At 45.1% G+C, this 230686-nt stretch carries 211 protein-coding genes, 1 tRNA gene and 6 pseudogenes (1 of these 218 cut by a window edge); 101 read left to right on the top strand and 117 right to left on the bottom strand.

From position 1 onward, the window contains the following. The 3 genes from R7Q39_RS10190 to R7Q39_RS10180 all read left to right on the top strand — a co-directional run. Positions 1-473: the end of an NAD-dependent succinate-semialdehyde dehydrogenase gene (locus tag R7Q39_RS10190; RefSeq protein ID WP_062731063.1), read on the top strand. It extends 1048 nt beyond the left edge of the window; only the last 473 of its 1521 coding nucleotides appear in the window; the start codon falls outside the window, past its left edge; the stop codon is at positions 471-473. A 41-nt stretch (positions 474-514) separates the two neighbouring features. Next, positions 515-1918, top strand: a complete 1404-nt coding sequence (locus tag R7Q39_RS10185) for an aspartate aminotransferase family protein (protein WP_171345907.1) — start codon at positions 515-517, stop codon at positions 1916-1918. Positions 1919-2090: 172 nt separating this feature from the next. Further along, entirely contained in the window at positions 2091-2612 is a 522-nt protein-coding gene (locus R7Q39_RS10180) for a DUF2058 domain-containing protein (protein ID WP_053307193.1), read from the top strand. A 93-nt stretch (positions 2613-2705) separates the two neighbouring features. On the opposite strand, the gene R7Q39_RS10175 is transcribed toward R7Q39_RS10180, so the two are convergent. The 3 genes from R7Q39_RS10175 to R7Q39_RS10165 form a co-directional block, all read right to left on the bottom strand. Then, a complete protein-coding gene (locus R7Q39_RS10175) occupies positions 2706-3320 on the bottom strand; it encodes a LysE family translocator (RefSeq protein ID WP_318076044.1) in 615 nt (204 codons plus the stop codon). A 77-nt stretch (positions 3321-3397) separates the two neighbouring features. Continuing rightward, positions 3398-3790 (bottom strand): ribosome recycling factor family protein, encoded by a 393-nt coding sequence (locus R7Q39_RS10170; RefSeq protein WP_017633574.1) that lies wholly within the window; start codon positions 3788-3790, stop codon positions 3398-3400. 19 nt (positions 3791-3809) lie between these two features. Further along, positions 3810-4679 carry a LysR family transcriptional regulator gene (locus tag R7Q39_RS10165; RefSeq protein WP_069496966.1) on the bottom strand — a complete coding sequence of 290 codons (870 nt, stop codon included), beginning with the start codon at positions 4677-4679 and terminating at the stop codon, positions 3810-3812. 105 nt (positions 4680-4784) lie between these two features. Between R7Q39_RS10165 and R7Q39_RS10160 the strand changes: the two genes are divergently transcribed. Together R7Q39_RS10160 and ansB are read left to right on the top strand one after the other, a co-directional pair. Then, positions 4785-6041, top strand: coding sequence for an adenylosuccinate synthase (locus tag R7Q39_RS10160; protein ID WP_005373814.1), 1257 nt, complete (start codon positions 4785-4787; stop codon positions 6039-6041). 370 nt (positions 6042-6411) lie between these two features. Continuing rightward, positions 6412-7476 carry an L-asparaginase 2 gene (gene ansB, locus R7Q39_RS10155; protein ID WP_213879749.1) on the top strand — a complete coding sequence of 355 codons (1065 nt, stop codon included), beginning with the start codon at positions 6412-6414 and terminating at the stop codon, positions 7474-7476. Positions 7477-7552: 76 nt separating this feature from the next. Here ansB and R7Q39_RS10150 read toward each other — a convergent pair whose 3' ends face one another. After that, a complete protein-coding gene (locus R7Q39_RS10150; RefSeq protein WP_005373820.1) occupies positions 7553-8389 on the bottom strand; it encodes a pyruvate, water dikinase regulatory protein in 837 nt (278 codons plus the stop codon). Positions 8390-8640: 251 nt separating this feature from the next. On the opposite strand from R7Q39_RS10150, the gene ppsA reads away from it, so the two are divergent. The 4 genes from ppsA (at position 8641) to tyrS (ending at position 14304) form a co-directional block, all read left to right on the top strand. Beyond that, positions 8641-11013 carry a phosphoenolpyruvate synthase gene (gene ppsA / locus R7Q39_RS10145; RefSeq protein WP_238854820.1) on the top strand — a complete coding sequence of 791 codons (2373 nt, stop codon included), beginning with the start codon at positions 8641-8643 and terminating at the stop codon, positions 11011-11013. Positions 11014-11183: 170 nt separating this feature from the next. After that, the gene (locus R7Q39_RS10140) at positions 11184-11963 is read left to right on the top strand and encodes a hypothetical protein (RefSeq protein WP_005373824.1); all 780 of its coding nucleotides are present in this window, start codon (positions 11184-11186) and stop codon (positions 11961-11963) included. A 193-nt stretch (positions 11964-12156) separates the two neighbouring features. Further along, complete coding sequence (locus R7Q39_RS10135) at positions 12157-12963, top strand: response regulator transcription factor (RefSeq protein WP_021707696.1); 807 nt, start codon at positions 12157-12159, stop codon at positions 12961-12963. 81 nt (positions 12964-13044) lie between these two features. After that, positions 13045-14304 (top strand): tyrosine--tRNA ligase, encoded by a 1260-nt coding sequence (gene tyrS, locus R7Q39_RS10130; RefSeq protein ID WP_318076043.1) that lies wholly within the window; start codon positions 13045-13047, stop codon positions 14302-14304. 106 nt (positions 14305-14410) lie between these two features. Here tyrS and R7Q39_RS10125 read toward each other — a convergent pair whose 3' ends face one another. Next, positions 14411-15445, bottom strand: a complete 1035-nt coding sequence (locus R7Q39_RS10125; RefSeq protein ID WP_318076042.1) for a spermidine/putrescine ABC transporter substrate-binding protein — start codon at positions 15443-15445, stop codon at positions 14411-14413. A gap of 137 nt (positions 15446-15582) precedes the next feature. After that, complete coding sequence (locus tag R7Q39_RS10120; protein ID WP_054865478.1) at positions 15583-15942, bottom strand: DUF6559 family protein; 360 nt, start codon at positions 15940-15942, stop codon at positions 15583-15585. A 166-nt stretch (positions 15943-16108) separates the two neighbouring features. On the opposite strand from R7Q39_RS10120, the gene R7Q39_RS10115 reads away from it, so the two are divergent. Beyond that, the gene (locus R7Q39_RS10115) at positions 16109-16363 is read left to right on the top strand and encodes a hypothetical protein (protein ID WP_005387084.1); all 255 of its coding nucleotides are present in this window, start codon (positions 16109-16111) and stop codon (positions 16361-16363) included. A 101-nt stretch (positions 16364-16464) separates the two neighbouring features. Here the strand turns inward: R7Q39_RS10115 and R7Q39_RS10110 are convergent. Then, positions 16465-18873 (bottom strand): annotated as a pseudogene (locus R7Q39_RS10110) (beta-mannosidase). A 303-nt stretch (positions 18874-19176) separates the two neighbouring features. On the opposite strand from R7Q39_RS10110, the gene R7Q39_RS10105 reads away from it, so the two are divergent. Then, the gene (locus R7Q39_RS10105) at positions 19177-20763 is read left to right on the top strand and encodes a BCCT family transporter (RefSeq protein WP_005373846.1); all 1587 of its coding nucleotides are present in this window, start codon (positions 19177-19179) and stop codon (positions 20761-20763) included. 62 nt (positions 20764-20825) lie between these two features. On the opposite strand, the gene R7Q39_RS10100 is transcribed toward R7Q39_RS10105, so the two are convergent. After that, positions 20826-21554 carry a UTRA domain-containing protein gene (locus tag R7Q39_RS10100; RefSeq protein WP_005387087.1) on the bottom strand — a complete coding sequence of 243 codons (729 nt, stop codon included), beginning with the start codon at positions 21552-21554 and terminating at the stop codon, positions 20826-20828. A 210-nt stretch (positions 21555-21764) separates the two neighbouring features. On the opposite strand from R7Q39_RS10100, the gene R7Q39_RS10095 reads away from it, so the two are divergent. The 9 genes from R7Q39_RS10095 to R7Q39_RS10055 all read left to right on the top strand — a co-directional run bounded on the left by R7Q39_RS10095 (position 21765) and on the right by R7Q39_RS10055 (position 32287). Further along, the gene (locus R7Q39_RS10095) at positions 21765-22832 is read left to right on the top strand and encodes an ABC transporter substrate-binding protein (protein ID WP_005373851.1); all 1068 of its coding nucleotides are present in this window, start codon (positions 21765-21767) and stop codon (positions 22830-22832) included. Positions 22833-22844: 12 nt separating this feature from the next. Beyond that, on the top strand, positions 22845-23669 hold the full coding sequence (locus R7Q39_RS10090) for an alkaline phosphatase family protein (RefSeq protein WP_005373854.1): 825 nt from the start codon (positions 22845-22847) through the stop codon (positions 23667-23669). Further along, on the top strand, positions 23666-24556 hold the full coding sequence (locus R7Q39_RS10085) for an ABC transporter permease (RefSeq protein ID WP_318076041.1): 891 nt from the start codon (positions 23666-23668) through the stop codon (positions 24554-24556). Before R7Q39_RS10090 ends, R7Q39_RS10085 begins: the two co-directional genes overlap by 4 nt. A 2-nt stretch (positions 24557-24558) precedes the next feature. After that, positions 24559-25347 (top strand): ABC transporter permease, encoded by a 789-nt coding sequence (locus R7Q39_RS10080; RefSeq protein ID WP_025767984.1) that lies wholly within the window; start codon positions 24559-24561, stop codon positions 25345-25347. Then, positions 25344-26363, top strand: a complete 1020-nt coding sequence (locus R7Q39_RS10075) for an ABC transporter ATP-binding protein (protein WP_025767985.1) — start codon at positions 25344-25346, stop codon at positions 26361-26363. Before R7Q39_RS10080 ends, R7Q39_RS10075 begins: the two co-directional genes overlap by 4 nt. A 2-nt stretch (positions 26364-26365) precedes the next feature. Continuing rightward, positions 26366-27025 (top strand): HAD family hydrolase, encoded by a 660-nt coding sequence (locus R7Q39_RS10070; RefSeq protein WP_017633566.1) that lies wholly within the window; start codon positions 26366-26368, stop codon positions 27023-27025. A gap of 192 nt (positions 27026-27217) precedes the next feature. Beyond that, positions 27218-27874, top strand: coding sequence for a TetR/AcrR family transcriptional regulator (locus R7Q39_RS10065; protein ID WP_318076040.1), 657 nt, complete (start codon positions 27218-27220; stop codon positions 27872-27874). Further along, positions 27861-29189 (top strand): HlyD family secretion protein, encoded by a 1329-nt coding sequence (locus R7Q39_RS10060; protein ID WP_318076039.1) that lies wholly within the window; start codon positions 27861-27863, stop codon positions 29187-29189. The genes R7Q39_RS10065 and R7Q39_RS10060 overlap by 14 nt, the downstream gene beginning before the upstream one ends. After that, positions 29186-32287 carry an efflux RND transporter permease subunit gene (locus tag R7Q39_RS10055; RefSeq protein ID WP_318076038.1) on the top strand — a complete coding sequence of 1034 codons (3102 nt, stop codon included), beginning with the start codon at positions 29186-29188 and terminating at the stop codon, positions 32285-32287. Before R7Q39_RS10060 ends, R7Q39_RS10055 begins: the two co-directional genes overlap by 4 nt. A gap of 499 nt (positions 32288-32786) precedes the next feature. Here R7Q39_RS10055 and R7Q39_RS10050 read toward each other — a convergent pair whose 3' ends face one another. From R7Q39_RS10050 to R7Q39_RS10035, 4 genes are all read right to left on the bottom strand, one after another. Beyond that, the gene (locus tag R7Q39_RS10050; RefSeq protein WP_318076037.1) at positions 32787-33635 is read right to left on the bottom strand and encodes a DNAase; all 849 of its coding nucleotides are present in this window, start codon (positions 33633-33635) and stop codon (positions 32787-32789) included. Positions 33636-34030: 395 nt separating this feature from the next. Further along, on the bottom strand, positions 34031-34297 hold the full coding sequence (locus R7Q39_RS10045; protein ID WP_005373876.1) for a hypothetical protein: 267 nt from the start codon (positions 34295-34297) through the stop codon (positions 34031-34033). Positions 34298-34621: 324 nt separating this feature from the next. Beyond that, entirely contained in the window at positions 34622-37780 is a 3159-nt protein-coding gene (locus R7Q39_RS10040) for an efflux RND transporter permease subunit (protein WP_318076036.1), read from the bottom strand. A gap of 13 nt (positions 37781-37793) precedes the next feature. Beyond that, a complete protein-coding gene (locus tag R7Q39_RS10035) occupies positions 37794-38951 on the bottom strand; it encodes an efflux RND transporter periplasmic adaptor subunit (protein ID WP_149192155.1) in 1158 nt (385 codons plus the stop codon). Positions 38952-39470: 519 nt separating this feature from the next. On the opposite strand from R7Q39_RS10035, the gene R7Q39_RS10030 reads away from it, so the two are divergent. Together R7Q39_RS10030 and R7Q39_RS10025 are read left to right on the top strand one after the other, a co-directional pair. Then, entirely contained in the window at positions 39471-40988 is a 1518-nt protein-coding gene (locus R7Q39_RS10030) for a phospholipase D family protein (protein ID WP_042523291.1), read from the top strand. A gap of 90 nt (positions 40989-41078) precedes the next feature. Continuing rightward, positions 41079-41666, top strand: a complete 588-nt coding sequence (locus R7Q39_RS10025; RefSeq protein ID WP_318076035.1) for a class I SAM-dependent methyltransferase — start codon at positions 41079-41081, stop codon at positions 41664-41666. Between the two features lie 54 nt (positions 41667-41720). On the opposite strand, the gene R7Q39_RS10020 is transcribed toward R7Q39_RS10025, so the two are convergent. Next, positions 41721-42191, bottom strand: coding sequence for an ASCH domain-containing protein (locus R7Q39_RS10020; protein ID WP_138939740.1), 471 nt, complete (start codon positions 42189-42191; stop codon positions 41721-41723). Positions 42192-42391: 200 nt separating this feature from the next. On the opposite strand from R7Q39_RS10020, the gene R7Q39_RS10015 reads away from it, so the two are divergent. Next, positions 42392-43237: a tetratricopeptide repeat protein gene (locus tag R7Q39_RS10015; RefSeq protein ID WP_005373890.1), complete on the top strand. Its 846-nt coding sequence runs from the start codon at positions 42392-42394 to the stop codon at positions 43235-43237. 13 nt (positions 43238-43250) lie between these two features. Then, positions 43251-43646: a DUF2391 family protein gene (locus tag R7Q39_RS10010; protein WP_005373896.1), complete on the top strand. Its 396-nt coding sequence runs from the start codon at positions 43251-43253 to the stop codon at positions 43644-43646. Positions 43647-43655: 9 nt separating this feature from the next. On the opposite strand, the gene soxR is transcribed toward R7Q39_RS10010, so the two are convergent. Then, positions 43656-44090 (bottom strand): redox-sensitive transcriptional activator SoxR, encoded by a 435-nt coding sequence (gene soxR / locus R7Q39_RS10005; protein ID WP_005373898.1) that lies wholly within the window; start codon positions 44088-44090, stop codon positions 43656-43658. Between the two features lie 201 nt (positions 44091-44291). Here soxR and R7Q39_RS10000 point away from each other — a divergent pair. The 5 genes and pseudogenes from R7Q39_RS10000 (at position 44292) to fusA (ending at position 51003) form a co-directional block, all read left to right on the top strand. After that, positions 44292-45500: pseudogene (locus R7Q39_RS10000) on the top strand (MFS transporter). Positions 45501-45654: 154 nt separating this feature from the next. Continuing rightward, a complete protein-coding gene (locus tag R7Q39_RS09995) occupies positions 45655-46536 on the top strand; it encodes a LysR family transcriptional regulator (protein ID WP_005387199.1) in 882 nt (293 codons plus the stop codon). 101 nt (positions 46537-46637) lie between these two features. Beyond that, positions 46638-47642: an N-acetyltransferase DgcN gene (dgcN, locus tag R7Q39_RS09990; protein ID WP_025998657.1), complete on the top strand. Its 1005-nt coding sequence runs from the start codon at positions 46638-46640 to the stop codon at positions 47640-47642. Positions 47643-47692: 50 nt separating this feature from the next. Next, entirely contained in the window at positions 47693-48685 is a 993-nt protein-coding gene (gene dgcA, locus R7Q39_RS09985) for an N-acetyl-D-Glu racemase DgcA (RefSeq protein ID WP_054576162.1), read from the top strand. A gap of 293 nt (positions 48686-48978) precedes the next feature. Continuing rightward, complete coding sequence (gene fusA / locus R7Q39_RS09980; RefSeq protein ID WP_318076034.1) at positions 48979-51003, top strand: elongation factor G; 2025 nt, start codon at positions 48979-48981, stop codon at positions 51001-51003. Positions 51004-51078: 75 nt separating this feature from the next. Here fusA and R7Q39_RS09975 read toward each other — a convergent pair whose 3' ends face one another. Continuing rightward, the gene (locus tag R7Q39_RS09975) at positions 51079-51273 is read right to left on the bottom strand and encodes a hypothetical protein (RefSeq protein WP_005373920.1); all 195 of its coding nucleotides are present in this window, start codon (positions 51271-51273) and stop codon (positions 51079-51081) included. Between the two features lie 187 nt (positions 51274-51460). Between R7Q39_RS09975 and R7Q39_RS09970 the strand changes: the two genes are divergently transcribed. Continuing rightward, complete coding sequence (locus tag R7Q39_RS09970) at positions 51461-52273, top strand: aminoglycoside phosphotransferase family protein (protein ID WP_274647967.1); 813 nt, start codon at positions 51461-51463, stop codon at positions 52271-52273. Here the strand turns inward: R7Q39_RS09970 and nqrM are convergent. Genes nqrM through R7Q39_RS09955 form a run of 3 tightly spaced genes read right to left on the bottom strand, consistent with a single transcriptional unit; the run spans position 52251 to position 53255 of the window. Then, positions 52251-52460, bottom strand: coding sequence for a (Na+)-NQR maturation NqrM (gene nqrM, locus R7Q39_RS09965; protein ID WP_005373922.1), 210 nt, complete (start codon positions 52458-52460; stop codon positions 52251-52253). The genes R7Q39_RS09970 and nqrM overlap by 23 nt on opposite strands. A gap of 1 nt (position 52461) precedes the next feature. Then, the gene (locus tag R7Q39_RS09960; protein ID WP_005373923.1) at positions 52462-52968 is read right to left on the bottom strand and encodes a NifB/NifX family molybdenum-iron cluster-binding protein; all 507 of its coding nucleotides are present in this window, start codon (positions 52966-52968) and stop codon (positions 52462-52464) included. Beyond that, positions 52965-53255, bottom strand: a complete 291-nt coding sequence (locus R7Q39_RS09955) for a DUF134 domain-containing protein (protein ID WP_005373924.1) — start codon at positions 53253-53255, stop codon at positions 52965-52967. Before R7Q39_RS09955 ends, R7Q39_RS09960 begins: the two co-directional genes overlap by 4 nt. A 500-nt stretch (positions 53256-53755) precedes the next feature. On the opposite strand from R7Q39_RS09955, the gene R7Q39_RS09950 reads away from it, so the two are divergent. From R7Q39_RS09950 to ompV, 4 genes are all read left to right on the top strand, one after another. Further along, positions 53756-54655 (top strand): ABC transporter permease, encoded by a 900-nt coding sequence (locus tag R7Q39_RS09950; RefSeq protein ID WP_053304614.1) that lies wholly within the window; start codon positions 53756-53758, stop codon positions 54653-54655. Beyond that, complete coding sequence (locus tag R7Q39_RS09945; protein WP_191115942.1) at positions 54648-55877, top strand: glycine betaine/L-proline ABC transporter ATP-binding protein; 1230 nt, start codon at positions 54648-54650, stop codon at positions 55875-55877. The genes R7Q39_RS09950 and R7Q39_RS09945 overlap by 8 nt, the downstream gene beginning before the upstream one ends. Before the next feature lie 261 nt (positions 55878-56138). Next, complete coding sequence (locus R7Q39_RS09940) at positions 56139-56672, top strand: copper resistance protein NlpE (RefSeq protein WP_005373930.1); 534 nt, start codon at positions 56139-56141, stop codon at positions 56670-56672. Between the two features lie 221 nt (positions 56673-56893). Continuing rightward, complete coding sequence (gene ompV, locus R7Q39_RS09935; protein WP_318076054.1) at positions 56894-57670, top strand: outer membrane protein OmpV; 777 nt, start codon at positions 56894-56896, stop codon at positions 57668-57670. Between the two features lie 75 nt (positions 57671-57745). Here ompV and R7Q39_RS09930 read toward each other — a convergent pair whose 3' ends face one another. From R7Q39_RS09930 to R7Q39_RS09920, 3 genes are all read right to left on the bottom strand, one after another. Further along, the gene (locus tag R7Q39_RS09930; RefSeq protein WP_017635133.1) at positions 57746-59413 is read right to left on the bottom strand and encodes an ABC transporter substrate-binding protein; all 1668 of its coding nucleotides are present in this window, start codon (positions 59411-59413) and stop codon (positions 57746-57748) included. Positions 59414-59573: 160 nt separating this feature from the next. Next, positions 59574-60188 (bottom strand): outer membrane beta-barrel protein, encoded by a 615-nt coding sequence (locus tag R7Q39_RS09925; RefSeq protein WP_005373936.1) that lies wholly within the window; start codon positions 60186-60188, stop codon positions 59574-59576. Positions 60189-60368: 180 nt separating this feature from the next. Further along, positions 60369-61253, bottom strand: coding sequence for a LysR family transcriptional regulator (locus R7Q39_RS09920; protein WP_005387224.1), 885 nt, complete (start codon positions 61251-61253; stop codon positions 60369-60371). Between the two features lie 93 nt (positions 61254-61346). On the opposite strand from R7Q39_RS09920, the gene R7Q39_RS09915 reads away from it, so the two are divergent. Continuing rightward, positions 61347-62228, top strand: coding sequence for a DMT family transporter (locus tag R7Q39_RS09915; protein ID WP_005373940.1), 882 nt, complete (start codon positions 61347-61349; stop codon positions 62226-62228). 63 nt (positions 62229-62291) lie between these two features. Here the strand turns inward: R7Q39_RS09915 and R7Q39_RS09910 are convergent, their stop codons facing one another. The 4 genes from R7Q39_RS09910 to pncB all read right to left on the bottom strand — a co-directional run bounded on the left by R7Q39_RS09910 (position 62292) and on the right by pncB (position 65965). Continuing rightward, the gene (locus R7Q39_RS09910; RefSeq protein ID WP_033906303.1) at positions 62292-63071 is read right to left on the bottom strand and encodes a methyltransferase domain-containing protein; all 780 of its coding nucleotides are present in this window, start codon (positions 63069-63071) and stop codon (positions 62292-62294) included. 170 nt (positions 63072-63241) lie between these two features. Then, positions 63242-63760, bottom strand: coding sequence for a glycine zipper 2TM domain-containing protein (locus R7Q39_RS09905; protein WP_005373945.1), 519 nt, complete (start codon positions 63758-63760; stop codon positions 63242-63244). Positions 63761-63974: 214 nt separating this feature from the next. Beyond that, positions 63975-64334, bottom strand: coding sequence for a hypothetical protein (locus R7Q39_RS09900; protein WP_033906302.1), 360 nt, complete (start codon positions 64332-64334; stop codon positions 63975-63977). A gap of 320 nt (positions 64335-64654) precedes the next feature. Continuing rightward, the gene (pncB, locus tag R7Q39_RS09895; RefSeq protein ID WP_205461099.1) at positions 64655-65965 is read right to left on the bottom strand and encodes a nicotinate phosphoribosyltransferase; all 1311 of its coding nucleotides are present in this window, start codon (positions 65963-65965) and stop codon (positions 64655-64657) included. Between the two features lie 298 nt (positions 65966-66263). On the opposite strand from pncB, the gene R7Q39_RS09890 reads away from it, so the two are divergent. The 4 genes from R7Q39_RS09890 (at position 66264) to R7Q39_RS09875 (ending at position 69109) form a co-directional block, all read left to right on the top strand. Next, a complete protein-coding gene (locus tag R7Q39_RS09890) occupies positions 66264-66989 on the top strand; it encodes an NUDIX domain-containing protein (protein ID WP_005373953.1) in 726 nt (241 codons plus the stop codon). Positions 66990-67021: 32 nt separating this feature from the next. After that, entirely contained in the window at positions 67022-67675 is a 654-nt protein-coding gene (locus tag R7Q39_RS09885; protein WP_033906301.1) for an isochorismatase family protein, read from the top strand. 29 nt (positions 67676-67704) lie between these two features. Next, entirely contained in the window at positions 67705-68061 is a 357-nt protein-coding gene (locus R7Q39_RS09880; RefSeq protein ID WP_033906300.1) for a VOC family protein, read from the top strand. Positions 68062-68215: 154 nt separating this feature from the next. Then, positions 68216-69109, top strand: coding sequence for a DMT family transporter (locus R7Q39_RS09875; RefSeq protein WP_005373960.1), 894 nt, complete (start codon positions 68216-68218; stop codon positions 69107-69109). Here R7Q39_RS09875 and R7Q39_RS09870 read toward each other — a convergent pair whose 3' ends face one another. Beyond that, the gene (locus tag R7Q39_RS09870; protein WP_104980415.1) at positions 69110-69850 is read right to left on the bottom strand and encodes a DNA-binding transcriptional regulator YciT; all 741 of its coding nucleotides are present in this window, start codon (positions 69848-69850) and stop codon (positions 69110-69112) included. 217 nt (positions 69851-70067) lie between these two features. Between R7Q39_RS09870 and R7Q39_RS09865 the strand changes: the two genes are divergently transcribed. Further along, positions 70068-70547: a peptide-methionine (S)-S-oxide reductase gene (locus R7Q39_RS09865; RefSeq protein ID WP_005388723.1), complete on the top strand. Its 480-nt coding sequence runs from the start codon at positions 70068-70070 to the stop codon at positions 70545-70547. 38 nt (positions 70548-70585) lie between these two features. Here R7Q39_RS09865 and R7Q39_RS09860 read toward each other — a convergent pair whose 3' ends face one another. The 4 genes from R7Q39_RS09860 to R7Q39_RS09845 form a co-directional block, all read right to left on the bottom strand. Beyond that, positions 70586-71641 (bottom strand): nitronate monooxygenase, encoded by a 1056-nt coding sequence (locus R7Q39_RS09860; protein ID WP_318076033.1) that lies wholly within the window; start codon positions 71639-71641, stop codon positions 70586-70588. A gap of 187 nt (positions 71642-71828) precedes the next feature. Continuing rightward, entirely contained in the window at positions 71829-73232 is a 1404-nt protein-coding gene (gene eat, locus R7Q39_RS09855; RefSeq protein WP_318076032.1) for an ethanolamine permease, read from the bottom strand. An 11-nt stretch (positions 73233-73243) separates the two neighbouring features. Then, positions 73244-74128, bottom strand: coding sequence for an ethanolamine ammonia-lyase subunit EutC (gene eutC, locus R7Q39_RS09850; RefSeq protein WP_017635123.1), 885 nt, complete (start codon positions 74126-74128; stop codon positions 73244-73246). Continuing rightward, entirely contained in the window at positions 74121-75533 is a 1413-nt protein-coding gene (locus tag R7Q39_RS09845) for an ethanolamine ammonia-lyase subunit EutB (protein ID WP_318076031.1), read from the bottom strand. The genes eutC and R7Q39_RS09845 overlap by 8 nt, the downstream gene beginning before the upstream one ends. Before the next feature lie 184 nt (positions 75534-75717). On the opposite strand from R7Q39_RS09845, the gene R7Q39_RS09840 reads away from it, so the two are divergent. After that, positions 75718-76668: a helix-turn-helix domain-containing protein gene (locus R7Q39_RS09840; protein WP_104976286.1), complete on the top strand. Its 951-nt coding sequence runs from the start codon at positions 75718-75720 to the stop codon at positions 76666-76668. A gap of 44 nt (positions 76669-76712) precedes the next feature. Here the strand turns inward: R7Q39_RS09840 and R7Q39_RS09835 are convergent, their stop codons facing one another. Then, complete coding sequence (locus R7Q39_RS09835) at positions 76713-77240, bottom strand: TetR/AcrR family transcriptional regulator (protein ID WP_005373975.1); 528 nt, start codon at positions 77238-77240, stop codon at positions 76713-76715. A 122-nt stretch (positions 77241-77362) separates the two neighbouring features. Here R7Q39_RS09835 and R7Q39_RS09830 point away from each other — a divergent pair, with 122 nt between their 5' ends. Beyond that, positions 77363-77584, top strand: a complete 222-nt coding sequence (locus tag R7Q39_RS09830) for a hypothetical protein (RefSeq protein ID WP_318076030.1) — start codon at positions 77363-77365, stop codon at positions 77582-77584. Positions 77585-77682: 98 nt separating this feature from the next. Here the strand turns inward: R7Q39_RS09830 and R7Q39_RS09825 are convergent, their stop codons facing one another. Further along, positions 77683-78054: a VOC family protein gene (locus tag R7Q39_RS09825; protein ID WP_053304622.1), complete on the bottom strand. Its 372-nt coding sequence runs from the start codon at positions 78052-78054 to the stop codon at positions 77683-77685. Positions 78055-78113: 59 nt separating this feature from the next. Further along, positions 78114-79004 (bottom strand): LysR family transcriptional regulator, encoded by an 891-nt coding sequence (locus R7Q39_RS09820; RefSeq protein ID WP_151515874.1) that lies wholly within the window; start codon positions 79002-79004, stop codon positions 78114-78116. A 109-nt stretch (positions 79005-79113) separates the two neighbouring features. On the opposite strand from R7Q39_RS09820, the gene R7Q39_RS09815 reads away from it, so the two are divergent. Beyond that, positions 79114-79725 carry a LysE family translocator gene (locus R7Q39_RS09815; protein ID WP_047102790.1) on the top strand — a complete coding sequence of 204 codons (612 nt, stop codon included), beginning with the start codon at positions 79114-79116 and terminating at the stop codon, positions 79723-79725. Positions 79726-79855: 130 nt separating this feature from the next. Here R7Q39_RS09815 and R7Q39_RS09810 read toward each other — a convergent pair whose 3' ends face one another. From R7Q39_RS09810 to R7Q39_RS09800, 3 genes are all read right to left on the bottom strand, one after another. Beyond that, complete coding sequence (locus R7Q39_RS09810) at positions 79856-80065, bottom strand: hypothetical protein (RefSeq protein ID WP_005373984.1); 210 nt, start codon at positions 80063-80065, stop codon at positions 79856-79858. Positions 80066-80170: 105 nt separating this feature from the next. Then, positions 80171-81769: a chaperonin GroEL gene (gene groL, locus R7Q39_RS09805; protein WP_171342653.1), complete on the bottom strand. Its 1599-nt coding sequence runs from the start codon at positions 81767-81769 to the stop codon at positions 80171-80173. 33 nt (positions 81770-81802) lie between these two features. After that, a complete protein-coding gene (locus R7Q39_RS09800; RefSeq protein WP_005373989.1) occupies positions 81803-82093 on the bottom strand; it encodes a co-chaperone GroES in 291 nt (96 codons plus the stop codon). Positions 82094-82360: 267 nt separating this feature from the next. On the opposite strand from R7Q39_RS09800, the gene R7Q39_RS09795 reads away from it, so the two are divergent. Next, positions 82361-82711: a rhodanese-like domain-containing protein gene (locus tag R7Q39_RS09795; protein ID WP_025768015.1), complete on the top strand. Its 351-nt coding sequence runs from the start codon at positions 82361-82363 to the stop codon at positions 82709-82711. A 96-nt stretch (positions 82712-82807) separates the two neighbouring features. Here R7Q39_RS09795 and R7Q39_RS09790 read toward each other — a convergent pair whose 3' ends face one another. The 4 genes from R7Q39_RS09790 to R7Q39_RS09775 all read right to left on the bottom strand — a co-directional run bounded on the left by R7Q39_RS09790 (position 82808) and on the right by R7Q39_RS09775 (position 86973). Then, positions 82808-83206, bottom strand: a complete 399-nt coding sequence (locus R7Q39_RS09790; RefSeq protein ID WP_005373991.1) for a GFA family protein — start codon at positions 83204-83206, stop codon at positions 82808-82810. A gap of 251 nt (positions 83207-83457) precedes the next feature. Further along, positions 83458-83721, bottom strand: a complete 264-nt coding sequence (locus R7Q39_RS09785; protein WP_005373992.1) for a DUF3012 domain-containing protein — start codon at positions 83719-83721, stop codon at positions 83458-83460. A gap of 194 nt (positions 83722-83915) precedes the next feature. Next, the gene (fni, locus tag R7Q39_RS09780; protein ID WP_005373993.1) at positions 83916-84935 is read right to left on the bottom strand and encodes a type 2 isopentenyl-diphosphate Delta-isomerase; all 1020 of its coding nucleotides are present in this window, start codon (positions 84933-84935) and stop codon (positions 83916-83918) included. A 238-nt stretch (positions 84936-85173) separates the two neighbouring features. Further along, complete coding sequence (locus R7Q39_RS09775) at positions 85174-86973, bottom strand: cation:proton antiporter (RefSeq protein WP_005373994.1); 1800 nt, start codon at positions 86971-86973, stop codon at positions 85174-85176. Positions 86974-87413: 440 nt separating this feature from the next. Between R7Q39_RS09775 and R7Q39_RS09770 the strand changes: the two genes are divergently transcribed. Next, positions 87414-90077 (top strand): DUF2339 domain-containing protein, encoded by a 2664-nt coding sequence (locus R7Q39_RS09770; RefSeq protein WP_390508340.1) that lies wholly within the window; start codon positions 87414-87416, stop codon positions 90075-90077. An 88-nt stretch (positions 90078-90165) separates the two neighbouring features. Here the strand turns inward: R7Q39_RS09770 and R7Q39_RS09765 are convergent, their stop codons facing one another. Genes R7Q39_RS09765 through flgB form a run of 12 tightly spaced genes read right to left on the bottom strand, consistent with a single transcriptional unit; the run spans position 90166 to position 100156 of the window. After that, on the bottom strand, positions 90166-91206 hold the full coding sequence (locus R7Q39_RS09765; protein ID WP_005373996.1) for a flagellin: 1041 nt from the start codon (positions 91204-91206) through the stop codon (positions 90166-90168). An 18-nt stretch (positions 91207-91224) separates the two neighbouring features. Then, the gene (gene flgL, locus R7Q39_RS09760; protein ID WP_318076028.1) at positions 91225-92124 is read right to left on the bottom strand and encodes a flagellar hook-associated protein FlgL; all 900 of its coding nucleotides are present in this window, start codon (positions 92122-92124) and stop codon (positions 91225-91227) included. 13 nt (positions 92125-92137) lie between these two features. Then, positions 92138-93511 carry a flagellar hook-associated protein FlgK gene (gene flgK, locus R7Q39_RS09755; RefSeq protein WP_005374000.1) on the bottom strand — a complete coding sequence of 458 codons (1374 nt, stop codon included), beginning with the start codon at positions 93509-93511 and terminating at the stop codon, positions 92138-92140. Continuing rightward, positions 93512-94060, bottom strand: a complete 549-nt coding sequence (locus R7Q39_RS09750) for a rod-binding protein (RefSeq protein WP_005374002.1) — start codon at positions 94058-94060, stop codon at positions 93512-93514. A gap of 10 nt (positions 94061-94070) precedes the next feature. After that, complete coding sequence (locus R7Q39_RS09745) at positions 94071-95207, bottom strand: flagellar basal body P-ring protein FlgI (protein WP_086026720.1); 1137 nt, start codon at positions 95205-95207, stop codon at positions 94071-94073. Beyond that, positions 95192-95863: a flagellar basal body L-ring protein FlgH gene (gene flgH / locus R7Q39_RS09740; protein ID WP_017635111.1), complete on the bottom strand. Its 672-nt coding sequence runs from the start codon at positions 95861-95863 to the stop codon at positions 95192-95194. Before flgH ends, R7Q39_RS09745 begins: the two co-directional genes overlap by 16 nt. Positions 95864-95895: 32 nt before the next feature. Then, positions 95896-96681: a flagellar basal-body rod protein FlgG gene (gene flgG, locus R7Q39_RS09735; RefSeq protein WP_005374008.1), complete on the bottom strand. Its 786-nt coding sequence runs from the start codon at positions 96679-96681 to the stop codon at positions 95896-95898. 24 nt (positions 96682-96705) lie between these two features. Beyond that, a complete protein-coding gene (gene flgF, locus R7Q39_RS09730) occupies positions 96706-97437 on the bottom strand; it encodes a flagellar basal-body rod protein FlgF (RefSeq protein WP_005374009.1) in 732 nt (243 codons plus the stop codon). Between the two features lie 12 nt (positions 97438-97449). Beyond that, positions 97450-98646, bottom strand: a complete 1197-nt coding sequence (gene flgE, locus R7Q39_RS09725) for a flagellar hook protein FlgE (RefSeq protein WP_017635110.1) — start codon at positions 98644-98646, stop codon at positions 97450-97452. Positions 98647-98673: 27 nt separating this feature from the next. Further along, the gene (flgD, locus tag R7Q39_RS09720; RefSeq protein WP_005384410.1) at positions 98674-99357 is read right to left on the bottom strand and encodes a flagellar hook assembly protein FlgD; all 684 of its coding nucleotides are present in this window, start codon (positions 99355-99357) and stop codon (positions 98674-98676) included. Next, positions 99357-99791, bottom strand: coding sequence for a flagellar basal body rod protein FlgC (gene flgC, locus R7Q39_RS09715; protein WP_005374012.1), 435 nt, complete (start codon positions 99789-99791; stop codon positions 99357-99359). The genes flgD and flgC overlap by 1 nt, the downstream gene beginning before the upstream one ends. Positions 99792-99793: 2 nt before the next feature. Further along, positions 99794-100156, bottom strand: a complete 363-nt coding sequence (flgB, locus tag R7Q39_RS09710) for a flagellar basal body rod protein FlgB (RefSeq protein WP_005374013.1) — start codon at positions 100154-100156, stop codon at positions 99794-99796. 77 nt (positions 100157-100233) lie between these two features. Between flgB and flgA the strand changes: the two genes are divergently transcribed. From flgA to R7Q39_RS09690, 4 genes are all read left to right on the top strand, one after another. After that, positions 100234-101031 carry a flagellar basal body P-ring formation chaperone FlgA gene (gene flgA / locus R7Q39_RS09705; RefSeq protein WP_213903195.1) on the top strand — a complete coding sequence of 266 codons (798 nt, stop codon included), beginning with the start codon at positions 100234-100236 and terminating at the stop codon, positions 101029-101031. 136 nt (positions 101032-101167) lie between these two features. Beyond that, positions 101168-101449 carry a flagellar biosynthesis anti-sigma factor FlgM gene (gene flgM / locus R7Q39_RS09700; protein ID WP_005374016.1) on the top strand — a complete coding sequence of 94 codons (282 nt, stop codon included), beginning with the start codon at positions 101168-101170 and terminating at the stop codon, positions 101447-101449. A gap of 20 nt (positions 101450-101469) precedes the next feature. Next, positions 101470-101907 carry a flagellar export chaperone FlgN gene (gene flgN, locus R7Q39_RS09695; RefSeq protein WP_005374018.1) on the top strand — a complete coding sequence of 146 codons (438 nt, stop codon included), beginning with the start codon at positions 101470-101472 and terminating at the stop codon, positions 101905-101907. Continuing rightward, positions 101888-102634 carry a lytic transglycosylase domain-containing protein gene (locus tag R7Q39_RS09690; protein ID WP_031780892.1) on the top strand — a complete coding sequence of 249 codons (747 nt, stop codon included), beginning with the start codon at positions 101888-101890 and terminating at the stop codon, positions 102632-102634. The genes flgN and R7Q39_RS09690 overlap by 20 nt, the downstream gene beginning before the upstream one ends. 435 nt (positions 102635-103069) lie before the next feature. On the opposite strand, the gene R7Q39_RS09685 is transcribed toward R7Q39_RS09690, so the two are convergent. Next, positions 103070-103588: an NUDIX hydrolase gene (locus R7Q39_RS09685; RefSeq protein ID WP_005374021.1), complete on the bottom strand. Its 519-nt coding sequence runs from the start codon at positions 103586-103588 to the stop codon at positions 103070-103072. Between the two features lie 277 nt (positions 103589-103865). Between R7Q39_RS09685 and R7Q39_RS09680 the strand changes: the two genes are divergently transcribed. Then, positions 103866-104132, top strand: coding sequence for a DUF333 domain-containing protein (locus R7Q39_RS09680; protein ID WP_005374023.1), 267 nt, complete (start codon positions 103866-103868; stop codon positions 104130-104132). Between the two features lie 249 nt (positions 104133-104381). Further along, complete coding sequence (locus tag R7Q39_RS09675; protein WP_005374025.1) at positions 104382-105038, top strand: hypothetical protein; 657 nt, start codon at positions 104382-104384, stop codon at positions 105036-105038. Here the strand turns inward: R7Q39_RS09675 and R7Q39_RS09670 are convergent. Beyond that, positions 105028-105870 carry a YdcF family protein gene (locus R7Q39_RS09670; RefSeq protein ID WP_318076027.1) on the bottom strand — a complete coding sequence of 281 codons (843 nt, stop codon included), beginning with the start codon at positions 105868-105870 and terminating at the stop codon, positions 105028-105030. The two genes, R7Q39_RS09675 and R7Q39_RS09670, sit on opposite strands and share 11 nt — an antisense overlap. A 131-nt stretch (positions 105871-106001) precedes the next feature. Here R7Q39_RS09670 and R7Q39_RS09665 point away from each other — a divergent pair, with 131 nt between their 5' ends. Continuing rightward, entirely contained in the window at positions 106002-107372 is a 1371-nt protein-coding gene (locus R7Q39_RS09665) for an L-serine ammonia-lyase (RefSeq protein WP_017819764.1), read from the top strand. 121 nt (positions 107373-107493) lie between these two features. Here the strand turns inward: R7Q39_RS09665 and R7Q39_RS09660 are convergent, their stop codons facing one another. Then, entirely contained in the window at positions 107494-107730 is a 237-nt protein-coding gene (locus R7Q39_RS09660; RefSeq protein ID WP_005374030.1) for a hypothetical protein, read from the bottom strand. A 248-nt stretch (positions 107731-107978) separates the two neighbouring features. Between R7Q39_RS09660 and R7Q39_RS09655 the strand changes: the two genes are divergently transcribed. Beyond that, positions 107979-108854, top strand: coding sequence for a LysR family transcriptional regulator (locus tag R7Q39_RS09655; RefSeq protein WP_047102796.1), 876 nt, complete (start codon positions 107979-107981; stop codon positions 108852-108854). 68 nt (positions 108855-108922) lie between these two features. Here the strand turns inward: R7Q39_RS09655 and R7Q39_RS09650 are convergent, their stop codons facing one another. The 5 genes from R7Q39_RS09650 to R7Q39_RS09630 all read right to left on the bottom strand — a co-directional run bounded on the left by R7Q39_RS09650 (position 108923) and on the right by R7Q39_RS09630 (position 114645). Continuing rightward, complete coding sequence (locus R7Q39_RS09650; protein WP_213893576.1) at positions 108923-109792, bottom strand: LysR substrate-binding domain-containing protein; 870 nt, start codon at positions 109790-109792, stop codon at positions 108923-108925. Between the two features lie 200 nt (positions 109793-109992). Then, a complete protein-coding gene (locus R7Q39_RS09645) occupies positions 109993-110973 on the bottom strand; it encodes an OmpA family protein (protein WP_104980396.1) in 981 nt (326 codons plus the stop codon). A 454-nt stretch (positions 110974-111427) separates the two neighbouring features. After that, on the bottom strand, positions 111428-112552 hold the full coding sequence (locus R7Q39_RS09640) for a M14-type cytosolic carboxypeptidase (protein WP_017819760.1): 1125 nt from the start codon (positions 112550-112552) through the stop codon (positions 111428-111430). A 113-nt stretch (positions 112553-112665) separates the two neighbouring features. Continuing rightward, positions 112666-114066: an FAD-dependent oxidoreductase gene (locus tag R7Q39_RS09635; protein WP_213893577.1), complete on the bottom strand. Its 1401-nt coding sequence runs from the start codon at positions 114064-114066 to the stop codon at positions 112666-112668. Between the two features lie 219 nt (positions 114067-114285). Next, the gene (locus tag R7Q39_RS09630) at positions 114286-114645 is read right to left on the bottom strand and encodes a DUF3316 domain-containing protein (RefSeq protein WP_203345288.1); all 360 of its coding nucleotides are present in this window, start codon (positions 114643-114645) and stop codon (positions 114286-114288) included. A 413-nt stretch (positions 114646-115058) separates the two neighbouring features. On the opposite strand from R7Q39_RS09630, the gene R7Q39_RS09625 reads away from it, so the two are divergent. After that, complete coding sequence (locus R7Q39_RS09625) at positions 115059-115985, top strand: VirK/YbjX family protein (protein ID WP_213893578.1); 927 nt, start codon at positions 115059-115061, stop codon at positions 115983-115985. Between the two features lie 12 nt (positions 115986-115997). Then, entirely contained in the window at positions 115998-116549 is a 552-nt protein-coding gene (locus R7Q39_RS09620; protein ID WP_182015801.1) for an outer membrane beta-barrel protein, read from the top strand. Positions 116550-116617: 68 nt separating this feature from the next. On the opposite strand, the gene R7Q39_RS09615 is transcribed toward R7Q39_RS09620, so the two are convergent. The 5 genes from R7Q39_RS09615 to R7Q39_RS09595 form a co-directional block, all read right to left on the bottom strand. After that, the gene (locus R7Q39_RS09615; protein ID WP_318076026.1) at positions 116618-117523 is read right to left on the bottom strand and encodes an EamA family transporter; all 906 of its coding nucleotides are present in this window, start codon (positions 117521-117523) and stop codon (positions 116618-116620) included. Between the two features lie 66 nt (positions 117524-117589). After that, on the bottom strand, positions 117590-118294 hold the full coding sequence (gene phnR, locus R7Q39_RS09610; protein WP_318076025.1) for a phosphonate utilization transcriptional regulator PhnR: 705 nt from the start codon (positions 118292-118294) through the stop codon (positions 117590-117592). Between the two features lie 9 nt (positions 118295-118303). Continuing rightward, positions 118304-120028, bottom strand: a complete 1725-nt coding sequence (locus R7Q39_RS09605) for a putative 2-aminoethylphosphonate ABC transporter permease subunit (protein ID WP_017817335.1) — start codon at positions 120026-120028, stop codon at positions 118304-118306. Between the two features lie 8 nt (positions 120029-120036). Further along, entirely contained in the window at positions 120037-121143 is a 1107-nt protein-coding gene (locus tag R7Q39_RS09600; protein WP_017817336.1) for a putative 2-aminoethylphosphonate ABC transporter ATP-binding protein, read from the bottom strand. Between the two features lie 260 nt (positions 121144-121403). Then, positions 121404-122414, bottom strand: coding sequence for a putative 2-aminoethylphosphonate ABC transporter substrate-binding protein (locus R7Q39_RS09595; RefSeq protein ID WP_005384363.1), 1011 nt, complete (start codon positions 122412-122414; stop codon positions 121404-121406). A gap of 266 nt (positions 122415-122680) precedes the next feature. Between R7Q39_RS09595 and phnW the strand changes: the two genes are divergently transcribed. The 3 genes from phnW to phnX all read left to right on the top strand — a co-directional run bounded on the left by phnW (position 122681) and on the right by phnX (position 126097). Next, positions 122681-123784, top strand: a complete 1104-nt coding sequence (gene phnW / locus R7Q39_RS09590; protein WP_005432490.1) for a 2-aminoethylphosphonate--pyruvate transaminase — start codon at positions 122681-122683, stop codon at positions 123782-123784. Between the two features lie 26 nt (positions 123785-123810). Then, positions 123811-125190, top strand: a complete 1380-nt coding sequence (locus R7Q39_RS09585) for an aspartate aminotransferase family protein (protein WP_318076024.1) — start codon at positions 123811-123813, stop codon at positions 125188-125190. Between the two features lie 91 nt (positions 125191-125281). Beyond that, entirely contained in the window at positions 125282-126097 is an 816-nt protein-coding gene (phnX, locus tag R7Q39_RS09580) for a phosphonoacetaldehyde hydrolase (RefSeq protein WP_318076023.1), read from the top strand. An 86-nt stretch (positions 126098-126183) separates the two neighbouring features. Here the strand turns inward: phnX and R7Q39_RS09575 are convergent, their stop codons facing one another. Then, on the bottom strand, positions 126184-127212 hold the full coding sequence (locus R7Q39_RS09575; RefSeq protein WP_318076022.1) for a LacI family DNA-binding transcriptional regulator: 1029 nt from the start codon (positions 127210-127212) through the stop codon (positions 126184-126186). Between the two features lie 248 nt (positions 127213-127460). On the opposite strand from R7Q39_RS09575, the gene R7Q39_RS09570 reads away from it, so the two are divergent. From R7Q39_RS09570 to R7Q39_RS09560, 3 genes are read left to right on the top strand one after another with little or no spacing between them, the layout of a single operon-like run. Next, the gene (locus tag R7Q39_RS09570; protein ID WP_005384357.1) at positions 127461-127904 is read left to right on the top strand and encodes a PTS sugar transporter subunit IIA; all 444 of its coding nucleotides are present in this window, start codon (positions 127461-127463) and stop codon (positions 127902-127904) included. A gap of 59 nt (positions 127905-127963) precedes the next feature. Further along, on the top strand, positions 127964-128251 hold the full coding sequence (locus R7Q39_RS09565; RefSeq protein ID WP_005374080.1) for a PTS sugar transporter subunit IIB: 288 nt from the start codon (positions 127964-127966) through the stop codon (positions 128249-128251). Positions 128252-128260: 9 nt separating this feature from the next. Further along, on the top strand, positions 128261-129517 hold the full coding sequence (locus R7Q39_RS09560) for a PTS ascorbate transporter subunit IIC (protein ID WP_042523363.1): 1257 nt from the start codon (positions 128261-128263) through the stop codon (positions 129515-129517). Between the two features lie 191 nt (positions 129518-129708). Here R7Q39_RS09560 and R7Q39_RS09555 read toward each other — a convergent pair whose 3' ends face one another. Further along, positions 129709-130071 carry a hypothetical protein gene (locus R7Q39_RS09555; protein WP_041054168.1) on the bottom strand — a complete coding sequence of 121 codons (363 nt, stop codon included), beginning with the start codon at positions 130069-130071 and terminating at the stop codon, positions 129709-129711. 9 nt (positions 130072-130080) lie between these two features. Next, positions 130081-132111, bottom strand: a complete 2031-nt coding sequence (locus R7Q39_RS09550; protein ID WP_318076021.1) for a S8 family serine peptidase — start codon at positions 132109-132111, stop codon at positions 130081-130083. Between the two features lie 466 nt (positions 132112-132577). On the opposite strand from R7Q39_RS09550, the gene R7Q39_RS09545 reads away from it, so the two are divergent. Further along, on the top strand, positions 132578-133834 hold the full coding sequence (locus R7Q39_RS09545) for a type 2 secretion system lipase (protein ID WP_017819748.1): 1257 nt from the start codon (positions 132578-132580) through the stop codon (positions 133832-133834). Between the two features lie 151 nt (positions 133835-133985). On the opposite strand, the gene R7Q39_RS09540 is transcribed toward R7Q39_RS09545, so the two are convergent. After that, a complete protein-coding gene (locus R7Q39_RS09540; protein ID WP_318076020.1) occupies positions 133986-134588 on the bottom strand; it encodes a TetR/AcrR family transcriptional regulator in 603 nt (200 codons plus the stop codon). Positions 134589-134699: 111 nt separating this feature from the next. On the opposite strand from R7Q39_RS09540, the gene R7Q39_RS09535 reads away from it, so the two are divergent. After that, complete coding sequence (locus R7Q39_RS09535; RefSeq protein ID WP_005374097.1) at positions 134700-135242, top strand: carboxymuconolactone decarboxylase family protein; 543 nt, start codon at positions 134700-134702, stop codon at positions 135240-135242. A 96-nt stretch (positions 135243-135338) separates the two neighbouring features. On the opposite strand, the gene R7Q39_RS09530 is transcribed toward R7Q39_RS09535, so the two are convergent. Genes R7Q39_RS09530 through R7Q39_RS09520 form a run of 3 tightly spaced genes read right to left on the bottom strand, consistent with a single transcriptional unit; the run spans position 135339 to position 139871 of the window. After that, the gene (locus R7Q39_RS09530; RefSeq protein WP_318076053.1) at positions 135339-136715 is read right to left on the bottom strand and encodes an efflux transporter outer membrane subunit; all 1377 of its coding nucleotides are present in this window, start codon (positions 136713-136715) and stop codon (positions 135339-135341) included. A 14-nt stretch (positions 136716-136729) separates the two neighbouring features. Further along, positions 136730-138694 carry a MacB family efflux pump subunit gene (locus R7Q39_RS09525; protein WP_238854785.1) on the bottom strand — a complete coding sequence of 655 codons (1965 nt, stop codon included), beginning with the start codon at positions 138692-138694 and terminating at the stop codon, positions 136730-136732. 1 nt (position 138695) lies between these two features. Continuing rightward, complete coding sequence (locus R7Q39_RS09520; protein ID WP_005374101.1) at positions 138696-139871, bottom strand: efflux RND transporter periplasmic adaptor subunit; 1176 nt, start codon at positions 139869-139871, stop codon at positions 138696-138698. A 771-nt stretch (positions 139872-140642) separates the two neighbouring features. Here R7Q39_RS09520 and R7Q39_RS09515 point away from each other — a divergent pair. From R7Q39_RS09515 to R7Q39_RS09500, 4 genes and pseudogenes are all read left to right on the top strand, one after another. Beyond that, a complete protein-coding gene (locus R7Q39_RS09515; RefSeq protein WP_005497916.1) occupies positions 140643-141986 on the top strand; it encodes an OmpP1/FadL family transporter in 1344 nt (447 codons plus the stop codon). A gap of 78 nt (positions 141987-142064) precedes the next feature. Continuing rightward, a complete protein-coding gene (locus R7Q39_RS09510) occupies positions 142065-142784 on the top strand; it encodes a carbonic anhydrase family protein (protein WP_318076019.1) in 720 nt (239 codons plus the stop codon). 79 nt (positions 142785-142863) lie between these two features. Beyond that, positions 142864-143415, top strand: a pseudogene (locus R7Q39_RS09505) (YtfJ family protein). Between the two features lie 20 nt (positions 143416-143435). Further along, complete coding sequence (locus R7Q39_RS09500; protein ID WP_136976320.1) at positions 143436-143870, top strand: hypothetical protein; 435 nt, start codon at positions 143436-143438, stop codon at positions 143868-143870. A gap of 79 nt (positions 143871-143949) precedes the next feature. Here R7Q39_RS09500 and R7Q39_RS09495 read toward each other — a convergent pair whose 3' ends face one another. Both R7Q39_RS09495 and yjjG read right to left on the bottom strand, forming a co-directional pair. After that, positions 143950-144489 (bottom strand): NUDIX domain-containing protein, encoded by a 540-nt coding sequence (locus R7Q39_RS09495; protein ID WP_020834877.1) that lies wholly within the window; start codon positions 144487-144489, stop codon positions 143950-143952. A 51-nt stretch (positions 144490-144540) separates the two neighbouring features. Beyond that, the gene (gene yjjG / locus R7Q39_RS09490; protein WP_171342673.1) at positions 144541-145215 is read right to left on the bottom strand and encodes a pyrimidine 5'-nucleotidase; all 675 of its coding nucleotides are present in this window, start codon (positions 145213-145215) and stop codon (positions 144541-144543) included. Positions 145216-145353: 138 nt separating this feature from the next. On the opposite strand from yjjG, the gene R7Q39_RS09485 reads away from it, so the two are divergent. The 4 genes from R7Q39_RS09485 (at position 145354) to R7Q39_RS09470 (ending at position 147788) form a co-directional block, all read left to right on the top strand. Beyond that, the gene (locus tag R7Q39_RS09485; RefSeq protein WP_318076018.1) at positions 145354-146277 is read left to right on the top strand and encodes a LysR family transcriptional regulator; all 924 of its coding nucleotides are present in this window, start codon (positions 145354-145356) and stop codon (positions 146275-146277) included. Between the two features lie 115 nt (positions 146278-146392). Next, positions 146393-146707 carry a hypothetical protein gene (locus tag R7Q39_RS09480; RefSeq protein WP_225491660.1) on the top strand — a complete coding sequence of 105 codons (315 nt, stop codon included), beginning with the start codon at positions 146393-146395 and terminating at the stop codon, positions 146705-146707. Positions 146708-146754: 47 nt separating this feature from the next. Beyond that, positions 146755-147441: a helix-turn-helix transcriptional regulator gene (locus R7Q39_RS09475; RefSeq protein WP_138939780.1), complete on the top strand. Its 687-nt coding sequence runs from the start codon at positions 146755-146757 to the stop codon at positions 147439-147441. A 164-nt stretch (positions 147442-147605) separates the two neighbouring features. Then, complete coding sequence (locus tag R7Q39_RS09470) at positions 147606-147788, top strand: hypothetical protein (RefSeq protein WP_042523437.1); 183 nt, start codon at positions 147606-147608, stop codon at positions 147786-147788. Between the two features lie 70 nt (positions 147789-147858). Here R7Q39_RS09470 and R7Q39_RS09465 read toward each other — a convergent pair whose 3' ends face one another. The 5 genes and pseudogenes from R7Q39_RS09465 to R7Q39_RS09445 form a co-directional block, all read right to left on the bottom strand. Further along, entirely contained in the window at positions 147859-151977 is a 4119-nt protein-coding gene (locus tag R7Q39_RS09465) for a M66 family metalloprotease (protein ID WP_262644476.1), read from the bottom strand. 31 nt (positions 151978-152008) lie between these two features. After that, a pseudogene (locus R7Q39_RS09460) lies at positions 152009-152877 on the bottom strand (hypothetical protein). Between the two features lie 1030 nt (positions 152878-153907). Then, positions 153908-154141, bottom strand: coding sequence for a hypothetical protein (locus R7Q39_RS09455; protein ID WP_005497910.1), 234 nt, complete (start codon positions 154139-154141; stop codon positions 153908-153910). An 87-nt stretch (positions 154142-154228) separates the two neighbouring features. Then, positions 154229-154783: a sugar O-acetyltransferase gene (locus R7Q39_RS09450; RefSeq protein ID WP_042523386.1), complete on the bottom strand. Its 555-nt coding sequence runs from the start codon at positions 154781-154783 to the stop codon at positions 154229-154231. A 129-nt stretch (positions 154784-154912) separates the two neighbouring features. After that, positions 154913-155311 carry an OsmC family protein gene (locus tag R7Q39_RS09445; RefSeq protein WP_005374132.1) on the bottom strand — a complete coding sequence of 133 codons (399 nt, stop codon included), beginning with the start codon at positions 155309-155311 and terminating at the stop codon, positions 154913-154915. A gap of 201 nt (positions 155312-155512) precedes the next feature. Between R7Q39_RS09445 and msrB the strand changes: the two genes are divergently transcribed. Continuing rightward, on the top strand, positions 155513-156655 hold the full coding sequence (gene msrB / locus R7Q39_RS09440) for a peptide-methionine (R)-S-oxide reductase MsrB (protein ID WP_005374134.1): 1143 nt from the start codon (positions 155513-155515) through the stop codon (positions 156653-156655). Between the two features lie 33 nt (positions 156656-156688). Then, positions 156689-156835, top strand: a complete 147-nt coding sequence (locus tag R7Q39_RS09435) for a DUF2256 domain-containing protein (RefSeq protein ID WP_005374142.1) — start codon at positions 156689-156691, stop codon at positions 156833-156835. 61 nt (positions 156836-156896) lie between these two features. Here the strand turns inward: R7Q39_RS09435 and R7Q39_RS09430 are convergent, their stop codons facing one another. Genes R7Q39_RS09430 through R7Q39_RS09420 form a run of 3 tightly spaced genes read right to left on the bottom strand, consistent with a single transcriptional unit; the run spans position 156897 to position 160500 of the window. Next, positions 156897-157604: an SDR family oxidoreductase gene (locus tag R7Q39_RS09430; protein WP_017819732.1), complete on the bottom strand. Its 708-nt coding sequence runs from the start codon at positions 157602-157604 to the stop codon at positions 156897-156899. Next, positions 157604-159148, bottom strand: a complete 1545-nt coding sequence (locus R7Q39_RS09425) for a cryptochrome/photolyase family protein (protein WP_238855209.1) — start codon at positions 159146-159148, stop codon at positions 157604-157606. The genes R7Q39_RS09430 and R7Q39_RS09425 overlap by 1 nt, the downstream gene beginning before the upstream one ends. Continuing rightward, positions 159148-160500, bottom strand: coding sequence for a DASH family cryptochrome (locus R7Q39_RS09420; protein WP_318076017.1), 1353 nt, complete (start codon positions 160498-160500; stop codon positions 159148-159150). The genes R7Q39_RS09425 and R7Q39_RS09420 overlap by 1 nt, the downstream gene beginning before the upstream one ends. A 349-nt stretch (positions 160501-160849) precedes the next feature. Here R7Q39_RS09420 and R7Q39_RS09415 point away from each other — a divergent pair, with 349 nt between their 5' ends. Beyond that, the gene (locus tag R7Q39_RS09415) at positions 160850-161863 is read left to right on the top strand and encodes a GGDEF domain-containing protein (RefSeq protein ID WP_047102820.1); all 1014 of its coding nucleotides are present in this window, start codon (positions 160850-160852) and stop codon (positions 161861-161863) included. Positions 161864-161953: 90 nt separating this feature from the next. Here R7Q39_RS09415 and R7Q39_RS09410 read toward each other — a convergent pair whose 3' ends face one another. Continuing rightward, on the bottom strand, positions 161954-162532 hold the full coding sequence (locus R7Q39_RS09410) for a malate synthase (RefSeq protein WP_054574506.1): 579 nt from the start codon (positions 162530-162532) through the stop codon (positions 161954-161956). A 174-nt stretch (positions 162533-162706) separates the two neighbouring features. On the opposite strand from R7Q39_RS09410, the gene R7Q39_RS09405 reads away from it, so the two are divergent. Next, positions 162707-164263, top strand: a complete 1557-nt coding sequence (locus R7Q39_RS09405; protein ID WP_213889628.1) for a DUF3612 domain-containing protein — start codon at positions 162707-162709, stop codon at positions 164261-164263. A 387-nt stretch (positions 164264-164650) separates the two neighbouring features. Here the strand turns inward: R7Q39_RS09405 and R7Q39_RS09400 are convergent, their stop codons facing one another. Next, on the bottom strand, positions 164651-166006 hold the full coding sequence (locus tag R7Q39_RS09400; protein WP_021035911.1) for a diguanylate cyclase: 1356 nt from the start codon (positions 166004-166006) through the stop codon (positions 164651-164653). Positions 166007-166138: 132 nt separating this feature from the next. On the opposite strand from R7Q39_RS09400, the gene R7Q39_RS09395 reads away from it, so the two are divergent. Together R7Q39_RS09395 and R7Q39_RS09390 are read left to right on the top strand one after the other, a co-directional pair. Then, positions 166139-166744, top strand: coding sequence for an alpha-ketoglutarate-dependent dioxygenase AlkB family protein (locus tag R7Q39_RS09395; RefSeq protein ID WP_005374161.1), 606 nt, complete (start codon positions 166139-166141; stop codon positions 166742-166744). 69 nt (positions 166745-166813) lie between these two features. Continuing rightward, positions 166814-167902: a DUF3541 domain-containing protein gene (locus R7Q39_RS09390; RefSeq protein ID WP_137282864.1), complete on the top strand. Its 1089-nt coding sequence runs from the start codon at positions 166814-166816 to the stop codon at positions 167900-167902. A 54-nt stretch (positions 167903-167956) separates the two neighbouring features. On the opposite strand, the gene R7Q39_RS09385 is transcribed toward R7Q39_RS09390, so the two are convergent. Then, positions 167957-169165, bottom strand: a complete 1209-nt coding sequence (locus R7Q39_RS09385; RefSeq protein WP_017635515.1) for a NupC/NupG family nucleoside CNT transporter — start codon at positions 169163-169165, stop codon at positions 167957-167959. Positions 169166-169577: 412 nt separating this feature from the next. Here R7Q39_RS09385 and R7Q39_RS09380 point away from each other — a divergent pair, with 412 nt between their 5' ends. The 3 genes from R7Q39_RS09380 to R7Q39_RS09370 all read left to right on the top strand — a co-directional run bounded on the left by R7Q39_RS09380 (position 169578) and on the right by R7Q39_RS09370 (position 170452). Then, positions 169578-169760: a hypothetical protein gene (locus tag R7Q39_RS09380; RefSeq protein WP_021035910.1), complete on the top strand. Its 183-nt coding sequence runs from the start codon at positions 169578-169580 to the stop codon at positions 169758-169760. Continuing rightward, positions 169725-169808 (top strand) — tRNA-Leu (locus tag R7Q39_RS09375). The genes R7Q39_RS09380 and R7Q39_RS09375 overlap by 36 nt, the downstream gene beginning before the upstream one ends. Before the next feature lie 32 nt (positions 169809-169840). Further along, complete coding sequence (locus R7Q39_RS09370; RefSeq protein ID WP_318076016.1) at positions 169841-170452, top strand: DUF2913 family protein; 612 nt, start codon at positions 169841-169843, stop codon at positions 170450-170452. A gap of 78 nt (positions 170453-170530) precedes the next feature. Here the strand turns inward: R7Q39_RS09370 and R7Q39_RS09365 are convergent, their stop codons facing one another. Then, the gene (locus tag R7Q39_RS09365) at positions 170531-171931 is read right to left on the bottom strand and encodes a tryptophanase (RefSeq protein WP_005374168.1); all 1401 of its coding nucleotides are present in this window, start codon (positions 171929-171931) and stop codon (positions 170531-170533) included. Between the two features lie 298 nt (positions 171932-172229). Continuing rightward, positions 172230-173474 carry an NADH:ubiquinone reductase (Na(+)-transporting) subunit B gene (locus R7Q39_RS09360; protein ID WP_005374169.1) on the bottom strand — a complete coding sequence of 415 codons (1245 nt, stop codon included), beginning with the start codon at positions 173472-173474 and terminating at the stop codon, positions 172230-172232. A 159-nt stretch (positions 173475-173633) separates the two neighbouring features. Here R7Q39_RS09360 and R7Q39_RS09355 point away from each other — a divergent pair, with 159 nt between their 5' ends. The 3 genes from R7Q39_RS09355 to R7Q39_RS09345 all read left to right on the top strand — a co-directional run bounded on the left by R7Q39_RS09355 (position 173634) and on the right by R7Q39_RS09345 (position 176610). Continuing rightward, positions 173634-175022, top strand: coding sequence for a cytochrome ubiquinol oxidase subunit I (locus R7Q39_RS09355; protein WP_005374170.1), 1389 nt, complete (start codon positions 173634-173636; stop codon positions 175020-175022). 10 nt (positions 175023-175032) lie between these two features. Beyond that, positions 175033-176031, top strand: a complete 999-nt coding sequence (gene cydB, locus R7Q39_RS09350) for a cytochrome d ubiquinol oxidase subunit II (protein ID WP_005374173.1) — start codon at positions 175033-175035, stop codon at positions 176029-176031. A 174-nt stretch (positions 176032-176205) separates the two neighbouring features. Then, positions 176206-176610, top strand: a complete 405-nt coding sequence (locus R7Q39_RS09345) for a hypothetical protein (RefSeq protein ID WP_017635518.1) — start codon at positions 176206-176208, stop codon at positions 176608-176610. Positions 176611-176657: 47 nt separating this feature from the next. On the opposite strand, the pseudogene lhgO reads toward R7Q39_RS09345, so the two are convergent. The 3 genes and pseudogenes from lhgO to R7Q39_RS09330 all read right to left on the bottom strand — a co-directional run bounded on the left by lhgO (position 176658) and on the right by R7Q39_RS09330 (position 181115). Beyond that, positions 176658-177884 (bottom strand): annotated as a pseudogene (lhgO, locus tag R7Q39_RS09340) (L-2-hydroxyglutarate oxidase). Positions 177885-177892: 8 nt separating this feature from the next. Next, entirely contained in the window at positions 177893-180016 is a 2124-nt protein-coding gene (locus R7Q39_RS09335; RefSeq protein WP_225491657.1) for a TRAP transporter permease, read from the bottom strand. Between the two features lie 88 nt (positions 180017-180104). Beyond that, positions 180105-181115 carry a TAXI family TRAP transporter solute-binding subunit gene (locus R7Q39_RS09330; RefSeq protein WP_017635521.1) on the bottom strand — a complete coding sequence of 337 codons (1011 nt, stop codon included), beginning with the start codon at positions 181113-181115 and terminating at the stop codon, positions 180105-180107. 836 nt (positions 181116-181951) lie between these two features. On the opposite strand from R7Q39_RS09330, the gene brnQ reads away from it, so the two are divergent. Then, positions 181952-183262, top strand: a complete 1311-nt coding sequence (gene brnQ, locus R7Q39_RS09325; protein ID WP_005374201.1) for a branched-chain amino acid transport system II carrier protein — start codon at positions 181952-181954, stop codon at positions 183260-183262. Positions 183263-183365: 103 nt separating this feature from the next. Beyond that, positions 183366-184574 carry a GGDEF domain-containing protein gene (locus R7Q39_RS09320; protein ID WP_318076015.1) on the top strand — a complete coding sequence of 403 codons (1209 nt, stop codon included), beginning with the start codon at positions 183366-183368 and terminating at the stop codon, positions 184572-184574. A gap of 43 nt (positions 184575-184617) precedes the next feature. On the opposite strand, the gene R7Q39_RS09315 is transcribed toward R7Q39_RS09320, so the two are convergent. Then, positions 184618-185967: a sigma-54 dependent transcriptional regulator gene (locus R7Q39_RS09315; protein ID WP_318076014.1), complete on the bottom strand. Its 1350-nt coding sequence runs from the start codon at positions 185965-185967 to the stop codon at positions 184618-184620. A 178-nt stretch (positions 185968-186145) separates the two neighbouring features. Here R7Q39_RS09315 and R7Q39_RS09310 point away from each other — a divergent pair, with 178 nt between their 5' ends. Next, positions 186146-188206 (top strand): sensor histidine kinase, encoded by a 2061-nt coding sequence (locus R7Q39_RS09310; RefSeq protein WP_064369501.1) that lies wholly within the window; start codon positions 186146-186148, stop codon positions 188204-188206. A 148-nt stretch (positions 188207-188354) separates the two neighbouring features. After that, positions 188355-189746, top strand: coding sequence for a glycoside hydrolase family 1 protein (locus tag R7Q39_RS09305; RefSeq protein WP_170890231.1), 1392 nt, complete (start codon positions 188355-188357; stop codon positions 189744-189746). A gap of 99 nt (positions 189747-189845) precedes the next feature. On the opposite strand, the gene R7Q39_RS09300 is transcribed toward R7Q39_RS09305, so the two are convergent. Beyond that, positions 189846-191882, bottom strand: coding sequence for a PhoX family protein (locus R7Q39_RS09300; protein WP_017635525.1), 2037 nt, complete (start codon positions 191880-191882; stop codon positions 189846-189848). Between the two features lie 266 nt (positions 191883-192148). Here R7Q39_RS09300 and R7Q39_RS09295 point away from each other — a divergent pair, with 266 nt between their 5' ends. Then, positions 192149-192487: a YggL family protein gene (locus R7Q39_RS09295; protein ID WP_005374208.1), complete on the top strand. Its 339-nt coding sequence runs from the start codon at positions 192149-192151 to the stop codon at positions 192485-192487. Between the two features lie 1337 nt (positions 192488-193824). Then, complete coding sequence (locus R7Q39_RS09290; RefSeq protein ID WP_170890232.1) at positions 193825-194724, top strand: LysR family transcriptional regulator; 900 nt, start codon at positions 193825-193827, stop codon at positions 194722-194724. Here the strand turns inward: R7Q39_RS09290 and R7Q39_RS09285 are convergent. Both R7Q39_RS09285 and R7Q39_RS09280 read right to left on the bottom strand, forming a co-directional pair. Then, a complete protein-coding gene (locus R7Q39_RS09285; protein WP_005374212.1) occupies positions 194692-195036 on the bottom strand; it encodes a DUF5329 family protein in 345 nt (114 codons plus the stop codon). The two genes, R7Q39_RS09290 and R7Q39_RS09285, sit on opposite strands and share 33 nt — an antisense overlap. A gap of 95 nt (positions 195037-195131) precedes the next feature. After that, positions 195132-196145, bottom strand: coding sequence for an MBL fold metallo-hydrolase (locus R7Q39_RS09280; RefSeq protein ID WP_318076052.1), 1014 nt, complete (start codon positions 196143-196145; stop codon positions 195132-195134). Between the two features lie 155 nt (positions 196146-196300). Here R7Q39_RS09280 and R7Q39_RS09275 point away from each other — a divergent pair, with 155 nt between their 5' ends. The 3 genes from R7Q39_RS09275 to R7Q39_RS09265 all read left to right on the top strand — a co-directional run bounded on the left by R7Q39_RS09275 (position 196301) and on the right by R7Q39_RS09265 (position 198644). Continuing rightward, the gene (locus tag R7Q39_RS09275) at positions 196301-196915 is read left to right on the top strand and encodes a TetR/AcrR family transcriptional regulator (RefSeq protein ID WP_005374222.1); all 615 of its coding nucleotides are present in this window, start codon (positions 196301-196303) and stop codon (positions 196913-196915) included. 329 nt (positions 196916-197244) lie between these two features. Further along, positions 197245-198150: a 30S ribosomal protein S6--L-glutamate ligase gene (gene rimK / locus R7Q39_RS09270; protein ID WP_005374224.1), complete on the top strand. Its 906-nt coding sequence runs from the start codon at positions 197245-197247 to the stop codon at positions 198148-198150. A 65-nt stretch (positions 198151-198215) separates the two neighbouring features. Further along, positions 198216-198644 carry an ATP-dependent zinc protease gene (locus R7Q39_RS09265; RefSeq protein WP_005384193.1) on the top strand — a complete coding sequence of 143 codons (429 nt, stop codon included), beginning with the start codon at positions 198216-198218 and terminating at the stop codon, positions 198642-198644. Between the two features lie 66 nt (positions 198645-198710). On the opposite strand, the gene R7Q39_RS09260 is transcribed toward R7Q39_RS09265, so the two are convergent. Continuing rightward, entirely contained in the window at positions 198711-199436 is a 726-nt protein-coding gene (locus R7Q39_RS09260) for an MBL fold metallo-hydrolase (protein ID WP_064354549.1), read from the bottom strand. Positions 199437-199759: 323 nt separating this feature from the next. On the opposite strand from R7Q39_RS09260, the gene speA reads away from it, so the two are divergent. The 4 genes from speA (at position 199760) to R7Q39_RS09240 (ending at position 206683) form a co-directional block, all read left to right on the top strand. Further along, positions 199760-201670, top strand: coding sequence for an arginine decarboxylase (gene speA / locus R7Q39_RS09255; RefSeq protein ID WP_064369690.1), 1911 nt, complete (start codon positions 199760-199762; stop codon positions 201668-201670). A gap of 1 nt (position 201671) precedes the next feature. Beyond that, positions 201672-202592, top strand: coding sequence for an agmatinase (gene speB, locus R7Q39_RS09250; RefSeq protein WP_064369506.1), 921 nt, complete (start codon positions 201672-201674; stop codon positions 202590-202592). Between the two features lie 409 nt (positions 202593-203001). Further along, entirely contained in the window at positions 203002-204207 is a 1206-nt protein-coding gene (gene emrD, locus R7Q39_RS09245) for a multidrug efflux MFS transporter EmrD (RefSeq protein WP_005374234.1), read from the top strand. 310 nt (positions 204208-204517) lie between these two features. Then, positions 204518-206683 (top strand): S9 family peptidase, encoded by a 2166-nt coding sequence (locus R7Q39_RS09240; protein WP_206954820.1) that lies wholly within the window; start codon positions 204518-204520, stop codon positions 206681-206683. Positions 206684-206898: 215 nt separating this feature from the next. On the opposite strand, the pseudogene R7Q39_RS09235 reads toward R7Q39_RS09240, so the two are convergent. The 10 genes and pseudogenes from R7Q39_RS09235 to R7Q39_RS09190 all read right to left on the bottom strand — a co-directional run bounded on the left by R7Q39_RS09235 (position 206899) and on the right by R7Q39_RS09190 (position 214565). Next, positions 206899-207947 (bottom strand): annotated as a pseudogene (locus tag R7Q39_RS09235) (porin). A 226-nt stretch (positions 207948-208173) separates the two neighbouring features. Further along, positions 208174-209043 (bottom strand): metal ABC transporter solute-binding protein, Zn/Mn family, encoded by an 870-nt coding sequence (locus R7Q39_RS09230; RefSeq protein ID WP_064354477.1) that lies wholly within the window; start codon positions 209041-209043, stop codon positions 208174-208176. A gap of 22 nt (positions 209044-209065) precedes the next feature. Next, complete coding sequence (locus tag R7Q39_RS09225; RefSeq protein ID WP_213910082.1) at positions 209066-209941, bottom strand: metal ABC transporter permease; 876 nt, start codon at positions 209939-209941, stop codon at positions 209066-209068. After that, positions 209941-210669, bottom strand: a complete 729-nt coding sequence (locus R7Q39_RS09220) for a metal ABC transporter ATP-binding protein (protein WP_017635536.1) — start codon at positions 210667-210669, stop codon at positions 209941-209943. Before R7Q39_RS09220 ends, R7Q39_RS09225 begins: the two co-directional genes overlap by 1 nt. Further along, positions 210669-211595 (bottom strand): metal ABC transporter solute-binding protein, Zn/Mn family, encoded by a 927-nt coding sequence (locus R7Q39_RS09215; RefSeq protein WP_005374249.1) that lies wholly within the window; start codon positions 211593-211595, stop codon positions 210669-210671. The genes R7Q39_RS09220 and R7Q39_RS09215 overlap by 1 nt, the downstream gene beginning before the upstream one ends. 22 nt (positions 211596-211617) lie before the next feature. Continuing rightward, positions 211618-212169: a DUF6162 family protein gene (locus R7Q39_RS09210; RefSeq protein WP_005374250.1), complete on the bottom strand. Its 552-nt coding sequence runs from the start codon at positions 212167-212169 to the stop codon at positions 211618-211620. Beyond that, positions 212166-212486 carry a hypothetical protein gene (locus tag R7Q39_RS09205; RefSeq protein WP_213910080.1) on the bottom strand — a complete coding sequence of 107 codons (321 nt, stop codon included), beginning with the start codon at positions 212484-212486 and terminating at the stop codon, positions 212166-212168. The genes R7Q39_RS09210 and R7Q39_RS09205 overlap by 4 nt, the downstream gene beginning before the upstream one ends. Positions 212487-212528: 42 nt before the next feature. Further along, positions 212529-213359 carry a DUF4198 domain-containing protein gene (locus tag R7Q39_RS09200; protein WP_025768070.1) on the bottom strand — a complete coding sequence of 277 codons (831 nt, stop codon included), beginning with the start codon at positions 213357-213359 and terminating at the stop codon, positions 212529-212531. Positions 213360-213374: 15 nt separating this feature from the next. After that, entirely contained in the window at positions 213375-213914 is a 540-nt protein-coding gene (locus R7Q39_RS09195) for a DUF2271 domain-containing protein (protein WP_033906231.1), read from the bottom strand. Positions 213915-213935: 21 nt separating this feature from the next. Beyond that, complete coding sequence (locus tag R7Q39_RS09190; protein WP_021035904.1) at positions 213936-214565, bottom strand: PepSY-associated TM helix domain-containing protein; 630 nt, start codon at positions 214563-214565, stop codon at positions 213936-213938. 281 nt (positions 214566-214846) lie between these two features. Here R7Q39_RS09190 and R7Q39_RS09185 point away from each other — a divergent pair, with 281 nt between their 5' ends. Both R7Q39_RS09185 and R7Q39_RS09180 read left to right on the top strand, forming a co-directional pair. Continuing rightward, positions 214847-215299, top strand: a complete 453-nt coding sequence (locus tag R7Q39_RS09185) for a hypothetical protein (RefSeq protein ID WP_033906230.1) — start codon at positions 214847-214849, stop codon at positions 215297-215299. After that, complete coding sequence (locus tag R7Q39_RS09180; protein WP_064354474.1) at positions 215296-215784, top strand: hypothetical protein; 489 nt, start codon at positions 215296-215298, stop codon at positions 215782-215784. Before R7Q39_RS09185 ends, R7Q39_RS09180 begins: the two co-directional genes overlap by 4 nt. A 68-nt stretch (positions 215785-215852) precedes the next feature. On the opposite strand, the gene R7Q39_RS09175 is transcribed toward R7Q39_RS09180, so the two are convergent. The 9 genes from R7Q39_RS09175 to R7Q39_RS09135 all read right to left on the bottom strand — a co-directional run bounded on the left by R7Q39_RS09175 (position 215853) and on the right by R7Q39_RS09135 (position 225146). After that, positions 215853-217025 (bottom strand): tetratricopeptide repeat protein, encoded by a 1173-nt coding sequence (locus tag R7Q39_RS09175; protein ID WP_033906228.1) that lies wholly within the window; start codon positions 217023-217025, stop codon positions 215853-215855. Continuing rightward, positions 217022-217642, bottom strand: a complete 621-nt coding sequence (locus tag R7Q39_RS09170; RefSeq protein ID WP_005374256.1) for an energy transducer TonB — start codon at positions 217640-217642, stop codon at positions 217022-217024. Before R7Q39_RS09170 ends, R7Q39_RS09175 begins: the two co-directional genes overlap by 4 nt. Continuing rightward, positions 217642-218046 carry an ExbD/TolR family protein gene (locus R7Q39_RS09165; protein WP_005374257.1) on the bottom strand — a complete coding sequence of 135 codons (405 nt, stop codon included), beginning with the start codon at positions 218044-218046 and terminating at the stop codon, positions 217642-217644. Before R7Q39_RS09165 ends, R7Q39_RS09170 begins: the two co-directional genes overlap by 1 nt. Further along, positions 218043-218597: a MotA/TolQ/ExbB proton channel family protein gene (locus R7Q39_RS09160; protein WP_017635540.1), complete on the bottom strand. Its 555-nt coding sequence runs from the start codon at positions 218595-218597 to the stop codon at positions 218043-218045. The genes R7Q39_RS09165 and R7Q39_RS09160 overlap by 4 nt, the downstream gene beginning before the upstream one ends. Further along, the gene (locus R7Q39_RS09155) at positions 218597-219964 is read right to left on the bottom strand and encodes a MotA/TolQ/ExbB proton channel family protein (RefSeq protein ID WP_318076013.1); all 1368 of its coding nucleotides are present in this window, start codon (positions 219962-219964) and stop codon (positions 218597-218599) included. The genes R7Q39_RS09160 and R7Q39_RS09155 overlap by 1 nt, the downstream gene beginning before the upstream one ends. After that, positions 219965-220732 (bottom strand): DUF3450 domain-containing protein, encoded by a 768-nt coding sequence (locus R7Q39_RS09150; RefSeq protein ID WP_318076012.1) that lies wholly within the window; start codon positions 220730-220732, stop codon positions 219965-219967. A gap of 74 nt (positions 220733-220806) precedes the next feature. Then, positions 220807-222900, bottom strand: a complete 2094-nt coding sequence (locus R7Q39_RS09145) for a TonB-dependent siderophore receptor (RefSeq protein ID WP_042523425.1) — start codon at positions 222898-222900, stop codon at positions 220807-220809. Positions 222901-223107: 207 nt separating this feature from the next. Further along, complete coding sequence (locus R7Q39_RS09140) at positions 223108-224481, bottom strand: sensor histidine kinase (protein ID WP_025768074.1); 1374 nt, start codon at positions 224479-224481, stop codon at positions 223108-223110. Beyond that, positions 224481-225146, bottom strand: a complete 666-nt coding sequence (locus tag R7Q39_RS09135; protein WP_017635544.1) for a response regulator transcription factor — start codon at positions 225144-225146, stop codon at positions 224481-224483. Before R7Q39_RS09135 ends, R7Q39_RS09140 begins: the two co-directional genes overlap by 1 nt. A 229-nt stretch (positions 225147-225375) precedes the next feature. Here R7Q39_RS09135 and R7Q39_RS09130 point away from each other — a divergent pair, with 229 nt between their 5' ends. Further along, on the top strand, positions 225376-226086 hold the full coding sequence (locus R7Q39_RS09130) for a glycerophosphodiester phosphodiesterase family protein (protein WP_017819703.1): 711 nt from the start codon (positions 225376-225378) through the stop codon (positions 226084-226086). Positions 226087-226121: 35 nt separating this feature from the next. Here the strand turns inward: R7Q39_RS09130 and R7Q39_RS09125 are convergent, their stop codons facing one another. Further along, the gene (locus tag R7Q39_RS09125; RefSeq protein ID WP_005374271.1) at positions 226122-226604 is read right to left on the bottom strand and encodes a L,D-transpeptidase family protein; all 483 of its coding nucleotides are present in this window, start codon (positions 226602-226604) and stop codon (positions 226122-226124) included. 242 nt (positions 226605-226846) lie between these two features. On the opposite strand from R7Q39_RS09125, the gene R7Q39_RS09120 reads away from it, so the two are divergent. Together R7Q39_RS09120 and R7Q39_RS09115 are read left to right on the top strand one after the other, a co-directional pair. Then, positions 226847-227842 carry a 2-hydroxyacid dehydrogenase gene (locus R7Q39_RS09120; protein WP_025768075.1) on the top strand — a complete coding sequence of 332 codons (996 nt, stop codon included), beginning with the start codon at positions 226847-226849 and terminating at the stop codon, positions 227840-227842. An 85-nt stretch (positions 227843-227927) separates the two neighbouring features. After that, on the top strand, positions 227928-228284 hold the full coding sequence (locus R7Q39_RS09115; protein WP_005374274.1) for a YibL family ribosome-associated protein: 357 nt from the start codon (positions 227928-227930) through the stop codon (positions 228282-228284). Positions 228285-228441: 157 nt separating this feature from the next. On the opposite strand, the gene R7Q39_RS09110 is transcribed toward R7Q39_RS09115, so the two are convergent. Both R7Q39_RS09110 and R7Q39_RS09105 read right to left on the bottom strand, forming a co-directional pair. Next, on the bottom strand, positions 228442-229473 hold the full coding sequence (locus tag R7Q39_RS09110; protein ID WP_005393521.1) for a hypothetical protein: 1032 nt from the start codon (positions 229471-229473) through the stop codon (positions 228442-228444). 103 nt (positions 229474-229576) lie between these two features. Further along, on the bottom strand, positions 229577-230338 hold the full coding sequence (locus tag R7Q39_RS09105) for a hypothetical protein (protein ID WP_047102845.1): 762 nt from the start codon (positions 230336-230338) through the stop codon (positions 229577-229579). Positions 230339-230686: the final 348 nt, after the last annotated feature.

The following is a 230686-nucleotide window of genomic DNA, read 5'->3' as shown; positions in this document are numbered from 1 at the left end:
ATCGCACTGCGGTGGATAAAGCGCATGATTTGGTGCGTGATGCGCTCGACAAAGGCGCGCGATTGGTAGCGGGATACCACCAGCCCGTACCAGGCGAAAACTTCTTCGCGCCGACATTGCTAGCCGATGTAACCCCAGAAATGGCGGTGTATCGCGAAGAGAATTTTTGTCCTGTGGCAGGCGTATTGCCTTACCAAGACTTAGATACCGTGATTGAAATGAGCAACGACACTGAGTACGGCTTAGCTGCCTATGTTTATGGTCACGATATTCACCAAATTTGGCACTGCATGCGCGGTTTGGAGTTTGGCATGGTGAGCGTGAACTCCGTCAAAATGACAGGGCACCCTATCCCATTCGGCGGCGTGAAACAGTCTGGTCTTGGACGAGAAGGAAGCCGTCACGGATTTGAAGAATACAGTGAAATCAAATACTGCTGCTTAGGCGCTTTACCAACCGTCAGTGGCAGTTGAGGCACGAAATATGGATATCCAATTATTCGAGGAGAAGGATCATGAGTAACAAAACCCAACAACTTTTAGAGATCGATCGTCAGAGAGTATTTCATGCCTCAACCCACCTGAAGCAGTATGCGGCCGGGGAGCTTTCGGGAAGAATTATCTCGAGCGGAAGCGGAATACGCATCACCGATTCAGAAGGCATCGAGCTGATAGACGGCTTTGCCGGGTTGTATTGTGTGAACATTGGCTATGGCAGGACTGAAATGGCCGATGCTATTTATGAACAAGCCAAAGAACTGGCGTACTACCACACTTACGTCGGCCATACGAACGAAGCGCTCGTGACACTGTCAGATCGCATCATCAAAATGGCGCCTGAAGGCATGAGCAAAGTTTACTACGGCATGTCAGGCAGCGACGCGAACGAAACTCAACTTAAGTTGGTGTGGTATTACAACAATGCTCGTGGTCTACCAGAGAAGAAAAAAATCATTTCGCGTGACCGCGGCTACCATGGTTCAAGTATCGCGTCCGGTTCACTGACAGGTTTACCGTTGTTCCACGCCCATTTTGATTTACCACTTGAGCGTATCAAACACACCATCGCGCCATATTATTATCGCCGTGAAGACGAGAGTATGTCTGAGCTTGAATTCTCTCAATATTGCGCAGATCAACTCGAAGCGATGATCTTGGAAGAAGGCCCAGAAACGGTAGCAGCAATGATTGCGGAACCAGTGCTCGGTACTGGCGGTATTGTGCCACCACCAGCAGGGTACTGGCAGGCGATTCGCAAAGTACTCGACAAATACGATGTACTCTTGATTGCGGATGAAGTGGTGTGTGGCTTTGGTCGCCTCGGCTCCGATTTTGGCTCACTCCACTACGACATGAAACCAGATCTCATCACGGTAGCGAAAGGGTTAACCTCAGCGTATCAACCGCTGTCTGGCGTGATCGTCGGTGAACGAGTTTGGAGTGTGCTAGAAAACGGCACCGACCAATGGGGCGCTATCGGACACGGTTATACCTACTCTGGTCACCCAATGGGGGCGGCAGCCGCGAACTGCAACCTCGATATCATTGAACGTGAAGGCTTAGTGCAAAACGCGGCCGAAGTCGGCGCTTACTTGCAGCAACGTATGGCAGAGACGTTTAACGATCATCCATTAGTCGGTGATACTCGTGGCGTTGGCTTGTTGCATGCGTTGGAGTTTTCTTCAGACAAGCTTCGCCGAGCACACTTTGATCCAAACTTGAAAGTAGGCCCGCAAATCGCGGCGGCCTGTTTAGAGCAAGGCTTAATCGCTCGCGCTATGCCACATGGTGACATCCTCGGTTTTGCTCCACCGCTTATCGCGAATCGTAACGATATAGACACCATTGTCGACAAAGCGCATCAAGCGGTAAACAAAGTGATGGATAACCTCGTCACATCTAAACAGTGGCAGCCATAACCCACCTAGATTTCAGTAATGCTCGCGGGCTTTGGAGAAGGCCCGCTTTGCACTTTCCATTAAAGAGACAACAAGCCAACCAAACATTTTAGACCCATAGAAAGCACTATTATTTACTACAAGTGGCAATAGTGGGTAAAATGCCCAAAATTGCGCACTAACTGGATGAAACATGGCAAAACTTACCCTTCAAGAACAAATGCTGAAAGCTGGCTTAGTTAATGAAAAGAAACTAAAGAAAGCGAAGAAAGGCTCAAAAAAATCACGCGTTCAAGCACGCGAAGTAAAAGCGGCGGTTGAAGAGAATAAACGCCAACAGTTAGAGCGTGATAAACAATTGAGCGAGCAGCAAAATGCTGAGCGATTAAACAAAGAGATCAAAGCGCAGATCAATCAATTGATTGAGATGAACAAGATCGACTTAAAAGATGGCGACATCAAATACAACTTCACTCACGGTACGCTAGTGAAATCACTTTATGTAGATTCACTTATCCGCGAGCAGTTGATCAAAGGTATTTTGGCAATCGCAATTGTTGGTGAAAGCTATGTTGTCATTCCACGTGGAGTAGCGAATAAAATTGCTCAACGTGATGAGTCCGTCATCATCGAACAGAAAGAAGCAGAATCTGACATTCCAGCAGAAGACGATCCATACGCAGATTTCGTCGTGCCTGACGATTTGATGTGGTAACAATAAATTAATCGATACATCAACGAAAAGAGCCGCTAATGTAACATCAGCGGCTTTTTTTATAGAAAAATAATCTACAGAGATGATGTTTTGTTATTGCTTACTTAGAAGCAAATTCGCACCTGATGCAGCTAAAAACAACGAACATCCGCGATTGAAACGTTTCGCCATTTTTGGATTTGAAAACCAGTGTCTCAAGTACAAACCAAAGATGGCATAGATTGAAATGGCGACCATTTCTAATATCAAAAACGTCGAGCCAAGGGCAAAAAACTGTTCTTGAACGTTGGCATTGGCATCAACAAATTGCGGCAAGAATGCAGTAAAGATAAGAATCGCTTTCGGGTTGCCAGCAGCAAGCGTAAATTCTTGCTTCGCAAGTCCTGCGTAATTGCGCGAATTGTCCAAGTCAGAGGTCGGGCTGGACTCTGAACGCCAAAGGTTGAACGCAATCCACAGTAGATACAGCGCCCCTACCAGCTTTATTGCCAAAAATAGCATTTCTGACGTATACAAAATCACAGCCAGACCTGATGCAGACAACGCAATCATCGCTGAAAAAGCAGCAATTCTGCCTAAACTGGCCGTAAACGCGGCCCTAAAGCCGTAACAACGCGCATTATTCATTGCCAATAAATTGTTTGGGCCTGGAGCCATATTTAGAGCGAAGCAAGCAGGAATAAAAAGGAGAAGCTGCCAAATATCCATAATAAAATGGTCTTAGTGAGTGATTTTGATCGGTACCCTAACATCTGTTAATAAAGTGAGTAAACCACAAACCGATCTTAAAGCAACTCAGCACCAAATCGTACCGTGCGAGCTTGAACTAACGTGCAGTTCGTTTCAGCCATCAGCTCCGCTAGGGTGATGTTTGGGTTTTGTCTCACCAAACGTATCAACTTCACGTCCAAAGGTTCCAATTTGTCTTGGTGAGCAAGTAGAGCTTGTTCGATCTTGTTGATCGCAAATCGCATCGTCTCTGCTTCTTCGTTTTTGAGATGCTCTAAAAACGCTTTTACATCCAAAGCCTCGCCCGAGATTTGCCAGTGACGAGATCGTCTAATTCGCTTAAGATCGCACTGTTTTTCTGCTGCGAGTGTTTTCGCTCGCTTGGCATGGTCGCCCCCAATACGGTGAATCAAGGATGGGAGCGAAATCGTAATCTTCGTTTCTTTCATGGCCTTTTCTTTCATCGTCTTAGCCCTCAACCACCGACACATTCTCGCCAACCCAAGCCAACAACTGTTTTGCCGCTTTGGATAACACCTGATTTTGACGCACGATGTAGCCGAAATCAGTGTTTGGAAAACTTGGCAAAGGCGTAACTTCTCGAGAAAGCTTTAATCTCGGATCGAGCGAAAAATCCGGCACAATAGCAGTCCCAAACCCCGCTTCCGCCCAGTCTATTTGTGCTTCCACACTGCCCACTTCCATCACGCGATGCTTAGGCAGATTTAGCTCAGGTAAAGACACATCAATCAGCTCTCGGGTTCGAGTATCGTGCCCTAGCAGGATCAGCGTCTGGCTCTCTTTTCGATTGTCTTGCCACTCAAAAATGTTATCGCCAAACGCACACCAGTGAATTTGCGTGAGAGGCGTAAAATGCAGCGGTTGACTCTCTTTTTGTGCGATAACAAAGCCGATATCGGCACGCGCACTTTTCACCAAATCCACCGCTTGAGAAGATGTGGTATTGAACAATGCCAAGTCGATCCCCGGATATTCACTTTTGAATTGCTGAAATGGTTTGATAAGCAGTAAACGTGAAACAATATCGCTCGCCGCAATAGAAAGCGTCCCCTGCGTAAGATCGTTGATGGCATTGAGATCCGACTGACAAATTTGCAGCTCATTGAGCATCCGCTGCGCCGTAGCTAACAAACGCTTCCCCGCTTGCGTCAACTGCACAGGATTTCGCTCAATCAATTTCGTGCGCGTGGCTTGCTCCAGCTGCTTGATATGCAAACTTACGTTCGGCTGTGTCATGTGGAGTTCCGTCGCTGTTTTACCAAAGTGTTTTACCTCTGCAAGAGTTACGAAGGTTCGCAGCCAGTTCAAATCTAACATTGCCAATTCCGATATGAGATTCTTATCAAGTTAATGAGTATAATTAATTTCTCTTATTATGGCGAACACCTTAAGATTTTTGCATCTGTTTTTGGAGATTAAATTATGTCGTCTATCGTTGTTGTGGGTGCAAACTGGGGTGATGAAGGCAAAGGCCGCATCGTTGACTTTTTGGCAGAGCAAGCTTCTGCGAGCATTCGTTTCCAAGGTGGTAACAACGCGGGTCACACCGTGGTTAACGATCTAGGTACGTTTAAGCTGCACCAGCTACCAAGTGGCGTATTCAACCCAGACTGTTTGGCAGTGTTAGGTCCGGGTATGGTTATCAGCCCTGCGTTGCTGTCTCAGGAGATTGCGGAAGTTGAAGAAGCAGGCGTAAAAGTGAATATGTGCATCTCAGATCGCGCAACACTGTGTCTACCGCTACACGCACTAGAAGATACGCTAGAAGAACAACGTTTAGGCGACAAAGCATACGGTTCAACTCGTCAAGGTATTGCACCTGCTTACGGTGACCGCGTAATGAAGAAAGGCATCCTAGTTGGTTGGTTGAAGCAACCAGAAGTATTGGTTGAACGCCTTCAATTCATGATGGATTGGAAACTGCCGCAACTGCGTGCACTTTACCCGACGTTCGAGTTTGAACAAACCGCTGAAGAACTGGCGAACTGGCTGCTAGAAGTCTCTGCACCTTGGCGCGATTCAATTTGCAACGTAACGCTTCCTCTAAAAGAACTACAAGCGAAAGACAAAACTCTATTGTTCGAAGCGCAGCTTGGCGCGGGTCGTGACCTTGTTTACGGTGAGTACCCTTGGACAACATCTTCTAACGTTGTATCAATGTACGCGGGTATCGGTAGTGGCCTTCCGGCACTTCGTCCTGAACGCGTTATTGCGGTTGCAAAAGCCTTCAGCTCATCAGTGGGTACTGGTACGTTGATCACTGCAATGGAAGAGCAAGACGCTTTCCGCGAACTTGCTGGCGAGTTCGGTGCAACTACGGGTCGTCCACGCGACATGGGCTACTTCGACGCAGTCGCTACGAAAAATGGCGTTGAACTGCAAGCAGCAACTGAAATTGCACTAACGAAAGTAGACTGTTTGACTGGCCTTAACGATCTGAAAATCTGTGTTGGCTACGAAGGCGACCACAGCGAAAACCCAATCTGGCCTCAAACTGCCTCTCTTGCGCCAATCTACGAGAAGATGGAAAGCTGGAGCGAGGACATCACAGGTTGTCGTAAGTTTGAAGAGCTTCCAGTAGCAGCACAGAAATACGTTCTACGCATTGAGGAACTCATGGGCGTACCAGTAAAAATGGTGTCTGTGGGTCCTGGTCGTGAACAAATGATTATGCGATAAGATGTGAATTAACACATCATTGGCAAGCGGCTTTTATCTGTTCCGGGGTAAAGCCGCTTTTTTTTACACTGTAAACTTTGGAAAATTGCACGGCTAAATTCATGTTTAATAACCTCATCACGAGACTCCTACCTCCTTTATTTATAAATCAATAAATTATAGGACTTAACACGTTGTGCACGTTACTAGCACATCTCACTTGTTAAAGAAGCACGTCAATTAGGTTAACTGGTTGATTTGATATTCTTTAAGTGATTAGTTGATCACGATCTTCATCTGCAATTTGTTGAACTAGTACTCAAAAAATCTAACCCGCTGTTTTTAGGATAGATGAGTTCCCCAACATCCAACCTAACAGCAGGTGATTCCCATGACGAAAAATCTTTTCCGCCTCAGTACGATAACCCTTGGTTTGTGCCTTAGTTCTTTGTCTTTCGCGCAATCCGATCTTCCGAACATTAAAATTCTTGCCACTGGCGGCACCATAGCAGGCGCAGGTCAATCTGCAACAGAGTCAAACTACACAGCAGGTAAAGTCGGCGTTGAATCATTGATTTCTGCGGTGCCGAGTATGACCAACATTGCCGATATTTCTGGAGAGCAAGTGGTCAGTATCGGTTCACAAGATATGAATGATGAAGTGTGGCTAAAATTATCGAAAAGAGTTAATGAGCTACTCGCTCAAGATGATGTTGACGGCATCGTCATTACTCATGGTACGGATACGTTAGAGGAAACCGCTTACTTCCTTGATCTGACCGTCAAGAGCACAAAGCCTGTCGTGATCGTTGGTGCAATGCGTCCTTCCACCGCAATGAGTGCTGATGGACCAGTCAACTTATACAATGCAGTCGTAACAGCCACCGATGAAGATTCAGAAGGACGTGGCGTGCTAGTCGCAATGAATGACACGATTTTCGATGCGCGAGATGTGACAAAAACCAATACAACCTCCGTCAGCACTTTCCAGTCACCCAACTTTGGTGCTATCGGCTACATTCATAATAGCGATGCCAAATATCAACGAAGCCCAGAGCGTAAACATACGACAGAAACCCCATTCGATGTATCAAAGCTTACTAAGTTGCCTAAGGTCGGTATTGTTTATAACTATGCAAATGCCTCCAATTTGCCAGTGAAAGCCTTTGTGGATGCGAAGTTTGACGGCATCGTAAGTGCTGGTGTCGGTAATGGTAACTTGTACCACACTGTGTTTGATGAGCTAGAGAAAGCGAGTAAAGATGGCGTTGTTGTTGTAAGAAGCTCCCGAACGCCTAGCGGCTCAACCACTTTGGATGCTGAAATTGATGACAACAAATACGGCTTTGTTGCCGCTGGTACATTGAACCCACAAAAAGCACGTATCTTACTGATGCTGTCACTAACTCAGACCAAAAACTATCAAGACATCCAAAAGATGTTCCAATACTATTAATTCTGTCTAAGGTTCATTCGATAGAAGAGGTATACATCTTACCTCCTCTTACACATAGCGACATGAGCGTCTCTTGTTAGCCAAACAAGCGACGCTTCATTCCTGCTTTTTCCAGAATACGCGTAGTAATTTCCTCAACAGACAGAGAGGACGTATTGATATATGGGATCGCCTCTCTTCTAAACAACGCCTCAACAGTGTCTAGCTCCAGCTTGCACTGCTCTGTGCTAGCGTAATCACTTCCAGACAAACGATTTTCACGGATTTCAGTCAAGCGCTCGGGATCAATAGTCAGCCCGAACAACTTATGACGATGGATCTCAAATTCAGGCAACAAACGCATCATCTTCACATCTTCCGCAATGAACGGATAGTTCACAACACGTAAACCAAATTGCATCGCCATGTACAAGCTAGTCGGCGTTTTTCCGCTGCGCGATACTCCCAGCAGGATAATATCGGCTTGTTCCAACCCTTTTAGCGTGATGCCATCATCATGCGCCAATGTGTATTCAATAGCCGCAATACGGTCAAAATAGGTGTCGGAATCTTTCCCCACACTGCGAGAACGCTGCAACTTAGGCTTTGGTGCCATCTGAATGTCGTCTTGCACTTTCTGCACAATACTCTCCAACACATCGTAACTGTATGCCGGCGCTTCAAGCAGCATTTCACGTACTTCTGGAACGACAATTGAGAAAAAGACCAGAGGTTTGACGCCATTGCGCTGGTAGGAAGTTTCAATTTCTTTGACTACGTCAGTAGCTTTGTCCTGGCTTTCTACAAACGGAAAGGTTTTTTCGTTAGGAATGAACGGAAATTGACCGAGAACAACATGCCCTAATGTCTCACATGTTATCGCCGTACCGTCAGAAACATAGAACACATCACGACTTTGGTTATTTATTTGCATTTCTGTTTAATTTTTCAAAATCTTTTGAGTAGGATGGTACACATAATATTAATAAATCAGTTTGGCTTTCAGTTAGGTTCACCACAGCTTTAAAAATTCTTTTGAATTTTTTTCAGCCAGAACGTAATCGTTTGCCTTTGATATCAATCTAAATGAAGCAATGTATGGTCAACGTGTAATAACAGCCAACATGCGATTGTTTAGATCGATTTAAGTCCCCCTACTAAGCTGCAATGTTTCTGGAGAAAGACATGCAAAAGAACACCCTCTGGTTCAATGGCCTATCCATGGATGATGTCGACAAAGTCGGCGGTAAGAATGCTTCACTTGGCGAAATGGTTTCTAACCTAGCAAACGCAGGCGTTTCTGTACCAAATGGTTTTGCGACAACCTCATACGCGTTTAACCAATTCCTTGACCACGAAGGTTTGGATGAGCGTATTCACCAATTACTCGATGAACTAGACGTTGAAGATGTAGAAGCTCTGCGTAAGACAGGTGCAAACATTCGTCAATGGGTATTAGAGGCCCCTTTCCCTGCGGACCTTGAACAAGAAATTCGTGAAAATTACCAAGAACTGATCGAAGGCAATCCTGAGCTTTCAGTCGCAGTTCGTTCATCTGCTACGGCAGAAGACCTACCTGATGCTTCTTTTGCTGGTCAGCAAGAAACGTTTTTGAACGTGAAAGGCATCGACGCAGTACTAGAAGCAACTAAGCACGTTTACGCTTCTCTATTTAACGACCGTGCGATTTCTTACCGCGTTCACCAAGGGTTCGACCACCGTGGCATCTCGCTATCTGCGGGTATCCAACGTATGGTGCGTTCAGATAAAGCCTCGTCGGGTGTTATGTTTACACTAGACACTGAATCGGGTTTCGACCAAGTTGTCTTCATCACCTCTTCATGGGGTCTAGGCGAGATGGTCGTTCAAGGTGCAGTAAACCCTGACGAGTTCTACGTTCACAAGCCGATGCTTGAAGCAGGCGAACACCCAATCGTTAAGAAAACATTTGGTTCTAAGTTGATCAAAATGATCTACTCAGATAACCAAGAAATCGGCAAACAAGTTGATATCGTTGATACTTCTGATGAAGAGCGCAACACGTTCTCATTGAACGACGACGAGATCAAAGAGCTCGCAAAGCAATCAATGATCATCGAAAAGCACTATCAGCGTCCAATGGACATTGAATGGGCAAAAGATGGCATTGATGGCAAGCTGTACATTGTTCAAGCGCGTCCTGAAACCGTATGTTCGCAAACGGAACAAAATGTGATTGAGCGCTACGAACTACAAAACAAAGCAGATGTTTTGGTTGAAGGTCGTGCAATCGGTCAGCGCATCGGTAAAGGCGTGGTTCGCTTGGTTGACTCTCTGGACCAAATGTCTCTAGTCCAAGAAGGTGACGTGCTAGTTACAGACATGACTGACCCAGATTGGGAACCAGTGATGAAAAAAGCATCTGCAATCGTAACCAACCGTGGTGGCCGTACTTGCCACGCTGCCATCATCGCTCGTGAGCTTGGTATTCCTGCGATCGTTGGCTGTGGCGATGCGACAAGCAAGTTAACCGATGGTGCAACCGTGACCGTATCTTGTTCTGAAGGTGAAACGGGCTACGTTTACCAAGGTGAACTTGAGTTTGATGTAAAACGCTCTTCTGTTGATGAACTGCCACTGCTACCAACAAAAGTGATGATGAACGTGGGTAACCCTGATCGCGCGTTTGACTTCGCACAAATTCCAAATGAAGGTGTTGGTCTTGCTCGTCTTGAATTCATCATCAATAAGATGATTGGTATCCACCCGAAAGCATTACTTAACTTTGATGCACAAAGCGATGAGCTAAAAGCAGAAATCACTCAGCGTATTCGTGGTTACAAAGATCCTATCGATTTCTACGTAAGCAAACTGACAGAAGGTATCGCAACCATTGCTGCGGCATTTTGGCCGAAACGCGTTATTGTTCGTATGTCTGACTTTAAGTCTAACGAATACAGCAACTTGGTTGGCGGTAAAGCCTACGAACCGCATGAAGAAAACCCAATGCTTGGCTTCCGTGGCGCGTCTCGTTACATTTCTCCAGTGTTTGAAGACTGCTTCGAGCTAGAAACTCAAGCAATCAAACGCGTTCGTAACGAAATGGGTCTGAAAAACGTTGAAATCATGATCCCATTTGTGCGTACACCAAGCGAAGCAGCATCAGTGATTGATTTGCTAGCGAAGTTTGATCTGCGCCGTGGCGATCAGGGCCTTAAAGTCATCATGATGTGCGAACTGCCATCCAACGCGGTCCTTGCCGATGAGTTCTTGAAGTACTTTGATGGCTTCTCGATTGGCTCAAACGACATGACTCAGCTAACGCTTGGACTTGATCGTGACTCTGGCGATGTTGCACATCTATTTGATGAGCGCAACCCAGCGGTTAAGGTTATGCTTCAGATGGCGATTGATGCGGCAACAAAAGCAGGCAAATACGTTGGTATTTGTGGTCAAGGCCCATCAGACCACGACGACCTAGCGGAATGGCTAATGGATCAAGGTATTAGCTCTGTATCACTAAACCCAGATACGGTTATCGATACTTGGTTAAAACTAGGTAAAGTTAGCAGCAAGTAACACACGATAAACTCTAGCCCTCACACTCCCCTTGTGAGGGCTTTGTTATTCACACGTCATTTCACTATCAGTTCGTGATTCCTCTCTCAAGTTCGTCATTTAGTCAATTTCATTATCAAAGTCTGATGACCTAAAATGAATCGTATATTGATAACTCCAGAGAGAATTTGATGAAAAAGCCTATCGCACTCCTTACTACATTGATGCTCCTGGCATCCCCTGCTTATGCCGATTGGGATGAAATTTCCAATAAAATGTCTGAGCTTGGCGACGCAGTTTCTGATACTGCCCAAGATGCTTGGGACGACACCAAAGCGTTTTCAAAACAAGCGTGGCAAGATTTCACGAATTGGTCCGAGGAAGCGATCAATACCGCAGGCGAATGGACAGAAGCCAGCATCGAGAAAAGCAAAGAATGGATAGATGCTGCCGACAAAAAAATTGATGAGCTGATGGAAGGCGATACGCCAGAAGAAGCTCGCCAAGCCGTGGACTTAATGGCAGATAGCGCTTTGCTCAAGTTATTTAATGAAAAGCCGGAGGCAAAAGCTATTTACGACAACGCGTACGGCTACGCGGTCTTTGATTCTCGTAAATTATCTTTGCTGTTTCACACCAACTCAGGGTCAGGAGTCGCAGTGAATAAGGAAACAGAAGAACGCACTTATATGAATATGTTTGGTTTGGGCGTTGCACTTGGGGCTGGCGGAAAATTTTACCAACAAGTGGTTCTGTTTGAGAGCAAAGAAGACTTTGATACGTTCGTCAACGAAGGATGGGAGGCCACAAGTGAAGCCTCTGCTGTTGCGGGCGAAGATTCAGAGCAACTTTCAAAACAATTTAACAGCGGCGTCGCCGTCTATCAGTTGAACGCTAAAGGTTTGCTCATCGATGCTAACGTGTCTGGTTCTAAATATTGGGTTAACGAAGAGCTCACTAACTCGCAGTAATGCATAGCAACTAATCGCTTAAATAAAACCGTTGTTATGCACCCTTATCAATAAGTTAACGGGGATATGATTCCTCAAAACTGAGCACTTACGCAACTTTCTCTATGGAAGTCACCAGAAGATGGCGACTTCCCTTTCTCGTTGGATTGCTTTTGGTTATGCTTGCGCAAAACCACCTGCAATTCGGTATCCCATGCCTGACAATAACTTTAATAATCTGCTAGCAGAAGCAATTTCTGCTCTTAACACGCCTAACTTTACTCCTAAACTTATGCGTGTCATTCGCACTCTTTTTCATTTTGATTGCGCAGTTATTTTAGGTTACCGAGAAGGTAAACATCCTATTTATCTCTACGACTCAATTGAGAACGAGCGAGAGTTACTTTTTCAACGCTACCTTACTGACTCATTTCAAAATGACCCTTTTTTTCTCAAACTAAACGAGACAAAGCAACAAGGCGTATTTACGCTCAAAGACGTGGCGCGTAAAGGCGTTGACTTCACCTCATACTGCGAGCAGTTCTATCATCAAACAGGGTGGAAAGACGAGCTTAGCATGCTAGTCGAAGTTGAATCTGGCCGTTGGGTCATGCTGTACTTCGGATATATGACTGATGGAAAATACTTTTCTCAGCAACAAATCAATAAGCTAAAGCCCTATTTCCCGATAATTCAGTCGCTTTGTCAGCAGCATTGGAAACAAACGGAATTTACCTTTTCTGAGCCTGTTTTTGCACAGAGTGCTTATTCTGGCAGTATGCGATTAGCCATTGAGCAAGCTTTAGCAACGTTTGGCGTAGAATCACTCACCCGTCGCGAACAAGAGGTGGCTTCGCTTCTCGCTCAAGGGTTTGACACCAAAGAAATTGCCGCGCGGTTACACTTAGTTCAAGGCACGGTCAAAAATCATCGAAAGCGAATTTACTCGCAATTAAATGTGTCTTCATTGAGTGAGTTATTCCAGCTTTTCCTCAATCACCTCATTCTCCATTCAAGATAAAAACTGTCCCTTAAGGGATATATCGAGAAAAGGTGTCGCGTTTTAGTCTAAATGTAACAACCACTAAGACAGACAAAAAGAATGACGACACCATTACTGCAAGATTTACAAGATCGTGGCTTGATTGCACAAGCCAGCGATTTGGAAGAAATTCAGACACTTCTCTCACAGCCACAAACCGTTTACTGCGGCTTCGATCCTACAGCTGGCAGCTTGCATATCGGCCACCTCGTGCCTTTGATTATGCTTAAGCGCTTTCAAGATGCCGGACACCAAGCTGTTGCCTTGATTGGCGGTGCAACGGGCATGATTGGCGACCCAAGCTTTAAAGCGACTGAGCGCAGTCTGAACTCAGAGGAAATCGTCTCAGGCTGGGTTAACGATCTTTCTAATCAAATTCAGCAGTTGATGAATCACCAACTGACCAAGCCGATGATCATGGTGAACAACGCTGACTGGATGAAAGCGATCAATGTGATCGACTTCTTCCGCGATGTGGGTAAGCACTTCTCGATCAATACTATGGTCAACCGAGAATCGGTAAAACAACGCCTGCAACGACCTGACCAAGGTATCTCCTTCACCGAATTTAGCTACGCCCTACTGCAATCGTACGATTTTGCCGAGCTAAACCGTCGATACGGTTGCCGTTTGCAAATCGGTGGCAATGACCAATGGGGAAACATCGTCAGCGGGATCGATTTAACTCGCCGTCAAAATGGTGAGCAAGTATTTGGCTTAACTCTGCCGCTGATCACCAAATCCGATGGTACCAAATTTGGCAAAACCGAAGGCGGTGCAGTATGGCTAGATCCTAGCAAGACCTCTCCTTACGCGTTCTACCAGTTCTGGCTTGGCGCAGAAGACGCAGACGTTTACCACTTCTTGCGTTACTACACATTCTTGAGCTGCGAAGAAATTGCCAGCATTGAAGCGCAAGACCAAGCAAGCCAAGGTAAGCCACAAGCACAACGTATTCTCGCTGAAGAAATGACGCGATTTGTTCATGGCGAAGACGGCCTCGCCAGTGCCGAGCGCATCACTCAAGCTTTATTCAGCGGTAATGTGCAACAACTGAGTTTGGGTGAATTAAAACAATTGGAGTTGGATGGTTTACCAAGCATTGAGAGCACACAACAAGATTTGGTTGAGCTGTTGATTGAGTCGGGCTTAGCAAGTTCGAAGCGTGTTGCACGCGAACACATCAGCAACAACGCCATCAGTGTAAACGGTGAAAAAGTGGCGGCTGATAACCCGAGTTTAAGCTTCCCACTGTTTGATCAATATTGGTTACTGCAACGCGGTAAAAAGCACTTCTGCCTCGTAAAGCGTGCCGCGTAGCAACACTCGCAGTACAAAGCCTATAAAAAATTCCCCTCACCACTTTCGTGATGAGGGGAATCCAAATTTGAACGATTTTAAGCCTAACAATAGGCAAAGACGTTGCTTATTGCATTCTTAAACGTTGCCAGTACTTTTCGTAAATCGCTAACGTTTCTGCGCCAACATCATTAATAAACTCGCCTTTTTTCATGTCTTCTGATGAAGGGAAAATAGTACGGTTATTTTTCAACTCTTCTGGCAATTTGTCACGCCCAGCGTTCGTTGCCGACGCATAACCCAAACTGGTCACGATTTCCGCTTGGTTCTCTGATTGGTACATGAAGTTAATAAATTTATGCGCCAATGCTTTGTTTTTACTGCCAGACGGAATAGTGAAGTTGTCCATCCACAATACCGCGCCCTCTTCCGGCATCACGAACTTCAGCTCAGGCATTTCAACCTGTCCTTGGAATGCGTTGCCGTTCCATTGCATGCCGACCGATGTTTCACCGGACACGTAAGGGACTTGCGGCGCATCTGAGTTGTACAGTAATACGTTGTTTTTCAGCGCGACTAGAGAATCAAAAGCCTGCTCGATTTCTGCTTCGTCTTTTGTGTTCACGCTATGGCCATTTTTCTTCAGCGCCATACCGAACACATCACGAACGTCATCAATCAGCATGACTTGTTGTTCGTATTGAGACTCCCATAAGTCTGCCCATTTGGTCACTGGTTGCTCAACCATGGATTCGTTGTAGCTGATCCCGGTAATGCCCCAAATATAAGGCAGCGAGTAATCATTTTTAGGATCGTGCGCTTGGCCAAGTAAACCGTCCATTGTGTCTTGCATGTTTGGCACTTGAGCGTGATCTATTTTCGAAAGCAGCCCTTCTCGCCCCATTTTTTCAATGAAGTACGCAGAAGCAAAAACCACATCGTAGCCAGAACCTTTTAGCAATTTTAGCTTGGTGTACATTGATTCATTATTCTCAAAAGTCGAATAATTAATCGTAATGCCTTCTTGTTTTTCAAACGCTTTTAACGATGCTTCCGGCAAATAGCCACCCCATGCATAAACGTTCAACGTTTTGCTATCTGCATGAGCAAACATGCTGAGCACAAGAGCACTCAGCCCCAATCCTTTGATGATTAATTTCATGGTATGCAATCCAACCAGTCCAGCGACGCGCTGGGATTCGGGTGCATAATTAGGTAATTGTTACCCAATTGAAAGAAAATTTAATTAATCTTTAACAGCAAAAATATTTATCGAATTTATAAAATTAACGCATGTTTTTAATAGCGACTGTGCATACCAAAATGATGAGACATTCCATCTTCCATTCGGCCACCTTTCCAGCCACCAGAACCGAGTAAATTAAGCACATCTTGAGCGGTATAATCGACACCAGCGAAGAAGTCATGCGCCACGTCTGAGCGTATTGCTTGCAACTCTGGTTGGTTTTCCAAATCAAGATCTTGCGGATCCGCATATAATGCCAACGCAATTTTTTGTTGGCACGCGCTTAACTCGCTGGTGCTCGTCTTTACCTGACCAACCGAAAAGTAGTCACGACTGCCGTATCCCACCACCAATCTGGTACTCATTAGTTTAATCACTTTCTTAATGCGGCGACGTTGTATAAATCTCAACATGTTTTGTTATTCCTGTATTAAGTTGGCTATGTCGTATTCTTTTGTTCGAATTAAAACACTCTGTTTTATCCGCGAAATTTCTCTAGCGCTTTTCGCGATGATCGGTTGTATAATACGATTCTGAAATATTTTGTTACGTTACCTCGGTAACCCCTGAGACTGCAACATGAACAACAGCAGATGGGTCGGCTTTATAGGCGGCACGATTGTCTTACTTAGTACCTTTATCCTCTTCGGATCTTCCGTCCACGCTGCTTGGTACCGAATCCCTGCGGAAGCCATTCATGGTATCGCCTTCACTTTGGCTTTTGGTTTAGGGTTAAACAGCCTGCTGGCGTACGCGACGGCAGTGATTACTCTTGCTGCACTATTCTACATTGGCTTTGTCGTTAGCTATCGGGTCCATCAGAAACTTAAATAGTCTTCTGTCTCAACCTGAGCTTAATAACGGATACTTGGTAACTAAAAAGGGAGCAAACGCTCCCTTTTTAGTTATCAGCATATAGATGTTCTATGCCCGCTTTAATCATTAAGGTGGCATACCCTCAACGACTGCTGCATACCTGAAACATCATCACCTAAATACTCAACCGTCATTGGAACCTTGGCCAACAGAGTAAAACTAGAGTCACTGAACCTTCCATCAGCATCACTCTCCAAATGAACAAAAAACGCAGGCTTATCCGCAATCAAAGTAATTTACCTCCCTTCAATAGAGACACCAATATTGGCTTTCGCTATCGACAAGGTTTTTAGCTCGTGAGTACTAAACCATGTGTTACTTATTCTGTCTTCACCGATTTGCGCTTCAACATAGAAGAAGCCTGACGTAAGTTCATCCTTCTCGATCAATTCATCCAACTGCCACAAAATCGTATTGCTGTCTGCTATGACTGTTTGTTCTAAGCTCCAACATTGCTTTTCTTCCCCTTGCCAATCTACCCACTTGAGCAATGCGTTGACGCTTGCGGACTCTTTGGCATCATTGAGCAAATGTAGGCTCAACTCGCCTGTATGCTCGGAAAATACCAAATACTGCGGCGCAAAAAAGCGTTTTGCATGGTAGTGCAACTGCTTCCATCTACCACTGTATTCCAAACTAGACCAAGAACTGACAGGCCAATTGTCGTTGAGTTGCCAGTACAGCATGCCGCGACAAACTGGAGAAATGGCACGCCAATGATCGCATGCAGTTTTGATCGCGATTGCCTGCTGAACTTGACTTAAATACAGCATGTTCTCAAATCCAGAGGGAAAACGAAAATAGCGCGTGAACATCTCTGTAATAATACTATTACCACGAGGGTTCTTCTGATGTTGTTCGAAAGTTGGGGATGTAATATTCCAGTCTTGCTCAGGGACAAACCGCTTAACTTCAGCAAAAGATGGCCAAGATTGAAAACCAAACTCAGAGCAAAAACGAGGATTCACGTCAAGGTAGGCACTGAATGATTTTCCTGAATGCCAAACGTCCCAAAAGTGCATATCGCCTTTACTATCATCATGCCACGCATCACCGAAATCCAGTTCACCATTACATGGGGAACTTGGCCAGAAACGGCGAGTGCTATCTTGCTCGGTAATCTCCTTCTCAATCATGCGGTTGAGGCGATCGTAGTTAACCGTGTATTTGACTTTACTGCGCTTAGATTCGTCATACCAACCAATAGCTCCAATCACTTCATTGTCACCACACCAAAGTGCGATTGATGGGTGCTCCTTGAGCCTCGGGATTTGGAATCTAAGTTCTTCTTCTACCTCTTTTAAAAACTCGTCGTTTGATGGGTACAACGAGCAGGCGAACATCATGTCTTGCCACACCAACAAGCCAAGTTCATCACAAAGGTTATAAAAGGTTTCACTCTCGTACTGACCACCGCCCCATACGCGAATCATGTTCATGTTGGCGTCAACCGCACTTTGCAAAAGGTTGCGATAACGTGTTTCGCACTCTCGCCCCGGCATTGCGTCAATTGGGATCCAGTTGGCACCTTTAGCATTAATCGGTACGCCATTGACGATAAATTCCATTGCAGAGCCGTGCTCATCAGCTTGGTTATTTAGGGTTAACTGACGCAAACCAATGTTGTGCGTTAACTTTTGCTCTCTGCAAGAAATGGTAATGGGATAGAGATACGCTTCGCCATAACCCGATGGCCACCAGCGTTGAGGCTCCAAAATGTGGAACTGGCAATGATAGTGACCACTTCCTTTTGTTTGAATACATTGACGCTCACCATTAAATTCAACCATCATTTCATGGCGTTGACTGTCCGTTTCCACTTCAACTACTACATCAAGAAACACACTCCCATCGGCTTGCCATTGCTGCTCTGTCGAGAAGCCTTTGAGCCAAAGCTCATTCACAATGTCGATTTGAATGGGGTCGTAAATACCCAATACCATCAAGCAAATGCCCCAGTCCCATCCGGAATGGCACTGTGTTTTGCGGATCAAGTTCATGTGTGGAATTTGGTTGTTGCCCAATGCCGATGGAATAGGAAATGGCAGTTTTTTTGCTCTTGCGATACCTTCTAAATCCGCCCGAGCAAACTCAACCCGAATCGTGTTAGTACCTTGCTTTAAATGCGGTTTAATATCCACACGTTGCTGGGTAAACATGTTGCTGCAAGTTAGTGCTAACTCACCATTAACATAGAAGGTTGCCAATGTATCGACACGAGTTAGCGTCATCCAAATTTGCTTGGCAGACAACGTAAACGCGTCGACGTCAAACTCACGTGAGATATGCCACTCACACTCTTCAATCCATCGAACTTTGTTTTCATTATCGGCAAAATAAGGATCTGGAATCTGCTCTGCTTGTAAAAGCGCCGACACATTATCGCCCGGAATAAACATTGGAATTTCAAGATTGGGGCGCTGTGGCGAGGTAAGCATCCACTGCCCGTTAAGTTCGAAGTGAGCCATCGAGTTAAACCTTAGCTTGGGAAAAACATATTTTCTCAATGTAATCCTGATAATCCCATGTAAAAACAAGGGAAATGTTAATTACATACGAAATGCGGTGCATTTCACGTAAAAACTCTTTCTTTTGATCTCTACCCAAAAATCAGCAACTTGGCTAACCTGTTAAAAATTAATCGAAATCTAAGGTTATATTTGCAACTTCGACATGTTAACATCATCGGCTTTTTGAACATCCTCACACTTTTCGTTGAAACGATGTGAGGGGAAATGCACGGCTTCATAGCCCTAAAAAGCGAAGTAATTATGTCAAATATGACGAATGCCGCCTCCCACACAGCGCCTATTCAGGATGCTGACTATTCTGCTATTCATCCCCCATCTTTACTCAAGCGCCTCGAACTCACCAATCCTGTCTTTTGGTTAAGTGGTAGCTTCCTCACTCTATTCGTTTTACTTGCTCTAACGAATACCGACTCTCTAACCGCAATGGTTAACACCGGCTTCGGCTTTGCTACTAAATATTTCGGAGCTTACTGGCAAGTACTGCTTCTTCTGAATTTCCTAATTGGTTTGGCTCTTGCGTTTGGTCGCACTGGTTATGTGCGCCTAGGTGGTCTAGCGAAACCTGATATTGATAACTTTAAGTGGTTGTCAATCGTACTCTGTACTCTACTTGCAGGTGGTGGTGTGTTCTGGGCCGCAGCTGAGCCTATCGCGCACTTTGTGACTGCTCCGCCTCTATACGGGGAAGCCTCACCGAAAACTGCCGCAATCAATGCCCTATCTCAGTCTTTTATGCACTGGGGCTTCTTAGCTTGGGCAATCCTTGGTGGTCTATCTTCCATTGTCTTAATGCACTTGCATTACGATAAAGGCCTGCCTCTTAAGCCGCGTACTCTGCTTTACCCTGTTTTTGGTGATAAAGCCATTAAAGGCTGGATTGGTGATGTTGCTGACGCATGTAGCATCATTGCAGTAGCAGCAGGAACCATCGGTCCTATCGGCTTCTTAGGTTTACAAATTAGCTACGCGCTAAACTCATTGTTTGGCCTGCCAGATACGTTCGTAACGCAAAGCATGGTTATTATGGCGGCGATCCTGATGTATACCCTTTCCGCACTGAGCGGTTTGAGCAAGGGTATTCAAATCGTCAGTCGTTACAACATCATTTTGTCTGTACTATTAATTGGTTACATCCTGTTCTTCGGGCCGACAAGCTTTATCGTTGATGGCTACGTGCAAGGCGTTGGTCGTATGGTGGATAACTTCTTCCCTATGGCACTTTACCGTGGTGATACAGGCTGGCTAAGTTGGTGGACAGTATTCTTCTGGGGTTGGTTTATCGGTTATGGCCCAATGATGGCGATCTTTATTGCTCGTATCTCTCGTGGTCGTACAATTCGCCAATTAATCATGTCTATTAGCATCGCGGCACCGCTGATTACTTGCTTCTGGTTTAGTATCGTTGGTGGCAGTGGCCTTGCGTTTGAACTTGATAACCCTGGTTTGATTTCATCTGCGTTTGAAGGCTTTAACTTGCCTGCAGCACTGCTAGCGATTACTGGTGAATTACCTTACCCAATGATCATTTCGGTTCTGTTCCTGATCTTAACGACAACATTTATCGTGACGACGGGTGACTCGATGACTTACACAATCAGTGTAGTGATGACGGGCTCAACAGAACCAAACGCAGTGATTCGCTCGTTCTGGGGTCTGATTATGGGTATTGTCGCTATTGCGCTTATCTCAATGGGCTCTGGTGGTATTTCTGCATTGCAGTCTTTCATTGTAATTACTGCCGTGCCTGTGTCTTTCATTTTGCTGCCAAGCATTTGGAAAGCACCCGGCATTGCAAGCAGAATGGCAAAAGAGCAAGGCCTCGTTTAAACCGCCTCTCTAACCGATATGCGAAAAAGAGCCCTTCATTGGGCTCTTTTTAATTCTGCGCTTTATCCTACGCTATCAATGCGAATCATCACTGCATCTGGACGCCAATACTCGAATTCGCAGTCCATTAAATGCCCATCTTGTTTGTAGTTTACCCGCCGAATTTTCAGAACGGGTTGTCCTTCAGCTAGGTTCAACGCCTTAGCGACATGAGCAGGAGCTGACGTGGGAATCACATCAAAACGAGAGCGCTTTGTCTCGTAACCATACTTCTCACGATAAATGCCCGTCAGGGACATGGTGAGGTTCTCAGACAATATCCCCTCAAACAGTGCCGCTTTGAGCACGTTCTCAACAAACAATACCGCTCGCCCATCAATAAAACGTAACCGTTCAATTACATAAATTGGGGTAATTCGCTCCACCTCTAACGATTTGGCATACTCACCTGCGGCCATTTCACTTCGCACGTTGAGTAACTTAGTTTCTGCAATACGATGCTGCTCTCGAATCATTTGATGGAAGTGAGAACGAGACAACGGGTTGTAACAGATACGCTCAGGAGATACATACCAACCCCGGCGCTCTTCTCGATAAATAAGACCTTCCGTTTCTAAAGACACCAACGCATCTTTGATAGTGATTCGAGTCGTAGAAAACAGCTCACTGAGCTCTCTCTCTGACGGCAGTTTTTGTCCTTCCGACATGATGCCGGAAAGAATCTGCTGTTTTAAGCTGCTTCTAATTTTTCCTAATTGGGTACCAAATTGTCCGGTGCCTGTCGCTCTCATTCTGATCTAGTCCAACGATAATTTGACGAATAACATAAGGCGTTTACGTAACAAAAATATGACATTAATCAACAGAACACATACTGAACGTATGAAATATAAGTGCCATATAAAATCAGCAAAACTGTCAAATTACTTGCGCTAAATCGTCACATTCCATCCATAGCATACAAAGCGAACTTACTGACCTAGTCCAGAAGGATGGAGACAATGAAAACTTTGCTAAGTCGTTCAATTACCGCACCAGCGGCAATCATTGCGGTAACGCTCGCTACGCCAACAGTAGCGAAAGAAGCCGATATTGAATCTTTGGTAGCAGCAGCACAAAAAGAAGGGGCGGTTTACAGTGTGGGTATGCCTGACAGTTGGGCAAACTGGAAAGACACTTGGGCTGATTTAAAGTCAAATTACAACCTTAAGCACCAAGACACGGATATGAGCTCGGCTCAAGAAATCGCAAAATTCGAAGCTGAGAAGAAAAACGCGACCGCAGACATTGGTGACGTAGGCTTTGCCTTTGCACGTGTAGCGGTAAAAAAAGGCGTCACTCAGCCATATAAACCAACAACTTGGAATGACATCCCAGATTGGGCAAAAGACGAAGATGGTCATTGGGCACTTGCCTACACTGGCACTATTTCTTTTATCTCCAACAATAACCTCGTAAAAGACGCGCCAAAAACGTGGGATGACCTATTAAAAGGCGACTACAAAGTGACCGTAGGTGACGTAGGCGTAGCAGCACAGGCAAACAACGCGGTTCTCGCCGCAGCGTTCGCCAACGGTGGGGACGAATCCAACCTCAAGCCTGCGCTCAAATTCTTTTCTGAACTCGCGAAGCAAGGTCGTCTTTCATTTACCGATCCGAACATCGCCAACCTAGAAAAAGGCGAAGTTGAAGTGGCGATCATGTGGGACTTCAATGCATTGAACTACCGCGACAAAATTGACCGCGACCGCTTTACAGTGAGCATTCCTCAAGATGGCTCTGTGATTTCTGGTTATACAACCATAATCAATAAATACGCGAAGAACCCTAATGCAGCAAAGCTTGCTCGTGAATACATCTTCAGCGATCAAGGGCAAATCAACTTAGCAGAAGGTTATGCGCGTCCAATCCGCACCAACATCACACTGCCTCAAGCAGTGCAAGACAAGCTAATTGCTAATGACCAATACAGCAATGTTCACCCAGTGACTGACTTCTCAGCTTGGGAAAAGTCCGCACGTAAGCTGCCACGTCAATGGCAAGAAAGTGTCTTAATCCACCAGCAATAAGAGTAAGTCGTTATGAGCAATAAGGTCATCCTTGTTGTTCTAGATGGACTGAACTATCAGGTAGCCCGTGATTGCATGGGCTACCTCAATGGTCTTCTAGAACAAAGTCGTTCCCAACAAGAAACTCGCGCAACGCTTTATCCTGTGCAGTGTGAGCTGCCCTCTATGTCTCGCCCACTTTATGAGTGCATTTTAACGGGCGTTCGCCCTGTAGAAAGCGGCATCGTAAACAACAATATCGTTCGTCTATCCAAACACGATTCCATTTTCAGTTTGGCAAAAGCCCAAGGAAAAGTGACCGCTGCGGCTGCCTACCACTGGGTAAGTGAGCTTTATAATCGCGCGCCATTTGAACCTGTTCGCGATCGTTTCACGCATGATGAAACCCTGAATATCCAGCACGGCTGCTTTTACCATTGGGATCATTATCCTGATGAAGCCTTGTTCCTGGACGCAGAGTATTTACGCCGCAACTATCAACCTGATTTCTTACTGATCCATCCGATGAATATCGACGATACAGGACATAAGTTTGGCCTAGACTCTCGCCAATACCGCAATTGTGCGCGAGGTGCAGACATTATTCTTTCCAACTACATCGATCAATGGCTTGCTGATGGGTATCAAATCATTGTGACAAGCGATCATGGCATGAACAACGATCTTTCTCACGGTGGGATTTTACCTGAAGAGCGAGAAGTTCCCCTGTTTGTCATTGGTGATAAGTTTACCCATCAAGATTGTCATATTAAGCAAACTGATATTTGTGGCACCGTTTGTCAATTGCTAAACCTTGACCACACGAAGCCATACACTCAGGAATTGTTAGCACTATGAGCAGTTCAGTCCTCTCCCCAAGCTCTAGCGAATCACGTTCAAATTTGGCAAGTACTTGGTTAAAGCGCTTTAAGCCAGCCGTTTGGTTGGCGCCTTTCGCACTGTTTTTCTACCTATTTCAACTCGCACCGATGATTTGGGTGCTGTTAAACAGCTTTATCTACGATGGCGAGTTTGCCTTCGATAACTACATTGAAGTGCTCGACTCCACCTTTATGATGCAGGCGTTTGGCAACAGTTTGTGGTTAGCTATATGGTCGAGCATTTTTGGCTTAGCCATTGCGACTCTGTTGGTCTCTTCTCTGCGCAGAATCGATTCTAAAGTCCGCGATGGTGTGATTGCGTTTACGAACATGAGCAGCAACTTTGCAGGCGTACCTCTGTCATTCGCTTTTATCATTATTTTGGGCACCAATGGGGCGATTACCCTTTTGCTCAAGCAGTATGGCTTACTCGGTGATTTCGACCTTTATGGTAAATGGGGTCTGCTGGTCATTTACATCTACTTTCAAATCCCGCTGGCGGTGTTGTTGCTCTACCCTGCGTTCGACGCGTTGAGTGATGATTGGCAAGCTGCTGCTGCGCTACTGGGAGCCAAAACATCACAGTATTGGGCGAAAATCGCGCTGCCAGTGCTCTTACCAGCCTTATTCGGTACCTTTATTATCTTAATAGCCAACGCAATTGGCGCTTATGCGAGTGTTTATGCGCTGACCTCCGGTAACTATAACGTCATCACAATTCGAATTGCGAGTCTGGTATCGGGAGACCTGTTCCTTGAACCTAATCTCGCCGCTGCAATTTCGGTGATTCTAATGGCGTTACTTGCCTTTATCACAGTGATTAACCAATGGCTCATTTCGAAAAGCTATGCAGGTAGGAAGTAGTCATGAACAACGTTAATACTCGATTCCATAAAACGGTGGTTTATTCCATTGTTGGGATCATGCTCATCCCGATTTTAGCGACCTTTGTCTATTCGCTTTCATCACGCTGGGGCGCCACGGTGCTTCCAGATGGTTTCACTTTTGATTGGTACGTTAAATTGCTGACCGACCCACGCTTTTTGCAAGCGTTTGGGCGTTCGCTGTTTATTTGTATTGCTTCGCTAACCCTCAGTGTGATTCTAGTTCTGCCAGCGATATTCGTGGTGTTTTACTACTTTCCGAAGCTCGATAAGCTCATGAACGTATTGATTTTGCTACCATTCGCTGTACCACCAGTGGTGTCCTCCGTCGGCTTGCTTCAACTTTATGCTGACAGTGAAATCTCCCTTATCGGTACTCCTTGGATTCTAGTAGGTACTTACTTCACCATAGCGTTACCGTTCATGTATCGTGCGATTTCTAATAGCTTCGAAGCAATTAACCTTAACGATTTAATGGACGCTGCACACTTGCTAGGGGCAAGCACAACCAAAGCGTTTTTGATGGTCATTTTACCTAACCTCAAAAAAGGACTGATGGCATCGCTTTTCCTTTCATTTTCATTTCTATTGGGAGAGTTTGTGTTCGCCAATATTTTAGTCGGCACACGTTATGAAACCCTGCAAATCTACTTGTATAACATGCGTCAGACGAGCGGCCACTTTACGTCTGCCTTAGTGATGACCTACTTCCTATTTATTTTTTTACTGACTTGGTTGGCAAGTCGTTTCAGCCGAGGAGTCAAACAATGAGCTACGTAACAGCGAAAAATCTGACTAAACGTTTTGGTGATAACACCGTATTTGAGGACATTCACTTTAACATCGAGCAAGGTGAATTCATTACGCTTTTGGGCCCTAGCGGTTGTGGTAAATCGACACTACTTCGCAGCCTTGCTGGGCTTAACCCTGTCGATGGAGGCGAGGTTTGGGTAAACGGAGAAGATATCACGCATCAAGTCCCGCAAGAGCGTGGTATTGGGATGGTCTTTCAATCGTATGCGCTGTTTCCCAATATGACCGTCGAAGGCAACATTGCATTTGGCTTAAAAATGAAAAAGCTTGCGAATGATGATATTCGACGTGAAGTGGCTAAAGTCATCAAACTGGTGGATCTGGCAGGTAAAGAAAAACACTATCCGCATCAACTTTCTGGCGGTCAGCGCCAGCGTGTCGCACTCGCTCGAGCATTGGTGGTGAAACCTCGCATATTATTGCTTGATGAGCCACTTTCTGCGCTTGATGCCAAAATCCGCAAACACCTTCGTCAGCAAATCCGAGACATTCAGAAAGAGATGAATCTCACCACTATCTTCGTAACTCATGACCAAGAAGAGGCGATGATTATGTCTGATCGTATCTTCCTAATGAGTAAAGGGGAAATTGTTCAAGCAGGAACACCTGAAGAAATTTATACTCATCCTGCTAACGAGTTTGTGGCCGGTTTCATGGGGCACTACAACCTTGTAGAGGCCAATAAAGCCAAGCAACTCTTCAACATTGATACCGAATGGAAAGTAGCGATTCGCCCAGAGTCTATATATGTAAAAGAGCAAGGTCGTCAATATGATAGCCACATCTCAGCGCCACAAGTAGGTACGATCACCAACCACCAGCTTCTAGGTAATGTTATTCGCTATCAAGTGAACGTTGAAGAGTGTGAGCTCACTGTTGACTTACTTAACCGCTCTTCAGAACGCTTACTAGCGAATGGCAGCCAACTAGAACTACTCTTTAACCTAAACGAAATTCAACCAGTGAGAGCCTAAACATGTCCAAACCTTTGTATGTTTTTGATATGGATGAAACCCTAATAAACGCTGACTGCGCAATGATTTGGAACGAGTTTATGGTTGAGAAAGGCATCGCGACTGATCCTTTATTTATTATGGAAGATCAGCGTCTAATGGCCTTGTACTCTGAAGGCAAAATGGACATGGAAGATTACCTAGCGTTCTCCATGAAGCCACTAGAAAACATGCCGATTGAAGAAGTAAACGCCTTGGTTGAAGAATGTGTTGAAAGCCATATTTTGCCTAAACAGTTCCCTCAAGCCAAAACCCTGATTGAGCAACTGTCTCGTGATGGTATAGATATGGTTATCATCTCTGCCAGCGTCACTTTTTTGGTGGAAGCCGTTGGTCGCCGTCTTAATATTCCAACCGCACTCGGAATTGATTTAATCGAGAAAAACAACCGTTATACTGCTGAAATCGACGGTATCCCGAGTTATCGTGAAGGCAAAGTCACGCGATTAAAACAGTGGCTAGAAAATCAGCCTGAGCCTTATTCCGAAATCCATTTCTATACCGATTCAATCAACGATTTACCGCTTTGTGAATACGCGAACTACGCTTATCTGGTAAATCCATGCCCACAACTAAAAGAACACGCCAACAGACCGAATTGGAGTGTGTTAAGTTGGGGGTGATACAGCCTCACAAGACCGTTCTTCCTAAGTATATACTTTTCTATTTGTTCAAAGAGCAGTTCTTTCTGCTCTTTTTTACTTCTCTTCATCACAAATTAATCACTTGATTAAATACTGATTAATTTTTCACATGTCGCATGAGAAATCAGCGTCTTATAATTAATCAAATGTTTAATATTTTGAGAGAAGATTGTGACGGAAGCGCATCGAAGGGCGGGAAGACCCACAGATAATATCGACGCAAGGAAAAAACTGATTTTCCACGCGCGCGAACTCTTCACCATTATGGCTTACGACAAGGTCTCTACTCGCCTAGTCGCGCAGAAAGCAGGCGTGAACGTGGCGATGATTCGTTACTACTTTGGCAACAAAGAAGGCTTGTTCGAGACCATGTTGCGCGAAACACTGTCACCGATGCAAAAGCAGATGCAGACGTTGGTATCCAACAGTAACGAGCAAAACTTTCTCGATCTAATGCGCACCTACTACCGCGAAATGATCAAGGTACCACAGTTCCCACGCTTAGTTGCCCAAGTTATGAATATGCCCCCATCGGAAACCCAACGCAAACTGCTCGAAAAAGTCTTCGCAGATATCAGCAAGCCAATGCAAGGCGTGATCTTTGATAAGTTGATCGACAGTGGCGTTTTACGAAAAGACGCCGACCCTCAACTTTGTCGCGTCTCTTACATCAGCTTGATGGTGTTTCCTTTTATGGCACCACCAGCACTGCTCGCCATTCATGGCATTGAACTTTCTGAAGCCTTCTTGAACCGATTATTCGAACACAACATACAACTGATGAAACATGGATTTTTAGACTCGGGCGACCAATATGAAAGTAAATAAAAAGCTGCTGTTCTTTCCTGCTCTTGCGGTGGGGGTCGTCATTCTGTTTTTGGCGATTAGCCTCAAACCAGATTTGCCCGTAAAACCCTCTGGAGATCGTGCACGGTTGGTCGAGACGATTCCACTTGAGCTAAAAGCCATTGCTCCAGTAGCCATAGGGTTTGGCAAGATCACCCCAAAAGTGGAATGGAAAGCGATAGCCGAAGTGACGGGTAAAGTGGTCTACCGCCATCCGCAACTGGAAAAAGGACAAGTGTTGCAAGCAGGGACAGAAATCTTGCGCATCGACCCGCTCGATTACGAGTTGAAACTGGTTCAAGCTCAAGCCGATCTCAAATCTGCCCAAACCTCTCTGGCTAAGCTGAACCAAGAAGAAGCGAATCTCAAAAGCACCCTCAAGATAGAAGCCAACCGTCTGGTTATCGCCAACAAAGAGTTAGACCGTAAACAAAACCTACGTAAGAAAGGCTTAACCTCGCAATCGGATGTAGATCAGCAAGAGCAAAGCGCGCTCTCTCAACGTAAGTTAGTACTGGATATTGAAAATCAAATTGGTTTGATGCCGGATGAGAAACGAGTCGCGGAAGCCCTAGTTAAAGTTAATGCATCAAAAGTGGATGAGGCCGAACGCTCGCTTGATAAAACCATCATCACGCTTCCTTACGATTTGCGTATTGCTGACGTAGAAATTGAGAAAAAGCAAGTGGTTAACCTCCAACAAACCATGGTGACAGGACATGGTATTGATGTCATGGAAGTGGAAGCTCAACTATCCATTCATGACATGCAAACTTTGGCGGCGAGCATCGGTGAGTTTGTCCGCGATGAATCTGGTATTCCACAACCTGACATGAATGCGATTCATGCCAACATTGAACTCAGCAGCGGTAACCTCTCTGCAAGCTGGCCTGCGAAAGTTGCACGCATCAGTGAAACGGTTGATCCAAGCCAAGCGACTGCCGGTGTGATTCTGGAAATTGAACAAGACTACCGTGCATTAAACCCAGCGTCTGCGCCTCCATTGGTGAACGGCATGTTTGTGCGAGCCCTAATTGAGGGGCAAGAGAACCCGAGTTGGGTTATCCCAGAGCGTGCGCTTCATGGCGATAAGATTTACCTGATGGGAGATGACAACCGTCTGCAAGTCGTCACGGTTGAAGTGTTATATCGTCGCAATAACCAAGTGGTGATCGATGGTGAACTAGAGCAAGGTCAGAAGCTGATCATCAACGATTTGCTGCCTGCGATTAACGGCATGCTATTGAAAGAGTCACCTGAACAGTCAGAAACAGCTATTGAGGAGTCTGATTCATGATCCGATTCTTCGCCAAGCACCCAACAGCAGCCAATTTGCTGATGCTAACGCTGCTGATATTGGGGATTTCTTCACTTTCCACGATTAAGCGTGAAACTTTTCCTGAGTTTGATCCGCCCTACATCCTAGCTGGTGTGGTTTACCCCGGCGCTTCCCCTCAAGAGGTAGAAGAGAGCATCTGTATCCGAATGGAAGATGCTGTCGATGGCCTTGCCAACATTAAAGAAACTCAGTGTGAAGCGATTGAAGGCTCTGCGCGTCTTATCTTAAAACTGAATGAAGAAGCCGACATTGGGCGCATGTTGGTTGATGTTCAAACCCAGATCAACTCGATAAACGACTTCCCACAAGAGATTGAATCTCCTGTGGTCCAAGAGCTCGATTGGAACGAGCCAGTTGTGGATGTCGCCATCACCGCAGATACCACATGGCCAGAGCTAAAAGCGTATGCCGAACAGCTTAAACGCACGTTAAAAATCGATTACGATGTCTCTTTGGTTGAAGTTGCTGGCTTCTCTGACCACCAATACCGAGTAGAGCTAGACACTCACGCTATCCGACAACTTGGTTTGAGTGTTGGTGATATTGCGGAGCAGATTGGTCGTCAGAACGTCAAGTTGCCAAGTGGTAATGTCGAGACACCAGATAAGAACTTTCTGATCCGCTTTGATGAACGACGTGTGACGCCGGAAGAGCTTGAGACTATCGTCGTGGGCTCTGGTACAAATGGCTCAATCATCCGTCTAAGAGATATTGCGACGATTACCGACCGGTTTGAATTGGACGAACAGAAAGTCCTCTTCGATGGTCACCCTTCTGCCCTACTAAAAGTCAGCAAAAACAAAGAAGATGACGCACTGCGTATCAAGGAACGGGTTGCTCAATTTGTAGAAGAACAACAAGCTATCGCGCCAGACGGTGTGATGCTACAAATGACCAATGACCTTTCATCCGTACTTTGGGATCGCCTGACCATGATGGTCAAAAACGGTTGGCAAGGTATCATTCTGGTTTTCGCCACCATGTGGTTGTTCTTTAGTTTTCGCTACTCTTTTTGGGTCGCAGCTGGTTTGCCCGTAGCCTTCTTAGGTGGCTTATTTTTGATGGCGCAACTTGACCTGTCCATCAACATCATGTCTTTGGTCGGGTTACTCATGGCCATCGGTATCATGATGGATGATGCCATCGTTATTGCCGAATCGATTGCCGCTCACCTCGACCGAGGAGAAGAGATCGATGATGCCGTTATCAAAGGAGTGAAAAAGGTACTGCCAGGGGTAATTTCTTCCTTCCTAACTACGGTGTGTATCTTTGGTAGCTTGTTATTCCTGCAAGGTGAAATGGGTGCGGTACTTAAAGCAGTTCCTCAAGTTCTAATCCTCGTTTTGAGTTTGAGTTTGGTGGAAGCCTTCTTGATCCTACCTAACCACCTTTCTCACTCACTATACAAACAGAAACAAGAGCGAAAGACACCGAAGTTCAAACAAAAGCTGCTCGCTTCTTTTGAAAACTTCCGCAACACCACCTTGGTCAACGCAGTGGATAAAGTGGTCGAGTATCGCTATGCCTTTATGGGTGGCGTAGTTGCATTACTTCTTATCTCCGCTGCCACGTTAGTAGGTGGTTTACTCAAGTTCCAACCCTTCCCTGAATTGGATGGCGACATTGCAGAAGCGCGCATTATTCTTCCTCCGGGTTCTTCTCTGTCTCAAACTGAAGCCGTCGTCGATAAGATCGTCGCTTCCGCTCAAAAGCTAGATAAAGAATGGACAGAGAACGTGGAAGGCGGCAATCCATTGGTTCTACACATCACCAGTCAATTCAACGCTAACGCCGACGCGAATGAATCTGGCCCTCACATTGCCACGGTACGTCTGGATTTGCTGGGTGCAGAGAGTCGTAACACACTCATCGATGAATTTATCGATGCATGGCGTGAAGACATTGGTGAACTTGCCGATCCTATCTCGTTGGTATTTAAACAACCGACCATGGGGCCAGGTGGACGAGCGATTGAAATTCGAGCGAAACATGATGATCTGGATGCGCTCAAAGCGGCCTCTATCGACATTCAGCAATACTTGAATGAATTTGACGGTGTCCATGGCGTGTTGGATGACATGCGTATGGGTAAAGAAGAAGTCTTGGTTAAACTTCGTCCTGGGGCGGAAGCTTATGGTATTAACGGTCAGCTCATTGCCAATCAATTGCGTGCGGCTTTCTTTGGCCAAACCGCAGACGAGATCCAAGTTGGGGTAGAAAACATTTCCATCGAAGTTCGCCTCGATAAAGCGCAAGCTGGTGACTTACAGCAATTGGCAAACTTCCCAATAATCTTGTCCGATGGTAGTCAAATCCCACTCGCGACCATTGCAACTTTGGATTTCCAGCGTAATTACGTAAGAATCCAGCGCATTGATGGCTTGCGCACTGTGAGCGTATTCGGCGATATCGATAATACGAAGGCCAACTCAACCGCCATTATTCGTCAGTTCCAACAAGATGAAGCGCCAAAGCTTACGCAAAAGTATCCTGGTCTTCGCTTTGATTTTGAAGGCGAAGCCAAAGATACCGCTGAAACTGGGGCATCAATGGGTAAAGGCTTCTTGCTCGGTTTGTTTGGCGTGTTTGCGATTCTGAGTTACCAATTCCGCAGTTATTTGGAACCATTCGTGGTCATGCTTGCGATTCCCCTCGCCTTTATTGGCGTGGTATGGGGACACATCCTACTCGGTCACTCATTAAGTATGCCAAGTATGATGGGCTTCGTCTCATTAGCAGGGATTGTGGTGAATGACTCGATTCTGTTAGTTCAGTACATACGCCATCATGTGGATGAAGGGGATAATGTGCATGACTCGGTAGTCAAAGCCAGTCGGGAACGCTTTAGAGCAGTATTCCTAACATCAATGACCACTGCAGCAGGTTTGCTTCCGTTACTGACTGAAACCAGTTTGCAAGCACAGGTTATCCAACCACTGGTTATCTCCATCGTGTTTGGTATTTTCGCATCCACTCTGCTGGTGTTGTTTATGATCCCTGCTGCGTATGCCATTTTAGCTGACTTCGGCCTAGTCCATAAGCACGAAGAAATCTAAAACGACTGATAAGTAAACTTATCAAAATGAACAAGAGCGGATTAGGTCGCTTTTCGTTCAATACCAACACGTTAAAAAATACACAATCACTTAACAAACAGAGGGTTATTGTGTCTCATTAAGTGTGAATATGAACAGTTAAGGATTAAGTATGTTGAGCTTTATATAACCAAATCAAATAACCAACACAAGATTTATAATATGTCTTATTGTCAAAAACGGAATTTCACAGAGTAAAAAATACACGTAGGCAACACATTCACAATTTAAACTCACGATAATGAAAACATTGATTGAAGAATTAACATTTTAACAATCATTACAACAATGTTAACTTTAGCCTCGTTGGTCGCGCTGGTGGTAAGCCTCTCACCAAGCCTATTGTCAGTTTTATATGGACGTTCGACCACCTCCAAAATGAATAGACACCCAATTTGGTGCCCTTTTTTCGCCCGTGAAAGCATTCTTCGCGGGCTTTTTTCTTCCCACTGAAATGGGCTTAATCTGCGTTAGTTTCTTTGCTCAATCTCTCTGTTTTTCCAGTCGTATACGATTCGATTACCGGAGACAAGTCCAGTAATTCCAATACTTTTTTTTCAAAGGTTTCATCAGCACTTCTCACCCAATCTAAAAACTTTTGCTTAGCAAACATCGATTCGTACTTATACCAAAACTCGATGCTCAGGTAGAATTCATTTTTTATGGGTAAATTGTATACTCTTCGTAATTCACTCTTATACTTAATATTACCTTCTGAGTATTTTGAGTATTTGTTTTTTCCAACTTCAACTAGCTCACAATTTATTGGTGGATAACCACTTAAGAAACCTCTAATTAAATATTCTTCTTTTTCTCTTTTTCGGTCTTCACTTTCTGGAATTTCTCCCCATTGTTTATTCGCACGCTTAGTCAATTCTTTCATCAAGTCTGTATGATACCCCCTCATAGAGCCTTCACTTTGCTCCGGGGCATGATAAAAATCATAATACTCTCTCTCTAAAAATGAGGACAATTGACTAATATTATCCATATCTTCTTCAGCAGACTTAACCCGCAGCCTAATATATAATCCACCTTGTTTGTTAATAGGAAGCAAAGGGTTTAATATTTTCTTCTGAAACAAAAAATATACCGTAGCTAATTTTATAAACCTTTCATGCCTCTCTATTTTTGATTCAACATCGAACTGTTCTAAATTAACAAGATCCTGGTATACATGTCCTTCATATATGTTGTTCGGACACTCAAATGACAGCACTAAGTCATCTATCTGGAACGCATTATGTAATAAGTCAGAGAAATCCGGCTTTCCTCTAAAACCATCTTTACACATTTTAATAAAACTCATATGTCTATCTCTTACTCTTCAAATATGCATCAATACCTTTAAACGAACGCCTGCAATATGAGTTCTAATTCAAGTAAAGGTAAGCCACATACTAAGGTATTATGAAGGTCAAAAAGGAGATCGGATCTTTTCAAAATTTTAAATATCTAACATCACCTCCACTTTACTGAAATCTACACTTTTAAAAGTTACATCCGCTCCATCCAGCAATAGCTCATCAAACACGCCAACTATTGATAATAGGCTTGAGGATCTGATCTCCACCCATGAAATGAGAAACAAAAAAGCCAGCCTTAAAAGGCTGGCAAGTAGAGCAACAAGGTCAGTGCTTACTGCTAACTAACACCGAACTCGTATTGGATTCATTTTCGTCTGTTAGTCTCTTTTATCGTCGTTTATGACTTGCTTGCTTTCTCTTTGTGGCACGTTACCTTTACTAACTGTTCTTGCTCATCTTTAATGTTTTTCACGATACGCTCATCACGTGCGTGAATGGCATCCATGTTCATTTGCTGAATATCTGCTATAGCTTCATGTTTCATCTCAGAAAAGTCCTGACGTAAATCTGAGCTCCACTCCTCTTTGTCTAAAGTGTTAGCAGCAGCGATTGGTGATGACATTACAGCAATAAGACTTAGAGTAGATAGAAATACGCTTTTCATAATAAGCTCCTTGAGGATTAGCAGTTAATTTTAATTACAATTTATATATTGCACATACGATGCCAACTTTTATTTTGTTATTTTTCAAAAACTTAAACAAACCCTCATATTCAACGTTATCTTCGTCTGGTAAATTTCGCTAACCAAGTGTCAAATTAACCATACGAATTTAAAATATTAGAAACATACACATTAGAAATGCTTTGTCAGACAGTTTTCTCATCAGATAATTACGTAACTGCCCACTAAAAAATCACTTTGAATCAAAATGCGGAAACAAAAAAGCAGCCCGAAGGCTGCTCCTAATCGTTAATATCAAGCTTGTTAACTCGATACGCTTGCTTCAACGCTCGACGTCACTGGCGACTTTCTGAAACGATTAATCAAACGATGGATAAACCTCTTAATGGATCTGAAAATATTTTTAATATCTTCAAGCATTAAATACAAACAAGGCACCAACACTAAAGTCAGAACCGTTGCGTACAACACCGCAAAGCCCAAAGCGACAGCCATCGGTATGACAAAACGCGCCTGCAAACTCGTTTCAAACATTATCGGCAATACACCCGCAAACGTCGTTATTGAGGTGAGCGTGATAGCTCGAAAACGAGCACAACCCGCTTCAACAACCGCTTGTTTGATGTTCATACCCTTTTCTCTCACTTGGTTTACGTAATCTGTCATAACCAGAGAGTCGTTTATAACCACGCCAGCAGCGGCGATCAAACCAAATGTCGACATCATACTGATGTCTAAACCTAGCCAGAAGTGGCCCCAAATCGCCCCCGTCAGACTAAACGGAATGACGGACATTACAATCAAAGGTTGGGTATAACTTTTTAACGGTACAGCTAACAAGATGTAGACGATGATCATGCCTGCAATAAAGAACAAAATCTGTTCATTACGCTGCGCAGCCTGCTCTTCAATATCACCACCCAATTCTGTTTTCACACTCGAGAACGCTTGCTTCATATCCGGTAAGATATTGTCGTCAATGACCTTCACGATTTCTTGAGGTTCAACCAATTCTTCGTCTATCGAACCATAGACATAAACGGTTTGATACCCGCCTTCACGTCGAATGCTACTCACGCCCGGCTGCTCGTTGATCTTCACCACATCACCTAGCATGACCTTCTTACCTGCTGGTGTGGTAATCACAGCGTAACGCAATGATGAGAATGCTTCACGCGTCAGTTGCGGGTAACGCACCATAACTTTAATTTCTTCACCATCACGAATAATGCGCTGTGCTTCGCCACCATAAAAGCTGCCACCAACTTGCTCTGCGATCATGGTGAGATCCAGACCGAGATCGTACGCTACAGGCGCAAGAGACAGGAGTACTTCTTTGCTTCCAGAATCAATAGAAGATGAAATATCATATAACCCTTCTTCCTGCTGTAAACGCTCTATCAAGTAACGCCCAGCCTCGTTGAGCTCATTGATGTTAGAACCAAACAACAAGTAGCCAAACTCATCTCTGTCACCACCACCCGCACTCTGCTCGCGGATTTTGATGCTCTTCATACCTGGAATAACAGGCATAGCTTCACGCCAACGTCGAGCCAGCTCAAATGTATTGAACGGGCGTAACTCTTCATCAACCAAAGGTACTAATACACGACCTTCGGTGCGGCTTCTGTTGTACGACAGCACATCACGAATCATTCCTTGACCATGTTCTGCAATGGTCTCAGATTCGATCTTTTGCATGACACGTTCAATAGTCTTGAGTGCACTGATTGTCTGCTCACTTGAAACGGTATCATTCATTTCAATAGTGATCGCAGGATAGTCGGTCGGCACTTTAGGGTTAGGGATCACCCGAACATAATTCGCGTTGATCAAAGCCGCGCTGATCAGCAGTAAACCACAGAACACCGCAAACACTGTCCAGCGCCAATGGGTGCATGTTGTTACAAAGTTACGATACAGACCGTTTACAAAGCCGAAGAAACGTTGGTTGAAACGATCTCGCCATCCACCAGGTTTGACTGGTTTAAAATGGGTATGCGCCAAGTGCGCTGGTAGGATCAACTTTGATTCAATCAAACTGAAGATCAAACACAGAATCACGACACCAGCAATGCCGTAAAAGAAAGCGCTATCAATACCACTCGAAAGCAAGAATGGTGCGAATACAGCAATCGTTGTCAGAACACCAAATGTCGCTGGCGTAGCAACACGTTTGACACCGCGTACCACGTTCTCGACACCGCCGCCTTTTTCTTCAATTTCGCTGTAAGCGCTCTCTCCCATCACGATGGCGTCATCAACTACAATACCGAGCACCATAATGAAGGCAAAAAGAGACACGATGTTTACCGTGATTCCTAATGCAGGCATCATCATTACGGCACCGAGAAAACAGACAGGTAGCCCAATCATTACCCACATAGCCAAGCGGAAACGTAGGAAAATGGTCAGCATAATCGCGACTAATGCAGCGCCTTGCAGCAAGTTTTTCAACATCATGTCGAGACGCCCATTTAAATAATAAGTCGTATCAACTAAGACTTTGAGCTTAACATCCTGCGGTAATGTCTTGTTTTTTGCTTCAATATAATTACGAACGGACTGTGCAACAGGGATAATGTTCTGGTCACGAGTTGCTTCAACAGACATGTAGATCGCATTTTGACCTGAGTATTCAAAGTAGCGCTCTTCTTCCGTAAAGCCATCTTTTATTGTGGCAATATCTTGCAACAGAACCTTTGCACCATTTGCGCCAAGCTTTACAGGAATATTTCTAAACTCATCACCACGGTAGTATTGGTTTTCAATCCTTACTGCAATCATCCCTGAGTTTGTTTTTACTTCGCCCGCAGAAAAGTTGGCTGAGTAACGGCTGATCGCGCTGCTGATATCGCTCAACGTCAGGTCGTATTTACGAAGAACAAGTGGGTCAACTTCAATCGCTATTTCTTCTTCTGGCGCACTCAGATACACCAGCATGACGTTTTCTAACTGAAGTAATTCATCTTCGATTTGCTTAGCAAGCAGTTTAAGCTCCTCGAGCGGTCGGTCCCCAACTAACCCCATTTCGATTACATCTTGGCGCCATTCAACTTGGTAGACATTGATTGGTTCCATACCCGCTGGTAAGTTAGACAAGGTATCAATACGTTGGTTTACATCATCCAAGACACGCTTGATATCGGCATTAACGTCTACCTCGATGGAAACATACGCGCTACCTCTAGAGGCCGTTGAGACTGCTTTTTTAATCCCGGTGACGTCTTTAATCGATTCCTCGACCTTAACGAGAATACTCTCTTCTATCTCTTGAGGAGAAGCGCCAGGATAAGTCGCACGAACATCAATGTAGTTCACCTCAATATTCGGAAACATCTGCCTTTGAATAAAGAGAAAACTCACCACACCCATGATAATGATGAACACCATCAAAAGGTTGGCAGCGACGGGATTATTCGCAAAATAGGCAATTAAGCCCTTTTGTTTAGTATCTTCCATGACATACTCCTACTTACTGTACGACGGTTTCGGAGTCGTCACTCTTTTTTGCGATTTGTACCGCCATGCCTTTTTGAGGGTACTCTGGTAAGGTCAGTACCAACTTATCACTTTGCTCTAAACCTTCGCCAACCAGCAAAAACTCACCTTCTGCTCTCAAAACCGTGACGGTTCTGGGTTGAAGTTGATTATCGCCATTCACCACCCACACGGTACGGTTTTTAACTAATTCCTGTGGCAAGCGGTAGATGTGCTTAAGTTCCTTACCAGTGAAGCTCACTTCAACGTAGGAGCCGAATTTAATTGGAGGCAGCTGGTTATCGACACCGTATGGGTCCGCGATTTGAATGACCATGTTAATCATTCGGGTAGCGCTATCAATCATGCCTAGATCACGAACTACTCGACCTTCTCTAGTGGTAGAAAACACACCTTGCTGCGTCACTGTCGCAGTGAGTTCACCAATGGATTCAGGTAAAAATGCACTATCAAAACCGGCAATGGGTACGTGCACCTCTGCCACTTCGATGTTGTTTAACGTGGCAACTCGAGAACCAGATGTAACAAATTGACCAACACCAATATCACGCTCAACAACCAGCGCATCGTAAGGTGCAACGACTTTGCAATTTTCTAACTCTCTTTTTGCTCGTTTGAGTGCCGCTTGAGCCGACTTCACTTGGGCTTGTGCGCTCAAAACGTGAGGTTTGCGTAAATACAGATCCGTCACTTGCTTATCGCTCAGTCTCTTTGCCTGACGTTTTGCCACTTCGGCTTTCGCTTGTTCCTCAATCAAGTTTGCGCGTGCACTAGCTAAATCGGCTTCAGCTTGTAAAACCGACGCTTCATAGTTGTCGCTTTCAATTGTGAAAAGAACCTCTCCTCGTTTCACGATGCCACCCGTTACAAAATTCGGGTGCCAACTTATCACTTCACCACTGACTTGCGCGGAAAGGTGTGTTTTTTCAAAAGGGACTAATTCACCGTGACTGGTAATCACCACTTTGTGATCGGTAGGAAAAAGAGAAGAAGCCTGAACAGTAGGTTCTGTAATTGCATCTTTGGTTGACTCTTTTTCCGGCGCAGTTGCGGCAATTGCAGCATATCCTGCATAAGAGCCTCCAACGACGACGAAGGGTAAAAGCCAACGTAATATGGGTTTTGCTAACATCGAAAATCCTTTTTTATTGTTGTTTTCAACACCACACTTTTATTCAGTCCATTGCTCCCGGTAAGCATGGTGGTGAGAGAATTGAATTTGAATAAACATCAAAGCGGCACTTGCCTAGTCTTTTAAGCAGCTAACTAGATAGTTATTGCCAATTCAAAGTTAATAAAATTAACAAAAAATTAACCAACTGCGCAAGTTGCTCTGACTTAACTTTTATTCTAAACAGCAAATGACATGCCAAGCATTTATTTATTAAAAAATCATATGGTTATATAAAAACCATTATTTTATCCAGTGTGCTATTGGTCATAATCACCAGATATTAGTGATTATGACCAATACGGCCATAATGATAATTAAAATAAATGATTATCTGCGCTCTAAAAGTTGAACTTAGTGCAGGCTCTATGGCAATTCATTGATTAATCGCTCGTTATCAAACGGTTCTGGGTGCATGTGGCGTCAGCTTAAGTCTATAATTTGGAGTAGGTAACACTCTGTAAGACAAGGAAATGTGCTTTGTTACAAACACTCGCCAAGTTGCTCTTCCCCTCGCTGCTCACTCTTTTATCGGCATGCTCATCCGTATCGTTGAATGACGCCAGTGAAAAGTCCACCAGCTTTCAGCTCGGTTATCAAAAGGATTCTGTTCTTGCGCAGTACTTTGAAGCTTACGGGAGAGACCCCAAGTCCATAACTGGCTTTGCACCGTTAAATCAGGGACACGATGCCCTTCTTGCTCGAACCTCTTTGATCGAGTCCGCCCAGAAAAGCCTTGATCTTCAATACTATATTTACCGCGGTGACGAAACGAGTCAGCTAATAACGTGGCGCTTGTATGAAGCGGCAAAGCGTGGTGTTCGAGTAAGGCTGTTGCTTGACGATATGCAAAAGCGAAACGACGATGTGATGGCTGCCCTCAATGCACATCCTAATATAGAAATCCGCTTATTTAACCCGCATCAGTATCGCGACTCCCGTTGGTTCGCTCTTGCTAGCGATTTTGAACGTCTTAATCGTCGTATGCACAATAAGTCTCTGATTGCAGACAGTGTTTCCGCCATTGTCGGAGGTAGAAATATCGGCAATGAATACTTCTCTTTTGAATCGCAAGTTGAGTTTGGTGATTTTGATCTTCTGCTCTATGGTGAGGCGGTACAACAAACTGCCGATCAGTTCGACCTCTACTGGAATAGCGCCTATTCGATACCAATGGAATGGATTACACCGAATTCACAGCAAATTACCGACCAAGCGATTCAAAAGCAGGTCAATAAACTCCGGTTAGAGGAAAAGTTTTCAACCGGCCGCTATGACTTCACTCAACTGGATATGTACCAAGATCTAAAACAAGGCAAACTCAAGCTCTACTGGGGAGAAGCGAAAGTATGGTTTGATCTGCCCGATAAAGTCGCGACCCGAGAGAGCCAACTTATTGATAATTTGTCGGAACTGGTTAAAAGTGTTGAGGATTCATTTGTGCTCATTTCTCCCTATTTCGTTCCAACTGAAGCAGGTACTCAAGCATTAAGTAACGCGGCCAAGCGAGGCGTTGATATCACGATTGTGACCAATAGCCTCGCGTCTAACGATGTGTTTGCCGTGCATGGTTGGTACGCAAAATATCGAAAAGATCTACTCGAAGCTGGAATCAAGCTTTGGGAAGTAAAAGCGAGCGCGAAACTCAAAAGTAAGTGGAGCCTCACGGGGAGTAGCAGAGCAAGTTTACACGCTAAAGCAATGACGATTGATAACAAAACACTTTTCGTTGGTTCAATGAACTGGGACCCACGTTCGGCAGCTTTGAATACCGAAATGGCCGTTGTTATAGAACAGCCAGAATATGTGCAAATGTTTCTAGAACAACTGCCGAATCAACTGTCGAGTAACGCCTACGCCTTAACTCTGCGCGACGGGGACATTGTCTGGATCGACGTAAAAACAGGCGAAGAATACGACTCCGAACCAGAAGCAGGAGTATGGCGAAAAATGGGCGCTTGGTTCTCCGGAATATTACCGATTGAAGATCAGCTATAACAGCTGCCAATACTGCAAACCTCCCCAGTCAAGCAAAACAAAATGGACGCTAGTTTTGGGCAGGGGACACAACCAACATAAGGAAGTTCAATGCCAGCGCAATGGAATGAATACTATCAGAAAATTTTAAGCCAACCTCACCGCCCAAACGTGGAGAATGCCGTAAACCGACTTAAGATAGAAGGCAAAGTCGCTCTCGATATTGGCTGCGGAATAGGTCGAGACAGCCACTTTCTCCTCGAACAGGGATTTAAGGTTCACGCATGTGATAGCAATGAAGATGCAGTAAAAACTTGTTTAACACGCTTTGAAGGTAATAAGCGATTTTCAGTTTCGCAGTGCTGTTTTACTGAATTTAATTACCCTCAGTACAGCTTGGTTATCGCAAATGCCAGTTTGTTCTTTTGCCCTGACACAGGCTTCAAACAAGTCTGGACAAAAATAGACAGCGCATTACAACCGGGCGGTATCTTCTGCGGCGATTTCTTGGGAGTGAAAGACTCGTGGGTTACCTCCGAAATGCATCCAAACATTACCGCATTAACAAAAAAGGAAGTGGAAAGCTTATTCGAGGGTTACGACCTCATTTCATTGCATGAAAGAGATGAAGACGAGACCACTGTAGTAGGAAGCCAAAAACATTGGCATATGTTTAGTGTGACCGCTCGAAAGCGCTAAAAATGGTCTCTCAATAAAGAAAGCAGCACTTCAAATCAGTGCTGCTATCAGAGATTAATTGACGGGATACACCACTTCAAAACGCTCTAAAACCAGCGTACGTTTCTCATGCCAATCGATGTTCAACTCATCGCATTCAGCTTTAAAAAATGCAGTATGAGAATCACGCCACCAGTTTAAGGTTCTATCACCTTCGCCTTCTGCGAAGGCAAACTCTGCGGTTACATCCTCATATTTGCATGTACTTACGTCAGTAATTCGTATCACGCAAACCGGGTCCCCATCCCAATTCGTCACTACTTGTAAATGACCGACTTGGGGCATGGTTTCACCATGTTCTCGATACCAAAGCTCCAAACTGCACGATGCAGTTTTCTGTCCAATACGAACCAAATCTGCGCATACATTCGCGTTGTATTCATCGGCACAATAATAGTCAGCACTGACTGATGGTACAGCTTCCCTTTGTTCTGGTGATAATAGTTCTAGGAATTGTTCTAAGTAATCCTTAGCTCGCGCGTCCATGCTCACTCCATTAATCATAAATTCGCAAGGAGGATAAAAGATATCACAACAAATAACCATCAGGAACAAACTGAAAAACAACAAGAATATGACTTCTACGAAGACGACTGTTATTTCTTTTGTAATAACTTTGCTAAACGTTTGTGCTATTTGCTATTGTTGCATGGTCTATCTGTACTCTTCTCGTGAAAGGACGTTATATGCGCTTATTTATTGGTATTTTTTTCTCGCTGATACTTGCCTTGCCAACAATGGCATCGGAGGAAAAGTATTCAGAATCGGATCTGTTAGATAGACCATTAATGGAACGCTATATTTTAGATGAACTAAAAGCGCTGCGTCAGGACTATCAAAGCCTAGAAAAGCGAATGATCACAGAGATCACCGATCGCGAGCTAACGGTCGCAGATAAATCGTTGAACTATGCCAACGTGACCGTTACATACTTCTTCTACATCATTGCTGGTGTCGCATCGCTGATTGCCTTTGTCGGATGGCAATCTCTGCGCGAGTTTAAACACAACACCAAAGAGATGGCTGATAAACGATTGGAGAAGATCGCCCAAGAATACGAGAAAAAGTTTGTCGCCCTTGAGCGAGATTTAAAACGCAAAACTCGCATTATCAGCGAAAACAACAAAGAGATTGAGAAAATCAACGAGATCCATAACTTATGGCTACGTGCACAAAGCTCTCAAACTCCAGAACAACGTATTGAGATCTATGATGAAATCTTATTAATTCGTCCAGGTGATTTAGAAGCGTTGACTTACAAAGCCGACGCAGCGATGGAAATCAACGAATACCATTGGGCACTTAGCATTTGTAACCGCGTACTTGAAGTCGATTACACCAACGGCCCTGCACTGTATCAACGCGCGTGTGCATACTCTCGCCTTGGTATCGAAGAGCAAGCTATTGAAGACTTGGAACGCGCAATTGAATACAGCCCATCCATTCGTGATTTACTTGCCGAAGAACGAGACCTCGAATTGCTGCACGGTAATGAGCGTTTTGAAAAGCTCTTACATCTAGCAAGCGAATAATGGAATAAACAGCATGAGCAGCCACTTTAATCTAGAAGACGCTAGCCAAGTATTGGTTGGCGCTTTTGCCCTAGCAGTCCCGATCTCATTTTCGGAGGAAGCGTGGCGATTGGGTGAGAGCCTACCAATGGCAAACTTGCTCATGCTGTTAAGTCTTTCTGTCATTTTCCTCAGTTTTTTCGCGTATCAAAGCGTGTTTCAAAGCCACATCAAGAATCGCGTATCCATCTTTATTTTTCGTGTGGTTATCGCGTACCTCATTGCGGCCGTTGTGGTAGCGTTAGTTCTTTTCTGTCTTGATAAACTGCCACTCATGAATGAGCCTTTGGTTGCGATAAAACGCGTTATCGTCATCACAATGCCTGCTTCGATGGGCGCGATCGTAGTCGACAGTTTCGACAAAGAATAGAGATAATCGCTACTCTTCTTCTAACGTTAAGTTCGACCCCGAGTGGTCTTTCCCTAATACATCTTCTGGGTTTCGAAGTGCGCAGGTTTCTAACGACAAGCACCCGCAGCCAATGCATCCGCCTAAATCGTTTTGCAACGCTTTAAGTTTTTGAATCTTTTGTTCTAACTGTTCATGCCAATGGCTTGCCATTTCTTCCCATTGCGCTTTGTTAGGGGCTTGGTGTTTCGGCAGTTCATCTAACGCATGTTTAATTTCTTCTAACGACAACCCAACTTGCTGCGCTGCTTTGATCACCGCAACACGGCGCAACACACTGCGATGGTAGCGACGCTGATTACCTTGATTTCTCCAGCTCGAAATCAGTCCTTTTTGCTCGTAAAAATGTAGGGCAGATACTTTCACTCCAGAACGTTTTGCCACTTCTCCTACGCTGATTTCCATCCTTGACTCCCTGCGTATCAATTTTGTTAAAAAAATGCTTTACCTCAAGTTTACTTGAGGTTTTAAAGTTGCACCATCTTAATTAACGCTAAACCCCGGCGATCTCAAGATAATGTATTCAGCGCGAACGACTTGGTTGTTAACCACAAGACAGTTGGACATCAACCTTTTGAAATCCATCGGGAGTTAGAGGCAAACATAATGAAAAATAAAACTCAGCCGTACTTAGCTGGCCGCTTCTTCGACAGTATCTCCTCTGGCTTATTCATGATGGCGCTGCCATGGGTCATGCTTTCCGAACCTAACATGGGCACTTTCGTAGCTTTAGTTTCTCTGAGCTGCACCGCGATTTCTTTTCTAGCAACGCCTTTCTTTTCCACTTTAATTGACCGACATTCACGCAAAGTACTACTCGTGCTCAATCAATGGATTCAATCGGGTATGGCTTTGGTGGTGTTCATTGCTTATTGGTTAGGGTTTGAGTCACACTGGTTGCTGGCTTTTGCGCAATTGGTGTATTGGGTTTCGAGTAATTTTGCATGGACGACCAACAACGCCTTCACCCAAGAAAATTATCAGCACCATGAGTATGCGAAAATTTCGGGTCAGCAAGAAATTGTAATGCAATCCACAACCCTCGGAGCTGGCGCGTTGGGTATTGTTTTGCTTGAAATGTGGGGTATGTAAGAGTTTGCTTTGTTTGCGGCCAGCGCCTCTGCGTTAGCAGCGATGTTCTATATTCTGACGCCTTATACCCAACAATTAAGGGCGTCAAAATCCGTTGCTTTCATCGCGCAACTCAAAGAGAGCAAACAAATATTCCGTCTCGAACCCCGATTTTATGGCTTTATTCTGCTCTCTTGCCTCTCTTATCCTGCATTGACGTATTTGAGCAAACTGGTGCCGATTTGGTTTTCTGAACAAGGCATCTCTGGCGATTGGTTTGCAGGGTTCAACATCAGTTTTGGCCTCGGTTCGTTGCTAACCGGCTTTATTGTCACCAAAGTGCTAAGCCGTGCCTCCCATAGCCACATTATGTTCGCTTCGATGGTTATGGTATCTTTTGCGCTTATCGGGATGAGTTTTGCGATGAGCCCGCTGACCATCTTATTGTTTACGGCGCTGTTTGGCGTATTTAACGCGCTAAATCGCATTGCGAGAGTCAACTGGATGCATCACACCGTAGCGGTTCATCAACGAGGTCGCGTCGATGGCGGCATCAGCATGTTTGCCACCACCATTCAATCTCTCAGTTACGTCCTGATTGCAATGTTGAGTCATTACGAACTAACACAATACGGTTTTGCAATCGCAGCTGCTGTCATGGTGTTAGCAGTGATTTTGATGGGATTACTCAGTCGAGACGTCGAGCCGTTTAACGACCTGCCCCTTCATGCAGCAGCAAAGTGAAGCATAGAAATTGAGAAGTTGAGAAATTGAAAAAGCGAGATAGGAAGGCAACCAACATCGTCTTCCTATTTTTTACGCCAGCACTTTTGCCTCTATCGCTTATCAGCAAGGTTGGGTATTCTGAAGTGACCAACATGAGCAGGGGGAAATCGCAGTGAACTTAAGGCAATTAGAAGTCTTTTACGCCATTATGCAAGCAGGAACGGTGTCAGGCGCGGCTCGCTTACTGCACGTTTCCCAACCTAATGTCACTCGAGTTCTCGCCCATACAGAACAACAACTGAGCTTCGCTTTATTTGAGCGTGTAAAGGGCCGTCTCGTTCCCACTCAAGAAGCCAAAGCCTTATTGCCAGAGGCTGAAAAAGTCTATCAACAACTCGGACAATTTCGCTCTCTGACCAACAAAGTCAAACAGGGAACTCAACATTTACGAGTTGGTGCTCCGCCTGTTTTGGCCGCACACTTGTTAGCGCCGACTGTCGCGTTGTTATCGAAAGAGCACAGCATCTCCTTTGAGCTCTTAACGGCCAATCGCGATGAGCTGTGCTCAGGTTTACTGAAACATGAACTGGATGTCGCCATTGCGTTCGGTGAAGAAACACCACCAGCGATCATGGGGCACGTGTTATTGAAAGAAAACTTAGCACTGATCGCTCCTAAAAGCGCAGCGATACCCGCAGAAAAAACCGTCATTTTAGAAGAACTCATCAGTCACGATTTACCCATTATCGGTTTAGATAGCCGAGACCCTCTGGGCTTGCTGTTACATCAAACCTTGTCAGCGCGTGACGAGCATTATCAACATGCCATTACCGTCCGCAGCTACTCCGCGGCGGCTGAACTGGTGAAAAACGAAGCAGGATTCGCGATTGTAGACCCTTGGACTGCAAAACAATATCGCCAAGATAATGCCGTTTCCGTGCATGCTTTGGAGCCAAATATGTCCTTCTCTGTCTCTATTTTATTCGCAGAGCACACACCTCAATCCATTGCGACAAAGCAATTTATCACCGCCCTAAAACAACAGATGGTTTAAAGGTATAACCTGAAGTTATACCTGCCTAACAAATAAGCATTCGGTTTCCTAAATCAGTCTGGCTACATTAATGAGCAATAACGATGACGAAGGGAACCATCATGCAAATTGCTCAACCTTACCTACTTTTTCTTGGCGATGTAACCGATCCACTCGCAGCAAAAACCGCGCGTGGCATATATCAATGGCGACCTGAGATTTGTCTTGGCCAAATCCGCCTGACGCCAGAAACCGTATCGCTTAGTTTAACCGACATGACACTACAACAAGCGCAGCAGCAAGGAGCAAAAACGCTGGTGCTTGGCACTGCAAATCCAGGAGGCGTCATTCCCGAAGCTTGGCAAGCAACCTTACTTGAAGCGGCAGAGATGGGATTTGAAATTGCATCGGGCATGCACCAACGTTTGGCGGAACTTTCTCCTCTTGCCGATCTAGAACAACGCGGATTAACCAAACTGTATGATGTTCGCCATTATGATGCCCCGCTCAAGGTCGGCAATGGCAAAGCTCGCGCAGGCAAGCGAGTACTTACTGTAGGGACAGATTGCTCCGTTGGAAAAATGTACTCTGCCCTTGCCATTGAGCATGCATTGAAGCGTAAAAACTGTCGTGCAGAGTTCAAAGCAACGGGTCAAACCGGAATTCTCATCGCAGGCAGTGGCATTTCGATTGATGCTGTAGTTGCCGATTTTATCTCCGGCGCAGTAGAAGCGATCAGCCCTGAGTTCACCGATCACGATTGGGACATCATCGAAGGGCAAGGTTCATTGTTTAACCCTTCATTTGCTGGCGTAAGTTTGGGCTTACTTCACGGCGCACAAGCTGACGCTCTGATACTGTGCCATGAGATTGGTCGCCCGCACATCCGCAACTTACCACATGCGAACTTACCAACCATTGAACAAACGATAGAAGCGAATCTGGCCGCTGCTCGCCTAACAAATCCAAACGCTCAATTAGTGGGTATTTGCTTGAACACTTCGGCGATCAGCGAAGAAGATGCAGCCCAGTTATGCCAGGATTGGAGCGACAAATACCAGGTGCCCGTCACCGACCCTGTGCGTTTTGGCGTTGATGCGGTTGCAGATAGGCTCCTTACGATTTAAGAAACATTTACGGTTTAGAAAATAACTGCGGTTTAGGGAAAACTAGTGAGATGAAAATTCATGTAGAACCTGTCACGCTTGCCATGGCGACACCATTTCGCATCTCTCGCGGCAGTCGGACAGAGTGCCACGTAGTCCGCGTGACAATTGAACATCGAGGCATGACAGCCCAAGGAGAATGCACACCATACCCACGTTATGGTGAATCGGTTGAATCGGTAATTAAGGCGATTTCTCACGCCTCGCATGAACTGCAAAGTTTGTATGCCAAAGGCGAAGCTGATGTCATGGTTCTCAAAAGCCTGCTTCAATCGTTATTGCCCGCGGGGGCGGCAAGAAATGCATTGGATTGCGCCCTTTGGCATCTTCACGCGCTTTTGAGCCAAAAGCAGCAGGTTCACGACCTCTTTACGTTACCCGAGGCGATTGTGACGGCGATGACGGTTTCTATCGACAAGCCGCAAGCGATGGCAAGACAGGCACAAACTTACCTTAGCCAAGGCGCAAAACTGCTTAAGGTAAAACTGGATGGTGAAAACGTGATTGAGCGCGTTGCAGCAGTACGCGATGCCGCGCCGCACGCACAAATTGTCTTAGATGCGAATGAAGCGTGGCAAAACCTCGACCTCGCGACGGTATTTGCTCAACTCGAACCGCTAGACATCACCATGATCGAACAACCGTTGCCACAAGACTGCGATGACGTACTCGCCAGCATTCCGCACCCCATTCCACTTTGCGCCGATGAAAGTTGTCACACCAGAGAGCAATTGCATCAGTTGGTTGGCAAATATGAAATGGTGAATATTAAGCTAGATAAAACTGGCGGGCTCACTGAAGCACTATTATTAGCCGACGACGCCCAAAAACTCGGTTTTAGCCTCATGTCCGGTTGTATGTTGGGGACGTCGCTTGCGATGCGTGCTGCCTTACCCATTGCTGCTCAGGCAAGCGTTGTCGATCTTGATGGCCCGGTGCTGCTCGGACAAGATGTAACGCCAAGCTTGGTTTATCGCGACGGCGAAATCGTTCTTTCCAAATAGCCTAAACAATCCAGAGGTTTTGCTCCAAAAGTCAGAACCTCTGAGTTTATGATCTCGATTAAAAAACAATCAGCCCCATCATGAAATAAGTCACATAAATTATACGGTTATTACGGCATGCTAAGATTACAGTGGTCCAAGAAGGTGGTCTTATGCATCGAGTCATCCGAAAAATGACATGGAAGACGAATAGGCGGTAATCCCGCCCTACTCCAATGCAGTGCGTGGGTTTCTATAGCAACCCACTTCCTAGCAATTCGTAGGTTTTTCACGCCATCTTGCAAGGAGGCTCTATGCCTATCAACAAAATACGCAATATCGCTTTTGTCGGCCAAACCGGGACCGGTAAAACCACGCTAATAGAAAAACTGCTCTTCACCTGCGATGCCACGCACCATTTAGGCAGCGTAGAAAAAGGCGATACCGTTACCGACTTCGACCCTCAATCCATCCAATATCAACACAGTATTGAAGCAACGCCAGTCGCACTGCGCTGGAATAAACACCGGCTCAATATCATCGACACTCCGGGACAAAACGAGTTACTTGGCCGTACTATCAGCGTTTTTCCTGCCGTTGAAACATCTGCCCTTGTCATCGACCCTCAAACCCCACTTAACCAAACTTCCGATCGCTTATTCACCTTTGCTAAAGAGCAGCAAAAATGTCAGATGATCATCATCAATAAGCTCGATAACCACGGTAATCAGTTAGAAAGATTGATGGAGAACATCGTTGAGCATTTTGGGGACCACTGCTTGCCGATCAACTTACCTTCGGCTGACGGGGAATCTGTAGTTGACTGCTATTTCGAACCAGAATTGGGACGAGAAACCTTACTTGCAACGGTAGATGAAGCTCATGAGACCTTAATTGACCAAGTCATCGAAGTCGATGAAGAACTGATGGAACTGTATCTGGAACAAGGCTCCGAACTCACCGCAGAGCAACTGCATGATCCGTTTGAAGAAGCACTGAGAACTGGACATGTGATTCCTGTCTGTTTTGTCTCAGCACAAACCGGTGCGGGCGTCGAGCTGCTGCTACGCACCTTGGCGGAGATCATGCCCATGCCAAACGAGGGTAACCCTCCTCAACTGGAAAAGAACGGCAAAAAAATCAAAGTAAATTGCGAAACCTTAGAGCACACCGTCGCACACGTGTACAAAGTCAGCGTCGACCCATATATGGGAAAACTTGCCTACTTACGTGTATATCAGGGTGAAATCAATGCGGGCAGCCAGCTTTATATTGGCGAAAGCAACAAGGCATTCAAGGTTGGGCACTTATATCAACTGCAGGGCAAAGATAGAACCGAGATCACTCGCGCGCTTACAGGCGACTTCTGCGTTTTAGCCAAAGTGGATGATCTCGAATTCGATTCAATCGTTCATGACTCTCACGAAGAAGATGGTGTTCAACTCAAAACGTTGGATCTTCCTGACCCCATGTATTCTTTGTGCTTGAAGCCTCTTAAGCGTGGAGATGAGCAAAAATTAGGAGATGTGCTGAATAAAATTGCCAGTGAAGATCCTTCTCTGCGCATCGAACATCGCGCTCGCACCAACGAAACCATCATCAGCGGCCAAGGGGAGTTTCACCTCAAAGTCGCATTAGAAAAGATGGCGAACGTGTACAAACTGGACGTCGAAACCTGCCAACCAAGCGTCGAATACTTTGAAACCATCACCAAACCTGCCGAAGGGCATTATCGACACAAAAAACAAAGTGGCGGTGCAGGCCAATTTGGTGAAGTGCAATTGAAGGTTCGTCCACTCGAACGTGGTGCCGGATTTAAGTTCATCAACAAAGTGGTGGGTGGCGCCATTCCAACCGCGCTCATTCCTGCTGTTGAAAAAGGTATTTTGCAAGCGTTAGAGGAAGGCGCGATTTCTGGCAACCCAATTAAGGATGTGGAAGTCACCGTTTATGACGGTAAATATCACTCCGTCGATTCGAAAGAAATAGCGTTTGTCATCGCAGGTAAGAAAGCCTTTTTAGATGCGATTAACAACGCAGATCCTATTGTGCTAGAGCCCATTGTCCAGATGGAACTGCACATCCCAACCGCGAACGTTGGCGATGTTTCTGGAGATTTATCTGGAAACCGAGGCTTAATCGAAGGCACCGAGCCAATCGACAGTAGCTTCACCTTACTCAGAGCCAAGTCACCAGTAAACGAGCTGCAAGATTACGCTCGTCGATTACGAGCTATCACGGGTGGTGAAGGCAGTTTTAGTATGACTTTAAGCCATTACGAGCCCGCGCCACCAGCAGTGCAAAAACAGGTCTGCCAAGGCAGTGCACAACAAGGTTAATTCCCTACGATTCAAATCAATCACATAAACAAAAAAGCGCCCTCATTTTGAGGGCGCTTTTAGGTAAAAGAAAAATTATTTATCGAGAGACAAACCTATCTGACTGATTTTGCTTTCAAACTCTTCGATGCTGTTCGCTTTGTAAGTCGGAGCACCGTTAAAGTAGCGCGGTTTCTCTGGCAGCATCGCATTTTTCAGCTCTTGTTCTTGATCGATATTGTCATGGTAAACCGTTACACGATTTGGAATATCCTGCTTCATTACAGCCATTTTGGTTCTCCTTTATTAAGACGAATAGTAAGCGTAGAACGAATTTATCGGAGTACAGGCGAGACTGTGTAAAATTTAGACACTCACAGCAAAATCATATTTAAACAGTTGCATTTAATATTTTTGAGGCACTTTGTCGTGGCTATTGGAAAACGTGAGTGCAGCGATTAAGGTGAGCTCTCTCTACATGAAGACAGGAAGTCCGGTGTCGCAACAAGAACTCAACCAAATGGGCAGTGCCAAAGTTTTTCTCATCGAAAAAGATGGCGTCCAAGTAATAGAAAAACGTAACCCTACTCAAATAGAAGTGGCGTTTTATCAACGCTATGCCGAGCAGTTTAACGCGCTTGGAATACACGTACCGCGCTTGATTCAATTCGACGACCAGAAAAACGTTCTGCACATTGAATACGTTCCCCACGCAGTCGAGCAAGCATTCTTACTTGAAGATGATCGAGTCATTGAACAACTCGTCAAACTGCACCGACTTCCACCAACATCAGATGGTGTTTATCACCGCCACCAGTGGACACCACAAGCGACTCAACAAGCACTCACTACACTTAAACTGGGCTCAGAGACAGAACAGTTCTTCCACCAACTACAACAACGAGCGGCGCACCTTTTTGATAGGCAGAACTTGATCTCCGGAGACTCGAATGCTGGAAACTGGGGACAGCGCGAAAATGGCGAGCTAGTGCTGTTCGACTGGGAACGCTTTTCTACAGGGCATGTCGCGATAGATTTAGCGCCGCTCATCGAGGGCATGGGCACATTTGATGATTACTTGAAGGTGGCAGGCAAGTATGTAAAGTGCGCCGAGAAAGGTGAAACAACAGAATTGGCGCGCGATATCGGACTAGCAAAAGCGTGGATCGTTGTCGAGGTAGTCAACATACTGGTCTCCAGAGAGAATCCGCAGACCAGCAAATATTTGGACTGGTTTCGGCAAACCTTGCCGCAATGGGCCAAAAGCCTTAGTGCTCAGGTGATGAGTTAGGCTCTGAGATTTGATATAAACGCCTTTCAGGTTCTGCGCATGAGGTTTCGCAGTTGCATACTTTATCAACACCGACGTTGTTTAAACCGCCGCAACTTCCTTGAATACGCTTGTTATGAAAAATGACGCCAAGTGACATCAACAAAATGATTGCGAGAAAACCAAGAAAGGTAAATAACCAAACCATATTAACCTGCCTTATTAGCCATCGACTCTAGCTTAAGTATAGCAGGGCTAGATGTTGCTTTGAGTAGCGCTTTAGGTCTTGCCAACAAGGAGGTTTTTGATTTTTGGCCACCACAACCACAGGAGCCGCAGCCGCCTTTTTGTTTGTGAACACTTTTCTTATGATTGTTTGATGGGCGTCCTTGAGAGGGCTCAATCAAAGGCTCTCTTGGAACCGCAAGCACATCTTCCAATGAACTACGAGTAGACAGCCTAAATACTGGCGTGCCACTGCTAAGTAGCTTTGCCAATACACGTTCACCAATATTTCGCACAAGAACAGCATCCACATTGTACCCTTGTAGAGACTGAATCAACTGAGACTTCGCATTACAACCCGCTTGTGGCATAGAAGCAATGTTCGCTAAGTTTTTTAGCATACCGTCAGTATCAGAATAAATAGCGATGTATGGTGCTTTTACAAAGTGGTTTGCCACCCGCTCACCATCATTAGGAATAGCATAAATCATAAGTTTGACTCCTCATTCGGAAAAACTAATGCATGACCTTCAACTAAACTTTTTGCGACTTTCAATCTTGCACTTTTTACTGTGTTACCAAAAGTTTGTCTAGAAACGCCCATCTGCTCCGCAGCTTGCTGCTGGCTAAGCCCCTCTAAGTCGGCTAAACGTAGCGCTTCTAACTCTTCTGGTAATATGGCGACTTGCTCCAACTGATTAAATGGAATGCCATTGGGCTTAAAGCAGTGGTGAGCCGCACGTCCGCATATTCGTCTTTCTATCTTTGGTCTTGCCATCATTGTCCCTCAAAAACACAGAGTCAAATTACGCCTTAAACTGGCATATGCCAATAACATTTTTAGCATATGCCAATAAACTAAGTTTGCAAAAATCAACACGACAAATACGTAATACATCAGCATTAATTAGACATCTAATAATTTAGAAATTTCGATGACAAACGAGCAAAAAGATCAATTCTAATTAACCGGATAATAAAAACGTTAGTTTGCGCAGATTTTTCATACAAATACACGCTAATGTGTTCATTTTATTGAAGAAGAAAAACTATAATCCAAGCAAATCATTAGTTTGAACACTAATGATTGTTTTATTTTAAAGGATGTATACCTAAGGAACGAAAAAGAGAAGTTTGACGATATTCGCCTGAGCTTAAAGAGTAATACGTTCGATAAAGAACCTGTCGAACGACCATTACTTGGCCTAGGTGCCCTACTCTTCTTGCCAAATTAAGTTTCTTGAAAGCGCTTAGGTATATCAGAAAAAGGAAGTACATATGTCTGACTCAAATTGGCTCAGCGAATTCCCGGAAATGGATGCCTCTGATCTCAGGGCGATTCGCAAAACACTCGACGGCGCCTACAGAGATTTCTCTCGCGAGTATGGTGAACTCATTGAGTCTCTGTTTGATCCGCTCCTGGCGTTTCTTGTCTGGTTTGAAAAACTTCTGATTTCTACACCTTGGTTCATTATTTTAGGTGTCTGCACCACTCTCGTTTATGCCGCTAGCCGCTCTTGGAAACTGGCCGCTGCATGTTTTGGTTCGCTGATTCTGATTGGCTATTTTGGAATGTGGGAAGATACTATGCGCACGCTCAGTATCATCACTGTATGTACTATGCTTGCCATCGCACTTGGTATCCCTATCGGCATCGCTATGGCGCGCTCTAATCGCATTCAGTCGGTGGTAACACCATTACTCGACGTCATGCAAACCATGCCGGCATTTGTGTATCTCATTCCAGTTGTGATGTTATTGGGCATCGGGAAAATTCCTGGCCTTATCGCAGTAGTGATCTACGCGATTCCACCGGTTATTCGTTTAACCAATTTGGGCATTCGTCTAGTTGATAAAGAAGTATTGGAAGCCGCAACCGCATTTGGTGCCAGCACTCGGCAACGGCTTTTTGGGGTTCAGCTTCCGCTTGCAATGCCAACCATCATGGCGGGAATTAACCAAACGATCATGATGGCACTGTCAATGGTGGTCATCGCATCAATGATTGGGGTAAAAGGTTTAGGTCAGCCTGTTCTAAAGTCTATTACCAATCAATATTTCACTCTTGGTCTTCTCAATGGTTTAGCAATTGTCGCCCTAGCAATCCTTTTTGACCGTGCTTCACAAGCGTATGCGAAACGCACTCAAGCTCATTTAGGAGATTCAAAAAATGACTAGTCCACTTATCGAAATCAGCGGTCTTTATAAAATCTTCGGTACCAGACCCAATAGCGTGATTGAGCGCGTTAAGTTGGGACATAGTAAAGAGCAGGTTTTAGCGGAAACGGGCCACACGGTCGGACTAAAAGACATCAACCTGCAAATTCAAAAGGGTGAAATTTTTGTCATTATGGGATTATCCGGTTCTGGAAAATCCACCATGATTCGCCACTTCAACCGATTAATCGATCCAACCATGGGGCAGATTTTGGTAGAAGGGGTGGATGTCATGCAACTTTCGAACAAAGAGCTTGAACAGTTTCGCCGTCACAAGATGTCTATGGTGTTCCAGCGCTTTGGCTTGCTGCCTCATCGCACTGTTATCGACAACATCGCATATGGTTTGGAAGTTCAGGGAATGAATAAAGAGGCGCGCTTAGAAAAAGCAAATGAATGGTTAGAAACCGTTGGACTGACGGGTTATGAGCACCAGTATCCTGCTCAACTATCGGGTGGACAGCAACAGCGTGTGGGCCTTGCACGGGCACTGGCTACCGACGCCGAAATACTGTTGATGGACGAGGCTTTTTCAGCATTGGACCCTCTGATTCGGAGCGAAATGCAAGATCAGCTGGTAGAGCTGCAACAGAAGCTGCACAAAACCATTATTTTCATTACTCATGATTTAGATGAAGCGCTTCGACTTGGCGATCGCATCGCGATTCTTAAAGACGGTGAACTTGTCCAACAAGGTTCACCAGACGAAATTTTACTGCATCCTGCCGATGAGTACGTTGAAGCCTTTGTAAAAGACGTCAATAGAGCGCGAGCACTGACGGTCGAAACGCTGATGCAGCCACCTTCGTACTGTGTTCGCGCTGAAACCATTGAAGATGCGCTGAGTGAAATGAAACGTGTTAAACGTGATTATGCCTACCATGAGACCAATGCAGGCTATCAAGGCGTGATAACACAGCAAGGATTGCTAAACGCAGCGAAGTTAACTCACCTATCAGATTGGCGTGATGATATCTATGAAGAGGTGCCTATCATCTCTCCACATTTAGCCATTGAGCAAGTGCTGACTGAAGTCATGTCGTGTGAACATTCACTGCCCGTCATCGATGAGCACGGCCATTTGAAAGGCGAATTAAATCGTCAGGTTATTGCGGAGCTGTTTTCTGATCAACGAAGCACAAAACGAGGCACTTCACGCTCAAGCTTCAATAACGTTTCTTAGATGATGTTGATAATACACCTCACAATAATGTGGGCTGTTATCAATTAACTCGCTCCCACTCCCCTTTTTAGATATTTATCTGTGGGCTCAAGCTTGATACCCAAATCAACATTTACATTGTTCTGATTTTCCTGACAATTTCATGCTCATATCCGGTTTTATTGACATAGTTAGATCATTCTATTGCTTTTTGATGACGCAAATCCTCGATAAATGTCTACTATTACTCTCATACAAAATCTTGATTTAAAGAGGGATAAAATGAAAAAGACAATGTTGGCACTAACAGGCGCGGTAATCATTCTTGCAGGCTGTCAAGATGAGAAACCTGCCGAAACAAGCGCAGTTGAAGTACCTCAGGCAACGGAAACTGAAGTCACCACCAGTGCAGACGTTACGACTGAGACAATTGACACGTTACCAGTAGAAGAAGAACAGGTAATTACTGAAGAGACATTTGTAGACTCTGAACACAACGCACAAAGTGCTCTGGACTGGAACGGCACCTACAAAGGAACACTACCTTGCGCGGATTGTGCTGGTATCGATATGACCATCACACTAAATCAAGATGGCACTTACGTACTTGAAGAAAGCTACCAAGACAAAGAAGACGGTCAATCAAAATCTGAAGGTCAATTCACTTGGGACGCAAATGGCAGCATCGTAACGTTGACAAATGAAGATGCACCAAACCAATACTTTGTTGGTGAAAACGTACTTATGAAGCTAGACATGAATGGCGAAAAAGTAACGGGTGACCTAGCACCACTATACAACTTAACGAAACAGTAAGAAGTTAGTATCAATACCTGATAAATACCCCAAATCCGAGCCACCCCAGCTCGGATTTTTCGTTATTTTAACGAAAGCTATTCCAGCAACCTTTCTATTCTGAAGCAACATTCTGCTTCTTACCCTGATTGTTCATTACATTTCCATACGCTTTGCCGATAGATGCTTACAACGTCATTTTGTACAGTGTTCAAAACAAAACAGAACAACTCGGAAAAATGATGAAAAAAACATTAATTGCACTACTTACTCTGACAGCTGCTGGCTCAGCTTTCGCTGGCGATACTTACATTCGTAACGGTAACATCTACAACAACGAAGGCGATTGGAACGTAGAAGCTGGTGTGGCTCAAGGCAGCGATCTTTTCAAAGATCAAAAGCATAATACAGCACCAATTCTCAACGGTGGTTACCATGGTGACGACTTTAATGCCGACCTAAGTGGCATTAACTACCGCTTCTTCGGTAACACCAATGAGTTAATCAACATGAGTGCCTACCTTGTAGGTAGTGGTGTAATGCGCGACGGTGATACAGCGAAAAGCCTGAAAGGCACAGATAAACGCCGTTTCGCCGTCGATCTAGGTTTAAACGCAGACTTTACACTGGATCAAAACAACGTCATTTCTACATACCTTCAGCACGATATCAGTGGTGCTTACAAAGGTTACTTAGCGGGCGCGACTTACTTCCACATCATGAAATTCGGTAGTGTTGATTTTGTTCCTTTTGCTAACCTAACTTATCAAAGTGAAGACTACGTAGATTACTACTTTGGTGTAAAACAACGCGAAGCAAACGCAAACCGCAAAGCATACAAAGGTGATTCAACGGTAAGCTATGGTGTTGGCTACAAACTTGTTATGCCAATCAACGACAACTGGCAAGTAAGCCAAATGACACAATACACGCGCCTAGGCAGCGGTATCAGCGACTCTTCTATCGTTGATAGTGCAAACCAATGGGTTGTTGGCGCAAGTGTGTCGTACAACTTCTAATCCGATACGCCCTTATAAAGCCATCATTTCGATGGCTTTATGCGTTGGACATTTGCATCATCTTGAACACAGACTCTAGTGTGAATGAGCAATCCATAACCTATGTAAATCGCTATAGCCTGTATTTTTCACCTGCACACCTCGCACTTGCTGTGTTTTTGTCACTTCTTCGTAGCCAACAAACAAAGGCAAATATAGGTACTGATCGCGCAGCGCTTTCTCTAGGTTTAATAAAGACTGTAGCGAGTGATCATCTGCCATCGCCCTGCGAACCTTTTCTCTATGGCTTAGCATCTGGCTTTGATCAAAACTAAAACGCAGTCCAGTTGCTATCGACAGCCATTCGAAGATGCCATATTCAAATGGTGCTTCCATGACTTCCTCAATGAAGAGCAAGTCTGCTTGGTGAGACACTACCTCAGGAAAACTAATGTCATCAATAACAATGAGCTCCAACTCCAATCCCGTTGCACGAATCACACTGTGCAACCATTCGGAATGACGAATTAAACTCGGAATCGTCCAGACAGGTTCAGCTAATACCACTTTACCTTTCAGTTTAGGTATCACACCACCATCTGTTATTGATAAATCTTGCTCATGAGTCTCTAACTGAATGCTGTCAACGGCACTTGGCGCATCATAAATTCGCTTTTGCACATGGATGTAATCAGCAAGTTGATACCAAGTCTCTTTTGTGAGTTGGGATTCCACGCGTTCGCGGTAGGTCAGATATGAAAATGCGCTAATTTTTTCCACTTCAACGTGATCGGAGCTTTGGTTAAAGCTCAACATATTTAAGGTTTTAACATCACCATGAGACAGCGTTATTTGATCTAACAATGCGCGTGCTGAAAAATACTCTTTGTGTGCTTCAAGAGTCATACTCTCCTGGTTCCAGCCGCTAATTTTAAATGGCCCAGTCCCGATGTGGTAGGAATAACTAGAACCGAAAGAGACGACATCTCGACATAGAATAGACGCATGAGGAGTTGCTAGCATGTATGGAAACAACTTGTTCGGATACTTCAATATAATTTTTAAGCAGTTAGATGTTTCTGCAACCACGCTATCAATACACTGCCAGAGCTCGTGAACTGGTCCTTTTATCTCCCTAAGTCTTTCTATACTCCAAACCACATCCTGTATGTTAAGGGGCTCGCCATCATGGCGATATATGCCTGGCCGCAACCATAACGTCATTACCTTGCCTTCCATTTTCCATTCGTGTGCTAACGATGGCTCGATACCACCATTGGAATTTTGGGTCAGCAATACGTCATAAACGCTTTTCGCGACGTGTAATTCAGTGTGACGGTAAGTATTCGCAGGGTCGATTTTGGATACCCAAGGGTAAGAAGAAATCAAAATAGCGTTATTTGATTCATTCAATCGATTCACTTTTTCAGAAGCGATAGTTAGTGCTCTAACCGCGGTTTGACCGAACCAATCAATAAGTTTCGTTATTGAGTTCATTCTTCCTCTGCCAAGCTCCTCAACCAAAAACTCGGTCATCGCTTGTTGGAGGGAAATATTAATACTGAGACGGCTAGCGTTACTTCGGCCAATCGCAGGTTGCCAATCGACCCAATCGTAAGTGGCAAGCTTTTTCATCACAATAGAAACATTGCGCCTCGACGTGCAAATCACCGCTTCTAGCTCAGAAAGCGTAACAAGGTGATACTGGTGAGGTTCAAAGTGCTTTAACAGTAGATCCAGATACCTAAGATTGACATCGTTCACAAAGATTCCTAAGAGTTATTCCAAAGCAAAAAAATAGCACAGGACGCTTAGCAACTAAACTTCCTGTGCTATATCTAAACAAATTCAAAGCTTGGACTCAGCTCGACCAACAGAAGTCAAAAACGTTTACTAAGCCAAGAGGTAACTTGAATAAGTATTCTTAGAAACGGTAGCTCATACCTACAGAGAATACATTGATGTCTGCATCAACCGTTACTTTTTCATTGCCAAATTTCGCAATGTCTAGCTCAGGCATCATGTATTCCCATTCAACTTGTAGAGCAAAGTTTTCAGTAATAGCGAACTCTGCGCCTAAACCGTACATGCCTGTTACAGTGCTGTCAGAAATGGTGGTATGGCCTGCGCTACCGTCAATCACAGAGTTGCTAATTTTGAATTCAGCATTGAAGTAAGAAAGACCAGCTTTAGCAAAAAGGTTGAAACGATCGCCAATCGGTAGAGTCGCTTTTGGCTGAATCGATAGATACTTCATATCACCAACAGTAACAACTTTGCCGTCTAAAGCATCGTAGCCACCAATGGCTGCTTCTAGAGAAATGTATTCGTTGAATTTGTAACCACCGAATACTTTGCCTGAAAGGCTTGAGTCATCTTCAAGTTTAAGTTTAGTGCTAGCGTTAGTACCACCACCATTGATAGAGCCATTAACATCACCAAACGATGCTTGACCTACAGATGCACCAACGTAAGGAGCTGCGTTTGCAACAGAACATGTTGCTAGAAGGGCTGTCATTAGCCATGTTTTTTTAAACATTGTATTTCACTGCCTGTTAATTATTGAGGTTGTGTTTTGCCCATCCTTAAGCATGCCATGCTATCCATTTCACTTGGTTTCAAAACCAAGTGGATGTTAATGAATAAAAACTCAATAAAACATGAAATATTTAGACACAACTTTGCCACTTTCTTTCTTAATTTTGACAATTTAGTCATTTCACAAGCATTGCTGCTTCAACCAGTTAGTGAGCTTGATGATTTCTGCTTGCTTGGCTCGACTCTTTTTATGAATAAAATAAAAGCTGTCGCCGGTTTCCAATCCATGCGAAGGGATATACACCAAATCGTGCGCTTTATCTCTTTCATTAAGCATAAAATCATTCGCAAATGCGATGCCTTGGTCATAACGCGCCGCCTCTATTGCCAACAACATATGACTAAAATGTTGAACATCGACATCTTTCGGCAAGGTGTAACCGCCCGCTCTGCACCACTCAGCCCAGTCTTTTCCTCTCTCACGATAAATTGAGTCTGTCGACAAAATAGGGTATCGCCAAAGCGCTTCTGGAATCGGTTGATCTTGCAACTCTTTCCAAATTTTATGGCTGCAGACCGGATACAGCGTCTCCGCGTATAACTTTACCGACATGTAGTTTCGCTTTGGCTTTTCTACCGTGATAAAACAATCGCCAACGCTGTCTGTCTGTTCAGGATCACCAACGACCATATTGAGTGTCAGATCGATTTCTGGATGTAAGCGCTTAAAATCAGACAAACGAGGAATAAGCCACTTTACGGCAAGCGAGCTATAAATCGCCAACCGTATGCTGCCTTTGTCCCCTTCTCGCACCTTTTGGCTGGCCATCGCAATTGAGCTAATTGCTGGGCTAATATCCTCTAAATAGCGGGTGCCCGTATCGGACAAAGAGAGCTTTCTGCCTTGACGGATAAATAATGATTCACCCAAATAATCTTCTAATAGTCGTATCTGGTGACTAACGGCACTTTGCGTCACATTGAGTTCTTCAGCAGCAAGCGAAAAGCTAGAGTTTCTGGCAACAGATTCAAAACAGTGAACCGCTCTGAGTGGTGGCAATTTCATTATCTAAAAATCTCATACTTAAACTAATAAATATCACTTCACTTCATCCTATGACATCACCTACTCTTTGGCAAAGAAAGAGGAGAGGAAAAAGTGAAAGTTACATCGGTCGGAGCAGCGATGCTGCTATTAATTGTTGGAAATCTCATTGCGGTGCTTTCGGACTCTTTAATTAAAAGTGTCGGAAATGAAGTGCCTATTTTTCAATTTGTCTTTTTCCGACAAATTTCAGCGGTGCTTTTCCTGCTGCCAGTCTACTTGCTAACAAAAAATGCGCCTTTTCTTGAAGGGTTTAAGTGGCATGCTGTTCGCGCTCACGTATGGTTACTTGGTGCAATATTCATGGTTTTGGCGATCTCATCTTTACCGCTCGCAACTGCGAACGCGATCTTTTACGCCGCGCCATTGATCATGTTGCCGCTTGCAGCAATCTTTTTTGGCGAACAGCTATCTAAACAATCGGTCGCCGCAGCGATAATGGGCTTTGCCGGTGTATTGGTCATCATTCGTCCAGACCAAATCGATTGGGCAGCGATTTCAGCTTTAGTTGTTGCAATTACTTTAGCAATCAATAACTTGCTCATTCGAAAACTGCCAAAAAATCAGTCTGTGATGCAAACATTATTGATGACAAACTTGGCAGGTATTCCAGTAGCCTTCTTGCTTGTTCTGATCGAAGCAGAACCTTGGGACTGGAGTGCTTTCCCTGTTGCTGCTGGCTCAAGTCTGTTCATCATGATTTATGCAGCAACATGTGTCATCGCTTACCGCTCGATCGATAGCAACAAAATTGCCAGCGCTGAATACAGTGGCTTAATTGGTGCCGTGTTTGTGGGATTGATTTGGTTTGGAGAAGTGCCAGATATATTTATGGCAATAGGAACCATTATGATTGTTGTGCCTCTGGTTTGGCTTTCTAAACGAGAACGTCGTAAGAAAAAGTTGCAAGAGCAACAAGAAGCGCACGTTACTTAAAGTTGTGCTCTAACCCAAAGACTAAAAAACCGAGCCGTAAGTGCTCGGTTTTTTTATGTGGCTCTAATCGGTTTTTACGTAAGCGACTACGTGAGATAAAAACTGCCTTGCAAAGCGATCATTAAACCGGATGCGATATTCATGCTCGGCTTCCGACACTAGACGCCAGCCTTCAGCAAAGTATTCTTTGATATCATCAACCGCCTCTTCTTTATTTTTGATGTGTTTCGCGTTCCACTGATAAGTGCAAGAGACAACGATCAGCCCACCCACCTTGGTGGTTTTTTTTAGAGCATTGATCACGCTAAGTGGCGACTCACATTGATCAATCACATTTAAACATACGACTAAATCAAAGCGAGATTGGAGAGTATCGAGCTCAAAAGGCTGGTTAATTAGCGTCAAATCAACATGAGCACATTTCTGTACGATATCTCTATTCTCTACCTCTAAAGTGTTTAAGGTGTTCACATCGTGAAGGTAAGTAAGCTCGACGCGTTGTTCTTCTATTAATAGTTGCTTCAAGCCATCCATTAACCTATTTGAAGGCTCCACAAGCGTCGCTTCTTTAAGGTTAGGTAAGCGTTGCACTAACTCATAATAATTTCTTCCCAGCGCCGCCCCAACCTCAAGTAGGGAATACGGCTGAACGCTGCTTTCGATTACCGCCTGCGCAATAAAATCAGCAACTTGGGAGCAGTGAGGTGATGACAAAAAAGAAAGTGGGACTTGTTTTGAGCGACTGGTTATCATCTCAATCTGTTGCTCCTCAATGAACTTGTCGAACCATTGCGCCTCGAAATAACCAGCCAAACCGTGCTCGGTCAGGTAAAAATCTTCCATGTTTTTTCCGTTCGTACTTTAAGAAAAGTGATTGTATCGAACGCGGAAATTAACGGGTATTTCTGGCCGCACATTCCAATGGGAAAACAGATGAAAACGCCGCTTATGTGAAAAAGCCCTTTCATCTCAAAGATAAAAGGGCTTGTTAATCGCTTCGGTTAAGTCGCTAACTATTGTGGTAGAACAACGTTACCATCTTGAATTGGGAACGTTTTTGTCGCTGGCTTGCTCGCCAAACGAACCGTCGTTGGTGCACCTGAAACTTCGTAAGTGACGTCGTAACCCACTACTTTATCAGATGTCGTATATTCTGTATGACACTGTTTTTTCGTCGTTGTTACTACATCACCTTTTTGCACATTTTCCTGGATCTTACGACCTGTCAGTGCACCAGCAATCGTACCAGCTGCAGTTGCAATCACTTTACCTGAGCCACCACCGATTTGGTTGCCCAGCGCAGCTCCAGCTGCTGCGCCACCAACCGTACCAATAATTTTATTGTCATCCGCAGGGGCAACTTGCTCGGTTACTACCACATCTTTACATACTTGGTGCGGCTTTTTCACCGTTTCAGTCACCGCTTCAACCAAAGTAATGTTTGCTTGAGTTGGAGCTGGTGGCGTTTTGTCTTTACAGCCTGCTAGTACAGCAACAACTGCCGTTGCAATTGCGATAGATTTCATATTCATGATTTACATCCCAGTATGGTTTGCTTTGATGAGCGTTATGGTAAATCGCAAAAGGGAAATCACATCAGACGAAAACAAACCCTCTGTTATTAACAAGTAAAGAAACACTGTTTTATAAGAGATACGTCAAGAAACACTCAGCAGAATGTCAACAGAGCTAAAACTGTATCACTACTGATTATGATTGGACTGGACTAGTCTATGAGATTTATTTTTAAGCCAAGCTCAAAAATAGTTCGTCATCCGTTAAATACTTATGACGGTGGCTTAGATTACGCACGTGCATAAACATAAAATCAGGGAAACCAGGCGCTATAATGTTATTTGGTTCCCAGCATACACCGCCAACAAACACATATCGCCCCTGCTTGCCATCTTCGTGAAGGGGGTTATTAAGAGGAGAAGAAAACTCTGCTCGGCAACCTTCAACCACACAAACAATTTGTCCTTTAAAAAGGCCAATCACGCGCTTTACAAGATTTGCCTTGATACCACACTTCCATGCTTGGCGAGTGGCCATCTCATAGCCATATTTTCGGATCGCTTTCTTTTGCAAATGTACTACTAGGTTCATTTTGACTCCTGATTCAAGCAACTACGTGAAGCCCAAAGTCATAAAAGCAGATAGACGTCTATACCCGAGTGAGCTCATGGTACGTGGGAATAAACTACGTGATTAGACTGAGTTTAGTGTCGGATGAGATACACCGTCCACGATGCTGTAACGTATCGATTTACACCAATCAAAGGCAGATAACACATCAACTTTTGAGTGCTTTCCTGCGCTGTATCTGGTTACTTCTGTATATTACTATAACGAAATCACCCTCCACGTTTACCTATATAAACTTGTCGTAACGATAGAGGGTGCTTATCATGGAGAGAGGATAACGCCTACGCGTCGATGAGATAATTTTGACCTTCAGTTTCTAAACGATCAATCATTTTACGACACTCATTTAAATCAAGAGGTTGTTCAAAGCGGCGCTTGAGATTCATCAAAAAGAAGATATCTTCACACATGGCTTTCTCAGGTTCGTCACTGATTTTGGCGACCGGTGAACCATTGCACGTGACCATTTTTATCACGATAGAAAGTGGCTGGTAGGCTTCACCATCTTTATTGACATAATCACCCATATCATTGGCAAGAAAAGTACCGATACCAAAACTCACCTGAATACGTCCTTGGAAATACTCGCAAATATCTAACGCTTGTTCGAAGTTAAGTCCGTCGGTAAACACCAGTGTTTTTGTTAATGGGTCTATATTCAGCGACTGGTAGTGTGCAATCATTTTTTCACCCCAGCGATAAGGGCAACCACTATCGTGACGTACGCCGAAGTACGCGTTACTTAGTTCTTCATCAAAGTCTTTAAGGAAAGCATCGATACCAATCGTGTCGGTCAGTGCAATACCTAGTGCACCATTAAACATTTTTTGCCAACGTTGCAACGCCACTTTTTGCGAATCTCGCACATTCACCAGAGCTTGGTGTCCCATAAACCATTCATGAGCAACGGTGCCGATAGGCGTCAAGTTTAGCTCTTTTGCTAAGTGATAGTTGCTTGTTCCTGTCAAACATTCCGTCACTTCCTGGCACAAATATTCCAGCATAGTGCGCTGAGCTTGGAAGGAAAAACGTCGACGCGTCGACATGTCAGAAAATTTAAAGTTAGTAATGTTACGACGTTTTAGTTCCGACTTTAGGTGTCGAACTTTCTCTTCTAAAACAGTGGTAAATTGCGCAACAGGGATATCTGACCAACGCTGACGGCTACGAACTTCAGACACGATGCTCATGATGATCGTTTCGTACAAGATGGTATCTCGCCACAAACCGTTAATGGTAATTCTTAACTGGCTTGAGCCATCAGCCATGGCTTTATTATGGAAAGAGACATCACTTTGTGGGTTGAAACGGAAATGGCGCAGTGCATCAACAAAGTCAGGATTCAGGTAAGGCGCGACACGCTTAATATATTCAATTTCTTCTTGCGTAAATTGAATATCTTGCAGTTTAAGGACTTCGGCTTTTACCTCGGGCAAAAGCTCAGAGAGGTCTTCCTCACTGCGCACGATAAACTTATATGACACCATCGCATCAGGGTAAAGCGCTGTTACAGCGCTCATCATATTGACTTTGTAGACATCGAAATCCAAAGCGCTTTGAATGATGCGGGAAGAAAATAGTTTGGTGGTCATTAGGTGCCCTTCTACATGCCCTTCCTGGGTATATAACTTTTTGTTACTAACTAATTTGCGTAAACAATAAACACCCATCTATAGTTTGTCAACTTTTGTTACTAACCACTCATTTTTATAAGGTTTTTTTGTCTAGAATTCGAGCAAGCATTGTGAATAAGTCAGAGTCATCCGTAAATTTATGCTCAAACCGTATTAAGAACACTACCGAAAACGTTTCTAACAACTCGTTACTTACCCATTGATTGACCACTTGTTATGCGCTAGATTACTTACAAATCAATATTAGGACCCAACCATGATCGTATCTGTCGACATTATTCCATTCAGGCTATCTGGCTGTGCCGATAAGGGATTGGAAGTGTTGTTGATTAAACGTTCAAATCCAAATCGGCCATACCATGGAGTCTGGGCACTACCGGGCGGATTTGTCTTTGATAAAGACTTAACCAGTGAAGGCGGACGCCCGGCCGATGAAAACTTTGAAGCGGCGCGTCGCCGAATTTGCCGTGAGAAAATCCATACCTACCCTCGCCATTTTAGCGAAGCATTTATCGACGGTGATCCAAAGCGCGATCCAGAAGACTGGAGCTTAAACATTACGCACTACGCCTTAGTTGATCGTAACAATGTAGAGCAAATAAATAATGCAGGTGTACCGGAATGCCAACTTAAATGGTTTTCGCTACAGGCTATTCTCAATGGAGAAGAAACCCTCGCATTTGATCATCAAAAAACCATTGAAAAAGCGTGGCAAAAGCTTCGTGCATCCATTGAATACACATCGGTTCTTTTGTTTGCATTAGACAAAGAGTTTTTGGTTGCGGACATCATTTCTGCATATCAAGAGTTTGGTATTGATATCAGCCGAATGACGATTAAGCGCCGCTTGATAGATTCAGGCGTACTAAAACCCACTAATAAAGTCGCTTCAACCAACAAAGGCAAAGGTGGAAAACCCGCAATGGTATATACGCTGACTAGCGACGAAGTAACCTTTTTTCAAAACTGTTTGCGTGGATAAACGCAGACAATCAGACAGACAAGGAGTCTGCCATGACTGTTCGAGTAAACTATCAAACTACAGCAGTGATCGACGTTGATCCAGAGAAAGGCTTTAGTGAGTTATGTCCAAATGAACTGCCCGTTGCAGGTGCGTTGGAAATCGTACCGGAGCTTTTGAACAATCATGCCAAAGGCCGATTAAAACTGGTCAGTCGTGACTTGCACCCACCGAAAGCAAAATGGGATGCAGAATCGCCAGCCAATATGCTTGAGCCCGTTGGTTTACCGAATGTGGATATAAAGTGGAACCGTCACTGTGTGCTTGGCACAACAGGTTCTGAGCTGCTAGATGGCTTACCACCCGTGTTGGACTACGATTTTCAAGTTAATAAAGGTATGGATCCTGACGCGCACCCTTACGGTATTTTTTTCCATGATATTGCCGACACAAAAACGACAGGCGCGCATGAATTTCTAAAGTTCAACGGGATTGATACCTTAGTTATCGGTGGCCTTGCCTTAGACTTTTGTGTGAAAAAATCCGTCATGCAAGCGCTGGAACTTGGCTACAATGTGGTAGTTAATCTTGCTTCAACTCGTGCGGTGCTGCCTGATAATGTAGAGAATGTGCTGACAGAGCTCAGAGATAATGGCGCATTATTTGTCGAAAAAGCGGACGACATCATCGTAGAAAAGTTCGCCTAGAAACGATAGTAACCGAGAAGGATTTCACCATGCATCAACATGAAAAATTGAATTACGTTGAATTTGGTTCCACTAATGTCAGTGCGACTAAACAATTTTTTGAGCGTGCTTTTGACTGGAGCTTTACCGATTATGGTCCAGAATATTCTGCATTTTCAGGACAAGGATTGGATGGCGGATTCTTCAAATCTGAGTTTATAAACCAAATCGCAAATGGTGGCGCACTTTTAGTATTTTATAGCTCAGACATTCAGGCCACTCAGACAAAAGTAGAGCAGCATGGTGGAAAAATTATCCGCCCTATTTTCGAATTCCCCGGCGGCTGTCGATTCCACTTCACTGAACCGAGTGGAAATGAATTCGCAGTATGGTCAGAGAGCCATTAAGTGATCACAAATCAACAACACACCATCAACGTGAGCCCAAGCTAGCCAGATCCGGAACTGGCATTACATTTCTGGTTGACCTCATCCTTGGTTTAATTCACTGTTAGCGCAACAATTAATCGATGAGGCGCTAGCCCTCGACCAAGGATGTCAAATGACTGCCGTCAGTTTTTTTCGCTTACTCTGCCTCGCTGCTATTTGGGGTGGCTCGTTTCTGTTTATGCGAGTCGCCGCCAACACATTCGGGCCGGCTTACTTAATCGAATTTCGAGTTACATTTGCCGCCGTCGCTTTGTTATTGATCGCCGTATATTTGAAGAAGAAACTCACGTTAACTGCGCATACTAAACACTTCTTTATTATTGGCTTATTCAATAGCGCAGTTCCATTTTTACTCTTTGCGTACGCAGCCCAGACACTGAATGCATCAACTTTAGCAATATTGAACTCAACCGCCCCAATATGGGGAGCACTAGTTGGCTTTGTTTGGTACCGCAGCCCACTCACAGCGAAATCTGTTCTCGGTATGCTAATAGGCATTGGAGGCGTTGCAGTCTTGGTCGGCTTAGATACTTCAACCATAGGTGAAGAAGCCATGCTCCCTATTGCCGCCAGTTTGATGGCTTCTTTCAGCTATGGCATTGCTACCAACTACACTAAAAATGCGCCACAAGTACCTGCTTTTGATAATGCTCACGGCAGCATGTGGGCGGCGGTTATTTGGGTACTGCCGCTGCTACCATTCTTACCAATGCGTGCAGAACCAAGTCATTTCGAATGGAGCTCTGTTGTCACGCTCGGCGTTGTATGCACAGGGTTCGCTTATTTGCTCTATTTCCGCTTAGTTTCTGATATCGGCCCAGCGTCAGCACTGACTGTCACTTTTCTTGTTCCTGTTTTTGGTATCTTATGGGGCTACTTGGTGCTAGATGAGCCCGTCGGCTCTAACACCATCATAGGAACAATTCTAGTGCTTAGCGGCACTATGCTAGTCACCGGTTTCTCCCCAACAGCAATGCTCGCGAAGAGAAAACGAAGCGTGGCTTAATCAGCCTAATATAACTTCCACACCTCGCTTTTTGATTTGTTCAAGGTCGCTTTTCGGAGCGGCTTTGTCAGTCAGCAGCACTGATATTTCGTCAGTCTTACCAATTGATGAGGGATAAATTTGCCCAAATTTACTAGAATCCGTTAGAACAATATTGCGCCTTTTTTTCGCAATGATGGTTTCTGCAATCTCAGCGCGCATCATGTCGCGGCTAGTAAAGCCAGTGTCTTGATGGAAGCCGTCAATACCCAAGAAGGCCGTGCTGAAATGAATGTTCTCAATACACAACTTAGTCAGCGGTCCGACCAAGCTCTCGCCTTGGTGCTGATACACGCCACCAAGCAAGATAATGTTGGCAGAAGTGTTACGGATGAGATGGGCGATATACGCCGATGGCGTAATAATGGTCACATCGCCGCGCTCAGCCAATGTCCGAGCCAACAACGCATTGGCACTGCCTCCTTCAATCAGCACTGTCTCATTCGGTGCGACCAAATCCGCAGCTTGGTTTGCGAGCGATTGTTTAATATCGAAACGTACTTCTAGGCGGGCATCAATGTCATCACTTTGCAACGCGGTAGCTGCGCCGTGAATGCGCTTTAGGTAGCCCTGTTGCTCCAGAAAGTTCAAATCCTGTCTGATGGTCACACCCGACACGCCAATGATGTCAGAAAGCTCCGTGACTTGAACGCGTTTACGGTCGTTCACTAATTGCAGGATTTCATTTTGTCTTGGGTTCACAGGTTCGCTCCTTATTGATGGGCTTACAGTATACTCACCTGATGTTTCATATGAAAAGAAATTGAAAGTAAAAAGGAAAAAACGCGTGGTCTGATTAGCCAAGCTGTACCTTGCGAATCTCGCTCCCATCAACAGATAATAGGGCAACGGAAATGGGATAGAAGAAGAGGGGTTAGCTCCCTACATCCCAACAACGGTAAAGACTAGGATAAAAGTGATGGAAGAAATTTACTTCGCTGGCGGCTGCCTTTGGGGCGTGCAAGAATTTATGCGCCACCTTCCGGGCGTAATCAACACAGAAGCCGGGCGAGCAAATGGCACAACGGATAACACTCAATCCGAATACGATGGCTACGCAGAGTGCGTGAAAACCCAGTTCGATGCTGAGCAAGTTTCGGTTGAAACTTTAATGGGGTATTTGTTTGAGATAATCGACCCTTACAGCGTTAACAAGCAAGGTGAAGACGTAGGTGAGAAGTACCGTACTGGTGTTTATAGCCAAAACGAACAGCATCTCACCATCGCGAAAGCGTTTATCGCAGCACGACCGGACGCCGACAAGATCGCCGTAGAAGTACTGCCACTCACAAATTATGTACCAAGTGATGATGAGCACCAAGACAGACTCACAAACTTTCCGAATGATTACTGCCACATCCCATTAGATTTACTACATAAATACAGGGATAACTCGTAACCATTCAGTCAGCATCGCTTTAAAAGGCAAGATGCATATCAGTTAAAATCGATGCCTTCCACTAATGACAATGTCATTTCTGCCGCCGATATTTCCGTACAACCCGACGAGTTTTGTCCACACCACAACGGTGTGAATTCATCTCGGTTTTGCTTTTCCATAAGCGCTCTTAGTTGAGCCATTTCAATGGAGGCGTATGGGAATTTCGGCGCAAACTCACTGATGTAGCCTAGCTCCGACATCGCGCGATTCACAATGCCTCTCGCTGGTCGGCCCGAGAAAACATTGGTCACAGCGGTATGTTGCGCGCGTTCACTGGCAATGGCATATCGATGTAAAGACGATGTTTTCGCCTCATCACACAACAAATAGGCGCTGCCAACTTGAACGGCACTCGCTCCTAATCTCAACGCGGCTTCCACCCCTCTTCTATCAGCGATTCCGCCTGCAGCAATAACAGGCAAATTCACCCGTTTGGCGATTTGTGGTAATAACGCCATCAAACTTAACTGAGTAGTTAAATCATCCGATAAAAACATACCTCGGTGTCCACCAGCCTCCAAGCCTTGGGCGATAATACCGTCAACGCCTTTTGCTTCTAGCCAAAGTGCTTCGTCCACCGTGGTCGCTGACGAAAGGATCTTCCCTCCCCACCCTCTAATTCGAGCTAACAGATCATCGTCTGGCAAACCAAAGTGGAAACTGATCACTGGCGGTGCAAATGGTTCAATCGCGTCAGCAATATCATGATTGAAAGGCATCCTTGTCGGAGCGTTTGGCTGAGCCTGAACGGTTGCATCAACCTCGGAAAAATACGGTTGCAGCGTTTTTTGCCACTTTTCGTGCTTGTTGGCGTCATACTCCGGCATTTCATGGCAAAAGAAATTGAGGTTAAACGGTCGGTTAGTTGCCTGCTTGATAAGTTGAAGTTCTTTTACGATGGCGTCTTTGTTCAGCATTCCACAAGGTAACGAGCCAAGCCCGCCAACATTACTGACGGCGATGGTCATTTGGCTGTCTTGCACACCGGCCATTGGCGCTTGAATAATCGGTAACTCTGTTCCCAAAAGTGTATTAAATACCTTGTTTATCATGATCTTTCCTTGAAAACTTAACCTTTACCTGTGATAGATCTGCGCCATCGTTATCCAGACTAGACTTTCACATGATTAAACACTTATAAAGTTAAAGTGATGCATTTGTGCGCTATGCACTTTTGATAGAAATGACAAAGGGAGCCTATGGCTCCCTTAATATGCTGAATAACAAGAATCAAAGTGACTATCGTACGACATCTGATTCAAGCTCTAGCTCTGCCACAGACAGCATGGCAAACTCTTCCTCGGCGGTTGCTGCCACCAATTTGTTGCGGCTGTATAACCCATAATAAACACCACCGATAAGAAACAATCCCATTGTCATGAAAAAGGCTGAGGGATCAAAAGCATAAACACCTGTCATTGCGATCAAAGAAAGCACCAGAGAAATACTCGAAGTAATTATCCCACCAGGCGTTTTATATGGACGAGTTAATTCCGGCTGTTTAATTCGCAATAAAATATGGCTCAAGGACATTAATGCGTACGATACAGTCGCACCGACAACAGCCATCGCCAAGATTAAGTCCCCCTCACCCATAAGTGAAACCAAGAACCCAAAAACGCCCGGAACCAAAAGCGCACGAGAAGGCACTTTTTTGTCACTGGTTAATGACAAAGTTTGCGGTAAATAACCCGCGCGGGAAAGCGCAAACACCAAGCGACTGTAACCATAAATGATTGAAAAGAAAGAAGCGATAAGGCCAGCCAATCCAAGTAAGTTCACGGCCATTGCTACCGTTGAATTGCCCGTAAGCTTTAGGGCGTCAACTAATGGCACCGCGCTATCGCCTATGACCTTTGAGCCAACCGCACCAGCCAAAAGGACGACTACGAGAGTTGCGGTTAGCAATAAAAACAGCATCGCACCAATGATGCCTTTGGGAACATCTTTTGCCGGATTTTTTGCCTCCTCTGCCGCTAAAGGCACACCTTCAACCGCAAGAAACAACCACATTGCAAATGGCAACGCAGCCCATACGCCATACCACCCAAACGGCAAGATTTCTGTTGCCTGAGCCGTCGCCGGAGCAATATCGAATAAGTTATTAACGTCAAAGTGACCAATAAGCACAGCAGCAGTAATTAGAATAGCTAGCACAGCCAAACCGCTGATGACCATCATTACTTTGAGAGCTTCGCCAACCCCTGCCATATGAATAGCGATAAAGACGGCGTAGAAAAGTGCGTAAACAACAGGACCATCGATACCAACCAATTCATTAACTGCTGAGCCAATAAAAATCACTATCGCAGCAGGCGCGAGCGCATATTCAATCAAAACTGATAAGCCAGTGAAAAAGCCACCTGTCGGCCCCATCGCCTGTCTTGCGAAGCTGTAACCACCACCCGCAGCAGGAATAGCCGCAGACATTTCAGCTAAAGACAATACTAGCGTGAAATACATTACTGCCATCGCGATAGCAGCAATAAGAAAGCCTCCCCATCCTGCTTGAGCGATGCCAAAGTTCCAACCGGCGAAGTCACCAGATATAACATACGAGACACCTAAGCCCGCAAGTAAAATCCAACCTGCGGTGCCTCTTTTTAGCTGCCTTTTGGCCAAGTACTCCTGATGTTTAGACATAGTAAATCCTTCTACTTTGATGAAATTAAAAAGTTGTCGCTGTGTTTATCTTCAACGCTTGCGCCACTTGGCTCATTGATATCTGAGCGATCTTTCAGATTCACTCCTGACAGTTGTAATTTTCGAGCCTCCTTGAGCAAGTAAAATGCGCGTTCACAGGCATCGTCATAGTTGAGCCCCTGGGGACGCACATTGGAAATGCAGTTTCTTTGGGAATCTTTAGAGCCTCGTTTAGCCCCCCAAGTGAGATACATACCCATGCTATCCGGAGAAGTTAGACCGGGTCTCTCTCCAATTAAAACCAGCACGGCCTTGGCGTTAAAACATTCACCAACATCATCCCCTACCGCTACTCTTCCTTGCTTTACGATTGTGATAGGTGCGAATTTCCATTGATGTTCATCATCAGCGCTTAAAAGAGAAATCAATCGAGTAACAACAGGCACGGCATGGTTTTGAATTGCGACGGAAGAAAGTCCATCAGCAATAACAATCGCAAGATCAATGTCAGTGTTATGCTCATTTGCTATCAAGTTGAGCGTTTGCCAAGAAGATTCATCGAGTTGCCTTCCTAAATCGGGCCTTTGCAGGTACATAAGCCGATCACTTACTCGGCTGCTCACTACCACTGGAGGCTCTAAGGTATTTTCAAGAATCGAGTAAGAGTCCGACAAACCAGCAACGAGAGACTCAATATTCAAACTGCAATGCACTGCATCCATAGCTTGGGCATGATCCAGCTGAAATGAGAGTAACTCGTTGGTTGGTACACTGTTCCCGCTACGACCCAGAGCGATCCGAGCAGAGGTGAAGTCACGTAACTTGCCCCACGGGTTGTATGTGACAACTTCAGACTCATCTTGTGGGGACTGAGCAATGGTGATTACTTTACCCATGAGAATACCCCTTATTCAGTTGGTTAATTGCTCCCGAAAACGAGCGAGAGATTTGCTCACTTAACCGAACGTCTTGCACGCTCTCGAAAATCTGCATCTCCATTAACCATTGTTCGAACTCTGGTGCTGGCTTCAAACCGAGTACTTTTCTTGCGTAAAGGGCATCGTGAAATGAGGTAGTTTGATAATTGAGCATGATGTCATCAGACCCTGGAATACCCATGATGAACGAGCACTCGGCCACACCTAATAGTGTCAGCAAGTTATCCATGTCATTCTGATCGGCATAGGCATGATTGGTGTAACAGATATCGCAACCCATAGGTAAACCAAGCAACTTCCCACAGAAATGATCTTCAAGCCCAGCACGAATAATTTGCTTGCCATCAAACAGATACTCAGGGCCAATAAACCCAACGACAGTATTAACCAACAAAGGATCGAACTGTTTCGCGACAGCATAAGCGCGGGCTTCACAAGTCTGTTGATCGACCCCATGAAATGCATTCGCAGACAGCGCTGTACCTTGTCCGGTCTCAAAATACATCACATTGTTTCCTACACTGCCTCGATTCAAAGACAACGCGGCTTCATGGGCCTCTTTCAAAATCGACAAGTCGATTCCGAAGGTATCATTCGTCCCTTGCGTGCCGCCTATCGACTGAAAAACGAGATCGACTGGTGCACCCATTTCAATGGCTTCGATCGTGTTCGTGACATGAGTTAACACACAAGACTGAGTCGGTATTTGATAGTGTTGAATCACCTCATCCATTAAGTTCATTAACTTAATAGCTTGAGGTACATTATCTGTTGCCGGATTGATACCGATAACCGCATCGCCATTTCCGTACATCAGACCATCAAAAATGGTCGCTGCGATACCGTTGAGAGAATCAGTGGGATGATTCGGCTGTAAGCGAGTAGACAGGCGACTCGGCAAACCAATCGTATTCCGAAAAGCCGTGACAACTTGGCATTTTTTAGCAACGAGAATCAAATCCTGGTTGCGCATAATCTTACTGACTGCGGCCACCATTTCTGGTGTTAAACCTTGACGAATTTTAGCCAACGTTTCACCATCGGCTTCTTCACTCAGCAGCCAATTTCGAAGATCTCCGACCGTCAAGTGCTCAATCGGCTTAAAGGCTTCAAGGTCATGCGTATCGATAATTAGGCGAGTGATATCGTCGCTTTCGTATGGAATAACCGCCTCGTTAAGAAACGTTTTAAGTGGTAACTCAGACAGCGCCATTTGTGCGACTACACGTTCTGCCGCTGACTGAGCACAAACCCCGGCTAACGCATCGCCTGAGCGCTCCGGTGTCGCTTTCGCCATCAAGTCAGCTAATGACTTAAAGGTATAGACTTTACTTCCTTGTTGCCGACGATAAGTTGCCGTCATTGCTCTTCCTCTTCACTATTTGGTTCGCTTTTTGCTGAACTATCAATAAGCTTTAAGAAAGTATTGCCAAATGTGTTCCGTAGCGTTATCAAAAACTGGCAACATTTATAAACCAATAATAAACAATGAGTTATGTAAATACTGCTCCAACATGACTCACAAAAAAGGAATGAGCATCACAAGGATGAGTAACCAAATGCCCCAAACTGCACCAATGCTGTGCATCCATCACACTAAGGATGCAAACCAACAAGCTGCGAGTCTGATAAACTGGCAACAGGAATATGACCAACTCAGCGATGGTCGATTTTTAGGTCAAATTCGAGAACGACGATTTCCCAATTTCCATGTATTTCGTGAAGACAGTAACCGCTCGCTAAGACAGCAATGCAGGGTTGAAGAGGGAGGTATTTGGTTGGGTTTGAGTGCGGAAAATAAGCCGCTACACCTAAATCACAGTCAGTTTAATTCAAGCCAACTTTTGCTTAGGCAAGGTGGCGCTGATTTTGAGTTAATGACACCGGAGCAGTTTTCTATCTATGGAATAGTGCTCGACAAAAACTTCGTTCACATCATAGAAAATCAACTTGAGCTTGGGAGTATCCAAAACAACACATTACACTTAACGGGTTTGACGGAAAAACACATTCAACAACTTAAATACTACTTAGGCATGTTACTTGGTTCCGCCGAACCAAGATGGTCTGAAACCACACATCAAGCAATCTTAAAAGATATTGTGCTGGAGCTGTTCTCACTCAGTTCACTGCACACGAGCCATCCGATATCAATCTCTCATCGTCAACACGTGATGCACCGTATAAAACAACAGCTACAGGATCTAGACTACCGTACACCGATAACCGTCAGTGAACTGTGTGATGCAGTACACGTCAGTCGTCGCACACTACAGTACACCTTTGAACATTGCTGTAATACTTCCCCAAAGCAGTTCATACATCGAATGCGCCTGAATCAAGTACGTAGAGTGCTACAAAGCCCTGAAGATAATCGAACAATTGCAGAAATCGCTTTTGACTTTGGTTTTTTCCATCTCGGGCAGTTCAGTCAAAGCTACAAGCGGCTATTTGGTGAGACACCAACTGAAACGAGAAAATGGGAGTCCAGCAAATAAGATGACAGGCAGTATATTCTTTCAGATCCTGCGTTGGGGCCATGTTATGCAGTCGCAATGATTTGCTGAAACTTAGCATGAAGCTCTTCAAGTGCCGCTTCAACATCCGGTTCTGCACGGCTCAAGTGCGAGATTAACGTCATAAAATAGCAGTCAAAAATCAGCGGTATTTTTCCCTCAAGGACGGAGCTTCCGTTTACAGATTGAAACAAAGCTTGGTTAAACGACTGATAATAATCCAAATCCCAAATCACTTCTTTCAACAAAGCTCGGCTCAGCTCAACGTTCGCAAAATAGTAGCGATAGTATTTCTCCGTCAGCGCCAAACCAATGTCGATATCGGTTTTACCTTCCACACTGACTAGCGTTTCTTGGCTGATCTGTTGCAGTTGCGCCAGCATCCCTTCGCGCAAAATCGACAGTTTAGTCGGGAAATGGCTAAACACTGTGCCATCGGCTACTCCTGCTTCTCTCGCTATCTGCCTTGTGGTCGTCATGTCATAGCCATTTTGAGCAAAAGATGCCCATGCGGCTTTTAGAATTTTATCTCTGGTTTGTTGTCGCTTCGTCATTGATGTGTCTGCTTAATGAGCCTGAAAGGATCATACCTTGCGTGGTTGAGATTGACAAATTGAGCGCGCTCATTTATAAAATTGAGCATGCTCATTTTATATAAAAACAAAAGGAATCGCTCATGTACGTATTAAACAAACTAGGCCAAGGATTGATTTTCTTCCCGACCATCTTCTGCTTTTCGTATATTTTAAGACCGATATTAATGGTCATCCTTATTCCAGGAGGACTCGCACTTTTGGCGTTAATCGGTGGCGCAGAAGTCAGAGCGGAACTCAAAGCCATGCTGCTTGAGGATTTTTTTGGCGTTAGCCCATCGCACACCACCTCGAAAAAGGCGTGAGTGCGCTACAAACGTTGGCAAGGCTAAGTAAAAAAGAAAACGCGCAGATATCGAGATCTCAATACCTGCGCGTAGATGCGGTGAAAATAAGACTGGCTTTAGTCAGTATTCATGTTCTGGCCAATTCGCCATAAAACGCCACTAGGGTCAAACAAACAACATTCGCGTATGCCCCAAGGTTGCTCGACTAGCTCTGTCAAACGCGAACCAAATTCCTCATGACCCACTTTGGATAAGTGCTGATGCCAACTTTCTGCGTCTTCTACGAGCAAGTGCATCATGAAGTTATTGCCGTGTTCTGGCTCATAAAAATTCTGTAAAAGAAACGCGCAGCTACCTTGAGAGAAGTATGCTACATCACCGAAGTCCGACGCCATTTCAAAGCCAATCGCCTCATAAAAGCGTTTTGATAGCGCGTAATCTTTCGCCGGAACAAATGATTTGATTTCAACAATATTGAGGTTTTCCATTTCCAATTTCCTAAGCCTTTTTCCATAAAACTGACTGACGTAATCTCGCTCTATGCCTTCTATTCGCCTTGCGTAATCTGCTGTGATGACAGTGGCACACACTCTGCCATTTGCGTTTGTAACCACGTGATAAATTTATGTTCGAGTTCTGTACGCTTTTTATCTTGACTCAATAAAACGTAATTGCAACTTGATGGAGAAAACCCAAATGGTGCGACCAAATTACCACGCTTAATATCGTCCATGACAAAAGGATACGATCCCATTGCGACGCCTAAGCCATCCACTGCGGCTTGTATGCAAAAATAAAAATGCGCGAATGATTGCTGAGTGTTGCCGTTGAAAGTTTCACAACGTGTTGATTGCTGCCAATCCGCCCAAGCATTCGGTCTGGTTTGGCTATTCAACAATCGAGCTGCTTTCAAATTGTCTTTAATGGATTGCCAACACTCAGGAGAAAATACCGGCCCCACCCACTCTTCCACAAGAATGGTTTTGTCGTAATCGTGATGCTGCGCAAAATCGTCTCGACGAATCGCCATCGAAAGCCCAGTTGATCCTAATGTTACCGGACCACCAGCCGTCGACAAACGAACATCAGCACGGTGTTCATCATTAAACGCGGCCAACCTTGGCATCAACCAGCGCATGGTTAATGTCGGTTCACAAGACACTTCAAGATGCTGATGCTTCTCTTGAATAAGCGTATTCACGCCTGTTTCTAGCGTTTGGAATGCCGTTTCTGTGTATGTCTTGAGTAATTCGCCTTCCGCCGTCAACACGACTTTCCTGCCCTCTTTGAAGAACAAAGGTTGAGACAGATATTGCTCAAGTTGCTTGATCTGCTTACTCACGGCTCCGTGAGTAATGTTCAGTTTGTCAGCCGCTTCAGTGTAGCTTGAAGAACTCGCCGCAACGTGGAAGACATAAAAAGATTTCAGGTGACGCATCTGTGAGTTTTTCTCACCAATATGGGAATATTTTTCGATTATAGTCAGTAATAAAGACACCTACAATTCCGCTACATCCCAGACTTCATCATTCAAACAGGAAATCGATATGGAATTTGTAACTCTTGCGTTATTAGGTGTGCTTATTGTCATTAGCCCTGGCGCAGACTTTGTTTTGGTATTAAGAAATAGCTTAAATCAAGGACGAAAAGCAGGCGTATACAGTGCGATTGGTATCAGCATGGCGATAAGCATCCACACCGCTTACTCCATGCTGGGGATCAGTTACTTAATTTCACAAAATGAATGGTTGTTTAATCTCGTGCGCTATCTTGGAGCCGCTTATCTTGTCTACCTTGGGATTAAAGGAATATTCTCCTCGCAACCTGCATCAAACTCAGAAACCGTTCAACAGAGCGAGTATTCAATGTGGCGATTTTTCATGCAGGGGTTTCTGTGTAATTTACTCAATCCCAAGACGATGCTGTTTTTTCTGAGTATTTTTAGCCAAGTGATTTCTCCCGACTCTAGTCAGCAACACATCGCCTTGTTCTACGGGATTTATATGATTGCGCTGCATGGTATTTGGTTTTCTATCGTTGCTGTTTTATTCACGTCACCCCAGCTACAAGCTTTCTTGTTGAAGATTAAGCATCGACTCAATCAAGCATGTGGGGCGGGATTAATCATTTTCGGCGCGATGCTGGGCTTAAAAGTGTAGTACGCTTGCGGTCCGATTACCCCAATTCAAATTGATCATTGAACAAGTGGCTGTAATCAAATAAAAATCTGCATTATCAATACCTTAAATTAAAAAAAACAGCCAACGTGCGCTGGCTGTTTCGATACAGTTAATGGATGACCCGAGCGTCCCCTTTAAATAACTGAGACAGATCGATAGTGAATATCGTCACTGTCGGACGTTTAGGCAAAGCATTTTCGATCGAAAACTCTGGCCCAGCTGGAACGAGGGGGAAGTGAATAGCAGTCGGCCACGTTGACGAAGCTTCATTACCGCCCGGCTCAGATATTGAGAAAGAAAACGCAGGTAAACGGGTCATAACACTTACCTCAAATGACTGATTAGCGGGCTCAAGCGAGCCCGCTTAGGTTTTGCAATGTTATTGTTATTTTAACGCTTACTTAATCACTAACGATTGATGACGTTAGATATCAAGTTCTTTGTCTTCAACGTGGTTGGTGATCATCGCTTCAGTGGTGATCATCAAGCCAGCAACAGACGCTGCGAATTGAAGCGCTGAACGTGTTACTTTCGCAGGGTCCAAGATGCCCATTTCGATCATGTTGCCGTATTCACCTGTTGCAGCGTTGTAACCGTAATCGGAATCACCAGCTTTGACAGCGTTCGCCACAACAGAAGCTTCGTCACCTGCGTTAGTTGCGATTTGACGAAGAGGCTCTTCCATTGCACGTAGCGCAACTCGGATACCCACGTTTTGGTCATCATTGTCGCCTTTTAGATCCGCCAATTCTTTCGCGATCTTAGTTAGGGCAACACCACCACCAGCAATAATACCTTCTTCAACCGCTGCGCGAGTAGCGTGTAGCGCATCGTCCACGCGGTCTTTCTTCTCTTTCATCTCAACTTCGGTTGCAGCGCCGATCTTGATCACCGCTACGCCGCCAGATAGCTTCGCAACACGTTGTTGAAGCTTATCTTTGTCGTATTGAGAAGTGGTTGTTTCGATTTGTTTTTCAATCGAAGCCACACGATCAGCAATCGCGCTTGCTTCTGCTGCGCCACCCACAATGGTTGTTGTGTCTTTGGTAATGGTCACTTTCTTCGCACTACCTAGTTGCTCTAACGTTGCTTTTTCGAGCTCTAGGCCGATTTCTTCAGAGATGACCGTACCAGCAGTTAGTACCGCAATGTCTTCCATCATCGCTTTACGGTTGTCACCAAAGCCAGGCGCTTTCACCGCGGTCGCACGCACGATGCCGCGCATGTTGTTCACAACCAATGTCGCTAACGCTTCACCTTCGATGTCTTCAGCAATGATCAATAGCGAGCGAGAAGATTTCGCTACTTCTTCTAGTACAGGCAATAGCTCGCGGATGCTGCTGACTTTTTTGTCCACCAATAAGATGTATGGGTTGTCTAGCTCGACGCTGCCATTTTCTTGGTTAGTGATGAAGTATGGCGACAAGTAACCGCGGTCAAATTGCATACCTTCAACCACAGACAATTCGTTGTCTAGACCTTGGCCTTCTTCCACCGTAATCACGCCATTGCGACCCACTTTTTCCATCGCTTCTGCAATGATTTCACCGATCGCGCGATCGCTGTTTGCAGAAATGCTACCCACTTGGATGATGGATTCTTTGTCGCTGCATGGCTTAGACATTTCACGTAGTTTCTCAACCGCCGCTTCAGTGGCTTTGTCGATACCACGTTTTAGGTCCATTGGGTTCATGCCAGAGGCTACCGCTTTAAGACCTTCATTGATGAAAGATTGCGCCAGTACGGTAGCCGTCGTTGTACCGTCCCCCGCTTCATCATTCGCTTTGGACGCCACTTGTTTCACCATTTGTGCGCCCATGTTTTCGAACTTATCTTTCAGTTCGATTTCTTTCGCTACAGACACGCCATCTTTGGTGATGGTTGGCGCGCCGTAAGATTTATCAAGCACAACGTTGCGGCCTTTCGGGCCTAGTGTCACTTTTACTGCGTCCGCCAGTAAGTTCACACCTTTCAGCATTTTTTGACGTGCGTCATTAGCAAATAATACGTCTTTTGCAGCCATGGTTATCTCCTCAAAAAACTACTACAAAAATAATTACTCAACGATTGCTAACACATCAGATTCGGACAGAATTAAGTATTCTGCGCCGTCAATTTTCTCGGTTTTCACGCCGTAACCGTCATTGAAAATGATTTGGTCGCCCACTTTGACTTCCATCGCAGCGCGTTCGCCATTTTCAAGACGTTTACCTAAACCAACAGCAATGACTTTCCCGCGGTTTGATTTTTTCACCGACTGAGAAGTTAAAACGATTCCCCCTTCAGATTTATTTTCCACCTCTTGTCTTTCAACAATTAGCTTGTCATTTAAAGGACGAATTTTCATTTTTAAGTGCCTCCTACTTGGAACCAAAAATAAAAGACAAAATAAACATCAAGATGGATTTGCGAGTCGACAGCTCGCTTTCGATGAAAATAATAAGGTCGAAAAATGAGAGTTCAAGAGGTGAATTTGATAAAAATTTTTTATTAAATTAAATAAAATTTTCTATCGAATTATCGCATTCACAACCACTTAGCATCTCTTTATGATGGAAAATGTGCTCAATCAAATCTAGAGTGGTTACGTACTCTTAAAAAGGATAATCAAACAATGAAAAAGGCCGTATCTCTATTTCTTGCAACGTTATGCGTTGGCTTCCTCTCACCCAACGTGTCAGCTTCTGAACGCGCTGAACAAGGTTGGCAATTGATTGACGAGGGCGCGATGATTGTCGATGTGCGCACGCCGCAAGAGTTTTCTGAAGGGCATTTGGATAATGCCGTCAACTTCCCTTTATCTGAACTTGATAAACATTTTCAAGACGTCGATAAAGATCAAGCTATCGTGTTGTACTGTCGCAGTGGTAACCGCTCTGGCAAAGCGTATCAATACTTACAATCGCAAGGCTTTACGAATCTGCACAATGCAGGTGGCTTTGAAGAACTACAAGACGCCAAATAGTCGTCTCCGTTCTAATATACAAAGTAAAAGCACAGAGCGCGTCGCAAGCGTATTGTAACGCGCTCTGTTTCTAAATACTTATCTACAACAACTCTACTATCTGGGCCCTGCATCAAATTGAGTCAGGTTATCCGATATCTCGATCCATGGCGCTTTCGATGCGACAAAAATATGGAAATCAGGCTTGTGAGAAGGTGTGTCATCCAAGATACCAAGGCGAATATTGACGATCCCATTGTTCTTTTTCGAATACAGGCTCGATCCGCAGTGGCGACAAAAGCATAGCATGGTATTTTCGCTTTTCTGATAAGTTTGAATATCTTCTTTCCCTTGGATAATAAGCAGTTTATCCAACGCAATACCACCGGCAGATGAATAGTCAGAACCTGTGAACTTGCGGCATTCAGAGCAATGGCAATTTCCCATGTACTTAAATTCATCTGCCACTTCCAACTTTACCTTGCCGCACAGACATGAGCCTTTTAGTACTTCCATTTGAATTCCTTTTTGTTATGAATCTAATTGAATTAGATGGCTATCTCGACACCATGCCATTGCAATACGAAAAATTAAAGACAGGCAATACAGGTTTTCAAAAATGAAACGAAAATGTAAAACTTTCCATTCAGAGGGAAGTGCGCTGACACGTGAAAAATAGAGCTATTTTAGATACAAAAACACCAAGCAATAACGCTTGGTGTTTACCTCACAGAATGTCGCCTCAGAAAAGGCGCTTTCCGCTGTGCTTAAAAAATGCAGTGTTTAGTAAAGCTGGTCGCTTCGTTTGCAGTCCAGTCACCTTTCGGCTTATCTTTCAGGTTTTCACACCATTGCTCGCTGCCGACACCATCTTGCAGAACACAATGCTTTGCAAAGTCTACCGCGTTGTCTGCTGTCCATTCTGTTTTTGGCTTATCGCGCATGTCGTTACACCAGCCTTCAGTGCCCACTTCATCACTACAAGCGGTCAAAGCAGAAGCCGCCAACATCAGCATGACTAGTTTTTTCATAAATTTAAGGTTCCAGTTGCAAACAATAGTAAAATTAAACTCAATCTCTTCAACACGTGCCCATTCAAGTGTCTGAATAAAGGCGTCACTAGCTGAAGTGACTTTTGTATCAACTATAACGAAATTATCAGTCTACGTGTTAAGACATCGAAAAATTATTGAGCGACTCTGTGTAAAGCGCGCCATTCTAAAAGCTATAGGCAGCGCGCTTTTGTTAGCTCACCAACCTTAAAAGAGCCAGTACCAAAGCACGTTAAACGCAGCTCTAATGCCATTTGTTCAAAGTGATCGACGACAGACTGCGTGCTGATCGTCGCAGCTTTTAATACCGCACCAGCTTGCCCAATGAGATTAGCCCCCAAATGAATGGCTTTCGCCGCTTCAAGTCCGTTATGAACACCTCCCGAGGCGATCAAGGGTAATGTAGGATGCAGTGCGCGGATTTGAGCCAAACATGTTGCTGTAGGGACACCCCAATCGCGGAAAAGCTCGGCTGCACGCTGCATTTTCGGATTATCTTGGCAATACCCTTCAACCGCACTCCAGCTTGTGCCACCCGCGCCCGCAACGTCAATTGCATCCACACCAGCATCAATTAATCGCTGCGCAACGTGTCCGCTAATACCAAAACCGACTTCTTTGATAATGATAGGAACCTTCACGCGAGATTTAAGCATCTCAATTGCCTGGAAAACACCAACCCAATTGTGGTCGCCATTTTTCTGAAACGCTTCCTGCATTGGATTAACGTGCACAAACAAGGCATCGGCTTGAATCGCCTCAACCGCACGTTGCGCATTATCGAGTTTACCTTTATCGAGCAATTGAGCGGCTCCAAGATTGGAATACAACGGTACTTCTTTCGCCAACTCACGAATGGTTTTACCCAAGCCCGAATGCTGACTTTCTTCTAAGCTAATCCGTTGCGAGCCCACACCCATGGCAATACCTAATTCACTTGCTGCTTCAGCTAAACGACAATTGATCGTTTCTGCGTCTTTTGCTCCGCCAGTCATCGAGCTAATCAAAAACGGTAGCGCTAATTGATGACCAAGAAACTCTGTCGATAAATCGATCGCGTGAAAGTCACATTCTGGCAGCGCACAGTGTTCAAACTCGACAGACTCAAAACCCGCCGTTTTATGCTTCATGCTCATATCATGATGTAAAACAGCATCTAGGTGTAAATCTTTTCGGTTAGTTTGCGGAGCCATAATGTCACCCTAAAGTAAAACAGTCGCGCAGTATTGCGATCCTTATCAGTAACGTCAATGCGAATTTTGTGAATTTGCCGGATTACTTTTCCGAAACGAGTAATGAATCTCGACTGCCCCTGACATTATAAGAAAAGAAACTCGCTTTCCGTTTTAAACAAGCCGGCAAGTTTCTCTTCAAATTGAGATAATCAGCGTACGATACCCATGATGAAAATGGATCACATTGCTCTGTAGTTTACTTTACGCTGTCCGACAGAATTAGCGACACAACAGTGCTTGTCGTCGTTGGTTCAAACTGTTCGGGATCATCACAGAATTGAATTTTTCCTTTTTCTTCTACATGGAACAGCGGTACAACTGAACTACCTTTGTGATGCGCTAAATAATCTTGATACGTGAAGTTATCGCTCAATTTCGTGTGTTTAACCTCTGCACCACGACTTAACATACTGGCTAGCTGGGTATAGCTTACATTGCCGCCCATCAGCAATTTACCATGGTACTCCTGAGCCACGGAGTGCTTCTCGCTGCCATTGCCGTTGGTTTTCACTTTTTGTAAGCAGTGAACTTTATCTTCCCCAAACTCGTCGACGAATTGCATGCAAGCCATAATGTTGAAATGCTGATCGGGCGTTAATGCAACCACTTGTCCAACTCCTATCAAGTTCAAGTTGTCGTCCGCGTGACTAGAAATAGGGTTGCCGTAATAGTAATCCAACCCCAACATACGAACCTGACTGATGTACTCCCAGTTTGAGTCAGTCATTAATACGCGGCGGTCATAACGCGCCAGCGCCTGCCCTATTTCTCTTGCTACTCGGTTAGCACCAATCAACAAGAAGCCGCGTGGTGCTGGCTCTGCAACGCCCAACGTCAGCGCTACAGGACGTGCCGTCGCACTTTGTAACACGACCGTTCCTATAATCACCATGAAGGTCATAGGGACCAGTAAAATCGCTTCATCAATGCCGTATTCGGTCAATTTGATCGCGAAAAGAGACGAAATCGAAGCAGCAACAATACCGCGCGGTGCAACCCAAGACAAAAACAGCTTATCTTTAAGACGCAAGTTGCTGCGGAAGGTTGAAAGAAAAATCGATAACGGACGCGACACTAACTGCATAAATACAAACAACAATAACGCACCGCTACCTAGCGCAGCAAAATCATCCAGACTGATTCGAGCCGCAAGGAAGATGAACAATCCGGTGATCAGTAAAATGGTTAAATGCTCTTTAAAGTGCAGAATTTGCTGAATATTGATGTCTTTAGCGTTTGCGAGCCACATACCCATTACGGTGACGGTTAGTAACCCAGCTTCAGACTCAATGTGGTTAGAGACCGAAAATACACCTAGAACCACCATCAAAACCGCAAATGGCTGCAAATATTCCGGTAGCCAAGAGCGACGCATGATCGTCGCAACTGCATAGCCTGAGGCCGCACCTAGCATGACACCGACAGCAATGATCGTCCCAAACACTTCGACGCTATTTATCGCGCTGTGAGATACGATAAACTCGTAAACCATCACAACAAAAAGCGCACCGAGCGGGTCAATCAAAATCCCTTCCCATCGCAAAATGTTAGCAAGCGTACTGTTAGGTCTTACGGTTCGTAGAAGTGGCACGATGACCGTCGGCCCTGTTACTACGGTTAAGCTGCCGAACAACATGGCAAGCTCCCAAGTAAAGCCGAGGAAATAGTGTGTTGCGATACTGGTCGCCGCCCACGAAATGATCGCCCCGATGGAAACAATGCTCCATACCGAACCACTCACACCACGAATTTCTTTAAAATTTAAGGTCAAACTGCCTTCAAATAAAATCACTGCCACCGCCAAAGAGACCAACGGAAAGAGCAAATTACCTAATATCTCATCAGGATTTAACCACTGCATAAATGGCCCGACGATCAGCCCTGCCAACAACAAAAATAAAATCGCTGGCAAACGCAATCGCCAAGCTAACCATTGGCAACCTAAACCAATAACCCCAACCGCTGACAGCACTAGCGCTTCATTACCCACTTGCATCAATAATTACCTGTTTTTGTCTTTTTTCGCGTGAATGCGCTATACCCGAATACATTCAGCCTTACGGTCAAATAGAAACAACCGAACGTGCAAATCAAACGACTGACCTTCGATGACATCGCTACGAAACGCACATGTTTGAAGTCATTTGGCGATCGCATCAGAACTATGAATATAGTTGACCCCCAATGACTTAACGACTCATTTTTGTTCATCAGGTCTTAAAGTGGCACACAAGTGTGCGACTTTGTCGAATTCATCATTACGCATTGAGTTTCATTATGTAGAATGATTTCTAAAGAAAGCGCGGAACCTAGCACTATATGAGGCTAAGGCATAGAGCATGAACTAAGCTTTAGCGTAAGTGCTCAAAGTTAAGAATCGTGGGTCACGCGACGTACGCAAGGAGAAATGGATTGTACGTAATACTAGCACTGTTCATGGCGTGTCTCGCCATCCTCATCGGAGTGAAAGCCGCCAACCGAGCTGCACTTTTAGAAAAAGAACTAACCAAACTTCGTGAGGAAGTCACATCACTACGAGCCAGTGTCCATGGGGGCTCAAGCCCACAAGTGCACCAACAATCCAGCATCGAAAAAGACACACCATCTGTAGCGACGTCACCTCACATAGAATCACAACAGAAAAATGTCTCATCCTCTGGGGAACATGATCCAGCTGCCAACCTAGACTTGGACCAGAGCGCTGCGAATCAAGGGTACGCCCAGATAAGAGAAGTGCAACTGGATGTTTTTAGTCAAGAAAATGAGTCATTCCTTCAGAGTAAAGTTCAGAGCCTGCTTAGCAACATCCAAGAAAATTGGTTGGTTTGGGTAGGCGCATTGGCCATGCTGATCGGTGGAGGTTATCTCGTACAGGTGATTGGTAGTCACATCCAGTTTTCGCCATTTATGCGAGTGTCCTTTGCCTTTGTGATCTCATTACTTATGGTGCTTGTTGGCGAGTGGTTTCACCGTAAAGAACAACAGAATCCGCAGCGGGCAGCACGAGCCCAAGGCTTTACGTATGTTCCTGCTGCCGTTACCGGTACGGGATTAACGGGCATTTACTGCACCGTCATTTTTGCCTTTGTGGTTTATCAAATGCTAACGCCAAGTATCTCGTTGATCATTTTGGCTTCAGCGGCATTTTTCAGTTTAGCATTATCATTGCGACAAGGGCCGTTAATGGCCGTGCTTGGCTTAATTGGTGGCTACACAGCACCACTGTGGATTGGAGGTAGTGAACCCAACTACTTTTTGTTAGCCGGATACATCTGCGCGATTTCGTTCGCGGCGACCTTATTGATGCAAAAAGTGCGTAGGGCATGGATTACGCCAAGTATCGCGATTCCACATGTCATTTGGATGTTGCTGTTGATTGAGAGTGTACCAACAGAACGGTTGTTCTCGTGGCTCGCGATTTATCTCTCCATCACTTTGTATCTCATTTTCGCGGTTCCGAGAATGGGTTGGATGCTCAATCCTCGCTTTCGTCACTATCAAAGCAAGTGGACAAACTCGCCGACCGCTACCGCTCTCGCAACTGCTTTATTGACCTTTTCTGCCGTCACCAGAATGCCGGAGCTGAATACTCTACAAATGGCGTACTGTTATACGCTGCTTGTTGCGATCATCTGGCTCCCAGCACTTCGTACAGGCTGGTCATTACGTGTATTTTTGCCATCCATACTCGTCTCGTCAACCGCGCTGATTGTTCTTACCATCGCTTTTGATGCGCTGTATATGTTAGAACGAGAAGCTAGCATCCTATTCGCATTGGCCGCGAGTATTGCGCTGATCTGCTATCGAACATATTGCCAATCACTTAGTGACCGTTCGCAACTCAGTGGGCTGCTTCTGCTGGTACTGGCTCCCGCGATGAGCTTAATTACGTTGTTTTATATTGACGAATTTATGCAGGGCTACCTGTGGTATTGGACTGCATTCTGCGCATTGATAGCCACTTACTATGTTGTGCTTGGTCAGCGTGCACGTTCGTTGGCATTAGAATGCTCTGCCGTTATGCATGCTTTAATCGTAGGTATCGCTTTTGTTTGGTTGAGCGATACTTGGTTAACAACAGCAATCTCAATACAAGTTGCGATAATGGCCTTACAGGCTCAAGTCGGGTTATTTCGACCTGCGAGTTGGGCGATTAAAGTGGCAATGGGAATACTGGTTATCCGACTCACTCTGCTACCTTTCATACCCGAATGGCAACCGGTAGAAGCTGGGCATTGGGCTTGGGTTCTGGTGAGTTATCTGCCTTCTCTCTTCATCTTGTCTTATGCTCGTTCAACACTAAAACAAGTGGACCGAGAACTGACCAACTGGTTTGAAGGGGCGTTTTTACATGTATTCTTAATGGCATTGTTCACCCAAACTAACTACTGGTTAACGGGGCAATATGGTTACTTGGGGAACATCGACTTCACAAGTGCGGCAGTCTTTGCCAATCAAGCATTAGTTATGGGTTTGGTATACAGCTACCGCAGCCAATTTGCGCAACGCTTAAGCCGTATCTACGAAATCTATAGTTACTTGCTTTGGTGCGCGTTCGCTATATTGATTATTTTGCTTAATACGGCAGAATCGCCGTTGGTGACTGATAACGTCTCTGCACAAGCACTTCCCATCTTTAACATGCTGAGTATCGGCTGGCTGTTACCAGCTTGCATCCTGCTTATCGCAACCTTTAAACGCTGGAATACGTTGCAAGTTCATCGATTTGCGATTGCTAGTCTAGGCTTTTTACTTGCAGCCATTTGGTTGGGGATGTCTATCCGTCAATTCTGGCAAACCACATCGATGATGCTGTATCAGCCAACCAGCATGGCAGAGTTGTTCAGTTATTCAGTGGCTGGCTTGCTCGTAGGTGGATTGCTGACTTGGCGCGGCGTGACCCAACAGGGGCTGATGATGCAGCGTGTCGGTCTAGTGGTCCTTGCCTGTGTCGCACTGAAAGTATTCTTATGGGATGTGAGCTCTCTGGATGGGTTCTGGCGAGCAATAAGCTTCTTAGGCTTAGGTGCGTCTTTGATAGCACTTGGATGGCTATTCCAGAAATTGAATCGTTCGGTGGCAAAAGCACTCGAGCCCTAGACGAGTCAAAGAGAGATTCCCGACAGTGCGCTGTTTTCGTTATTGGGGGACGATAACAGTGTAAAGCCGGGAATCATTGGAGTGTTCGTTACTTCAGTAAAGCGACCACGGTATGACGACGCACGTTTGCTTGCGCATTCAATGCCTGAAAAGTCGAAGTAAACTCGCCAGACTTTTGCATGAATCCATCCAGTTTTGCATTCACCTCATTGACTGAAAGCTGTGCGGTTTTGGTTTGGATAGAACGCATTTGAGTATTCAGTTCACCATGAAAAGCTTTCGCTTCTTGCAAACTCGTTTGAACTTGTTTCAGATGCTGATTTACTTTGGCAATCGTCTGCTTGATGCCGTCGCGTGAGCCTAGATCAAACCCGAGCTCCGCAATACCATCTGGCTCAGACTTTAAGTTCAAAACGTTAGGCTGTCCCGCAGGGAATCGGTGCCCTTCCCCCGTTACCATCACCTTTTGCTGCATTTGTTGATAAGCGTTGTCTCTGGCTTCAAATAAAATGCTGCCATCATCGGCTAATGAGGCTCGCATTCCTAACGCAATCAAGCTGCGATCCAGCATTTTGACCGTTCGCTCACCGTCTGATTGTCCATCAAACTGAATCATCACCGCTTGACCTTGAGGAAAATCCAAACGGATTTGCTCGGCCTTGTCGCTTAAGCGATGAACATTCAAACCTGGAATAGAAAAGCGACGAATATCCGCTTTATCCAGTTTTAAGTGCAGTTCGTTATTTAGGACTTTCTGGCCATCGAAACGTGCTTGCTCAACGACTTTTTGGATGGTGGCTTTAGAACGAACCAATGTATCCTGCAAACCAGGAACATTTTGTACGCCTTGATTAATAGCTTGCGTCAAACCACGTTTAATTTGCGTGAGCTCTTTGCCAATCACCTGCAGCGATTTGGACGCGATCTGAACCGCCGTGGCTTGCTGCTGACCCTGCGTAAGCTGAATACCAGATACAGAGTAGGCTGACGCAGTGTCAGCCTGAATTTGCGCCGGGCGCGGTTTAATTGCCGTACTTGAGTCTGCAGAACGGGTCGGCATGATAGAGGCTTGTTCTTGTCCACCTAAGCGTATGCTATGGGGTCTAACCTCTACTGTACTCATTACCATAAAAAGAACTTCCTAACCTTATAAACGGTCAAACAGCGACAAACCATCGATCTTCACATAGCTTGCTTGCGTTGCTTGCAAAGCGGCCATGTAATTACTCAATCGTACCGACGCTTCACCATAGTCCAGAGCAGAGAGGTCTCCAGATACTTTGTCAACGAACAGCTTGTTTTCACTGTGCGCGCCACCAACAAGATCTAAGTTGTTGTGTCGACCACCAATCTCAGTCATGGTCCCTAGTACGTTTGAAAAAGTATCGTCGATAGCGCTGATACTCGCCTCAACTTCAGCTCTGAAGTTGGCGGTAGGGCTCTCATACTCTTTGATCAGCGCATCAATTTGGTTAAGCACGTTATGACCTCCCCCAAGGTCCAATATTTCTTTTGCAGTCATATTGGAATCCATCGTGACACCTTTAGCAATTGTTACTACGCGCTTGTCACTATTACCTTCAATTACGTAGCTGCCGCTCGCTTTACTTACAGCCGCAGTATCCGTTTTAGTACCAGAGAAAAGGTAGTGCCCTTCTTCATCCTGCGCGTTAAAAGACGACTCAATAGAGTCACGGTAACTCTTAAGCTCTGTAATCATACCGCCACGACTTTCGTCAGTAAGAGAGCCGTTCGCACCCCAAAGCGCGATGTCTCGCATGCTTTTTAAGCTTTCTTTGATCGAATCTAAATGGGTTTCTTGACTCGATAGCGTCGTTTTTACGTTTTCAATGTTGTTTTTGTACTGAGCAATCGCACTGGTTTCTCGGTCTAAGTTAAGCAACTTGATCGAAGCCATTGGATCATCAGACAGCTTGGTCAAGCGCTTGCCAGTAGACATCTGTTGCAGAGCTTCGCCTAGTCCCGCGCTATTGCTCTGCAAGCTGTGCAACATCATTTGACTAAATTGATTGTCACTAATTCGCATCTAAACTTTCCTCTTAGAATAACTGCAGAATAGAATCGAGCAGTTGATTTGCTGTGCTGATCACTTTCATGTTGGCATTGTGCGCATTAGCAAACATCATTAGGTTAGCCGCTTCTTCATCGCTGTTTACGGAACTAACATTATCGCGAGCTGCGTGCGCTTGCTTGTTCATGGCTAACTTCGCTTGATAATCAGCGTTAGCTTGGCGTGCTTTAATTGCGGTTTGACCCACCATTGAACTAAAGGCATCGTTCAAGCTTACTGAGCCGTAACCTGATACCGCCACTGGCTTGTTGCTTAACTCGATCAATGATTGCAACGCATCTGCGTTACCAGGTGTTCCATCACTTGAGAACGCAAGCTCATCTGGAGTTAGCTTGGTAATATCCAAACTGGCTGCAGGGTTTGCTGGGTCATAGCTGAACAAAGGTTTACCTGGGTTGCCATTTAAGTCTTTGCCAGTCGCAAGCACGGCGTTGTATTCATCCGCGAGAGCTTTCGCCATGTCATTCAGAGCCAATTGGTTTGGTTTCAACACTTCGGTTTGATAGTCATTAATCGCACCTAATTTGCCACCAAGCGAGTCACCAATCGCAAAACTTTGATTCGAGAACGTGACGTGTAAGTCCGCCAAGTAAGGATCACTCGGGTCAGGAATGGCTTCCAGTTTGCCATGGTCCGTACCCATCACAAGCGGTTGACCAGAGGTTAGTGTGACCTGAACACTGCCGTCATGCTGCTGTGTTGTTTTGATTTCAATGGTTTGAGATAACTCACCGATTAACCTATCTCGTTCATCCATTAACTGTGATGGGTTACCACCTGTACCTTGCATCTCTACCAGTTGCTTGTTCACCTTCGCGATATTTTCCATAAGGCTATTCGCGTGGTTAAGCGCTGCATTACGTTGGTCGCTCATGTCTTTATGTTGATTGTATAAAGACTCGGTAAGCGTATTAAAACGGCGGGCCAAAGCTTCAGATTCGTTAATGATCTGCTGGCGGTAAGGTATGGATTCCGGCTTAACGGTCGCATCGTTAAGCGCAGCGTTTAGCGAGTCCAAGCCAGCCGATATACTGAAACCATCGGCACCAAGCGTATTCTCTAGCTGACTCATGTTACTGGTGTATCCAGATGCGTATGCCGCCATACTGTTAGTCGACCACGTTTGCTTAATCAGAAATTGATCAGTAACGCGGCGAATGCTAGTGACTTCTACCCCTAAACCTGGACTTAAGCGATTGGCTTTACCATCATCGACAGATGCCATCAACGCTTGTTGACGACTGTAACCCACGGTATTCACGTTTGCCACGTTTTGCGCGGTTACGTCTAGGGCCACACGGTTCGCGCCTAAACCTGAAAGGGCAATATTAACTAGGTTCATTTACAGCTCCATTTTTCTGATCAACGGCTGAGAAAACGCGGTAGTCATACCGGCCTCACCGAATACCTGTTTAACAGAGGCGACGGCTTGAGAAGCGGTATTAAATAGGCTTGAATTCTTCTCCACCTCTTTAGAATCTACTTGTGAGATAGATTCAGAATTCGAAGCTTTACCATCGTTAGCGGATGAGATGTTGCGCGCAGCATCGAAAGCAACCTCACGCATAGACGGGCTCAGCTGCTGGATGAGCATATTGGCAATGCCTGAGCTCTGTTTCTTTGCTAGTTCCATCGCCAGCTGACCGTCATACATATCACGGAATACCCCTTGTTGCTGACTGGCAAACGGGCTGTCTTTATCAGCAAGAGCATCACTACTGCTGCGCATTTGGCGTAACACCATTTGTAGGAACATTGCCTCAAATTGACCTGCGACGACTTCAAGTGCGCCTTCTTGATCACGACTATGCTTGATGTTAGCCAATGCACTATTGTCGTGATAAAGCATCGAATTTAACTGAGTTTGTTCATTGGTACTGTCTAGCTTCATCCTTAACTCCTTATATCACGACCAATTCAGCGTTCAATGCACCCGCTTCACTCAAAGCTTGCAGGATAGACATCAAGTCTGTAGGCGTGGCACCTAAACTATTTACCGCATTAACTATGGTGTTAAGTTCCGTGCCTGGAGGCCAAATCACCATCTGAGCGAGATCTTCATTCACATCAAGATCCGTTTGGTTAACGACTTTCGTATCGCCATTTGCAAACGCATTAGGCTGACTAACTTGTTGTGATTCAGAAATTCGCACGGTTAAGTTACCGTGACTTACTGCTGCTTCACTCACTTTGACACTCTTACCGATCACCACGGTGCCAGTGCGAGAGTTAAAGACAATACGAGCAGGTTTACGGCCTTCAACGACGCTCATTTCTTCAAGCATCGACATCATGACGACACGCTGCTGTGTATCTTTTGGTGCACGCATATCAATGCGCGCTTTATTGATCGCAACTGCAACGTTAGGTCCAAAAGTGTTGTTAATTTCACGCGCAATATTTTTTGCTGTAGTGAAGCTAGGCTTGCGCAGGTTTAGGGTGATTTCATCACGTTGGTTGAAATCGGTTTTGATTTCTCTCTCTAAAGTCGCACCATTCGGAACGCGACCCGCCGTTGGTGTGTTCACTTCTACTTTGGAGCCACTTCGCCCCTCTGCAGATAAGCCCCCCACAACCACGTTGCCTTGCGCAATCGCGTACACTTCGCCATCAATACCACGTAAAGGCGTTAGCAATAACGTACCACCACGAAGGCTCTTTGCATCACCGATTGAAGACACAACCACATCCAACGTTTGTCCTGGGCCTGCCATTGGATCAACGGACGCTGTCACACTCACAGAAGCCACATTTCGTAGCTTAGGGTTCATACTGTCATCAATTTGAACCCCAAACTGACGTAGCATGTTGGTAATAGATTGAGAGGTAAATTTCACTTGGTTTCGGTCACCTTGGCCGGCTAAGCCAACCACCAAACCATAACCAACCAGCTGGTTTTCTCGAATGCCGCGAACATCGACCAAGTCCATGATCGGAATTTCCGCTTCAGCACGTGAAGTGCCTGGTAGTCCCAAGGTCAACACCAATAGGAGAGACATAAAGAAAGATTGCATTGTCTTCATTAGAAAGGTACCCATGGGCTGTTGAAGAACTGAGTTAGCCACCCGGCTGCGTTGCTGTCAGCTAGCGCTCCGCGACCTGCGTAGGTAATTCTTGCATCAGCAATTCGTTGAGAAGAAACTTGGTTACTGCGGTTAATATCATCCACACGGACGATACCGGTTAGACGAATAAACTCGTCGCCTTGATTCAGACGAAGCCATTTTTCACCGCTGATACGCAATACGCCATTAGGTAATACTTCGTGTACCGTTACCGTAATGGCACCTTGAAGCTTGTTGCCTTGTGAACTTGATGCACTGCCATCGAAGTTACGTTTGCCATCCACGCTAACCCCTAACTCATCGATAGTTTTCGTGCCTATGGTCGGCGCCACAAAGTTAATTGCTGAACTTTTACCGAACTTAGTACCCGCATTTTTACTCGATGAGGTTTCTTCTGATAATTGAACCGTTAATACATCGCCAACTCGGTAAGCACGACGATCCTGGAACAGAGTCATCGTGTATTGGTGACGATAAAGGCTACCAGATTGGGTTTCCGGCAGCGTGTAATCGAGCGTTGGTGGTGCATATTCCTCAGCATTCGGCTCAGGCGGAATAAATTCCTGACGGCCAGCACATCCCACCAGCAACACGGCGGCTACTGCCCAACTCTTAGAAAGCCATTTCATTGCTTTTTCCTTCATCATCACCAATTTCATACTTACATTGATTGCGAAACAAACTTCAGCATGTCATCTGCAGCAGAGACCACTTTCGCATTCATCTCATACGCACGTTGAGTGGTGATCATGTCGACCATCTCTTCTACTACTTGTACGTTTGACCCTTCCAGTGCACCTTGCTTGATAATGCCGGCACCATCAGCTCCTGCAATCAGCTCATCAGCTGGACCGCTGGCTTCCGTTTCACGGAATAAGTTGCCACCCATGGCCTCTAAGCCGGCTGGATTGATGAATTTTGCAAGTGTAATTTGACCAAGCTGCTGAGGTGTTGGATCGTCTGCTGTTGTTGTAGTCACGGTGCCATCAACACCCACAGAGAAAGAGACCGCATTGTCAGGGATCTGGATTTGAGGCTCTAAAGGCAGGCCCTGACTGTTCACCATTAAGCCTTCTGAGTTTCGATGGAACTGACCATTACGTGTATACATGATCTGTCCGTCCGAGTTTTCTATTTGGAAGAAACCCTGACCCATTACAGCAAGATCCAACTCTTGCGTTGTGTTTTGGGTATTACCTTGCGTGAACACTTTTTGTGTGCCAACAACGCGAACACCGCTACCTAGCTGAATACCACTTGGTAGTTCGTTAACTTGGTCTACTTGAGCGCCTGGTTGACGCTGAATGCTGTAGAAAAGGTCTTCAAATACGACTCGGTCACGCTTAAAGCCAACCGTGTTTACGTTTGCTAGGTTGTTAGAAATGGCAGTCATCTTCGTGTCTTGCGCTGCCATGCCTGTTTTACTTACCCATAATGCTGAATGCATTTTTTACTCCTTGCGGGGCGAGACTTAGCTCGCCGCCATTAATTTGTTACCAGCTTTTGCTAGAGTTTCCGCCGTTTTCATCATGCGAACTTGCATTTCAAAGTTGCGCGTCAGCGACATCACACTAACCAATTCATCAATAGCAGATACGTTACTGCCCTCAATGTGCTCAGGAGAGAGTTGCACGGTTTCATCTGCCGCGAATGGCACGCCATCTACGCTGTGCAGCAAGCTATCGCTCTCTTTTTGCAGTTGATTAATTTCCGGTTTAACCAACTTCAAAGTGCCTGCCACAATTTCTGCGCCGCCACCTGGTGGGATCACTGAGACTTGACCACGCTCGCTGATTTCAATCTTTTGATAATCCGGCACAACCAAAGGACCATTGTCACCGAGGACAGGGAACCCATTGATTGTTAGAGCGCCAAAAGTATCGACCTGAATATTGCCTGCACGGGTGTAAGCTTCGTTACCCGCTGGGGTTTCTACAGAGAGATACCCCTCACCCATAACCGCAACGTCCAACGGACGTCCTGTTTTCACAATATCGCCAGCGTCGAAACGTGTTGAAGCAGAGTTGGTCACAACCATAGTGCGACCATCAAAACCAGGGCCTTGCATCTCTACACTACGCACACGCTCCATATCCGCTCGAAAACCCGCAGTATCAGCATTTGATAAGTTGTTTGAACGAACGTGCTGCGCTTTAAGAACTCGGCTGGCACCCGACGTTGCCGTAAATAACAAACTATCCATGCAAAACTCCCATTACACCGCGTTAAACAAAGCTTGAGTAAGCTTGTCGCTGGTAGAAATTGTCTTTGCGTTTGCTTGGTAGTTGCGTTGTGCAGTCATTAGAGCAACAAGCTCGCTGGTTAAGTCAACGTTAGAACCTTCTAATGCACCCGGAGTTAGGTCACCCATCGTACCTGACCCCGGAACACCCATAATTGGAGCACCTGAGCTAAAGCTTTGAGTCCATGATGTTCCACTCACTTTCGCTAAGCCTTGTGTGTTTGCAAAATCAGCAAGAACAACCTGACCTTGTAGCTGTGATTGGCCGTTAGTGTAAGTCGCGTAAACCATGCCGTTACCTTCAACGCGTACACCTGCAAGTTCACCTGACGTGTAACCGTTAGGGCTATTAGTACTTACGCCAAAAGCTGCACCAAATTGTGTGCTGCCTTTCAGGTTAATATCTACACTCATCGCGTTCGCGCCTGCTGCAGGGAATGAAACATTAAACGGCGCAGTCGGTGTTGAAAGCGAGCCGTCTTTACCAAACGTTACAGGCACAGTTGCTACTGGCGTTGTACCGCCATCTACTTGAACGTTCACTTCCCACGAGTTAGAAGCAGTCTTAGTAAAGTACTGAGTTACCGTGTGCGAGTTACCCAATGAGTCGTAAACTTTTGTTGTGTAAGACGAGTTAAATGAGCTTGGATCTTTTGGATTGAATGGCGTTACGGCTTTATCAATAACAGACGCGCTTGCGTCGAAGTTCGCAACAAAATCTAAGCTATCTGTTGCTTTAGCATTCAGTGAGGAAGTCGATACCTGAATATTACCCACAGAACCTGTCATTAGGTTGTTGTTGCTATCGACACTGTAACCTTGAAGCTTTGCACCGCTGTTAGCCGTAACAAAGTTGTTCTTATCCGTTGAGAACACACCTGAACGTGTGTACAACATTTGGCCCATATTATCTTTAGTAACAAAAAAGCCACCGCCATTAATAGCTAGGTCCATCGCACGGCCAGTTCCTGTGATACTGCCGTCTTTGTCGAAGTTCTGTGAAATTGACGCGACTTCCACACCACCAGGTTGCATGCCGTTATATACAGCGGAGAATTCTGTGCGGCCACCTTTAAAACCATACGTTGATGCGTTGGCAATGTTGTGACTGATTGTGTTTAGCTCTGTGTTGGTCGCGTCCAGACCACTTAGTGCGATGTTAAAACTCATAAATAGACCTCTGATTTCCGTATTTGGTTAAGCACCAAACTGAGTGATTTGATAGAAAGGAACGTTGCCAACGCCATGGACATTGACTAATGCTGCGCCACCGGTATTAGGAATGCGCACTTGCTCAACAGTGCCTGCCATCAGCACATTTGGACTTGCTTGCCCTTCTTGCACTTCTACGGCCACTGAGTATTTGCCTGGTTTAAGACCAAGTTCTTCAGGATTAATTGAAAAGTCGACGTCACCTTTGCCGTGAGCACCTAGTGGCACTTTAGTTGATTGACCAAATTCATCTTTAACAACTAACGTGACTTGGTTTGAGCTATGAGCGAGTTCGATTTTTCCGTTTTGTACGTCTTCACCAAGCTGAAATTCATCCGCGTTGACGTAAACCGTTTGCCCAACAAGGCCCGCTGTTGACAGCACTTGCATGTTGTCCAGTAACACCATGCTCTGTTGCATTGTCTTAGACATATTCTCGGTACTTTGTACCTGCGAGAACTGAGCCAATTGACCAACGTATTCCGTACCATCAAGGGGATTAAGTGGGTCTTGGTTTTGAATTTGAGCCACCATCAAAGAAATAAACTCATTCTCCAATGAAGAAGCACTGTTCATGTCTTTAGGGTTTGGTGAGATACCGTTGCTGTCTTTTGCTTTTGTATTTACTGGAGCGTCAGACGATAAAGGGGTGTATTGTGCAATACTCATTAGCTACCCTGCCCTAATCTAAGCAGACCTTGCTGCATACTTTTTACATTGGCTAATACTTCAACATTCGTTTCGAAGCTGCGTGTTGCGGACATCATGTCTGCCATTTCAGCAACTACATCAATATCGGGGTAAAACACATAGCCTTCATCATTAGCCAGTGGGTTGTTCGGCTCAAAACGCTTCTCTGCATCTCCAGCATTTTTAACAACGTCAACAATGCGAACTTCTGCATTGGGATAAGCTCCATTTTCTGTTGTCATTTGCGTTTTTTGGTACACAGTCGCAAATACTGGCTTAAGCGCTTTATAAGCATCTTCTGGATTTGCAGATACTGCATCTGCGTTTGCTAAGTTACTGGCTACCGTATTCAGACGCACAGTTTGTGCTGTCATCGCGGAACCAGTGATCGAGTAAATATCAGTGAATGACATAATTAACGTCCCTCAATCGCTTTCGCTAAGCCATTAAATTTCATGTTGAGAAACGTCAGGCTAGTTTGAAAGTCCATGTTGTTTTGCGTGAATTTTGCTTGTTCAACACCAAGCTCTACGGTGTTGCCATTTTTGCTATTCTGGTAAGGCACCGAGTATTGGGCCTGAACCTGGAACTTTGGCACCGGTTTGTTCACACCACCTGCCGTTACTTGGTTCATTACGGTGGTGAAACTTAGGTCTTTCGCCAAATACCCAGGGGTGTCAACATTTGCTAGGTTACTGGCGAGGACTTTGGTACGCTGAACGCGAAAATTAAGTGCCTCTGGATGTACTCCTAAAGCATTTTCAAATGTGATCGCCATGCATCTTCCTTACAGTTGGCTCGAATACGCCAACATACAAACAAGATACGTGCCATAAAAAATAGCTATATATATCAATGACTTACAAACAAGGATGGAAGCCAAACTTCCGGCTCTCGGAAAGCATTAAAAACAAGAGGAAAGTGTCTACTTCCTCAACAATAATGCTGACGTTACTCGCTTTGACATCAGAACAAGCATTCGCCAACACCAATGACAAAACCCTAAGCGTTGAAGAGATAAGGTCCGTTGTAGCAACGGATTTCGAACAAGAGGTGGATCGCGTAGCGCTCTCCAATCAGTGGGGGGAGTACAAACTAGACTTCGACATGTGGGTGCCCGGTTCCGCCAATCACTTGCCAGAATGTGAATCTCCTTTAGTTATCACAGGTCGTGACAACAACACGTTGCCAGTCGGTAACCTCAAGCGCTCAGTCAGCTGCGACAATATCGCATCACCATGGCGAATTAACGTTACGATAAAGTCTTCGCTGACTCTGCCTGTTTTGGTCGCGACAACCACGGTTGGCCGAAATGAAGTCGTAACGGCTAAACACATAAAGCTTGAAACCCGAACCATCTCTCGCCAAGACGATTTTTATACTCGCCCCGAGCAAGCAGTAGGCTTAGAAACCTCTCGTCGTTTGCGGGCTGGACAAGTGGTTAATCCATCCAATTTGTCGGCCCCACCTCTAATCGAGAAAGGCAATGAAGTCATAGTCATTGCGAGCAAAAATGGATTTAGTGCCAGCACAAAAGGAGTCGCCTTAGAAGATGGAGCGAAAGGGCAACAAATTGACGTGGAAAACCCAAGTTCGGGCAAGGTCATAAGAGCAGTCGTAACTGGATTAAACCAGGTTCATACTCAATTTTGATTTTTTGACTCGGGGTAACATTTTTTAATTTTGGCTCTCGTCAGTAACACTGAACTTCGAGTACAAAAAAAATATTTAATGTTTATCACATTCTAACCGCCTACTTAATTTAGAACATGATGATGAGGACCACAGCATGAAAATCGACAAAGTCGCGGGCGGTCATGTCCCACAAACAAAATTACAGCAAGCAAGCAAACAGCCTGTCGACGTCGTCGAACAGAGCAAAGTACACGAGCCTGCATTTCAAGCGAATACCGTAGCGATAGATCGCGCTCAAGCTGAAATGGCATCACTACCTGATGTTGATATGGAAAAAGTAGAACAAGTACGCAACGCATTAGCGCGTGGTGAACTTAGCCTAGATACAAAAGTGCTATCCAAGGCAATCATGCAGTTCCATACAGGTCACGAGTAATAAAACGCTAGGAAGACATCATGGCAAGCGCAGTATCGCAGCGAATTCAACAATTTGTTCGCTCTATATCTGAGGATATTAAGCTTTATCAACAACTGCTTCCTTTGCTGCAGCAGCAAAAGGTATTGTACTTAAAGTTTGATGGAGAGGCACTGAACGACAATGTTCAGAAACAAATGCCGATACTCAATAAACTCAGCCGCTCCGCCAATGACAGAAGCCAGTGTATGCGAGCGCTGGGGTTAGCGTGTAATGACGCCAGCGTAAAACGAATTTTCAATGCTTTGCCTGCCCAAATAGGTATGCAAGCTAGAAAACAATGGGCGCTATTGGAAACGTTGGTAAGTCAGTGCCAACAATACAATCAGAGCAATGGCCACAGCTCTGCGGCGTTCCATGAGTTGGTCAGTCAACTCAAACAACCTGTGCAACACACTTATGAAGATAAATCGTTCTAAACGATGTTCGTCTTGCCTACAGATTCAGTCGCCATCTCGGCTGAGTACTGTAGGCCTTTTTATTTTTATTGCCTTTCTGTCCTACCTTCCAATCACATGCCAGGCAAAACCAAATGCTGCCGATATTCAAACGCAGTATCAAGTATTAGCCCCATACAAGCCACAAATTGCCAAGCGTCTCGATTCATCCAAACCGGTAATTAACCACATTTTCAAACAGCTTCAAAACCACTCATTACCAAATAGCCTAGCCTTAGTGCCAATGTTAGAGTCTTCTTACAATCCCAAAGCCGTTTCTCATGCTAACGCCGCCGGACTTTGGCAACTGATACCAGCCACAGCGAAACGATTCGGATTAACGATAAATACAAAACAAGACGATCGCTTTGACACAGAAGCTAGCACAACGGCCGCGCTCAAGTACCTGGCGTTTTTATACAACAAATTCGATCAAAATATGGCTCTCACTTTAGCTGCATACAATGCCGGAGAAGGACGTGTTGCACGTGCTATTCAGCGAGCAGGAAGTCGAGATTTCCAACAACTCACGCTGCCTAACGAGACTCGCCAATATGTCAGCCGCTTCTATGCATTGGAAAAGTTGATAGATATCGGTCAGTTACAATCCTCATCATTTCAACCTTTACTCTTATTTGCTCCAGACGCTCCTATGATTTCACAACCGCTGGTCGACTTTAGCCGACTGCCTCCGCTAGTTAATTTGTGATAAAAGCTACGACAGAGCTCAATGTCAGAGAAACGTAAAATCACAAGATCCTGTTCGGCGAATTTGAAAACTCGTGATCTCTATGCAAACGTGTGCAAAAAAGTTGAGGTAAGGTATCTCAAAGATAAGAAAGAGTAGTGGTTTACTAAAAAGCACCCCAATTGCGCTTGGCAATTGGGTAGATATGCGTCACATTGCGTTTGCAAAAAAACATGAAAACCAATGGTCAGACCTAATAATTATTTACACACTAAATGTAAAACAGCTATTGTTTTCATAGTTCGAAACAAATCTAACATATCAAGATGACGCTTCGCTTGCGCGTCTGGAATAAGTCCGGGTTCCGGGGGGGAGTCCGGACTTTTTTATTGCTCTAAAATCTTTGCCCACAATAGAGCCAACAGAAGCTAAGTCGTAATGATGCAAACTAGCTGTTTATAGTAATTCTTTAGAAATCAACTGAAGTAAAAACGTTTCGCGCTCAATGCTCATGCCTTTTTTCGGGCTTTCTGCCATCGTTTTTTCATTGTGTGCAATTGCTTCGTGTATGTTCATCCATACCGGGCGCATTCCATTTTTAACTTCGTAATCTTCATACGCCGTTTCGCCTAGCTCACGTTCGATTTTACATGTATAACAATACGACACCATGTGCATCACGTCAGCGTCATCCTTGTACCACGGACGAAACTCCTCAAAGATTCCGAAAGGCTTAATACCATGTATATTTTGGGCGCCCGTTTCTTCCTCTAATTCACGGACTAATCCAGCAATGACATCTTCACCATCATCAATACCACCGCCTGGTAGCGTGTAGTCATGGTAACGTTCTGTATAGAGCAACAGCACATCTTCACCATCAAGTACAATGGCTCGCGCTGCATTGCGCTGAAAAACAATTTTGTCATCCAAATGCTCTATGTCTGGATGAACGGTCGATTTTAAATGTCTCATCGAAAATACCACGGTCAATGTTTTGTGCGCATATTACCGAATTTCACACTTTAAATCATTGTTGTAGGCCAGGTACGTTCGAGCGCTTGTCAGGAAGTGATTGATATGACCTTCACAACAATACGCCAAGAACAGAAGTGTGACGTGCTAATCAGCAATAAATGAGAATATCTAAATTCTTATACGTCCCTCTTACTTTTAACATCGATAAGACAATAATCTCTTAAAGTTGCCTATAATCAATACAATACTCGCCCACCCCATGCGGAGATAAAGAATGAAAAAGACAAATTTAATGATGGCTATGGCTGCAACATTGGTACTGGCTGGTTGTTCAACTTACGAGGGAGCGACCCGATCAACTGAGTATACCTCCGTTGCAAATCCCGCAGCCGTATACTGTGTTCAGCAAGGTGGTGAGCTGGATACCGTGTCGGAAAACGGCGAACGTGTCACTTACTGTGTGCTGTCGGACAATGAACGCGTCGAGCAATGGGAATACTATCGCGAGAATCACAAAGAAAATGAGGGTGACAACTACTAATTATTTTTATCGATACGTCACCTTCCCTCTATCACTTAGGAGCTTTTGGGCTCCTTTTTTATTTGATTTATCAAAGTGTTCTTACGTTGTTTTTACATATCTCTGACTTTACCGCACATCGACCCTATATCGAACAGTGTTCTATTCTTGACATTCCCCTGACATAACTTTCCACTTGGACAATAAAATTCCAAACACAGATCACACTAATTCACATTTCTTCCACATTTTCTGGGACAGGTGAGCAAGATGAAAACACAAATAGTAAAAGAAGCCGAGTCAGCCCCAAGCAACGTTGTTACTGAAAAATCAAAGCGCATTATTTATAAATCGAGTTTAAACGCCTTGATGATTGTCGCTATAAGTATTCTCGTTAACCTTAGTCTTCGTCTTGATTATGTCGTGTTGGGATCAAGCCTTGGCGAGCTTTCCGTTACAGAAACGCTCCAGCTTGTGATGCTTGCTATTGCATCATGGTCGTTTTTCAGCTTATCGAAACAACAGCCTCAGCTAAAGCATGCGGCTATTTTGATTGCAGGATTTTTTGCAGTACTGATTATTCGCGAAACGGACTATTGGACAGACATGATTCATCATGGCTCTTGGGTTTTCCCAGCACTTGCTGTCACCGCACTGGCTTGCGCCAAAGCTTACCAAGGTGGTAAAGGTACCATGAACGAAATGGCGACCATTTTAACGGTGCCACATATGAAGCTATTAGTTGGTGCTGTAATGCTATTATTAGTCTTCTCTCGTTTGTATGGTATGGGTAGTTTTTGGCAACAAGTGATGGACGAAAATTACATCCGTGATGTTAAAAATATCTCAGAAGAAGGTATAGAACTGCTTTGCTACTGTTTGATAGCATTAAGCGCCGTCCGCACAAAACGCGAGCTTAATGAATAGACTCAGGATCAAAGCGACGGTTCAATGCAGTCAGTATCGGATGGAAGATACTTAATGCCTTTTCCGCAGCACCTACAGATTCATCCAAGGCCGTCATTTCGACGGCCTTTTTCATTTCTTCAATATGTTGCAAAGCCTCTTTATCGAGCGGTAAAGAGAGCAATTTGTGAATAGCATCTCTTGCGATCAAAAGTGGCTTTTTTCGGACAATTGATAAATCTCGGAAAAATGCGCCATGCTTGACCCCTTCTAAATAAACTCGGTAGGTTGTGAGTTCATCGAGTAGCAAGAATGTCTCCGCCATAAGCCCTTTATGTGGGTATGGCACGCTAATATGTTTGCTGATATCCAGTGGAATATTGAGAGTCACCCCCATGGATTCGCAATCGGATTTAAGTACTCGTAATAAGCCTTGCTCATCCATCAAATTCTGGATATCAATGATTCGTTCGAGGTGGTAGTCATTAGATAGCAAGATAACCTCAACCAGATGCCCCGACCATAACTCGAACAACCCACTTTTGCACAAAACTTGGGAAACATAACGCATGTTTTGAAACGTGTTCAACGACTCCGTTTCTAAGAGTATATGACGTTCAGGGAACGGATTCACAGAGTCTGCGTTTAGGGTTCTAAAATACGCGTACATCGCCTCTGCTTCAGAAACACTTTGTCCTTGCGTTACTCCGCCACAAAAAATAATCGCCGTTCGCTCTGTCGGTAGTGATGCAGTCCTACAAGACAAAACTTCGACTCTGGTTATGCCCTCAGAGGTCAACCTGTTATTGACGAGGCGTTTACCTAAAACGATGACGATGTTGTCTAACTTCATTTTAAAATCTCGCGCTTAGTTGGCAGTGTTACAAAAATCTTCTTTCACTCCCGACCCACAAGCTTTAACATCTAGTTAACAACACTGTTCTAGAGACCTTTATAAAGGTTCACTGCTAAAGGAAGTCAATTATGCTGTCGATTTTCGATATATTTAAAATTGGTGTCGGGCCATCCAGCTCCCACACTAATGGTCCTATGCTTGCCGGATTCCATTTCACTCAGCTAGTTAGCGACTCTATGGCGAAAGTGCATCGGGTGCAAGTGGACCTTTATGGCTCATTGTCACTGACAGGTCGAGGGCACCATACAGACCGAGCCACGGTCCTTGGTTTGATGGGAAATAAACCTGATACCATCAAAATGAGCAGTGCCAAAAGTGCGCTACAAAATACCATAGACAATAATACGCTCATGCTCGCCGGTACACACCAGATTGAGTTTAGCTACGACCATGACATCGTCTTTCATAGCGACAACCTTCCCCTGCATGAAAATGGCATGACGATTACGGCATTAGACGCTGCTGGAGATCAAGTAGCGTTTGAAATTTATTACTCCATTGGGGGCGGATTCATCGCCACCGCCGACGAACTAGAGAACGGCACGCAACAAGATGAGGTCGCAGTACCATTTCCGTTTACATCCGCAGATGAGATGCTGGAAAAAGCCGAGACGAACGGTTTCAGCTTGGGAGGCATGATCCTCCAAAACGAACTCGCATTTCGCTCAGACGAAGAAATTAACCAAAGAGCAGAGCAAATTTGGAAAGTGATGTCGCTCTGCATGCAACGTGGCTTCGATACGGAAGGGATTTTGGAAGGTGGTCTAAATGTCACTCGTCGAGCACCAAACCTTTTGAAAAAGCTCGAAGCCAACGCTGCAGTTGAAAACGATCCGATGGAGATCATGGATTGGATCAATCTCTTTGCCTTTGCGGTTAGTGAAGAAAATGCAGCAGGAGGGCAAGTCGTCACTTCTCCAACGAATGGTGCAGCAGGGGTGATTCCGGCGGTATTGATGTACTACCATCGCTTCATCAAAGAGCTCGATGTTAAACAGCTAAAAGACTTTCTCGCAGTCGCCGGCGCTATCGGCATCTTATATAAAACTAACGCGTCAATTTCTGGTGCAGAAGTGGGGTGTCAGGGAGAAGTTGGGGTTTCTTCATCCATGGCTGCCGCTGGCTTAACAGCGCTAAGAGGGGGCAGTAACGAGCAGATTTGTATTGCTGCGGAAATTGCGATGGAGCATTCATTGGGTATGACTTGTGACCCGATTGGCGGCTTGGTTCAAGTACCTTGTATTGAAAGAAATGCCATGGGAGCAATGAAAGCGATTAATGCATCGCGTATGGCATTAAAGCGCACAAGTAAATGCTTAATTTCGTTAGATAAAGTTATCGAAACCATGTATCAGACTGGTAAAGATATGAATAAAAAATACCGTGAAACCTCTTTGGGGGGCTTAGCTGTCATTCATATGGCACCGCCATGCGAATAATGGCAAGTGGTCATTGCGCTTAGCTTCTCACCATACGCTTATCTGGTAATTATGATCTGATGATATTACATATAGAAATGCCGCGTTCTTCGCGGCATTTTCTTAACAAGAAACTATTCGATTAATCACGTCGACCACGGAGTTCAATTTTTTGAGTTGCAGCATCCGAATGGATTGTTACACCGCCATAGGCCATTTCATTGCGACCCTTCAGCGTCAATTGAGAATCTGCACGCTCTACGTCAACCTGATTTTTCGTTGCCATCGTCATATCAATCGTGCCCGTGTATGACCCATCGCCAGCAAATGCTACGTTTGTTGAGCAAACCATCAAAACAAGTGCGATTAGTTTTTTCATACATCACCTCTATTATCGTTCTTACTTTCTTTCGGTGGAAAAACTGTAACAACAGAAACGCGCTCATACGAGGAAAGCCATTATTTACCAAATGGAAATCCATGCTAATAAACTGATGTAACCAAGAATAACTTATCGTTACCTTCAATAAATCAGGGATAAGGCAGCAACTTAAATTGACCGAGCGTTGTCTTTTCTTAAGAAATTCAGCGATATGATTTGTCGACAAAAGCCAAGCGAGACAATGTATGAGCGTTAATCTGGATATTCAAAATATTTTGGTATTAAAACGGATGTATGAGTTACGTAACGTCCGGTTAGTCGCAGAATCACTCGGTAAAACGTCAGGAGCAATCAGCAAAAATCTGACAAAGATGAAAACTCAGCTCAATGATCCGCTATTCGTTCAGACCAAAAATGGCTTTGAACCAACAGCTTTTGTGGAAGCGAATATTGCGCATTTTGAGCAAATAATCAACAGTATTGATTCCATCAAACCACAGCATTTTTCACCAGCTCATTTTGACGGCTCAATCACTATTTATGCCAACACATTGTTTTGGGAGTACTTCGGTGACAAGTTTTACTTGGAGTTACTAAAGCACGCTCCAGAAGCAAAATTCTCATGTTTGCGCTGGGGTAGCGAAGCAAAAAAACGATTAATTGACGGTGAAAACGCCATTGCGATTCATTACTTTGATGAAGATCTGCCACAGTCAATTGTTCAGACCGAACTGGGGCGAGGAAAAGCGGTATTTTTTGTTCGACAAGATCATCCCGCTCAAAACTCCCAAGAGCTAGAAGAATACCCTTTTATACTTTTTAAAACGCCGGGATGGAACGACTACCGATACCCTGTGTTGGAAAGGCTCAAACATATGGGTTTTAGAACCACACCTAAAGTGGAAATTGAGCACCCAGCGATGATTCAAAAAGTGCTTCTGCAAACGAATCATTTTGGCATAACGATGAGTGGACATGTTCCTAAGGGTTGCCGGAGTATCGCGCTTCCTGCTGGGCTAGAGCTTGATGTTCGCTACGTGATGAGCTGTCGTCGCTCTCAACAGCAAGCTCCGGTAAATCAGTGGTTATTAGATGTCATTAAGCATGTCGCTCAGTCCTAGACTGATGACTTGCTACTGCTAATAATAGCCAAACCACACATGCGCTCTACTTACTCGCTGAACGAACATTAAAGACTCTGTATTAACCATTGAGCAAAGGTGTTTACGTGTGATTTTTCGGATACTCGAACCACCATATAATGTGCACCAGAACTTGGCATATGCCAATTTCCAGCCTGGACTAATACGCCCTGTTGCAGCTCATCCTCAACAAGAAAGTCTCTTACCAGCAACACGCCAAGTTGATTAATCGCAGCATGAATAGCAAGCAATGAGTGTTCAAACTCGGCGACGACTTTGCTCACCTTCCCTTGGTAACCTTGGTGTGAAAGCCACTCTTGCCAAGATTCATGATAACCGCTAGTACAGATTTTAGGCGCTTTAGCTAACTGCGAGAGGTCATTTATCGGGTTTAAATGCATAAAGCCGGGGCTTGCGACAACAATCCAGTTTTCTTGGGTTAATCGTATGGCTTCTTGCTCTTGCCAATCTCCATCTCCGTTAATAATTTCGATATCCGCAATCGCACTGGCGTTTGGAACCGTATTAGCAGTGGTCGAGATTTTAAAGGAAATGTCTGGGAATTGTCGCTGAAAATCAGCCAACCTTGGCATTAACCACTGAGAGCAAAAGCTGTGAGCGACATGTAAGTTAACTTGCGTATTCTTGGGACGAGTAAATAAATGCTGCGTCGTGGTCGATAATGTTTGAAGCACATGATTAACCACAGGCCAGTATTCTTGTGCTGAGCAGGTCAGCGTAAGGTGCGTGCCCTTGCGCTCGAATAACGTCGCATTGAGCTGTGACTCTAGCGATTTCACCTGTTGGCTTACGGCCGCACGAGTCACATTTAGCTCCTCTGCGGCTTTTGTAAAACTCTGTAGTCGCGCCGTGGCTTCAAAAGCTCGGAGCAAATTGAGCGGCGGTAAACTTTGCATATCATTCTCCCAGACATTTAGCTGTCATGCTATGAACTGGTGATGACAAATTGATGAAGGTGCTGAGTTTACGTATGTTGAGCATATGTCAAAGCGTCCCGATATAACTATGTTTCTACACAACTACTGAGTTAGTTAAGCGGGATCAAAAAAGCCAGCGTGATACACGCTGGCTTTTGGAACTTTATCTTAAGCAGGAATTATTCTGCTTTTTCAGTTGTTTGGTATTCAAACGCAGGAACAACCACTTCAACACGACGGTTCATTTGACGACCTTGACGTGTCTCGTTGCTTGCCACTGGGTTAGCTTCACCCATGCCTTTCACTGTCATACGCTCAGCCGCAATACCTTTTGCTTGGAACTCGTCAGCAACGGCTTTCGCACGTTTTTCTGTGAGTTGCTTGTTGTAAGCAGCAGAACCTGTCGTATCGCTGTAACCCGTGATCTCAACTTGAGCTTGTGGGTAAGTATTCATCAAATCAACGGTACCAGAAAGGTTCGACGCGTCTTTCACTTCTGCACTTTCTAAGTCGAATTGTACTGTCGCTGTTGTTTGAGCAGGGTAAACGTGATCTACAATGCGTGTTGCAGGACGTGCTTCTACCGCCTCTTCAACGGCTTTTTCTTGAACGACTGGCTCAGAACCAAACTTGTAGTTGAAACCGATACCGAAGAAATCTGAATCCATGTCTTCAATTACATCATCAGACATATCTTGGTAGCGTTGGTATTCAGCACGTAGGCTCCAGTTGTAGTTGATTTGGTATTCAGCACCCAGAGAGCCAGTTGGTACGAAATCTTTCTCGTCACCAGCCATCATGTATGCAGCACCAACTTTCGCGAATAGATTCCAAGAATCCGTTAGTGGTAGGTTAAATTTAGGAGCAAGCGTCAATGCCCAAAGATCACCATCAACGGTGTTTAGGCCAGGCTTTTTGAAGTTTGCAGTGAAGTCACCAAGGTAATCAACACCATACTCTGCCGCAACGTACTTGTTGAAGCTGTAGCCTAAGTGCATAGATGCTGCAAAACTGTCGTCGTCACAAGGTTCGTTTAGGTAACACGCATCGTTTAGAGAGTTGTAACCTACTTTACCGCCCATGTAAGTGTCAGCAAGTGCAACGTTTGAGATCACACCACCAGCAAGTACAGTAGCCACTGCTATAGCGATTTTTTTCATTATTCTTTTCCTTTTTCTTGTACACAAAGCAACACATCGCGGCAGCATACTGCCGTAAAATATGAAGCCGTAACTTTCTCTTTTCTTCGAATAGAAATAGCTAAATAGCGTAGGAAAGAATCAAAAATGATATTCAAACGCCAATGACGTAAAACGGAAAAAGGTAACCTCAAGACCATCTATTCATGAGCTTCATCCGCATACCCAACCGAAAAATAAAGTTCGTTGCGTTGGTTTAGCCATAGTCAATTCGTTGCGGAGAATATCACAAAGAAGCCAACTTTCTGTGACGCAAATCACCATAAAAAGCCACTTTCTCAAATTTAAGAATCATCATTTAAGCTTGTGAATGGCAACAAATTTTTACAGGGGAGCATGGATGTGGAGAGCACAAAAAAACAGCTCATTTAAATGAGCTGTTTTCGAAATAATGAAAAAGCGTTAACTCGTCGCGCTAAATTTTATCCGCTACGGTTAACGTTGCAGCTAATACATCTTGCCCAAACAAGACACTACGCTCAGGAGACCAACCGTAAAGTGGATCTGGGTGATTGTTGTTATCTTTAAATGGCATTTCGATTGTGTAAGACAAGCATTTGAACTGCTCTGCAACCCAATTTGAACCCACAGTCAAATTCGCTTTACCAGGCTCATCTTTATCGTAACCAATCTCATCTTGGAACTCTGGCGTAATAGTCAGTAACGCTTGCTTAAATGATGTCTCTAAAGCGGCAAGATTTTCATCGTAAGAAGGAATACCTTCTGAGCCAGCGACGAAGTTATACGGAATCGCTTCATCGCCATGAATATCTAAAAACATGTCAACACCCGTTTCCAGCATGCGCTGACGCACAAGGTAGACTTCTGGGCTCTTTTCCATTGATGGCGTTTGCCATTCACGATTTAGGTTTACACCTACTGCGTTGGTACGCAAGTGACCGCGAATACCACCGTCTGGGTTCATGTTTGGTACGACGTAAAGCACCGCTTTTTCAAGCAATGCACGCGCAACCGTGTCGTTTTCATCTAACAGACGTTGGATCATACCTTCCATGAACCATTCTGCCATCGTCTCACCTGGGTGCTGACGTGCAATCATCCAGATTTTCTTTTTACCTTCTTCTGGCTCACCGAAAGTAAGCAAGCTCATGTCGTTGCCGTCTAATGTGTGGCCTAGTGTTTCAAGTTGGCAGTGGTGCGCGCTTTGTGCCATGTGTAACAAGTCTAAATGACGATCGTACGTGTATGGCGCAAAGTACGCGAAGTAAATTGAGCTGCGCTCAGGGATTACAGTGAAAGTCAGCGTGTCGCCATCGAACTCTGCCGGTACTCGGAACCATTCTTCACGATCGTAAGACGCAACCACATCGTAACCTTGCCATCCTTCTGGATAAGCCGATTTAGCCAAATCAAGCAATTTGATGGTGTGTGATTGCTCGGCTTCTGTCTCAAGACGGAAGTGGAACCACTGGTAGAATTCCGACATATTGTCGTTAGGAATTTTGAGTTGGATGTCGTTTTTGTCGTCCGCTTTCACTACGTGAATGCTGCCGCTATCGAAGTTGCTGAATACTTTCATTTTATGACTCACCTTTTAAATCTGAGCTTGAAAGACAGAGGCTAACACAAGGCTTCATCGCGCCCCAATGACTTTCACTGCAAACTGTCTCGTTTGTGGCTAAAGTCTTCAGTTTAGTCAAGCTTATCCGCTTTGCCTGCTGGTCCCGCGAGTTTTGCTAGCCACTTATCCCAGATGAATGGCGTCTGCTCGTTATCTTCTGCTTCCTCTTTGCGACGTACCGCGTTGCGTACCATCATTGCTCCCGTCCAACGGAATGGCTCTGGCGGGAAATGCCCCAACGGCCCTTTGGCTAAACCGCTTTTCGTCCATTCATTATCGATTCCCAATGCCAACGAAGATAAGATTTTTCCGCCCATTCGAGTCTGCGCTACACCATTGCCTGAATAACCAAATCCGTAAAAGATATTGCTCTGTTTATCTAGCTCGCCGAAAAAAGGGAAACCAGTAGCAGAACGATCAGAGCCCCCCGTCCATGAATAAGCAAACTCCTCCCCTCTCAAATGAGGAAACAACTTATCGAACGACTTGCGCAGTAGACCTTGGTAGCGTGTTGGCTTGTTAAACATTGCGTCAACTTGGTTATTGAAAGAAAACTGATTGCCGCCTTTCCCCAACATCAAACGGCCATCTGGCGTATCTCGGTAATAGTGGACGAAGATACGTGAATCCAACACGCTAGAACCTGCCTGCCAACCAGATAGAGGTAGTGCGTCACCAAGCGGCTTGGTGATCACCATGTCGGAAGAGACCACCACGATACTGTTTTTGAACTGTTTAAACTGCTCCACCATCCATGCATTTAATGCCAATACCACCTGCTGCGCTTGAACATTTCCTTTAGGTGTACAGACAGTGGCAGGTTTTCCATAATCTAGACGCGTCATCGGCGTATTCTCATAGATTTCAACACCCAACTCCATTGCGACGCGTCTTAATCCTCTCGCCAATAAAGCAGGTTGAACGCTGGCTGCAACTGGAGAGTGAAAGCCTTCTATATTGCGCGGCGATCCCGCATTGGCACGCAGTTCCTCCACCGAGCAACGACGCCAACTGTTCACTTCTAATCGCTTTAACTCGTCCACAACTGGCTGCATTCCCCCAGTTTGAGCCGGATTGGTTGCAGTGTAATAAACCCCATTTAACGATAATTGCGCATCGATGTTGTGCTGCTGACAAAAGTCGTCAATCTCTAGCACTGCTTGTTCCGACTCTTTTACTAACCAAGCAGCATGTTCTTCACCGAATAACCGTTTCAATGTCGGGAACTTGGTAGACCAAGTCAGCATACAACCGCCGTTTGCGCCCGATGCACCACTGCCACATAAGCCCTTTTCGATAACAACCACCTGTTTTGCCGGAGATTGCTGCTTAATCATAATCGCGGTCCAAAGTCCGGTGTATCCGCCACCAACAATCGCAACGTCAGTATTAATGTTCTGCTGTAACGGTTGTGGCGTTTCTGGTTGCTCAGCTTCAATTGCCTGCTTGAACCAATATGAATGATGTGTCATCGGGTATCCTCGTTAGTGCGTTACATCCATTTCCGCAAACACTTTACAAACGATGATGACAATCAACGAGCAAGAAAATCTAACGCTGAGCGATAGAAAATGTTGCACTGAGAGTGTGAAAATTTTCGCTTTCGACAAAAACAAAATGGGGAGCTCGTGGCTCCCCAAAACAAACAGCAAAAAATATTAGTGGTAAATAATTCAAGTCCGTCTTACTGGTTAGTATTTACCGGTATCACGCATGCGGTACTCGTATTGAACATTGAGAATAGGCTGGTAAACAACTTGCCCGTCACTTTGCAAGAACTCATTTACCATGACTTTTGAGTCAGTGATAGAAAACGATTGGCGATCAACATACGTTGTAAGGCTCGTAAACTCATCACGGAGTTGTCCAGATGATTTATTTTGGTAGCTTTGGATCATGTCTCGGCCCGTTTCATAAGCCGCTTGTTTGCTATCCATTACGTCGCCATGGATAGTTTCGGTATCGTTTGTCCACTGATAACCACCAGCAAGAGCCATAGAAGGTGCAGCAATCAGAGCAATCGTACTTGCTAAAGTTGTTAAGCGTTTCATAAACCTCTCCTTACTTACCTTTACATCGGGCCAAAATTGGCTCGATACTTATAAGGTACGTATAAAGACCTAAAACACGTCAAAACAATTTCAAATAATGTTCAATTTTCGTTCAACTTATTTCACAATAACTTAGCAACTCAACGTCATATTCAGCCGACATTCGCATTTTCTTCCTTTTGAACAATGGGTTTCAACCTGACACTTCCTTACCAAACCATACAATACCTAAGGTCAATTTTCTCTTAGAATTCCAGCAAAAGAACAGTGTTCAAAACCTCACACAAATGTCGGACACAGCAAAAACCACCTCTTTTCAGTCGTGCTTTGCATTCCTCCTTTTTCGGGTTCTTCGCTGCTCGTCCGTCGGTTCTTAATTGTCGCTATTGAGCACAAGTTAATCTGGAGTGAAAATGACCGCGAACAAATCCATTTTTTACCATAGCAAAACCATTTACTCAGATGATTATGCTGATGTCTACAAGCCAATTTGGACCTACAGAGCTAAGTTCATCTTTCGTGCGCTTTATTACAAACGTGCGTTTAAGCACCTTTCAGACAATATTGAATCGTCATTGTTAGAGTTGCTTTGTACACGTACGCATCGATTTTTAGAGAAGCCGTTTCGTCCGTATATCATCAAAAACAACTCAGCGTTCGATCGTTCTAACTTGGTGGTTGATCACTACAAAACGATTTCAGAACTGTTTTCTAAACAAACAATCGAAGAAATCTACACAGACTCGAAAGGCCTAACATTAGCCTCTTTTGAAATTGACGAAATACTATACTCGGTGAGATTAGTATACGAAGCACGTTATCAAAAAGAAGGCGATATGAGCCTAGTGCTGCACAGCGCTGAAGATGGCAACTTCTACACGCTCTCTTTTACGCTCGGTCACATCGAATCTGGACGCAGCATTATGATTGGCGGCTTACAAGGACCGCGAAGCAGTGAAGAAAACAACGCGAAAATTAAAAAGCTAACTCGTAAGCTTTACGGACAGAGACCAAAAAGCTTGATGGTGAGCTTGCTCACTTTGCTCGCACAAATTTGGGAAGTAAATACGATTCTAGCGGTGAAAACGCAGTCCCATACTTACGCAGCTAAACGTTACAGCAAAGGGCGAATAAAAACGGATTACGATGCACTCTGGCAAGAATTGGGCGGCACCGAATACAATCGTCATTTTTACTCAATTGATGTAAATGCACCCCGTCGAGATATCGAAGGCATGTCGCGCTCTAAGCGTTCGATGTATCGTCGCCGTTATGAATGGCTAGACAACACCAAGGTCACTTTCGAACAAATATTAAAAGGCGAGCAAGCTAAAAGCTAAGGAGAAGCGTTCATGCGTTATTCATTCATTACTGCTTTAGTGCTGTCGGCTTTTTCTTTGTCAACCAATGCAGAAACCAGTGTGCACATCATAGGTACAAACATTGGCTATGGCGATGTGAACTACGATGCTCCGACAAGCAAAGAATCAGGCGACATGTTCTTAGGTGAAATATATTACCGCTACATGCCAACACATAACTTTGGTATCGAAGCAGGTTATAAAGGCGCGTTTGACGGTATCGGCTCGATACTCGTGAGTCCGATTTCAGAAGTCACCGATACGAGCTTCTCCGGACCTCGCTTGAGTGGCTATGCTAGCTATCCTCTGGGTTCAGGTTTCGAACTGTACGGCAAGGCAGGTGTCACTCTCTACACTCTCGAGTACACTTATAAAGTGAACGGTCAGAGCAAGAACATCGAACACTCAAGTGTCGGAGGTGAAGCGGCTGGCGGTATCGGCTGGAGCTATAAACACTTTGGTTTGAATGCAGAATATGTGTACTCAAAAAACAGCGATTTTGACTCTAGCGGCGTGATGTTTGGTGCGCAACTGCGTTTTTAAACAAGGCTTACAAGTTAATACAAAAGGCAGCGAGAGGCTCATTCGCTGCCTTTTTTCGTGAATATAGGTCAATACGTAAGCGCGAGAATGATCCCCGCCACGATAGAAGTAACGCCAAGCCCTCGGGTGAGATACCATTTCTCAGACAGAAACCAAATCCCCATAAACAATCCAAACACGATGCTGATTTGCCTTAGTGCCACCACCAAACTTACGTTGTCGGTCATGGTCATCGCAAACAACACCAAGCCGTAGGTGGATGCCATCATTACCCCTGCCATGCTGGCTGTTTTGCGGATCTGCCACGCTGTCTTAATCTCATCTGGCTTGTCCGTAACTAAGCACCACACAAGGGCAGGAATACCAATTGCCCAAAACTGCACGCCCAAGTAGAAGATTGCACTGTACTGATCATTCAAGATCTCTGATGCTTGTCCTGTGAGTAAACTCAGCGCTTCTTTATCGACTACCGAGTAACCCGTTGTGCCTATTGCGGCAATCAATGCCCAGAACACACCAACGTTCAAATAAGAGCCCAATGTCATCTGACGAAAATTCGTCAGTGGTACAAGCATACAACCAAGAGCAATTAGTAAGAATCCAAGCCACTGCTGACTAGATAATTCATGTCCCAATGCAACACTGATTGCGCCGACCATCATCACAGGCAGTGCCCGAGCAATCGGATAAACCACCCCCACATCAGCGTGCTTATAAGCGACAATCAAACCAACCAGATAAACCATTTGTGAAATGCCGCTAATGAACAGCAATCCCCAAAACTCACTCGGTAATGATGTCCAGCCAATGGTTGCCAAATACCAAATCAAATAAGGGGTAAGAATGAAACATGCAGAAAAGCTGGCGGCCATGGTAAACGCGAGCCCTGACCCAGAGTTGCTTTTGCCAAGGATATTCCACCCCGCATGGAGAACAGCAGAGAAAACGACGAGACCAATCGCCAACAAATCCATTTCAATGTTCCTGTCTGAATAAAATAAAGGCCCCGAGATGGAGCCTTAGATAATGAGAAAATCCACTTAACGATTGAGTTCCGCCAGAGATTCAATGCTGATGGCATCGTGTCGCCAATACTCGATATCGCAATCAATCAACTCACCGTGCTGGTTGTAGTTGATGCGCTCCACTACCATCGCGGGCGTGCCGGCTGTCGCGCGCAGTGCCTGAGCCATTTCACCCAACAAAGTGCTGGTTGAAATGCGGTAGCGAATCTTTTGATACGTCACGCCATAATGCTCGCGGTAAATGTCCGTCAGTGAGTTTGACAAATCATAGTCCAGCAGATTCGGAAACAGCTCTGGGCGAATATAGTTTGTTACGAATCCTACAGGTCTATCTTCAAGGTATCGCACACGGTCGACTCGATACACGTCCGAGAAAGGTTGCAAGTCCAGCAAGCGTGCCGCTTGTTTGTTTGCCAACGTTCCTTTTGCTGCGACCAACTCCGTTTTTGGCACGCGATTTTGCGCTTTCGCCATGTTCGGGAAGTTCAGAGTTTGGGTTGGGTCGTAACGCAATGGCTCGGGTGAGATAAACCAACCTCGGCGATCTTCGCGATAGATTCGACCTTCTGCTTCCAGCAGTGATAAAGCTTCACGCAGAGTGACGCGTGTAGTATCGAACGACTCCGCCAACTTACGCTCTGCTGGCAGTTTTTGACGCGGCGATAACATGCCCGCTTCAATCTGTTCAACAATCGAATCTTTAATTTTTACGTATTGCACGAAGTGTCCTTATCTTTTGCGCCAAGCTTGTGTGCGATTCTCTAACAATTTACCCAAAGTCATCTGAACAATCTTCGCAATTGCGGCAGCCATCATGATCATCACAGCCATCGCTGCTGCAGCGCCAGTTTGACCTGCATCGTCCATATTCAGAATCGAGACCGAAGCCGGAATCGTATCGGTTGAGTAAAGGAATACTACCGCAGAAGTGGTGGTCAATGCATTAACAAACAAGTAAGTCGCAATATCCAAAATCGCAGGTAAGCACACAGGTAATGTCACTTTAAAGAACAACTTGTATTGAGGAAGCTTCACCGATGCCGCCGTGGCTTCAATCTCCGATGGTAACTGCTTTAGCGCTGTAAGGGCTGTCATGTGACCCACGGTGTAGTAATGCACTACCGTGTTAATCACCAAGAATGCCATGGTGCCATAAAGCACATTCAGAGGATTGTTCGCGTCATTGAAGTAAAAGATGTAACCCAAGCCAAGTACCATACCCGGAACCGCCATTGGCACCACGCTGAGCATTTGCATCACTTGACGAATTGGACCGAACGCACGCCCTTTGTCAATGCAGTAAGCGCCGACAAAGATGATGACTGTACCAATAACTGCCGTCCAACCTGCCAACGTTAGCGAGTTGAAAAATGGACTCCAACCGTAAGTGCTCATTTCAGCAAAGTTGTAGTTGTTTAGCGTCAACGCTTTGTTCCAAGGCCAGAATGTAACTAACGAGCCATACACCGCCATACCAAGTACTGCCAACACTGCGATCGAAATGATGCTGCAGTAAACCAAACAAATACTGTCGCGCGCTTTGTTAGGTTCTGGCTGATAAGGCACCGAGCGTGTGTCAAATAAGCTCTTTTGCTTTTTCTGTACCCAGCGGTCTGCACCAAATGCCATTACCGCAGGGAATAACAGCATAATGCTGGTCACCGCACCCATAGCAAAGTTTTGTTGTCCCACAACTTGCTTGAAGATGTCAGTCGCCAGAACGTTGTAGCTTCCACCAATCACTTTCGGCACACCAAAGTCCGTGATAACCAATGTAAAAACCACAATAAGCGTACTGATCAAACCGTATTTCGCCGCAGGTAACGTCACCATAAAGAAGGTTTTGATGGGTGAAGTTTTAAGTGCGCGGGCTGCTTCATACAAACGGGCATCTGAAGTACGCAGCGAAGTGGTTAAGATCATTAATGCATGAGGGAAGGTCCAGAAAATCAAACCCATCGAGATACCAATCACGCCGTAAACCGAGTTTCCTAACAGCATCTCTTTGGCAATGCCTTGATTACCGAAAAGGAAGATCAAACTGATCGCCGGCAACAACGAAGGCGCAAGGATTGGTGCAGTACCTAGGATTTGGAACAAACCTTTAAACGGCATGCATGAACGAGTCAGCGCATAGGCATAGCCAAACGCAAGCACACCCACTACCGAGGTCACAATCGCGCCCAAAGTGAAGGTGTTTCCCACCGACACCCACAAGCTTGAAGAGGAAAAGTACGTCGCAAAGTTTGCCAAACCAACGAATTCGCCATTGGCATTTTGCACACTCTTGGTCAACATTGCCCAAAGCGGCATTAAGATGAACAGCACCATCATGGTCGACAAGCCTGCGAGCAAACCGAACAACACAAGGTTGTCGCGGCTGACTCGTCCGAGTAGGGATTTTGCTTTGTCTTGTGTGGTCAGGCTATTCATCGTCATTGTCTTCGCATCCATGTTTACACCTACGCCGCTAGCGCTTTATCAACCGAGGGCACGGCGTAACCATGCAGCCCTTCTTCAGCAAACTGGATGTAACGTACATCGCCCGCCTTGATATTGAGTTTTTGAACCGTTTCCACAGGCACATCCACGACGATGGTTTTCGTTGAGCTGTCGTTTTGCAATACGCAATCAATGCGGAAAAACGCCCCCAAAAACTCAGTTGCCGTAACTCGCACTGGTAAAGAGTTGGTGTAGTTTTCAACGAACTTGATGCTTTCAGGACGCACCGCAAGGTCGAAGCGGTCACCACGTTGGATCTTACGATTGGTCAAGCTTGGCGCTGGCATCAATGTTTCTGCAATGCGTACTTGGGAGTCTGTTGCGGCTGAGGTTTCAATAAAGTTCATGCTGCCGACAAACTCAGCGACAAAGCGCGTTGCTGGTTGTTGGTAGATCTCTTGAGGTGTGCCGACTTGCTCAATCACACCATGGTTCATTACCACGATACGATCCGCCATCGACAGCGCTTCGTCCTGATCGTGCGTAACCATGATGGTGGTGATGCCCAGCTTGCGTTGCAGCTTACAAATCTCATCACGTAAGTGAACACGTACTTTTGCATCCAGCGCTGACAGCGGCTCATCAAGTAGCAGTAGACCCGGAGACAACGCCAATGCGCGAGCAAGTGCCACACGCTGCTGCTGACCACCAGAAAGTTGGTTAGGAAATTTCTCGCCAGAGGTTGGAAGACCAATGGTTTCTAACCAGTAATCCACCTTCTCTAGCGCTTCTTTGGTCGACATACCTTGGTTCTTCAAACCCACCGCAATGTTCTCTTGCACAGTTAGGTTCGGAAACAGCGCGTAAGATTGGAATACGATGCCGAAATCGCGCTTCTCTGGTGGTAGGAATGTGGTATCTTGACCGTTTTGAAAAATCGCACCAGACGTTGGCAAGTCTAAACCTGCAATGGCACGTAGCAGAGTGGTTTTACCGCAGCCAGAAGGACCAAGAAAACAAACGAACTCGCCCTTTTCAATCGCTAGCGAGATTTTCTTTAATGCAGTGAACTGTCCGAATTGCTTCACTACATTTTCGATATTTAGGTAATGTTGGTTAGTTGACATAACACACGCTCCAAATGGTATATACCAACTTTAGTTTTGGAGTGTTACGTTCCAATGACAAATTTATAGCCAGAAGATGACAAATAGATGAAGGGAGATGAGAGTGGTAACTAGAGATTCCCGACTTTCTTAAGTCCGTCATTCCAGCGAACCTAGGTGAGACTAGGAATCTACTTGCAGCAAACTCTGAAATAACAGAGAAAACAAAAAATCCACCTCAACCGAGGTGGATTTCAGCATTCAACTCAAAGCAAATTCAATTAAGATTTTGGCTCTGATTTCGCATCGAACTTCTCAGACCATGCTGCTAAAATCTCTGCACGCTTGCTACCCATTTGCGCGAAGTCCATCTTCGCCATGTTCTCTTGAACGTTAGGGAAGTTAGACACAGTCGCTTTCACTTCTTTATGTGCAACCACTGGGTACATCTCTACGTAAAGCTCGTTTGCCGCTTTAGAGATTGACCAGTCGACAACGCGCTTCGCTGCATCCGATTCTTTTACTAGACCAACCGCTTCTGATTCCCAGCCGATGCCTTTAGGTGTGATAACCGCGAGTGGTGCACCTTGTGTTTTCAGCTTCGCGCCGCGGCTCGCCATCGAGATACCGATAGCCACTTCACCCATACCCGCTTGAACACATGGCTTAGAGCCAGAGTGCGTGTAGTGTGCAATGTTCTTGTCTAAGTCACGCATGTAATTCCATGCCTGATCTTCACCCATGTTTTGTAGCCAAGCAGAAACCTGCATGTAGCCAGTACCTGAAGACGCTGGGTTCGGCATCGCAATGTGACCTTTGTAAACCGGCTTTGTTAGGTCTTCCCAAGACGTTGGTTTCGGTAGGTTAAGTTGTTTCGCTACCGCTTCGTTGAAACAAACTGCGTTAAAGAACGCATCGTTACCGAACCAAGCTTGGTTTGATTGAGGGTCGTTTAGGTTCGCGTGCAGCTCTTCCAAACCTTTTGGTGTGTAAGGCTTAAGAAGACCTTCATCTTTAAGCAGTGCCATTGACGAGCCAGCAAGACCCCAAACCACTTCCGCTTGAGGGTTGTTCTTTTCTGCCAGCAACTTCGCCGTCATGATACCGGTGGAATCGCGAACCCACTTAATCTTGATATCTGGGTTATCTTTCTCAAACGCAGACTTGTATTTAGCAAGAATGTCAGTTTCGAAAGCGGTGTAAACCGTGACTTCCTGTGCTGCCATTGCATTCGTAGCTAGCAGAGAGACAAGTGCAGCCAGCGATCCTTTCATCAAACGGTTTTTCATCATTTTCTCCAGTTAATTTGGCTAAGTTTTAATTTGGTCTGTACCAGTTGACGATATACACCCTACTGAGCCTTTGTGACGAATTCATGACCATTAAATGGCAGTTTTACGAAAGTTATCGATGAATAATCGTTCAATTGATCCACCATTTTCTGGATATTAAAGTTTTGTGAAATTGAAGATTCGCCTATTTACTGCGCTTTTCTTCCTCGTTAGAGTGAACTTGAAATTTGGTGTAGACCAATTAGCTTATTCTGATGGAAATCGAGATGAAAAACGAATACCTACTACTGACTCCTGGTCCTCTATCTACTTCTGAAACGGTACGTGAAGCCATGCTAAAAGACTGGTGTACTTGGGATGATGAATACAACAAAGACATTGTAGAAGTGATCCGCACTAAGCTTGTAAAACTGGCGACGGAGCAAGACGGCTACACCAGCGTACTAATGCAAGGTAGCGGCACCGCATCAGTAGAAGCGACGATTGGCAGCGCCATTGGCAAAGATGGGAAGTTGTTGGTTGTCGATAACGGTGCTTACGGTGCGCGTATCGCTCAGATCGCTGATTACCTAAATATTCCATGCCATGTAGTTTCCCCAGGCGAAACATCACAGCCACACTTGAACGAGGTGGAAACTGCATTGGCATCGGATCCTGCGATCACACACGTGGCAATTGTTCACTGTGAGACAACCACTGGCATGCTTAACCCAATTGAGGCATTTGCTTCTGCGGCAAAAGCACACGGTAAAGTCGTGATTCTCGATGCCATGTCGAGCTTTGGTGGCATCCCTATCGATATCGCAGAGCTTGGCATCGATTTTATGATCAGCTCTGCAAACAAATGTATTCAAGGCGTACCGGGTTTTGGCTTTGTGATTGCGAAGCAAACTGAGCTCGAAAAGTGCCAAGGTCAGGCACGTTCTTTGAGCCTTGATCTTTACGACCAGTGGCACTGCATGGAAGTGAACCACGGCAAATGGCGTTTCACGTCTCCAACGCACACGGTTCGCGCTTTCTACCAAGCCTTGTTAGAGCTGGAACAAGAAGGCGGCATTGAAGCTCGTCATAACCGTTACCAAACTAACCAGAAAACACTGGTTGCAGGTATGCGCTCTTTGGGTTTCGAACCGCTACTGAGTGATGACCTTCACTCGCCAATCATCACTTCTTTTTACTCTCCGACACACAGTGATTACCAGTTCAAAGCGTTCTACACACGTTTGAAAGAGCAAGGTTTTGTGATTTATCCGGGTAAAGTATCGAACGCAGATTGCTTCCGCATCGGTAACATCGGTGAAGTTTATCCAGCAGATATCGAGCGCTTAATCGGTGCGATTGAAAAAGCAATGTATTGGCAAGTTGCGTAAAGCAGCCTTCTGATTGAGAGAGCGTTATGACTCAGAATATCAAACCGACCCATTTCCGCAGCGAAGGCGATGTCAACACAACACCAGCGCGCCAAGCTTGGAATGCATCGATGGACGACGAACGCACGCAAGCTTTGTTAAAGCGTGATTCAGAGGTCTTTCTTCATCAAGCCATGTCGACACCTTGCTTAGATACCTTGGAAGCAGCAGAAGGCATCTACATCCAAGATGCCACGGGCAAAAAGTACATGGACTTCCATGGCAATAACGTCCATCAGCCGGGCTACGGTCATCCGCATGTGATTAAACGCGTGCAAGAGCAAATTGCCAAACTGCCGTTTTCACCACGTCGTTTTACCAACGAGACCGCAATTGAATGTGCCGAAAAGCTCACCCAAATCTGTGGCGGCGAATTGAACCGCGTGCTGTTTGCTCCGGGTGGCACATCTGCGGTTGGCATGGCTCTTAAATTAGCTCGCCACATCACGGGCAACTACAAGGTGGTGTCGTTGTGGGACTCCTTCCACGGCGCATCATTGGATGCCATTTCAGTAGGTGGCGAAGCGTGTTTCCGCCAAGGTATGGGACCATTAATGGCAGGTGTTGAGCGCATTCCACCAGCGGTGTCTTACCGTGGCGCTTTCCCAGTAGAGGACGGTAGCGACGTGCATTACGCCGACTACCTTGAATACGTGATTGAGAAAGAAGGCGGCGTGGGCGCGTTTATCGCAGAAGCAGTTCGCAACACAGATGTTCAAGTGCCAAGTAAAGCCTACTGGAAACGCATCCGTGAAATCTGTGACAAACACAATGTCATGTTGATCATCGACGACATCCCTAACGGCATGGGTCGCAGCGGTGAATGGTTTACCTACCAAGCCTACGATATCGAGCCAGATATGCTGTGCATCGGTAAAGGCTTGGGTGGTGGCTTAGTGCCTATCGCAGCCATGGTCACCAAAGACAAATACAACACCGCCGAGCAAATCTCCATGGGTCATTACACTCATGAGAAAAGCCCTATTGGTTGCGCAGCAGCGCTAGCCACAATGGAAGCCATTGAGCAAGAAGGCTTGCTAGAGAAAGCTAAAGCCGACAGCCAGTTCATGCGTGAAAAGCTGCTAGAGATGAAAGCCAAATACCCAGTGATTGGTGATGTTCGTGGCATCGGCATGTTGTGGGGCATTGAACTGGTCACTGACCACGAAAGCAAAGCACGCGCGTATGACGAAGCGGAAGCTGTACTGTACCAATGCCTCAACAACGGCGTGAGCTTCAAGGTATCGCAAGGTAACGTGATTCAGCTCAGCCCACCGCTGATCATTACTCGTGAACAACTGACAGAAGCGTTGGCGATCTTCGAAGAAGCCATCGCCAAAGTGTGTAAAGACTTTTACTACTTTTAGGGTCAATAGACCTCAACAAAAACCAATTTACCCAGAGCGCGGTTCCAACGTGTAGGCAAGCGCTCTGGCAAGCAAGAAAAAAGGATTGAACATGAGCATTTCACCAATTCAAGCAGTGATCTTTGACTGGGCTGGCACTATCGTCGATTTTGGCTCTTTTGCGCCAACCAGTATCTTTGTGGAAGCGTTCAAACAAGGTTTTGATTTTGAAATCGACCTTGAAGAAGCGCGCGAACCAATGGGGCTTGGTAAGTGGGATCACATCCAAGCTGTGGGTTGCATCCCTGCGGTTGATAAGCGTTGGAATGAGAAGTTTGGTCGATCAATGACCAGCGAAGACATCGATGCTATCTACGCAGCATTTATGCCTTTGCAAAAAGCAAAAGTGGCTGACCACGCAGAGCCAATTCTCAATGCGATTGAAGTTGTGAACGATCTGAAAGACAAAGGCATCAAGATCGGTTCTTGCTCTGGTTACCCTCGCGAAGTGATGGACGTACTGATTCCAGTTGCAGCGGATTACGGCTACAAACCAGATTACGTGGTAGCAACGGATGACCTGCCTCAAGGTGGTCGCCCTGCACCATTTATGGCACTGAAAAACGTGATTGAGCTGAATGTAACGGACGTTAACGCGTGTATCAAAGTGGATGACGCAGCCCCAGGCATCGATGAAGGTCACAACGCAGGTATGTGGACCGTTGGTTTGCTGCTTTCTGGTAACGAAGCAGGTCTAACGTTTGAAGAATACCAAGCCGCGGACGAAGCAACGCTTGATGCCGCTCGTGAAAAAGCGCGTGCAAAACTGCTCAAGAGCTCGCCGCACTACCTTATCGATACGATCGCTGACTTCCCAGAAGTGGTTGCGGATATCGAACGTCGCCTAGCGGCAGGTGAACGTCCTTAGTCGACAATCACTATTCTCACGCATAAAAAAACCTCTCAGCATTGAGAGGTTTTTTGTATCGCGTTTTAGTATCTAACCAAATCAAATTAGTTGATCGCAGTGCTCGCTCGGCGTTTTAGCTTAAAGCCCATGTCCGTTGCATGATCTACAGGCTCACCTTTAATGGCTTGCAGTAACTTGTCTGCGGCTTTCGTCCCCATACGTTCGTAATCGAATTCCGCACAGGTCAAACTTGGGTAGGCGTGCTCACCCATAGAAGAGCCTTCTAAACAGATAATCGCAATGTCGGTTGGGACTTTCAGCACTCGGCGATGACACTCAAACAACGCGCCAATCGCAATCTCTTCATGGCTACATACCAGAGCATTCAAACTTGAATCACGCAATAAAAGCTTCGCCAACCCTTCCGCACCCAATTGTGAAGATGGTGCTTCGTGCGTGGTTAAAAAATGGTCCGGCGCAAGGTAGTTCTCAATCATCGCGCTTTGCCAGCCGTGTAGCTTACGTTGCAAAGTGGAGTGATCGCCACGTGCCCCAATGAAGCCCACGTTCTTGAAGCCTTGTTCAATCACATGCTTGGTACAGGCTTTACCCACCTCAAAATGGTCGACACCGATATTGAGGTAACTGGCTTTCGAGCTTAACTCAGCAATTTCCAATACTGGCGTGTTCGAGGCTTCCAAAAGCTGATTAGTACGTTGGCTGTGTTCATTACCAAACAGCACCACTCCGGCTGGGCGGCTCTCAAGAAATGTCGAAAGCAGTTTCTCTTCTTGCTCTACCGAGTAGTCGCTGTAACCAAGCAGCAACTGATAACCTGCTTTGTTCAACGCTTGTTGAAAGCTCGGTAAGAAAAGCGCGCACGCTTTTTCAAACAGGGAAGGAATGATAAGAGCGATGGAGTAACTTTCAGCAGACGCCAAAGCCCCTGCCGCTTTATTCGGGATATAGCCGAGCTCATCAACCACTTGTTGAATCTTTTCTCTCAGCTTGTCAGATACTAGCTCGGGCGTTCGTAATGCTCTCGACACCGTCATGGTGCCTACGCCGGCTTTTTTAGCGACGTCCGCCAAGGTGACATTGCCAGTACTTCTTCGTTTGCGAGGTTCGCTCATTGTTCTTATTTAGTGTTCTCTATTTTCTGCCGCGACATCTTACCACAGCGTTTTAGTGGTTTTGATATTAGCGCATTAGAAGTCGATCACAAGCATATGAAACTCGGATGACTGATAAAAATGGTAGCGCTATCACAATTTATGATAGCGCTATCAGATAGCGCTACCATTTGTGATCATTCTCAGGTTTTTCTGACAAATTGATCGATAAAGTACCCATCAACAAAACAACAAACCGGAAAGATCCAATGCTACGTGAACTGATTACCTCTGATGTGATTCGCATCCATTCTGATGCTACTGACTGGAAAGATGCGGTGAGCAAATCCTGTGAAGCACTGATTGAAAATGGCGCGATTGAGCCAAGCTACGTGGACGCTATTTACCGCTCACACGAAGAGCTCGGTCCTTACTACGTGGTAGGTCCTGGTATGGCAATGCCACACGCTCGCCCTGAAGATGGCGTTAACCGTTTGTCTCTTGCAATCACGGTGATTCAAAACGGCGTGAACTTCGATTCTGAAGGTAACGATCCAGTGAAAATGCTGGTTACGCTAGCCGCGACAGACAGTAACTCGCACGTGGATGCGATTTCTAAACTGGCTGAGTTGTTTATGAATGAAGAGCATGTAGAAGCCATCTGCACCGCTCAAAACACACAAGATGTTCTCGCGATCATCGAAAAATACTAACTCCTGATGCGCCCTTAAAAAATGGGCATACACCCCTATAAAAAGAAAAGGTCTGAATTATGAAAATTATGGTTGTTTGCGGTCATGGTCTTGGTACTAGCCTAATGATGGAAATGAGCATCAAAGGCATCGTGAAAGAATTGAATGTAAACGCAGAAGTGGATCATATCGATTTAGGTTCTGCAAAAGGTACGGATTGTGACATCTTCATCGGTACTAACGACATCGTTGAACAGTTGAACGCACTTGGCGTTGAACCACGCATCGTTGCGCTTGATAACATGGTCGACAAAGTGGCAATGAAAGAGCGTCTATCTGTAGCACTTCAAGAGCTTGGCGCTCTATAAGGTGGCGTTATGGAATTTTTCAGTTTCTTAATGAACGATGTCCTATCAGAGCCGGCGGTTCTGGTAGGTCTTATCGCCCTAATCGGCTTAATTGCCCAGAAAAAACCGGTCACCGAGTGCATTAAAGGCACGGTAAAAACCATTCTTGGTTTCATCGTGCTTGGTGCGGGTGCAGGTCTAGTTGTGACTTCTCTGGGTGACTTTGCGACGATTTTCCAGCACGCATTTGGCATCACAGGCGTGGTTCCAAACAACGAAGCTATCGTCTCTATCGCGCAAGAAGCGTTTGGTAAAGAGATGGCGATGATCATGTTCTTCGGTATGTTAGTGAACATCTTGATTGCTCGCTTCACGCCATGGAAATTCATCTTCCTAACAGGTCACCACACACTATTTATGTCGATGATGGTAGCGGCGATCCTTGCTTCTAGCGGCATGAAAGGTGTTCCACTGATCGCACTTGGCTCTCTGGTTGTGGGCTCTGTGATGGTGTTCTTCCCTGCGATTGCTCACAAGTACATGAAGCAAGTAACAGGTTCTGACGACGTTGCGATTGGTCACTTCTCTACCCTTTCTTACGTACTATCGGGCTTTATTGGCAGCAAGTTCGGTAATAAAGAACACTCTACTGAAGAGATGAACGTACCTAAGAGCTTGTTGTTCCTACGTGATACGCCTGTAGCAATCTCGTTCACTATGGGCATCATCTTTATGGTGACGTGTATCTTCGCTGGCGGTGACTTTGTACGCGAAGTTAGCGGTGGTAAGCACTGGTTCATGTTCGCGCTGATGCAATCCATCACATTCGCCGGTGGTGTGTACGTTATCCTTCAAGGTGTACGTATGGTTATCGCAGAAATCGTTCCAGCGTTTAAAGGTATCTCAGACAAACTAGTACCAAACGCAAAACCTGCGCTTGATTGTCCGGTTGTATTCCCATACGCACCAAACGCAGTATTGGTGGGCTTCCTATCGAGCTTTGCGGCGGGTCTTTTGGGCATGTTCCTACTTTACGTGATGGGTCTCACTGTGATTATCCCTGGTGTCGTTCCACACTTCTTTGTAGGCGCAGCGGCAGGTGTATTTGGTAACGCTACAGGTGGTCGTCGCGGTGCAATCTTGGGTGCTTTTGCACAAGGTCTATTGATTACCTTCCTACCAGTATTCCTAATGCCAGTACTTGGTGACCTAGGCTTTGCTAACACGACCTTTAGTGACGCAGACTTCGGCGCTGTTGGTATCCTACTGGGTCTGATTGTTCGTTAAGTAGTTAGTCTGAATATGACTAGCTGATAACTGACTTGATTGATGCGGGAATAGGCTCATAGGCATCAATCCTAAAGAGTCTCTAGTCATAGCAAGCGACTGACTTTAGAACAACCGGAGCATGAAAGAAAACAAACGCCCCTCACGTGAGGGGCGTTTTTCTTTTTGGCACTATCTTAAGGAGGTTTGGTTTATTGAAACGTACTTCCGTTAGATAGCAGCTTTCTTGTCGGCTCTTGCTCGGTGTATTCGACCGCATCGTGATCCGCGAGCTTATCGACTTCCGCCTGTTCACCCACCACAATCAACACATGTTGTTTCACCAGAGCATCGACCACTTCAATGTTGTGCTGACGAAGAAGCGCTCTCACTTCGCTCTCTTTTCCTTCATGATACTTAACAAAGTAACGTGCAGGTTGCTGCTCGGCTTGATCTTGGCGTTCATCCACGAGAGGAAATCCTTGATTGTTTGCCAAGCTGCTTGAGCTCAGTCCGATTGCCAATAGTGCGGTAGCGCCTACCGCAGACAAAGAAAGTAAGGTCAACTTCTTCATAGCCACTCCTTATTGAAAGGTCAGAGTCCAACTGTTGATGGTGCCTGTGTCTCTTCTGGCACTGTCCACCGCTTTTAGTTCCCATGTACCTTGCGATTCAAAACCAGAAAAATCCGCTTGGAACGTATTTTTTATATCGTTAGCGCTGCCACCGGTATTATTGTGAAGTACAACTTCTCCACCAGTCGGTGACGTTAAAGTCACTCGTAGATCACCGATGTAAGTGTGGCTAATATCAACGTCAATACTTACTGTGCCTGAATCACCAGAGCGATCGACTTCTACTGCACTGATTGCGCCAGAAGATTTATTATCTGGAATCGCGACAGGGCTGGTATTTGAGAAGCTAGAATCCGAAGAGCTACCACCATCAGGTCCATTACAGCCAGCGTCCAAGAACAGCTTCGCCGCTTCAGCATTAACTAGGCCGTGGCCAGTACGGTTGTCTCGACCAGCAACATCAATATCTGTTGCAGTTTTCACTAGGGCATTACGCACTTGCGCTGCTGTACAGGTTGGGTGGTAACTCCACACCAAGCCAGCTACGCCCGTTACGTGCGGTGTCGCCATTGATGTACCATTGTAGTATTCGTAATCTTCACCAGAGGTTGTTGCAACAGTAATTTCCTGACCAACATACCCCAACAGCTCTTGACCAAATGCACGATCAACCGTTACCGAAACCATACGATAAGCGTTGTTTGTGTCTACCAAGAATGGGTTTTGTAAACCAGGTAGTTCAGAGTTGCTGTATACGATTGCAGCTCGCGCACCCGCATTGTAACAAGCCTGAACCGCATCCACTTCAGGGTAGTTTCCTGAAGACTGGTTGCCAATACGCTCAGTCAAACAAATTTTGCCCGACATATCACCACAGTTAAAGTTACCGCCAGATACATCACAGCTATCTAGCGTTGCCGTTACTGAACCCGCGATTGGATCCGGAACATACGAAGAACCGTTATTGATCAAACGATTGTGAGGAACAATCCCACGATCAAACTGACTGACACCATTCAAGGTAATATCAGAAAGTTTACCTTCACCTACCGTAACCGTTGATAAGATCGCCACACCCGGGCCTGAGATCTCAACTTGACTAGTAGATTGTGAGAACGCTGCATGATCATTTTGATTATCAACAGCCGCAACAGACATCACTGAGTCATAAGAAGCTGGATAGCTGTGCGCTGTATTGCCATCATTACCCGCAGCGGCGATCAATAGAACGCCTTGATCGTAAATATTTTGCAGTGCATTTTGCTCAGTTCGGCTTGATTGACTACCACCAAGGCTCATGTTCACAACGTTAGCACCATTATCGGCACAGGTCTGGATTGCTTTAACAAGCCCAGATGAGTAACCCCAACCCGATTCGTTAAATACTTTCACGATGTGCAAATTCACATTCTGGTTTGGCATCACACCCTTTACACCTTCGGTGTTGGCAATCGCAGCAATCGTACCCGCGACGTGAGTACCGTGGGCATTGTTGTTACCCGGATCACTCCATGATCCCGTACCACCATCGTTAGTACCAGCAACGCGGTTACCGCTTAGGTCGTTGTGCGAAATGTCGTACCCTGAATCGATAATACATACAGTGCGATTACCCGCATTGAAGTCAGCTAACAGTTGAGCATTAACCGCTTCATATCCCCATGGGGTCGTTTCGCTGAGCAAATAGCGAGGTGGATCGACTTCCACGTATTCCACATCACTACGATTGCGAAGCGGCTCTAAGTCATCGCCATCCAGTTCAACGCTGTAAATGGCGCGATTGCCCAGTTTTTCCACCTTACGTGCCTTCACCTGTTCTAGAACAGACTCCTGCGCGATTCGTGGCCCCCAGAATGAGTTACCACCCATTGAAGAACGGCTGACTGCATCTTCTTTGAATTTGACGATGTACTTCGTCGGTAACTTAGATTCATCAAATCCCATTGGTGGAGCCGCAAACGCTGACATCGAAGTGGTCAGTGCTATTGCTACGGCAGACAACGAAAATAAGCCTTGTTTTTTACTTGTTGTGTAGTGCATTTGCCCTATTCCTTATTTGAGCTAATTTTTATTCACTATATTCTCATGAAAAGTCATCATCATGATGTTTGCATGAGAGCTTCAGCTATAGTTTACAGAGCAAAAATGCCAAACAATTTGTTTCATGAATATACAAATTTGTACAAAAGATCATTCAATAAACACTTTAAGTTAACATTAAAAATCACCAACAAAACCTTATAAAGCAATTACTTAATTAACAAAAAGTGAATGTTAAATTAATGTTAGTGAGTAATTATTCTAAATATAACCCATTTAATCGATTGCTATGCTGAATGGATTTTTTGACCGTGGTGCCAAAACTGAAATATTGAATATTTAGTTGTTGACTGTCTTGAGCATTTACTCAGAATTAGAAGGTTTAGTGAGAAAAATTCTCATCTAAATACTGTTATAGCCGAGCGTATTCACGCATTCGGAACAATAACCATTACAAGAAGAGTGAATGATGAAAAAAACAATCACACTATTAACTGCATTACTTCCGCTTGCCTCCGCCATTGCAGAGGAGCCAACTTTATCACCAGCAATGGTTTCTGCGGCTGAAGTGGTTAGCGCGCAAGAAAATCAAACTTATACGTACGTTCGATGCTGGTATCGTACGAGCCACTCTAAGGACGATGCGGCTACCGATTGGAAATGGGCAAAAAACCAAGATGGTAGTGACTTCACTATCGATGGTTATTGGTGGAGCTCTGTTTCATTTAAAAACATGTTCTACACCAATACCTCACAAAACGTAATTCGTCAGCGTTGTGAAGAAACACTAGATCTAGCGAACGAGAACGCAGACATTACATTTTTTGCTGCCGACAATCGTTATTCTTATAACCACACGATCTGGAGCAATGATGCTGCAATGCAACCAGATCAAATCAACAAGGTAGTGGCTTTGGGCGATAGCTTGTCTGATACAGGCAACATCTTTAACGCGTCCCAATGGCGCTTCCCTAACCCTAATAGCTGGTTCTTGGGTCACTTCTCAAACGGTTTTGTTTGGACGGAATACGTTGCTAAAGCCAAAAACTTACCGCTATACAACTGGGCAGTTGGTGGCGCAGCAGGTGAAAACCAATACATCGCGCTAACTGGTGTCGGCGAACAAGTTTCTTCTTACTTAACCTACACAAAGCTGGCGAAGAACTACAACCCTGCTAACACATTGTTTACGTTAGAGTTTGGTTTAAATGATTTCATGAACTACAACCGTAGCGTGCCGGAAGTAAAAGCGGATTACGCTGAAGCTCTGATTCGTTTAACAGACGCTGGCGCGAAGAACTTCATGTTGATGACACTGCCAGATGCAACCAAAGCACCACAGTTCAAATACTCAACACAGGAAGAAATTGAAACGATTCGTGCGAAAGTATTGAAAATGAACGAGTTCATCAAAGCACAAGCGATGTACTACAAAGCCCAAGGCTACAACATCGCATTGTTTGATACACACGCACTGTTTGAGAAGTTAACCTCGGCACCAGAAGAACACGGTTTCGTAAATGCAAGCGACCCTTGCTTAGACATCAACCGTTCATCCTCTGTTGACTACATGTACACTCACTCATTACGTTCTGAATGTGCAGCATCTGGCGCAGATAAGTTCGTGTTCTGGGATGTGACTCACCCAACCACAGCAACGCATCGTTATGTGGCTGAAAAAATGTTAGAAAGCAGCAATAACTTAGAAGAGTTTCGCTTTTAATAAGCCGTTGTTGTTCATTGCAAGTTAATCTGCATAAAAATGACCACGATGCTTCGTGGTCATTTTTTATCGATATCGAACCCCGATAACGGGTTTATTTGAGCTCGCTTACTTCAAGCCGTTGATTTAGAGACGTTGACTTTGAGCAGTCTCATTCAGCGTTCTGTTTTGGTACGTTACCGCGGAAGCTGTTCACCATAATAGAGATCAACGTCTTTAAGGTTTCATCATCACTGCGGTATGAGTAGGCTCGTATACCCGTAAACTGAACCTGGAACAACTGAGCAAGAAGCAATGTATCCTGGGCTTCAATTTCGCCATTCTCGATTGCTCGCTCAAACAGCTTTGCAAGAAAAGATTCAAATTGGTTTGCTAAGCTGTTTGTTTGATTGCGCAGCGCATTAAAATCCTCAGCAAATTCACTTGCTGATTTGACTAACATGCACACTTCACTGGGATTGGAGTCTCGCTGATTGATAACCACATCAATCGCGAAAGCTTCTATTGCATCTAGAACCGTTGTGTTCTGAGTTAAATGCAACTCAAACAGGACTTGTAAGTTCGCAACGTACATTTTTAGCGCTTCACAATATAGCCCCTCTTTTGACCCAAACGTCGCATAAATACTTCCAGGACGCAGATTAACGCTATCTTGTAAATCACGTGTAGATGTTGCATGAAAACCTTTCTTCCAGAATAGATCCGAGGCGGCTTTCACCACTTCATCACGTTGGAATTTCTTTGTATTCGCCATGAGCAATTATCAATTTTGAACATATGCTCAATTTTATATTGAGCGACCGCTCAAAATCAACTATCCTGTTCTTGCCTAATCCGCTCATATCCAATTACAGGAGATTTAAACATGGCAGAATTTAAACTGTATACCGCAGAAAACGCACCCGAAGGATCAAAGCACCTGATTGAAAATTCAGTCAAAGCGTTTGGCATGCTACCAAATCTTCATGCTGTTATGGCTGAAGCGCCAACCTTGCTTGAGGGTTATCAAGTTGTGCATGAGCTATTTCAACAAACATCATTTAACGCAGAAGAATTGACCGTCGTATGGCAAACCATCAACGTTGAACATGGTTGTCACTACTGCGTTCCTGCTCATAGTGCGATCGCGGCGTCAATGAAAGTGGATCAGGAGATTGTTGATGCTCTCGTCAACCAAACACCATTGGCAGACGAAAAACTTGAAACACTACGAGAGACAACGCTTCAAATGGTGCGCCAACGTGGTGTAGTGGAAGAGTCTCAGATAGAGAAGTTCTTTGCGGCGGGTTACGGACAGCAGCAACTGCTTGAAATTGTACTTGGTCTAGCGCAAAAAGTGATGAGTAACTACACCAATCACCTAGCTGACACCCCGGTTGATGCACCTTTCAAGAAGTTCGCCAAGTAACTTAAGCTTTTATTACTGGTCCCATTGATGGGACCAGTAATACCTTCAAAAAAGGCTTTGTTGCATGGCGCTTCGCTAGTGTGAGCTGACCCCTAATTACAACGGCGCGACGTCGGTTCCCCCTAAAGACTGGTAAAGCGTAACCTGAGTGAGAAACTGGTTGTAGCGGTTTTCCAACAAAGAAGCTTGCGCGTTTCTGGTATCTTCTTGTGCATTCAAATAGTCCATGATCGATGTCGAGCCATACTGATACCGCGCAGCATAAATGAACTCAGCGGCACTCGCGGCATCATACTGTTCTTGTAAACGCGCCGCCTGATACTTCAATTTCTCGCGTGCCGACAAGGCATTTTCGACATCTTGGAATGCGGCGTACAACACTTGGCGATAACTCACAATAGCCGATTGATAGTCTAAATCGGCAATGGCTTGGCTATTTTTCATCTCATTCCACTGCAAAAACGGTAGCGTCATATCCGCACCTAAGCTGCCAATCGGGTTGGAAAGCAGGTCTTTGAGCGCTTGTGACGATCCACCCAGAGCCCCAGTAAGCGTCAGCTTGGGCAAATAGTCCAAATCTGCTGCGTCTTTATTTGCTAGCGCGGCTTTGACTTCATAAATCGCTGCTTTAATGTCGGGTCTGCGGATCAATAAATCAGACGGAGCACCAACACTCAACGATGGCATATCGCCTTCAGGCAGCATTTGGATGTTTGCACTGATGCTCTTCGGCGGTTGATTGAACAAAATCGCAAAGGCGTTGTTTGCCTCAAGTAAACTCTGTTCAAACTCACTTTGCTGCGCTTGTAAGCTTGCCAACGTACGTTTGGCTTCAAGCACATCTAACTGATCCACAGCGCCAAGTTGGTACTGTTTTTCAATCAATTGTAGCGTTTGAGCTGCGTCTTCCACATTACGCTGACTGAGGTTTAAACGCTGTTTCAGATAGCCGATTTGCCAATATAACGATGCCGTCGTTGCCACCAAACTTTGTGCGGTCGCCTCGCGATCTTGTTGACTTGCCATAGCCGTCCACTTGGCTTGGTCAACGTCCGCCGAGATTTTTCCCCACAAATCCAACTCGTAATTGACGGACAAGTTAGTGCTGTAGTTATCTGCCGATTCCCCGCTATCAAGAGATTTTTGAACTTGTCCTGATGTGGAAGAACTCAACGTAGGGAAAAGGTCATCTTGCGCTAAACCCAGCTGTAAACGCGCTTTCTTTAGCGTTAGCGTTGCCAGCGTCAAATCGTTGTTTTGAGCCAACACCTGAGTAATGTATTGATTAAGCGTTGGGTCGTTAAACGCCAACCACCAAGGATCCATACTGACATCACCCGCAACATGCATCTGTTGCCAATTTGCAGGCACTTGCACCTCAGGAGCTTGATAGTCGCTACGCATAAGCGAACCACAACCTGACAACCACACTGCGCTTAAGGCAGCCGCGACCAATCGAGTTTTGAATTTCATTGTGTTACTCATTTTTAGTCTCTCGCTAGCGCTTCTATCGGATCGAGTTTGGCGGCATTGCGAGCGGGTAAAAAGCCGAAAGCGATGCCAATCAACGTTGAGCAAATAAACGCCCAGATGATCGAGTTCATTGAGTAAATCATTTGGAAGCCGCTACCAGATGTACTGAATGCAAAACCAATCAAAAACGCCAAGCCAATACCAGCAATGCCACCACACAAACACACTAATACCGCTTCAATCAAAAACTGACGCAAAATATCCGCTTGCCGCGCACCCACAGCCATTCGCACACCGATCTCTTTCGTGCGCTCTGTCACCGACACCAACATGATGTTCATTACGCCAATTCCGCCGACAATTAGGGAGATCACCGCAATCGCTGAGATCAGTAACGCCATGGTGGCGGTGGTTTTCTCGATGCTCTGACGAATGGTGTCAGTGTTAATCGTGAAGAAATCTTCTGTACCGTGACGCATTTTTAACAAGTTGATGATGCTCTGTTCTACCGCTGCGCTTGGGGCGTTCTCATCAATCCGTACAGTAATGCCGTTGAGGTAGCGTTGTCCCATCATTCGTCCCGACATGGTGGTGTATGGCACCCAAATTTTCAGCGCGTCGCTGTTGCCAAACGCGTCTTCTTTTTTCTGCGTGACACCCACAATACGCACTGGCAATGAACCAAGAAAAATCACTTCACCAATCGGATTTCTATCCGCAAACATTTCCTTTCTGGTGTTGTCATCAATCACTGCTTCTTGGGCGAGTGAGTTCACGCTCTCTTCATCCCAAAACTGACCTTTGGCAATCTCATAACCGCGCACACGGAAATAATCTTCCCCAACCCCTTCCACAGACGCGGTTGCATCCTGATTGGCGTAACGCACGGTTAAGCTGTTGGATAAAGACGGCGTGACACTGTCGACAAAAGGTAGACTCTCCAACGATTTAGCATCGTCGGCGGTTAGCGTTTTCACTCGTCCGGAGCGGCGGTCACCAAACCCTTTGCCCGGCCTGACATCAATGGTGTTTGTTCCCATGGATGAAATATTCGACAAAATTTGCTGTTGTGAACCATTACCTAGTGCCACCACGGAAACCACCGAGGCTATACCAATAATGATGCCGAGCATGGTCAAAAACGTGCGCATTCTGTGGCTAGACATCGCCAGCAGCGCCATTTTTAGCGCGTCAATAAAACTGTCCCACTTCCACCACTTACTGGCGGCTTGCGCTGGGCGATGAAAAGATGCGCTCGGTGTCTTTGCTGCTTGCTCATTGATTACAACTTGTGCATTTGGCGTATCTGCAATGATTTCACCATCTTTGATTTCAATGATGCGATCCGCAAAGTTCGCCACGTTCATATCATGAGTCACTAAGATGATAGTATGCCCAAGTTGATGCAACTCTTTAAGCAGTGCCATCATCTCTTGCCCACTGTGACTGTCTAATGCGCCAGTGGGCTCATCAGCGAGAATCACCTCACCACCGTTCATCAGTGCACGAGCAACACTCACGCGCTGTTGCTGGCCACCACTCAGTTGGCTGGGCTTGTGAGTCAAACGATCTTCCAGCCCCAAGCGAGCCAATAGTGACTGCGCTCGCTCCGTTCTTTGACGATGAGGAACTCCCGCGTAAACCGCTGGTACTTCCACATTTGCCACCGCGGTTAAATCCCCCAGCAGATGGTAACGCTGAAATATAAAGCCAAAATACTCGCGGCGCAGTTCCGCCAGTTGGTCGGATTCCAACGTCGAGACATCTTGCCCATTAATGAAGTATCGACCGCTGGACGGTTTATCCAAGCAGCCAAGCACATTCATCAGCGTCGATTTACCTGAACCTGATGCACCCACGATCGCGACCATTTCACCGCGTTTTATCTCTAAATTAATGTGGTTCAACACGGTAAGCGACTCGTCGCCAGAGACAAATCGTCGAGTTAAATCCTCAACTTTTAAAAGCACGTCACTCATCTTAGAACCTCATTGGAGGGCGACGACGATCACCTCGGCTTGATGATTCCCCATCCATAGCATTGCCAAGAACAACTTGGTCGCCCTCCTTCAAACCTGAGAGAATTTGTGCGTTCACTTTGTTGTTGATACCCACTGTCACAGGCTTTTTCACCACTTGGCCCTGTTCAAGCACTGGCACGGTATAGTTGCCTTTGCCGCCAGATTTTTGCAGCACTTGTGAAGGGACAATCAAGGTATTTTCCGATTGCTCAAGGACAATCGAAACTTGCGCAGTCATGCCGATACGCAAAATACCTTGCGGGTTCTTCACATCAAATACAGCGTTGTAGTAAATGGCGTCGCTATCTGAAATGCTCAAATCGCTGTCATCGCCATCCATGATGGTTGGCCCCGGCTCAATGGCGCGCAATGTACCTTTAAACTGCTGATTCGGTTTGCCTAAAATGGTGAACAGCGCCGTTTGGCCTGGGTGAACAAAAATCACATCGGCTTCCGAAATTTCGGCTTTCACCGTCATCGTATCTAACTTGGCTAACTCGATAATCGTTGGCGTGGTTTGATTGGCGTTTACGGTTTGGCCTTCTTCCACCGCGGTGTAGACCACCGTGCCATCCATCGGTGCGTTGATGGTGGTGTAACCGAGATCTAACTGCGCATTGTCGACGTTGATTTTGGCTTTCTCGATTTCGGCATCCAGTTGCGCTAACTCGGCTTTGTAGATGGCGAGCGTCGCTTCGGCATTCTCGTAATCAGCTCGTGAGCTCGCTTTCGCTGCCAACATGCCTTTTTGGCGCACGTATTCATAGTTTGCTTGTTTAATCTGCGCTTGCTTAGCCTGGTACTGAGCGTTGAGACTATTAAGAGACGCTTGAGCTTCTTTGAGGCTGTTTTGCTGAGTCAGGCTGTCAATCTGTGCAATCAAATCTCCCTGTTTGATCTCATCCCCTAAGTTCACAGCGAGGCGTTGAATTTGCCCAGATACTTGCGCACCTACATTCACCAATTTGGACGCTTGCAGCATGCCGTTGGCTAATACCGCCTTTTCGATATTGCCTTTGCGAACGACTTCTGTCGCGTAAGGAGAAATGGGTTCTGGACGTTGCAGATAATGATAACCACCAGCACCAATAGCAAGTAGGCCACACAAAACGAGCCATTTTTTATTGAGTTTCATAGCAGGAGTGAAGTAAATAATCGTTTTGATTTTATACTGTTATTTGTCTTAGCCGTACAGGGTACGAGACGTAAAGATAGGTAAATTAACGTCAAGATACTGAAGGAATAACTTCACTAACGTGAAAAATCCGAGATATTATAGTCACTTCAAAACTATATTATTCAATACGTATAGCAAAGATCATTTTTAATATAGAAATTCAAGTTATAAGTATTATAAACAAAATTTTTAAATACCAACAAACCAGTAAAATCTAAACTTATTCAATATGTCATCCATTTAGATTTCATTATGGCCATTTTTTAATTGTTGAATTTCAAGAGGAGTTAAGTGACAAGTTAAATAAAAAATACCCACATAACACAGGTAAGACCGAGAGGAGTGTGTCATGTGGGTTTAAACGATAGTTCTCTTGCTGATTCGAACTACCAACGTTGGGATGCAATGGAAATACAAATGACTCAGAGTTTCCATCACGGACACTTTATCGCTGGATTTCCCTCTATTTGTTAGGGAACAGTCAGTACAATAAAAATAGAGAAGTAATACCGCAAAAATAAAAATAGAAGTTCAGGATTTAATTTACACGTAAAATAACCACTATATTCACGCCATGAAGCATTAATAAATTCAACAATAAATATTTATTAAGTTAAATTTACTTATTGTCAGCACACTGTTAGTTTTACTCTTAAATGCACTGGTCAGATTTGTTTATTTTACTGATTTTCGTTGCAATACAACTTCTAATTAATTCATGAGAAAAACATGCAGCGACAATTAACTCTTTCACCGATTTATTTATTAATCGGGTTAGCCTCCTCGACGGCGTATGCCGGTGGTTTTCAAATTAACGAACATTCTGCGACGGGTCTTGGTCGTGCTTTTGCTGGTGATGCCGTCATTGGTGATAATGCATCTGTAGTCAGCCGCAACGCCGCAGCGATGACGCTGTTTAAACAAAATGCCTTATCGTTCGGTGTCACTTACGTCAAACCTGACGTTACCGTTAAAAATGCGCAATATCATCGAGCTAACATTAATGCAGATGTCAATGTTGGTATGGGCGGTTTTCCTCCGTCCCCTCAAGTTGACATTACCCCGTCCTTCTCTCAAACCGTGACCGACATTGATGACGTCGATGGCGTTGGTCAACCAGCCGTTGTACCCAATTTTTACTTTATTCATCCTATCAACGACGACTGGTATCTAGGCTTATCGGCATATTCCAACTTCGGAACCGACATGGAGTTTAAACCAAACTATGGCGCACCTGTTTTTGGCGGTGTCACCAGCGTAGCGAGTGTCAACCTTGGCGCAAGCTTGGCATACAAGGTGAACGATCGTTTTAGTATCGGTGGTGGTATTGATGTGATTTACGGCTCTGGTGAGCTGTACCGCGATATGGACGTGGGTGTTTGCGTTGGTGGGAACATACTTGGAAACGAACTAGAACAACGCTGTGGATCCGTAAAAGGCAACGCACTTGATGTGGAAGCTGGCGGCATTGGGCTTGGCGCGAACATTGGCATGATGTACGAGTTTAACGAACGTCATCGCTTAGGTTTAAGCTACAAGCACAGCCCTAACATAGATGCCAAGGGCGACATCCACTTTGCTGGCGAATCGTACGACTCGCTTGCTATGCCGCTACCGGATATTGCGGAGTTTTCCGGTTATCACCGCGTCTTACCTAAATTTGCCCTGCACTATTCTGTGCAGTGGATTGGTTGGTCAGCATTTGACAGCTTGAAAGCTGATGATCAGTTGCTAAAAGATTTTCAGTGGCAAGACTCCGCGCACTACTCCATCGGTGCGACTTGGTACGCCAATGAACGTTGGACACTTCGCACGGGTTACATGTTCGACAAAACACCTGTCGATGAGCTGACTTCGCTTTCTATTCCAGATTCGAACCGTCACTGGTTATCTGCGGGGGCCTCTTACCAATGGTCATCAGATACCACGGTTGACATCGGCATGACGTACTTGATTGGTGAAGATGTCAACGTAGAAGAGTACGCGTATGAAGGTGTTCCTGCACCGATGGTGACGGGCGTGACCCATTCAAATGCGTTCCTAATTGGTGCCCAGCTCAGCCACCGTTTCTAATTTGTCAGGCAGTGATCAAACCTCTAGGTCATTGCCTTGTAACAACGCTTATCAAGGCGACCGAACAGAGACATTATTATGAACAAAACACTACTTGCTTTTTCACTCTCACTTCTCACTCTAGGCGCGGCTCAGGCTTCGGAATGGGGCTATGGCAATGACAAACACGCGCCAGAACACTGGGGAGAAATCGCCAAAGACTGCGCAACCACGAAAAACCAAAGCCCAATCAACATCGACAACCCAGCCGACGCAAAACTGGAAGCACTGAACCTTTCGTACACTGGTCAGGTCATTGGTTTAACCAACAATGGTCATACGCTGCAAGCGCAAGTGAACGGACGTAACAGCTTCACCATCGATGGCGAGACGTTCGAGCTGCAACAGTTCCATTTCCACACACCTTCAGAAAACCAAATCAAAGGCCGCCAATATCCACTTGAAGCGCACTTTGTGCACGCCAACGCAGACGGCGAGTTGGCGGTAATTTCGGTGATGTTTGATGCTGGCGATCAAAACGCAGCACTGTCTAAACTGATCAACGCAATCCCACAAGAGAATCAAACCACGTTCTTCAAAGATACGTTTGAGATTAACGACTTACTGCCAAAAACTGCAAACCACTATCGATTTAACGGCTCTTTAACCACACCGCCATGTTCAGAAGGTGTGCGCTGGTTTGTGCTTAAAGACACTCAAACCTTATCCAAAGATCAAGCCGCGAAACTGATGGAAGTCATGGGACAAAACAATCGTCCGCTGCAACCGCTAAATGCGCGCGTTGTACTTTCTAACTAATCGCCACATCCGATAAGGGGCATCGTATTTGCCCCTTATTTTGATTCGCTCTAACCTCACTTCGTTACAGGCCCCCCCAATGAAAACTCCATCTGTTCTGTCACTCTTACTCGCACTCGCCCCGACATTCGCCTTCTCTCATAACCTTTCTGTCGGTCAAACCACCCCTTCCGTCAGCATTGATACCTATGGCGAAATGACGCTGCAAGGAGACGATGTGGCTTATCAACCTTGGGAAACTCAGCAGATGTTAGGCAAAGTCCATGTGATACAAGCCATTGCAGGTCGTAGTAAAGCCAAAGAGATGAACGCGCCGCTGATGTCAGCAATCACTGCCGCTCACTTTCCTGAAGATCAGTATCAGACCACAACCGTGATCAACCAAGAAGACGCCATTTGGGGAACCGGTACATTTGTTAAATCGTCGGCAGAGGACAGCAAAAAGACATTCTCTTGGTCTTCCATGGTGTTAGACAAAAATGGCGTATTAGCAACAACTTAGGATCTGCAGCAAGAAAGTTCTGCGATTATCGTACAAAATAAACAAGGTGAAATTTTATTCGTGAAAGAAGGGGCTTTAACTCAAGACGAAGTCACACACGTCATCGAACTGATTAAACAGAATATCTAAACCTAAGGTAAGGAAAAGTTATGAAACTGTTCAACACCATCGCGCTCTGTCTTTTAGCGGCTGTAGCCTCTTTCCAATCGATTGCTGGAGACAACGATTGGGACAAGATTGCAGATAAAACCGTCAGTTTTAAATCGGAAACCGACACAGTCAATCCACTGTCACCATTTGCTAACGCTCGTTTTAGCCACATCAAAATCAAATGTACGCAAGGTACGGTCGATCTGAAAAGCGTTAAAGTAATCATGAAAGATGCTCAGGAAAAGACGTTCGACAGTTTAGGTGTTCTGACTAAAGGCATGTCATCAAGAAGCTTAAGCCTACCAACAAAAGATAACGCGAAGTTAGACAAAATCGAGTTGAACTATGAATCGGTTGGCAGCACTGCGCTGCAAGTCGCGGGGGTGACCAAAAAAGCGCAAGTGGAAATCTTAGGTAAGAAAATCGACGAGTAAGCGATGGCTCAACGAACTCACCCAAACTAAAAACAGCGGCACTAGGCCGCTGTTTTCATTAAAAAATCGTCATGGATAACTAAATGAATTTCTTCAGCTTCGCCAAACCATAAGCGGCGATGGTGACACAATCTTTGATCGTGCCGTCGATCATCATCTGTTCGAACTCCTCAACAGAAAAAGCGCGAGTGATCAAATCCTCTTCTTCACTGTCGAGTTGATTGCCCACGTCCGTTAAATCACTGGCGAAGTAGACGTGACATGTCTGATTCAAAAAGCCGTATGCGATAAACTGCGCGCCGACATACGCCATAGCGCTCGCCTGCATACCCGTTTCTTCACGCAGTTCGCCTTTGGCAAGCTCAAGATGATCCGCATCTGGGTTTGATTCCCACGCCCCTTGTGGGATCTCCCAACAACGTTGACCTACGGTGTAACGGTACTGCTGAACCAAGTGAATCATCCCGTTATCGATAGCCAGAATCGCAGCACAATCAGGTTTGTCGACCACACCATAAATGCCCTCTGCGCCGCTCGGACGTAAAATTTTGTCCTCACGCACCGTCATCCACTTATTCTGGTAAACGACTTTGCTGTCTAGCTGTTTGATATCTGACATGATTATTCCTTGATTTTTCTGAGGGTTACTACGGAATAATACCCGATTCGGTTACGCCACCAAAATGTTCTTTAGTTCACTCAAAGACTCAACGGTGTAATTTGGTGCGATACGCTCATCGACGCTTGCGCCTGTGGTATTTAACCAGCAAGTTTCAATACCAAAATTATTACCACCCAGAATATCGGAATGCAGGTTGTCACCCACCATCAGTACGCGCGTTTTGCATGGGTTGCCCATTTGCTGCATCGCGTATTCAAAAATACCTAAGTCCGGTTTTGCTACGCCCACTTGTTCAGAGATCACCACTTTATCGAAGTACTCAGTCATCCCTGTGCGCTCAAGGCGAATTGCTTGCAACTCTGTAAAACCGTTGGTGATGATGCCCATTTTGGCTTTGCCTTGCAGCGCTTCCATCAGCTCTTTTGCACCTGGCAACAAGCTGCAAATATCGGCCATTGCTTCTAAAAATGCGCTATTGAGATCTGCTGTTGTGGTATTCAGCTTCTCAGCCCACTCGGTAAAACGCTTTTGTTTTAGCTCATCTGCCGTTACTTTGCCGTCTTGGTAATCCACCCAAAGCGGTTTGTTTACGGTTTGGTAATGAGCAAAATCTTGTTCAGTAAAATCTACGCCTTTGCGAGAAAACATAAGCTGCAAACCTTTGAAAGCATCAAAGTGGAATAAGGTTTCGTCAGCGTCAAACAGGATCCAATCGTACTTCATTTTCTTCTTCCCAAAATCAAGGTCGTAATACTGGTGCATAGTCTAGATTGTTTTCTTCTTGAAGATAATCTCTATAATTGGAAATTAATTGTATCCTTGCGCTCAACAATAAATGCTTCACGATAATAGGAGATTGATGTGAACGCGATTGCCTCCCTGCCCGTTTTTGTTACTGTTGTCGAATGCGGCAGCTTTTCCCTTGCGGCCAAACAGCTGAATCTGACGAAATCGGCGATCAGCAAACGCATCAACCAACTAGAAGACGATTTGGGTATTCGTCTCCTTAACCGAACCACGCGTAAGCTGAGCCTGACCGAAGCGGGAGAACGCTATTTTGAGTACGCTTCTCAAGCGCTCAATCTGGCCCAGCAAGGCGTGGACGCGGTATCGGAACTGCAAGGCTCGCCACAAGGTCGGCTCAAAATTACCGTGCCGATGTCTTTCGGTGTGCTGCATATCGCGCCTTTGATCAGCGAGTTTCTCGCTCGTTATCCGAAAATTGAAGTGGATTTAAACCTCGAAGACAAAATGGTCGATTTGGTTAAAGACGGTTTTGATTTGGGGATCCGTATTGGTGAACTCACCTCTTCCAATCTAATCGCAAAACGTCTCGCCCCTTGTAAAAGTGTGCTTTGTGCCTCGCCAGATTACTTAGCGGAGTTTGGAACACCACAAAAACCAAGTGACTTAGTCGGTCACAACTGCCTGCGCTACTCCTATTTCCGTGGCGGCGTCGAATGGATGTTCATCAACAACGGCAGCGAATACAAGGTACTTCCAAAAGGAAACTTTATCGTCAATAACAGCGAAGCCATTCGCCAGTTGCTGTTAAGAGGCTCAGGCATTGCGCAACTGCCAACATTTATTGCAGGAAGAGACTTTGCAGCAGGAAATCTAAAACCAGTGATGGAAGAGTATTCTCTACCAGAACACGCCATTTATGCGGTTTTTCCTGAGCGCAAGCACATGCCATTGAAAGTAAGAGCCTTTATCGATTTTATCAGCGAAAAACTCGGCACAGATTTACCTTACTGGGATCGTTACAACAGCCCAGAAAAATAACCATATTGATGATAAGTGAGTGAGATTTCACTACTGACATGTTCTGACATTCCATCCGCGTAACCTTATTTGGAACTCAACAGGCAATCCGCCAAAACCAATAAGGAATCACAATATGGAAACCGTTATCGAAACTGTGCAATTTCGTCTAACCGCAAGCACAACAGAGCAAGACGTGATCGCCGCTGCCAAACAGTCACAAACGTTTGTGAAGAATCTGCCGGGCTTTTTGTATCGCTCACTCAGTCACGAAGCGACGGACGATCTGTGGACAGACATCATTTACTGGCGTTCAATGGACGATGCAAAACAGGCGGGAAAGCAGATTAAGCAAGCCGTTGAATTTCAGCCTCTGTTATCGATGATTGACTGCGAAAGCTTCGAGCTTAAACATCACAACTTAAAAATGTGCAGTGAGCTAGAGAAGTAATCAGCCACACTACCACTAACAACCAGTAGGTCTAGATAAGGAACATCATGAGCAAATCAGAACGACTGTTTGAGCTACTGACGCTTCTGCGCGCAAAGCGTTACGCCGTGACAGCGAAAGAGCTCGCAGAAAGAATGGAAGTTAGCGAACGTACGATTTATCGCGATATTCAGTCGTTGCTCAGTTCTGGTGTTCCTATTCAAGGTGAAGCAGGTGTCGGCTACCTGTTGCAAGCTGGCTCTCATCTGCCGCCTTTGATGTTCTCAGAAAAAGAGATGATGGCGCTTGAACTGGGTATGCGGATGGTTCGAGCCTGGTCGGATGTTGAACTCGCCGAAGCGTCTCACTCTGCGTCCACCAAAATACTTTCGGTATTGCCCGATAAGCTCAAACAACAAGTGGAAGATTGTCCGCTGATTGTGCCCGATTATCACACCCAATCCGAGACTGCCAAACGAGGGCAGCTTCTGCGCCACGCGATTGATCATCAGTTTAAGGTCAGTTTGGATTACCAAGATGAAAGCGGACAGGTGACCGAGAGAAAAATCCAACCGTTAGGCCAGTTCTTTTGGGGCAAAGTCTGGACGCTGGTCGCCTGGTGCGAATTGCGCGATGACTACCGCCAGTTCCGCCTCGACCGTATCCAAGCACTGCGTATGCACGATGAAGAGTTTGAGAGTGCGGAAACCAAATCTCTCAAACATTATATTGCGCAGTATGAATCGAAAGATTGAGTGTTCTTCATCCTTCCATCAAAAGGATTCTAAATTGCTCTGCTCAATGCTCGATATTTGGAAAGGCACATTTGGTTAAACTAATGTTTCATTTTTAACAGATGCGCAACCAACCTAAGATCGTTAACTTAAGTAGCACGTCAACCACACCGGAGCGTGAAGCTATGAAAGTACTGATTCAATACACCCAAGCAGGGAAATATCGAGATCAAGCGTGGGAGTCTTTAACTCTTCGATCTAAAGGTGATATGCAGGCCGTTACCCCTTCTTATGCTGCCCAACTTATCGAACAAAGCAAAGCGACACTTGTGATGACAGAAGACAGACAGATCATCTTTCACTCCTAAATTCCATCAATCCTATGACGAAAAAGGCCTGCATTGCTGCAGGCCTTTGTATGAGTGAATTAAGAGTTATTTACTGGAAACTCACTGCAGTTGGTAGGCGATCAAGCATCTTGTAGTAATCACCAGCCACAGCGCCGATATCACCACGCAAATACGCTTGAATCATATTGAGATCTTTCAGCCAAAGTTCTTTGTCAGCATCTGAAGACGCCATGTACCCTGCGTACACATTGTCGACCGCGAACATCATGTCTTCGGCGTGATCGTTGTAAATCAAAAGCATCGCATCTGTGTAAGCTTCGAACGCTTTCAGCTCATCGTGCGCTTTACCACCTTTATAGCTCAATGTGCCTGAAGTTGCATCGATGACCAAATCACCCGAAGTCACATTCGCTGTCGTAAAGTTGATGAAAGACTGGCTAAACGACAGCACACCTGCCGCAATATCCGCATCAATGGTTCGCTTCATTGCGTTGACCATTGGCGCATCCAGCAGCAATACAGGATCGTGGAACGCTGGGACAATCGCTGTTCGGAATGGCCCCCAAGCACTATCGATGCTCTCTGCGACCTTGTTTAGTGTTGCAGGCTCATAGCTATCTAGGTAAGTTTTTAGATCGTAACCTTTGGACGTCACCAGTTGATTTGCGTAGTCGTAAGCCAGCTTGTTTGCTTTTGTTGCCACAAACTTCTCGCCGTCGATAACAAACTCAACCTTGTCACCCGCGATAATACCGTAGCGGTCTTGTTGCTTCGTAAACGTATCAAACTGAGATTGACCACGAGTCTTCACTGTGTAGTCGTAAGACTTCATTTGGCGCACACCCATTCTCAAGATGACATCGCCAACACGTCCGCGGCCTTCTGCACCAATATCAAGGAATCTTGCAATACCACGAGGCATTGGTGGTAGGGACTCCATTTGCTCAGTGATGTGTAGGTTCACGGTAACACCTTTTAGATTGGTGTATTCCTTACCGTCTTTACCCACCAATTTAACTGGCGTATTTAACGCATCATTTGCCACGACGTTGCCCATGATGTCTTCGTATTCAGCTTGCACCCCAGGGATATCAAGCAGCGATGCAAAGCTCACCTCATCGGTAAAACGGTTCGAGAATCGACGTGCTAAGAAGTGGCTCGCAAGCGCTTTGTCTGGCCAGTTACCCAACACAGACACCGCATTTGACCAAGGGTAATCCGGGTCAAAGCTACCAATTGAGTTTAGGAAGCGTCCATTCGCAGTTTCCGCAACAGCTATATAGCCCTCATCTGAATCTTCGATAAAGCGTGCTGCCAAATCATCAAAACAGCTGGCTGTTGAAAGATCGTAATCAGCCGGAATTTGGTGTGAGTTGTTGTCTAACAGTTGACCAAAAGAAATCACTTTTTGGTTGCCTGCCGCATTTTCTATCACACATTGATGCTCTGGTGTGCGCAAGATATCAAGGAAGAACGCCGCGGATTTTTTCGCCCCATTCGCGTAATCACAGAACCATGAGTTATCGGCTTTGCCTTCGCTACAGTATTGAGGGTTTGAAGCAATGCGCAATAAGAAATCACCCGGCTTATCCGTTGACGAAGTGTAACCCAGATTGGTGTACAGGTTATCGATGCGCTCAAGATCTTCCATCTTGTCACGGATAGCGCTCATTTCCATATAACGACGCACTAAGTAACCAGGATAATCGGACGAGAATAATCCCGTCGTCCCATATAACTCCAAGTTGCGTCGATCATAGCTATCGAGATAGTTCTGCCACTCGTAAGAAACAATTTCTTCTAGGTTTGTACCTTCGTCAAAACGGTTACAGTCGCTGTTTAGAGAAACGTTCCCATCGGTACAGAAATCGTAAGACTTACGCTCAATTTCATTCACTTTATCTAGGTAGTAAAGTGCGCCATAACGAGTTTTCGCATTCAGTTCTGGATCATCAGACAACGCGGCGGTATCGAATCGGCTGAAGTCACAGTTGTAGAGTGATTTGCCTTTCTCGTTCCCCGTTAGTGCCTTCACTTCAGAACACACCATCAGCGATGTGTTGTCTGGATTGTTGCCAAACTTGTATGCAAAGCTTTGTTGGTAGGCTTGCTGATCAGCGAGGTAACGAGCGTATGCCGCTTTGTCTTCATCGCTCGCACTGTCTGCCGGTTTCGCAATAGGCGCAGGAGCTGAACCTGAAGAACCTTGAATCGTCTCGACTTTACGACCGTAACCAAACTTAAACGCCGCAATATCGTACAGACCCCAAGTTGGCGTTTCATCCAACATGCTTGGTGCGTAGTCCATTGTCGAACTGTAAGCAGGAATGTTGTTCAAACCAAGTTGATGCGCTTGCTCGAGCGTGTAGTAGTTCGCTTTGTCATTTGAGCCTTTAAAGTTATGGCGCAGACCCATGTTATGACCAAGCTCGTGAACAAGCGTATTGCTGTAAGTCGCAACCGTAATCGCATCTGCTGCTTTCACTTGCAACTCTTTTGGCAGGTATTTCCAACGCTTAAGCTGACGCGATACTTCGTGACCGGCGTCATCGAGTTTGATCTCAAAGTAACGCTCGTCATCCAACTTCAAGTTGTCCAACATGGCCTTGTTGGTTGAAGAAACCCACGACGCTTCGATTGGATAGACGTTGTTCTCTGCCCAGAAAGACAAACGGTTCTCTTCAGCTTCAACCACCTTTTCAAACTCCATGTCATCATTGAAGTTTTTCATTAGCTGAGTTGGGCTCTTCGTCGCTGCTTTTCCAGAAACGATGTCTTCTTTTGAAACGAGCGGCGCATGAATGTTTTCATCCGATTTCAGGCTCGCCATCGCCGCCATTGTAGAAAGCGCTTCAATTCTATCCGCGACTTCTGTTTTCACAGATTCGCTGCTGGTTGGCAATGGTTCTAAGCCATCTAAGTCCAGTTGATTACGATTATAGAAACGTGCCAAGTTATCCCAATAGAAAGGCACACCCGTTCTTGCAACACCTGCGTATTGGTTCACGTGGCCTTTGATGATTTCCCCCGTCATCGGGTTAGAAACCGACGGGCCATAGCCAAGCAGACCATTCGCTAAAGGCTCGTCAATCAGGTTAATCACGTTGTAACGCAGATCACCTGGGTGAATACCAGCCGCTTTGGTTTTGTTCACAATCTCGATTTCAGGCTTGCCTGCATCCGCCCCAAATACATTCAGAGCTTGGTTCATCTTTTCGATCGATTGCAGCGTTGCATCCAAGAACAACTTGTTCTTCTCTTCAAAAAAGTTATCGCTCAAGTAGTATTTGATAGAGCCTTGATCTGGGTTGAAACGATTGAGGTAAACCACATCACGGTCGTATTTATTCGTGACTGGGTTAAGCTTTTTCGTCGACGTGGTGAAGAAACCAATGTCGTTCTCATCACCCACTGGGTACAAGATCGGTTGGTAACCTTCGGTTGCCACTTCACTTTCGTGCACTAACGAATAGTAGAACCGAGATTTAAACGCGCCATCCACAAGCGCTTCATCCAAGCTCGCTTTCGTTGCAAAGTTGATGTAGTCGGAAATATTATCTAAATCGATACGGAACGTGCGCTCTAGTTCGAAATTGAGAAGACCGTTTTTAGGGTCAAAGTCCCACGAGATCAATCGTGGTGCGCCAATTTCATCAATGCCCTCAGTAATGCCATACAGATCTTCCATATTGAATTCTGCAATTTCGAGATCTTCAGGACGAGGAGTGAAGTGGGTTTTCTTCTTGTAGTTTAGGCTTGCGTCTTCGTTGGTTTCTTCTTTGTTGGTGCAATCACCATGCGCGTCTTCTTGACAGCGATACGCCGCAAAGTCACCCGGAATCGTCAGCACTTGCGCGAAGTTAACGCCGTCGTCGTCTGCGACAAATTTCTCTTCACCGCAGTAGTTATTAGCATCTTTGCTTAGATGCGCGTCTGGGTAGTTTTTATCGTAACTGCGAACTTCCAGACCTTCTTTGGTAAAACAAAGCTCAACGTAACGAGGTGAACCTTGCAAGAATGGGAATTGGTTCAGAGCAAAGCGTGGCGCGGCACCAGTCGTCGGAACGTAAAACCAACGACCGTCTTTAAGCTCTTTTACTGCGACTTCTTTTGCATCTCTTTCGACATAGTCATACGCCTGATCATCTGCGCCACAGCCTGCAAGTGCGGCCGTTATTGCTGACACCAGAGTCAATTTTTTAAACATTATTTGGATATCCTTAATTGTTGTTATTTTCCTAGAAGGAGTAAGTCACTGTCGCGATGTAAGACGCTTTCTCTTGGTCCAACAAATCGATGTTGCCCAAGGTGCCTCGCTCTGCATCTTGATAGAAACCCGTTGATGACGCCGCGAGTACCAATGACCAGCTTTCATCAAACTCGTATGTGCCGTACAACGCCCCTTCATACTGCCAACTGCTTCTGCGCGTACCTTGATAACTGATGCTGTTACCACCTAACGCCGTGATCCCCACTGCGAACGATTCCCACGACTTTTCCGCAACAGCAAACAATGAGTAAGTCCACTCAGTCAGCGAGCGTCCCCCATGGTTTTATATTCGTGGAAATTTTTTCTCAGTCTTGGCGAAACCGAAAAATCGACGCTCCAAGCTGAAAAAGAGATCGGCACATCTAAACGAACCGCGGTGTGCAGTTCATCTTTACGAGATGTTTCTGAAGTTGGAATGGTGAGCTGACCCGCAACGCCGATTTTCCCTGTATCTCCAAAGCGATATAGGTTCGTGTATTGCAAGCCCAACACCGAATCTGTCGCGTAGGTGCCGACTTCATCTTCTAGGGCACGATAGCCCCCCGTAGAAAAATAGGCTTTTGTGCCGCTCGAAAAGGAATAAACGAGATCGCCTCCCCACGAGAAATTGCGGACAGAACGGTAGTCGTCTTTATCGTAAATGTTTGTATCGTAAGATAGGTAAACGGCCCCACTAAACTTACAAACAATACAGGACGTGTCTCCTTCATTTTGTGTAGATTCAGGCGTGCTGGTGCTATCAATTACACTCGTTTCCAACGCGAATGATGGCGCTGAAAACAGCGTACCCAACAACATTGCAAGCGGCGTCATCATCCACTTTGTTGTGTGCTGCATGTTTTGAAACTTCCATGAGAATTAAGTTTATTAGAATAAACTTAAAGACAAACAGATTATTGGGATGAAATTCCATAAAAATTCAGATAATCAACCCCAATAAACCTATCAACCATAAAATTACTCTTATGGTTAAATCCTTATTTAATTTTTTAATACTATTTATCTGAGTATTGTCGCGTTCTACTTTGCTTAAAAACGCACTTTAAAATGACTTTTTATAAACAAAGCCACTCACCACAACATTAAAGAAGCAGCAAAGCAACGCCATTAAAAAAAGTTAAAAGACAATTATTATCAACAATTTAAAATCAACAAAAACAGTTAAAATGAATGAGTCAAAATGTATAAGTTAAAATACAATAAAAATATAAGAACATCATTCCGTTTAATTTTAGTCGTTATTGTATTGAGAAAGTTTAATTTTCAATTTCTAAAATTGGTGGGATACACATAAGAGAAATCATCAAAACCATCCGTTGTTAATAATGAATTTCGCATTTAAAACAAAAGATAGAAACAAGATCAAATTCATGTTTTCTAATATATCGATTCAACCTTTCACAAGTTTGAATAGAAAACCAAACTTTCAGTCAATCTAAAAACAACAAAACATTCACCAAGTGAATATTCAAAAGATAAGTCAAAACTAAATAGCACATACGGTCAGCATATTTGTGAATTACTATTCATTAATTATTTTTTCATAAATTAAACATTAATGTGACCAGTTTCACACAATTGAACTGCGTACAACATAAAGTAAACGAAATTTAAGTGTTTACTGACTCAAAACGTGTCGATAGAACAGAGGTTAAACATCGAGCTGAAACACGTATTTCCCACCAAAATTTATTATACATAGCAGTGAGTTACCTGCATCCAAGCGGTTAAAATGCGTACTGATGTGACTCACTTTTGAGAGAGGAACATAAGAAGAGCAAAAGCACTAAAAGAGGATAATGCGATTTGAATAACCAGTGCTTCAAACCGCACTTATGAACTTATGCAGAGAAAGAAAGACTATCAGTTACTGTTGAATGGTTTTATGACCACAGTTTTCGCAGATCAAGTGACGTTCAAATTCATCCATAGAAGCAAGGAAGGCGCCGAACACTACACTTTTGAGAAAGCCAGCGATGAACTCTTTCTTGTTGCGATTTTTATCGCCTTCATAGCCACTTTTCTTTCTAACTAACACCACGACATGATGCGTTTCTACCCCACATGTAGGGCACATGAGGACTTCTGTCTTGTTCGACATCTTGGACTCCTTGACGAATTATCCCTTTCTGATGGCATGATTCTCTTACGCCCGTAAAGCGAGTCATCATGCCATCACTATCGATTCTTACTCTTCTTCGTTGAGACGACGAATCAACTTAGCTGGCGTGCCTCCGTATAGACAATCTGGCGGCACATCATGGTTGACTACCGAGTTCGCTGCAATCACCGAGCGAGCGCCAACTGTTACACCTTGGTTAATAACGGAGTTACCGCCAATCCACACATCATCTTCAATCGTGATGGGTTTACAAAACGTTTCCCAACGTCGGCGACTGCGGTAATCAACAGAATGAGAAGCGGTATAAAATTGCACGCTCGGTCCAATGAGCACGTGGTTCCCGATGGTAATTTTGGCACCATCGAGCATGACCACGTTCATGTTGATAAAGGTTTCTTCACCTATTTCGATGGTCTTACCAAATTCACAATGAAAAGGGGCCTGGACAATACAACGGCCTACCTTGCCAAATAGCTGCTTTTGCAATTCGTCGCGCTGACTTTCGTCGGTGTTATTATTGAGCGCTCTAAGTGCTTGAAGAGCATGGCTTCTAATGGCGTCAATTTCTTTGTCCATGCCATCAAAGACCTGGCCAGACATCATTTTTTCTAGTTCTGTCACTGGAAGACTCCTACAACCTGCAATTACTGCTTTCAGATTCTTCACAAGGTACGTGAACTGCGAAATAAAAAAAGAGAAAAGCCCGGACTTTTCTCTTTCCTGTTTTTATATTTTGTGGAGTCTGTCGGCTTACACAATTTCCCAGCTGTGGGTCATCTCAACACCTTCACCTAGCATTAAGCAAACCGAGCAGTATTTTTCTAGCGAGTCAGCCGCCACTTTTGCTACGACTTCTGGGTCAAGCTCGTCACCTGACACTTCAAAGTGGATATTCACTTGCGTAAAGATACGCGGCGCGGTTTCACGACGCTCTGTGGTTAGCTTGGCATTAACTGACGAAACCTTTTGGCCTGCTGTTTTCAAACCATCAACAACATCGACAGAGCTACAGCCACCAGCAGCCATTAGTACCATTTCCATTGGGCTTGGTGCGGTTGCACCACCATTGCCATCCATCACTACGGAGTGGCCCGACTGAGATTGCCCAAGGAATTTAAAATCTTCTATCCATTTAACTTCAGCTTGCATGATTTACCTCATTTAGCATCGCTTATTCAAGGCATCGTTGCCCTTACTAGCGGTGTGTTTCTTGTCGATACTTTAGCTCTATCGCATAAAAGGGCAACGGAATTTTCAACATTACTGTAATTTTTTCGCTCGGTTACCTTTCTCTATACGTAACACTTTTTATTTAAGTAACACTTTCTACAAAATAACGATGAGGTAGCTATGAAGAATATGTCTAAGTTATTGGCCGGTTTCTCCTTCGCACTTCCAGTCTTGTTTCTACTATTGAGTAAAACAGGTACCGCCGATACGATGGATAAGCTGAAGGCTTCAGAGAATACAAGAATCGCAACGCTAGCTGGCGGTTGTTTCTGGTGTACAGAATCGGATTTAGAGCAACTGCCCGGCGTAATCGATGTTGTATCAGGTTATTCAGGTGGTCATATTGAAAACCCGACTTACCGCCAAGTCTCTTCTGGTAAATCTGGTCATATTGAAGTGATTGAGGTGAAGTACGATCCTGCTGTCGTGAACTACGAGCAAGTGCTGGACTACTTCTTCCGTCATATCGACCCTACCGACGATAAAGGTTCATTTGTTGACCGTGGTCCTCAATACCGTCCAGCGATCTTCTACCATAATGCGGAGCAAAAGCAGATTGCTAAGCAGTTTATGATGGAAATCGACAAGGCGATGATCTATCCAAAACCGTTGAAAACAGAGCTGATCGAGTTTGAAAAGTTTTACCCTGCGGAGTCGTACCATCAGGATTACTACAAGAAGAGTAGCTTGAAGTACAAATACTACCGCTACGCATCAGGTCGCGATAAATATCTCGACGAAGTATTTGGTGAAGATCGAAAAGAAAGTCCTAAAACACTTCGACAGTTGATTGAAGAAAAAAAGCTGCTTTCGAAAGTGAAAGCGTACAGTAAACCTGCTCAGTCTGAAATCAAATCAAACTTAACAGAGCTACAGTATTACGTGACGCAAGAAGAAGGCACGGAGCGTCCGTTTGATAATGAATACTGGGACAACAAAGAAGCGGGAATTTATGTGGATATTGTGACCGGTGAACCGCTATTTTCTTCTACTGATAAATACAAATCTGGCACAGGTTGGCCAAGCTTTACTCGACCAATTAACCCGGGTTACATCGTGGAGAAAACCGATTATAAACTGCTCTACCCTAGAACGGAGATCCGCAGTAAGTTTGGTGATTCACACCTAGGTCATGTGTTTAAAGATGGTCCGAAGCCGACGGGATTACGCTATTGTATGAACTCTGCTGCGATGAAATTTGTACCTGTGAACAAGATGGCGAGTTTAGGCTACGGCGATTACCTGTACCTATTTGATAAGTAGTTTTAACCAAATTAGGAGTGAACATTCAGCGCGATGAAAGGTTTTAAATCCAACCTTCCCATGAAAGTCTGTCCGGTCTGTCAGCGCCCATTTTCTTGGAGAAAGAAGTGGGCGCGAAATTGGGAGGAAATCGTTTATTGTTCTGAGCGTTGCCGAAGAAATAAATCAACGAAAACGTAGGTCACTCCGACCCTCTCTGGAGTATGTTATTTCATTTGTATTAACGTTTGTACGCGTTCTCTTACCAAGGTAATAACGTCCCATCATAAGCCCAAAACGCCCCGCTATCTTGCGGGGTTGCTTTTTCTATCAAGCCTAATAAATCCTTAGCAACTCGCTCTGGCGTGAACAACTTTCCCTCTGGGACATTGGTTTGAAAAGGTGCCGACAAAGCGGTATCTGTGGTGCCAGGGTGAAGTGAAAGCACCGTGCCATGTTTGACCACTCTTTGCCATTCGATCGACATGGTTTTTAGGAACATGTTTAATGCGGCTTTCGATGCTCGATAGCTGTACCAACCACCTAACTGATTATCGCTAATGCTGCCAACTTTGGCCGAAATGGTCGCAAACTTGGGTGCAGTACTGCGCTTTAGCTTGGGCGTGAAGTATTTCGCCAACAGCAAACTTGGCAAAGTATTAACCGTGATGGTTTGCTGAAAGAAGTCTGCGTCGAGCGAGCTAAGATTCTTCTCAGGACCTTTCTCTTGGGTGTGCAACATACCAACACAGTTCACCAACCAATCGACGTGTTCAATCTGCTCACTGAACGCTTTTACCTGCTCGTCTTGCGATACATCCACTTGATGCCAAACGACATTTGGGTGTTGCCAATCTGGTTGCTGCTTACGATAAGTGGCATGCACGCGAGCTTGAGGAAACCGAGCTGCGGCTTCTCTCACCATCGCCAAACCAATTCCACCATTGCCACCGACGATGAGTATTTCCATCACAAGTTCTCCACGTTTTCTATGTAGTGCTCTGCGGTATCAAGAATCGCTTGGCGTTGTTGTTCTTCCATGTTGTCCCAAGAGCGGAAAATCATCCCGATTCGTGGATTGGCTGCGAGGCGCTTGTCGTGTTTGTTCATAAAGCGCCAATAAAGGCTGTTAAACGGACACGATCCTTCCCCACTCCTCGCCTTATTGTCGTAATAGCAACCCTTACAGTAGTCGCTCATTTTGTTGATGTAAGAACCACTCGCCGCGTAAGGTTTGGTGCCAACAATGCCGCCATCCGCAAACAATGCCATGCCACGTGTGTTCGGCATTTCGACCCATTCAATCGCATCAACATAGATACCGAGATACCACTCATCCACTTGATCTGGGTCGATCTCGGTTAGCAAGCAAAAGTTACCAGTGACCATCAATCGTTGGATGTGGTGTGCGTAGGCGTAATCGAGGGACTGCCCAATCGCATTGCGCATACAAGCCATTTTAGTTTCACCATTCCAGAAGAAATCTGGCAGCTTTCTTTCTGCGACCAATTCGTTGTTTTTCGGGTAATGAGGCATGTTCGCCCAATAGACCCCTCGAATGTACTCTCGCCATCCTAAGATTTGGCGAATAAACCCTTCAACTTGAGAAATGTCGATGTCCGCGTTGGAATGAAATGCCTTGAGTGAAGCATCAATGACTTCTCTCGGGTGCAGTAATTTGCTGTTAAGCGAGAATGAAATTCGGCTGTGATACAAGCTCCACTTAGCGTCGTGCTGGCCTGTCATGGCATCTTGAAAACGTCCGAATAACGGCAGACAGACTTGGCAGAAATGCGCGAGTAAAGAGAGGCTTTGCGCGCGATTAATCGGCCACAACAAGTCCCCTTCGAGATTTCCGATGGTTTTGATGTCATGTCGTGCCAGCCGCTCAATAATGCCGTGGATGTCAGTACTGAACATCAAAGGTTGTGGCAGTTGTTCAATGTCTTTGGCTTTGAGCTTGTTACGATTATTGGCATCGTAATTCCATTTTCCGCCGACGGGCTTTCCGTCTTGCATCAAGATGTCGAAGCGCTTGCGCATACGGCGGTAAAAGTGCTCCATCATGATGTGTTTACCTTGAGGAAACTGCGATTCTATTTCCTCAAACGGCAACAAAAAATGTTCCGAGTCGACACAACGCGTCACGACCCCATCAAGCTTTAGTTTGGCTAACTGCTCCAGAAGACGGTATTCATCCGGGCGTTGATATTCAAACTTACTTGCACCAACTTCACTCGCGTAGTGTTGCAAGACTTGCTCAAGATCGTCGAAGGATTGTGTGTCATCCAACGTGAGGTGCAGAACTTGGTGACCTTCACTCTGACGCTCTTTCGCAAACTGTTCCATTGCGGAAAAGAACGCACACACTTTCTGAATATGATGCGTGACGTAAGTATTCTCTTGCTTGAGCTCCGCAATCAGGTAAAGCACTTGCTCATCCGGTTGCTGAAACCAAGAGTGCTCACTGTTAAGTTGATCGCCCAAGATCAATCGTACGGTTTCAAATTGCATTACGGTTTCTCCGATGACGAAGCTTTGTCACTGCTGCCCATCACAATCGGCCAATCGACCATGTCTACACTATCCAAATGCGCGCCAGGACAACGACCTTGCCACCTATCGATGAACTCCATGTGCGGGTCGTACATTTCGGTTTGCTTTCCGAGGTTGAATTGTCGTGAACCACGCGGATCAGCACCAACGCCTGCTAAGTATTGCCAATTTCCCCAGTTTGATGCCACATCGTAATCGACCAGTTGTGACTCAAAGTACGCCGCGCCATAACGCCAATCGAGGCCAAGCTCATGCACCAAACAACTGGCAACTAACTGTCTGCCACGATTCGACATATAACCCGTTTCATTAAGTTGGTGCATACACGCATTGACGATAGGAAATGGCGTTTCACCTTTCTTCCATTGTTGAAAACGGTGCGCGTAAAAGCTGGTGAGTGGTGCTCGATTTTGGATGCCACCGAATCGGAAGAGCTGTCGCTTGTGTCGACGGGCATACCAATAAAAGTATTCACGCCAAAGCAGTTCGAAGTAAATCCAGTAGGTTGAATCATTTGCACCATTCTCCGCTTCATAACGTTTCAACATGGCATAAATAGTTTTCGGAGAAACGCACCCATGAGCTAACCAAGGAGAGAACTTGGTTGAGTAATCCATGCCATCTAAACCGTTGCGTGTTTGTTTGTATTCACTGGCTAGTGTGGAAGCAAAATACTGGCGACAATGTTCAAGCCCGCGGCTTTCTCCACCATGAAACGCAGCTTTTGCGTCAAAGTAATATGCAGTAACGGAAGGAAGATTCACACCTAAAGGAATTGGAGGTAACGAACGGATACTCTCGTGGGGCCGAGAGATGTCTAAACCTTCAACTTGCTTTCTAAACTGCGTGAAAGTGGTAGGCAGATTGCTCAAGTCAAATGGCAGTTGTTCTTCCCTTAACAGGGTCCGGATTGCTTGCTGTTTTATTTTTACATGAGAAGCGCCTTCAGCTACGCGATCTAACGCTTGTTGCTCATCCGAACCGGGAAAGGCGTCAGCATATATATGTGTGACGCCGAAGCGATTAACAGCATACTTGATTGCTTGATCGGGCGTTAGTTCAACCGCCCATAATCGCTGACCAAGGTGATTCAAAGATTGATTGAGTTCACTAAGCGATGAGTCGAGAAACTGCAATTTCGCGCGCCCGAAAGAGGCTTCCTGCGCAAAGTGATGCAAGTAAGGCGTCATTGAAGGGTAGCAATACAAGCAAATTAACTCGTCCATTTCTACACTGGCGCTTTTCAACAGTGGGTTGTCGTGCAATCGCAAGTCGTTCGTGAACCAATAAAGTCCTATTTTCTTTTTCAATTCGCACCCTCAGATGTTAATTCTTCGTCTACGAGTTCTTTTCACGGAGACCCTGACGTTAAGCCTTTTGATTTACTTGCTTTTATACGAAAACGAGAGTTTGACGATCATTAGGTTACTAACGTTTACACAGAATCCATTTGCTGGATATCTCAAAACACGCAATACCACCAAATGCCTGTACATGTTTCATACTGATATTTTATAAAATTCGAATCCAACGGTATTGATCACGATCTTAATCACTCATTTTCTATATAAACCATGCAAAAGTGATAAAAATTAAAGCGACATTAGTTAATATCCGTTAATCTAAGCCCAATCCCATTTTGCTAGTACCATCGCAGAAATGACCGACGAGTTTAAGAAATCAACCGCTAATTTAAAAAAAGCGGTCCCACTGATGATCAAAAACCATGTTGCTGCCACGCCAGCCAACTACGCGCTTTGGTATACCTACGTTGACAAGACCATTCCAGAACTCAACTTTGAGTTAGACATGGTGTTAGAAAACTACGGTATTTGCCCGCCAGCAACCAATAAACAGCTTTACAACAACTATGTGGCCAGCAAAGCAGAAACCAGCCTTGAAGATCTTAGAACCAATGTAGAAGTTCTGCTACACGAAGTATCCAGTTCAATGAGCGATACGATTTCAGATACTTCCTCCTTTTCTGAGATGGTAGACAAAAGCTTTAATAAACTGGAAAAAGTTGAGGACAATAGCCTAAGCATTGAAGAAGTGATGGTAGTGATTCGTCAACTTGTCGCAGAGTCACACGAAATTCGTCACTCAACAAAGTTTTTGAATAGCCAATTGACTAACGCGAGTGAAGAAATTTCTCGCCTCAAAAACCAACTGGCTGAAGTACAGCAAGATGCGTTGTTCGATGGTTTGTCAAACCTATACAACCGCCGAGCATTTGACAAAGATCTCTCTTCACTTATTGCATCAAATCAGGCAATGACCTTGATCATGCTTGATATCGATCATTTCAAATCATTTAACGACAATTACGGGCACCTTTTTGGCGATACAGTATTAAAAGCCATTGCCCGCCGGCTACAACAAAGTTGTCGAGATGGGATATGTGCGTACCGTTTTGGTGGTGAAGAATTCGCGTTAATTGTACCTAACAAATCTCTGCGAATTGCTCGCCAATATGCAGACACACTACGCCGGATGATAGAAAAACTGCGTATAAGAGATAAGCGCTCAGGCACACAAGTTCACAGCATTACCGCTTCTTTTGGGGTAGCAGAATTTGAGCCGGGTGATACGCCTGAAGCCTTAATCAATAAAGCCGATAAACAGCTTTATGAAGCAAAACAACTCGGTCGTAACCGCGTGATGCCAATTTAAATAAACTGACTAAGCGAAAACGACTTTTACGATGAAAAAGAAAACCCCGCGACGTAAAGTGCGGGGTTTTTATATCCAATCATGAGTATCTTAATCGACGCTGTAGCAGTAACTTAGAATGTAGTCGTCACCATTTTTTGCGGTATATTCTTTATCTTCACTGCATGCCATCGGCTTACCTTTTTTGTCGCCTTTGATTAGACTTATCCAATGGCGCATCGCGGTTGGTGAATTGCCAGTTAGTTCAGGATGAAACGTCGTGCGAGTTTCCAATTGAATATCGTCAATGTCCACTAATTCCACGCAACCAGTGCCTTTATGACAGCCAAACAGCACTTCTACATGATTGCCCGAATCATCTTTGAACAAAATAGACTTTGGATCTTCCTTTTCACCAGTGTACGCCACGAAGTGTTTTGGGCTTTTCAGGCCGCTGTGTGTACCGTCTTTGAAATAAGCCAAAACATGGCGGTAATCAATCACGTAACTTGATACATCTTGGTGCGACCCGTTCTCCAATGGGAACATGCGGTCAAGGAGTTGCTTCGCTTTTACTTGTTTCTCACTCTGCTGCTCAGCACTTACCGCTTCGACGGCAAATACGGCTTCAGCGATAAATGGGCGTTGTTGTTGTTGCATCTCTTTTTTATCGAAGTTCAGCATATTCATCGTCATATCCTCGCACTTAAAAACTCGTCCTAGAGTAAAAACTTAAATCCTTTATTTAAGTTTCAGGCAATTCTGTGAAGTGGATGGTTAATTTCCTTGCCTGCTCATTATGTAGACTAGCGAAATATTGACTACAATTTCACAACAAAAATTTTACAATGTGAATTTTACAAAATGTCTGTGTCAAAAAGCCTTATTCGTCAGTCTCATTTTCTTGGTACGAAAATTCGTAACCTAAGAAAAAACAACCATTTAACGATGGAAGATTTGTCTGCCCGTTGTGTAAGAATTAATCCAGAGTACGCTCCTTCGGTTTCTTACCTTTCGATGATTGAGCGCGGAAAACGCGTACCGAGTATCGATATGCTCGAAGTGATCGCGGAAGTTTTTCAAAAAGATCCGGCGTGGTTTTTAGATGATGAACCCGAATTAGAAGCCATCACACCCAACAAAGGAAATCGTGGCGGGATTAGTGGCATGGCGTTGGAGCCGAGCTTCCTGTTTTCCAATGATATTCTTCAAATCGCGATACCAGAAATGCTCTCCCAAACAGGTATCACGGGGCGTCAATTCGCCCACTTACTGATCCGCGCACACCAAGAAAACCATCAAAACCATTTTCCTGATTTAGAGCGCGCCGCCGAAGAGGTCGGCTTGAAGCGGCTGAATCTATCTGTAGAAGATCTCGTAGACATTGCAAAGAGTATGGGATTGGATATCCGCTGGGTAGATCGAGCGCCACAAGATGTGATTGATGAACTGGGCGTCAGCGCCAAACAGTTGATTACGTCTTTCATGGAGCCTCCTGGGACTATTTATCTCAATAAACGAATGCGTGACTATCCAACCCGATTGAAGTATGACTTGGCGGTATATATCGGCCATCGAGTGCTCCATAGCAGCGATGCAATGAATAACGTTTTATCTATCGGGCATCAAAACAATTGGGAGCAAATGGACAGCCCTGTGTCGAACTCTGAACTCAATTCGCAAGATATCCTGCAAGCTTGGCGTGATTTTGAGTCCAGCTTCTTTGCCGGTGCCCTACTCTGCCCCAAAGTACCCTTTCGTCAGTTGCTTGACCGTTCTGGTTACGAGATTGATGTTCACAAAAAGGCGGGGGTTTCTCCTTCTGTTGCAATGCGTCGCATGACGGTGGTCTCGCCTTACCCTCATTGGCACTATTTTGATGCCTATGGCCCTGGCAAGTTAAAAGCCGTGTATCGCGGAAATGGTATTCCATTGCCTTGGGGTAACATGCGCAAAGTGAACGACCCTTGCCAGCACTGGGCCGTATTCCGACGCCTTTCCCAGCCTTTGGATACAAGTTCAGCGCAAATTTCGATTTTAAATGTTGGTGACGAGCCACGTATCTACTGCTGCGAATCGGTCAACGTATTTGATCCTGCGGGGAATAATCGGGTGCTATGTGCCGGTATTGATCTTAACCCTGCCATTTCTGCACAAGGTGGCGATGCCGTTTCCATAGCGGAAGAACTTAAGTCCCTTTGTGTCGCTTCCGGCGGAAGTAGTGTTATTCCTCCCCACATCAAAAAAGACTTAACGACTATCGCTAAGATATTAAACATCAACTGGATAGAGCGCGGGATTCAAACCCAAGCAAGGTTGATCTGCTCCAGAGGGGCGGTTTGTCCAAGACAACCTAGTTGTTACAGCAAGTGCGGAGAAGCTGATGAGACGGGCAACGATGTGAATATCATCAGGCTTTAGAAAGAAAAAACGCCAATCACAATAAACGTGATTGGCGGTATATACTTGTGAACAATTTGTATTCACTAACAACGTCAGTTGGCTAGGTGACCCTCGGCTTAATAAGGGTCACTCTAAGTAAAGCACGATGCGTGCCAACTTTAAAAAAGCCGTTTTTTAGTAGATCCAGATGCATATCGTTGCTTTATTAACCATTAATTTCGCAAACTGCATTTGCAAAATGCAACATTATGCAAATATGCCACTGAATGCACTGCTAATAACGACTCTCTCAGCAAAGTGTCTGTGAACATATGAAGTCACATATTCTTGCACCTCAATGATGATGAGATTTCGGGCTCCCAACTTTACCATTCCTCTAACCCCTTATTGAAACTGGGTTCAGGCTCATCCGCCATGCTTTTGTTGATACATTCTCTCATCGGCTATTTTCATCATTTGCTCAGGAGATGACATTTTCGGGTCAAATATCGCGTACCCAATACTGGCTTTCAAATAGATAAGCGTTTCATCGTAAATGACGGGCGTCGAGCATAGCGCTAATCGAAGTTTTTGTAGAAGGGACTGAACATTTTCTTCCGTTCCAGGGTGATGGACTACAACTAAAAACTCATCACCGCCCATTCTGGCCACGATGTCTGATTTACGCAGAGAGCTTTTTACCCTTTCAGCCGTAGCGATTAAAACTTTGTCACCTGCGTCGTGACCATAGGTATCGTTAATGTGTTTAAACCTATCTAGGTCAATATTAATTAAGGCGAAGCTATAACGCTTTTTATAACGTTTCGCTATTTCGAACTGCTGCTTGTAAAACTTCATAAAATAGCGACGGTTTGGTAAATTCGTGAGTTCATCGTGTAAAGCTCTGTCATCTGCAATGGTATACAGTCGATAAATGGCGAACAGCGCGAGGCTAAGTGCGAATATAATGGGATAGCCGATTACTCTAGCTAAATGCAACTGATGCCAAGAGATTTGGCGATCAGCTTTGCCTCCAGAGAAAACCACCATACTCCACCCACCATAAGGAAAATGAACCATCTCTTTTGCATATACCATGCTATTTACACTTTGCGCGCCAAAGAAAGCATCACCAAATGAGCCACCGCTATCGTAACCACGGATCATTAAAGGGTAACGATACGAGAAATCAATTACGCCGGTTTCTCTCATCAGAGCATCGAAATCAATCACCGCACTGATCACTCCCCAGTAGTCCTGATTCATTGGAGGATCAAGAAAAACAGGCACACGCACGATCAAACCTCGGCCACCTTGGATCAATGTAACGGGCCCTGCGATGAAAATTTCTTGTACATCCTTGGCTTTTTGCACCTGTACCCACTGCTGTGGCACTGCGCGGTAATCAAGGCCGATTAGGCGCTCATTACCTTGACGTGGAAATACATGACTAATTACATCATTTTTCGCGATACCGATGATTGTAATATGTTTACTTTTATTTAGGATTCGGTGAGCGGCGATACTCAATTCTTCTTCTTGATTTTTAGGAAGTAACGTAATGAGTGTCGCTAAAGTACTGGCTTTGTAGATATCCGCCATAAGTACCGCTTCCAAATTGGAACGGAGAATGGAAAGTTGTTCTTTGGCCTCAACTTGAACTCGCTCTTTGTGAAGCTCTTGCTGGTTTCGATTTAACAGCTCAATAACCCCAATACACAAAGCGAAAAAGGTGAGGAAGAACAATGCAAAATAGCATCGCTTTCTGGGTAAATAACGCATTTTCTCCCCACAACTCGTATACAACTACGAGATTTTTTATTTATTGTTAAAATTCTTATTATCACAAGAATAACCAATCATAATCAGAAAGGTAACAGTGATTGACAACTTTTATGTTTTAGGTGTGAGATGATGCATCAACAAGGCGATTTATTTGGCGGCGATCTATGGCAAGAAGTAGAAAGAGGAAAACTTTATTATGATCCTCATTTTCTTAGCCATCTTGAGGCGGATAATTACTTTGACCAACTTCGAAAGACACTGCCATGGCACCAAGAACACATTACTATGTTCGGCAAGTCAGTACTTCAACCTCGCTTACAAGCGTGGCACGGTGATGCAGCATATACTTACTCAGGCTTAACCATGCAGCCTCACCCTTGGACTCCTGAGTTAACTCAGCTCAAAGTGCGTTGTGAATCAGTTGCTGATGTCACTTTTAATTCTGTTCTCGCTAACTTATATCGACACGGGCAAGACTCAATGGGCTGGCACCAAGATAATGAACCAGAGTTAGGTAGAAACCCTGTTATCGCATCTTTGAACTTAGGTGAAACACGTCGATTTTTGCTTAGAAATTTACATTGTAAAACTGAGATTGAATATGAGCTTTCTCACGGCTCCTTACTGATTATGGCTGGCGAGCTCCAGCATCACTGGAAGCACTGCGTACCAAAAACCGCGAAAACCAAAGATGAACGTATCAACCTGACTTTTAGGCAAATTTTCAACTATTGACTCAGCTTTTACATTCTCAATTAATATTGATGGTAGGTTTAGGTTCAGGACTTCATAGGGAATGGATTTATGCGTATTAAACCTCTTAGCTTAGCGGTCTTACTCTCTTGCTCACTTACCTTTGCTGCTCAGGCATCACAGGAAGACGTACCGCTTCTCGATAATACTCAATCAGCGCAGTTGATTCGTAGTACCTACGAACAAGAACTGTTCACTTTCCCGGCGTTTAAAGAGGGCCATTTTGGCTTACGCATGTACCGCCAAACATTAGATGAGAAATATCACGCTGCCATTTGGACCGACATGGCACAAGTAGCCAGCCGGTTAAACCAATTTGCTAATGAAGTCGTTGAACCAGAAGACATCATTCTCTATTCATCTCAAAGGTTGACCACGTATCAAGAGAAAGAAACCGAACGAGGGCAGCGACGCTATACCGTGACTAAACACCATCCTGAGTACCTTTATCTTGGTGTGGATTTGCTTGGCGCAATGGCAAGAGCAAACGAATATGGCCTACAACATAAACAAGACAAAACGCTGAGAAAAATTATTAGGCGCTACGATTTCTCGCGTTACGTTACGGACAAAGAGATGATAGAGGCATGGGCAGCTCAGCTTGCAAACCAAGTCTACTGGCTTCGTCAGCTAGGAGAGCAAGATGTGGTCGAGGAATTCACTCAAACCTTCCGGAACACCTACCCCGACGATAACGATAAGATGCTTTCAGCTCAGCAGTATTGGAACAAACTCTATGGTATGACGCACATCATCTTTGCCGATTCACAGTATTATCAGGAGCGAGTAAGCGAGAAGAAACACCAATGGATTTATGATTACTTTCGCAACAACATCGACACTATCCTACTGCGCGCCAAAGAAGACGTGATTGCGGAAGTCGGCATTTCGTTTTTGTTAGCAGGCTTGGACCATGATCCGGTCGTAAAGAAGACCCGCCAAGCCATTCGTCATGCAATCAACGCAGAAAAAGGGATGATTCCGTCGGTCGACGGTAACTTTGATCTCAAGTACGGCGAACACCGTAACGTGCTAGCCATCATGCTGCTCGATTGGAAAGGGGTACATAAAGCGCCAACTTATCAAGAGCACCCAGAGGCTTTTAAATCGATACCTTACGGCTTAATGCCCAAGCCTTAGAAATAACAAAACCCGCCATTTAGGCGGGTTTTGAGTGTGGATCTTCAATCTAAATTAGAGAGAGATAAAAATGCCCGCTAAGCAAGCACTCATCAGGTTAGCGAGTGTACCAGCAGCAACCGCTTTTAGGCCTAGACTTGCAACATCTTTGCGGCGCTCAGGTGCCATCACGCCGATAGAACCCAACTGAATCGCAATTGAGCCAATGTTCGCAAAACCACACAACGCAAAAGTGATAATAATTTGAGTATGCTCAGACAGTGTCGCTTTGTGCTGCACAAAATCGATAAACGCAACAAACTCATTCATCACCACTTTCTGACCAATGTATGAACCCGCAGCTAGAATTTCGTGGCTTGGCACACCAATCAACCACGCTAGAGGTGCAAACAAATAACCAAAAATCGCTTGTAGCGTTACGCCAGAGAAACCAAGTATCTCGCCCAAGTTTTCTAGCCCCGTGTTCACCATCGCGATAACACTCACGAAAGCGATAAGCATGGTACCAACAGCAACGGCAACTTTCATACCGCCCATGGCACCGCTTGCTAGCGCATCAATAACGTTACTTTCTTCTGATTTATCTAGCTCAATATTGTTGTAATCGCTTGGCGTTTGACGCTCAGGAACGATGATTTTTGCCATCATCAAACTACCTGGTGCTGCCATAAAGCTTGCCGCGATCAAGTATTTGAGGTCGACACCCAAACCAGCATAACCACCAAGCACACTGCCCGCCACTGAAGCCATACCACCAGCCATCACAGCAAACAGTTCAGAGCGAGTCATGTTAGAAAGAAATGGACGAATAAGAAGTGGTGACTCGCCTTGAGATAAGAAAATGTTCCCTGTTGCAACCAAAGACTCTGCTTTACTCGTACCCAAGAACTTCTGGATAGCGCCGCCAATAAATTGAATCACTTTTTGCATAATGCCCAAATAGTAAAGGGCGGAGATAAGAGCACTGAAGAAGATGATGATAGGAAGGACACGGATAGCGAAGATAAAGCCAGAAGAAGCGAGGTCACCAAAGAGGAATTTAATCCCCTCATCAGCAAAGCTGAGTAGCCCCGCGACACCATTACTTAAACTCGCCAGCGCCGCTTGACCCAACGGGAAATAGAGCACCAAAGCAGCAAACCCCATTTGTAGCATCAAGGCGCGAGATACAGTTTTCCAATTGATGGAAGAACGACCCTCAGAAAGTAGGAAAGCACAACCTAGCAGTGCAACAATACCAAATAGACTAAATAGAACACTCATGAGCTGGACCTACTAAACGTTGAAAAAGAAAAAAGAGCCAAAGGAATTGGCAGAAGAAAGGGACAACGCAGTGAGTGATAACTCACTTTTAGATCCAGAATGTAGACAGAACGAATAGTTCGACATCTTATTTTTACCTTATACAAGCAATTGAACGTAGCTGGTCCGGTCCGTGGGGTCATTCACTGCTGGCGAGCATGTTGCTTGGCCTGCTCCATGTGACGGCTTGTATGGGTAAGGGTCCTGAACAACTAAACCCTAATTCCCGCTTAAACGGGACGCAAGTATAGCCAACAAAAAGAGATATTCATCACATTTATTTACGCAAACGTTCAAGCGTTCAAAATTTAGGCAAAAGCACTCTTTTATCGTCATACCATTAATAAAAGTAAGGAAATAAGGATAGGCGTTGATGGTAAAAAACATAAAAGTGACCAATAAATATGCAATCAAACTCGAAAGAGCCAAAATTCGTCATTTTGCTCTCGCCAACAGGTGGATTTTGGTTATAATTCGCGTTGCTTCTTTCGAGGCCTCTGAGTATTCAGAGCATCATGATGCCGAGATGGTGAAATTGGTAGACACGCTAGCATGAGGTGCTAGTGCCTTTGGTGTGAGGGTTCGAGTCCCTCTCTCGGCACCATTATCCTTCTTCCCTAATTTTGTTCGAGTGTAATGCAAAGTTCTAAGCAGGCAAGACAGTCTACAGATGCTAATCAACTTCTGAGTGAGCTTGCGGTTCACGCTTTATTACACCTGCACTTTAAAATTCACGCATCCTCGCATGGCCTCTCCCTTAAAGAACGTAATGACTTACTTCAGAAATGGCTGAAACCAAAACTGAAGAGTAATCGCTATAAGCTGATTAAAAAGCCGTTAAAATCTTTGACTCAGCAGGCAAAAGGTGAGAACGGAAATCTGGAAGCATTACTCGAGCGCTGCGTCGGTGCAGACAAATCCAGCAACCCTCAACCCGATCTAGATAGCTACTTGCTGCTGATCAACGAGATTGAGAAGAAACTGGGGACTACCGTGTTATTATCTCGACCGGAAGACGTCGACTTATCTCACGACCAACACGGCTGTTTGCTGTGTGTGCTTTCTGAGAACTTAAATCAGCACTTCGATGATAATAACGCCCTAATCGCTCCTATTTCGATGCTGTTCCGCGGAGCAATGAGTCAACGTTCACTTTTCCTTGGCAGCATTTACGCCAGTGGTACCTTCAATTATGAAGTGCAGTATCAAGACGACCAGTTCGTTCGCATCACATTAGAGTTAGCGTAACTGTAACGCTAAGAAATAAACGAATCGAAAAAGGCTGCGAAACTCGCGGCCTTTTGCTTATCTAGATTTAAACTTGAGTTAATCGATCTCTTTAAATCGAGCAGTAAAGTGGCGCAGCACTGGTGGCTCGTACACGAAAGTGAGCCCTTTTAACTCATATGCACGATTTTTCAGTTCGATAATCGCATCCGCAATGTAATCCATATGATCGTTTGTGTAGACACGACGTGGAATAGTCAAACGCATCAACTCAAGCTCTGACGCTTTTTGTTTACCCGTTTCCGGATCTCGACCAAGCAGCAACGATCCTATCTCTACTGCTCGAATACCCGCTTCCAAGTACAAAGCATTACACAATACCTGCGCAGGAAACTGATCCGCTGGAATATGTGGCAAAATCTTAGCGGCATCCACAAACACCGCATGACCACCCGTTGGGTATTGAATCGGAATACCGCCTTCACGTAAGCGCTCACCTAAGTATTGAACTTGGCTAATTCTATAGTGAAGAAAATCCTCATCCGCGGCTTCATACAAACCGCGAGCGAGCGCTTCCATATCACGCCCAGCCATGCCGCCGTATGTCACAAATCCTTCCATGGGTACGCAGCGCGTCTGCACCGCCTGGAACAACTCCTTATGATCACGAATACAACACATGCCACCAATGTTTACCATCGGGTCTTTCTTAGCTGACATGGTGAGCATATCACCGTACTGGTACATCTCACGGATGATTTCCAGAATCGATTTATTCTCGTAACCCGCTTCACGCTGCTTGATAAAGTAAGCGTTCTCACAGTAACGAGCCGAGTCAATCACCACTGGAATATCGTACTTGGTTGCAATCTCGTACACACTGCGCATGTTTTCCATCGACACAGGCTGACCACCGGAGCTATTACAAGTAATCGTGGTGATAATTGCACAGATGTTATGCGAACCGTGCGCTTCAATTGTTGCCACCAGCTTATCGATATCAAAATTGCCCTTCCAATCATAAGGCGTAGTGGTGTCGAATGCTTCTTCCGTTACCACGTTAATCGCTTTACCGCCATTGAGTTCAATGTGACCCGCTGTGGTATCAAAATGGTAGTTCGAGATAAATACTGGCGTTTCGCCACCACGCACCTGACGCATACGCTCAATCAAAGCGGGGAACAAAATTTGCTCGGCACCACGCCCTTGGTGTGCAGGCACGGTGAGCTTATAACCGAAGAAGTACTCCACTGCATCACACAGGTTGTAGTAATTTCGACTCCCCGCATAGGATTCATCCCCCATCATGATGCCAGCCCACTGATTATCACTCATGGCACCAGTGCCTGAGTCAGTCAGCAAATCGATATAAACATCATCACTACGAAGAAGAAATGGATTATAGCCCGCTTCTTTTAACGCGACTTCACGGTCTGCCAAAGTCGTCATTTTGATTGGCTCAACCATTTTGATACGGAAAGGTTCTGGAATACGTTTCATTGTTAATTTCCTTATACGCATTGCCCTACGCAGTTTCACGTAAGACTAAAAAACAAATAGATAGAATGCTTTTCAATGCGATTGCATTGAGGAAATCAACGAGAAGAGATTTTACTAAGAAGAGACAAGCAGTAGTCTAGGTTATACCAGAACGACAGCACCAAACGGCTATCGAGAATATCCTTTATTCTCATCGTCTTCGTCCTCCTGATAAAAATAAAAAGTCAGAAACCCCATGTCTCTGACCTTTTCAATATAGTGCAGTTTTCAATCAATTTTCAGTGAGGTCACCCTCATTTTAAGAAGGTCTCGCCCTTTTCATTCTGCGTTTGATATTACTTTCTTTGACTAGGTAATCGAAAAGTGGCGCGAATAAGTTAGCAAATAGAATCGCTAACATGATGCCTTCTGGATAAGCCGGGTTCAGCACTCGGATAAAAATCGTCATCACGCCGATTAATAGTCCGTATGCCCATTTCCCGTTATTGGTAAAAGCTGCCGAGACAGGGTCTGTCGCCATAAAGAAGGTACCAAACGCAACCCCACCAATCACGAAGTGCCAGTAGAACGGCATGGAGAACATGGGGTTAGAGTCTGAACCGATCGCATTCAATAGTAATGAAGCTCCGATTAAACCGACCAACACGCCCGCAACAATTCTCCACGATGCAATCTTCATAAAGATGAGAACCAAGCCTGTTAGTGCGATCAACAACGTGGAGACTTCACCCATCGAGCCTGGTAAATTACCAACAAAAGCATCTCCCCATGAAATTGTTTGTCCTGTCATATTATTTATCAAAGCACTTTGCCCGCCTTCATACCATTGACTAAGTGGAGTAGCGCCAGAGTAACCATCAGCCGCGACCCACACAGCACCACCGGACATGTTGGCAGGATAGGCAAAGTATAAGAACGCTCGCCCTGCTAAAGCTGGATTTAGGAAGTTTCGTCCAGTACCACCGAAAATCTCCTTCGCCACAACAATACCGAAAGTGATACCTAAAGCCGCTTGCCATAGTGGAATTGTCGGGGGAAGGATCAGCGCAAAGAGTATAGAGCTGACAAAAAAACCTTCATTTACCTCATGCTTTCGCACAATAGCAAACAGAACTTCCCAGAAACCACCAACGATAAACACCGTCGCATAAACCGGGAGAAAGTAAGTAGCACCAAGCCACATTTTACTTCCCCACCCCGCTTGTGAAACCGCATCTAACGAGCCCCATACCCAACTCAGTTGCCATGAAGAAACAAGCGCTTGCTGAGCTGAGGCTTGATCCATTCCATACAACAAGGCATCACTCGCTTGCTGGCCTATGTTGTACATACCCCAGAACATGGCAGGGAAGACCGCCAGCCACACCATGATCATAATACGTTTTAAATCGATGCTATCTCGAACGTGAGTCATGCCCTGGTTTACCTTACCAGGCGTGTAAAAAATGGTTTCGACAGCTTCGAAAAGTGGGTAGAACTTGTGATACTTCCCACCTGGACCAAACTTAGGTGTCGCTTTCTCAAAGTAATGTTTAAGGCTCATAACGCTCCTCCTTTATCTAAAAGATGGTACGCACATGTGTAAAAAGCGATCGTTTTTTAATCTCTTCGTCTTCCTTCTTCGTATTTCACCTTGTTCGCCACTCTTCTGTCTCCTCTTTAAATCCGGCGAACAGTTTATCCAACGAAAAAGGGACCGCTCATGGACACACTCGCCATTGACCTAGCTAGATTCCAATTTGCCTTTACTGTCTCTTTCCACATTATTTTTCCAGCTTTTACGATTGGTTTGGCAAGTTATCTCGCTGTATTAGAGGGCTTGTACTTAAAAACGGGCAACAAACAGTACATGCAAATCTATAAGTACTGGATCAAAATCTTTGCCATCAGTTTTGGTATGGGTGTGGTGAGTGGCATCGTGTTGAGCTATCAATTCGGTACTAACTGGAGCGTGTTTGCCGACAAAACAGGCCCAATCCTGGGCCCGCTAATGGGTTATGAAGTTTTTACTGCATTTTTCCTCGAAGCGGGGTTTTTAGGCGTGATGCTTTTCGGTATGGATAAGGTGGGTAAGAAGCTTCACTTCGCCGCGACTTGTATTGTTGCATTCGGGACGTTTTTGTCTGCGTTTTGGATACTTTCGGTTAATAGTTGGATGCAAACACCAGCGGGCTACAGTATCAACGAAGCCGGACAGTTTATCCCAGAAGACTGGTGGGCGATTGTCTTCAACCCTTCCTTCCCTTACCGGCTCGTTCATATGTTGCTCGCCGCTTACCTTACTACTGCCTTTGTTGTAGCCGGCGTTGCCGCTTATCACTTACTAAAAGCAAACCATAACCCTCTAGCCAGAATTATGTTCTCGATGGCAATGTGGATGGCTGCCATCGTGACACCAATTCAAATCGTTGCTGGAGACATGCATGGTTTAAACACCCTTGAACATCAACCCGCCAAAGTCGCCGCGATGGAAGGGCACTATGAGTCTCACCAAGGCGCGCCATTGATCCTCTTCGGTATCCCTAACGATGAAGAAAAACGCATGGAATACGCACTGGAAATCCCCAAACTCGGTAGTTTGATTTTAACTCATGACCTCAACGGTGAAGTGAAGGGATTAGATGCTTTTCCAGAGGAGGAACACCCTCCTGTATCTATCGTTTTCTGGTCTTTCCGAGTCATGGTCGCACTTGGTTTTGGCATGCTTGTTATTGGTTTGTGGAGCCTTTGGCTAAGAAAACGTCGCAAACTTTTTGATTCGAGGGCACTTCAACGTATTTGTGTGCTGTTTGCCCCAGCGGGGTTCATTGCAGTTTTAGCAGGCTGGATAACTACCGAAGTCGGTCGACAGCCTTACACCGTATACGGTCTTTTAACCACAGCCAATTCGGCATCGCCTATTGATGCCGCCGCGGTGAGCGTCTCCCTGACGGCGTTCATCGTGGTTTACTTTGTGGTTTTTGGAGCTGGCTTCTTCTATCTCCTACGTTTGATGCGTAAGTCTCCAACTCGATATGAAGAAGGTCTAGATAGCCGACTTCCTGATGGCACGAAAACTGATGCCATCACACATTCTAACCATCTAACCTAGGAGCTAACTCATGGATTACGCATTAATTTGGTACGCTTTGATTGGGCTCGCCGTTCTGATTTATGTCGTGTTAGATGGCTTTGATCTCGGTATTGGTATCCTATTTCTCAGCGCTAATGACGATGAAGAGCGCGACATGATGATGAACAGCATCGCTCCTGTTTGGGATGGGAATGAAACTTGGCTAGTTCTTGGTGGTGGTGGGCTTTTTGCCGTGTTCCCCCTCGCCTACGCGGTCATTATGCCAGCACTCTATGCTCCTCTGATTTTAATGCTGCTCGGGTTAATTCTGCGTGGGGTTTCTTTTGAATATCGCTTCCGAACACAACGCGGAAAGTTTTTATGGGATAGCGCTTTTTTCATTGGTTCACTCACCGCGGCATTGATGCAAGGCATTATGCTCGGAACCCTGCTCCAAGGTATAGAGGTTAGTGAACGAGCATACGCAGGTGGATGGTTTGATTGGCTTTCGCCATTTAGCGTATTTTGTGGCTTGGCGCTTGTTTGTGCTTATATCCTGCTCGGTTCATGCTGGTTATTAATCAAGCTTCCAGAAGAGCTGATGGGGCGCTATTACGTGGTCGCGCGACGATGGGGACTAGCGATGGTAGCCTGTATATTTATCGCCAGTTTGTGGCTGCCATTGAGCCAAAATATCGTCTTTGAACGTTGGTTCTCATTACCAAACTCACTACTGTTTTTCATATTACCAATTATTGCAGCGGCACTCATTTGGCAGCTATTCAAAGCCTTACTCGACCACAAAGCCGTCCGAGCCTACGTTCTTGCGATCGGCCTGTTTCTTGTGTCCGCGATGGGTTTCGGTGTCAGTACATTCCCTTACTTGGTCCCATTCGCACTCACTTATCAAGACGTCGCCGCGCCAGACAAAAGTTTGGCATTTTTACTTGCCGGCGCGGTGGTATTACTTCCTCTGATCATAGCCTACACGGCTTATTCGTACTGGGTTTTCCGCGGCAAGATGAAACGTGGAGAAGGATATCACTGATGAAACTAAAACCCATTTTGTGGTTCATTGGCATTTGGCTGGTAAGCGTGGTCGCCTTGTTTATCATCAGTTCGTTGATACGAACTGCGATATTGTAGGCCCAGAGTCTACTGCACCACATCTGAAGCCATTGAGGTCTATACTCAAGCAAGAGTAAAACAACGGAGTGTTTTTATGACCTTAAAGCGGTTTCTGGTAACTTTGATTCCTTTGACGGTTCCACTGTTTTCACCAAATGCATTGGCCGTAGACAAGCAGATGTCATCCGCCATTAAAAGTAAAATGCGGTCTATTTGCTCCGCAACAGACGAGCAGGGCCGTTGGCGACTTGCCGAAGCAACTCCTGACGCCAGACGTTCACTTAACATGGTGCTTTATCAAATGAATGCCGATGATAAATTGAAAGCAATTCATGAGGTGAGAACGAAAATGGTCGGCGGCACCCATTATGCGTTTGAGTTCGAGTTGCAAGATGGTCAAGTCTGGAATGCAATTGTATTGCACAGTGCCCGAGGCGATTACATGATAGAAAGACACGCCAAGAAAGGTGAACTCTGCCCTAAAGATGGCAACTCCTAATTCCCAGATTCAAATACAATAAAGGCGACAGTTACGTCGCCTTTGTTTTATACCGTTTTCGCCTCTATCTTTTCATTCACTTTATCGCAAATGTACTCTCCAATAGGCATTGCAGATGTCGCTGCAGGAGAGGGGGCGTTGCAAACGTGTAAGCTTCTTGCGCTCTCGGCAAACAAGAAGTCATGAACCAAGGTTCCGTCGGATAACACTGCTTGCGCACGAATACCCGCAGGATATGGTTTGAGATCTTCTACCTTGATGCTTGGGCAATATTTGTTGACCAACTTGAGGTAGCCCGGCTTCCACCACGAGTTCTTAAACTCACCCAGTCCGGTTTTTAGATGCTTTTGTGTCACCTTCCAAAAGCCGGAGAAACTGAGCATTTGCATGGTATCTTGCAAGCTGAAGTTAACCTTGTCGTACCCTTCTCGCTTTCAGCCTTGCACCGCATTTGGACCAACGGTCACACTGCCATCAATCATGCGAGTCAGGTGGACACCTAAGAATGGCAAATCAGGGTCGGGAATTGGATAAATAAGATGATTCACCACTTGGTCGTGTTTGCTATCTAAGCGGTAGTATTCACCACGATAAGGGATGATCTGAAAGTCAGTTGGAATACCCATCATCTTAGTCATGCGATCCGCCATCAAGCCGCTGCAAGTAACCAAGAACTTGGTATTAAGCTGCATCGTTTGACCGTCTGAAATGCAGGTCAGTTGGACTTCTTCGTCCTTCTCTTCGGCAGCCACCACTTTGGTTCTCAGGCTGATTTGACCACCGAGCGTTTTGAACTCTTCCGCCATCTGCTCAGTGACCAAACGATAATCGACAATACTGGTGGTTTTGACATAAATCGCGCCCAAGCCTGTGATGTTTGGCTCAGCCAGCTTGAGTTGAACTTCATCGAGTAGCTTTACGTCGATGCCGTTGACATGGCAGCGCTCATAGAGGGCATTCATGCGTTCGACTTCTTGCTCATTGGTCGCAACCAGTAACTTGCCACAGTTCTCCACCGGAATATCGTGCTGAGCACAGAACGAAATGGTTCGCTCTACCCCACGCTTACAAAAATCGGCTTTTAGGCTGCCCGGTGCGTAGTACACTCCAGCATGAATCACGCCGCTATTGTGTCCGGTTTGGTGCTTCGCAAAACCGGACTCTTTCTCAACCAATAAAATGGATTTGTCTGGGTGGCGTTGCTGCAGTTGCCATGCTGTCGACACACCAACGATACCGCCACCAACAATGATGTAGTCATAGACTGATTTCATACGACCTCTTATAAAACCGATAGTTGAGATTGTTGCAATTTGAACTTGCGACCACTGTAAATGAACACCGCGACAAATACCGCGCAGCTTGCCACACGAACCAACATTGGGATGTCGTGCCAAACCAGCAATGTACCCACCACTACCAACAAGAGACGAGTCAGAATGTTTAGAGGACCTTCCAAGTAGCCTTCAATCGCACCAATCAATGCATAGGTTCCGATGATGGCGAAGAAGCCCACGGCAATTACCGACGTTACATCCCAACTTACTAAGCCTGTGTAAGCAATCAGCAGCGGTACAAGATACAAACCTTTAGCGATTTTCCATGCCATCAAACCGGTACGCATTGGCGGTGTTTTAGCGATGGTTGCCGCAGCAAAGGCGGTCAAACACACTGGAGGCGTTACGTTGCTGTCTTGCGATAACCAGAAGATGATGAGGTGAGCAGCCAGCAATGCCAAGCCTACCGCTTCCATACCCAAACTTTGCTCTAGTAGGGTTTCCATAAAGTCTGCGGGTACTAACGCCACCATTTCTTTCGCGGTTTCCAACGCCATTGGTGTATTAAGCAGTTCCAACTTTTCTGGCGCTGCCAACATAAAGATGGCTTTTGCTTGTTCAGGCAATTGACCCGATACCATCAATTCAAGCAATTGGTTTTCCGCAATCAACTTGTAAAGCGCAGGGGCAGACAGTGTACCCAATACAATATACGCCGCTGTCACAGGTAAACCCATACCCAAAACAAGAGAAGCGAGCGCAATCAGAACGATCATGATGAACAAGTCACCATTCGCCCAACCGTCGATCATCAATGAGAAGGTGTTGCCGATGCCCGTTGTGCTGATCACGTTGATCACCAAACCAATACCCACCAGCAATACGGCGGTTGTCGCCATGTTTTTCGCACCTTGTGAAAGTGCTTCGATGATCGCTTTTGGTCCCATCTTGTGATCTTTTGAGAACCAAGAAGCCACCACCACAGAAATGATCGACAAGCCAGCAGCGTAAGTTGGCGTAAAGCCTTGAACCAACAAAGTAACCAATACCGCCAGCGGGATAAGGTTGTGCCAACCGCTGATCAGCACTTTCAGTAGAGATTCATCGCTGGTCGTGATTTTTTGAACGCCGCTGCGTTTGGCTTCGATACGCACAAAGAACGCCACAGACAAGAAATAGATAAGAGCAGGAATGAAAGAAACGGCAATAATATCAACATAAGGAATTTGCGTGTAAGACGCCATTATGAAAGCACCCGCTCCCATCACAGGTGGCATCAACTGACCACCTGTCGACGCCGCAGCTTCAACGCCCGCCGCGAAGCGCGAAGGGAAACCTGCTTTTTGCATTAAAGGAATACTGATAACACCAGTTGAAACCGTATTTGCCACACTAGATCCAGATACTGAGCCCATCAATCCCGAGCCAATCACTGCGATAAAACCGGGACCACCAATGATTTTGCCAGCCGCAGCACGTGCCACATTGATGATGTAATCACCGACACCAGAGCGAACAAGAAACGCACCGAACAGAATGAACATGAATACGAAAGTCCAACTGATGCGTGAGATAGAGCCAAACATGCCCTCAGAAGAATAGAAGCTGCGGTAGAGCAAGGTTTCCATGCTCAAACCCGGGAAGTGGAAAATACCTGTCGCCCACTTACCCCAAAGCACAACGTAGCTTAAACACACCACAATCAACACTGGAATAAACCAGCCCATGGTGCGTCGAATCAGTTCGATAACAATCAAAATTGCCATGATGGCGAAGACCCAATCGCTGGTCACGAACTTCACACCGCGTTCATATAGCGCATCTTCGGCATAGGGAATGTAGAGCAAACACGCGACCGCGCCCATGGCAATCAACACATCGATGCCGAGTGCAATCTTACTCTGCTTGAGAGAGATATGAGCCGGATACCAAAGCGCACAAATCACCGCAAAGCCAGCAAAGTGGGTCGCGGAAATCCATAACTCTGGTAACGTCGATAAGGTATTAAACCAAATGTGCAAAGCAGACAACACCACGCCAAACACTGTGATTGTGGTGGTTACCCACGGAAAATCAGTGCGCGTGGGCAGCTCAAACTTCTGCAATTCCTTTTCTATTGAGTCGCTCATCTCATACTCCAAGCTCTGGCGGCTTTTTCCATCTTAGAAATCGGTAGGGATAAAATGCCCCGAGCCGAAACTCGGGGCGAAGTTGGCGTTATTTCGCCATCAGGTCTGATGGGATTTCGATGCCCATTTCTTTGTAGTAACGCACCGCACCTGGGTGAAGAGGCACTGGCAAGCCAGCGATCGCTTTCTCAATCGCCATTGCTTTTGTTGCTTTGTGGATGCCTTGTAGGAAAGGCAGGTTCTCGTAGATCGCTTTGGTTAGCTGGTAAACGTCTTCTTCCGAGATATCTTCACGAACTGCCAAGAAGTTAGGCTGTGCAATGGTGGTGATCGGCTTATCTAGACCCGGGTACGTGTTCGCTGGGATCTCGTACTTCGTCCATAGGTTGTAATTGCCGTTCGCCTCTTTGATTTGTTCGTCAGTAAACGAAAGAATCGAAATGTCTTTACCCAACGCAGCAAAAGCTTGAGTGACCGCACCAACAGGTACACCCGCAGGCGTGTTCATGCCGTCAATGGTGCCGTTTTGAAGTGCGCTCGCACTGCCGCCGTAACCCATGTAAGCAAGATTGAATTTATCAGGGTCGACCTTCAGACCTTTCATGATTTGGCGACCAGAGTTCTCAGTTCCTGAGTTCTTCTTACCGATAGAGAACTTCTTGCCATCTAGGTTGTTCAGATCAGTCACTGTGCCCGTTTTTGCTAGGTCAGAGCGAACAATAAAGTGCTCAACGTTTTGCCAAAGCATAGAGACTGAGCGCAGTTGTTCTTGGCGACCGCTCTTCTCATAAGGACCTTCACCAGACCAAGCCCACGCACCGTAAAGACCTTGTAGAATCGCGAACTGTGCTTCGTTTTCATTCAGCAGTTTAACGTTTTCACCAGAGCCCGCAGAGCTGATTGCAGAAAGGGAGAAGTGGTGCTTTGGTGCCAACTTCACTTTGCTTAACGTCGCCAACGCTACGCCCACAGGGTAGTAAGTACCACCTGTCGATGCCGTTGCAAGAATATAGCTACGATCTTCTGCCGCAGCGTTAGCAGCAATACCAAAAGAAGTCACAGCGACAGCCAAAGCTTTTACCAGCTTATTCATTTTCATTATTACTCTCCGTGTAGTCGTTTCACGATTGGGGATTTACATCATGTTAAACCTTTATTAACAACACATTCCCTAGAGCAATTGAAATGCCAACTTTTAACCCTTTGTATTTATTGAACTAAGAGCTGAAAGACATCAAAAATGAGCAAAATCATGCTGATTTGATAGCAAAGTAATGAGCAAGATCTTGCTCATTGAAGAGGAGAAGGTTGCACGCCTAGATCGCAAAAGGTTAATAAAATGTGATCAAGACAAAATAAATGCACGATTCACTAATAAGCAATATTTTGCCGATGCAATTTTGGATTGAATTGCAACTAATGAGCGTCTTAACAATAAGAAGAAAAAGCGCATCATTCTAAACTGCTCAATTTATCAGCTGAGGTTTATAGCCTAAACGACTACAAATAGCACAAAAATACAGCAAAGAAAGCCATGTTACAAAAATGAAAAGTCATTTATTCTAATTTTTAATTTAAAAAGCAGCTCGATCCACCAGTTCAGAAATAAACATTGACCGTATCAACTTATTTTCTACTTCGGGGTTGTGCCAATGGCCCTATGTTCGTTAGTGTAACAACACGCCAAGGCAAACGTATTCCTTGGTATTTTTTCGTCTTTAAGGATCACCCATGTCAGCAACTGCGCAATTACAATTCGCTTTAAAACGCCCATCTGGCGTTGCTGCTGCGATCCTCCTGCTCTCTCTGAAACTGATTCAGAGCTGACAGGCTATATCTAAACTTTCTGTCAGCTTGAGAAGAAGCTGACGGGAACACCACATACTCCTCCCATTCCTTTCAGTTTCTTCCAAGCGAAACATAAGAGGAATAACAATGTTAAGCGCACGCAATATCGCCGCTTTGGGCTTCATGACTTTCGCCATGTACTTAGGCGCGGGTAACCTGATCTTCCCTCCATTTTTGGGTTACCAAGCAGGTGAAAACTTTCTGAGCGGGATGTCTGGCTTCCTCTTGACGGGTGTAGGTCTGCCTGCGATGGCACTGGTGATGGTGGCTATCGTAAACGGTTCAGACAAATTAACCGCTGCCCTACCTAAACCTTTGGCGACCAGTTTTTGGGTGATGGTGTTTATCGTGATTGGCCCTGCGTTCGTGATCCCACGTGCAATTACCGTGGCTTACCAATTTAGCTTTGCGCCAATGTTTGGTGATGCAGCTTTGGTGCCTTTCACTATTGCCTTCTGTGCTATCACCATTCTATTTGCCCTATATCCGGGTAAATTGGTCGACAACCTAGGCAAGATCTTAACGCCTGCCTTGATGGCAATCTTGATCATCATGTCTGTGACGGCTTTGGTTTCTCCTGCAGGTGAGCTAACTGCCGCAACGGGACCATACCTATCTGGTGCATTTGCTGAAGGCTTAACCCAAGGTTACATGACCATGGATGCATTAGGTTCTATCGGTTTTGGTTGGATTATCTTCCGCGCGATTCGCAGCATGGGTGTGGATTGCCCGAAAGCCACCGCAAAATACACGCTAATCGCAGCTTTGATGTACGCGGTTGCCATGGCGTTTGTTTACATCTCATTGGCTTACATTGGCTCGACAAGCTCATACTTGGGTTCTGAGTTCAGCAATGGTGGCGACATTTTAACGGCATTCACCTTCAGCCACTTCGGCGCGTTTGGTTCACTACTACTAGGTGCCGTGATGGTATTGGCGTGTTTGACTACTGCTATCGGCGTAACCACCGCAGGCAGTGAGTTCTACGACAACACTTTCAGCAAAGTGAACTACAAAGGCTGCGTTATCACGACCATGGTATTGGCTGGTTTGATCGCCAACGTAGGTCTAGAGCAACTATTGGCTATCACATTGCCAGCGGTTGTGGCGCTTCACCCAGTCGCGATTGCGTTGATGATCATGGCACCAGTGCGCAACAAGATGTCGCAAATCATGGTGGTAGCAACCGCATTCACTGCTCTAACGTTTGGTTGTGTTGATGCGCTGCACATCCTAGGTTACATGCCAAGTTCCACTGATGAGTGGATGGGTAATTACATGCCTCTGTACAATGACTTTGCTAGCTGGATTGTGCCTAGCGTATTTATGATGATTGTTGGTCTGCTGTTTACGACGAAAACCAACCAAACCGAACAATTCGAGCTGGTGAATGAATAGCCGTTTAACATAAGACATCGCTCAATAAGTGCGTTACTATGTAGCTCGCTTATTGATATCAGGCAAAGGAGTTGCCTGAATGAAAGATTGATATGGGTCGCCTATGGATAATCAGTATCTAGACATCAGAACACTGAACTTTATCGTTATTCTGTTCTCTTGCATTTACTCTATTAGTCTGCTTTGTTATCAATACACTCAGGGTAGAGTCAAAGGCTTAAAAACCTTCTCGATATCACTACTGTTTATTGGTTTAGGCCCTTTTTTACTTGGCTTTAGAGGCTCTGCGCCAGACTGGCTGACCATCGTCATAGCCAACACTCTCATATTAGTCGGCTTCTTGCTTACGCTATATAGCGTAAGCATTTTTCGTCAATACCCTTTAAAATTGGCTCACTGTCTTACCTTGTTAACACCTGTTTTCAGTGGTTCATTTTACTATTTCACCTTCCATGACCCTTCTATCAAAAGCCGCATTATTTATCTGAGCATGTATATTTGTATCGTCACCTTCTTTAGTGGTGTCGCCATGCTTAAAGGTACCCAAAAGGACTTAAAGCTCCCTGTTAAAGCAATGGCTTACTCTTTCTTTGGATTTAGTTTTTTTATGGGATTTAGGGCGCTTTGGAGTACTTTTTCAGGTGAGTTACCAAGCTTTATGGTCGCAGGCCTTATCCATCAGCTGACGTTCTTATTTAGCATCTGCCTGATCGTTGCTTTGAGCTTTAGTATGCTGTGGTTAATTAACGGACGCTTGGTGCAATCCATTAATGATCTCTCTCATTTAGATGCACTCACAGGGCTATATAATCGTCGAGCCATGGAAGAAATCGTTCCAAACTTGGTTAGTAAAGCACATAAAAAAAGCCAAGCAATCAGCATTATTATGACTGATGTCGACAAGTTCAAAGCGATTAATGATCACTATGGTCACACGGTTGGCGACTCCGTCATGGCAACGATCTCCACTATTTTTAAAAAGCATCTTCCTGAGTCCGCCTGCATTGTGCGATTTGGTGGTGACGAGTTCATGATTGTTTTGCTCGAAAAAGCACAGCAAGCCAAAATTGTCGGAGAGCAAATTCGCCTTGCGGTCGAAACTGAAACCGCTTTGCAATCATTTAAAACTGAAGTGACCATGAGCTTTGGTATCAGTCAGTTATCTGAGGGGCAATCACTTCAAGAGGCGCTTGCTGAAGCAGACGAAGCGCTATATAGCTCTAAACATACTGGAAGGAACCTCGTTACCTTGTTTGGAGAAGGTAAAGACCTAAATTATAAGTTTGTCCCAGCTCCAGCCAAAAGCGCATAACGTGTTTGTTATGCCAGTAATTTCGAATTAGCTAGAAATCGCACTAAGTATAGTCGGAGCGATTCAAACCAAACTTCTGCATCTTTTGGTTAAGGGTTCGACGTGGTAAATCCAACTCCTGCATCACCTCATTGATGCGTCCATGATGCCTGACTAAAGAATCATGTAGCACCTTACGTTCAAAGTTATGTAGCTGAATCGCCAACGGCACGCCCGCATGCGTCTCTTCGGTTGTTGAGGATGGTCGACTAGAGAGAATTTCCATCACGGAGACGGTTTCATCCAATGCAAAACGCATCGCTACATTCCTAAGCTCACGTACGTTACCGGGCCAAGAGTAAGCAAGAATGGCCTTTCTATCGGCTTCACTCAGCAGACGACTCTCAGGATTACTTTTCAGAGCAAAGTGTTCGAACAAGATCAACGCATCTTCTTCTCGCTCACGTAGCGGTGGCAAATAGATCTGCGCCACATTAAGACGATAGTACAAATCCTGACGAAACTCGTCATGATCATTGAGATCTTCTTTCGCGGCGGCGATCACTCTCAAATCAACTGAGATCTGTTGGTTGCCCCCAGCGCGCTCTACCGTATGTTCCTGTAATGAACGCAACACTTTCACCTGCATGGACAGCGGCATACTCTCGATTTCATCAAAGAATAAAGTGCCTTTATCCGCGTATTCCAACTTACCAATGCGCTTTTTACCCGCTCCGGTAAATGCCCCTGCTTCATGCCCAAACAGCTCACTTTCAAACAGGTTCTCAGGAATAGCGCCACAGTTGATTGGCACAAAATGATAGGATCTGCGTTGGCTTTCATTATGCAAACTGGTCGCCACCAGCTCTTTACCACAACCTGTTTCGCCGTAAATGATCACGTTAGTATCAATGCGTGCTAACTTGGCTACTTGTTCTCTAAGCTGTTGCATCACTCGGCTTCGCCCAATCAACACCTCTTCTAAGCCGCTAACGCTAGATAGGTACTCTTGGCGATCTTGAGTAGACGTTTGTGCGCGATAGCTCTCGACCGCTTCGGTTACTCGTTGGGATAAACGCTCAGGTTGGAAAGGTTTCTCAATAAAATCGAACGCACCGTTTTGTAACGCCCCTACTGCCATATCGACGTCACCATGTCCGGTGATCAAGATAACTGGCGTTGGGACGTGATTGGCAATCAGGCTTTCTAGTATCGACAAACCATCGGTGTCTGGCAGGCGAACGTCACTGACAATCGCATCAAATTCTTGGCTCAGAATGGCCGCTTTGCCCTCTTCGCCTAAACTGAATGAGGTCACATCGAACCCCGCCAGTTGCAGCCATTGGCTGGTAGCCTGACGAACAATGTCATCGTCTTCGATAAGTGCAATTTTAGGGATGTCGTCAAAAGCCATGAGTTACTGCCTGCTTTGTGGGGTGGGAAAGAAATCGATCTTTATTAACGGTAGCAAAAACCACTGAGGAGAAAAGGAGCTAGATCTCACTTCTTGCTTACAAGTCTTTAACATCCAACCAGTTAGGCGCACTCTTTAATGACTGTTGGTGAGAACGCACTAGCTGAATGGAGTCGGTATGCAGCGCAAAAGGAATGGCAAAACATGGCTTGTGGTCGCAATTGCGGCAGTGCTGATGTTGTCTTGCTATAGCGCCAGCAGAGAGGTTGCCCGTCAGTGGTTGAGTGTACAAACTCAAACCGAAGCTCAACAAAAACTACTCGACTATATTGGTGAAGTTCGCCGTGCACTCAAACGCTTCTACCACTTACCTTACCTCGTAACCAATAACCCAGAAACCATCGCGTTTGTGAAAGGGAATCTGACTTATTACGAGCCATTGCAAACCCAACTGACTCAGCTAGATAAAGCCGCCAATACGGAAGGTTGGCTAATCCTGTCTAACTCTGGCGAAGTATTGGTCTCGAGTTTAATCGAAGAGCGCTTTAGCCTGTCTGACCGCAAAGCCATTGTGGAACAAATTCACAACCAAGGCGGCGGTGTTTCCTTGGTGAACAAAACCAAAGGTTCGAGCCCATTGTATTATCTTGCAGCCCCTATCTACGATGGTCTGGATATCGCTGGCATTGTGGTGGTGCAAATCAACCTTAGCTTGTTGACCGAACAGACCATTACTAGCCAAGACATCATCACGTTGCAGAATCGTCAACAACGCTTTTTCCTATCGAGTAGCGCGCTTTATAACGCTGACTGGTTTAACGAACCGAGCAACACCGTTCAGTTAGAAACGCAACGCTTATACGACAACACCAATATCAGTGTGTGGACGCTCAACCAGCAACGCTATTTTGCGCACACCGTTAAATTGGATGATTTGAATTGGTACGTAAGCTACCTCACCCCTTCTAAGCCGATTCAACAAACCATCAACGTGATTGGTTGGAGCGTCGCTGTGTTGCTCTTATTGGTTGTATTACTCGTCATCATTGGTCTACAACGTCGCCAAAAGCACATCAACCAACAACGAATTCAAGCCCTGTTGGAAGAGTCCCAACGCCGCTTGAAACAGATGATCAATAAGACCCACGTTGGTTTGCTATTGATTGATGAACAAGGTCAACTGTTCGATCTCAACCCAATGGCGAAGCGTTTGTTCTGTTTACCAGAAAGCGTCAATCGACACGCTTTTGCTTGGGAGTTATTCGATGCAGGCAATCCCAATTCCACCACACTTAAGCTACTGAAAGACTTACCTAAACATAAAGAGCTCGCAGAGATCAGCACGGTCGAAACCATTGCCAGACGCAGTGACGGAAGCGTCTTCCCTGTCCTGTTCTCGCTAACCAGTTTCCCTTGGCATGGCGAGCAGTATTTCCTTGCAACGATCATCGACATCAGCAAGCGGAAAAAAGCCGAACAGTCACTGCAACAGGTCAACCAAGAACTGGCACAGCGAGTAGAAGAGCGAACTCAAGCGCTAAAAGAAGCACAAAGCCAGTTGATTGAATCGAGCAAAATGGCCGCTTTGGGTCGCATGTCGAGCGCGATCACTCATGAGCTCAATCAGCCACTAACAGGTTTGCGAACCCTGCTCACTACAAACGAGCTGCTAGCGGAACGTGGCGAAACCGAGATGATGAAAGCCAACAATGTTTTGGTACAGAAGCTGATTGATCGTATGGCAAGCATGACCAGTCAGTTAAAGACGTTCGCCTACAACAAACCAGAAAGCTTACAGGCAATTTCTCTCACCTCTGCACTCGAAGAGACCTTACGCGTTTATCAAACCCAATTAGACAAAGTGGATGTACGTGTTCGAGTTCCTCATGACTTACCTAACGTCATGGGTGAAGAACAACGACTGCTTCAGGTACTCGGTAATCTTGTCTCGAATGCGCTAGACGCAATGAACAACACCACCAACCCGCAGCTCAACTTGATCGTCAATCCAACTGTTAATCAGGTCGAACTGATCGTCAGTGACAATGGCTGTGGCGTGTCGAATGAGATGCTTGAATCCATGTTCGAACCCTTCCAAACCTCAAAGAAAATTGGTGAAGGATTGGGGCTGGGTTTAGCGATTACGGCCAACAATATGCGTGATATGAACGGACAAATTACCGTGCATAAGAATGAACAAAATGGGCTGACTTTCACTCTATTGTTCAAATCAGCCTAGGTTGATATTGATTACAAAATCATCATTAGAACTAAGCATCCCCGCTGTTTGAGAAAAATACGATCTCGATACAAGTATCGAGGTGTCTCCTACACTATTCTCAAGCAATAAATCCACAAACATTTCCTAAATATAAAGAGTGAGAAACATGATTAAGTTTCCTGAACATTTTCTTTGGGGTGGTGCCATTGCTGCAAACCAAGTAGAAGGGGCGTACAACCTTGGGGGTAAAGGGTTATCGACATCAGACATGCTGCCAAACGGTATTTTGAGTCCGCATCAAACCCGTGAAGAACGTACACCGGGTATCAAAGATGTGGCGATCGACTTCTACAATCGCTACCCAGAAGACATCGCGCTATTCAAGGAGATGGGCTTTAACTGTCTGCGCCTATCTTTAGCATGGAGCCGCATCTTCCCGAACGGTGACGAGCTAGAACCTAATGAAGAAGGTTTGGCGTTCTACGATAAAATTTTTGACGAACTTGCCGAGCATAACATCCAACCTTTCGTGACATTATCTCACTACGAAATGCCTTACGCACTGGTCGAGAACTACGGTGGTTGGGGCGATCGTCGCGTCATCGATTTCTTCGAACGTTATGCTCGCACTGTGCTGGAACGCTACAAAGACAAAGTGAAGCTGTGGTTAACGTTCAACGAAATCAACATGTCACTGCACGCACCATTTACTGGTGTTGGTTTGCAAGAAGACGCCAGTGAACAAGAGATTTACCAAGCGATTCACCACCAACTAGTCGCCAACGCAAAAGCGGTAAAACTGTGTCAGCAAATCGTACCAAACGGCAAGATTGGTAACATGCTGCTTGGCGCAATCAACTACCCATATACCTGTAACCCTGATGACGTGCTTGCTGCAATGCATGAAAACAACAAGTGGTTGTTCTTCGGTGATGTGCAAACACGTGGTCAGTACCCTGGCTACATGAAGCGTTACTTCCGCGAAAACGGCATTGAAATTCAGATGGAAGCAGGCGACTTAGAAGAAATTGCGTCTGCGAGTGTCGACTTCATCTCATTCAGCTACTACGCAAGTGGCTGTGCTAGCGCGGATCCGAAACAGAAAGAAGTGGGTAACATCGTCGATAGCGTACCAAACCCATATCTTGAAAAGAGCCAATGGGGCTGGCTGATCGATCCAAAAGGTCTTCGCGTTCTGCTGAACTTCCTTCACGATCGCTACCAAAAGCCACTGTTCGTCGTAGAAAATGGCTTAGGCGCGCGTGATGAAATCGATGAAAACGGTGAGATTCAGGATGATTACCGCATCGCTTACTTGAACGACCACCTTGTGCAAGCACACGAAGCGATTCTTGATGGCGTTGAGCTGATGGGCTTCACCAGTTGGGGACCAATCGATTTGGTCGCGAACTCAACCGCTGAGATGAGCAAACGTTACGGCTTTATCTATGTCGATCGTCATGATGATGGGCAAGGAACGCTAGAACGTAAACGCAAGAAAAGCTTTTTCTGGTATCAAGACGTGATTCGTACTTCAGGCGGTTCATTGAAAAGATAAGCCTGTTGTCTAGGTATAAAGTGCAACTAGGCATTCGCCTAAACCATCAAGCCCTGCAATTGCAGGGCTTGAATTTTAAGGTGTTTATTCATTTAGAGATTAAACTGCAATCTCTCCACCGTCTTCACGGCGAATAACCACTGTCGCCGCTCGTGGGCGCACAGAAACACCAGCAGGCGTTTCTTCGGCTGCATCTTCACTGTATGGCCAGTTACCTGGGTGCTGAATATTCACAAACAATGATTTGTAATCAGGGCTGATGGTAAAGCCTGTTACTTCACAACCATTTGGTCCGACAAAGAAGCGTTTCAATTCAGCTTGATTATCCGCACCAATCACAGCTTGATCACCATTCTCATCTGTTAGCTTAGATGGCACAACAGCCAACATTTGATCATTGGTGTAAGACGTGACTTCATCTGCGCCGTTGTCCGTTTGAATCCACAAAATACCACGGCCATCAAACGCTAATCCGTCTGGGCTCGCAAACTGGTTTAACTCATTCAAGCCAGAACGGTTGGTATCTGCATCACCATTTGCTGGCGAACCAAACACAAAGATATCCCAAGTAAAGTCAGTTGCTGAAGCACCTTCATCCCAACGAATAACATGACCAAACTTATTATTTAAACGTGGATTCGCAGGATTGGTTTCATCTGTACGGCGCGTATTGTTCGTCAATGTTAAATATACTGAACCCGTGAATGGATCAACCGTACACCACTCTGGTCGATCCATTGGTGTTGCCCCAACTAAATCCGCCGCACCCGCAGTATTGATGATAATTTCAGCCAGTGAATCAAAGTGATCCGCTAATGTACCACCAGCGGTTGTTACGCTATCAAGCGTTAATGGTAACCAAGTACCTGTGCTGTCTTCATTGAAGCGCGCCACATACAGTGTGCCTTCGTCCATGTACTTGTCACCCATCGCCAAGCGGTTATCAGGGTTAGCATCTGCTGGATCCCACGCTGCCGCAGATTCAAATTTGTATAGGTATTCAAAGCGAGAATCGTGACCAGAATAAAATACCACTGGTTTGCCTTCTTCAAGCTTACCGAAAGTACAGCCCTCGTGACGGAAACGACCTAGCGCAGTACGTTTCTTCGCACGTGAGTTTTGCGTGTAAGGGTCAATCTCGACAATGTAACCGTGACCATTGGCTTCATTACGGTAATCATCCATCGCACTTGCTCCTGTTGGAGCCACATTAAAGCGAGAGAACTCATCAAGACGCTCTTCTGCATTTCCTGCTAATGTCTCCCATAGGTAACGAGTGCTTTGGTCATCGACACCAATGCGATCTTGCTCTTCTGTACGAGTCCCGGCGTTAACAAAGTAACCTGGCCAGTTCTCTTCACACGTTAAGTAAGTGCCCCACGGCGTGTAGCCGTTGCCACAGTTGTTTAACGTACCACGCGCTTGGCTGCCATCTGGTGAGAAACGAGTGACAGTTAAAGATGTGTGGGCTACCGGGCCAGACAAATCCATGACTGTCGCACCAGTATAACGACGGTTTAGTGGGTCGGTATCAACCAACTTCCACATGTTGTCTTCCAGTTGAATGCGAACCACTGATACACCGTGCGCGTTAATCTCTTTGCGCACTTCATCTACAATGGTACGTACGCCATTTTCAACCGTCGGACCGTTTGGATGCAGTGCTGATGTGTCGATGTACTCGTGGTTAATACATAGCAAGCCATCTGTAGTGCTATCGTTCAATGGGAAAAAATGCATGCCGTCATGGTGCATGCCTAGCGCATTTAACTGATCGGTACTGGTGTTGGTACCATCATTTTGCCATGCGCTGCCTTGCGCATTAAGTGGTGTTCCCCAAGGTACTAGTACTTGTGCGGTGTAGCCTTGTGGAATTGAAACTGCGTCAGTGAGTGAGCCAGGGATAGATTCAAAGTTAAGAACGGCTTTAGATGCGCCCGAACCACTGCTTACTGTACTCCCTGAGTCAGACGAGTTACAACCAGCCAATCCGAAAGCACCAAACGCTGTCATCGCACTGATACCTAAACCACCTTTCAGAATGCTGCGTCGAGATAGGCTCGCTTCTAATACTTCTTCAAATGGTTTGTTTTCACTTTGGTTATAACGCGTCGCGTCAAAGGTTTCCTTGCTCATTTTTACTTTCCCGATCTTATAGTTTAATTAATAAATAAGTGATTAGTTGAACGGCAAGAAGTTTGGATAAGAAAAATGACAAAAGTGCTTAAAACATATGAAACTTGTGTTTCAACAATACTGCAAACCAACCAACACAGCTAACGAAGCAATTAAATTCTGGTCACATAATCACCAACTGTATCGCTTCATTCTGATTTTACTTGGGCTAAAGTATGATAGAAGGTATAAGGTGTACGAAATCAAATCATCTACGAGAGATAATCATGAAATTAGACAAGATCGATAACAAGAGCCGTCGTATCCGTAAAAAGCTGTTCTTAGGTGAGTTCGCAATCCTAGGTTTCGAGATCAGCTGTGAAACAGACATTAACGACTTCGACCGTTACGATGCATTCGTTGATGACTTTATCGACTACATTGACGAGCTTGGTCTTTGCTTCGGTGGCGGTGGTCTAGAACTGTTTGAAGGCTTCCTATGTTCTACTGACCGTTACGGCAGTGCGACTGAAGAACAGAAAGCGCAAGTTATCAAATGGTTAGAAGCACGCCCAGAAGTGAAAAGCGCGCAAGCGGGCGAACTAGTTGACGCCAACTACCTGTAACTAAAGGGCAACCTGTAATACGCAGAGCTCAATAAATGGTAGAGAAAGCTGGTCTTAAGACTGGCTTTTTTATTTTTTGAAGAATGCGATAGTAAAAATAGGTGGGTTGGGAAGTTGCGCGGAGTGAATGTGATTGTGGTGTTTTTGAGCTGGCAATCAACGGGAAACTGCGTTCCACAGCCAGCTCGTGCCTTTAGGTATAATTAACTATGATTTTTTAGCTGGTGCGTCTTTCGTGTCTTTCCAGTATTGAATACGCACACGATGTAGCTGAGCTCTTCTAGTCTTTTTCATAGTAAAGTCCCTCATCTTATATAAGTAACGCTCCTCATGGAGCTTATTGTCTAAGGTCGTATCCCCTTCAATCTATAAGGGAACCAATCATTTAACCGTGACCAATTTCACAACATAATGATAATTACCGATTTCTTGCAGCCTGTTTTTACTGGCAAACGGCATATTATCTATCTGACACAGTTAACTTACTCACCAGATATGACAGAAAAATGGCAATCAAGTTCCCTACTTATACTGTCATTGAATCTTAATAAGGATTAACAAGGTGGGCATTTCAGATTTACCATACTGTTTATAAAAACCGCAAGAATTTTTATTTCTTTTCAAACAAATCTCTACTCAAGATCAATTCACTTTCATCTTTATCGTCTCCCTTTTAACGCATTGTGATCCAGTTCAATCCACAGAACTCGGAACAAAAAGCGCACATTAATACATTCACCACCAAACTTGTGCGAGATCTCTTACAAGAGTTGTAAGCAAATAGATTAATCACCTCTAAGAGCAATGCCAGAAAAAACATTAAATATATGATTTAAAAGTAATATTTAAATTCACTTAAAATAATAAGTAAAAATAATTTAGAAAAGTTAATTGAGTCAAATCAGCAAAACATCAATACTCAATTTGTCGACAGGATGTTGGCGGGAACAGGAAAAAAGCCTAAAGGATTGGGTATCTTCAGGATGAAGATTTGATAGCTTAGGATGAGTTGTCAGCAAGGATGTAGTTAAGCTCTAGGATAGAGTTCGCCCGTCAGGATGATAGGCAAGAATGGACACCGCTAGGAAGGCGATGAACAAGGAACTAGGTTAAAGGACTTAGCCACAATCAAGGATAGATGCAGGGAGCACCTATTAGTAGCTGGATTGCTGCGAAAAAGAATAAGCCCCGTCTGGGAAACCAGGCGGGGTTTTATTTTGTCTGTAATGTATTGATAACGATTCATCTTTATCGTTTAAGTCTTCTCTGTTTTCATAAAACACCGTGCTATCATTTTCTTTACGTCTCCCAACAAAGCTCTCAGAAAATCACACACTATGCTTAATCCTGTTTGGTTACATACATTTAAGACATTGATTGAAGTCGGTCATTTTACGCAAACGGCAGAAAAACTTTTTATGACTCAGCCTGGCGTCAGCCAACACATCAAAAAATTAGAGCAAAGTTGTCAGCATGCCTTGATCAAGCGCGAAAACAAAAGCTTCGAATTAACCGAGCGAGGCAGGATTGTCTACGCATATGCGCTCGAGTTAGAAGATAGAGAGAAGAAGCTGCTCGAAGAGCTCAGTTTTGATGATGCGTTTTCAGGCCACTGTAAACTGGCTTGTTCTGGTGCAATGGCGTTAATGTTGTATGGGCCCATTTTGGAGAAGCAAAAACAGCACCCGAGCTTATCGTTACATTTAGAAGCCGCGCCAAATCAATCTATTCTCAACGCCATAACGCAAGGGCACATCGATATTGGTATCGTGACTGATGTTCCCAACAAAGGTCTGTTTCACAGTGAGCGAATTGGTAAAGAGAGGTTGTGCTTGGTTCTGCCAAAGCATTATCAAAATAAGCAGATAACGCCACAACTCTTGCATGACTGTGGTGTCATTAGCCACCCTGATGCCGAGCATTACATGACGCTGTTTTTTGACCAGTGTGAAGAACCACAGCTCCAAGAAATTAAGATGAGCGATTTACCATTATCCGGCTACGTAAATCAATTGAGCCAAATTTTGCTACCTGTCAGCAAAGGACTTGGCTTCACCGTGCTGCCTCAAAGTGCGGTCGACAATTTTCCGCTAAAAGACACGTTACACATTGCTCAATTGAAAAACACTGTATGTGAAGAGCTATTTCTAGTTCGTAAGCGCAGTCGTGCTCTACCTCTGCGCTATCAGACCATCAAAGAAGTGTTATTGGATGTGATCGGTGGTGCGCATCAATGATGTTAGCCACTCTTCGCTGGTAATGCGTTCCTCTTGGCAATCCACCCAATATGGTTTGCCAGATAACCAACTTTTCGACGCAACTTCTTTTATAAACACATCCACGGAATCAACGTCATCTTTGGCGTAATCCCATTTATTGCGCATGTGTTCTGCTGCTTCTTGATTAGTGTACGACTTGCCGTTGCGGATAAAGGTGCAAGAGGATTGCTCAACTCGTGTTATCAACGTCGAGATATCTTGCTCTACTCCTGCTAGTGCAAAGGTAGGCAGAATGCTTAATGTAAGTAACAACGTCCACTTTGCTTTCATCGCACCTTTATCCTTATCCCTGACCACATAACTACTAATAGTAACTACTGATAAGTGACTTAACTATTCTGGTGTTTGGCTGTTTAGCTCAGCAATTATTGCCACCATGCCTGAGCAGGCTGAGGCTCCGCAATCGCCAAGCGTTGACCAATCTCAGGGCTCACTAACGTTACACCGCGCTCTTCACTAATATCTAACGCGCGTTGCATTGGCTCATTCCAATCGTGCATTGATAAATCAAACGTGCTGTTATGGATCGGCATCATCACTTTGCCCTGCACATCGATGTGTGCTTGAACGCTTTGCTCTGGGAACATGTGAATGTCTGACCAGAGTTCATTGTACGCACCTGTTTCAATCATGGTGAAGTCAAACGGACCGTACTTTTCGCCAATCTCTTTAAAGCCATTGAAGTAACCAGAGTCACCACTGAAGAACACTTTGTGTTGTTGTGCATTGATAACCCAACTGCCCCACAGCGTCGTATCGCGGTCTGTCAAACCTCGACCGGAGAAATGCTGAGTCGGAGTCAATGTATATTCAATGCCGTCGACAGAGTGTGACTCCCACCAATCTAGCTCGATCACTTTCTCCTTCGGCACACCCCAATTCACCAGTAATTGGCCAACTTTTAACGGCACCAAGAAAGTGCCCACCTTGTCGCCTAGCACTTTAATAGAAGCTTTATCTAGGTGATCGTAATGGTCATGACTGATCACCACCACATTGATAGTTGGCAAATCTTCTATCGTGATGGGGGTTTGGTGAAAGCGTTTTGGCCCTGCCCATTGTACAGGAGACGCGCGATCACTGAATACAGGGTCGGTCATTACCAGTTTTCCATCGAGCTTCATTAATACGCTTGAATGACCCAGACGATAGATGACGTCATCTTGCTCTTCTAACAGTTGCCGCGCTGTGATCGCATGCACTGGAATTTCAATCGTTGGTGTTGGGTTAAGGCGCTCAGTCGTAAAATACGCTTTCATGATTTCGAACATGTCGCCCAAACCGCTTTTGTATTCCAACTCTATGTTTGAAAATTTGTCCGGGTATGTTGGCGCTTTTTCAGTATCAACATTAGAACAAGAAATCATTGATGTACCCATCGCGAACGCTCCTACTGTGGCTAGCAAAGTTTTTTTCATAAAAAGTTAACCCGAACAAAAGTAAACTACACGGTGCAGTTTACATTCTAATTATCAAAAGTAAACTACTTAGTGTAAAATAGTTCAAGAAATGATCTTCTTAACTTAGCAAGCTTATGAATGTAAAAAGAAAAAGTCGTAGCGAAACCAAAAGAGAAGCCATCCTGTGCGCAGCAAAGCAAGCGTTCCAAGAGTTTGGGGTGCAAAACACCAGCATGGATAAGCTCTCTGCTATCGCGCAAGTCTCTAAGCGCACGGTCTACAACCATTTCCCTTCTAAAGAAGCGATCGTGACAGAGTTACTAACCGAACTATGGCGTTCTTCAATGATGGATAGCGACATTGAACGTTTACCAACACTCCCGCTAAAAGATCAATTGATTGAATTACTCTACAGCGAGATCATTGTGGTGACGGAACCAAACTATATTGAGCTGGCAAAAGTGGCATTTGGGCACTTCTTATTTAAGCCGGAAGATCTCAAAGAACAAGCAGAACAAATGTCGAAACAGGAAACCGCCCTGTACCGCTGGCTTACTGAGAAATCGAACAGTGGCGCTTTGCAAATTGATGATGTACATATAGCGAGCACTCAATTGCACAACTTACTTAAAGGCAGTGCATTCTGGCCGCAGTTAATGGGAATTCGCCCCTCTTTGTCGAATGAAGAATCTAGGCTGTTAGCTACCCAAACGGCGGAACTTTTTTTAAGTCACTATCAAAACAGCTAAAAACAGCGGTCAAATTGGCCGCTTTTTTAAGCGATAATTCGTGACAAAGCGATGAAATTTTTGCTCAATTTTATTTATCTCACCCTTGACAGTCTCATACCGCAAGGCGTGAGCGTTCGATAAAATATTTTTGTCGTGTCGACGATGCTTTTTCGTTTTCATCTCCCAAAAAAACGCCCTAAGGTGCGCACCTCTGACGACGTGGTTGTTCAACCACAATTCTAAATCGTTGAAGTAAGTAGGTTATGTCATAACATGATCACCTGCCTACTGCATTCTATGCTCTATACTTATATTTTAATTTGGTACTGACTTACTAAGGAATTGCCATGCGTATTGCTATTCTCTCTCGTAATGAGAATTTATATTCAACCATGCGCCTAAAACAGGCGGGTGAAGAACGTGGGCATCAAATCGATGTGATCGACACGCTTCACTGTTATATGGACATTACGAGCAACAACCCTAAGATCCGCTACAAGGGTGAAGAATTACCGCAATACGATGCTGTTATTCCGCGTATTGGGGCATCTATTACGTTTTACGGCACTGCTGTTGTACGTCAGTTTGAAATGATGGGTACATTTTGTGTCAACGAATCTGTCGCGATCAGCCGCTCTCGTGACAAGTTGCGCTCATTACAACTGCTATCACGTAAAGGCATCGGTTTGCCACGCACTGGCTTTGCTCACCATCCTGACAATATTCAGGACGTGATCAAAAACGTTGGTGGCGCACCTCTAGTGATTAAATTGCTAGAAGGCACTCAAGGCATTGGTGTTGTACTTGCTGAAACAAATAAAGCGGCAGAAAGCGTGATTGAAGCTTTCATGGGTTTGAAAGCTAACATCATGGTGCAAGAATTTATCGAAGAAGCAAAAGGCGCGGACATCCGTTGTTTTGTTGTCGGAAATAAGGTGATTGCCGCAATGAAGCGCCAAGCAAAAGAAGGCGAGTTCCGTTCTAACCTTCACCGTGGTGGCTCTGCACAACTCGTGCGTTTGAGCAAAGAAGAGCGTGCGACCGCTGTAAATGCAGCGAAAGTGATGGGCTTGAACCTTTGTGGTGTGGATATCCTTCAATCTAAAAATGGCCCAGTGGTAATGGAAGTGAACTCTTCCCCTGGTCTAGAAGGCATCGAACTAGCAACGGGTAAAAACATTGCAGGTATGATCTTCGATTTTATCGAGAAAAACGCTAAGCCAAATTCAAACCGTACTCGCGGTAAAGGTTGATTTTTGTTTAACGCACAAGAGAGCCAAAAAACGGCTCTCTTGTTACTCGTCGCTAGGATGACACTATGAATCAGAAAATGATCATTGGGAATGCCGAAGCTATTTGCTTGCCAGAGTTAGGGATTACTCACCTTGAAGCGCGTATTGATACAGGCGCTCAAACCTCTTCATTACATGTAGACAATATTGATTGCTTTGAAAAAGATGGTCAGTCTTATGTTGCATTCGATCTGCACCCAGATGTATACCATTTAGAACAAGTGGTTCGCTGCACAGCGAAACTAAAAGCAAACCGTAAGGTTAAATCTTCTAACGGTACTTTTGAGCACCGCTGCGTGATCACGACGATGCTGCGTATGGGCGACCAACAATGGCCAATCGACATTACGTTGACTAACCGTGAAAAAATGACTTACATGATGTTGTTAGGTCGTCAAGGCATGGCAGACAAAGTGCTCGTTGATCCTAGCCAATCTCACTTATTGGCATCTTAACCCCGTAGTTTCAGATGAGTGATCGAACGTTTTTGTTGAGCATCACTCGTCTGGCTTTATCTTCGCCTACTTCCTACGAAATAACGCAAACAACAATCCCTTCGCTTTAACTTTTGTCACTCGCCAGTGCGTCATTGGCTTAGTCGGCGCTGTATTCAAAATGTGCTGATACGCTTTTTCATCCAAAGTCACCTCTCCCCCATGTGCCAGAAGCAAACATTGCGGATTCATCTCAAACACACGCTTTAATGATTGCCGATATTGATTCGGATGAAATATGGGAAACGGCGCAATCAGATGCTTTTTCACCTGCACCATTAAATCCGCCACATACAGCACATCTTGTTCAGAATGATAAACCGACAGATCTCGGTCGGTATGCCCAAGCGTTTCTAGCACCTGCCAATCATCAAATCCAGGAATAAACTCTCCATCAATAAGTTCAATATCTGGCTTTAACTTACGGGAATACCACAGGTTTTGCTTTGGTTTACGCATCCGATTCGCCATCCAGCGTGCTAACATCAAATCGGTCAAATGCATTAGCCAACCGTCTACACCGCTATACCACTGGCTCTCTCGCTTTGCGGCCAATAGCTTACATCCTGTTAAATCACGTAGTTTGTGCGCACCACCAGCATGGTCTGGATGCATGTGGGTCACAACAACCAACTTTAGGTCAGAAAAAGGACGATGGAGTTGATGTTCAATAAAGTCTTTAAGATGAGGGATGTCTGCTCGACTGGCACCATCAAGCAACAATAATTTATCGGGATATTCGGCGAGATACATGGTCTGAATGTACCCCTGAATTCTGTGCAGCTGCAAAATATGTCCTTATTTTAGTGAGATGCTTCATGACCGAATCCTTACTGGTCAGACCAACTATAACAGCAGAATGGACGCTTCGGTAAACAAATATTCACACGTAGCGACGACAACAAATCATAATCGAGATGATAGATTTTAATCATTAGACTCAAGGGCCCTTTTATCCGTTAATGCGCGCACACGGAGTTCGTGTCAGGGTATGAGGTAAATACCTCATGATTTGCTTTTTTGTACTTTTCCTTCTAATTAATTAAGGAGTTAAGTACATTTTTGTGAGAATCGAGTTGGAAAAAGCAACTAAATTAGACCGCATCCGCGCGGACTACAACGTTCACTACTGGAGCCAAGGTTTCTACGGCATTGATGACCAAGGCGAAGTATATGTATCACCACGTAGTGATCGTGCACATCAAATCCCTTTCAGCGCTATTGTAAATGAGCTAGAAGCGAAGCAGTTAAATCTGCCTGTATTAGTACGCTTCCCGCAAATCGTGCACCAACGTGTGCATGGTATTTGCCACGCATTCAACCAAGCAATTGAAGAATACCAATATCCAAACAAATACTTGTTGGTGTACCCAATTAAAGTAAACCAACAACGTGAAGTGGTGGATGAAATTCTAGCGAGCCAAGCTCAACTAGAAACCAAGCAGCTTGGTCTTGAAGCGGGTAGCAAGCCAGAATTGTTGGCGGTACTTGCATTGGCTCAACAAGGTAGCTCCGTGATCGTGTGTAATGGCTACAAAGACCGTGAGTATGTGCGTCTTGCACTGATCGGTGAAAAGCTGGGTCACAAGGTATTCATCGTACTAGAGAAGCTTTCTGAGCTGGATCTGGTACTAGAAGAAGCGAAAAGTTTGGGTGTAAAACCGCGCCTTGGTTTACGCATTCGCCTCGCCTCTCAAGGCGCAGGGAAATGGCAAGCAAGTGGCGGTGAAAAATCGAAGTTTGGTTTATCAGCATCGCAAGTGCTTAGCGTTATTGAACGTCTTAAACGCGAAGGCAACCTAGACGCGATGCAACTGGTTCACTTCCACCTTGGTTCACAGATGGCAAACATCCGTGATGTACGCAATGGTGTGAACGAGTCTGCACGTTTCTACTGCGAACTACGCGCACTCGGTGCAAACATCGAGTACTTCGATGTGGGCGGCGGCTTGGCAGTGGATTATGACGGCACACGCAGCCAATCATCGAATTCGATGAACTACGGCCTTGCAGAATACGCACGTAATATCGTGAACACAGTGGGCGATGTGTGTCTGCAATACGAACAACCAATGCCAGTGATCATTTCGGAATCGGGTCGCTCGCTAACAGCGCACCACGCTGTATTGATTTCTAACGTAATTGGTACCGAGTCGTACCTACCGGAAGAAGTACATGAGCTTGATGATGACGCTCCGCTTTTGCTACAAAACATGTGGCGAAACTGGGAAAACTTACAAGATGGTACAGACGCTCGTGCGTTAATTGAGATTTACAATGATACCCAAAGTGATTTGGCAGAAGTGCACTCTCAATTTGCTACAGGCGTGCTTAACTTGGAACAACGTGCGTGGGCAGAACAATTGTCACTACGCATTTACTTCGAATTAAGCCGAAAGATGAGCACTAAGAATCGCTTCCACCGTCCGATTCTGGACGAGTTGAGCGAACGTCTTGCAGATAAGTTCTTCGTGAACTTCTCTCTCTTCCAATCTCTACCAGATGCTTGGGGTATTGATCAGGTGTTCCCTGTTCTGCCACTTTCTGGTCTTGGCGAGGCGGAAGAGCGTCGTGCAGTGATGTTGGACATCACATGTGACTCTGATGGCGCGATCGATCACTACGTTGATGGTCAAGGCATCGAGAGCACGCTACCTGTACCAGCTTGGAGCAAAGACAAACCGTACCTAATGGGCTTTTTCCTAGTAGGCGCATACCAAGAAATCCTTGGTGACATGCACAACCTATTTGGTGATACCCACAGTGCTGTAGTCAATGTTGATGAACGTGGTCAATTTGAGATCAGTTACATCAACGAAGGTGATAGTGTAGAAGACATGATGCGCTACGTTCATATCGACGTGGATGCGATTCGTGACAATTATAAACAATTGGTTTCACAGCGAGTTGAAGCCAATGAACAAGCACAAATCCTAGCAGAACTAGAACAAGGTCTAGCAGGATACACCTATTTAGAGGACTTCTGATATGAATGATTTGTTTACTAAAACTGATTATTCGCTTTACTCCAACTCTATGTCGTTTTTACGTCTGCCGTACATTCGTAACCCGGTATCGGCAGACGCAGACGTTGTGGTGTTGGGAGTCCCTCTGGACATGGCAACATCTGGTCGTCCAGGTGCGCGTATGGGTCCAGATGCAATTCGCCGTGCCTCAGTCAACTTGGCATGGGAAGGTAAGAAGTTCCCTTGGAGCTTCAACGTATTGGATAAACTGAAAGTGATCGACGCAGGTGATCTCGTGTTCGATTGCGGTGATGCGGAAGATTTTACTTACCGCCTTGAAGCGGCAACCTGTGAAATTCTAAAAAGTGGTAAAACCATGTTGGGATTGGGCGGTGACCACTTCATCACGCTACCTATCCTGCGTGCCTATGCGAAGCATCATGGCCAAATGGCTTTGATTCACTTTGATGCTCATACGGACACCTATGCAAATGGCAGTTCATACGACCACGGTACGATGTTCTACCATGCGCCGAAAGAAGGTTTGATCTCAGCAAAGAACTCAATACAAATCGGCATTCGTACGGAGTACAAACAGCAAGATCACGGCTTCAATGTGATTAATGCGATGCAAGCGAATGACATGTCGGTGAACGAGATCCTAGAAGAAATTCGTCGCACCGTCGCAGACAAGCCAGTATATGTCACTTTTGACATCGACTGCTTAGACCCGGCCTTCGCACCGGGAACTGGTACACCAGTTTGTGGTGGCTTGAACTCAGACAAAGCGCTGAAAATTATTCGTGGTTTAGCCGGCATGAATATCGTGGGTATGGATGTTGTCGAAGTATCGCCTCCATACGACCACAGTGATGTTACCGCACTAGCGGGAGCAACCATCGCACTAGAAATGCTTTACGCATACGCATCTGAGCGCGAATAGACATAATCATTTCTAAGGGAGCTTCGGCTCCCTTTTCTTTCTGATGCCTTCCTCTACCTTTTATTCACTCGTTTCATCTTGAACTCAGATCAACCGAGCAGACGCTTTATTTTTGCACTTTAACCATTAAAACCAGTTACCTATAAGGCTCATTCTATTCACGAAAAGTAAAAGATTTAACGTAATTAGACAAAGAAATGCACCGCTTTTTGAAAACAAAATCGGATTAGTTTTTCTAATTGAAATCATAGATTTTTATCTTGCTCAACTTCACACTTTTCGATTGCTAATTATACAAGCAAGCACTATTATCTCGCGCAAATACCCCCGCAACACAAGAATTCAGTTGGCACTCTGTAAAAGAGCGCTAAGGGTTTTTACGTCTTAAATTTTTTGGAGAGATACGCAAATGTCTGCTTCGTTTCCATTAGCGAAACTTACCTTTTTAATCGCTATATTGACTGCCGTGGGTCAAATGACCCAGACAATGTACGTGCCTTCAATCGGTCATATGGCGGGCGAGTTTTTGGTATCTGCGTCATCACTTCAAGCTGTGATGGCTTGTTACCTAATCCCATATGGCTTGTCGCAATTTGCGTATGGCACACTATCGGACCGCTTGGGACGCAAACCGATCATCATCGTCGGGCTGCTTATCTACATCGCGGGTACACTGGTAGCATTATTTGCACATCAATTTGAATGGTTCTTGATTGGTAGCTTTATCCAAGGCTTAGGTATTGGCTGCGGCGGTGCGATGTCACGCACTCTGACTCGCGATTGCTTTGAAGGCTCTGATCTACACAGAGCAAACAGCTTAATTAGCATGTGTGTGATTTTCTCACCATTAATGGCACCAGTATTAGGCGGTTACCTAACAGAAGCTTTCGGATGGCGGTCGAGCTACTTGTTCTTAGCGCTATTTGCTATCGCGGTTGTGATCACCATGATGACAAGCATGATGGAGACGCTACCAAAAGAGAAACGCAAATTCGAACCAGTAGCCAAAAGCTACAAACACGTTTTGTCTGACCGTCGCTTTCAAGGCTTTTTGATTTGCCTGGTTGCAACATTCGCTGGTGTGGGTGTATTCGAAGCGGCAGCTGGGGTGTTGTTAGGTGGGGTATTAGAATTACCAGCAACAACGGTAAGTTTGCTGTTTATATTGCCGATCCCAGGTTACTTGGTGGGTGCAGGCTTATCTAGCTACATCGCAAGACGTCGCTCTGAGCGTCGTGCTTTAAATGTAGGCTTGGTCTCTATTTTTGTGGGCTCTGCTATTGTGCTCATCCCAGGCTTGTTTGGTTTAACCACTGCATTAACGCTGGTTGGAGGCGCAACCGTGTACTTTTTGGGTGCAGGTATTCTCTTCCCAGCAGCAACAACTGGAGCGATTGCGCCATTCCCATACCATGCAGGAACAGCAGGCGCGACATTGGGTGGCATGCAAAACTTGGGGGCAGGTGTCGCAACTTTGCTCGCGTCACTATTTCCAGCGCATAACCAGATGCCTTTGGGCATTTTGATGATGGCAATGTCGGTAATTGCAATGCTTGGGTTAATGTGGGTGAATCGAGCACACAATCACTCAAACGAAGTACCGCAAGTTATCTGATCATTATCAGCTTACTTTCAAAGTCCAAAAGGGACACACTCAACAAGTGTGTCCCTTTTTTCATATCACACTATATCGATTTCCCGATGAGAATGATTTAACTTTCGAATTGATATTTGTTAAAAATAACAGCTGCTTACACAATGTGTTTTCAGCTCCCTTCAAATTGAGTATCCAACTCGAAATATTGAGGATTCTCACTTTTTCGGTATACCCCATAACAAAGAATGGACAACTGAAAACCACTAACAAAATGAAAGCCCAGCCCTCAGGATGAGGCCACTTGGGTGTACAATAAGGATAAAATCAGATGCGTTTCACTTTAACTACGTTGGCCGTCTCGGTCGCGCTTGTCGCCGGATGCAGCAATCAAGGAATCCCCAGCATGACTCAATACTCCCAAACACAGATCGTTGCTCAACAAACTCAAGCTCCGGTTGCGAAAAAAGTCCCTCACGCGATGACTATTCATGGCGATACCCGCGTTGATAACTACTACTGGATGCGTGACGACGAACGTAAAGACCCTGAAATTTTACAGCACCTAGAGACAGAAAATCAGTACGCAGAAACCGTTCTAAAGCACACTGAAACACTTCAAGATACGCTATTTGAAGAAATTAAAGGGCGCATCGCAAAAGACGACAACTCAGTACCGGTTCGTAAAGGCAACTACTTCTACTCCAGTGAAGTGACCGGAGATAACGAGTACGAAGTCCATTTGCGAGCTAAAGACTTTGCAGGCAAAGACAAACAAATCATTTTAGATGTCAATGAACTAGCAAAAGAACATGAATTTTTCAGTATCGGCGGCCTATACGTTAGTCCGAATGAAAACTTATTGGCGTATGGCGAAGATACATTAAGCCGCCGCGTGTACACCCTTAAGATCAAAGACCTAACAACAGGCAATTACCTACAAGATGAAATCGAAGGGGCCTCAAGCGCTGTCGCATGGCAGAACGATAACAACGCCTTTTACTACATCAAAAAAGATCCACAGACCTTATTGGGCTACCAAGTTTATCGTCATGGATTGGGCACACCACAAAGCAGCGATGAGCTGATTTTTGAGGAAACCGACAGCGCCTATTACACCTCACTAAGCAAAAGCAAAGATGGCGAAGATATTTATATCTGGCATTCGAGTACAGAAACCAGTGGGGTCTCTATTATTGATGCGAACAACCCTAAAGCAAAGGCGAAACCGTTCTATCCTCGTGAAGATGGCATTGAATACAGTATTTCTAAGCTAGGCGATTGGTACTACATTTATACTAACTATCAAGCCGTCAACTTCCGTTTGATGAAAGTTCATCAAAATGACATGCATGACCGCTCTAAATGGCAAGATGTGATTGCCGCAGACGACAACACTCAACTTGTCGACTTCGAGTTATTCGATGATCACATCGTCTATGAGCAGCGCTCTAACGGCCTAGCAAGCGTCACTGTACGTCAGCTTTCAACAGGAAAAGAACTCCCCCTCACATTTAATGACGATGCGTTTGCTGCCTATTTGACAGGTAACCTAGAGCTGGATAACGAGAAAGTTCGTATTTATTACAGCAGTTTAACCACTCCAGGAACCTACTACGATTTCGATCTAAAAACGGGCGGGTCAGAAATCATGAAGCAAACACCTGTACTTGGTGATTTTAATCCTGACAATTACCAATCAGAACGCATCATGGTCACAGCCCGTGACGGTAAAGAAGTACCCGTTTCTTTGGTGTATCGTAAAGACTTATTTAAGAAAGATGGTACGAATCCACTCTACCAATATGGTTATGGATCTTATGGCGCAACCATTGAGCCAACTTTCCGCTCGACACGTTTGAGTCTATTGGATCGCGGCTTTGTTTACGCCATTGCTCATATTCGTGGATCTGAAATGCTTGGCCGCCCTTGGTATGAAGACGGTAAAAAACTAACCAAGCAAAACACATTCAACGACTTTATTGATGTGACTAAAGGTTTGGTTGAACAAGGCTACGGCGCGAAAGATAAAGTCTTCGCTGTTGGTGGCTCTGCAGGAGGTCTCTTAATGGGGGCTATCATCAACCAAGCACCAGAACTGTACCGCGGTATCGGTGCACATGTTCCGTTTGTGGACGTGGTAACCACCATGCTCGATGAATCGATTCCATTGACCACCAATGAGTATGATGAATGGGGTAACCCAAATAACAAAACATACTATGACTATATGTTGAGTTACTCGCCTTACGACAACATCAAGGCGCAAAACTACCCGAACATGTTGGTAACGACTGGCTTGCACGACTCTCAAGTACAGTACTTTGAACCAATGAAGTGGGTCGCCAAACTTCGTGAAATGAAGACAGACGATAACGTCTTGTTGTTCAAAACCGATATGGAAGCCGGACACGGCGGCGCATCTGGTCGATTTAAGCGCTTAAAAGAAGATGCGCTAGAGTATGCCTTCTTCCTCGATTTACTCGATAAAAAATAAGCGTATTAATAGAACTGTATCTCTAACAACAAAAAATGCCCGCAAGTTGCGGGCATTTTTATAGACGCACTCTCTAAACAAAGAGTGGGGTTACCTAAGCACAGAACGACCAGCGTCTCTTATAGCCAAAGGAAAGCAGAAAGAAAAACGCCTACTCACAACGAGTAGGCGTTAACACAATAAATGTGTTTAGGCAGTAGAAACTGGCCTATTTATTAGAAGTAGTAACGAGCACCTAGAGTCCAGTAGTCGTTCTCTTCATTGTTGTAGTCGTTACCTAGGTCAAACTGGTAACCAGCGAAAGTAACGAATGCAGGAGTTACTGCGTACTCTGCTTGTAGCGCAGTTTCGCTTGAAACTGTCTTGTTGTCTTTGTCGTCTTCTACACCTTCGTAGTTAACGCTGAACGTCCAATTGTTGACTCCGTACGCTAGTAGGCCCTCAATCTGAGTAGTTTCTTCACGCATCTCGTAGAAGTATTCGTTCATGCCGTATACAACAGCTGCGTACAGACCAGAGCCATACTCACCGTAATTTACAGAAACAAGGTGTGATTCAGCAGTTTTAGTACCTAGACCAGAATTCTCAACATCACCGCCGCTGTATACGTAGCCTAGACCAAAGCCCGCAACAGAGCCGCTCAGTGCGATTTGACCACGTTGGTCATACTTGCTGCCTTTAGAAACGTATTCTGGAAGACCTGTGTTAGGGTTTTGTTGTAATGATAGGCCTCTATCATCATTTTCACCTTGCCAACCAAGACCTAGGTTGAAAGCAAAACCTTCGCCAAACTCAAAGCTTTACGGTAGCTGATCATTTTTTCAGCACGACCAGTACCTAGATTGTTGTGATTGTCGTACAAAAAGTCGTTCGCGAACGCGATTGGTAGATCCGCAACGCCAGCGACATCGTAGTACGGAGACCACTGTGTACCTCCCACTAAACGGCCAAACTGCTGGTGGGTCGCGCCGATGTAGCCCAAACGAGTTGAAAACGACTGGCTACCACCATTTAGGTAGTTAAGTGCCCATTCGCCTTTAGCGTCGATAGTGATACCGTTGCCAATGTCTTTCTTGCCCGCAACATTGATACGTGGAGACACTTGGTGAACTTTTACTTCTTCTTCGAAATACTCACCCACGCCAACTGAAACGTGACCGCCGATCGATAAAGATGTACCATCGCTGTTGTAAACTTCTGCTGCGAAGGCCTGTGAACCACATGCTAGTGCCGCCACTGCAACGGCTAGAGTTTTCATTTTCATTGTTAACATCCGTATAGTTGTTTGTACCGGTTCGCTTAGAAACAGATTAAATCCGAATCAATCGCAACGAACACATAACAAAGTAGTAATGAAATAGAAATGAAATAGAAATGAAACAAACACTTTCTTATGCAACCAGTGGTATCAATGCTCACATTTTGAACTTAATCACAAAAAAATAGGGAACTTTTCATTCCCCATCATAAAATCTGTGGCTTTTTACGTGTCACATCTCCCAACGTGCGAGTGGCTTCTCAGTTTTGATACCGTTACTGCCCCAGCGGTCAATAACATCAATTTGCAGTATGCGGCTCGGTTTAATAAGCGATGTCAAGGTTTTCGACGGTCGTTTATCCGTCACTAACCATAGCGTTTTATCTTGTTCAAGCTGAGCTTTTAAAGATAATTTGTCTTCTTCTGTCCACTCAAGTTCCGGCTTAAATTCGCGCCCAACCACAAACAATTGGTTGCCAGAGGCAAAGTCCTCTAATGACTCACTCATCAGCACCACTGAATCGATGCCTTTATCGAAGATCTCAGCCTGTTGTTGGTTGATCAGTTCACGCACATTGAGCATAAGAGCCTGTTGATTCGTTTGAATCGCCTTTTGGTGTTCAGGATATACACGTTGTAGATCCTCTCCAACAATGCCCGCCATTCGGATTAAGTTTGTAGGGTTCAGCCATGCGTACTTCGATGTTGACCCGTTTTCCAATGTCAGAACTGCAACTCCTTGAGCTCTAGGAGAAATGGCCTGCGATGCATCGATTTCAATCAAGTGAATGTTGCCCTGTCGAGCGTAAACATAAGTCGGGTCTTGTTTCCAAATCGCACCAAGAGTAATAGCAACCGTCGCGGCTTGACCCGCTTGCTTAACTTGCTCTGTACCTTTATTTGCGAACCAGTTTTCAAGACGCTCAACGCCGTAACGCTTTGGAGGCAGATACTGAGTCTCTATCCCTGTACCTTTCATGAGTTGCTCAGACAACATGTACGTGACGGGAGTGCTGGTTAAAATGTCTTTGGCGCTTGCCAACGATGGAAGTGTCGTCGCTATAACCAAACCAAAAGTTATCGCTAATTTTTTTATCTTCATGTTCATTACTTTATAAAAAGGGTTACGCTTTTTTGATAATTCGGTAAACCGTTGCTGTTAGGAAAAATGCCGCAGAAACAATGATGATGGATGCGCCTGATGGCACTGGTAGCTCAAGCTCCATCGGCAGTATGGTTCCGACTAAACACGCAATGGTTGCCAATAAAGAAGAAAGGAGAACGAAACTGCCCATGCGTTTAGTCAATAACCTAGCCGTTGCACCAGGAATCAGTAGCAATGCACCAACCAATACCGCGCCAATAATCTTTACCGCGGCAATGGTGACCAAGGTGATCATCATGACAAATAAGTAATCATAAAAGCTGGTATTAAAGCCGCGTACACGTGCAATATCCGGGCTGATACAAGTCAGCAAAATGCGGTTAAACGTTGGAATAAGAAGCAGTAATATGATCAAACAACTGATCGCTAAAATAAGGATATCGCTGTCCGTCACAGTCAAGATCGAGCCAAACAACACGTTCTCCAACATGTGAATGTTGATCTTGCGAGCAACGTACATTAACAGCGCAGCACCAACCGCTAACGCTAATGCAAGAAAAACTCCAACCAGTGTGTCGTAAGGTACATTCGTACGATTACGAACAAAGTGAAGCAACAGCGCAAAAATCATACAAAAGCTAAACAATCCGATGATCGGATTCTCTGGCGGCTCACCGAGCAACACACCAATCGCGATTCCGGTAAGCGCAGCGTGCCCAACCGCTTCAGAGAAAAAAGCCAGTCGTTTGGCGATGACTAATGTACCAAGACCACCAAGTAATGGTCCTAATATCAGCGCTGCCACAATTGCGTTCACCATGAAGGCATAAGAAAAGCTATCGCTTAACCATCCAGCTTCAACGCCGCTAACCGCTAACTCTCGCAACCAATCCATTATGCAGCCTCCACTTTTGCTGTGTAGTGCTTGAATAATGTTTCTATACGATCAGGGCTTAGCACATCTGAATGGTGCCCTGACGCCACAATTTGACGATTTACAACATGGACCTGCGCATCTAAACGGCGCACTGCGGTCACGTCATGGTGTACTGCCAGTACCGTTTTGCCTTCTCCAACGACTTCATGAATCAAACCTTCAAGATATCGAACACCTTGCTCATCCATGCCAGTTGTAGGTTCGTCTAAAACCAATAAATTGGGCTCATCCAGTAAAGCTTGCGCAAACAAAACACGCTGTTGCTCACCGCCAGAGAGTTGCCCCATACGACGGTCGCTACGCGTTGCCATACCCACGCGATCCAGCTGGGCCAGGGCATGTTGAGTTTGTTTCGTTTTACGTCGCCAAAATAGAGGGATACGAGTTTGGTTAAGCAGTACAAAATCCATCACGGTTAACGGGAGGCTTGCTTCAAACATCGCTTTTTGTGGCACATACCCTATCTTCCCCGATGCAGCTGATGGTTCTGGCCAATTGAGCGCTATGTTTCCCGAAAATGGCGTGAGTCCAAGTACCGAACGAAGCAAAGAGGTTTTACCACCGCCGTTCGGTCCCATAATCACGTGACATTTCGCGTTCTCGAATTCGGCGCTGATGTTCTGCAAAATGATATTGTCGGCGTATTTTAGGCCCACGTTACTTAAGGAAACGGAAGGTCCAGTCATCACGCCTTTTCCCCTGCTCGCTTACTCGCCACAAATTTCATGGCTTCGATTAGTGTTTCCACATTATCTCGCATCTCAACCTCGACTTTATCAGCCTCATACTCACCGTGAGTCATGTGAGAAAAGCGATAAAGCTGCACCCCGGTCGCCTCTTCGATGGTATCAACAAAGCGATTCGGCATATTGAGCTCATAAAACAGAACATCAATGCCCGATTCACGAATTTTCTCTATCGTTTCCTGTAGCTGACTTGCACTTGGTTCTACACCATGAGCAGGCTCAATGACAGCGGCAACGTCAACACCAAACTCCTGAAGGATATATCCGTAAGCATTGTGGGTTGTCGCCACCTTCATACCAGCCGTGTCCAACTCACCAAGAGACAACATTGCATCACGCTTCATCAGGCGAAATGTTTTCGCGTATTTACGAGCATTTTGGCGATAGAACGTAGCATTGTCTGGGTCCAATTGGCTTAGCTCACTCGCGATGGTGTAAACCTTTTGAATGGTTGTTGATAGACCGACAAAGGTGTGAGGGTTCACTGCTCCTTGACCAACAGACTGCCCCATAGCGGGCAATAAAGGCACTTCTTTGTTCGCTTCTATAACCACGAGATCATCACGCTGAGAAGCCTTGATCACTTTCAGTGCAAAATCGTCATGACCAATACCATTGATCACTATTACGTCCATCTCATTTAAGCGCTTAAGATCATTAGGTTGTGGCAAATAGTTGTGAGGATTAAAACCAGCATCAACCAAAGGAACGATGTCCGCCTTCTCACCAACAACGGCTTTAACATAGCTGTAATAAGGTTGAAGCGTAATACCAATACTGAGTTTATCGGCAGCAAAGCCAGTAGAAGACACCGTCAATAACGCGGTGGCTGTAAGAATACGACGTAAAAGAGAGCGTTTGATCATAGTACTTATCAATTATGTTGTCTTAATGGGCGTGAGAATGAGAGGAAGAGTCTGACAGAACGATTTGTTTCCACCCGAAATCGTGGCGTTTAGCTAGATCGCTTAGTCCCTCCACATTTAACGAACGGCTAGAATCATTAAACCAAATATCAGCTTGAGAACTGCGGCTATCCAACAGCATGGAAGCAGAGCCTTGGGCACTGGTCTTCACGCCAATGTAGACACCGTCATCAATTCGTTGCCACTGATGAGAACCTTTACGCTTCCAGTTTTGGTCTTTCACGAACGGAGCAATCCAAAGCACCTCCATATCAGAGATCTCAGGCCAAGTTCCGGTATCTAACTGCAAATCACGAATCTCTTCATGAGCGAGCTTAAGCTCAGCGATCAACCCCAACTCATTTTGATGTAAATCCGTGATTAACACTTGATGAGACTGCATGTCTGGCTTTTCAGTCGCGACCTGATGGTAGGGCATAAGTATGGCTGCTGAACTGAGAATTGCTGCGATTGTCAGTGCGACCCACTTTCCTTCTCGGTTACCATCATCAGGGCGAACTTTCTGTACACTCATTTCTCTTTCAGCTCAACGATATCCACTTCCACCGGGCTTTCATGTCCGGCATCAAATACCAAATAGAAATCTGTTTCAGGGTGAGTAAATTCTGCGATGGAACGCTTATCTGTTTTTTCTTTGGCGATCAGATTGTCGTCGTAATCGTACATTTCGACATCGTAGTCGACCGCTGTGGATCCATCCGAGTAGCCCGCTTCACAAATCACTTTATCTTGCGCCAAGTGACAGCTCATCAGAGGAAAATGTGCAGCAGTGTGAAAGGACGCAAATCCAGAAAAAAGCAAAACCGCTTTTAGAAGAGAAGTGTTATTCATGATAATTCCAAAATGGCCCAGCAATTGCTGAGCCTAATTCGATTAGTTAAGTTGAGTTTCAAACGTTAGGTGAACATTGGCACTCGCTTTATCCGCCAATGGATTATCTTTCAATTCACCTTTGTAGTTCGCTTTCATTAAGTAGCGCCCGGCGACTTCTGGCGTGAAAATCACTTTGCCATCTTTATCGCTCACCACATCGATTTGTTCTTGATGGTTTCGGTACATGGTCCCTTCACGTGTAATCTCAGCAGTAACGCCCTCTTGTGGCTCTCCGTTAAAGAAAAACTGGAAAGTCACAGGCTCACCTTCAATGATGTCCGATGGATGCGTGATCGGTTTCATCTCTAGCATTTTGCCTTCAATCTCCAACGCTTTGTCCGTTGGCATACCAACCGTAATGTAGCTTTCTGCTCGGGTGTAACTTAGTTGAGTAACCACATCACGCGCTTGCTCGGGAAGCACATCACCACGCTCAGCTTTGCTTGCTCGCGCCCATTTCACCGTATCACGACGGCCCGCTTTGTATTGTGTGTAGTAGCTCGGCTGATTATTAATCGCAACTTTGTGCGTGCCTTCTTCTGTAAAAAAGAAATCAAACATAGAGCGACGCTTGCCACGAACAACAAAGTTAGGACGCTCAGAGCGGCCATCCGGCATCACCACAAACGCCTGGTCACTACCCGCAGGCTTATCAAAAACAAACGTTCCGTGAGAGGCAGTAACATCAAATGTCAGCCAGTCACCGCCTTCTTTAGAAACCGTAAAGTGAGAGGGCAGAACCCAACGTGGATGTGCTTGTGCGGTGGTGGTTACAGCCAATCCCATTGCCATTACACTCGCCAATGCCACTGCTTTCATTTTGGTTTTCATTGTTGTGTCCTTTAATCACTTAACTTGATAATTGACGGTGATGACACCCGTCTCTTGTGTTGGTTTAAGCTCATAGCGCACGTCACTGTCCGCTAGCGTTATTTTTTGACGTAAGTAGTTTCGCCCACCGTGTTCACGAACGACTTCGACGTACAACGTGTAATTTCCTTGTTCCAAACGCTCCCCTGCGTCATTGGTTCCATCCCAGACAAAGCGGTATTGACCAGCAGGACGTGTTGCAGAAGTCACCGCATCAACAAGTTCACGATCATAACGACCCGCTTTTCTCCACCAGCTGCGTAGATCTTTTAACCATTCGTCTTTCCCTACCCATAACTGAATGGTTTTAACCGGTTTACGCTGATCGTTTTCAACCCAAACCGCCACATAAGGGCGTGCATACATTGAGGTATCTATCTTTGGAAGTTCGAGTTCGAAGTCGACCTTCGCGTTATCTGGTAGAGGCGCCGCGGAAAGAGAGAAAGGAGCAAAAGCCGCGATCAAAGCGGCTTTACAAAAGTGATTACGGCGGAAAAATCTTCCTGTGTTCAACATAAGTGTTCTCTAAAAAAGCTGTTATGGAACAGCAACAAAATAAATTACGAGCGACAGTAACGTACCAAAGCTCATCCATTGCATAGACGTTCTGAGCGTCTTCTTCTTAGGCAGTAACAAGCACACGCCTGTAAGAACAAAAAACACCATCAAAAGCGCAGTGACGTCGATAAACCACTTCCAAATCCCACCACTGTTGCGCCCTTTATGTAGATCGTTCAGCAGCGCAACAATACCGTAGTGCGTCGTTTCAACATCTGCCGCACCAGTAGTCATATCAATAAAGACCGTAGCGTTATAACCTGGACCTTTAAAATCCATAGACAGCTCTCCGAGTAACAACTCACCTTGCTCAACTTCGGTATACACATCTAGTGCGGAGGGAGTGCCGCGAAGCTCGGTTTCTTTAGTCAAGAAAGCCACCAGTTCTTCACGATTAGGTTGAAAGGTATCTGAATGTGAGAATAGAACTGAGTGCGGAACCGTCAGAGTATGTTGTTGAATGATAGGTTCACTGCGTTCAAACAATTCGGGGCGATTGAGGGTAATACCAGTTACTGCAAAAAACAGCGTAACTAAGAGAAGAGCCATCGAAATATAGATATGTAGGCGGCGAGCCCAAGTTTGAACACCTTTGCTTTTAAGCAACATAGAAACAATCATCACCAATAAATGTGGGGCATAATTTAGGTGATAATCATTCGTATTGGCATTTAATTTACATTGTTTACTTTTTCAATTCAGCTTGGCTTGCGCATGTTTTAGCTATTTGGGCCAATGCGAGTTACAGGTTGCCTACCTTTTAGATAATAATCATCTCAATTAAAATAACTAAAAGTTAAACCACTTCCTCAATTCGCAAAAATGACATAGATCTCATATAAACGTAGGTTACTATGTTCTTTTTAACCTAATTACTTTCGGTGTAAAACATGAATAAATGTCCTGCGATCATCGGTATTGTATTTGATGAAAAGAGTTTGAAAGCTATCGATAGAATAAATGAATTACATGAATTAGAGAGATCGGCCAAAGTATTTATTAGCTTGGGTAACCTTTGGAGTATTTTTGGAGGAAACTCCCTGAAGGGGACAGCGAGTAGTGGCCTATCTAAAGCAATTACTGCTATTCCCGCCAAACCAGGATGGGAAACCGCTAAAAATGTTAGCATTGGATTAGGAAGAGGAATTTCTTCTGATGCAAGCCAAACTGCTTGGAGTATATCACAAGCTAATTGGGAGTATTACTTCAAATCATATAGTGCCTTAGATCAGATCAAGCTGAGAGAAATCGAAAAAATCGCCACTTTCCAAGCACTTGATCATGTACACGATAGCAAGCAATATAGATTTTGGAAAGCGATCTCAGATGGATGTAAAATATGAACAAGAACGCTGTAATAATACTCTTATCATTTTTCTCAAGTGTCGCTTTAGCAAATGCAAAATTTGAAGACAGTTTATTTAAAAATGTAAGCCAATCTATTGATAATTATGGTGCTAAGATAAAGCAGTGTGAGTCTATGGCAAAACAGAATACGCCTGACAAAAAAACCCTAGAGTATTCAAAGAACCATATAGAAGCATTAACTCCTGTTCTGCCTTTTTTAAGCGAAAAAGCTTTTGAAGCTTGTGTCTTAAAAGAGAAACAAGAACTAGCATATTACTTATTAATAGCAAAAAATAACGCTTCAAGAACCTCAACATTAAAGCTTGTAGAATCGACTGAAAGCCTTACTTTTCATATCGAACCTACATCTATAGAAAAGTTTGAAACACTGAGCAAGGTACATCAAGAATATATAGAGAAAAGCCCCTTTTTCTCCCGACCATTTGATGCGTTAGCCTTTTATGAAAAACTCATGCAGTAAATAGCCTTTATGACTTTAGACAAAAAAAATACCCGAGACTGAGCTCGGGTATTTAATAAAAATGTTCGCTATGAGTCCTGCGTCGATTCTACTTTGCGTAGCTGAGATAGATACTTAACCCAACTTTTTGCCTGATTCGATGGCTTAATCTCATTCGCTCTTTTGGCATTAGCGAGCGCATCGTCAAACCGCTTAAGTTTGTAGTAAGCGCGAGTTTTGATAAGTGCAACATCCGCTTTACGACCTCTGACCTTATCGAGCGCGGCAATGGCATCTTTATAATGGCCTTCTTGCACCAACAGTTGAGAATAGTTCCAGTAATACTGCCTATCTAGCTGAGCTGCAATACGCCAGCTATCAATAGACTCTTCCCACTCTTTTGCCATTTGCCAATACGTTGCTTGCTGAGCTTTTAGCTTACTATTCGAGTTTACATCCTCTAGCTCGTTCATCACCAACGCAGCTCTCTCAGGAATACCTCGTTTCGCGTACAATTGTGCCAGCAGCTTTAAGTCATCTTGGCTAAGTTGTAACCCTTTCAGTTTTGCCAACGCCAAAGAGTCTAGGGCACGTTTGTTGTCATCAACCCGTAGGTATAGAGCAACAAGCTGACGCCACCATTCAATTCGTTCAGGTTCAATCACGATTAAGCGTTTGATGGTCGAGATTGCCGGCTTCCACTTTTTCAGTTCTAGCTCAGCAGAAAGCTTTATCGACAACGCGCCAAGCTTGTCTGGCTGACCAAACTTCTCATAACGAGCCATTGCTGAAAGCACTTTTTGCCACTGACTCAGTTGATAATGAGATTGGGAAATACGCAGCCATAGTTCATGCGCTTTTTGACCTTTAGGAATGTTTTTGCTCAAGGCATAGTAATGAGGTAAAGCCTTAGAAAAACGTTGCTCGTTCAGCAGTATATCAGCCAACATTTTTCGGGTTTGCCATGCTTGCTCATCTTGTAGCAAACCACTATTGACTGCCAACTCAAGTTGCTTAATCGCCGCTTGAGTTTGCTCGTTCTGCCAGTAAAAAATACCCAACATTCGAGCGACATAAGCTTGGTCATATCCACGAGAAAGCTCCATAGCTTCAAGAGATGAAATCGCTTCTTTTAGTTTCTCCTCTTGAGCCAAGTTGTGTGCTCGTTGAACTCTCGCTGCGGTGTATTGGCTTAACTCACTGGCAATGGTTGAGAGTGCACTCAGGCTTAATACCGTACCGATTAAGAATTTTTTCATCATTTGGCTAACTTGAACTCCACTTTAGCGGTTTGTCCGAACTGCTCAATTGACACACCATCCTCAACTTTTGGCTGATACTTCCATTTTTTAAGCGCACGGATTGCTTCCCTTTCAAACATGCGCTCGGGCTCAGCCTCGATCACTTCAATATCTTTTGGTCGTCCAGTTGCATCGATCGTGAAACGCATAATGACATAACCTTCCACTCTACGTTTCAGCGCCTTACTTGGATAGCGAGGATCAACACGATACAACGGCAGTGCTTGCTGGTTGCCCATTGTTCCCTTCAAGTTTGGGGCGCTAATCGCGATGCCTTCAAGGGCTGTGTTTAAACCTAAAGCACTGACTGGCGTCATCTGACTCATTGGTTCCATTTGAGTGTCAGCTTGAGACAGATCCATTGGCTCCGGCGCTTGAGGTGGTTCTGGTTGCTCCGGCACTGAACGTTGACGACGCTGCACGTCTGCTTCATTCTCTACCATCACCATATCAAAACGAACGGCTTCTGAAGCTTCTGGTGCACGCTGGTTGCCTTTATCAACCATCCACGCCATAAAGCTAAACAAGCTCACAGAAATTAACAGTGATGCTGGTAGTGCAAGTAACAGCCTGCCCATTAAGGTTTCTCCGCCGCCAATGCAATGTTCTTCACACCCGCCGCCTTTGCAGCGTCCATCACTTTCACGACAGTGCCATTGTAAGCATGCTCGTCAGCTTGGATAACTAACGAGGCATCAGGCTGATCAAGTAACAGGTGCTCAATAGAGGCCTCAACACGCTCAATATCAACCACTCGTTTGTCGATGTACACATCATTCGCTGCCGTTACTGCAATAAAAATACCCGCGTCTTTTTGGCTTACTACATTAGAAGCCTGAGGGCGATTCACTTCTACACCGGATTCACGTACAAACGAACTGGTCACAATGAAGAAGATCAACATGATGAAGACGATATCAAGCATCGAGGTTAAATCGACTTGAGCTTCATCTTGTTGGTTAGGTCTGCGTCCGAGTCTCACTTTTGACTCCTTAAAGATTGTTCTAACTGGATAGCTTTTCGTTCACACACTTTGCTAAGGCGAGCATGAATAAACATGCCCGCAAGCGCTGCTACCATACCTGCCATGGTTGGCAGCGTAGCAAGTGAGATACCAGAAGCCATCAATTTCGGATTGCTGCTGCCTTGCGATGCCATTACGTCAAACACCGTAATCATGCCTGTCACCGTCCCTAACAACCCTAGCATTGGGCAAACCGCCACAAGTAGCTTAATAGTCGATAGGTTTTGGCGCAGTTCGATTTGCGCTTTTGCAATCCATCCTTCACGGATTTGATGCGCGTACCAAGAGTGGTGCTCTGATCTTGCTTGCCACTGCTCACAAAGCTGTTTTTTTACCCCAGGGAAAACCGTTGTGAGATAAATAACTCGCTCCATAACCAACAGCCAGCACACCGCCACGACGGCGGCCAACCACCATAGGATTTGACCACCTTGCTGCATAAAGCTCATCAAGGTTGTGGCCCAATCCTCACTGATCAAACCCAATGTGCTGAGTAGGATCTGCTCCATTACGCTGCGTTCTCCGCTAAGGTGTTAGAATGGCTTTTGTTACTCGGCATATCACGCTCAGCTTGTTCTGCAACTAAACCGATGCCTTGTTTTTCTAAGATACTGCGAATATTTTCTGCTTGAGAGCTCAATACGTTGTGCGCTAATAGCAAAGGCATGGCTGAAACAAGGCCAAGTACGGTAGTCACAAGTGCCATCGAAATGCCACCCGCCATTACTTTCGGATCACCATTACCAAATTGAGTGATGACTTGGAAGGTTTCGATCATACCCGTTACCGTGCCTAGTAGGCCAAGCATAGGAGCTAGAGCAGCAAGAAGCTTAAGCATCGACAACCCTTTTTCTAGGTGGGTTTGCTCATCAACAACGGCTTCCAAAAGACGTAGTTCTAACGCTTCTACGCTGCGATGCTTGTCTTTCTGGTATACCGCAAGCACGCGACCCAAAGGGTTGTTTCCTGGCTGCGCTGGGGTTTTCAGTTGCTTCATGATTTTCTGACGCGAAATCATCAGTGATGCACCACGTACGAGCGCAATCAATAGGCCGATAGCCAATAAGCCAAGGATGATTTTGCCGACAACGCCACCCGCATTTAGGCGATCAGCCAAAGTCGGTGAGTTTGCAAGCTGTTCAAGAAGAATGCCACGTGACGGATCAATGACAAGTGCATCAATGTCACCAGAGGAAATAGTATTCGCTGTTGGACCGTTCTCAGGCTGACGAAGATAGTTTACCGCGTCTCCGCGTTGACCATTCCACTTAACGTAGCCAGTCTCATCCAGCAGCGCCATAGAACCAAGACGAACACCATTAACCGTTTGTTCACTACCTTCGCCATTTAGCAGTGTGAAAGAGACGTTTGCCATTTCACCGCTTGCTTTGATTTGCTCTTCCATGCTGCGCCACATCGCCTGAAGTTGGGTCAACGTTGGCAGTGATTTAGCCGCAACAATAGCATCGATATCTTTCTGATATGAGTTTGCATCTACACCGGTTACTGAGCTTTTTAGCTCAGACTCTAGCTCTTTTGCGTTCTGGCGAACGACGCCAAATAACTCACCTAGGCTCCCGGTTTCTAGACGCAACTTTTCTTCTAGCTGTGCCAGTTCTGCTTCATTTTCACCGAAGGTAACACTTAATGAGTCCGCTTCTGCTTGAAGAGCAGCCCGCTCTGCCACCAATTTATTCTTTATAGCCTGTAGCTCTTGCTCTGTTTGCTTAAAACCTGATTCACGCGCGACATTGTGCGATTGCTGTTGACGATTTTCTTGCTGCGCCTTTTGTAACAACGCATCACTAGCAACAGTTGTATGAGGCATTAATGCGGCTGTCGAGATTAGTGCAACCGATAACCATTTTTTCATCATTTATTTGCCCTCCGCAGCGGTTAACGACACTGGCAGAGTTAACATACTCGGCGCGATCTGTTTATTCGCCATAGCGAACGCTTTATCTAGCTCTGATTTTTGCTCAGAACCCACTTGTTGCCATGCTTGTTGTTGCTGTGACCAGCTCCAGAATGTCTCACCAGATAAGCTACGTGCTACCAAAGACAAACGCCCTAAATAGAGAATGTCCGCCTCCACAGCTTCATTGTCACCCAGGTTAATCTTGCCTTGGTAAACGCCAAGCTTGGTGCCGTAATCCATTTCAATTTGGTACGCTTCTAAAATACGACGAAACTTCTCTGCATCCGCAACGTCTGCACGCGTCATCATGGAATCCAGCTTTGCAATTCGTTCCTCACGTTGCGCTTTGCGTATAGGTTTGTCGTTAGCAACGAGCGCTTTTAAGCCTTCAAGCATGTGATACATCAAAGGCACGACACCTTGACGAGTTTGAGCAATCTGCTCAATTTGCTCGTTCAAGCTATCAACTTCTTGATTTTGGCTCTCAACAAGGCTTGCAAGATGATCGCGATAAATCTTCAAGTTACCGACTTCCTCTTGCAGCTGCTCAATTTCAGCTTCTAGAGTAAGTGATTTTTCTGCGCTTGCATCAATACGTTTTTGGCTTACCGCCGACGACTGGTTTGTTTTACTCTGCACAGCTTGTGCATCGTTTAAGTTCGCCGCGTGAACGGGAATCAAAACCGATGATATCAACAGAGCGATACTTGATTTCATTAGATTCATACGAGTTATATTTCTGTGTTCCAAAAACGACCAAAGGGGAAGACTACCCTTCCCCTTTAATAATCAAATTGTTATCAGTACTTGAACTGGATTGTTGCCATGTAGTTGCGGCTTTCTCCAACCACAACCCCACTCGCACCTTTTTGCTCGCCATTCGTGCTACCACCACCTGCGAAGTAGTCGGTATCGAATAAATTCTCGACATTGAATCGAGCAATGATATCCAAGTTTTCATCGTACTTATGTTTGTATGACACGCCCATATCAACGCGAGCGTAGCCATCTTTCTTGAAGGTGTTCTTTGCATCACCGTAGCGATCACCTTCATAAATCAAACCAAGGTTTAAGTTAGTGTTGTCTTGAACCTTGTAGCTAGACCATAGACTTGCCGAGAACTCTGGCACGTCTACAGGGCGGTTACCTTCATATCTTTCTGCCTTCTTAAGCTCTGCATCCAAATACATTGCAGAAGCGGTTAGCGACAACTCTGGGGTCACAAAACCTTGAGCCATTAACTCAGCGCCTTTATGAACTTGCTCACCACCTTGCGTTTTCTTGTGTAGGAGATTGCCGCCCGCGTCTTTGCCGCTTTCAACATCCAGCGAGATGTTCTCTAACGTGATATCAAACACAGCACCAGATACAAATAAACGCTGATCAAACAGTTCCCACTTCGTACCGATTTCATAAGAGATACCACGCTCAGCGTCGAGTTTCTCACCTTCATTGATGTAGGTACGACTACCGTTGCTGACTTCACCTTGAGGCATGAAGCTTTCAGAATACTGAACGTAAACCGAGCCATTCGTCGATGGGTGGAATATCACACCTAACTTTGGAGAAACTTGGTTTTCGGTCAGTTCATCATCGCGCTTTTCGTCATAACGAACACCTGCAAGCACTTGCCAGTAATCATTAATCGTCATCATATTTTGCGCGTAGATACCCCAAGTATCGTACTCAGCTGTTGGTGATTTCCTCGAACTACTATAGCTAGGCTTAGGCACCGTTTCTCCTGGCGCAATACTCGCCTCATTATGAAATGCCATAAAGCGATCATAACTGTAATCCAAGTAGTTAGCGCCCACTAACAACGTGTTTTCCGTACCGAACAAAGTAAAGTCCGTCGTCACATCTATATATGCAGTATCAAATACCCAATTATCGGAGCGATCGTTGCCTCGATGCTTAATCGTATTTAACTCTTCATACTGATCAAACTTAGGGTAAGACTCTACATCAAAACGCTTAAAGTCTTGGCGGTTGTAACCTGCTTTTACGTTCACGTTATCCGTGACTTGCGCATTAATATCGACACCGTAGTTTTCTACTTCGTTATCAATTTCAGACCACTGCGCATCCCAAATGTACTTATCACCGCGAACCGCTTTGCCATCAACAATGTATGCGCCAGAGTCTACGCTACCATCGTCTTTCGTGCGATCGTAATGCGCTGACACCATAAAGTTGTCGGTGATGTCGTACTCAACCACTAGGCCCGCTACCGTACGATCCGTTTCTGGCTCTGTACCATCGCCGTATCTGCGCCAAGAGCCGTAGCTTTCTTTGGCAAAAATTGCGCGCGCACGCAGTGTCTCTGCATCATTTAGCGCGCCACTCACATCAAGCACAGTGCGTGAGTGATCATTCGAACCTAGATCTTGACTCAAACTTGCTTGTGTTTGAGTTGTTGGTTTTTTCGAAACCATGTTTACCAAACCACCCGGCTCAGATTTACCGTATAGCAGACCTGATGGACCTTTAAGCACTTCAACACGCTCTAAAAGCTCAATTGGCTGACGGTAGTGTGACCAGTGTTGACGACCATCACGAAGAAAACCGTCTGAACTGCTAAGTTCAAAACCACGTAGAGAGAAACGTTCGCGGTTACGGCTTGTACCACCCGCGCTAACACTTGCATCGTTACGTAGCACTTCACCAAGTGTACTTGCACGCTGCTCATCAATTACCGTTTCATCGATAACCGCTACTTGTCCCGGCGTTTCCAGCTGCGTCATTTCCATGCGCATTGCTGTACTGTTTGTATCTGCCTTGTAGCCGAACTCTCGACCTTCTACAACTACATGTTCGTCTGTTTGAACTTCCGCCACTGCAGGTGTTGCTAACACTGCACCGATCACTAACGCCAAATGGCTCTTAGTAAACATATCCTTTCACTCCGATTATTATTTTTCGGGTCACATACTTGTTGAATGCGATTCCCTCTTAATTATTTCGCGGGTGAATATAAGTGATAAGTATTACCATTTGCATTAAATTTACATTCTTTGCATTTGCAAACTTTTGTAAAGTACTCTCTGATGATGCGCTATTATAATGTGACTTTAGTCACAAAAATTACGACTTAATCATACTTATTGCTTGAACACTAAAGTAACCCTCAGACCACCTTGCTCACGGTTTTTCGCCGTAACTGCTCCACCCATAATACGCATGGATTCTTTGACAATCGCAAGACCTAAACCGTAGCCACCAAGCTTTTTATCTCTAGAAGCATCTAAGCGTGTAAACGGATCAAAAATATCGACCAGCTTGTTCTCTGGAATACCAGGCCCATCATCAGATACTGACATGGTGGTGAACTGCTGCCCTTCTTTGACATAATTTTCCAGAGAAACTTCTATCTGAGCTGCTTGTCCTGAATATTTAATGGCATTACCAATAAGATTGTTCAAACAACGAATGACGAGCGTTTCTTCACAAAAAGCTTTAGCACATACAGCTTCTGAGCGGAAAGACAACGTCTGTTCTGACTTCAAATCTATTTTGCAACGCTCTACTTGCGGGGAGAGCAAAACTTCTAAATCACAGCGTTTCGTGGCTTTGTCGAAGCGCGCATTTTCCAAGCGACTGAACTCCAATATATCGCTGATCAAATGGTTCAGCTCTTTTGCTTCATCTTCTAGCCTTGTCACTAGGCTTTGCTCACTTTCTCCAACACGCTTTCGCAAAAGATGCAGAACCAAGTTCTGCCTCGCTAACGGCGTTCTCAATTCGTGAGAGACATCTCTTATAAGCAGTCGCTGCTTTTCAGCGAGAGAATGAATCTGTTGCGTCATGTGATCGAAATCTTGCGCTAACTCGTTAAACTCACGCGTGCTCGACTTCAGCTCTTTCACGACACTAACATTAAAATCGCCATTAGATAGCTTTTTGCTTGCTTCTCTCAATCGATCCAATGGTTGCTGTAAGTTACGTGCCATTAGCAGCGAAAAGAGCGCCAAAATAACCACTGCAATCACGACTTTGAGAATAGAGAAATACAGAATGAAGTCATTTGCAGGGTGCAGTCGATGTGGCAACTGAATCACTAAAGTATTGCCATGAACTAAAGGAATATTGATGATGGGGCGATTCACTTTCCCCTCAAGTTGATCATCGATGCTTCTCTTAAATTGAAGTTTGAACTCGAAGTGCGGATGCATCAGACGGTGCGTAACTGGTTGCTGATGTTCATTCAACACAAATAAATAAAAGTTTTGCGCATTTGCCCAGTCAGCAAGTTCGTCCATGTCTCCGTGCTCAATCAATACGTTAGCTTGATGTGCAAGGTCTAGCATTTCTTCTCGCACACTATCGGGCACTTTCAACATGGCTTTCACCAGAGCTTGTTCCGCTAAGGATTGCACGACCAAAATGCTAATGACAATTGCGGTCATGCAACTAAATAACTTGAACGCTAAGCTGTCTTTACGTTTTGCAATAAAAGGTGGACACCGGAGCTTCATTAACAGTTTACAGCCTCTAAATAACTGTAACCTTTGCCACGGAAGGTTTTGATATGTTGCTTGGAAAGCCCCGCTTCAACTAACTTGCGACGTATGTTACTGATGTGCATATCAAGGTTGCGATCAAAAGGACTCAGCTCTTTCTTTAACACTTCAGTTTGAAGCTCTGCTTTTGAAATCACGACTCCTTGGTTTTTTACCAAGTAGCTCAATAGTTCAGCTTCCGTACTTGTGAGGGGTAAGCTATTAAGCTGGTCACTGATCGTTTGAACGGTACTACACATCGTCTGACGTTGACGTTCCAAGCCAACACGACGAAGAATCGCTTTGATGCGCATTAGAAGCTCAGCGACATTAAAGGGCTTTCCGATATACTGATCGGCCCCCGCTTGGTAACCATCAAGCATCGAGTTTTCATCGTTGAGAGCGGTAAGCATTAGGATAGGTGTCGCGAAGCGCTGACAGATCCTACGAGCAACTTGCATACCGTTAAGGTTTGGTAACATGACATCAAGCAATACAAGATCTACAGGCGTTTTTTCCATATATTGCAGCGCACTTTCACCGCAATGTACAGAAGAGACGATGTAGCCCTCCTCTTGCAAAACCGCTTCTAACAGCTCACACAAAGGAACGTCATCATCGACTATCAAAACTCGTGACATTACCACTCACCATTCAAATAAAAATGGTTCGCATTTTATTACTCATTTACCAATTAAACAACTAACACTCTAATGCTTTAAGTCCACAGGACTCAGTCCAAGAAGCAGCAACGTGCCATTAGAGTTTAATGTTCACTTTTACTAAAGGTTCCTAACAATATGCACCTAGATATATCTTCATAGAAAAAACGAGTACAATCTGGCAACCGCAAAGCAAAAGATAAAGCGAATGGAAACGTTATTAATTGGTCACCGTGGCGTGGCAGGTTCATACCCTGAGAATACAAAAATAAGCATTCAGGCAGCCATTGACCTGGGGTTGAAGTGGGTGGAAGTGGATATACAGCCTACCAAAGATAATGTTTTAGTGGTTTGCCATGATCATACCGTCAATCGATGCAGCAATGGACAAGGGCGTGTTGATGAGCTCACCCTGGAAGACTTAAAAGCATTAGATTTCGGTAGTTGGTTTAGCACAGACTTTTCAGGCGAGAAGATCGTGACACTAGATGAACTGCTCACTTTAGCTACTGAGAATAAGCTTAACTTGAATATCGAAGTTAAAGTAGACAACCATCCAGCGGAAGAAGTGGCGCAGACTCTCGCCAATGCGTTAACAAAAAGTCCAATGCCGCAAGAGAATGTACTCCTATCGAGCTTTAGTCATGACGTCATTAGAGCGATGCACAAATACTGCAGTGGCTACCGATTGGGTGTGTTAAGTGAATTCTTTACGAGAAAAGATAAACGCCTTTTGGAAGAAGTTAGTGCCTATAGCTGCAACCTAAATATTAACTGGGTTCGTACTCGCCAGATAAACAAACTCCAACAAGCCGGTTACAAAGTGATGTGCTATACGGTGAACAATCCAAATAAACTGAAATACCTACCTCAATTAGACGGTATTTTTAGTGATCATCCACAGCGCTTTATGCCATAGCCTATAAGAGCCAGAACATTAAAGGGGACCTTTTATTACCACTCAATCTGAATTGGTGTCCCCATCTCGACAAGCTGGATAAATTCGTCCATCTCCTCGTTGGTAATCGCAATACACCCATTAGTCCAATCAAAACTTTGGATGTAAATCGGCAACTGACTCTCACCGTTTTTTAAGCCATGAATTTTGATGTTCCCTCCAGGGGACACACCTCGGCGCTTCGCTTCCAACGTATCAATCGCATCAGGGTAACTGATATGCACAGAACGATAAAAAGCAGAGTCCTCTATAACATAATCTAGAGTGTATTCGCCCTCTGGCGTGCGATTGTCTCCCTCTTCTTGTTTATGTCCTTGCGGGTTCGCTCCTAAAGCAATTCGGTATTCTTTTAGCACTGCTCCTTGTTCCATCAAATACATTCGACGCTTAGACTTGTCGACTTTAACAAGGTCAACAGCTGCGTGAGTGCCCGAAGCAAACACACAACACAAGAACATAGAGAACCATTTTACTGACATTGTCGTAACGCCTAAGCTAATAAAGTGAACAAGAAAAGAGCGATAATGCTAGTCAGTTAATGCTCGTAAAGCAAACAGTATCTAATGCGGAACCGTAAGATAGCACTCGCTGAAAGGCGTACTTCTTGTTGTTGTTTGATACAACAAAAGTCAAAGAGAAGATTTCTCTATTCATTGCGGCTAAGTTGCATTACTTTATAAGCATATTTATTTATAAAGTCCGTACTTTTTGAGAGGGAACCATGATTAACATTGCTTTTTTTAGTGCAAAATCCTACGACGAAGCCTCTTTTAATAAAATTAAAAATAACCGCGATTTTGAATTTCACTATCACGACTTCCGACTAACCGAAAAAACAGCCAAGATGGCGCACGGCAGTGATGTCGTATGTGCGTTCGTTAATGATGATCTTTCAGCTCCCGTTCTTAAACAGCTTTCTCTAGGCGGGACCAAGCTTATTGCTATGCGCTGCGCGGGATTTGATAAAGTTGATCAACAAGCAGCCAAAGAACTAGGCTTACAAGTGGTTCGAGTTCCAGCTTACTCACCAGAAGCAGTGGCAGAGCACACGGTTGGTTTAATGATGTGCCTAAACCGCCGTCTTCACAAGGCCTACCAACGGACACGTGACGCCAACTTCTCGCTAGAAGGTCTTGTTGGCTTTAACTTTTTCGGAAAAACCGTTGGTGTTATTGGTACGGGTAAGATTGGTATCGCGACGATGCGTATCTTCAAAGGGCTTGGCATGGAACTGCTTTGCTACGACCCCTACGAAAATCCATTAGCACTAGAAATAGGAGCCCGTTACTGTTCGCTTGAAGAAATCTACGCTAATGCGGATGTTATCTCTCTCCATTGTCCAATGAGTGAAGAAAACTATCACTTATTGAACGAAAAAGCCTTCGCGCAAATGAAAGATGGTGTAATGATCATTAACACCAGTCGAGGCGAGTTGCTAGATTCACTAGCGGCGATAGAAGCGTTGAAACAAGGTAAGATTGGTGCGCTTGGCCTAGACGTGTATGACAATGAAAAAGACTTATTCTTCCAAGATAAATCTAACGATGTCATTGTAGATGATGTTTTCCGCCGTTTATCGGCTTGTCATAACGTGCTGTTTACTGGCCACCAAGCATTCTTGACTCACGAAGCACTTAATAATATTGCCTCTGTGACGCTTGATAACGTCGAAGCCTTTTTCTCTGGTAACGTATCGGGCAATGAACTGATTAACTAAAGCCAGACAATCGAGAAGTATAGTAGAGCGTGTGATCTCAGCTATGCTATACTTCTCGACTATTTAAAATTTGAGCCAAATTACCATGAGCATAAAAACTGATATTCAAAAGCTGCACAACCGTTTAGATACATGCCAACGTAAACTTGATGCGGCACGTTCTCGTGGTGATCACGAAATGATTACAAAGTTCACGGATGAAGTAGAACAGCTTACCAAAAAGCTTAACCAGTTAAAGCACAAGCAAAACTATGAGCTGAACAAAGAACGTAAAAGCTTACTTGATATGCCTTTCTCTCGTGAAATCACCAAAGCAGAACAAGCGGACATCGGCAAACTGAAAAAACGCGTACGCGGCTTAGTAATCGTTCACCCATTAACAAAAGTTGGTAAAGAACTTCGCCTTGATGTGATGACAGGCTTTGCGCCAAAAGAGTTTTAAAACTCGCATTAACATTTATGGAGCCCAAGCATTTGCTTGGGCTTTTTATTTTGTACTGCTTCATTAAATTTCATCGAAATATCAACCCATAAGCTCTTAAAAAGGCCAGCGACAAAAGCCACTGACCAAATTCAAAATGCCAGTCTGCATTACTCGCCTACGACAGTTGCTGCAACTTGTGCTCCACAACGGGGTCATTCGGAACTAACTGCTGAGCCACTTCCAAAAGTTGTACTGCATCTTGCGGATTGTCATGCTCATGCTTCATCGCAATATCAACAAGTGGCTGAATATCGATTTGCGCTTGATGCTCCTTCACATGTTCTTTCTTTTCTTCAATTAACACATTATGAGCGGTACTCAGTAAGTTCAAACGATGCTGTGAACTCGCATTCGCCTTGTTAAGGCACTGATAGTAATCTTCTTTTAATCGCAGCGTTTTAGTCTGATGACGAAACTGCGCTATATCTATCTTCTGATAACGTATAAAGTCTACAGCCACTTGCTTATAAAAACCGAATTTATTCAAATACGTCGCGTGGGTACCATGTCCCATCCCGAAGACTCTTAAGTGAGTGAGCTCTGGGTAGCGTTTGGCGTGAAGGCGGTCGATTTCATTAGTTGGATCATAAATGATGTAGCCTTTTGCATCGCCAAGGTCAAGGTCGTGATACTTTCCTTCCCAATCAAATTGTTGGGCTAGTTCAGTACTTGGCCTATCATCCCATGGCACCAAAACTTTGTTTTTTGTGCTGACCGGGTGAAACATCAATACTTGATCCAACTTTAATAGATTGGAAAAGGCACCAATAGCAAAACCACCGCGGCTAAGCCCATAACCTAAACGACATTCAAAAGGCTCAAGTAAAGTTGATAGCTGCTCTAGAAAGAAAATCAAATTACGGCTGCGAAACCAGTTACTTTTCCCAAGATGCTGAAATGAAATAATATTTACTTTTTGTTTCTGGGCTAAGCGATAGCCCCAAGGCGCAAAGTCTGAGTGTAAGTCCTGTACTTGTAGATTCGTACCAGCAGGGGAAAAGGTGAACAACAACGGTTTATTGCGGTCGACAAACTCATACTTAACAAATACATCATCAAGTAAGTCCTCCCCGGACATCGGTAGCCTGGTTTGCTGTTCTTCACGAGAAAGAGCCAGCCATTCATCCAACCAGTACAGTAACTTCATTAATCCTCCATCTAAATTGCGCCTAGCAATTGTGTTAAAAATCTAGTTTTTAGTGTGTGATCATCTCCCCCTGGTTACAGGGGACTCTGATATCAGTCCTCTTTTAAAACAAAGCGTGAATTTGCTTATTAAATTGGTCAATATCTAAGGTTTGATGGCGAACAAACTCCTGCGCCACCAGATTAAAAAATTCTAATTTATCTAATTGTGTGGATTGAGTGCCGTGTCCCATACCGACGACTTTTAAATGGGTAAGCTCTGGATAACGTTCAGCATGAAGACGATCAATGCGATTGGATGGGTCATAAATAATATAACCTTTGGCATTGCCCAAATCTCGATCATGGTAGCCGCTTTCCCAAGCAAACTGCTGAGCAAGCTCAGTACTCGGCCGATCATCCCAAGGCACTAACGCTTTATTTTTAGTGCTAACAGGATAAAACAACAAAAGATGTTCTAGTTTCAGCAAGTTAGCGAACGCGCCAATTGCAAAGCCACCTCGACTTTGCCCATAACCCAAACGACATTTGAAGGGATGAAGCAACTCAGATAGCTGATCCAGAAAGAAAATCAAATTCCGACTACGGAACCAATTACTTTGTCCTAAATGTTGAAAGGCAATAATGTTTACTTGTTGTTGTATTCCGAGCTCGTAGCCCCAAGGAGAAAAATCCGGAGTTAAATCTTGTACCTGCACATCAGTACCGGAAGGAGAAAATGTAAACAACAATGGCTTGTTAAGATCGACGAGTTCATACTTCACAAACACATCATCAAGTAAATCGTAGCCAGAGATAGGTAAAGCCATCTCTTGTTCTTGTTGAGTAAGAGCTTGCCATTCATCTAACCAGTAAAGTAGCTTCATTTTTTCTCCAAGTGCATCCGCAGTATTTAGACTGGAACTCTATCAAAATGCGTTTAAGCATCCCACGTTGAGACTTAAGAAAGCTCTATTTGAAGCCCAAATGAGACGTATGGAAATGTCTTCGATTGAAGGTATTACTGCGTAAACTAAACCCAAAGTAGGTACGCAAAAACTTGGAGAAAGAGCTAGAGAAAAATCAATTAGAAGTTTCGATAACAGCGGTTAAAAAACAGCAGATACAAAAAAACCGCTGTAAGAACAGCGGTTTTTTTAAAAGTGGCGGAGAGATAGGGATTTGAACCCTAGATACGCTATTAACGTATGCCGGTTTTCAAGACCGGTGCTTTC

The organism is Vibrio sp. 947 (genome assembly GCF_033339115.1).
GTDB lineage: Bacteria > Pseudomonadota > Gammaproteobacteria > Enterobacterales > Vibrionaceae > Vibrio > Vibrio alginolyticus.
The sequence above is the reverse complement of the archived record's forward strand: the minus strand, read 5'-3'. Positions and strand labels throughout refer to the sequence as shown.

Excerpts from the sequence above, each read along its gene's own strand:
- R7Q39_RS10185 (WP_171345907.1), top strand. The coding sequence starts at position 515 with ATGAGTAACAAAACCCAACAACTTTTAGAGATCGATCGTCAGAGAGTA.
- R7Q39_RS10180 (WP_053307193.1), top strand. The coding sequence starts at position 2,091 with ATGGCAAAACTTACCCTTCAAGAACAAATGCTGAAAGCTGGCTTAGTT.
- R7Q39_RS10175 (WP_318076044.1), bottom strand. The coding sequence starts at position 3,320 with ATGGATATTTGGCAGCTTCTCCTTTTTATTCCTGCTTGCTTCGCTCTA.
- R7Q39_RS10170 (WP_017633574.1), bottom strand. The coding sequence starts at position 3,790 with ATGAAAGAAACGAAGATTACGATTTCGCTCCCATCCTTGATTCACCGT.
- R7Q39_RS10165 (WP_069496966.1), bottom strand. The coding sequence starts at position 4,679 with ATGTTAGATTTGAACTGGCTGCGAACCTTCGTAACTCTTGCAGAGGTA.
- R7Q39_RS10160 (WP_005373814.1), top strand. The coding sequence starts at position 4,785 with ATGTCGTCTATCGTTGTTGTGGGTGCAAACTGGGGTGATGAAGGCAAA.
- ansB (WP_213879749.1), top strand. The coding sequence starts at position 6,412 with ATGACGAAAAATCTTTTCCGCCTCAGTACGATAACCCTTGGTTTGTGC.
- R7Q39_RS10150 (WP_005373820.1), bottom strand. The coding sequence starts at position 8,389 with ATGCAAATAAATAACCAAAGTCGTGATGTGTTCTATGTTTCTGACGGT.
- ppsA (WP_238854820.1), top strand. The coding sequence starts at position 8,641 with ATGCAAAAGAACACCCTCTGGTTCAATGGCCTATCCATGGATGATGTC.
- R7Q39_RS10140 (WP_005373824.1), top strand. The coding sequence starts at position 11,184 with ATGAAAAAGCCTATCGCACTCCTTACTACATTGATGCTCCTGGCATCC.
- R7Q39_RS10135 (WP_021707696.1), top strand. The coding sequence starts at position 12,157 with ATGCCTGACAATAACTTTAATAATCTGCTAGCAGAAGCAATTTCTGCT.
- tyrS (WP_318076043.1), top strand. The coding sequence starts at position 13,045 with ATGACGACACCATTACTGCAAGATTTACAAGATCGTGGCTTGATTGCA.
- R7Q39_RS10125 (WP_318076042.1), bottom strand. The coding sequence starts at position 15,445 with ATGAAATTAATCATCAAAGGATTGGGGCTGAGTGCTCTTGTGCTCAGC.
- R7Q39_RS10120 (WP_054865478.1), bottom strand. The coding sequence starts at position 15,942 with ATGTTGAGATTTATACAACGTCGCCGCATTAAGAAAGTGATTAAACTA.
- R7Q39_RS10115 (WP_005387084.1), top strand. The coding sequence starts at position 16,109 with ATGAACAACAGCAGATGGGTCGGCTTTATAGGCGGCACGATTGTCTTA.
- R7Q39_RS10105 (WP_005373846.1), top strand. The coding sequence starts at position 19,177 with ATGTCAAATATGACGAATGCCGCCTCCCACACAGCGCCTATTCAGGAT.
- R7Q39_RS10100 (WP_005387087.1), bottom strand. The coding sequence starts at position 21,554 with ATGAGAGCGACAGGCACCGGACAATTTGGTACCCAATTAGGAAAAATT.
- R7Q39_RS10095 (WP_005373851.1), top strand. The coding sequence starts at position 21,765 with ATGAAAACTTTGCTAAGTCGTTCAATTACCGCACCAGCGGCAATCATT.
- R7Q39_RS10090 (WP_005373854.1), top strand. The coding sequence starts at position 22,845 with ATGAGCAATAAGGTCATCCTTGTTGTTCTAGATGGACTGAACTATCAG.
- R7Q39_RS10085 (WP_318076041.1), top strand. The coding sequence starts at position 23,666 with ATGAGCAGTTCAGTCCTCTCCCCAAGCTCTAGCGAATCACGTTCAAAT.
- R7Q39_RS10080 (WP_025767984.1), top strand. The coding sequence starts at position 24,559 with ATGAACAACGTTAATACTCGATTCCATAAAACGGTGGTTTATTCCATT.
- R7Q39_RS10075 (WP_025767985.1), top strand. The coding sequence starts at position 25,344 with ATGAGCTACGTAACAGCGAAAAATCTGACTAAACGTTTTGGTGATAAC.
- R7Q39_RS10070 (WP_017633566.1), top strand. The coding sequence starts at position 26,366 with ATGTCCAAACCTTTGTATGTTTTTGATATGGATGAAACCCTAATAAAC.
- R7Q39_RS10060 (WP_318076039.1), top strand. The coding sequence starts at position 27,861 with ATGAAAGTAAATAAAAAGCTGCTGTTCTTTCCTGCTCTTGCGGTGGGG.
- R7Q39_RS10055 (WP_318076038.1), top strand. The coding sequence starts at position 29,186 with ATGATCCGATTCTTCGCCAAGCACCCAACAGCAGCCAATTTGCTGATG.
- R7Q39_RS10050 (WP_318076037.1), bottom strand. The coding sequence starts at position 33,635 with ATGAGTTTTATTAAAATGTGTAAAGATGGTTTTAGAGGAAAGCCGGAT.
- R7Q39_RS10045 (WP_005373876.1), bottom strand. The coding sequence starts at position 34,297 with ATGAAAAGCGTATTTCTATCTACTCTAAGTCTTATTGCTGTAATGTCA.
- R7Q39_RS10040 (WP_318076036.1), bottom strand. The coding sequence starts at position 37,780 with ATGGAAGATACTAAACAAAAGGGCTTAATTGCCTATTTTGCGAATAAT.
- R7Q39_RS10035 (WP_149192155.1), bottom strand. The coding sequence starts at position 38,951 with ATGTTAGCAAAACCCATATTACGTTGGCTTTTACCCTTCGTCGTCGTT.
- R7Q39_RS10025 (WP_318076035.1), top strand. The coding sequence starts at position 41,079 with ATGCCAGCGCAATGGAATGAATACTATCAGAAAATTTTAAGCCAACCT.
- R7Q39_RS10020 (WP_138939740.1), bottom strand. The coding sequence starts at position 42,191 with ATGGACGCGCGAGCTAAGGATTACTTAGAACAATTCCTAGAACTATTA.
- R7Q39_RS10015 (WP_005373890.1), top strand. The coding sequence starts at position 42,392 with ATGCGCTTATTTATTGGTATTTTTTTCTCGCTGATACTTGCCTTGCCA.
- R7Q39_RS10010 (WP_005373896.1), top strand. The coding sequence starts at position 43,251 with ATGAGCAGCCACTTTAATCTAGAAGACGCTAGCCAAGTATTGGTTGGC.
- soxR (WP_005373898.1), bottom strand. The coding sequence starts at position 44,090 with ATGGAAATCAGCGTAGGAGAAGTGGCAAAACGTTCTGGAGTGAAAGTA.
- dgcN (WP_025998657.1), top strand. The coding sequence starts at position 46,638 with ATGCAAATTGCTCAACCTTACCTACTTTTTCTTGGCGATGTAACCGAT.
- dgcA (WP_054576162.1), top strand. The coding sequence starts at position 47,693 with ATGAAAATTCATGTAGAACCTGTCACGCTTGCCATGGCGACACCATTT.
- fusA (WP_318076034.1), top strand. The coding sequence starts at position 48,979 with ATGCCTATCAACAAAATACGCAATATCGCTTTTGTCGGCCAAACCGGG.
- R7Q39_RS09975 (WP_005373920.1), bottom strand. The coding sequence starts at position 51,273 with ATGGCTGTAATGAAGCAGGATATTCCAAATCGTGTAACGGTTTACCAT.
- R7Q39_RS09970 (WP_274647967.1), top strand. The coding sequence starts at position 51,461 with ATGAAGACAGGAAGTCCGGTGTCGCAACAAGAACTCAACCAAATGGGC.
- nqrM (WP_005373922.1), bottom strand. The coding sequence starts at position 52,460 with ATGGTTTGGTTATTTACCTTTCTTGGTTTTCTCGCAATCATTTTGTTG.
- R7Q39_RS09960 (WP_005373923.1), bottom strand. The coding sequence starts at position 52,968 with ATGATTTATGCTATTCCTAATGATGGTGAGCGGGTGGCAAACCACTTT.
- R7Q39_RS09955 (WP_005373924.1), bottom strand. The coding sequence starts at position 53,255 with ATGGCAAGACCAAAGATAGAAAGACGAATATGCGGACGTGCGGCTCAC.
- R7Q39_RS09950 (WP_053304614.1), top strand. The coding sequence starts at position 53,756 with ATGTCTGACTCAAATTGGCTCAGCGAATTCCCGGAAATGGATGCCTCT.
- R7Q39_RS09945 (WP_191115942.1), top strand. The coding sequence starts at position 54,648 with ATGACTAGTCCACTTATCGAAATCAGCGGTCTTTATAAAATCTTCGGT.
- R7Q39_RS09940 (WP_005373930.1), top strand. The coding sequence starts at position 56,139 with ATGAAAAAGACAATGTTGGCACTAACAGGCGCGGTAATCATTCTTGCA.
- ompV (WP_318076054.1), top strand. The coding sequence starts at position 56,894 with ATGAAAAAAACATTAATTGCACTACTTACTCTGACAGCTGCTGGCTCA.
- R7Q39_RS09925 (WP_005373936.1), bottom strand. The coding sequence starts at position 60,188 with ATGTTTAAAAAAACATGGCTAATGACAGCCCTTCTAGCAACATGTTCT.
- R7Q39_RS09920 (WP_005387224.1), bottom strand. The coding sequence starts at position 61,253 with ATGAAATTGCCACCACTCAGAGCGGTTCACTGTTTTGAATCTGTTGCC.
- R7Q39_RS09910 (WP_033906303.1), bottom strand. The coding sequence starts at position 63,071 with ATGGAAGATTTTTACCTGACCGAGCACGGTTTGGCTGGTTATTTCGAG.
- R7Q39_RS09905 (WP_005373945.1), bottom strand. The coding sequence starts at position 63,760 with ATGAATATGAAATCTATCGCAATTGCAACGGCAGTTGTTGCTGTACTA.
- R7Q39_RS09900 (WP_033906302.1), bottom strand. The coding sequence starts at position 64,334 with ATGAACCTAGTAGTACATTTGCAAAAGAAAGCGATCCGAAAATATGGC.
- pncB (WP_205461099.1), bottom strand. The coding sequence starts at position 65,965 with ATGACCACCAAACTATTTTCTTCCCGCATCATTCAAAGCGCTTTGGAT.
- R7Q39_RS09890 (WP_005373953.1), top strand. The coding sequence starts at position 66,264 with ATGATCGTATCTGTCGACATTATTCCATTCAGGCTATCTGGCTGTGCC.
- R7Q39_RS09885 (WP_033906301.1), top strand. The coding sequence starts at position 67,022 with ATGACTGTTCGAGTAAACTATCAAACTACAGCAGTGATCGACGTTGAT.
- R7Q39_RS09880 (WP_033906300.1), top strand. The coding sequence starts at position 67,705 with ATGCATCAACATGAAAAATTGAATTACGTTGAATTTGGTTCCACTAAT.
- R7Q39_RS09875 (WP_005373960.1), top strand. The coding sequence starts at position 68,216 with ATGACTGCCGTCAGTTTTTTTCGCTTACTCTGCCTCGCTGCTATTTGG.
- R7Q39_RS09865 (WP_005388723.1), top strand. The coding sequence starts at position 70,068 with ATGGAAGAAATTTACTTCGCTGGCGGCTGCCTTTGGGGCGTGCAAGAA.
- R7Q39_RS09860 (WP_318076033.1), bottom strand. The coding sequence starts at position 71,641 with ATGATAAACAAGGTATTTAATACACTTTTGGGAACAGAGTTACCGATT.
- eat (WP_318076032.1), bottom strand. The coding sequence starts at position 73,232 with ATGTCTAAACATCAGGAGTACTTGGCCAAAAGGCAGCTAAAAAGAGGC.
- eutC (WP_017635123.1), bottom strand. The coding sequence starts at position 74,128 with ATGGGTAAAGTAATCACCATTGCTCAGTCCCCACAAGATGAGTCTGAA.
- R7Q39_RS09845 (WP_318076031.1), bottom strand. The coding sequence starts at position 75,533 with ATGACGGCAACTTATCGTCGGCAACAAGGAAGTAAAGTCTATACCTTT.
- R7Q39_RS09840 (WP_104976286.1), top strand. The coding sequence starts at position 75,718 with ATGAGTAACCAAATGCCCCAAACTGCACCAATGCTGTGCATCCATCAC.
- R7Q39_RS09835 (WP_005373975.1), bottom strand. The coding sequence starts at position 77,240 with ATGACGAAGCGACAACAAACCAGAGATAAAATTCTAAAAGCCGCATGG.
- R7Q39_RS09830 (WP_318076030.1), top strand. The coding sequence starts at position 77,363 with ATGTACGTATTAAACAAACTAGGCCAAGGATTGATTTTCTTCCCGACC.
- R7Q39_RS09825 (WP_053304622.1), bottom strand. The coding sequence starts at position 78,054 with ATGGAAAACCTCAATATTGTTGAAATCAAATCATTTGTTCCGGCGAAA.
- R7Q39_RS09820 (WP_151515874.1), bottom strand. The coding sequence starts at position 79,004 with ATGCGTCACCTGAAATCTTTTTATGTCTTCCACGTTGCGGCGAGTTCT.
- R7Q39_RS09815 (WP_047102790.1), top strand. The coding sequence starts at position 79,114 with ATGGAATTTGTAACTCTTGCGTTATTAGGTGTGCTTATTGTCATTAGC.
- R7Q39_RS09810 (WP_005373984.1), bottom strand. The coding sequence starts at position 80,065 with ATGACCCGTTTACCTGCGTTTTCTTTCTCAATATCTGAGCCGGGCGGT.
- groL (WP_171342653.1), bottom strand. The coding sequence starts at position 81,769 with ATGGCTGCAAAAGACGTATTATTTGCTAATGACGCACGTCAAAAAATG.
- R7Q39_RS09800 (WP_005373989.1), bottom strand. The coding sequence starts at position 82,093 with ATGAAAATTCGTCCTTTAAATGACAAGCTAATTGTTGAAAGACAAGAG.
- R7Q39_RS09795 (WP_025768015.1), top strand. The coding sequence starts at position 82,361 with ATGAAAAAGGCCGTATCTCTATTTCTTGCAACGTTATGCGTTGGCTTC.
- R7Q39_RS09790 (WP_005373991.1), bottom strand. The coding sequence starts at position 83,206 with ATGGAAGTACTAAAAGGCTCATGTCTGTGCGGCAAGGTAAAGTTGGAA.
- R7Q39_RS09785 (WP_005373992.1), bottom strand. The coding sequence starts at position 83,721 with ATGAAAAAACTAGTCATGCTGATGTTGGCGGCTTCTGCTTTGACCGCT.
- fni (WP_005373993.1), bottom strand. The coding sequence starts at position 84,935 with ATGGCTCCGCAAACTAACCGAAAAGATTTACACCTAGATGCTGTTTTA.
- R7Q39_RS09775 (WP_005373994.1), bottom strand. The coding sequence starts at position 86,973 with ATGCAAGTGGGTAATGAAGCGCTAGTGCTGTCAGCGGTTGGGGTTATT.
- R7Q39_RS09770 (WP_390508340.1), top strand. The coding sequence starts at position 87,414 with ATGGCGTGTCTCGCCATCCTCATCGGAGTGAAAGCCGCCAACCGAGCT.
- R7Q39_RS09765 (WP_005373996.1), bottom strand. The coding sequence starts at position 91,206 with ATGGTAATGAGTACAGTAGAGGTTAGACCCCATAGCATACGCTTAGGT.
- flgL (WP_318076028.1), bottom strand. The coding sequence starts at position 92,124 with ATGCGAATTAGTGACAATCAATTTAGTCAAATGATGTTGCACAGCTTG.
- flgK (WP_005374000.1), bottom strand. The coding sequence starts at position 93,511 with ATGAACCTAGTTAATATTGCCCTTTCAGGTTTAGGCGCGAACCGTGTG.
- R7Q39_RS09750 (WP_005374002.1), bottom strand. The coding sequence starts at position 94,060 with ATGAAGCTAGACAGTACCAATGAACAAACTCAGTTAAATTCGATGCTT.
- R7Q39_RS09745 (WP_086026720.1), bottom strand. The coding sequence starts at position 95,207 with ATGGGTACCTTTCTAATGAAGACAATGCAATCTTTCTTTATGTCTCTC.
- flgH (WP_017635111.1), bottom strand. The coding sequence starts at position 95,863 with ATGAAATGGCTTTCTAAGAGTTGGGCAGTAGCCGCCGTGTTGCTGGTG.
- flgG (WP_005374008.1), bottom strand. The coding sequence starts at position 96,681 with ATGCATTCAGCATTATGGGTAAGTAAAACAGGCATGGCAGCGCAAGAC.
- flgF (WP_005374009.1), bottom strand. The coding sequence starts at position 97,437 with ATGGATAGTTTGTTATTTACGGCAACGTCGGGTGCCAGCCGAGTTCTT.
- flgE (WP_017635110.1), bottom strand. The coding sequence starts at position 98,646 with ATGAGTTTTAACATCGCACTAAGTGGTCTGGACGCGACCAACACAGAG.
- flgD (WP_005384410.1), bottom strand. The coding sequence starts at position 99,357 with ATGAGTATTGCACAATACACCCCTTTATCGTCTGACGCTCCAGTAAAT.
- flgC (WP_005374012.1), bottom strand. The coding sequence starts at position 99,791 with ATGTCATTCACTGATATTTACTCGATCACTGGTTCCGCGATGACAGCA.
- flgB (WP_005374013.1), bottom strand. The coding sequence starts at position 100,156 with ATGGCGATCACATTTGAAAATGCTTTAGGAGTACATCCAGAGGCACTT.
- flgA (WP_213903195.1), top strand. The coding sequence starts at position 100,234 with ATGACTTACAAACAAGGATGGAAGCCAAACTTCCGGCTCTCGGAAAGC.
- flgM (WP_005374016.1), top strand. The coding sequence starts at position 101,168 with ATGAAAATCGACAAAGTCGCGGGCGGTCATGTCCCACAAACAAAATTA.
- flgN (WP_005374018.1), top strand. The coding sequence starts at position 101,470 with ATGGCAAGCGCAGTATCGCAGCGAATTCAACAATTTGTTCGCTCTATA.
- R7Q39_RS09690 (WP_031780892.1), top strand. The coding sequence starts at position 101,888 with ATGAAGATAAATCGTTCTAAACGATGTTCGTCTTGCCTACAGATTCAG.
- R7Q39_RS09685 (WP_005374021.1), bottom strand. The coding sequence starts at position 103,588 with ATGAGACATTTAAAATCGACCGTTCATCCAGACATAGAGCATTTGGAT.
- R7Q39_RS09680 (WP_005374023.1), top strand. The coding sequence starts at position 103,866 with ATGAAAAAGACAAATTTAATGATGGCTATGGCTGCAACATTGGTACTG.
- R7Q39_RS09675 (WP_005374025.1), top strand. The coding sequence starts at position 104,382 with ATGAAAACACAAATAGTAAAAGAAGCCGAGTCAGCCCCAAGCAACGTT.
- R7Q39_RS09670 (WP_318076027.1), bottom strand. The coding sequence starts at position 105,870 with ATGAAGTTAGACAACATCGTCATCGTTTTAGGTAAACGCCTCGTCAAT.
- R7Q39_RS09665 (WP_017819764.1), top strand. The coding sequence starts at position 106,002 with ATGCTGTCGATTTTCGATATATTTAAAATTGGTGTCGGGCCATCCAGC.
- R7Q39_RS09660 (WP_005374030.1), bottom strand. The coding sequence starts at position 107,730 with ATGAAAAAACTAATCGCACTTGTTTTGATGGTTTGCTCAACAAACGTA.
- R7Q39_RS09655 (WP_047102796.1), top strand. The coding sequence starts at position 107,979 with ATGAGCGTTAATCTGGATATTCAAAATATTTTGGTATTAAAACGGATG.
- R7Q39_RS09650 (WP_213893576.1), bottom strand. The coding sequence starts at position 109,792 with ATGCAAAGTTTACCGCCGCTCAATTTGCTCCGAGCTTTTGAAGCCACG.
- R7Q39_RS09645 (WP_104980396.1), bottom strand. The coding sequence starts at position 110,973 with ATGAAAAAAATCGCTATAGCAGTGGCTACTGTACTTGCTGGTGGTGTG.
- R7Q39_RS09640 (WP_017819760.1), bottom strand. The coding sequence starts at position 112,552 with ATGAAAGTATTCAGCAACTTCGATAGCGGCAGCATTCACGTAGTGAAA.
- R7Q39_RS09635 (WP_213893577.1), bottom strand. The coding sequence starts at position 114,066 with ATGACACATCATTCATATTGGTTCAAGCAGGCAATTGAAGCTGAGCAA.
- R7Q39_RS09630 (WP_203345288.1), bottom strand. The coding sequence starts at position 114,645 with ATGAAACGCTTAACAACTTTAGCAAGTACGATTGCTCTGATTGCTGCA.
- R7Q39_RS09625 (WP_213893578.1), top strand. The coding sequence starts at position 115,059 with ATGACCGCGAACAAATCCATTTTTTACCATAGCAAAACCATTTACTCA.
- R7Q39_RS09620 (WP_182015801.1), top strand. The coding sequence starts at position 115,998 with ATGCGTTATTCATTCATTACTGCTTTAGTGCTGTCGGCTTTTTCTTTG.
- R7Q39_RS09615 (WP_318076026.1), bottom strand. The coding sequence starts at position 117,523 with ATGGATTTGTTGGCGATTGGTCTCGTCGTTTTCTCTGCTGTTCTCCAT.
- R7Q39_RS09605 (WP_017817335.1), bottom strand. The coding sequence starts at position 120,028 with ATGGATGCGAAGACAATGACGATGAATAGCCTGACCACACAAGACAAA.
- R7Q39_RS09600 (WP_017817336.1), bottom strand. The coding sequence starts at position 121,143 with ATGTCAACTAACCAACATTACCTAAATATCGAAAATGTAGTGAAGCAA.
- R7Q39_RS09595 (WP_005384363.1), bottom strand. The coding sequence starts at position 122,414 with ATGATGAAAAACCGTTTGATGAAAGGATCGCTGGCTGCACTTGTCTCT.
- phnW (WP_005432490.1), top strand. The coding sequence starts at position 122,681 with ATGAAAAACGAATACCTACTACTGACTCCTGGTCCTCTATCTACTTCT.
- R7Q39_RS09585 (WP_318076024.1), top strand. The coding sequence starts at position 123,811 with ATGACTCAGAATATCAAACCGACCCATTTCCGCAGCGAAGGCGATGTC.
- phnX (WP_318076023.1), top strand. The coding sequence starts at position 125,282 with ATGAGCATTTCACCAATTCAAGCAGTGATCTTTGACTGGGCTGGCACT.
- R7Q39_RS09575 (WP_318076022.1), bottom strand. The coding sequence starts at position 127,212 with ATGAGCGAACCTCGCAAACGAAGAAGTACTGGCAATGTCACCTTGGCG.
- R7Q39_RS09570 (WP_005384357.1), top strand. The coding sequence starts at position 127,461 with ATGCTACGTGAACTGATTACCTCTGATGTGATTCGCATCCATTCTGAT.
- R7Q39_RS09565 (WP_005374080.1), top strand. The coding sequence starts at position 127,964 with ATGAAAATTATGGTTGTTTGCGGTCATGGTCTTGGTACTAGCCTAATG.
- R7Q39_RS09560 (WP_042523363.1), top strand. The coding sequence starts at position 128,261 with ATGGAATTTTTCAGTTTCTTAATGAACGATGTCCTATCAGAGCCGGCG.
- R7Q39_RS09555 (WP_041054168.1), bottom strand. The coding sequence starts at position 130,071 with ATGAAGAAGTTGACCTTACTTTCTTTGTCTGCGGTAGGCGCTACCGCA.
- R7Q39_RS09550 (WP_318076021.1), bottom strand. The coding sequence starts at position 132,111 with ATGCACTACACAACAAGTAAAAAACAAGGCTTATTTTCGTTGTCTGCC.
- R7Q39_RS09545 (WP_017819748.1), top strand. The coding sequence starts at position 132,578 with ATGATGAAAAAAACAATCACACTATTAACTGCATTACTTCCGCTTGCC.
- R7Q39_RS09540 (WP_318076020.1), bottom strand. The coding sequence starts at position 134,588 with ATGGCGAATACAAAGAAATTCCAACGTGATGAAGTGGTGAAAGCCGCC.
- R7Q39_RS09535 (WP_005374097.1), top strand. The coding sequence starts at position 134,700 with ATGGCAGAATTTAAACTGTATACCGCAGAAAACGCACCCGAAGGATCA.
- R7Q39_RS09530 (WP_318076053.1), bottom strand. The coding sequence starts at position 136,715 with ATGAAATTCAAAACTCGATTGGTCGCGGCTGCCTTAAGCGCAGTGTGG.
- R7Q39_RS09525 (WP_238854785.1), bottom strand. The coding sequence starts at position 138,694 with ATGAGTGACGTGCTTTTAAAAGTTGAGGATTTAACTCGACGATTTGTC.
- R7Q39_RS09520 (WP_005374101.1), bottom strand. The coding sequence starts at position 139,871 with ATGAAACTCAATAAAAAATGGCTCGTTTTGTGTGGCCTACTTGCTATT.
- R7Q39_RS09515 (WP_005497916.1), top strand. The coding sequence starts at position 140,643 with ATGCAGCGACAATTAACTCTTTCACCGATTTATTTATTAATCGGGTTA.
- R7Q39_RS09510 (WP_318076019.1), top strand. The coding sequence starts at position 142,065 with ATGAACAAAACACTACTTGCTTTTTCACTCTCACTTCTCACTCTAGGC.
- R7Q39_RS09500 (WP_136976320.1), top strand. The coding sequence starts at position 143,436 with ATGAAACTGTTCAACACCATCGCGCTCTGTCTTTTAGCGGCTGTAGCC.
- R7Q39_RS09495 (WP_020834877.1), bottom strand. The coding sequence starts at position 144,489 with ATGTCAGATATCAAACAGCTAGACAGCAAAGTCGTTTACCAGAATAAG.
- yjjG (WP_171342673.1), bottom strand. The coding sequence starts at position 145,215 with ATGAAGTACGATTGGATCCTGTTTGACGCTGACGAAACCTTATTCCAC.
- R7Q39_RS09480 (WP_225491660.1), top strand. The coding sequence starts at position 146,393 with ATGGAAACCGTTATCGAAACTGTGCAATTTCGTCTAACCGCAAGCACA.
- R7Q39_RS09475 (WP_138939780.1), top strand. The coding sequence starts at position 146,755 with ATGAGCAAATCAGAACGACTGTTTGAGCTACTGACGCTTCTGCGCGCA.
- R7Q39_RS09470 (WP_042523437.1), top strand. The coding sequence starts at position 147,606 with ATGAAAGTACTGATTCAATACACCCAAGCAGGGAAATATCGAGATCAA.
- R7Q39_RS09465 (WP_262644476.1), bottom strand. The coding sequence starts at position 151,977 with ATGTTTAAAAAATTGACTCTGGTGTCAGCAATAACGGCCGCACTTGCA.
- R7Q39_RS09455 (WP_005497910.1), bottom strand. The coding sequence starts at position 154,141 with ATGTCGAACAAGACAGAAGTCCTCATGTGCCCTACATGTGGGGTAGAA.
- R7Q39_RS09445 (WP_005374132.1), bottom strand. The coding sequence starts at position 155,311 with ATGCAAGCTGAAGTTAAATGGATAGAAGATTTTAAATTCCTTGGGCAA.
- msrB (WP_005374134.1), top strand. The coding sequence starts at position 155,513 with ATGAAGAATATGTCTAAGTTATTGGCCGGTTTCTCCTTCGCACTTCCA.
- R7Q39_RS09435 (WP_005374142.1), top strand. The coding sequence starts at position 156,689 with ATGAAAGGTTTTAAATCCAACCTTCCCATGAAAGTCTGTCCGGTCTGT.
- R7Q39_RS09430 (WP_017819732.1), bottom strand. The coding sequence starts at position 157,604 with ATGGAAATACTCATCGTCGGTGGCAATGGTGGAATTGGTTTGGCGATG.
- R7Q39_RS09425 (WP_238855209.1), bottom strand. The coding sequence starts at position 159,148 with ATGCAATTTGAAACCGTACGATTGATCTTGGGCGATCAACTTAACAGT.
- R7Q39_RS09415 (WP_047102820.1), top strand. The coding sequence starts at position 160,850 with ATGACCGACGAGTTTAAGAAATCAACCGCTAATTTAAAAAAAGCGGTC.
- R7Q39_RS09410 (WP_054574506.1), bottom strand. The coding sequence starts at position 162,532 with ATGAATATGCTGAACTTCGATAAAAAAGAGATGCAACAACAACAACGC.
- R7Q39_RS09405 (WP_213889628.1), top strand. The coding sequence starts at position 162,707 with ATGTCTGTGTCAAAAAGCCTTATTCGTCAGTCTCATTTTCTTGGTACG.
- R7Q39_RS09400 (WP_021035911.1), bottom strand. The coding sequence starts at position 166,006 with ATGCGTTATTTACCCAGAAAGCGATGCTATTTTGCATTGTTCTTCCTC.
- R7Q39_RS09395 (WP_005374161.1), top strand. The coding sequence starts at position 166,139 with ATGCATCAACAAGGCGATTTATTTGGCGGCGATCTATGGCAAGAAGTA.
- R7Q39_RS09390 (WP_137282864.1), top strand. The coding sequence starts at position 166,814 with ATGCGTATTAAACCTCTTAGCTTAGCGGTCTTACTCTCTTGCTCACTT.
- R7Q39_RS09385 (WP_017635515.1), bottom strand. The coding sequence starts at position 169,165 with ATGAGTGTTCTATTTAGTCTATTTGGTATTGTTGCACTGCTAGGTTGT.
- R7Q39_RS09380 (WP_021035910.1), top strand. The coding sequence starts at position 169,578 with ATGGTAAAAAACATAAAAGTGACCAATAAATATGCAATCAAACTCGAA.
- R7Q39_RS09370 (WP_318076016.1), top strand. The coding sequence starts at position 169,841 with ATGCAAAGTTCTAAGCAGGCAAGACAGTCTACAGATGCTAATCAACTT.
- R7Q39_RS09365 (WP_005374168.1), bottom strand. The coding sequence starts at position 171,931 with ATGAAACGTATTCCAGAACCTTTCCGTATCAAAATGGTTGAGCCAATC.
- R7Q39_RS09360 (WP_005374169.1), bottom strand. The coding sequence starts at position 173,474 with ATGAGCCTTAAACATTACTTTGAGAAAGCGACACCTAAGTTTGGTCCA.
- R7Q39_RS09355 (WP_005374170.1), top strand. The coding sequence starts at position 173,634 with ATGGACACACTCGCCATTGACCTAGCTAGATTCCAATTTGCCTTTACT.
- cydB (WP_005374173.1), top strand. The coding sequence starts at position 175,033 with ATGGATTACGCATTAATTTGGTACGCTTTGATTGGGCTCGCCGTTCTG.
- R7Q39_RS09345 (WP_017635518.1), top strand. The coding sequence starts at position 176,206 with ATGACCTTAAAGCGGTTTCTGGTAACTTTGATTCCTTTGACGGTTCCA.
- R7Q39_RS09335 (WP_225491657.1), bottom strand. The coding sequence starts at position 180,016 with ATGAGCGACTCAATAGAAAAGGAATTGCAGAAGTTTGAGCTGCCCACG.
- R7Q39_RS09330 (WP_017635521.1), bottom strand. The coding sequence starts at position 181,115 with ATGAAAATGAATAAGCTGGTAAAAGCTTTGGCTGTCGCTGTGACTTCT.
- brnQ (WP_005374201.1), top strand. The coding sequence starts at position 181,952 with ATGTTAAGCGCACGCAATATCGCCGCTTTGGGCTTCATGACTTTCGCC.
- R7Q39_RS09320 (WP_318076015.1), top strand. The coding sequence starts at position 183,366 with ATGGATAATCAGTATCTAGACATCAGAACACTGAACTTTATCGTTATT.
- R7Q39_RS09315 (WP_318076014.1), bottom strand. The coding sequence starts at position 185,967 with ATGGCTTTTGACGACATCCCTAAAATTGCACTTATCGAAGACGATGAC.
- R7Q39_RS09310 (WP_064369501.1), top strand. The coding sequence starts at position 186,146 with ATGCAGCGCAAAAGGAATGGCAAAACATGGCTTGTGGTCGCAATTGCG.
- R7Q39_RS09305 (WP_170890231.1), top strand. The coding sequence starts at position 188,355 with ATGATTAAGTTTCCTGAACATTTTCTTTGGGGTGGTGCCATTGCTGCA.
- R7Q39_RS09300 (WP_017635525.1), bottom strand. The coding sequence starts at position 191,882 with ATGAGCAAGGAAACCTTTGACGCGACGCGTTATAACCAAAGTGAAAAC.
- R7Q39_RS09295 (WP_005374208.1), top strand. The coding sequence starts at position 192,149 with ATGAAATTAGACAAGATCGATAACAAGAGCCGTCGTATCCGTAAAAAG.
- R7Q39_RS09290 (WP_170890232.1), top strand. The coding sequence starts at position 193,825 with ATGCTTAATCCTGTTTGGTTACATACATTTAAGACATTGATTGAAGTC.
- R7Q39_RS09285 (WP_005374212.1), bottom strand. The coding sequence starts at position 195,036 with ATGAAAGCAAAGTGGACGTTGTTACTTACATTAAGCATTCTGCCTACC.
- R7Q39_RS09280 (WP_318076052.1), bottom strand. The coding sequence starts at position 196,145 with ATGGGTACATCAATGATTTCTTGTTCTAATGTTGATACTGAAAAAGCG.
- R7Q39_RS09275 (WP_005374222.1), top strand. The coding sequence starts at position 196,301 with ATGAATGTAAAAAGAAAAAGTCGTAGCGAAACCAAAAGAGAAGCCATC.
- rimK (WP_005374224.1), top strand. The coding sequence starts at position 197,245 with ATGCGTATTGCTATTCTCTCTCGTAATGAGAATTTATATTCAACCATG.
- R7Q39_RS09265 (WP_005384193.1), top strand. The coding sequence starts at position 198,216 with ATGAATCAGAAAATGATCATTGGGAATGCCGAAGCTATTTGCTTGCCA.
- R7Q39_RS09260 (WP_064354549.1), bottom strand. The coding sequence starts at position 199,436 with ATGTATCTCGCCGAATATCCCGATAAATTATTGTTGCTTGATGGTGCC.
- speB (WP_064369506.1), top strand. The coding sequence starts at position 201,672 with ATGAATGATTTGTTTACTAAAACTGATTATTCGCTTTACTCCAACTCT.
- emrD (WP_005374234.1), top strand. The coding sequence starts at position 203,002 with ATGTCTGCTTCGTTTCCATTAGCGAAACTTACCTTTTTAATCGCTATA.
- R7Q39_RS09240 (WP_206954820.1), top strand. The coding sequence starts at position 204,518 with ATGCGTTTCACTTTAACTACGTTGGCCGTCTCGGTCGCGCTTGTCGCC.
- R7Q39_RS09230 (WP_064354477.1), bottom strand. The coding sequence starts at position 209,043 with ATGAAGATAAAAAAATTAGCGATAACTTTTGGTTTGGTTATAGCGACG.
- R7Q39_RS09225 (WP_213910082.1), bottom strand. The coding sequence starts at position 209,941 with ATGGATTGGTTGCGAGAGTTAGCGGTTAGCGGCGTTGAAGCTGGATGG.
- R7Q39_RS09220 (WP_017635536.1), bottom strand. The coding sequence starts at position 210,669 with ATGACTGGACCTTCCGTTTCCTTAAGTAACGTGGGCCTAAAATACGCC.
- R7Q39_RS09215 (WP_005374249.1), bottom strand. The coding sequence starts at position 211,595 with ATGATCAAACGCTCTCTTTTACGTCGTATTCTTACAGCCACCGCGTTA.
- R7Q39_RS09210 (WP_005374250.1), bottom strand. The coding sequence starts at position 212,169 with ATGAGTGTACAGAAAGTTCGCCCTGATGATGGTAACCGAGAAGGAAAG.
- R7Q39_RS09205 (WP_213910080.1), bottom strand. The coding sequence starts at position 212,486 with ATGAATAACACTTCTCTTCTAAAAGCGGTTTTGCTTTTTTCTGGATTT.
- R7Q39_RS09200 (WP_025768070.1), bottom strand. The coding sequence starts at position 213,359 with ATGAAAACCAAAATGAAAGCAGTGGCATTGGCGAGTGTAATGGCAATG.
- R7Q39_RS09195 (WP_033906231.1), bottom strand. The coding sequence starts at position 213,914 with ATGTTGAACACAGGAAGATTTTTCCGCCGTAATCACTTTTGTAAAGCC.
- R7Q39_RS09190 (WP_021035904.1), bottom strand. The coding sequence starts at position 214,565 with ATGTTGCTTAAAAGCAAAGGTGTTCAAACTTGGGCTCGCCGCCTACAT.
- R7Q39_RS09185 (WP_033906230.1), top strand. The coding sequence starts at position 214,847 with ATGAATAAATGTCCTGCGATCATCGGTATTGTATTTGATGAAAAGAGT.
- R7Q39_RS09180 (WP_064354474.1), top strand. The coding sequence starts at position 215,296 with ATGAACAAGAACGCTGTAATAATACTCTTATCATTTTTCTCAAGTGTC.
- R7Q39_RS09175 (WP_033906228.1), bottom strand. The coding sequence starts at position 217,025 with ATGATGAAAAAATTCTTAATCGGTACGGTATTAAGCCTGAGTGCACTC.
- R7Q39_RS09170 (WP_005374256.1), bottom strand. The coding sequence starts at position 217,642 with ATGGGCAGGCTGTTACTTGCACTACCAGCATCACTGTTAATTTCTGTG.
- R7Q39_RS09160 (WP_017635540.1), bottom strand. The coding sequence starts at position 218,597 with ATGGAGCAGATCCTACTCAGCACATTGGGTTTGATCAGTGAGGATTGG.
- R7Q39_RS09155 (WP_318076013.1), bottom strand. The coding sequence starts at position 219,964 with ATGATGAAAAAATGGTTATCGGTTGCACTAATCTCGACAGCCGCATTA.
- R7Q39_RS09150 (WP_318076012.1), bottom strand. The coding sequence starts at position 220,732 with ATGAATCTAATGAAATCAAGTATCGCTCTGTTGATATCATCGGTTTTG.
- R7Q39_RS09145 (WP_042523425.1), bottom strand. The coding sequence starts at position 222,900 with ATGTTTACTAAGAGCCATTTGGCGTTAGTGATCGGTGCAGTGTTAGCA.
- R7Q39_RS09140 (WP_025768074.1), bottom strand. The coding sequence starts at position 224,481 with ATGAAGCTCCGGTGTCCACCTTTTATTGCAAAACGTAAAGACAGCTTA.
- R7Q39_RS09135 (WP_017635544.1), bottom strand. The coding sequence starts at position 225,146 with ATGTCACGAGTTTTGATAGTCGATGATGACGTTCCTTTGTGTGAGCTG.
- R7Q39_RS09130 (WP_017819703.1), top strand. The coding sequence starts at position 225,376 with ATGGAAACGTTATTAATTGGTCACCGTGGCGTGGCAGGTTCATACCCT.
- R7Q39_RS09125 (WP_005374271.1), bottom strand. The coding sequence starts at position 226,604 with ATGTCAGTAAAATGGTTCTCTATGTTCTTGTGTTGTGTGTTTGCTTCG.
- R7Q39_RS09120 (WP_025768075.1), top strand. The coding sequence starts at position 226,847 with ATGATTAACATTGCTTTTTTTAGTGCAAAATCCTACGACGAAGCCTCT.
- R7Q39_RS09115 (WP_005374274.1), top strand. The coding sequence starts at position 227,928 with ATGAGCATAAAAACTGATATTCAAAAGCTGCACAACCGTTTAGATACA.
- R7Q39_RS09110 (WP_005393521.1), bottom strand. The coding sequence starts at position 229,473 with ATGAAGTTACTGTACTGGTTGGATGAATGGCTGGCTCTTTCTCGTGAA.
- R7Q39_RS09105 (WP_047102845.1), bottom strand. The coding sequence starts at position 230,338 with ATGAAGCTACTTTACTGGTTAGATGAATGGCAAGCTCTTACTCAACAA.